Below are 225,486 nucleotides of genomic sequence, written 5' to 3'. Positions count from 1 at the left end.
CCTTCTGCAGTGAGGAGAGTCCGCGCTTCGCTGAAGCGCTTCGCTGGTCGTCGCGGCTAGTCGTCTCTGTCATGAATCGGAACTCCGTTGATGGTCGTGGGGCGCTCGGTGCATGACTAGATCGGCCAGGCTTCACACATGGGTTTGTCCGCCGTCCTTAATGATTTGTCGGGAAATACATATCATAGGCGATAACATTGTATCTGCTATTTTATGTGCCTATCATCATCGCGGGTCTGCCTACGGGGTGCAGCGGGTCGAATCGTCGAACCGGGGTGTGGTGGGTCTGAAGAGCTCGCGTTCATCGGACACACGTGTCCAGTAGCCAAAGGGGGAGCGTGGCGACGCCGGACCTCGGGGCACGCAAAGTTCGTGTCGCCGCGCTCGTCATGGCGCTATTGATCACAGCGGCAGTGGGTTTCACCTACCTTGCCTACGCGGGGGCTTTCGTCAGGACGGACGTGATCACCGTGACGTCGTCGCGGGCTGGCCTGGTGATGGACCGAGATGCCAAGGTGAAGTTCCTTGGAGTCCAGATAGGACAAGTCAAGGACATCGAGTACGACGGTGCGTCGGCACAGCTGACCCTGGCTATCCGTCGAGCCGAGATGGCGCGCATCCCGGCAAACGTGATCGTTGAGATCGCCAGCACGACGGTGTTTGGTGCCAAATCGGTCGCGTTTCTACCGCCGGAGCACCCCTCCGCCGACCGCTTGAAGGCCGAAGCTCACTTGCAGGCCTCCGACGTCGCTGTTGAGGTCAACACACTGTTCGAGACGTTGGTCGACACTCTCAACAAGATCGATCCTGTCGAGCTCAACTCAACCGTCTCGGCGCTGAGCAATGGCCTGCACAGTAACGGGCCTAACGCCGGCGAAGCCCTTGTGGGCCTCAATGAATACATGGCCAAGATCAATCCACTACTGCCCACTCTTCAATCCGACATCCGAAAAGTTGGGACCGTGGCCGACATCTATTCCGACGCAGCCGACGACCTGAACACCGCCCTAGGTCATATCCCCACGATCAGCCGTGCGATCACCGACGAACAGCACAATCTGACCGCCACTTTGCTGGCCGCGACTGGTCTGGCGGAGGCGGGCACCGCCGCGCTTGGGCCCGCTGAGAACGACCTGATCGCCGCCGTGCAACGGCTGCGGGCACCGTTACAAGTCGCCGGTGACTACTCACCGGAATACAGCTGTCTGATAACAGCTTTAGCGTCGGCCTACCGAAAGTTCGGACCCTATATCGGCGGCATAAAACCTGCGCTGTTCGTCAACGCTGGCTTCATTCCTGGTTCAGCCGCCTACACATATCCGGAGAGTCTGCCCATCGTCAATGCTTCAGGCGGCCCGAACTGCCGTGGTCTTCCGAATGTGCCCACCAAACAGGGAAACGGCTCGTGGTACCGACCGCCGTTTCTGGTCACCGATAACGCCTACGTGCCATATCAACCCAATACCGAACTACAGTTTGATGCGCCCTCGACTCTGCAGTTCCTTTTCAACGGCGCCTACGCCGAACAGGACGACTACTGATGGCCGGCACTCGAACGGCGGTGGCCGTGGGCGCCTTCACCGCGGTGATGCTTTTGGTTCTCGCCGGTCTCGTGATCACATTCGGGCAGTTTCGGTTCGGCCCCAGCACCACCTACCACGCTGAGTTCGCGTCGGCGTCTCGGCTCAAAACAGGACAGGATGTCCGTATCGCTGGTATCGCCGTCGGCAGTGTCGACGACATCGAAGTCGATGGCGACCACGCGAGAATCACGTTCAGTGTCGATCGCAGTCAGCAGTTGTACACCTCGAGCCGCGCCGCCATCCGGTATCAGAACCTTGTCGGTGACCGCTACCTCGAGATTGCCAACGCGCCAGGAGACTTACGTCAGCTTGCCCCTGGCGCCACCATCCCGCTCAGCAACACCGAACCCGCCCTCGATTTAGATGCGCTGCTAGGCGGGCTGCGTCCGGTGTTGAAGGGCCTCGACGGCGCCAAACTCAACGAAGTAAGCAACGCCATCATCGAGCTATTGCAAGGCAAGGGAGGCGCGCTCGCCGATGTGTTGTCGAACACCGGCGAGTTCACTCAGACACTGGCACAACGTGACCAACTTATCGGTGAGGTCATCGACAACCTCAACGTTGTGCTCGCCGCCGCGGACGATAAGAGCACCGAGCTCAACGACAGCATCGACCAGTTGCAGCAGCTGATCTCCACGGTGAACGGCGGGCGCGATTCTGTCGCAGGGGCGCTGCCTCCCTTGGCTGCCGCTCAGCAGGACCTCACTGAGCTGCTGGCCACAAGTCGGCGGCCCCTGCAGGGCGTTCTCGAGAATGCCGGTCCACTGGCCGCTGCGCTCGACGACCGCAAAAAAGATGTCAACGCGACGATCGAACCGCTGGCAGAGGACTACCTGCGGCTCAGCGCGTTGGGGGCCTACGGGTCGTTCTTCAACATCTACTTCTGCTCGGTCCGCATCAAAATCAACGGCCCTGCAGGTAGCGACATCCTGCTCCCGGCAGTGAGCCCTCCGACAGCGGACAAAGGCAGGTGCAACTTTGCCAGGTAGAGCTGCACCGCAACGTGATCCGCTGCGGACCGGAGTCATCGGCATAGCCGTTTTGGTCTGCCTGATGTTGGTGATGTTCGGCTACACAAAGCTGCCGTTCTGGCCTAAAGGCATGCACTACGTGGCCTACTTCAGCCACGCTGGCGGCATCACGGCTGGCAACCCCGTCCAGGTCTACGGGGTCACCGTCGGTACGGTTGACTCCGTTGAGCTGGCTTTCAGCGAACACGCCGCAAAAGTCGGTTTCACGGTTGACCGCCACATCCGGGTCGGTGACCAGTCGCTCGTCGCCATCAAGACGGACACCGTTTTAGGGCAGCGATCAGTCGATGTGACCCCTCGCGGAGGGGGAACGGTCAATTCAATACCATTGGATCGCACGACCACTCCCTACACGTTGAACAATGCGTTGCAGGATCTTGGTCACAACGTCGGCGAACTCGACCAACCGAAATTCGTTGACGCACTGCAGGTCCTGACCGACGCCATGCGCGATGCCACACCTGAGTTGCGCTCAGCGCTTGACGGCATCACAGACCTGTCTCGCGCCGTCAATACCCGAGACACGAAGATCCAGGAGATGCTTCGGCACGCCAAGTCTCTGTCCGATGTGGTGGCGGCACGAGCGAATCAAATCAACCAGCTGATCATCGACGGCAACACGTTGTTCGCCGAACTGTCGGCGCGGCGCCAGGCCATCGACCAATTGATTTCTGGAATCAAAGCTGTCGCACAACAGATTTCTGGCTTCGTCAACGACAACCGTCATCACTTCGGCGTCACGCTCGACAAGCTGAATCTCGTCCTGGACAACCTCAACCAACGCCGCGAACACATCTCAGAAGCCCTCAAGCGACTGCCGGCGTATTCCACCGCGCTGGGTGAAGTGGTCGGTTCTGGGCCAGGTTTCCAAGCCAACGTTTACGGCGTGCCACCATCGAGTATCGGCGCGGTCCTCTTGGACTCCTACTTCCAACCTGGCAAGGTTCCCGACAGCCTGGTCGACTTCCTGCGGGGCTTTCTCACCGACCGCGCCATCATCAGGCCGAAATCCCCATGAAACCACTGAGTTCCGTACTTCGTCGCCGGTACCCGCGAGCCGGCCTGCTAGCAGTCCTTCTCGCCCTCTTCGTAGGGGGGATGGTGATGGCCTTGCCGGAGCAACGCTCGCTGACCGTAACCGGGTACTTCTCCTCGGCCGTCGGCCTGTACCCGGGGGACCGAGTGGAAATCCTCGGCGTGCCAGTAGGAAAAGTAGAGTCCATCAGGCCCGGCGAAGACAACACCAAGATCACCTTCACAGTGCAAGACGGGATTGCCGTTCCAGCCGACGCGGCAGCGATCATCGTCGCGCCGAACCTTGTGTCTGCACGGACAATCGAGCTTGCCCCGATGTACTCAGGGGGTCCTAAACTCGAAGACAACGCCACCATCGGCGAGGATCGCACCGCGGTTCCGGTCGAATGGGACGATGTCAAAGAAGAACTGACCACGCTGAGCGCCCAACTCGGCCCCCACGACGGTTCGTTGCAGGGCCCACTCAGCCAAGCGGTCGACCAAGCGGCGACCACGTTCGACGGCCAAGGCCAGCGATTCCGCCAAGCGGTACGCGAACTCTCTCAAACCGCCGGCCGCCTAGGTGATTCCAGCGCCGACCTGGCGGGAACGGTCAAAAATCTCCACACCCTCGTTGATGCGCTGTCGCGCAGTAACGATCAGATCGTGCAGTTCTCCACCCATGTCGCGTCGTTGTCACAGGTGTTCGCCGACAGCTCGACTGACCTCGCATCATCGCTGGACGCCCTCAACTCGGCGCTAACGGACGTGCGAAGCTTCCTCAACGACAACAACACGCGCATCACCGGCCAAGTCCAAAAGCTCGCCGACTTCACCACACTGCTGACCGAGCACAGCACCGACATCGAGCAGGTGCTCCATGTCGCTCCCAACGGTTTGGCCAACTTCTACAACATCTACAACCCCGCGCAGGGTTCGATCGGCGCGATTCTTTCGCTACCCAACTTCAGCAATCCCGTCCAGTTCCTGTGCGCGGGAGTCTACGACGCAGGCGCGACACCGGAGTACTACAACCGCACCGAGATCTGCCGCCAGCGGATGGCGCCAGTCCTCAAACGCTTGATGATGAACTTCCCGCCGGTGCTCTTCCATCCGATCACGAGCATCACCGCTTACAAGGGCCAAATGATCTACGACACACCGGCCACCCAATCCAAAGCACAGACTCCGGTGTCGCAATTGCAATGGCAGCCGCTACCGGGAGTGACGCCCATCGACATGCCACCCGGCTCTGACATTTCAGCGCTGCTGCTCCCATCCGCCTTCCCCCCACCTGCACCCGAATTCGAGCCCGCAGCGCCGTCAACAGATGACCCCGGCGCACCGCCCGGCCCGCCCCCGCAAGGGCCAGGCGGATGAACGACATTGCACTGCTGCGGATTCAACGAGCACGCTGGACGCGCGCGGCCCTCGCCGCCGGACTGGCGGTCTCACTGATCACCGGTTGCCAATTCGGCGGCCTGAACTCCCTTGATATGCCCGGCACGGTAGGTCACGGCCCCGGAGCGTTCACGATCACCGTCGAACTTCCCGATGTCTCCACACTTCCGCAGAACTCCCCGGTGATGGTCGACGACGTCACCGTCGGCTGCGTCTCCGGTCAGGAGGTCAGGCTGCGCGCCGACGGAACGTTTTACGCCGCGCTGCAGCTATCGTTGAGCCCTGCGGTCAAGCTGCCCGCCAACGCGACCGTCACCGTCGGACAAACATCACTACTGGGTTCCCAACACGTCGAGCTCGCGGCACCGACCCTCGAAGCGGCTAAAGGTGAATTGTCCAATGGAGCAACCATTCCGATCGAGCGCGCCGAGCGGTATCCCAACACGGAGGAAGTCCTATCGTCGCTCGGTATCGTCGTTAACAAGGGCAATCTCGGTGCCGTGCAGGACATCACCGATGAGCTCTATTCAGCTGTCGCAGGCCGCGCTGGACAATTCGCCGATCTACTGCCCCGGCTTACGGAGCTGACCAACTCGCTTAATCAGCAAAGTGGCGATATCGTCACCGCAATCGAAGCGGTCAGCCGCGTGACGGGCAAATTCGCCCAACACAGCGCTCAGCTCTCCGAAGTGCTCGACACGATCCCCGAGGCTCTGCGGGTGCTCAACAGCAACGGTGCGCAGTTCGTGAAGACGTTCGCAGCGCTGCACCACTTCGCCGAGATCGCCGCCCGTATCCTCGCCCAGACCAAGGCAGACTTCGCCGCCGACCTCTCACACGCTTATGCCGTCGTCAAGCCGCTCAATGAAAGTTCGCAACAGCTCATCGACGCACTGCCCATTTTGGCGACCTATCCCTTTCCGCAGACCGGCATCAAACAAGCGGTTCGCGGTGATTACCTCAATGCGATCGCCACCCTGGACCTGACCGTTCGCCGGTTCGGGGAAAACGTCTTCACCACCTCAGGGCTGGATCCGAATATGAAGCATCTCTCCGAAATTCTCACCGCGCCCGACTATTTGATCGGCGCCGAAGCCAGCCTGTCCGGACAGGCCGCAGATCCCTTCAAATTCCCGCCCATGCAATCTGTGCCCCCCGCGTCTTCGCCGGGACACCGTTGATGCTCACCCGTTTGGTGCGCTGGCAGCTCACCGCATTCGCCGTCGTCACCGTCCTCGCGATCGGTGTGATGACGTTCTTCTACATACGCGTACCTGATGCTCTGGGCTGGGGCACCTACGCTGTCACCGCGGACTTCGCCGCGACCGGCGGAATCTACAAGAATGCGAACGTCACCTACCGCGGAACGACTATCGGCGAGGTCACCGATGTCGAATTGACCGACCACCTCAGCGTCGATGTCCAGATGCGACTCGACGCCGACACCCCGGTTCCCGCTGACGTCATCGCCGAAGTCAAGAGCGTGTCAGCCATCGGTGAACAGTACGTCGACCTGACCCCCGCTGCCGAGGGCGACAGCACCGAAATACTGCGCGACAGGGGGCAGATCGACCGGTCGCACACCTCCTTGACCAGCGACGTGGCCACGCTGCTGCGAGAAGCGCAAGCCTTGGTCAACTCGCTCGATCAGAGCAGAGTCGAAGACGTCCTGCGGGAGACCGCCCAGGCCTTCGGCGAGTCCGGTCCGGAGCTCGCGCGCCTCATTTCCTCGACGAGAACACTCGTTGATGAACTCAACAACAGCAGCGATGCCACCGCATCGCTGATCGATCAGGCGGGTCCGTTGCTTGACACCCAGATCCGCAGCGGCGACGACATCAAATCCCTCGCCGATGGACTGGCCCGGTTCACCGCTGAGCTGCGAAACGCCGATCCCCAGCTACGCACCCTGCTCCAAGAGGCGCCCTCAGCTGCCGACTCAGCCACCAGCGTATTGAACGGGATCAGCCCGTCCTTTCCCGTGCTGGCAGCCAATTTGGCCAATTTCGGCCGGATCGGTGTCATCTACAACAAATCCATCGAGCAGGTCCTCGTCGTCCTGCCCGCCGTGACAGCCGTGCTGATCAACGCTGCCGAACAACTGCCCGCCGACGAAGGTGTGAAAGTAGATTTCAAGTTGGCGCTCGGTGATACACCGCCGTGCAACGTCGGCTTCATACCTCCATCTATGATCCGGTCGCCGGGCGACGAGACATTACGTGACCTTCCGCCCGACATGTATTGCAAGGTGCCGTTCAGTTCGTCCTCGGTAGTGCGCGGCGCCCGCAACTATCCGTGCCAGGAATTTCCAGGCAAGCGCGCACCCACTGTGCAACTGTGCCGCGATCCGCAAGGCTATGTGCCAATCGGCAACACACCGTGGCGCGGACCGCCGGTTCCCGAAGCCACCCCGATTACCGACCCGCGAAACATACTGCCCTACAACAAATTTCCATATATACCGCCAGGGGCCGACCACGACCCCGGGCCGCCGGTCGTTCAGTTGCCCCCCGGCGTACCACCTGGACCCGGACCCGTGCCGCTGGCACCGTTCCCGCTACCGGTCCCGCCCGTTACTCCTGGCCCGCAGCCACTGCCGCTTCCATATTTCCCTCCGCCCGACCAGTGGGTCCCGCCCTACGGGCAAGCGCCACCACCTGCGGCGAATCCACCGCCTCTGCCCTCCGGGGACAGCGTGAACCCTGCACCTCTGCCCGCCGAAGCGCCGGCCGCCGCTGGATATGGCCGTGTCGAGTCAAGCGGGGTGGCGATCACGACCTACGACTCGCACACCGGAAAGTTCCAATACCCCAACGGCGAGATCGGTGTGTTTTCAGTGGCATCTGATAGGGCCGAGAACTGGGTTGATTTCATGCTGGGCCCCAAGCAGCTATGAGGCGGCGCGCGTCGACCTCGCGGCAAAAACCCACGCTCGGCATAGCATCAATGAACAATGTCGATGTCAACCACTCGCCATGGGGAGCCAACGCACGCTCGCGGAGGATGTTGGGATGCGCATGGCCGCTAAACCTCGAACGCGAACCTCGCCGCGCCGGAACGTAGAACGTGCACAACAACGGGCGGACCGCACCCGTGAGCTGGTGATCAACGAGACAATCAACTGCGTCCGCGAAGAAGGGTTTGCCGCTGCCAGTACCCGGCACATCATCGAACGTGCGGGCGTCAGCACAGGAGTTATCCAGTACCACTTCGGTGATCGCGACGGATTGCTCACCGCCGTCATCGATCATGCCGTCACCACGTTGATCGAGTCGATCAACGATCTGACGGAACGCGTTGGCGACATTGCCGACGACGACGAGCGTTTGAAGGCCCTCGTTGCGGCAGCGTGGGAAGCGTTTCACAGTCCCGCCAGCATGTCTGCCATGGAGATCCTGATCGCCACCCGCTCACTACGTGACACACTAGCCGTCGAGCAACTGATCGAGCTGCAACCTGGTTTGGCGCGCATCGCCGAACTCATCGGTGGATCCTCGACAGATTCGGCGGCGATCGCGGATCTCCTCTGGGCAGCGCCCATCGGCCTGATGGTCGGTCAGATGGTGACAAACCAACCGCTGCCCACCGAGCCACAACAGCAGGCGATGGCAAAACTGATCGCCGACCACCTCCGCGCTTCTCCTACAAAAAGAACCGGCCGTGGCACGCGCCGCACACGAAGCCGCAAGCTGGGGTCGAGTCCGCCAGCCACACGGGCGTAAGCAGCCGTTTAACCCGCCCCGTTTTCCGGTGACATCGCCGCGCTGAAGTGGGCGTCGCGCCGGATCACATTGCAACGCTGGTGTGTCGCGACGGCTGGCGTAGCGGACGCGCAGAACAAGGGGGGCCATCACCGAGCGTTCGCACCTCCACGCGCCATGCGCGTACGCAGCCAGCGCAGACCGGCGAGGCGAGCTATGCGAGGGCCACACCGAGTTCTTGGGCGAACACTCTGATCATGTGCTGGACGGCTATTTCGTTGCGGCCGATGATCATATGGTCGTGTTGACCGTGACGAACACCCTCACCGCACTGGGGAAGCATGGCGAAATCCTCGTCACGCACGGCGGCATGCACGGACTCGTAAATCGCGTCATAACCGGCGCGCATCTCGTCGTTGACGGCTGGTATGCGTCCCATCCAACTGTGCCGCACGGTGCACCGTGTGGGCTGCCCTTCGGGGAGCATATCGATGATCTCCACGCCCACTGGACTGTTGGCGAGGATGAGGTTGGGGTAGATCCAGTAGATCAAACCGATGTTGGCTAACGGCTCGCGGGAGGCGGCGGGATCCTCGGTCAGGTTCTTGATCCAGGTAAAGGGGAACCCGATGCGGTGGTGCTTGCCGAACTCGTCGTAAACGGCAGTGTTGGCCAGCGTGTTTTGACCAATCAAGCTCTGGCCGTGGACAAATGGGAAGTGGTAGCCCTCGGCGAACGCCTCCAGCGCACCTTTCCACGACACGTCAGAGGAAAACTCACGTCCGGTGTGATAGCCGTAGTCACCGTAATTCCATTGCGCCAGTTCGGGTCCGATCGGTCCCAGATGGGCGTCCACGTCGATGGTCGCGTCTGCGCTCAGCACAGCCCACACGAATCCGTGGCGTTCCTGTGACGGCAATTCGACCAAGCCGTAGTCGGCGGTGTTTATCGAATCGAAACCCGACTTCCCGGGCACCATGAACAGCTCACCGGTGTTGCGGTAGGTCCAGGCATGGTAAGGACATACGAAGCGCGAGGCGTTGCCTGATCCGCAGGCTGGCATCGCGCCGCGATGCCGGCAGTAGTTGAGAAACACGTGGCTGGTGCCCGTCCGGTCACGGGTGACCAGCAGTGAGTCGCCGAGGACAGAGCGGACCACGAAGTCGTTCGCGGATGCGATCTGCGCCGAGGGCACGATCACCAGCGGCACGCGGCGCAGGATCTGCGATTCCTCGATCTCGGTGATTTTGGGGTCCCGGTAATAGTGCAGTGGAACCTTCAGCTCGCGGTCAGCCAGGTCGGTGGTTCCGTTCACGGCGTGCTGCAGGGCTCGGTCGGTCAAGATCTCGTCGGTGCTACTCGCGATGCTGACGGACATACTCAGACCATACAATAACGCTCATGTGTATTGTCAATACTCATTGCAAACGTGCGACGATCCTCAGATGCGTAGGCATGGCTGGTCGGGCCGCATTCCTGTCGACGATGAGGATGCCGCCCGCCGCATCATCGACGCGGCCCGGTGCGGAATCGACGATCGGGGCGCCGTCAGTGTGTCCGAAGTGGCTCAACGACTTGGCGTCACCCGCCAGACGGTCTACCGATACTTTCCCACCCACGAGGCGCTTCTGTCCGCCACCGCACTATCGGCTGTAGGTGAGTTCCTAGATCGCCTTGCCACAAATCTGGGGTCCATCGTCGATCCGACTGACGCGGTCATCGAGGGCATCGCCTACACACTCGAAGAACTGCCCAACGACCGTTACCTAAACCTGGTCATGCAGCCCGGGAAGGCCAGCGCCTTCACCGCCGGCGTGACCTCGGACCTCGCGGTCGGTTTCGGTCGATCCATCCTAGAACGCTTCCAAGTAGACTGGACCGCAGCGGGTTTCACCGGCCCCATCCTCGATGAACTCGTCGAGTTCATGCTGCGCACCCTGCAATCGTTTATTGTCGATCCCGGTGGTACTGCGCGTCAGGGTGAAGGGCTGCGGGAGTTTCTGCGGCGATGGATCGCTCCCGCCGTACGCATCCACGCAACTCAGGAGACTGCACCTTAGGCCGGGTTTACCGACCGACGACCCGACTTGGATTGTCGATCAGGTCCTCGATTGAACACGCAAGACTGTCCAAGTGGAAGAGATCAGTCGTTCGGGCTCCGTACTGACTGATCCGCGCGCCCCATCGGATACGAGAACGTGCCGACCTAGTCGCAGAGGCGCGTAGTTCATGAAGGGGCATGGCCGTTCGCGCCCTTTTCCTCGACTGTGCGTGGGTCAGTCATCGCTTGTTGATGCCATCAACACCTTTCGCGCATCCGCACGTCATCTGACGTACTTGCGCGTAGCATCGCGTAGCCAGATTCTACATTTCTGCAGGTCACATCAATTTCCGCGCTGGGTTCGATTCCCGGCAGCTCCACCGAAGAAGGCCCAGTTCAGATCTACTTTTCTGAACTGGGCCTTTTCTACGTCACGGCGCAGGTCAAGAAATCGGTGTGGTCTTCGCTCTGTGGCAGCGCGAACTGCGGGGTCGTCCACTGCGCGTTGAGGCTCCACCGCCCAGCGATGACTACGGCCGCAATGGCTCGGCTGTAGCTTTATGGAGTGACGGCCGCGGACGAAGTCAGTTGGGCCCTAGCCACGCCATCGCGGCGATGACCATAGCCTGGGTTCCAGTGTCGAGGGTGGGTTGGATGATGGGGGCGAACGCGGGGGAGTGGTTGACCGGGATGTCTTGGTCGATTCGTCCGTGCTCAGCGGCATCCTGGTAGGCGGCAGGATCGATGCCGCCGATGCCCCAGTAGGTGTAGGGCGCGCCGAGGGCGGTCGTAATATCGCTGAAGTCTTCGCTTGCAGTCTGCATTGGCAGCGTCTGGCAACGGTCCCCGAAAAACGTTGTGAATGCATCATTTACGCGCAAGGTTGTCGGGAAGTCGTTGTCCGTCAATGGGTATCGGTCGAAAACCTGAAATTCGGGTTCTCTGGGCGATCCGGAGGCCTGGCATTCGGCAGTGACGATTCGCCGAATGGCGTCGAGCATCGTGGTCCGCGTCCGTTCGCTGTAGGTGCGGATGTTCAGCTGCAGCTCGGCACAGTCAGGTATCACATTGCTTTTGCTTCCGGCTTGGATGCTGCCGACGGTCAACACGGCGGACTCGCCAGGCGCCACTTCCCGCGCGACGATGGTCTGCAGTCGAATGACAATCATCGCGGCGAGGACCACCGGGTCGACGGCGGCTTGCGGCATCGACCCGTGCGCGCCGCGGCCGTAGACCGTGATGCGCATGCTGTCGGCGGCTGACAGCACAGCCCCGGCACGGGTTCCAACCTGGCCGGCCGGGGCGGGTAGGACGTGCTGGGCGAATGCAACATCGACTGTGGGCAGCAGGCTTGCGAGTCCGTCATCGACCATTGCGCGGGCGCCGTCGGATGTCTCCTCAGCCGGCTGAAAGAGTGTGATCAGGGTGCCGCTCCAGTGATCGCAGCCATCAGCGAAGAGTTGGGCCGCCCCGAGCAGCGCGACGACGTGTATGTCGTGTCCGCAGGCATGCATGACCGGTACCGCGTTGCCATTGGTGTCGGTGGTTTGCACGGTGCTGGCGTAATCGAGTCCGGTGGCCTCTTTCACCGGTAGGGCGTCCATGTCGGCTCGCAGCAGCACCGTGGGGCCCGGTCCGTTGCGTAACACTCCGATGACGCCAGCGCCGCCGATTCGGTCGTGGACGTCATAGCTCCAATCGCGCAGCCGGGCGGCAACTTTGCCAGCGGTCTCGTACTCCTGATGTGAGAGCTCCGGATGGGCGTGCAGATCGCGGTAGAAGTCCTCCTGCCAGTCTCGTATTGTCGACAAACCGCTGAGCACTGTCTCTACCGCAGTCGATGAATCGGTCATGGTGTTCTCCGATCGGGACGGATATCGACACAGGGCAGTACGGGCGGGGTATACCTCGGGCCATGTCTACCGAAACTCCGCTGCTGTTGGCGCTGGACTTCACAGGCACCTTGGTGTTCGCTCTCAACGGCGCGCTGACCGCTGTGCGGGCCGAACGGCTCGACATCTTCGGAGTGATCGCCCTTGGCATGTTCACCGGCCTTGGTGGCGGCGTGATCCGCGATGTCCTGCTGGATGCTCTGCCGCCGGCCACCTTTCTCGATTGGCGCTATCTGGCGCTGGCAGCCGGTGGTGGGTTGATTGCCTTCATCCTTAGCCGCCGACTGGAACGGCTGGCCATGACGATTACGGTGCTTGATGGCGTTGGGCTGAGCGTGTTCGCGGTGCTCGGTGCCGATAAGGCGCTGAGCTTGGGGTTTGGCGTAGTCCAAGCGCTGATCGTCGGCACGATCACCGCCGTCGGGGGTGGGACGATCCGCGATGTGATGATCCGACGGATTCCGACGGTGCTGAGTAGCGAGCTGTACGCGATCCCAGCGCTCATCGGCGCCGGCTGTGCCGCTGCAGCCCACGGTTTGGGTTACGACGGCACCCTGCCCGCTTTGGGTGCTGCAGCGGTGTGCTTCGTGATCCGCATGATTGGTGTCCGGTTTGATCTCAATGCGCCCCGCCCGCCCGGCACCGCTGAGGGCGGCACGACGTCGGGCTGACGTCGCGTAGAACCAGGACGCCGCGCGAACTTGTACTTACGAGGTGAGGATCATTCAGCTGGGCGGCGCAGGCATGATTTGTGGGTGATTCTCCAACGAACTAATGCCGTTGACGCGTATCGCCGTTGACGCGCTGGACGGTTGCGGTGCCATAGCTGGGCGCCATCCTCGCCGCGGTGACGTGGGGACCAGCCACCGCGTTGGTGAGCCGTTCGGTGCACTGGACCCTTGCCGTTGCGGTGACACTGAGGTCGGACTCATTGTGACGCTGATGGTTTCGGTGACTCGGACGCCTCGACGTTGGCCCGCGACACGGTTTCGCCGCGGCGATGATCACCTGCAACGGGATCGTCGGCCCGGCGCTGCACGTCGGCTCACTACAACCAGGTGTTGCGTCGTTCAAACCCGGAGGCGCCGCGTCGACTCTGCTGTGGGCGTGACGCTGGCCACCCTCACACCTGTGTTGCCCACGTTCACCACAAGTACTCCGGGTCCGGAATACTCCGATGAGTAACTGGGTTTCGCCTCGGTCGCGTCGCTGCGGCGCGAGTCGGGTGCTCAGACGTCCTGCATCTGAGCCTGTGATCGTGGTGCTGGTACCGCGCCTCCGTCGGATTCCCATCGCTCAAGCGCGATGGGCGAGAGCAGGCGATCATCAGCGCGCCGTTTAATTCCGAGTAGTTGGTCGGGTGTCGACGCGTCGTTGACACTGGCCGCAGTCATCACCACGCTGTAGGCGTGAGCGGATTCGGTGTATGGCGGTACCACCAGCAGGTCCAGCCTCCCGAACCGCGGCCCGAACAACGATACGACGTTCGGCCACTCTTGGTGAGCACTAACGATTACCTGGTCGCCATGGTGTTTGATGCTCAAGGGTGCTGGGGACCAGTCACTTTCGTGGTAGAGCACGCTGTCGATCGATCCGACCCGTAGCGAGAGCGCTGCCAGAAGTGATGGAAGTTCGCTAGCCAGTTCCGTCGACCGTGGCCACCAGGCGCCCTGGACAAATCCGCACGACCGGTGTGCGGGTTTCAACTGCATTCGCAGTGTGCCTATGGCTGGCCGACGCGCTGATGCGTCGGGGATGTTCTCGGTGATTGTTAACATGCGGTGCCTTGCCTTGTTGGATGTGTGTTCACGTTCGGGCGCATGAGTGCGCCGTCGTTCCGATGTAGCAATGCGCCACCTCGTGGTGAACGAAGGTGGACGTATTCCATGGTGGTAGTAATTTGCGTGGCTGGCTTGCGGCGGCCCGACAACAGGAGAGCTGGTCTTTGTCGCGGTAGAACAGCGCAGAATTGCGCGCAGCTCGCGGACCTTGAGAATCTGAGGTCCTTGCCGAACGCGCCGTCCTTCGTGTTCGCATTATTGGCGGTCATCATGCCCGTATGCGGTGGCGGCGATGAGCGACTATTCGGCGATGAGGAATGTGGCCCCGATCGGGTCAAGGTCAAACTTGGACTCTCCACATCGCTTTAACGCGTTTGTGTCCGATCCGGATGCGCCTGCCGACGCTGGGTTCTCCGTGGGTGTCTGCGATCGCGGCCTACGACCGAGGCGCCCGCTTGTGTCTCACGCAGGAGGTCGCCGATGTCGAACCCGCCGCTGCCATCGTTGGATACAGGGGTGAGTTCGGCGGCGGTGCGTGTGTGATCGCCGTGAGTAAGTTCGCTGATGACCGCACATAGGGCCCTGTTCCGGGCGAGGAGCTCAGGTTCGCGGGCTTCGAGTTCGCGGATTCGGCTGTATGCCTTGTTGAGTTGGTCGTTGAGTGTGCCGAAAGTAGGAGCTGTTGGAGACACAGGACTTCCTCTTAACCGCTAGTGGGTGTTTGGTTGACGGCGTGCGATTTCATTGCGGTGCGGGCGGGCCGAGATCAGCGATGTGAAGGCCGTAGGGCACTGCTTTGAGCAGCGTGACGGCCAGGGGAGCGCCGTTGGGCAGTTGGTAGGTGCGCCGTTGCCCGGGGCGTGCCCCTGCGATGGCGGCGCCCAACGGGGATTCGATCGAATAGACGGGCATGTCGGCGTATTCGGCACCGTGTATGCCGAGCAGGAATGTTTCGGTATCCCCGGTGGCGTCGCGACGGATGGTGACTACCATGCCGGGTTCGGCGATCCCGTCGTCGGGTGGGTCTTCGCCGACGACGGCGTTGATCAGGAGGTCGTGAATCTGCTGAATCCGGGTCTCCCAGGCGCGTCGCACTGCAGTGGCGTTTTCGTCGGTATCGTCGTCGGCGATTCCGGCGGAGAACAGGAAACGCAGGGTGCCCAGTTCGCGGTGTAGTCGCTCGTGGGCCTGCGGTGAGATCCAGACCCGTGTCGTCGTGGCCATGTCAATTCCTTCCGTTGCGCGAGTCCCACAGCGCCGTGACGAACGCTCACGCCTGAGTGGTTTTGGTTGGGCGCATCGTTCGCGCCAATAGGGCTTGGGGCATGCACGGAGCGCCTGGAAGCGGCGGCACGTTGATGTTCATCGCGCCCAGCTCCCCTAGGTTGAGGCCGGGGAGCGACTCGCTGTCGCTGTACGCTTGGCCGCGGCCTGCGGACGGGAGCTGTTGCGTCGCGGTGGAATAGACTGTGGCCGCAGGAGTTTCGGCGTGTGCCTTCCGTAGGGCGCCGCCTTGAGGAGCGTGACCGGCAGGTTAGCCCCGCTGGGGATGGAGTAGGTGCGCTGCTCGCCAACGTGTGCGCCGGCGATCGCGCGCCCGAGCGGTGATTGCATCGAGTACACGTCGATGTCGGCGTCTTCGATACCACGCACGCCGAGCAGAAACGTTTCAATCTCACCGGTGTCGTCGTAGCGCACCGTCAGCACCATTCCCGGTTCGGCGATGCCGTCATCTGGCGGATCCTCACCGACGCGGGCGTTGCCCAACAGAGCCTGAATCTGGTGAATGCGTGATTGTCGCGCCAAGTGGGCGGCCATCAGGTTGTCGTCGTAGTCCATGAAGTCCTCGGGGACTTCGATGCCGCGCCGTGAACGCAGGGCGGCCAGTTCGGTCTTCAGGCGGGTGTGGGCCTCGCGTGACATCCAAAGACGTTCGGTGCTAGTCATTGTGGGTCGTTTCCTTTTCGTTGAGGTAGAGGTTGTCGTCAGGGGCGGGCCGTGACAGAAGCGCCGCCCCTGACGACTTGGGAGCCCGTGGATCACGGGCGTTGTGGACCGTCGGCTTGGGTGTGTTAGCGGCCGGTTCGGCGTAGTGGGTCGAACTCGCGCAGGGCTTCGGGTTGCTTGCCGGTGGTGATCTGTTCGGCCAGCAGTCGGCCGGTCACCGGGCCATGCGCCAGTCCCCACATACCGTGGCCGCCAGCCACGTAGACGCCTTGAGACATCTCCCCGATCAGGGCCCGGCCGTCGGGGGTGACCGGACGCGGCCCAACCCAGATGTCGCTGCGCTCGGCCCAACGCACCCCGTCCAGCAACGGGCTGGCCGAGGCGACGATCGCGCCCACGCGTGCCGGCACCGCCGGTTCATACGGGTCGCGAAACTCCATGGTGCCCGACACCCGCAATCCTCCCTGGTAGGGCGTGCAGGCAACCCGCACGTCGGGTAGATAGATGGGCGCGGGGATCGGGCGGTCCACGGGCACGGTGAACGAATAGCCGCGACCGGCCTGCACCGGCACCCGAACCCGGGTTCCTGCCAGCCGGGATAGCCATGCGCCGGTGGCGATCACTGCGGTGTCGGCCGTCAGTGGCTTGCCGCTGCGCGGATACACCGTGACTCCGCTGCCGGAGCTGAACACGCTCCGAACCTCGGCCGTGCGCATCGTTGCCCCCCGGTCGATGACCGCTTGTCCTAAAGCGTGCACGAATCGGCCCGGGTCGACGAAGCGCTGCCCGTTGATGTTCAGCGCGGCGGTGATCGCCGGCGATGCCAACGGCACTTGTTCGCGCAAGGCCTCGCCGGCCAGTGCCGTGACAGACATAGTCTGCCCGGCGTTTTCGAGAGCGCGTAGCTCGCGCATCATGTGTTCGGCGTCTTCCGTGGTGCGAAACACCGCGGTGATCGGGGCGTCGGTCACCGGCGCGTCAACTCCATTGGCGACGAGCACGTCGTAGGCCTCGATGGCTTCCTCGTTGAGCGGCACGTTGGCGCGCACCGCTCGTTTCCACGACGAACGGCGACAGTTGGCGACGAACTGAATCAGGAAGACCCCGAGCGCGGAGTCGGCGGCCATGGGAATGTGCAGGGGGGCTGCCGGGTCGCGCAGCGAGCGCAGCCCGTAGCGCAGCACGCTCGGCGAGTTCAGGGGAAGGGTTAGTGCCGGTGAGATCCATCCGGCGTTGCCCCACGAGGCGCCGGCGGCGACGCCGGTGCGGTCCACTACGGTGACGTCGACTCCGCGTTCCTGCAGGAACCACGCCGTCGACAACCCGGCGATGCCCGCACCGACCACGATCGTCGTTCGGGGCCCGCCGTCAATGCGCTCGCCGCCGCCCATCACAAACCTCCACATTTGAATTTTTGTTGTTATCTCCATGGTGGCCTGAACCACGCGGAAGGTGTTTGCTGGAATCCGACAAGCGGCGGGTGCCCGGTTGTGGCGATCCGACAATGCAGCCTCGTGATCACGCTGATCCCTCGGAGAAATGAGCACATGCCCGTGAAGAGCACGAAATAACGAGTTAGGTAGCTTTTTGTGTTTTCTGACGTATGGTCGAGGTGGGTGGTTGCCACTTCGTATTAAGGAGCGACAATGGCTGATAAATCTCCGGGCAAGAATCTTCGAAAGCCCGCGTTGTCCATCAAAGAACGCCGAGCTGCCAAGCGCGCCAAGACCATAGAAACGGTACCGATTGTGCGCAAGCAAAAGCGCTGACCTGACAACCGGTTTCTCAGACGTCTTATCAGAAATGCAACACAGATTCCAATAACCGATTGTTATCGGTGTTGGTCAAGCCCTTTTTCATGGCACGTCGACTTCGGATGGAAGGCAGTTCGATCGCTGTGCTGGGCGAATGTGCAGATTGAGTCGAATCTATGCTGGCTGGGGCGACGGTCTGGGCGAGTTGTTCATCGGCCGCGTCGACACGCCGGGCTGCACTTTGCCGAGCGCGCTATCCAACCCGGCCGGATCGATGTGCTGCAGGTATGTGAGGGCGCTGCAACCGATGCCCGCATATGAAATGCTGCACGTTGGCCGCGTAGATGCCCAACAGTGCGAAGTTTCGCAGTCGGATCTAGCGGCGTGCATCACGATGCAGGGCGGGCTTCTCGCGTAGCGCGCATCCCGATCGCCAGCAGGTCCTCAGCGGTGGACACGTCGTCGGGGTCGGCTGCCGCCGTCACCGCGGCGTACGCAGCGGTCGGGTCGGTGTCAGGGGGAACCACCAGCAGCACGAGCGTCCCGAACTTCTTGCCGCAGACTGTCAGTGTGTTCGGTGAGGTGTTGCTGGGCTCGAGGATCACACTGTGGGCGCGAAACTCCATCCGCAACGGCGCTGAGGCCCAGCTGTTCTCGTCATAAATGACCCGCTCGATGATCCCCGACTGCGACGACAAGGCCGCTAGGAGGTGTCGAAGTTCGATGTAAAGTTGGTCGGTCGGCGGCCACCAGCCGCCCTGCACAAAGCCTGCAGAACGGTGTGCGGGCTTCAACCGCAATCGGGGATGCGTGATAGTCCATCGGCGAGCTTGGGACATCGCGAAGGACAACGGTTGTGCGGACATGGGGCTCTCCCGTACTCGAGAATGATTGGGCTACCGAAGGATTGGCGGCGGTTAGGGCTGGCTCGGTTTGTGCGAGTCGCTCCCGACCAGGGTGTTGATAGCGTCTTGCCATCTGATGGCGCGGATACGGTCACATACCGCGCCGGTACCGGCGAACAAGAGCGCCGCAGCAGCTGTGGCGCCTGCCCACATGAAGAGGGCGGCCGTCACCGCATCCACCCCGGCGCGGGTTGTCGAGGTCGGTGCGTCGGTTAGCGCGCCCTTGTCATCGACCCAGACCGCGAGCTCGTCGCCGGGCTTGGTCTCCGATTGCGCACTCACTTCGCCACTGTGCTCGGCCCCGGCTGCAGACCACCGGGCGGCTACTGTGGCTGTGCTGGTTCGCGAGTTATCCTGAGCCGCAATGTCGCCGGTGATCGTCGCGGTTACGAGGTGACGAGAGTGGTGCTGCTGGGAGTAGACATCGCGGCGTGAATCGTGAACGGTGGTGCCGACCGCCCCGGCGAGCGGGACGGCCAGCAGCGACACCATGACAGCCACTGCGATTGCCAGCGCCTCGATTCGATCGCTCGCACGGACCAGAGGATTGCGGCGAAATAGATTGAAGATGCGCCACTGTGGTGGGTGCAACGTGAAAGTCTCCAGGGCTTCTTCAGCCGTCGTGTTGGCGCTGATCGGGCGATCATGCGGACGTGGAACGATCATTGAAACCCCTTTGGGTGAGTCGCGTTGCTAACTGAGCGGTGTGCAGTCTGCGCGTGGAGGACGGGCGGGGCGCCCGACGCGGGGCTCGGCACGCAGACCGCTTCGACCTGCGCCGCGTCGACTTTGGCCTGTTGGCAGGGCGGCGACGGCCCAACAAGGTGCGCACGGGGTGCGACGATCGATCGCGGTAGCGCAGTCCGTCGTCCACCAGAGCCTCCACCTCTTACACCGTTTGGCTTCACCTTCCATGGTGGTGGAGATTGTTTGTCCGGGCTTGCCCGCACTGAACAACGATGCCGACACTTTTTGTGGTGTTGCGACAGCACATGACGGCTAGTCAGTGTCGGTGGCGGCGAGATTGACCATCGTGGCGGGCCGCTTTTGGCGTAATCGACTTGCAGCTTGGTGATCTCGGCCACCTTGCGGAGCAAGTAGCACACGATGTTTCCGTGGATTCCCAGCTGCCCGGTTCGGCGGGGTGGCTCTGCGCCTCGCCAGGCGAGGAGTGTCGCCGCGTCGTCGGTTGGTAGTCGCGATCGTGGCGACGCAATTCGGTCATATAGCAAGGCAAGGCGCGGTGGTCGTGGTCTAGGGGAAGGTTGACGCCGGCCTCCGAACGAAAACTGACGCGCCACCTATGTCGCCAACCACCCGTCAAAGCGGTTATAACAAGTCATATTTCGCACGGAGCCCTTGGAATAGAAGTAGCAGTCTTCCTGTTCTTCTTAGTGACTCTGGTTGGAATCCGCCGCTGGGCGGACGCTGGCCGACAATAAGATGCCACAGCACAGACCCGACGAACATCTCGTCGGGTCTCATTTCGATGTTGGGGCACAGGAGAATTCGTCTGCGGTGACCAGGGGGCAGGAATTAGACACGTACAGAGGGAGATTGAGATGAAGAATATTGCCGCCACAGTCGCAACTATCGTCGCGACCGCCGCGCTCGGCCTGGGCACCGCCGCCGTGACTACCGCTGCCCCAAGCGGCATCAGCACAGCCGATCAGACCATCGGCAAACTTCAATCCGAGGGCTACAACGTCATCGTCAGCCGAACCGGTACTGGCTCCATCGATCAGTGCACGGTAACCGAAGTGCGCCCCGGCCAGACATACTCGCGTACCGACTCAGGCGTGCCTGGAAACGTGCTCGGCACACCTGGGCCTAACATCGCCACGACCGTGATGAACAAGACAGCGTACGTGACGCTCAACTGCTGATGATCCACAGTTATGACGGCCTCATCAAGCGAAGGCGGGCCCCCTGGCGGGGGCCTGCCACCGTGGTCAGCGGATGTACTTGATTGCCCATTAGGTCGTTCTCAATTGGCATAGGAGAGACGCACACCAGGCCATAAGAAGAGAGGTGATCGCGGCTAGACGTCTGAGTGACGAAATGGCTGTGGCCGCGTTGGGCCCGCGCTGGACTCCTGGCCCCCGTCAAGCCCGCCCGGATGCCTGCCGGTACAGCGGCCCGAGCAGTGCCGTGACGTCGCGGATGAAGGCTACGGTCAGTTCGTCTGTGTCACCAGCTGATTCAGCTAGTCTTGAGCTGACGGATCATCCTTCCACGGTGACATCGACCGGGTCCCCGGTGACCATCACCACCTCCACATCTGAGCATTGGCTGATGATGTCCATGGTGGTGTGAATGGCCACGTAGGGTTTGCCAGAACCAGACAACGACAGGCCCGCGCTTTATCGCATTTCGACAGGGCGCATGGTCAGTCGGCGTCGGTGGCCGCTAGTTCGATCATCATGGCCAGCCGCTTTTTGGCGTCGTCCAGTTGCAGGTTGGCGATTTCGGCCATCTTGCGTAGCCGGTATCGGACGGTGTTCTCGTGCACTCCCAACCGCTCCCCAGCCTCGGCGGGATCACCCTGGGCCTGCAGCCAGGCTTGCAGCGTCACCACGTATTCGGTGGCGTTGGCCTCGTCGTGGCGGCGCAGCTCGGCGACCGGTCCCCGATTCGGAGACCGGCCCGACCGGGCGGCTGTGCGCAGCCGCTGCAGCAGGATGTCGTCCCACGACTCGTCGTAGGCCGGAGGCGTGGCGCCGCGGGGCCACATCTCGTGCAGCGCCAGACACTCGTCGGCCTCGTGTCGTGCCGCAACGAGGTCCGAAACCTCGGCGGCCCCGCTGATGCCGGCCACCATCGTCACCCCCTCAGGTAGTGCCGCTTGGAGACCGCTGACCCACTTGCGCGCTGTCGCCGATGGCTCGCCGGGCAGCAGGGTGTAGACCGTGTTGCCGGCCAGGGCGCTGCGGCCGGGCCGGGACCAGCCGAACCCGGTGGTGGCGCGTTCGAACGCCAACAGCAGGGACGCGTCGCGTTCAGTGCCGATGAATGCTTGGACCGCGATCACCCGCAACAGGGTGTGCGGTAGGCCGAGGCGGCTGGCCGCGGTGGCGGCATCGGCGGTTCCTTCCAGCAGCCGGATCACGAGTTCGGTTTCGACCTGGCGTTCCAGGTCGGCGCTGGCGCGGGAGCGCAACAGGTGCAGGGCCACTGTGCGGGCGCCGTCGGCCAACGCGGTGAGCGCGGCGCCGTCCAACGCCGCCGTACACGCCACCCACACCGATCCCATGATCTCTCGCCCGGAGCGCACCGCGACCACCATGCGCCCGGTCATGCCGTGGTCGGTGTCCTGGGCGATGAACAGGGGCTCCTCGGATGCCGCCAGGTGTGCGTACACGCCGCGGGCGTTGAAGAATTCCCGCAAGTGCTCCGGTGCCTGGCGTTCGAGGATGGTCGCCACCCGCGCCGGGTCGGCATTCTGGTGCAGTCTGGAATACGCCAGCACGCGTGAGAGCCGGTCCTCGATGATGACCGCGCCGCCGGTGGCCTCGCTCAAGCTGTCGGCCAACGCGAATAGATCCGTTGGGCCACGGCCCGATTCGGTTTCGCGGCCCTCCAAGACCAATCCGTAGATGACTGCGGCCAACTCACTCCATGGCATCGAGGGGTCGTCGACGACCATCACCGCGACACCCTCGGCCGCTCCGGAGAACGCGGTGTCGTCATCGGCGCCGCCACGAATGAGCACTACCACCGCGCGGGCCGACGCCGCCCAGCGCACCGCCTCTTTGACCGAGCGGGCCCCGATACCGAGCAACACGTCACCGATGACCGTGCGATCGTCGGTCACCTCATGCAGAATGACGCTGCGCAACTCCGTGGACCGCGGTATCGGGCAGAAACGCAATCGGACGCCGTAGCTCCCCAGCACATTGACCAAGCGGTCTAACGTGACCACGAGTCGCTCCCCCCGCCGAACCGATCAATCAGCGTAACCAGGAGCTCACCGCACAGTCGATGAATCACCTTTCCACCGAGACGGTTTGGCCGCCGAAATCGTCGTCGCTGATGGAGTGCGCCCCCGGTGGCGGTGTGAAGCGGATCGGGCGGGCCCGCACTTTCGAGGCAGACCGTGGTCACAGCGGGACTGCCCTTACCGGTGAACAGATTTGGCGACGGTGAGCAGCACAACGCAGTCGTTGACGGCGTGCAAGCCGTGGCGGGTGGAGGGTATGACGAGGTGATCGCCGGGGCGGCCGTCCCAGCTGGTTTCGGAAGTGGTCAACTGAACGCGCCCGTGCAAAACCTGGATCGTGGCGTCACCGGGACTTTCGTGGTCGTCGAGGCTAGTGCCCGCGGTCAGCGCAATCACGGTTTGTCGCAACGTGTGCTGGTGGCCGCCGTACACGGTGTGTGCGCTGCGGCCGCTGTGGGCGTCGTGGGCGGCCGCCAGCTGCTGTCGGGCAAGCGCGGTCAGTGAAACTTTGTCCATGTGGGCTGTCCCGGTTTTCAGTGAGCCGACGGGAGTGTCAGCTGGTGGTGAAGGTCGGCGATATAGCCGTCGTAGGCGGCGGCGACCGCATCGAGGTCGACCTGCTCGGGCAGGTCGTCGGCGGTTTGGCGGGCGATCAGGTAGGCCGCGGTCGCCTCGACGACGCGCTGCTCATCGTCGGCGATTTGCGCAACCACGGCAGGGTCGGCGTGCACGCGCACGACAACGGTGTCCTCGTCCTGCACGAACCGGACCAGATAGTCGTGATCGCCGAGTGCCTCGAGGGCCGGCTGCTGAACGCTCATGTGGATTCTCCTTCGTTTGCGATGGATCGTCATCCCGCCAGGAGGGCGGCACCGAGGGCGACCAAGGCGCCGAGCTTGAGCGCCTCCAACCCGATGTAGGCGTGGTGTGCGCGTGAGCGCGGTCCGTGTTGGCCGGCCAGCACACGGGCCGAATGCCGGTTCAGCCAGGGCCGCACCAGCAGCAGCTGGACGGTTAGCAACACGGTCGTTGCGGCGGCGAGTAGGAGCACCGGGCCCGACTCTCCGGCGACGGCCAGGCATACCGCGATCACCACCGCCCACACGACCTCGGCGATGTTGAGGGCCCGGAACACGATGCGTCCGATCGCCAGGCCCACTCGCAGCTCGAGCCCCTCGGCCCGAAACTTCAGTGGCGCTTCCAGGAAAGAGATCGCCAACACCATGCCCAGCCATATCAGCGTGGCCGCGGCAGCCACCCGGATAGCGAGTTCGGTCACGACGATGCCCTATCACGGGTCGGTGCGGACGCGAGGTGCGCGACGCACAAGTCGGGCTCGACGAACGGGTCGAGACGATCAACGGTGACCGGTGCCCGCATCGCGGTCAGCGCGCCCTGCATCAGGCCCAGATGCACAGAGCAGATCACCTCGCTGTGTTGTTCGGCCAGGTTCTGGAAGGGACAGTGCCGCAACCGGATCTCGCGCGTACGCGGACCGTCGGCAGGTTCGGGCTCGAAGCCCAACTCCGCCAGCAGTTCCACTAATTCGGTGATCGCGCGGGTTTTCGACGGCGCACGGCCCTGCGCGTTGGATCGCATCAGCGCCGCGCTCGTTGACCGGCCCAGCTGGGCGGCGATGCCGACGGCATCGGGGCGGCCGGCCACATATTCGGTCAGGATGCTGGCCAGTAGCCGATAATTGGTGGGTCCTGTGGGGTCCATCCGGCGACTCGCGCGAAACAGGATTGGGGGCCGGCCGCGACCGGGGGAGTCACCGAGGACTTGTTCGACGCGGCCCGCACGGGCCAGCGCGTCAATGTGAAACCGGACAGTGTTTGGGTGCACGCCGAGTTCATCGGCGACGCTGGCGATGCTGCGCGGCTCAGCCGAAGCTCGAAGCAACTGCAGGATGACGTCGCGGCGTCCCGGGGGGCCCATTCCAGACGTTTGCGTGGTCGCGTCGGTGGGCATCAGTCGCCCTGCGGCGGTAGCGCCGCGACCATGGGGGTATCGGCGTCGACGGCACCGAGTTTCGCGGCTCCGCCCGGCGATCCGAGTGGATCGGTCTGCCCGGGCAGGGTGTCGGTGAAGAACTTGACGTTCTCATCGATGTAGGGCCGCAGCGGTTCTGGAAGGTCGTCTTCGTAGTAGATCGCCTCCACCGGACACACCGGCTCACACGCGCCGCAGTCGACGCACTCGTCGGGGTGGATGTAGAGCATGCGTGCGCCCTCGTAGATGCAGTCCACTGGGCACTCGTCCACGCAGGCGCGGTCCTTGATATCCACGCACGGTTGTCCGATTACATAGGTCATGCCCGCAACATTACTCCAATTAACACTTGTAGGAATAGTATGTGTTCATGACTCTCTTCGACGATCCACACGCCATCGATGACACCGACGAGTTCGACGTGCGCCAGATACCCAAATCCCAACGGCACCCGATGATCTTCGCCCGCTTCGACGCGCTGGCTGCCGGCGAGTCGTTTGTGCTCGTCAACAGCCACGACCCGATACACCTGCGCGAGGAGTTCGCCCGCGACCGGCCCGGCGCTTATGACTGGCGCTATCTGGAGGGCAGCGCGTCCGACAGACTGTGGCGGATCCGGATCGTCCGAATCACCGAGGGCGACCTCCTCGGCTTACTGTGACACCGTCGCGTCCTCGACGGGTATAGAGGAAAATACGGTGACGGCGTTATCCACTGAATGGTCGCGCGCGATGGGCCTTGACGTACCGCTTGCCAATGCGCCGATGGGCGGAGTAGCCGGGGGAGCGCTGGCGGCAGCGGTGTCACGGGCCGGGGGACTGGGCATGGTCGGGATCGGTAGCGCCGGTTCAGCATTGCAGCTCGATGAGCAACTTTCCCATCTACGCGAGCTCGGTCGCCCCTTCGGTGTCGGCCTGGTGGCGTGGGTGATCGCGAGCGAGCCCCGACTACTCACCGCGGCGATCGCCGCCAAACCGGCGTTACTGTCCGTCAGTTTCGGCGAGGACTTTTCGTGGGTTCAGCGCGCGCACGGCGCCGGTATCGCGGCCACCGCCCAGGTCGGCGATCTCAGGGGCGCTGAGCGCGCAGTCGAGGCCGGAGTGGACGTCGTGATCGCTCGCGGCGCCGAGGGTGGGGGTCACGGAGAATTCAGTGTTGGCACCCTGCCGTTGTTGGCGGCCGTCCTCGACCAGATATCGGTTCCCGTTCTGGCCGCAGGTGGAGTTTCGTCCGGACGCGCGCTGGCCGCCGTTCTGGCCGCCGGTGCATCGGGGGCGTGGCTGGGCACCGCATTCTGCGCGTGCACGGAAACGCTGTTGTCCGACAGTGCACGCCGCGCCCTGCTCGCCGCCGGCGACACCGACACGGTGAGCACCCGCGTCTTCGACATCGCCCAACAGTACCCATGACCGCCGACGATCCCAGAACGGGTGTTGCGCAACACGTTCACCGATCGTTGGCATGGCCACGAAGAAGAGCTGACCGTTGACCACCAGGCTCACGATGAGTTGGCGGCGGCCATTGTCGCTGATGACCACCGCCAAGCACCGATCAATGCCGGACAAGGCGTCGGGGCGCTGCGAGTCGTTCGTCCCGCATTCGAGGTGATCGAACAACTATGCACCGAAGCGGCGCCACTCCTACACCGCGCCAGCGCGCACGGCCCTGCGCCCCTTACTTAAACCTATTTAGCGGTCTATAGTCCGTTAAAGACCTCTTGAAGGTGGTGGCTCATGGCGAATGAGATGAAGCGCCACCTCGCCGGTGTGGGCACGTCATGAGTGCCGTCGTTGAACTGACTCCCACTCGGCCGTTCCCGCAGCGTCGTGGACTCAGGGGCACGTTCGTCTACCGGTTGGTGACGACCACTGATCCCAAGCTGCTCGGCATGATGTACATCGTCACCTCGGTCGCCTTTTTCATGGCGGGCGGATTGATGGCGCTGTTCATGCGTACCGAGCTGGCCGCGCCGGGTTTGCAGTTCCTGTCCAACGAGCAGTACAACCAGCTGTTCACCATGCACGGCACGATCATGCTGCTGCTGTATGCGACCCCGATCGTGTTCGGCTTCGCCAATTGCATTCTGCCGCTGCAGATCGGCGCGCCGGATGTGGCGTTCCCGCGCCTGAATGCGCTCAGCTACTGGCTGTTCTTATTCGGCGCCCTCGTTACGGTGTCCGGTTTCCTCACCCCTGGGGGCGCCGCGGATTTCGGTTGGACGGCATACACACCGCTGAGCGATGCTCTGCATTCGCCCGGCGCAGGGGCGGATCTGTGGATCATGGGCCTGGCGATCGCCGGCCTGGGCACCATCCTGGGGGCGGTCAACATGATCACCACAGTGGTGTGCATGCGGGCACCTGGGATGACGATGTTCCGGATGCCGATCTTCACCTGGAACATTCTCGTCACAATGATCATGGTCCTGGGCGCGTTCCCGCTGCTGACCGCCGCGCTGTTCGGGCTGGCCGTCGACCGCCACCTTGGTGCGCATATCTATGACCCGGCCAACGGTGGAGTAATTCTGTGGCAGCACCTGTTCTGGTTCTTCGGCCACCCCGAGGTCTACATCGTCGCGATCCCATTTTTTGGCATCATCACCGAAGTCGTTCCGGTGTTCAGCCGAAAACCGGTCTTCGGATACACCGTTATGGTCTATGCAACCGTGAGCATCGCGGCTCTGTCCACTGCGGTGTGGGCGCACCACATGTTCGCCACCGGCGCGGTGCTGTTGCCCTTCTTTTCCTTCATGTCGTATCTGATTGCCATCCCGACCGGAATGAAGTTCTTCAATTGGATCGGCACGATGTGGCACGGCCAGTTGACATTTGAGACTCCGATGCTGTTCTCGGTGGGTTTCATGGTCACCTTCCTGCTCGGTGGGCTGTCGGGCGTTATGTTGGCCAGCCCACCGATCGACTTCCACGTCACCGATACTTACTTTCTGGTCGCGCACTTCCACTACGTGCTGTTCGGCACCATCGTGTTCGCCACCTACGCCGGCATCTACTTCTGGTTCCCGAAGATGACCGGGCGCCTGCTCGACGAGCGGCTGGGCAAGCTGCACTTCTGGCTGACGTTCATCGGTTTCCACACCACCTTTTTGGTGCAGCACTGGCTGGGCAACGAAGGCATGCCGCGCCGCTACGCGGACTACCTGCCCACCGACGGATTCACCACCTTGAACGTTGTGTCGACGATAGGGGCGTTCACCCTGGGCGCATCGATGCTGCCGTTCGTGTGGAACATCTTCAAGAGCTACCGCTACGGTGAGGTCGTCGTCGTCGATGACCCATGGGGATACGGCAGCTCGCTGGAATGGGCCACGACCTGCCCTCCTCCGCGGCACAACTTCACCGAGCTGCCCCGGATCCGTTCGGAGCGGCCGGCTTTCGAACTGCACTACCCGCACATGTCGAAGCGGATGCGCGCCGAAGCCCACGTCGGGCGCCGACACCTTCACAGGGAAAGCGCGGACGGCGCTCCCGTGACAAGCCGCAACCAGCCTGCCGATCAATGAGCCGGCCAGCCCACTGGGGATCTCCACACAGGTACGAATATAAGGGGTCGTCTAGGCCGCGTTCGCCGATGCAGAAGACTTACAGTCCTTTCGGACTTGGCAAGTCAGCGTGAGAACGCCATCTCTGGGATGCTCAGGCTGACGAGCATGAGGGTGAGCACAAGCCAGCCGGCGCCTTGCCAGATGGGCCAAGTTCCGCCAGCTCGCCAGACCTGATAGGTCTTGATGAACGCTGCGATGGCTCCGACCAGAAGGACGATCGGGGTTCCCAGCGCCGACAGGGGCACCTCGCGGCCGATGAGCAGAAACAGAATGAACGCAAGGCCGGCCACGGCGATGATCGATGCGACATACACTGATGCCGCGCGGAAGGCGCCAGGATCATGCCAACGCTTTTCGGCGTCGTTCGTCGTCATATCTGTTCGCATAACTCTAAGTCTCCCAACTAGATCGGGCGTCACTTGTTAGATGCCATTGCTGGCGGCTGACGCTCCGCCTGTCCGACTGATCGCGCGCGCTCGGTCGCCGTCCGCATCGGTGTAACCATTGCGGCTCCTATCTTCAGCTCTCAGTCAATGCGAATCGCCATCGGCGCCGTTGCGCTATCGATCGCGGGTCGCGTTGCCGGCCAGGTACTTCAACAACACTTCGGCGTCGGCAAGCTCGGCTGGATTTACACTCGCACCGGAGCGCACCAGCGCCTCGATGGCATCGGTGACACCCCAGGTGTTGACGTTCATGCCGGCCAGCACCCGCCCGTCGCGCATCCAGAAGGCGATGAACTCACCGCTGGCGACGTCGCCGCGGAAACAGCAGCGTCCTCGCAGGGATCCACGACGAGTAATCGTCACGCTGCCCGGCAGTTCGCGACCAGTTTCGAACCGCGCTCGTCAGGACCCGATCCGCCCCGACCACAAACGTTCTCTGAGAGTAGTATGAAGGATGGTAATGCCTTTTATCGATCGAGGTTGATATGCCCGATACAGCACCTGAGACGAGCCCCGCTGAGGCTCAGGGTGCCACAGTCCGGGTCGCGTCAACGGTGATGCGGGTGTTGGACGTCGATCGTACGGTCGATTTCTATTGCGACGTGTTCGCGTGCCGCGTCGCTCTTCGTGAACGCGACGCCGTACTGCTGTTGGCGCCGGACGGTTTTCAGATCTACCTATACGCAAAGGACGCCGCCCGGCACCACGGTGTCGGGGCCGTCGGTGTCGAATACCTCATGTGGGCCACCGACAGCGAGGCTGAGTTGGGGCGCATCACTGAGCGTCTACGGACCTACGACCCGGCGACCTACACCTACACCGAAAACGGAGTGACGTTCGTCGAAGGCTGCAAACCCGACCACGGGCGCGTCATCGTCGCGTACCCCGGTCCGGGACTACTCCCCCGGGAGATGATCGGAGCCCGGTTTCGCGGGCACTGACACGTGAAGGTCGAAGCGATCGTCTGCGTGGCACGCAGAAGCCAGTCGGGCCTGCCGTCGTCGGCACCGGAACCGACGTCGGCCGGGTTCGCCCCAGCCGCGCGCCCGTCGCCGCGGGTCCCGGCTATCCGCGCACTTGCCCTGCAGCTGCAGTTCGATGAGGTCGACCAGCACCCGCTGAACGATCCGGACCGGTGTGCCACGACGGACGTGACCGGCCCCGCTAAGCCAGGCCGCGGAGTTCGCGGCGCGTACTTCGAGCAGGTTCATGTGGCTGGACCCCACGTCAATGCAGCACCGCGGCAAGCACGGTGGCCTCGCTGATGTCAACGGCCTTGCTCGCCGTAAGCAGCGTCAGAGTTCCCCTGCTTGCGAGGTGGCGCAAGTGCGTAAGGACTTCGGCCCGAGCAGGCTCGGTCAATTCGTCCTGATAGCGGCGAGTGAACTCCTCGAACCGTTCCGGAGCGTGGTTGTACCACTTGCGCAGCTCATCGGACGGCGCGATCTGCTTGCACCATTCGTCCAAATCCGCTTTTTCCTTGGTCATCCCGCGCGGCCAGATCCGGTCCACCAGCACCCGGGTGCCGTCGCCGCGTACCCGATGGTCATATACACGGCGGACCTGCACCGCGTAGGTGTTTCCCATTGGTCTGCCTCCCGCCGCAGACAAGGCATCTCGCCTCTTCCATGGCGTTTGAGTCCATGGACTTCTGCTAATATAGAGGAAGCATATCCGTTAAACACGGGATAAGTAAGGGTGTGAGGTGGACGAGGAGACCGACACTGCAGCCGGTCCGCGTCGGCGACGAGATCGCCTGCCGCGCAACCGGCAACGTGAACGAGTGCTTCGGATGGTGCGTGAGCACGGCGGCGCTATTGATGCCGTCGAGCTCGCTTCGCGCATGAAGTTGCACGTCACCACCGTGCGTTTCCACCTGGACGCGTTGTGCGATGAGGGAGCGATCGAGCGCACCCGGGTGAACCGGGACGGCGTGGGGCGCCCACGCACCGGATACCGTGCCGTCGAGGAGCGCCTGGACTATCGGATACTCGCCGAGATTCTCGCGATGGAGCTCGGCGAGACAGCCGAAACACGTGCTCGGCGTGCCCAGCACGCCGGAGTGCAGTGGGCAGAGCGGATCGCGGCTGCCCAGCCCGAAGCCGTTGTGGGCCAGGACGGTACGGAGGCAGCGGAGGCCGGTGACGCGCTGGATCGAGGAGCGGCGCTTGCCACCGAGGTGTTTGACCGGATGGGGTTTGATGCCGAACTGGCTGCTGGATCAGAACCATCGGCATCGCTGTCGGCTGATAGCGAGCAGGTGCTCGGGCGGGAGCGAGTCATTCGGCTGCACGCGTGCCCGGTACGGGATTTGGCCCGAGCCCACCCCGAGGTGGGTTGCGGTCTACACCTGGGGTTGCTGCAGGGCTTGGTGGACCGCGCTGCGGCCGCCGGCGGATCTGCAGATCGCGAAGACGCGGCCGTGTCGGCCAGGCTCGAGCCGTTCGTCGAACCCGAACTATGTATCGCCAGGTTGGCTGCTCGCGAAGATCCACCCGTGATTCAGGTCCGGCCACGGCGCAAGCGCCGCAGGTAGGTCTGGCCGGCGACACTGACGTCAGCGCATTCGACGTGATTGGCCGCCAGGGTCATGTCGACGGACGCCCTGGTTGAGGCTGACGGTCCGGCTCCGCCATCATAACGTGTTGTGGTTTAGATGACTGTATTCCTTTATAATACGCCTGTCGAGCGTTGGACAGACGCCGCCAGAAGCTGGGAAACGTTGACCATTGGTCTCGGCGATCTGCAAGAAGCGGCGAGCCACTTCGTCTGAACGCTCGCGCGCTTGCCAGCTCGCCGGTCAGAGTGACTGTCGGACAAGGACATCGAGTTCATCCGAGTCGTTGCCCGTCAGCCGGTGATGCATCGCGCGCGCGATTCTGGCCGCTTGGACTTTCGCGTGCTCGGCGACTGGGCCCTGATACATCTTGTCGAGGGTGCGGTTCCACAGTTCGAGCCAGCGCAGGAAGTGCCCGGCGGTCAGTGCATGTCGGTCATGGACAGGCTGATGAACGCGCACCGCGCTGCCCCCATAGAGCCCGGCGCGGAACAGGACGGTCTGCCAGAAGTCGCACATGACCGGAAGATGCGAATCCAGGCCGTTCGCAAGGATTTCCGCGAATGGCCCCGCAAGCGTGTCATCCACGAGGACCTGGCCGTAGAAGCGGCGCAACAGCGCCTCCACGTCGCCGCGATTGGCCAGATCCACCCGCGCCGGCTGCGCCGCTAGGGCGTCCATGTGATGACCATCTCCTTCACCTACCGCTGAGATATTAAAATGATAAACTTCATCTATATTAGCAAGCTTCTCGACGAAGAGAGGTAGGTCGGGAGTGACTGTCGGCGATGTCTACCAACTGGCCGCTGGAGCACCGGCGACGACGGAGTCCGGGCGCTCGGACACCGAGTTCGCGCTGCCGTATCAGATCGCGATCTCGATGCTGACCACGAAGGTCTGCACCTCAAGCAGGAGTTCATCCGCGGTGATGGTTACTGCCCCTTCGGGGCGTTTACGTCAAGGGTCAAAACCCACGACAGCATCGTGGCAAAGGCGCAGCGGCTGTGCTGCCCGCTCGCCGCGGACGATATCCGGGCGAACATCCTCGATATCGCCGGAGTACGCATCACCTATGGTCGCGTATCGGACGCATACCGGATCGCAGCCCGGCTCAGCGACCTACCGGACGTCACCGTGATCGAGGTCGAAGACTACATCGCCAAGCTGAAACCGAACGGCTGCAAGAGCTTGCACATGATCGTCGAAATCCCCGTTCGCTTGAGTAACCGGGCCGAACAGGTGCCTGTCGAGGTGCAAATCAGGACCATCGCACAGGATCACTGGGCCAGCTGTGATCACACGATCCCCTACACGCACCCGCGCGCGATACCGGACCGACTATTAGACACGTTGATCCAAGCCGCCGATGCCGCCCACCGACTCGATATGGAGATGGAGCGCCTGCACAGCGAGGTTGCGAGGCTCTGGGCAGCGTCGGGTTCTGCTGATGTTCAATTGAATTCACCGCACCCGACCGCCATCGACAGGTGGCGGCCCGGCGTAGGGCAGTTCCAGTGAAGCCGACGACGCAGAGGAGCGGGCCGGGCCAACTGGCACGCGCTGGTCTGCCACACGCTGCGGCCAATGCCCGTCGAAATACCGCCGAAACAGACCACAGCCCCCTCCTAGGGCAAGTGGCGGCGACGACAACCCAGGCCGGAAAGCTACTGGGCGCCTTGCTTTTACCTGGAAACCGCAATGCCAGCGGATTCGACTCAATCGACTCTCAACGATAGGAGGCCGCTCATGTCCGCACCAACTCTGCACGTCGACGCCCTAAGGACAGGCCCAACGGCCTTCCGAGGGCTGCGGTTGCGGTTGAAGCGCGTTGACCCGTCCGGCGGGTTTGTGCAGGGCGGCTGGTGGCCCCGGACCGATGAATTGCACATCGAACTTCCGCTCCTGCTCACAGCACTGGCGCCGCGGATGGGGACCGTTGACCGGGTCATCTACGACGAGAACAATTGGGCGCCAGCATCTTCGCGAATCGAGTTCAGGGGCCGCAGCATCATCCTGGAGGGCTCGGCCACCACCTCGACCAACACACTGTCGCTGATCGCCAAGGGGTTGACCAGGCTGGTTCTGCTGATCGTCCCCCCCTGCACCAACCCCACCCGCGCCTACACCGCCGTGATGACGGCGTCCAAACCCTGTGACCTGTCGAGCCCCGACGAACTGCTGGGGATCGGGCCGCGGCAGGCGCAGGATCGACGACTCGCATTGATGGCGCACCAGCGCTGGGAGTCCGAAGGCCGAGCACAACACCGTCTGGGACACAAACGCGGTGACGGCCCCGTGGCAGCCGAAGCTCAGGAGGTGCGCCGTGCTCAGTGACGACGAACTCCAAAACCTGCGCGAGATCGAGCGCCGGCTGCGGTGGACGAGCCCGGAGTTGAGCCGGCTGTTCGACGGCGTGGAGCCACTCCCCGACGAAAGCCGCGGCCAACGGGCGCGCGCGAAGATGCTGGTCGCCTCGGCCGCGTTCGCAGGCCTGGCGCTGTTAGGACCACGCATGCTCAACGAAGCGGAAACTACGGCGCTGAGGCGTCCGCCACTGCCGCAAGTATCGCCATCGCCGTCGGAGCCGCTCCCTCGGTGGCGACTCGCGTCACAGTCATCGATCTGTCCCTCGGTGCGTCGACCACCCAGGCCACCGCCACCTGCCCGGCCCACGCGCGCGACACGAACATCACCGTCCCCTCGACCGGGGAGCCGACCACTCGCCCAGTCGAGAGGCGTCACCCTTCCATCAGTATCGACAGCCCGCGGTCGCCCTCGAATACCGACCGCGATGCCCGGGCGGAATCGGAGTCATCATGTTGATCCTTTACGCAATCGCCGCAACCATCGGCCTCGGCCTGCTCTGGCTGGGATCGAACTTTCGCGTCATCAAGCAATACCAACGGGGCGTGATCTATCGATTCGGGCGGGTGCAATCGGCCGTTCGCGGGCCGGGACTGACGTGGTTGGTTCCGATCGCCGACCGTCTCGACAAGGTGAACATGCAGATCATCACGATGCCGATACCCGCCCAAGACGGCATCACCCGCGACAACGTCACCGTCCGGGTGGACGCCGTCATCTATTTCAACGTCGCCGACCCGGTACGCGCGGCGGTCGACGTGCAGGACTACATGTCCGCCGTCGGGCAGCTCGCACAAACATCGTTGCGTTCGATCATCGGCAAGAGCGAGCTGGACGACCTGCTCTCCAACCGCGAAGGTCTCAACCAGGGTCTGGAATTGATGATCGACAGCCCCGCGTTGGGTTGGGGAATCCACATCGACCGCGTCGAAATCAAGGACGTGGTGCTGCCCGATTCGATGAAGCGCTCAATGTCGCGCCAAGCCGAAGCCGAGCGTGAGCGACGGGCTCGGGTCATCACCGCCGACGGCGAACTGCAGGCGTCCGACAAGCTGGCCCAGGCCGCCGAGGTGATGACCGAGCACCCGGCAGCGCTGCAGCTGCGGCTCTTACAAACCGTCGTCGAGGTCGCCGCCGAGAAGAACTCCACCCTGGTGCTTCCCTTTCCCGTCGAATTGCTCCGGTTTCTGGAGAAAGCCACACCGCCGCCATCCGGGCGTCAAGGCAAGGCAGCCACGACGACCGCCGAACCGGTCGCGCTACCCAACGGCGGGACGCCGAAGGTGGAGCAACCACGGATCCCCGACGACCCCCGTGGTCTGCCACTCGACACCATCGCGGGCCAGCCATTCCGGCTGAGCCAGTAGCTCGAAGTCGGCCGGGAAGCAGTCCGGACGGGAAGGGAGACTCTATGGCGACCTGCGACACTCGCGGCGACGATGATCGCAACTCGTTTGCGATGACGCAGCAGGGCCGGTCGGTGGTCGTTGGCATCGACGGCTCCCAAGCCGCACTTGACGCCGCGACCTGGGCGGTAGCCGAGGCCGCCAGCCTTGGCGTGCCGCTACGCCTCGTACATGTCAGCGCCGCGAAACGCGCGTGTCGCCCGAGTGTTGACCCCGTTACGCGCGATGCCGAACTCATCGATTCGGCTCTATACCGCGTAGAAATGACTATTCACGATATGGGAAGGCAGGTCCACATCGAAACCGCCATCGTGCGCGGGCGTCCTGATTGTGCCCTCATCGATGAATCCCGCACGGCGGCACTGGTGTGCGTCGGAACAGAGGGTAAGGGACCGTGCGCACACATGCCGCTAGGTTCGACCGCGGCCGCCCTCGCCAAGCACGCGCATTGCCCCGTCGCAATCATCCGATCCGGCGGGGCGTCCTCGACAGACACCGGTTGGATCGCTGCGGTGCAAAACGACGAGCCGGACAACGACGTTGTCGTGCACCGCGCGATGGAGGAAGGCCGGCTGCGGAGGGCGCCGGTGCTCTTGATCGACATGCGACTGGACAGCTGGATACGACGCTATCCGGACGTTCATGTACGAACCGTCGCCGCGCGGCGGGGAGGGACCCGGCGCGACGACGGTCACGGGGACTCAATCCAGTTGGCGGTCGTTGGCAGCGCTGACGCCGAACACGTCGCCCGACTCGTCTGGCCGAACTACCATCCTGTTCTCGGCGACGCCAACCGCTCAGTGCTGGTAGTCCGCCGATGACGGGAAGCCGTTCCGCTAAGCGCAACCACTCGGAGAACTCGCCGACACATCCGACCCGCACACCCTGACACGCGATGGTCTGAGGGAGAGCGCGAACCTGGGCGGGCTGGTGGCCCCGTGATCAGCTCGAGAAGGCCACCAGCGTCATGACTGTTGCGACTGTCCGGCGTATGACCATGGCCCGCTGCACACCGCTTTGTGTGGCGGTGCCGTGCCGCGACTCGTGTCTCCTTACCGCAACGGCGTCAAATGGGACCCCGCCGACCACAAGTGTGTTGCCGGAGAGTTGATCGGGGCTGAACCGGTCGATGAGTGCTGGGCGATCAGGGGTGAGATTGTCGAGCTCACGCGCTGAAGCGGCGAACCCGCAAGAGCCCTGAGGTAGTCAGCTGGGGGCAGTGCATCAACGGTCTTGACGCCGTCAAGACCTGAAATCAAAACCGCAACTAGCGAATCGGTCTGAGCCGTATCGGTATGTGGCGAAACTGCTGTTGGATCGGCGTAACGCCTCGTAGAGGCTCGGGTTTCGATTCCCAGCAGCTCCACCCGGAACAGGCAGGTCAGGGAGTATTCAATCCCATGCCTGCCTTTCTTTCTCGCTATCGCCTGGCAGTTTGTTTCGTACCGGTTGCGGGAACCCGTTCGGGATCGCATTGCCCTAGCCGGAGGGTGTCGCCATGTCCGATTCGTCGATCACGACCGACAACATCGAACCGGACCCGGTATCGCAGCGGACACAAGTACGGCGTGCCGCGTTTGGAAGCGCGATCGGCACCACGATCGAGTGGTACGACTTCTTCCTCTACAACACTGCGGCCGCGCTGATTTTTCCTCACGTCTTTTTCCCCGAGTCCAGCGAGTACGCGGGCGCGATGCAGGCCTTCGCGACGTATGCCGTCGGGTTCGCGGCGCGCCCGGTCGGGGCCGCAATCTTCGGGCACTGGGGCGACCGGATCGGGCGCAAGACAACCCTGATCATCACGCTGCTGGTGATGGGCATCGCCTCCGCGGCCGTCGGCATACTGCCCGGGACCGCGTCGATCGGGCTCGCGGCGCCATTGATCCTGGTGATTCTGCGGCTGGTGCAGGGCATTGCGATCGGCGGTGAGTGGAGCGGGTCGGTCCTGCTCGCGATGGAGTGGGGTGATCAGGACAAACGTGGGTTGCTCGGCAGTGCCGCGCAGATCGGTGTTCCGGTCGGGTTGGTGCTCGGCACCGGCGGCATGACGCTCCTCTCGGCAACATTGTCGCCCGAGGCGTTCAACTCGTGGGGTTGGCGGGTGCCGTTCCTGGCCAGCCTGATCCTGGTGGGCGTCGGCTTGGTCATCCGGCTGAAGATCCTCGAGACGCCGATGTTCGCCAGGGTGCTCGCGGAAGGGAAAACCGCGAAGACCCCGGTGCTGGACGCGATCCGGCAGCATTGGCGCGAGATCCTGCTCTCGGCAGGGGCAAGGTTCAGCGAGCAGATGCCGTTCTACCTGTACACGACTTTTGTGCTGACTTACGTAGTATCGACGCACCACTACAGCAAGACGTTTGTGCTCACCGCGGTCCTGGTGGGCGCAACCCTGGAACTCGTTGCGATCCCACTGTTCTCGCACCTGTCCGACCGGTACGGGCGCAAACGGGTGTACCTCACTGGAGCTGTCCTGACCGGGTTGTTCGCGTTCCCGTACTTCGCCATCCTGTCGGGCGGCGGGCACGTCCTGATCTTCGTCGCGGTGGTGGTGTCCTTGATGTTGCACGCCATGCAGTACGGGCCGCAGGCCGCGCTCATCGGCGAGAGCTTCCCGACCCACCTGCGCTACGGCGGCGCAGGCATCGGCTACCAGTTGGCGTCGGTCTTCGCCGGAGGCCCGGCGCCGCTATTGGCGACGTGGCTGCTGCACGAGACCGGTACGGCGTACTCGATTGCCGTGTACATCATCATTGCTGCGGTCGTCACCGTCGTCTGCGTGGTTGCTCTACCCGACCGCTCCCGCGCGAACATCGACGACGCGGCAATCTACAGCCGCGCATAAAACGCGACGACGGTCCCGGCCCACCGGACCGGGTCATTTCGGGTCTGCTCGGAACTCGCTGGCCAACTACGTATCCGATACGCCTATCCCGGAACAGAATTGGCCGCAAGCCGTGGACATCGCCAAGGCGGCGGCGCCGATCATAAGGGTACTGGTTGCCGGCTTTCGGCGGTGCCACCAATACGCTGACGTCTGATGCCTACGACACAATCGATCACTCCGTATCCGATCGCCGTCCCAGACGCTCACCTGGACGATCTGCGCCGTCGGCTCGACGCCGCGCGACGGCCTGCCGAACTGCCGGGCAGCGGGTGGGACTACGGAACCGAGCAGGCGTTCCTTCGATCGGTGGTCGACCGCTGGCGCGACGGTTACGACTGGCGGGCCACCGAGGCTGAGCTGAATGGGTGGGGCTCGTTCGTCACCACTGCGGCCGGTCAACGCGTGCACCTGCTGCACACCAGGTCCGAGGACGACAATGCGATTCCGTTGGTTCTTGTCCACGGGTGGCCGGGCTCCATCGTCGAGTTCCTTGATGTGTTGCCGTCATTGACCGAGCGCTTTCACGTCGTTGTCGTATCCATGCCCGGCTACGGCTTCTCGGGGCCGACGAGCGAGCGGGGAGTCGACGTCGCGAAGGTTGCCGCTGCGGTCGCCGACGTGATGGCGCAGCTGGGCTACGACCGATACGTCGCCCAAGGCGGCGACTGGGGTGCCCTCGTTGTCCGCCATCTGGGCGAGCACTACGCACCGAACGTGGCCGCTATCCACACCAACATGTTGTTCGCGCCCTTTGACGGAGATCCTTCCGAGGCGATGAACGGGGTGACCGAAAGCGAACTCGCGGCCATCGTCGCGTCGGCCCAACGCATCACCGACGGCACCGCGTACATGGAGATTCAGGGAACCAGGCCGCACTCGCTGGGCTTCGGGCTCGACGACTCGCCACTGGGGCTGGCCGGCTGGATCTTGGAGAAGTTCCACGCGTGGTGCGACATCAGTGACGGCATGCCGATCCGCACGGATCGTCTCATCGACAACCTCATGCTGTACTGGCTCACCGGCACTGCGACTTCGGCTGCCCGGCTGTATTGCGAGGCGACGCGGGCGGGCAACTCGGCACTCAGCTCGTGGACGGGTCGGGTCGACGTCCCGACGGGCTGGGCCGTGTACCCGTACGAACTTCTCCAAACCCCGAGGGTGTGGGCCGAGCAGCGCTACAACCTCGTTCACCATTCGGTCCAGGACCGAGGCGGACATTTCGCCGCCTTCGAACAGCCGGCGCTGTTCGCCGCCGACCTCCACCGATATGTCGACACCCTTCGAGAACTCGCGGTCTTCTGAATGCTGCGCCGACGATGATGTATCTCTAGTCGTGAGACGGCCGCAGGCGTCCCTTGGTCCGGTGCACGCGCCGAACCGGATCTTCAGGCGTGCCTGCGGAAATCTCGTCACGCAGCTGTTGGATGTTGGAGATTTCACCATAGAGTCCGCGAATCGAGTAATTCAGCACCGCCATCGAGGCACGCAGTTTGGGATCATTGCTGATCCCGACCTCCCGCGTGCGCTGACGGCTCCAGAGTGCTTCGTCGAGCCGCTTCCGGGTCGCGGTGAGGTGATGATCGAGCGATTCAAGAACCCGCTCGATGCCGCTGTCCTGCGCAAGCCACGTCCTCAAGATGACCGGATGTTTGATGACAACCTGGTCGGTGACCGGGAGCACCTCGACCCAGCGGCGCAATGCCTGGAGACCGACCTCGGTCGCGTGGTACAGCGTGGTCGTTCGCTTGCCATTGCGAACCTCACTGTCGGCGACCATGTTTCGCTCCAAGAGGCGAATCAGTTCACGCCGCACGTGGCTGACCGAGGGCGACCAGTAGAAATGGCCGACGGAGAATTCGGCGCGGGTCTTGATCTCTCCCGCGGTCAACTGCTCGTCGTTGGTCGTCAGGATGCCCAGCACCAGATATGCGGTCGTCGGCAGGCCGCTGTCTGCTCGGGGGCTCATCTGACGGGCTGAAAATAGGGGAGCCAGAGGTCGTCGACCACTTCGCGGAAGTCGACCTGAACCACCATTCCGACGCGCACCTCCTCGATGTCGGCGTCGATGATGTTCGTCAACATCTGGTAGCCCTCGTCCAAAGTGACAATTGCTGGTGCGTAAGGCGTTTGGAACACGGGAGTTGCCGCGCGATGCACCACCGTCCAGCTGTACACGACTCCTCGCCCGGCGCTGGCTTCCCAGCTCAGCTCGGTTGACAGGCACTGTCTGCACTGTTCGGTCGGCGGAAACCCGGCGGCCGAACACGTTCCGCACCGCTGAAAGAGCAAGCGGTGTTCGGCGCAGCCCATCCAAAAGGGGGCGGTCAGCAGGCCGGGAGTGGCGTGGGGAACCGCGGCACGCTGGGCGTCAAGCTGAAGTCCGTTGTCTGTCATCGTGGTTCGTCTCCCAGCAGTAGGACGGTGGTGAATAGGGCGCCGGCGCCGCCGTTACTGCACAGAGCAACGCGTGCGTCGGGCACCTGCAGGGCGCCGGCGGTGCCTCGAATCTGCTGAACACCGCGAATGGCCCGCTGCATCATCTGTGGATTGGTTCCCGCGTGACTGAAGGACATCGTGCCGCCGTCGGTGGTGATCGGATGGCTGCCGGTGATCGCGACGTGCCCGTCCTGGACGAACGGACCACCCTCCCCGTCGGGGCAGAATCTGAAAGCCTCCAGCTGACGGATGATCTCGAACGAGAACGGATCGTAGAGCTCCAATACGTCGACGTCGTCACGGTCGAGTCCGGCATGGGCGAAAGCGACATCTGCGGCGTGCCTGCCCACCTGTCCGTTCGGATCTGTGCCACGCCGGCCGATCAGGTCCCAGGCGGGCGGATGCTGATAGGACGGTCCGTAGAAATCCGCGCCGCTGCCCAGTACGTAGACCGGTTGACGCGACGCATCGATTCGTTCGACATTGGCGACCACCAGCGCGCATCCGCCCTCGGATGTCGTCGCGCAATCCAGCAGATGGAACGGATCAGCGACCATCCGCGACGCGGTGATGTCCTCCGGGGCGAAGGGGCCACGTCCGGCGTACACCGCTTCAGGATTGTTCGAGCCGTTGTTTCGGATCGTGGCGGCGACCATCGAAAGCTGTTCGCGCGTGGTCCCGTACACCTCCATGTGCCTGCGCGCGATCAACGCGAACTCGGCGGCGGTGAACATCCCCCACGGCGCGACGAACTCGTTCTCCGGGCGCGTCCACGGTGCTGTCGCGACGTGGTCGCGATACTCCTGAGCCTGGGCGGCAACCAGCACCACGACTTCGGCCAGGCCGTATTCAATCGCCGCGACGGCCTCGGTGACCATCCCGACACCGAAGGTCGAGCCCTGCCAGGCCGGGCCGAGTCGTAGGTCGTAGATCAGCGCCGCCGTCTGTTCCGACGTGATTCCGTCGACGTCGTCGAGGCCCATGCCGGCGTCATCGAGCGCACCGAGAACGGCTTCCACCGTCAGGCGCCGCGTTGTTTCGCCCTCCAGGCGGCGGCCCTGCTTGGTGTTGTAGACGCCGGCGATAGCCGCCTTGCGACCGTGTGCAGGCACATGAGCTCCGATGCTGTTAGGGGGTCAGTTCTCGTCGGCCACGACACCGAGGTAGGTGCCGTACACGTCGACCTTGTCGCCGTCACGATCCACGCTCCCGATGCGCCGACTGCGGGCCGACACGGCGCTGTTGCCTGCTATATCACCGGCTCGGACGATGTCGAACCTGACATCCACCGGACGCGAGGTGGCTGGGTCGGTGATCTCGACAACGACCGCGACGGCGCGTTCACCAGAGTCCCAGTCAACTTCGGTGACGCGGTGTCGCGAAGTCAGTTCGATCACGACCGATTCCTTTCTCAGCAGGTATCGGATCGGTGCGCACAGTTCGCCCGGGCGGGGAGGGACGCACAATGTGATCGCCATGGTCAATCCTGTAGTCCGGTGAGGAATTGCCGGACGGCCGAGGCCAATCCGCGCGGATTGCTCGACTGAATCGTATGTCCGGCCTCGTCAATCGTGTTCCACGTGGCGCCACTGATCAGTCCGGTGAGTTCGGCGGCGCCTTCGTCGGACAGCACGCGACTGCGTGCTCCGCGCAGGATCGTGGTCGGGCAGGCGATGGATCGTGCCAACTGGCGCATCTCGTCGCCGAGGACAAGTCGGCTGTTGCCAGGGTGGAACTGCGAGTCGTCGTGCTTGAAACCGAGACGCCCGTCGTCACGCCATCGCAGGTTCGCGGCCATGTTGTCGACGGCGAGTGGTCCACCGGTGACGAAACCTTCGACCTCTTCGAGATCGGCAAAGGACGGCTGCGATGTGATGAAGTCCTGGACAGACGCTGTCGCCGAATTCTCGACCTCCGGACCGACGTCGACCACGACAAGGCCGGCGAGTTCGGGCCGCCGGCGAGCGGCCCACACCACGGCCCCCATGCCGCCCATCGAATGACCAACCACGACAACGCGTTCCAGACCGAGTTGGTCGATGGTCGACGAGATGTCGTCCGCCGTCTCTTCGGATCCGTACCTGTTCGGCGACCACTGGCTTTCCCCGTGACCCCGCAGATCGAGGGCGATGCAGCGGGCATCGTGGCGCAGCAGGTTGCCGACGATGTCGAATGTGTGCGCGTGAAGGCCGCCGCCGTGCAGGAATATCAACGCGAGGTCAGTCGTCATCCTCCCGGGCCATTCGAGATAGTGGATGTGGACGCCGTCTGCGCCGATGACCATTCCTTCGGCGGGCAGAACCAGTCCCGATGGATCGACACCGCGTCGCTCGGCTGTGGTCACCAACCGGGCGTAGCGGGCCTCGAACGATTCCATTTTCAGGGTTCGCGCAGTCAGACCGCCGACGGTCGAATGCGATGAACCGCTCGATGTTTCGGTCATAGTCCCGCAGGCCGTTGGCTGATCGCCCCGGCCTCCTCTAGATCGGCGATCTCATCGGCCGTTTTCGCTAGCAGGCCGGTCAGCACCTCGGCGGTGTGCTCGCCGTACAGAGGCGACGGCATGGTGATCCACCGGCGTGGGCGGCTTGCGAGCGTGAACGGCAGTCCGGTGGTCTTGAATGTGCCCACGACTCGATGGTCGATGAGCTCCCAAAATGACCGCGCGGCAAGCTGTTCGTCGTCGAGCACCTCAGCTGCAGGTGTCACGCGGGCGGCAGCGACGCCATGCGCACGCAGCATCGCCACCGTCTCATCGGCGCTGCGTAGTGCTGTCCAGTCGCCGACGAGCTTGTCAATTTCGTCTGCGCGTCTTTGCCGTCCCGATTCACCACGAAATGTTGCGTCGACCGCGAGGTCGGGCCGCCCGATCAATGTGGCCAACTCCTGCCAGCCGGCATCGTTGAGCACGGCAAGCGCGATCCAGTCGTCTTCACCCTTGCTCGGGAAGACCCCTTGTGGGCTGGCGCCGGGCCCGCGATTGCCGTTGCGACGCAACTCGATACCACTCACCGAGTATTCGAGCACTGCCTCGGCGGCGACGTTCAACGCGGCTTCGACCATGGTCGACTCGACGTGTAGACCGACGCCTGTGCGGTCCCGCACTTCGAGTGCGGCGATCGCGGCGAACGCCGCGTGAAGGCCGGCGAGCGGATCGCACACACCCCGGGGAATGATCGGTGGTCCGTCGGCGGGCCCGGTCATCCACGCCATGCCACTGGCCTGTTCCATGGTCTGCGCAAAACCGACCCGATCACGCCACGGGCCGTCGAGCCCGAATGCGGGCATCCGGACCATCGTCGCGCGCGGATTCGCGGCATGCACGACGTTCCACTCGAGATCGAAGTTGGCCATCACCCGCGGCGAGAAGTTCTCGATCACCAAATCGCAGTGTGCGATCAGCTCCAACGCTGCCTGACGACCCTGTTGTGTGCTCAATTCCAGGCTGATGCCCTTTTTGTTGGTATTGGTGCACAGGAAAACGGGTCCCCACTCCCACCATTGGTCCCAGTCGGGTCCACGGCCACCGGCGAATCTCATTCCGTCCGGACGGCGAACCCCTTCGACCTTGATGACATCTGCTCCCAGTGTCGCGAGCACCTGAGTCGCGGCGGGTCCCGCCCAGAACGCGGTGAAATCAGCGACGCGCAATCCACTCAACGGCAAGGCGTCGGATTCCTCGGGGACCGGTGCCGACCGGTCGCTGTTCGGTCGCCAGGTGACGCGGCCGTTGTCAGCCCCCAGACTCGGTGCCTTGGCGGAGGCGCGGACGGCTATCGCGGCGCTTCGATACGGCACCCGGGGTGCCTCTGCGCCCTCCGGGGAATGCGAGAAGACGCCGCGTTCGACGAAGTGGTCGACTGACGTGATGGTCCGCGGGGTCGCGATAGGTGCGACAGGGATGCGGAATCCCGTGGCCAGGTCAATGATTTCGTCGGTGGTCTTGGTGGCTGCCCATTCGTGGACCATGGTGAGGAACTCATCGCGGCGTCGCACCCGGCCCGCCATCGACGCGAGGTCATCGTCGTCGAGTAGGTCTGGGCGTTCGATGAGCACGAGGAAGTCCTGGAACTGCTGCGCGGTGATAGTGCAGAAGCCCACGAGCCCGTCGGCGGTCGGCACGATAGACGGCAGCTCGACACTGCGGGCGCCCAAGTGCTGATCATCGCCGAGCACGCTGGCCGACACCGCTCCCAATGACCCCATGACGATCACCATGGCCTCATAGATGGAGAGGTCGATGGACTCGCCGGCTCCGGTGCGGCGAGCACGACGAACCGACGCCGCCGCTGCGACCGCGGCGAATGTGCCTGCGAACCATTCGCCGATCCGGCCGCCGGCCTGTAAGGGTTCCGACCCGGGCCATCCCCTGCCGCCGATGGATCCGCAGAGCGCCTGCAGCACAAACTCGTTGACCTGCAAACCGCTGTCGACGTAGGGCCCGCCTGAGCCGAAGGGCGTGATCGTGACGACGACGCACGGCCGCGATACTGCGCGAGAGATGTCGGCCGGTGACCACCCGCAGCCGTGATCGGCGATCACGAGGTCGGCAGAGGCGCAGAGGGTGGCCACGTCGGCCGACGTCGCATCGCCCACCACTGATCTCTTGCCCGCAGCGAGATAGCCGAAGAGCACCCCCTCGCCGGCCTCCGGCTGCGCACGCCACCGCCGCATCGGATCGCCGTCCGCGGGTTCGACTTTCACGACATCGGCTCCCGCGTCAACGAACATTTTGCCGCAGTACGCGGCCGCTATCCCCGAAGAGAACTCGAGCACCTGCAGCCGGCCGTAGGGCAGGTGTGTCGACTGGTCTGGTGTCACTGGGCCCAGGCCTAATTGCCCAGAGTTGTGGCGCGGTCGGCGATTCCCGCGGCTTCCACCATCCTGGCCTGGCCGAAGGCTGTCATACGGGCCCATGCATCGCGGTCCCGTTGGCTGGCTTCGCGACCGACGTGGGTGACGACGTCGACATCGGTGGCCTGCGACCTGAGATAGCCAGCTCGCGCATGTTCCTTCGGGATGTGCTTGAAGGGGTCGAACGAATATGCAGCCATGGCGTTTTCGTGGGTGATCTTGTCGATGACCGCATCGTCGAGGTGGCCCATTGTCTCGATGATGTCCTCCGGCGCGAACGGCCAGTTGCTGTCCGAGTGGGGGAAGTCCGACTCCCAGCACAGCATGTCCTCGTTGAACCACTGCATGTTCTGGACGCCCACCTTGTCGCTGATGAAGCATGTGTACATGTGCCTCTTGAATACGTCGGTCGGGCCGTCGTACCCCTTCGGGAACTTGGCCAGGGTCCACCCGGAGTGGCGGTCGAGTACATGTTCTGCGCGCCAGAGGAAATACGGGATCCAGCCGACGTCGCCCTCGGTCAACGAGAACTTCAATTCGGGGAAGTCTTCGTAGAACTCCGCCCAGATCAGCTCGATCAGGGTGTACATGCTCATCATCGATGAGCCCGTCATGTTCACGCTCGGTGGTGCATCCAGGGAGAACATCGGCGACCGCGAGGACGAACCGACGTGTGTGCACAGCACGGTCTTGTTTTCGCAGGCGGCTTCGAAAAGCGGGTACCAGTGCTTCGTATGGATGCTCGGCATGTTCAATGCTTCGGGATTCTCGGAGAACGTCACCGCGTGGCAACCCTTGTCCGCCAACCGTTTGATCTCCCTTGCCGCTTCTTTGACGTCGAAGAGGGGCAGGATTCCGCACGGGACAAATCGTCCGGGGTAGGCGCCGCACCACTCGTCGATATGCCAGTCGTTGTAGGCCTTGATCATCACGAGGTTGACGTCGCGGTCGGGACCTTGGTTCAGAACCTGACCCGAGAACCCTGTCCAGTTGGGAAAATTCAGACCCGCCAACTGACCGCCGGCGTTCATATCCCGCACGCGCTCATCGACGTTGAAGCAACCCGGTCGCATCTCGTCATAGCTTGACGCGTCGATGTTGTACATCTCTCGGGGTTTGCCGGCGACGGCGTTCAGGCCCATGTTCCGCCCGCGAAGTTCGCCGTAGTACCACTGCTGAGTACCGTCTGGCTCCATCACCACCCGTGGTGCGTACTGCTTGAACGCCGCGGGCACGTGCGCGTCGAACATGTCGGCCGGTTCGGCGATGTGGTCGTCAACGCTGATCAGGATCAGTTCATCCTTGGTCATGATCTGCTCCTTGAAGCGGCGCAAGACCGCGCACGGCGCTGGCAGACCATTGAGCGAGTTGGCTGTCAGCGCATGATTCGGATTGACTATTAGACAATGATCTGAATCACGATGTCAACGTTATGGTCGCCAGATTCGTGTGCTTAAGGGGTCTAAGCGGGGGATAAGGTCCGCAGAATTGAATGACTATTAGTCGCTGCCTATTGAGCATGCGCCTCCTTAGAGCCGGGCGCGGACATCGATAATCGTGCGTGGCACGCAAGAGTGCCTTGTAGGGAGATCCAGGTGACGCCGTATCAAGCGGATATCCTCGCCGCCAGGCTCGACGTCGTCTTTTGTGGCATCAACCCGGCAGCTAGTGCGTTGCGCGACGGCCACAACTTCTCGAGCCGCAGCAACCGCTTCTGGTCGGTGTTGCATCTTGCAGGGTTCACCGACAGGCGGCTGGCGCCAGAAGACGAGCGTCGTCTACTCGACTACGGCTGCGGCATCAGCGCGGTGGTCCAACGGCCGACCCGCCAAGCCGGCGACGTATCTACCGCGGAGTTCCGAAGTGCCCGGGCAGGATTCGAAGCAAAGATGCGTCAATACGCCCCGCGAGCCATCGGCTTCCTCGGCAAGCGCGCGTTGGCGGCCATGACAGGCAATTCAGAGATCCCCTGGGGTCTTTACACGCCCGGCTTTGCAGGAACGGTGGCCTGGGTGCTCCCTAACCCAAGCGGACTCAACAGGGGCTTCACGCTCGATGCCCTGGTAACCGCTTACTCCGAGCTCCGCGCTGCGGTGCCGTCCTCAGGCGCCGCCTCACCAAGCGCTCAACGCGGAAAGTATCCGCCGGATAGCGTCAGATCTTGGTCATGGTGAAGGTCCGCGTGAATGGCGGATCGTCTGAGCCACCGTGCGCGGCGCAGCGCGATGGGACAACGGCGACCGTGCCAGTCATTGTTTCTAGATTGACGGTATAAGACTGTGCTTGGGGCATTGAAGCCTTGTCGGGACACGTACTCGTCGGATTGGCCGTGAAGCTCCCTTGACCGCCGGTCACTCGGATGTCACCGTCGGCAACGGCCCCGGTAGACATGTCAGGATCCGCTTTCTTGAATCCGCCACCAAGGCTTATCTCGGAGCAGTCGGGCCCGCACGACGTGATCGTCCACTCGCCGAGTTGGCCTTGCGGGGTTTCGACGTCGTAGGTGCCGTCCACCGGGTCTGCTGAAGCGGTTCCTGCTGCGAGGAGCAGTAGCGGTGCTATAGCCCCGAGTCCGATCGCGGCACGAATGCTCATGTGGCTGAGAAGTTTGCGGTGCGGGTAAGTGTTCATGTGCTGACAATTCTCTGTTGGGTGGCCAGTGATGCGACGCTACGCCGTCCCACATCGAAAATTGGCGGAAATACGCGATTCAGCAGGGAAGGGCCAGCGAGCCAACTGAAGACCACGCAAAGGCGTTACGGCTCTGATTCCTTGCGGTCGCAAGAGAATTCGGGATCGAAGCGGTTCAGGACGAGAGCTTTGGCGCGCCAAGTTGATTCCTGGCACTGGCTGAGTCGACGTACTCCCAGGCTTCGATCAACAAGCCATCGCGAAACCGCGCAAGGATGGCGTAGTGATTCTCGTATGGCCCGCGTTGTGTTTCAGCGGAGATGACGAAGCGTGCGGCCGCATTGTCTCCGCAGCCGAACGAGTCAATAACATTGAGAGAGAATGAATCTCGGTTGTAAAACTCGACGAACTCGCGTTCGAGGCCCCGCAGGATCCGATCGCGGCCCGTATTCGTCCTACCGGATGGCGCGTACAGCGTGAATGACACATCGGGATGAAGAAGGTCACGGAGACGTTCCGTGTCAGGGATCGAGGTGAGGTATCGACGAAGCAGTTCGCCACTGTCAGCATTCACGCCGCTGCCTCCGATCGAGTCGACGAGCCGGACAAGCCGATCGGAGGCACCCTACACCGTGGCAAATCAGGGGCTGGCGGATGACTCCGCCCACATGCTCGCCGTCGAATCGTTATCGGAGCTTGCCGTCGGTGACACCTTCCACGGCGAGAATGCGACGGGTAAGGCCCTGAAACGGAAAGGATCTGAGCATTCGGATTGTGGCGGAATGGCGCGCGGCTGTCTGCCGCGCGCTCATCGTGGTGGCATCGTTGAGCCTGGCGCTGGCTGCACCAGCGGCGGCGAGCCCGGCTGCCCTACCCATCAACTCGCCCTCCCAGTGGATCGTTGTCGGCGTGCCCACTGCCGACGCGACGTCGGGAACGCTCACCGCCTATCAGCGCATCGGGCAGCATGGAAGGTGGTGTTGGGTCCGATACCCGCCAAAGTGGGGGAGCTCGGCGTCGGAGCCCCCGGCGACGGTGTACACCGCACCCCCGCCGGAACTTTTACATTCGACCAGGCTTTCGGTCGTCAGCCGAATCCCGGAACGAAGATGCCGTACTTCCAATCCACCAACCAGGACTGGTGGGACGAGGATGCCGCATCGCCGACGTACAACACGCACGTGCGCGGATCCGGCAGTCCCTCGTCCATCGCCGAGAACTTGTATGACTCGGGTCCCGTCTACGACTACGCGGTCAACATGGTCGTCAACCCGGCGCGCACCCCGGGACGCGTGTCCGGGATTTTTCTCCATGTGACCGATGGCAGTCCCACATGGGGATGTGTGGCCATCGGCCGCGACGAGATGCGGTCAGTGCTGGCCTGGCTCGACCCTGCTGCGTCCCCGCGGATCACCGTCGGCGTGGGGACTCCCTCGCTGGTCTGAGCCGGCCGACCGCCTACTCGGCTGCCGCTGGCACGTTGTCCAGGTCCGGCGCCCACGCGACACCATTGATATGGCTGCCGCCGTCGGCGAAAAGAGTGTTGCCGGTCAGATATCGGCTCGCATCGCTGGCCAGGAACACCGCGATCGGCGCGATGTCTTCGTACGGATCGCCCATGCGTCCCATCGGGTTGGCCGCGTCGGCCATCGCCTCCAGCTCCGGGTACTCGCCGATGGCACGAAAGAAGGCCTGGCTCTTGGCAGCCGGACAGATCGCATTGACGGTGACGCCGGTCGGCGCCCACTCCCGCGCCGCGGTGCGGGTGAGCGCACGTAGCGCCTCCTTGGCCGCGTTGTATTCCAGCGAGCCCATGTGAGCGTTCACGCCGTTGAGGCTGCACATGTTGACGATCCGGCCCCAGCCGTTCTGCTTCATGTGTCCAAACGCCGCGCGCATGGCCCAGTACGGACCGTAGTAACCGACCGCGATGCCGGCGGCCAGCTGCTCGTCGGTCTTTCGCTCCACCCGGCCGATCGACCCACCACCCCAGGCGTTGTTCACCACGATGTCAATCGACCCGTATTCCGAGACGGCCGTCTGTATGGCGTTCTCCACCTGAGCTCGGTCGGACACATCGGTGCCGACGAATACCCCGCCGACCGCGGCGGCGACGGCTTCGCCTGCGGCGGAGTCCAATTCGGCGACGACGATCTTCGCGCCCTCATCGGCGAAGCGCCGCGCGACGCCTGCACCGATCCCTGCGCCCGCCCCCGTCACCAGGGCCACCCGGCCCGCCAGTTGTCCGCTCATCGGCCCGCCACCCCTTTGGCGAGCAGGTCCCGCGCCTCGGCCTTACCGTCGAGGGTCCTGGTTGTCCGCGCCTCGATCTGCCACCGACCGTCGATGCGTCGCAACCGAAAATGATTGGCACCTGCGCGGGATACGGAAAAACCTTCGCCGCGGTGGATCAGCAGGATCGACTCGCACACCGCCACAGCGTCGTCGCCGGTCACGGACACGACCGCGGGTCCGAGGAAGTGGCAGCAGCCGCGGCTGATCAGGCCCTGGTGCGCGTCGGACCGCACCATCGCCGCCACGTCCGCGCGGCTGCGCATCGGCCAGCCCTCGACGTCGTAGCTGCCATCGGTCGCCCACAATTGCGCTGCCGCATCGGCTTCGCCGCAATCCACCAAGGGGCCGTACGACGCGATCAGTCGTTCGATCGCGCGCTCGTCGTCTATCGCCGCAAGTCGGCGCTCCAAACCTGCGAGTCGCTCTTCGGTCACAAGAACTCCTTCTCTGCTCGGTTCAGTTCTAGTGGCTGCGGACCGTCGGCGGCTCTTGCGTCTCGATAAATGGGACCGCTAGCTTGGTAGAATGAATTCTCGTCGGACCCGAGATAGCCCATGACGACGGTCGACCGGTTCACGGTGGTCATCGATGCGTTCGAAGACGCGACCGTCGGCCTGACCCTCGACCAGGTGGCAACCCGCGCAGCTCTCCCGCGTTCGACCACGCACCGCATCCTCGATCACCTCGTCCGGTTGAACTGGCTGAAGCGCAACGACCGCGGGTACGGGTTGGGCGTGCGAGCGATGTCGTGGGGTGCAGGCGATGCCGCCGATCTGAGGCTTCGCGAGGCCGCAGCGCCGGCGCTATACGACCTGCAGGTCAGGACCGCGGCCGTGGTCCATCTCGGAGTATTACGCGGACAAGACATCGTGCACATCGACAAGCTCGGTAGTCCGGCGGTGCCCACCCGCGTCGGAACCAGCACTCCCGCAGCCGAATCGGCGCTCGGGCTCGCGGTACTCGCCGTGCTGCCCCCAGAAGAGTTGAGCGCCGCGACGGCCGACGATCTACAACTCATCAGGCGCACCGGCGTGGCGTGCAGACACGACGATTACGGGCCGGGGCTCGTATCGGTGGCGGCCCCGATCGATCGACGCGCGGCCGTCGGGATTGTGGTGCCGGACCGCGTTTTCGCCGCGCGGTACCAACCGTTGGTGATTGCCGCCGCCGCGAGAACACGTGCAGCGCTTCGCCCTAGTGCGATCCCATCAGTTTTTCCATGAACTTGTGTGTTCCGAGCACGATCTTGGCGCGGTCGAGACCGTTGCGACGGGTGACGTCGTCGTCGTTGCCTCCCGCGATGCGGACGGGACCGTGGGGGAGATGCTCGAGACCTTCGCGTGCGACGTCCGCCGGCTCGGCGACACGCATCCCTGGCACGTCGAAGTTCAGTCCGACCCGCTCCATCGCGGGGGTACGAGTGACACCGAGCACCAGCTCGAGCACATCGACGTTGTACTCGCGCAGTTCGAGCCATAGACCTTCGGCGAAGATACGTCCGAACGCCTTCACCCCGCCGTAGACGGTGTGGCGCATCGAGCCGAGGTAGCCCGCCATCGAGCCGACCATCAGGATGCCGCCGCGGCGGCGCTCGCGCATCGGCCGCCCGAAATGCTGCACCAGACCGAGCATCGTGCCGATGTTCAGCTCGATCACCCGCCCGAAGTCGCTCAGCTCACCATCGAGGAAGTGCTCGCTGCAGGTATTGGCGCCCGCGTTGTAGATCAACAAGCCGGTCTCGATGTCGGATGTGGCGGTCGCGATCTGATCGACGGCGTCGGGCGACACCAAATCCAGTGCGAGAGTCCGCACCTCGACGCCGCTGACGCGGCAGGAGTCAGCCGTCTCTTCGAGAGGCGCCGACTTCCTGGCGATCAGTACGAGATTCAGCCCTGCACTGGCCAGCTGACGGGCGAATTCCGAGCCGACGCCCTCTGACCCTCCCGCGATCACAGCCCACGGCCCATAACGAGATAAATCGCTCACCGTTCGATCCTGTACCACTTGCCGCCGCGATGTATGGACAGTCCCAGTCATCGGTACATTGCCGTCGGCTCTAGGCCGTAAAGGGGATACTGGTGCGATGCCGCGAATCGCTGAGCGCCGGCCTGCCGCGGAGCCGGTGACCGATGAGCAGGAGGCCCGCCGCGCGGCCATTCTGAAAGCCGCCGTCCGCCTGGGCAAGGCACAGGAGATCGATCGCATCTCGGCGCAAGCGATCGCCGCCGAAGCCGGTGTCGCACTGCGCACCTTGTATCGGTACTACCCGTCGAAGCACCACGTATTCGCGGCGGTCCTCACCGCGCAAGTCGAGTCGCTCGATCCGCCCGCGGATAGACCAACTGACGCGAGCAAGGCAGTCGCCGACTTGATGGCAGAGGCATGCCAAGGCATGTTGCGACACAAGCACCTTGCCCACGCGATGATCACCTCGACGCAGGCCGTTCGGGCACAGTCCAACCCCACCGGATATCACGCTATGCGCGACGTCATCCTGGCGACTGCCGGCATTGAGAATCCAAACGATGAACAGATCCGGGTCGCGCGGCTGGTGGAACAGGTCACCTTCGGTGCGCTCACCTGGACGGTCGGTGGTGAGCTGGATCCGAAACAGGCAATCGCCGATATTCGCCTCGCGTGTCACCTACTCCTGGCGGCGACACCCGACGAGGAGGTCCACTCGCCGAGGGTTCGTTAGGACCAACTGTTCCACCCGACGCAGATGCAGTGAACGGCCGAATTGAGGCCGGTCATGTGTTGGCACACATATTCGCCATGACCGTAGAGTTCGTGAGCCTTCTTGGGGTCGCCTTGGAAATCCAGGTTGTGACTTTCCTTCGCGTGACCGCAGGTGCGGCAGTATTCGGTCGCTGTTTCGACGTCGGACTGAATTCCCGCGTGACTTGCCATGATGTGTGCTCCTCAACAGTTTGATTCTTGTCAGAATGCGCCCCACCGCGGCGTTTCAGTAGGGCCAATGGCCCCTCATCGGCGGTGGCGATGTACTCATGTTCGGCCGACCTTTGTCGTCGTCCACACAGCACTATCGACGCGATGTGTTGCACTGCAGTGGATTACGGCTAGGTCGTCCTAGCGGAATTCCAACACGTCGGTCAGCGGCCTTCGCGACGAAGTGTCGGGGACTACATCGTCGATGGCCTGGCCGATCCTAATCAGCAATTGCGGCATGCCGCGCTGCCCGATCAGCCTTCGGACTCTTTCGCGACTTGGAGCGAGTTCGGTCATGTGGGTGAGTGTGCATGTCGCCAATCCGGCACCTGTGCAGTCGAGCAGGACGGCGGACAGCGCTTCTCCGCACTGCAGCACGTCCAGTCGGGCATCCTCGTGATGGGTGGACAGAACCACAATCTTGGAGTGGTCGATCCCCGCTCCTTGCGGCTCCTGGTCGGTTCCCGGAAAGATCCGCCTGATATCGACCTGCCCCGCGGAGGACGTCAGCACCGTGTGCGGCACGCCGCCACCGGACTCGAAGGCTGCGGTCCACCAACTCAACTCCGCAGCATAAGAGGGGTCGTTAGCCCGGATCGCTCCGGTCAATCGAGAGGCTTCTGCCAAGGATGCCCGCGCGTGGTCGAGCACGATGTCGAACATCACGTGATGGGGAATAACAGTCTGCCGCAGCAGCACTTCGAAGCTGGGCCAGTTGGGCGGAGAGTTGTATGCGCGCCGGTCCGTAAAGCGTCTTCCGATCGCCTGTGCACGTGCTTGGGTGGCCTGCGTTGGTTTTCGCGGACTTGGCCGGAGATCCAATTTCGCCACGTGGAGCGGATCGAGGGGGTCGGGGAATCGCTGCACGGACGCTTCCCAACCTGCGGAAGCCATCGCCACGATCATGTGATCCAGCACGGCACCGCAGCTTAGATAGATCTCGCGACCTTCAGGGTCGGCTGCAGTCATCACCCGTGTGAGGTCGGCGAACAGGTGAAGCGTCGGTCCTTCCGCAACCCATCGCCAAGGCTGGCTGTTGTGGATGGACGGCGCCCGGCACGCCAGCTGAACGGCGTCTCGGATTACGTCCAATTCTGGTCCGATGCAGCTCATTTCAATGACCGGTCTTCGGATTCGCCGGCATTGCCGATACTGACGGCGTATCGACACCTATGCGGCCGATCAGCTGTGCTCCACCTGGCGCACCCACAGGCGCGACACGCCCCGGCAGCACGGTCTGGAAAAACGCGGCATTGTCATCGAGATGCCATCGGTCCTCGTCGGAAAGATCGGTCTCGTACTCAATCGCGTCCATGCGGCACACCAGCTTGCACGCGCCACAGTCGACGCACTCGTCAGGGTTGATGTAGAGCGTCCGTGCGCCCTCGTAAATGCAGTCTGCCGGGCACTCGAGTACACACGACTTGTCCATCACGTCGACACATGCCGAACCGATCACATAGGTCATGCCACAACGGTAGGAAACAAGGCCGCACCGCGGGGGAGCCCAAAGGCACAAGCGCATGTGACCTTCGTCCTCACATCGGCCATTCTGCTGAAGACTGTCTCAGCCGGCGGCCCACCCTTTCGCGCGCTCGAGGTCGTCGAGCCCAAATATCGCGAGCTCGCCAGGGACCATCCATGCGAGCGCGTGCAGGGTGTGGATGACCCACTCCTTGTCAGACACAACCGCGATTCGCCTGAAGGCCGAATGATGTTGCAGCAGAGAGCCGAAGCCCATCTTCAGGTCCTCGACCAGCCCTCCGGGTCCAAAGCCCTGGTAGTCGGAAGCGATCACTTCGACGATCCTGATCTCGCCGGTTTTTAGAAGCTCATCCATAGCGGGCTTGAGTTCACGCAGGTCGTCACCCTGTAGCCGGCCGGAAACGCGGATGCCCGTGACTCCCTCTGGCATGTCCGGCAGTAGCTCGATCATTGAATTCTCCTTCTCGCATGGCTGATGCCCGTTCACGACGGGTTCCGTCCACGACGTTCGGTCTGCTCATCGAGGCTTCAGGCAGGGATGGCGCTGACTCAATGCTGTCGGGGAACCCCGCTCCCGAGGTACTCGAGTTTATCGTTCGGCGGCAGGGCCGGGAGGGGACTTTGTGCCGCAATCCAGGCACCAAGAGGACTTGCGGATGATTACCTTCGACTCTCCGTACACCGCGAGTTTCATCTGGACGGTGCTGCTCTACGCCGACGGTGTAGTACTGGCCGCTGCGAGCCCTTTGCGCAAATGGGGCACGTCGGGCTGATCGACTCCCGGTGCGCAGGACAGTGCGTCGAGGCGCCGTCGAGTCCACGGACACGAAGGGACGCTCGGCGTCCATTTCCGGGACTTTGGTCCGTAGTCACGCTTGCATTCCCGACACAGACTCTGGGGATGACCACTTTCGCGGCGCCGATGGTGCACGACGAGCTAGACGGTGTGGTGTCGACACTGTGCGTCCGCTTCCCCGACCGCCCTCGAAGCGAAATCGAGAAGGTTGTGGCGCACGTGTACGCGGACCTAGCCGCGAAAGCGACCGTCACCACGCATCTGATTCCGCTGACCCTCAATCGCAGCCGGTGCTTGTTGGGCCCGGGAGCGGGCGGGCACCTAATCGGACGTTCATCCGATATGACCGCTTACTGAGGATCGCCCGCAATGACGTTGACGGACGAAGGACTCGAGAAACAGAACCGCCGATCGGGTTTGCGTTCGATCGGCGACCCCAATTAACCGGTTCACTATGGACGAAGGAGAATGAGATGAGTTCTGCAACAAGGCCTTCGGAGGAGAAATACCACGGCATCGTCGTCGGTGTCGACGGTTCGCCCGCCTCAGACCTCGCAACCGAATGGGCCGCACGAGACGCGGCACTGCGCAACGTGCCGTTGACACTCGTCCACATTCTCCCGGCAACAGATGTCGGACCGTTTGTGGACATGCCGATATCGGCGGACTTTTGGACCGAACGCGACCGACGCGGCGATCAGATAGTTGATGATGCTATGCGCGTGGTCGCGGCTGCGACATCCGGCACACCGGGTTTTGCCACGGAGCGACGTGTGCTATCCGGAGCCCCGGTGCCGACTCTCGTGGACATGTCAAAGGACGCGGAGATGGTGGTGGTTGGATGCCGTGGTGTCGGCGGTATCAAGAGACTTCTGCTGGGCTCAGTCAGCTCGGGCCTGGCGCACCATGCGCACTGCCCCGTGGCTGTGATCCACGACGAGGAGCCGATCATGGATTCGTTTGTCATGGCGCCCGTTGTTGTGGGCGTCGACGGGTCGCCGGCGTCTGAGCAAGCTACGGCAATCGCGTTCGACGAGGCGTCACGGCGCGGAGTCGAATTGGTGGCAGTACACACGTGGATGAACAGTGCCGATTTCCCGGCCGCTGTGGCCCGGGAGGGTGTGGCGGCGCAGGCCGAAGAGGAACTCGCCCAACAGCTCGCCGGATGGTGCGAGCGCTATCCAGATGTCACCGTCCAACGCGTGGTCGGTCAAGACAATCCCGCCCATCGCTTACTCGCGGAATCGGAACGGGCCCAGTTGCTGGTCGTGGGGAGTCATGGACGCGGGGGATTCGCCGGTCTTCTCCTGGGTTCGGTGAGTTCGGCGTTAGCACAAGCGGCGCACATCCCGGTGATCGTGGCACGCCAGTCCTAAGGCTTGGTTTCGACACCGCAAGTCATACGTGTCCGGGTCTTTAGACCCTCTCAATTCTGATCGGGAAACGGCACTCTGAAAAGAAGGCAAGGACTACTCCTATCGAGGTTGGTACGAATGAGCACACATTTTCCAGACGGCGAAACCGTCAGATCAGCTCTGCTGCTGGCCGTTCGGGCGCCGTCGGTGCACAACTCGCAGCCATGGCGTTGGGTGGTGGGCGAGCACAGTCTGCATCTCTACGCAGATCGTGATCGACAACTGCCGAATACGGACCCGGACTCGCGGGACCTGTTGCTCAGTTGTGGTGCTGCGTTGAACCACTGTGTGGTCGCCCTGGCCGCGTTGGGGTGGGCAGCCAAAATCCACCGGTTTCCCAATCCCGCTGATGCAGAACACCTGGCGTCGATCGAACTTCGTCGTCAGGCACCGGCCGATCTGGACATTGCTCTGGCGGCGGCAATCCCGCGTCGTCGCACTGATCGACGCCTCTATAGTCAATGGCCGGTCGCGAAGGGCGACCTTGCGTTGATGGGCGCTCGCGCGGCACGTGCAGGCGTGACCATGCGCCGGGTCGACGACATCACAACTCTGAAGCGGATCGTCGCCGATGCCGCCTTCCGTCATGCGACTGACGCCGCATACTCCTCAGAGTTGGCAGCATGGAGCGGACGATATGCGTCTGCGGCCGGAATTCCGGCCAGGAGCACACCGGTGCCGGACTCAGCGGCTGTCATTCCTGGACGATGGTTCGCCGGGCCGGTGCTCGCGCAACCGCCGAATCTGGATGCAGTCGAGGACAACGCTGTTGTCGTCGCTCTGGGCACAGCGGACGATGACGACCTGTCGAGGCTGCGTGCCGGTGAAGCCACCAGCGTGGTGCTTCTGACGGCAACTGCGCTGGGACTCGCGAGCTGCCCGATCACCGAACCGTTGGAGATCGCCGAGACCCGCGAAGCGGTAAGGGCGGATGTCCTCGACAACGATGGTTATCCGCAAATGCTCTTGCGCGTCGGCTGGGCTCCCGTCAACGGCGATCCGCTGCCCGCCACGCCGCGCCGAGAGTTGGCGGAAGTGGTTGCTCGGCTGGACGATTCATCCTTTGGCTAGCCAGCATTCCAGTCAGTGGGCTTCGTCCAGATCGATTTCGAGGTGTAACACCGAACCATCCCGGTGGCGGGCGCAGGGCCAACCTGCGTCGGACAGCACGTGAAGCATGGAAACGTTCTGGGTCAGCACATCAGCGATGAGGTGATGGATGTCGTTCGACTTGGCAATTTCGCCGAGGCGGCGCAACAAGGCGGTACCCACCCCGCGCAGGTGCTCGTCGTGGGCAACGACAATCGCCACCTCGGCGTCGCCGGGTGTCTGGCACGCGACGTAATTGGCTACACCGAGCAGCTTCTCGAATGCGAATGCGCCGAGTGCATACTGCTCTTCGGAATGCTTCGTGAGGGACCGGGCTCGCGCCTGCAGATGCGCTGGGTGCAATGTGAAGAAGCGGAGGTAGCGCTCGTTGTCACTGAGTCTTTCATAAAGCTGGACGAGACCGTCGGCATCGGAGGGCTTGAGCCTGCGAACTGTGATCAAGTCGCCGTCGAGCAGCTCAGCGTACGAGAGCTCTTCTAGGCGTTCATGACTCATTGCTGACGATCTAGGGGGTCAGCACTGCTAGTGCGCGACTAGTACTGAGCACTCACCGTGTGGCACCAATGAGTGTCCGTGCGGCCCGACAATCTGGGTAATTCGCCGGGCCTCTGCCCCGCCGATGACGGCCAACTGCGCCTTGTCATCCTTGGTCTCAGCCACAAATCGGTCGATTCCGACGTCGGCGGCGACACGGAATATGTCGACATCTGGATAACTCTGCTGCCAATCTTCGACTCGACGGTCGAGTTCGTCGCATGCGATCTTGCCGACACCCCTCCGCCGCACGCCAACAGCCAATACCGGTGCGTGGCGAATCCGGGCTTCCTGCATTGCGAGCTCGCCGACGGCCTCATTGCCAGCGGCATCTTCCACCGCGACGACAATCCAGTCGCTGGGGTCGGGGGGCGTCTCACCTGTTCGGATGACCGCGACGGGGCAATATGCGTCTTCGGCGAGCGTCGCTGCTGTGGATCCGAATAGTGTCCGAGCGACCGCTCCGATCCCGGTCGATCCCACACATAGCATCGCGGCATTGCGAGATTCGTCGATCAACGATGGATTCACAGGGCCCCAGAGTATTTCGGTTTCTACCTTAACGGCCTTGCCGGTTGCTTCTACAGCAGCGGAGGCAGCGCGCAGCGATGCCTCGGCGTACTGGAGCTCGAGACGGAAGTCGTCGCCGGCAGAGACAGTCTCCTCTGCGATATGGATGACGTGGACGATCCGGAGAGGCACATCGCGACTGATCGCTTCGTCGATCGCCCACAGGGCCGCTTTTATCGCGGCATCCGACCCGTCAACGCCCACCACTATCGGCGCGGATGCATTCCACATGTCGAGACTCCTCCGAACGGTCGAGCCGTTGTCTTGCCTGTTAATGCTATCGGCGGTGAGTACTGCCGAGACGGGCCATTGGTCCCTGGGTGCGGCGCCGATGGTCCCACCTCCTGGCCGACAGCCGAAGAAGACCTCTGGCCCATCCCCAACAGGCCATTGGACCCTGGAGTCGCGGTTCATCGGCACCCATGATCGAACTAAGGGACCTCAGACACGGTCGGCGACAGACGAGGGAGAGACGTCATGCAACCGTTCACGATTACGTTGGGGCGTCAGTGGTGGAGCCGAATCGTCGGGCGCAACCCATTGGTGAGGAACACCGATCGGATCCAGGCGTGGGCGTTCGTTCTCGCAGCCGCCTTCACTTTCCTCGCTATGCCCGTCGCCGGTGCCATCGGAACATCCGTGTACGACAACCAAATCCGGTTCTATGCGCAAGAGGCCGCGCACCGCCACGCGGTGACCGCCACGGCGCTCGAGAAAAGCACCGTCGATGTGGGGCCGGGACCAGAGGATGTCTCGTTTTTTGTCCGGGCCTCCTGGACTGATGCAGGTAGCGACCACGTCGGCGTCGTCGAATGGGCTGATAAAGCAACGGTTGGCGATCAAGCCGACATCTGGGTCGACGACGTCACCGGCGAGCCGGTTGATCCACCTTCGCCACCCAGTGCCGCGGTCAGCGATGCCGTGGGCGTGGCCTTCTCTGTGTGGTTCGTCGTTATGGCAACCGCCGTCGGCGGCGCCTGTCTCATTCGGGAGCATCTCGCACACCGCACATATATCCAATGGGATCGCGAGCTCCAAGAGCTCAACTACCAAGCCTGAACGTAGCGTCGCACCTACAGCGGTCATATAGGCCCTGGCTAGAAGGAGTCTGCAATGTCAACCCCCCCAACGCATCACGGCATCCTCGTGGGGGCCGACGGTTCTCCTCCGTCGACGGTAGCGGTCGATTGGGCGGCGCGAGAAGCCGCGATGCGCAAGCTTCCGCTGTCGATTGTCCACGTCATCCAGTCACCGGCCGTCCGAATGTGGCCGGATATTCCCGTGCCGCCCGAAGTTGTCGCACGCCTAGCGAGAGTGGGTCACGAGATCCTCAGTGATGCGAGCAGGACCGCGAAGGAGGCGACCGCGGGCTCGCGCCAGATTCACATTGAGACGGAGCTGATCACGGGCGGTGCCTTGCCTACCTTGGTAGATCTGTCCAAGGACGCGGAAATGATGGTCGTCGGATGCCGCGGTACCGGGCCGATCAACCGGCGGCTGCTCGGATCGGTCAGCAGGGGTCTCATCCAGCACGCCCATGCTCCGGTCGCAGTCATTCATGACGAGGACGCGATGACGGACCCGGCCAAAGCGCCTGTCCTCGTAGGCATCGACGGCTCGTCGGTATCAGATTCCGCCACCGCCGTCGCCTTCGATGAAGCGTCCCGCCGAGGCGTCGACCTGATCGCCTTGCATGTCTGGAGCGACTTCGCGCTATACGATCTGCCCGAGACCGAGATGCCTGCTCTGCAGCGGCGTGCGAACGAAACCCTGTCTGAGCGCCTCGCGGGCTGGCGGGAGCGGTATCCCGACGTGAACGTGCGGCCCGTCGTCGCCCTCAACCGCCCCGTGCACCAGTTGCTCGAATGGTCCGAGGCGGCGCAACTGACCGTCGTCGGCAGTCACGGCCGGGGCGGGTTCGCAGGCATGCTGCTTGGTTCTGTCAGTTTGGCGGTTGCAGAGTCGGCACGCATGCCTGTTCTGGTGGTTCGCCCGACCTGAGATGCCTTTGAAGTGGTGCCTATTCCTCGGTGCTGCGATGGGATTGATCCAGCTTGGACACGAACACCGCCGCCTGGGTACGGCGTTCCATGCCGAGCTTGGCCAACAACCGCGAGACGTAGTTCTTGACCGTCTTCTCTGCCAGGAACATCCTGGCAGCGATCTGCTTGTTGGTCAGACCTTCTCCCAGCAGATCCAGCAACACCCGTTCCTGGTCGCTGAGACCGGCCAAGGGATCGGATTTCTCGGCGGCCCCCCGCAGTTTTGCCATCAACGCTGCCGCAGCCCGGTTGTCCAGCAGTGAACGGCCGGCACCGACGTCCTTGATTGCCTGGGCGAGTTCCATGCCCTTGATGTCCTTGACTACATACCCGCTCGCGCCTGCCAATATCGCATCCAGCATCGCCTCGTCAGACGTGAATGACGTGAGCATCAAGCAGCGCAGGTCCGGCAGCCGAGACAGCAGATCGCGGCACAGTTCAATGCCGTTGCCGTCGGGGAGCCGCACGTCGAGAACTGCGACATCGGGCTGGAGCGCCGGTATCCGTGCCAGCGCCTGCGCCGCCGATCCGGCCTCGCCGATCACCTCGAGCTCAGGATCGGCGCTCAACAGGTCGATCAGCCCACGTCGGACGACTTCGTGGTCATCGACGAGAAAGACTTTCACCACGTGAAGCCCCCTCTTCCGGGAACGCAGCCAGGACGTCCGCTCACAATACGGTCTGCGGTTGGCAGATCAACACCGAACAACCGGCTTCATGCAGCGATGCGTAGCCGGGCGGTCCCACAAGATTTTTGATTCCGCTGGCGCGTTCATGGCCCACCACGAGCAGCTGGATCGAATCGGCGTATTCCGTCAGATAGTTCAGAGTGTTCCCGTGCACCACAACGGCCTCTATGTCGAGGTCGGGGTAGCGCTTCTTCCACTGCGCCAGTTGACGCTCAAGGCGCGCCTTGGCGAGCCTGTTGCCATCGGCCACCGCTCGACTGTCGTAGATGTCGGTGAACCGAGAGGGCCAGCTGTTCAGTACTCGCAACGGCGCCTCGCGGAGCCGTGCCTCGTCGAGGGCGCGCTGCAATACATGGTTACTGGCCGGTGACCCGTCGACCTCGGCGACCACCCAGCCTTGCCCCGGGCGAGGACGAGACGCGCGGACGATCGCGACCGGGCAATGGGCGGAGGCCGCCACTGCCGCAGCTGTGGACCCCATCTGCCCATATCCGCTGTGTCTCAGACCCATGTCGCCTAGGCAGATCATCGCAGCCGATCTGGACGCATCGATCAGCGCACGCGCCGGCTGGGTCTGCAGGATCTCGGCCTCGATCTTGACCGGCTTGTCGGTCGACTCGACGGTTACGAACGCGTGGCGAACCGCTATCTCCGCCGCCGCCAGGTTCCTTGCTGCATCGCCAACATCAGCGTCCGGGGGATCATCGGGGTGTACGGCATAAACGAGGCGTAACGGGATATCGCGACTGACTGCCTCGTCGACGGCCCACAATGCCGCATCGAGTGCCGTGCGCGACCCATCGATGCCGACCACGATTGAGGCCGGCGAATGAGATAGATCGTGCATGTTGGCTCCTTGTGCGGTGGCAGTGAGTGACCGACCCTGTCTTCGGGTGGACATTCAGAGACGAAAGCCCTTGGTGCGGTCAGATATCCTTCGGCCGGACCTCGAAGACCTCGTCGATTGGTCTCCGCGGCGTCGGCGGCGGCTTCTCTTCGATCTCGGGAGCCGAACCGATGCGGATCAGTAGTTGGGGGTTGGTCGTCTGGCCTATCAAGGACGCGACGACATTGCGACCCGGCCACAGCTCGGTGATGTGTGTCAGCGTGCACGTGGCAAGGCCCGCCATCGTGGCTTCGAGCAAGACTGCGGACAGCATTTCTCCGCACCGGAGCATGGAGGCGCGATCTTCGTCGTATGTCGACAGGACGAGAACCTTCGAATGGTCATGACCGACCTCAAAGCGACGGTCCGTGTTATGTGTGACAGGGAACTGGCGCCCCACATCGACACGGTCACCCTCGGACGCCGATACCAACGCGCTGTGAGGTATGCCATCCCGAGACTCGAATGGTCCTGTCCACCAACTAATTTCAGAATGATAGGGCGAGTCGTAGAGACGTAGGGATTCAGTTGTCTCCGAGACCTCCGCGAGCTCCCCGCGCAATTCCTCAGCGATGACGTCCAGACGCACTGCACGAGAGGTAACTGCGCGGCGTAATTGCAATTCAACGGTGTCCCACTCCGGCGGCTCGGCAAACGGAAGCCGGTCGGTACGTCGCAGCAGTATCGTGTCAGCGCGCCGACGGTGTCCGTCAGTTACGAATTCCATCGGACTGAAATCGACCGACGCCAGGTGCAACGTGTTGTTCGGGTTCGGGTATCGGTCGATGTTCGTGGTCCAACCGGCTGCAGCCATTGCCACCTGGAAGTGGTCAAGTACGGCGCCACAGCCAATCAACGCTTCTCGGCCCGAGTGGTCGGTCGAGTAGAGAACCCGATCCTTGTCGAGAAACAGATGAACCGACTTGCCGGCAGCGATCCAACGCCACGGCTGGCTATTGTGCAGCGATGGCGCGCGGCAAGCCAATTGCACTGCATCCTTGATCACTTGGATGTCAACAATCGTGTCTCGCATGGACTTAGTTTCCGCGTGCTCCAAAAGCCGCAAACAGGGTCAATGGTCCTCAAGCGCGGGCCTTAGGACCCTGTCCAGGCTGCAGCTGCAGGATGAAACATCAAGGTATGAACGTCATGGCTGCCGCGGTGGACGCCGTCGAAGAGCCTGGGGCGTTCGCGGGAAACCTGGACGCACAGGTGCGGGAGACGCACACGGGCGTCGTGGTCCTCCTCGGCGATAAGGCGTACAAGGCGAAGAAACCGATCGCCACGGACTTTCTGGATTTCACCACACCGGAACGGCGGGAGAACGCCTGTGAGCGCGAGGTAGCACTGAACAGCCGGCTCGCCCCAGACAGTTATCTCGGGGTGGCGCACTTCACCGGTCCCAGAGGTGGCGCACCGGAACCGGTGGTCGTGATGCGACGCTACGCCGACTCGACGCGTTTGGCTTCGCTGATCACCAGCGATCGGCCGGTGCACCACCATCTGGAAGCCATTGCGGAGAAGTTGGCGTCATTTCACCGTTACGCGTCGAGAAGCCAGGCGATCGACGACCACGGAACGGCAGCCTCTGTCTCGGCTCGGTGGGAGCAGAACCTGATGGAAATGAGGCGATTTGCCGACACGGTGATTCCGGACATCGCTCTTCGAGAAGTGAAGCGGTTGTCCTCACAATTCATTGCGGGCCGCGGTGACTTGTTCGCCGAGCGCATCAGCGACCGTCATATCGTCGACGGTCACGCGGATCTCCTTGCCGACGACATCTTCTGCACATCTGAGGAACTGGCAATACTCGACTGTCTCGAGTTCGACGACGATCTTCGCTACGTAGATGCCATCGATGATGCGGCGTTTCTGGCGATGGACCTCGAGTTTCTCGGCCGCCGGGATCTCGGCGACTTCTTCCTCGAAGACTATCGTCGGCGCGCCCAGGACCCTGCCCCGAATGCACTGGTGCACTTTTACATCGCCTATCGCGCTGTGGTGCGCGCGAAGGTCGACTGTGTTCGCTTTGCACAGGGTCATGCGGAGGCATCCGCCGATGCACGCCGGCATATGGACATCGCGCTCGAGCACTTGCGGGACGGCACTGTTCAGATCATCGTCATCGGCGGCGGCCCCGGCACCGGAAAGACCACTTTGTCGAGGGCATTGGCTGAACAGTTTCGTGCAGAGGTGATTTCGACCGACGAAGTGCGCCACCAGTTAGAGCAGTCTGGTGCGATAGCGGGATCGGTCGGTGTCGTCGACGCGGGGCTTTATTCGTCGGACAATGTCACAGCGGTGTACGACGAGGTGCTTCGGCGGGCGCGGACACTGCTGGGCCGCGGTTCGGCGGTGGTATTGGACGGCACGTGGCGCGACCCAGTGCAGCGTGAAAGGGCCCGTCGGATCGCAGCACAGACGCATTCCCCGATTGTGGAACTCACCTGCGCCGCAACACTTGAAGAGGCATCGACGAGGATTCAGAACAGGGGAGTGACGGACTCCGACGCGACACCGGGGATCGCAGCCGCGATGGCGAAGGAAATTGTTGCCCAAATCGACGGCCATTTAATCGACACCACACGTCCGCTCGAGGAGTCAGTTGCCGAGGCGCGCCAAATTTGTTGCCTCGCAATCTGACGATGCAGACTGAAATGAGGTGAGATCTGTTGGTAGACAGCGTGAGCCCCATCGTCGTCGGAGTGGACGGCAGCGACAACGCTATAGGGTCGGCTCGTTGGGCTGCGGCGGTCGCATCGAAGCTCGGCGCGCCGCTCCATATCGTTCATGCCCGGCCGTACCCAGGTCACAATCTGTCTGATGCCGTCGCCGCGGCACGGGCGTCTGAGATGGCTGCGGCGGAGAAGGCAGCCCCGGCAACCCTTGCCGCCGCCGTACAGGCCGTCCGCCGTGATTTCTGCGAATTGCGCATCACGACCGCGAACGTGTCCGACTCCATCGAACGATTGTTGATCGACCTGAGCCAGTATGCCCAGTTGATCGTCCTGGGTTGTGACGAAGTGAGACCTGGGGCGGCCATCGTGGTCGGCTCGACCACGGTCGCCGTCGCAGCGAACGCGACCTGCCCGGTGGTTGCCTGGCGTGGTGATGTGACCGCGCCGACCGCTCAGCCGATTGTGATCGGCGTGGACGGCGATGACGACAGCCGCGTGGCGATTACTGCGGCCTTCGAACTCGCGCAACGTTTCGGCGTGAGTATCGTCGCAATCCATGCTTGGGCGGCGCGCCGATCGCTGGGCGATGTCACCCTGCCGTTCATGATCGATTGGGACGCTGTCAAAGCCGATGAACGAGAACACCTCGTGAAGATGGTGGCACCGTGGACACGGTTGTATCCAGACGTCCAGGTCGACTACGTGGTCGACCGGGACAAGCCGAGCCGAGCTCTTCTGCATCACTCGGGAGACGCGCAGCTTGTGGTGATCGGTAGCCGAGGGCACGGGCCGCTGTTGGGCTCGCTGTTGGGCTCAACGGGGCTCAACCTTCTGCACCATTCCTCGATCCCCACGATGATCTGCCGATCGACCGGCGCACACGGTGACATTTCATCGGAGCATCAATTCAGAGGAAGAGCCAAGTGATGAAAAATTCAAAATTGCCAGTCGTTGTGGGGATCGATGGATCGAAACATGCGGTCCACGCTGCGCTTTGGGCCGTGGACGAAGCGGTTGACCGCGACGTTCCGATACTGCTGGTCTGCGTGGTCAATCCGCACGCCGAGGATCTCGAGCGCGAATACGCCTATGCCCGGCATGCGCTACATGAGGCGTGGATCGCCGCGGAGGCCACTGGAGAGGTCGTCAAGCTCGAATCAACGATTCTTCAGGGCGATGCCGTCGAACAGCTCAGGGAGGCATCGCGATTGGGTCAGTTGATCTGCGTTGGCTCACGGGGGATCGACGACTCACCGCACCATGAGCACGGATCGACCGCCGCGGCACTGGCGCAGGTCGCCTCCACGCCGGTGGTTGTCGTCCGGCGCCGCCATCCCCACAAACCGTTGACCGACCCTCTTTGGATCGTGGCCGCAGTGGACGAATCGCCCGGCGGCAGCGCCGTCCTGCAAGCAGCGATCGACGAAGCGACTCTGCGAAAGGCGCCGGTGTTGGCACTGACGCGATGGCCGTCGGCGATGACAACCGACTCGGACGACAAGCGCGATGTGCGCACGCGGCTCGCCCAGTACCTCGCCGAGGCGCAAGAGGATGACGCTGCAGGCGTCCAGATTTGTGCGCTCCCGATCTCGCACCACATCGCAGGTGTCCTGGCGCAGAGTGCCAACATCGACCAACTGGTGATCGTGGACGCGCATGATCCCGTGTTGACGGCCGAAGCCGTTGGCCCCGAAGCCCGAAAGGCACTTCGCCACACGAACTGTTCTGTACTGGTTCTTCGCTAACTGATGCGAGGAGACGCAAATGGAACCGTCAGGAACGATCGGTGCTGTCCTACGAAGGAGACAGTGTGATGAAGGCAAGGGTTGGCGACTGGTTGGTGATGAAGGGCCTCACTGTCGACCAGCGCGAAGAGCGCGGACTGATCATGGAGGTGCATTCGACCGACGGTGCACCCCCGTACGTGGTCCATTGGCTTCACAACGACCATGTGGCGACTGTGTTTCCGGGCCCTGACGCGCTTGTGGTGACGGCCGCGGAGCAGCGGGCGGCCGACGAGCGCGCCAAGGGGCGTATCGCCGCGGTTCAGGCCGGCATCAAGCGCCAGTCCAAGAGCGGATAGCGGCCGAGTCCGGGATCGTCGTCGGAACCGATGGCTCGCCGTCGGCAGATGCGGCAATCCGCTGGGCCGCCGAGGATGCCGGGATCCGGTCGTGATTTACATCTGCCATCGCGGGCGTGCTGTACCTGCTGTGCGCCAACCGAACTGGGCGGGCGGCAGCGCTCTGCCGACAACGGGACTAAGGTCGCCGTCCCTGTGACCGAAGACCCTCGCATCCGCACTGATTTGCGGCGTATCAACGACATCATGACGCACAGAACCGATTCGCCACCTGTCGATGTAGTCGTAACGACGCACGGCTTGCTTCCGGGCGCCGCCGAGTATGCGCGGAGCAAGATGGAAAGGCTCGGGGAGCTTTCCCGCCGACCGGTGCTGCGCGCCCACGTCAAGCTGACAAGGCATTGCGATCCTGCGGTCTGGCGCCCGGTTGTCGCACAGGCGAACCTCGACGTGCAGGGCAGGCCCGTCCGGGCTCAGGCCGAGGGGGTCACCGCGCGCGAAGCGATTGATCGTCTGGCGGCCAGGCTACGTCACCAACTTCAGCGCGCCGCCGAACACTGGGAAGGCACCCGGGGCGCCATTCGGCCATCCGGTTCCTACTCATGGCAGCACGGTTCGAGGCCGACGCGGCGGCCGAGCCACTTTCCGCGGACGGCGGACGAACGTCGTGTCATCCGACGCAATTCATTCGCCATGGCGCCATGCTCGGTAGACGAAGCGGCCCTCGAAATGGACCTGCTCGATTATGACTTCCACTTGTTCAACGAGAAAGGCTCCGGTATCGCAGGTGTCCTCTACCGCGGCGACCCGACCGGGTACCGCCTGGCGCAGGTGGCCCCCACCACACCGGAGGAGCTTTCACCATATGAGCTGCGGCTGACGATCAGCCCACACCCGGCACCCTGCATCACCGTCGAACAGGCCGCGGAGCGCCTCGATGCTCTCGGGCTGCCGTTCGTGTTCTTCATCGATGCTGCCCAAGGCCGCGCCGCCGTGCTGTATGTCCGCTACGACGGGCATTACGGGTTGATCACGCCGGCCGGTTAGCGTCTGGCGGCTGCACGGGCGTACCCAAGATCAGGCGGCCCTGGAGCTACCCCCTAGCGGCTCAGGGGCCGCCGCCTGCACTCGGCCGACGCCGGCCGGGCGGCGGAACCGATTTCTGCTCGGAGGGGCCGTATGCCCTTTTCCCGAGGACCAATGCCTCCAGTAGGGTCGCCGCGATATTCGTAACGTCATCAACGGTTGTCGATCGCTAGGAGGCACGCATGTCCAGGCGGATCTCACATCACGGTGTGGTCGTCGGCGCCGACGGGTCCCCGTCGTCACGAATGGCGGTTGCGTGGGCGACGCACGAGGCAGCGATGCGTCATGTCCCGCTGACCGTTGTTCATGTCGTGGACTCCTTGTCGGTCGCGGCATCGACATTGGCGTGGCCGGCCGGCCGAATCCCCGAGCAGGTGCGCGAGATTCAGGAGAACGAGGCGCGCAATGTTATCGCCGATGCCGTAAGCGCCGCCGTGGCCGCCGCAAGCGGGGATCGCCCGGAAATCGCCAGCGAGTTGCTGTGTGGGAAGCCTGTACCGTCCCTCGTGGATCTGTCGAAGACCGCCCAGATGGTGGTGATCGGCCGTCGGGGGCGCACCGGGCGGCATGGCCGCTTACTCGGGTCGGTGAGCGCCGGATTGATCCACCACGCCCATTGTCCCGTCGCGGTCATCTACGACGAGGGTTTGCCATCACGCCTGCCGGTGCTGGTGGGTATCGATGGTTCGCAGGCCTCGGAATCGGCATTGGCGATTGCGTTCGACGAAGCGTCTTGGAGGGGAGTGGATCTGGTGGCACTGCGTGTCGTGTGGGATGCCGACGCGTCCTTCTTCGGCATGGAATGGTCGGCGTTTCAGTCCGTGGCTGAGACGATGCTCGCCGAAAGCCTGGCGGTCTGGAAATGCCGGTATCCGGAGGTCAATGTGCAAGCTGTGGTCGAATTCGAGCACCCGGCGCGCCATCTGCTCCAGCAGTCCGAGGCGGCGCAGCTCGTCGTGGTCGGCAATAGCGGGCGCGGCGCGCTCGCCGAGATGTTGCTCGGTTCGGTCAGTTCCGCATTGGCGCAGGGCGCACATACCCCGGTGCTTGTCGTTCGTCAGCACTAGCGTGCAGCCTCAAGCTTGCGGTGTCTGAAGGTTCCGCGACAGCTAGCCTTCGGCAGTCGATCTGTGGCAGAGCATTACCGGAGCCGGACAATGGTGCAACAAGTTCAGGCCGGTGGATCCGAGCACAGCACCGGTCAGAAGACTGCGACCACGGCTGCCGACGACGACCAGTTGCGAGTCTGTGGCATGACGCAAGAGCGCCCTGCTCGGCCCTTCGGGCTCCACATAATACGTCACATCGACGTCCGGATAGCGTTTTGCCCACGGGCCGAGGACGTTGACCAATTCCTGCCACTGAAGCGCTTCGAGGCCGTCCCAGTCGATCAAATACGGTTCCATGGCCCCGAGAGGTGGTCGAAACGGCGCCCATGCATGGACGGCCTTGAGGCCAACCTTGAACGTATCGGCGAAGTCGAACGCGGACTGGAATGCCGCGGATCCCGTGTGCGGGCCGTCCACGCCGAGCAGGATGGGTTGATTCTCCGTCATCGCTCGGTCGTTTCCGCGCCATGCGACTACCGGACAAGTTGAATGTGCTGTGACGGCAAGTGTTGTCGAGCCAACCAACAATGCGGCCGCCGGTGAAACCAGCTCCGAACCGAGAACGACCAAACGAGCGGTGCGACTGCGTGAGATCAGAAGCTCGTCCACGGACTCGTCGGACTGCAATGTGTATATGGCAAGCCCGCGGAATGCCGCACGCAATTCATCTTCGGTCGCCTTCAGAGTCCCAGTGGCATGTTCGCGATGCTCGACAAGGGCGGCTGCTCGAATCGCGCGAGCAGCGTCGGTGAGTAGGCGACCCTGGCCCGGTATTCCGTTGATCAGTTCGAGCGGAGCCTCGAATCTCTGGGCGACGCCGGCGGCCCATTTCGCGGCGTTCATCGCCGCCGTGCTGCCGTCGACCCCGACGACGATAGCCCCTGTGCTGCTGGTCATTTCGGGCTTTACCGAGGCCGGACGACGATGACGGGCGCTTCGGCGGACTGAGCCACCTTCGAACTGATGGAGCCCAGCATCATGCCGCTGAAGCCTCCGCGACCGTGACTACCCACCACGACGAGCTGAGCCTTCTGCGATTCGTCGACGAGCCAACGCGCAGGCTGATCGCACACGATTCGGCGCTGGATATGGACGTCGGGATACCGCTCCTGCCAGCCGGCCAAACGTTCGGCCAGTATCTCGTGTCCCTCATCCTCGTACTTGTGCCAGTCCATTCCGAGGACGGGCAACACGCCCACATCACTCCATGCGTGCAACGCCACGAGATCCACGCCTCGGCGGGATGCCTCGTCGAATGCCAGCGCCGTCGCGTCCTCCGACGCGGGAGATCCGTCGATGCCAAGCAGGACCGGTGAGGTGACGTCGGGCGCTTGGGACTCCTCGGCGTGGATGATCGCTATGGGGCCGTGCCCGTGGTGAACCAGACCGCTGCTCGCCGAGCCCAGGAAGGTCCGCCCCAGAGCCCCCATGCCCCTGCTGCCCACAACGGTCATGTAGGCGTCGCGCGACCCGACGACGAGTGCCGAAGGGGCGTCCGTATGTCTTATCTCGGTACGGACGGCCGGTGGCTGCGATTCACCCGCGCTTGCCTGAACTATCTTTTGCGCCTTCGCGAGCACCTCATGGGCGCTCGCCTCCTGCGACTCGACGAAGCTCGACTCCAGATAAGCCACTGGCCAGCTGACACGCAATGGCGGGATGGCATGCATCAGGGTGAGCGGGAGGTCGCGCATGATGGCCTCGGTGGTCGCCCAGCGAATCGCGGCTTCGGACTCTGGCGATCCGTCGACACCCGCCAGGATGCCGTACTGCGCTTTGTCATCCGACATTTCGCATTCCTTCTCTACCGGTTGTGTCTACTTGTTCGAGAAGCGACCGTTGATATACGTGGTCGCGACCGCCATCGCAGCGATGATGACTGCGATCAGGACTGCGGCTGTCGGCCAGTCCATGGCGTCTCTCCTTCGCGATTCGGGAGTGTTCGCTGTTCACGCTATGTCCCGCACCGCCTGCGTAAGCAGGGTCGTTGGTCCCTTGGCCGAGTGCCGCTGGACCCTGGAAGCGTGGTGCGCACGGCAGGCCGTTCGACTCTGGCTTGGTGACCGTGCCACCGGCGACTATCGGCGCGTTAGGTCATCGTTGTCGGTCGGAGGGTGTGATGGAGACCTTCACCTTGAGTGCACGAACGTGCTGGATCGTGCGGTCCACCGCCGCATACGCGATGTCGCAGCCGCCGGATGGCATACCGGCGCATGGGTCGGGGACCATCGACCGATCAAACGTCGCACGCGTCTGCTCGTAGTTGGAAAAGTTCGGGTCGACTTTCCAGTCGTTGGCGGTCTTGCGAATGGTCGTCACGGAGACACCTACGATCCCGGCGTCGGAAGGACACCACGGCGCACGGCCGGACCGATATTGGCCATGACGCGTTCCAGCAGGAGGTTGTAGGAGTGGCCGTCGGTGAGGAGCGCGGAGGCTTCGTAATGCCGAAGATAGGCTTCGATGCGTCGGTCGATCGGCCAGTCGGCATAGATCTGACTGGCGAATTCGGATCGCAGAAACCGACAGGCGACGGCGTCGAGATCCTTGGTAGTCCGCTCAGCGGGCTCGGTCGGCGTCATGGGCATCCTTTGGTCATTTCGCGTCCCCATCCTTTTCGAGTCGCCTTCGCGGCACTAGAGACGAAAGTCACTAACGCCGCGGCTGTTTCGCCCCGAAGATGGACACTTCCGCACCGCGCGAACGGCCTGGCCAGTTGTCCGGGACTTCAGATGCCATAAGTCCTTGCGGGGTTGGTCCGGTCGGCCCTTTCGACCAGGTGAGGTGGCCGACGAGTATCGAGACATGCTCACCGAAACGCCGCCCATCAGGGACGCAATACGCAGCTTCAACAAGCTCGTGCTCAATCCGGCGATGATGCACCTGGCGGGCCGAAGGTATTGGTATGCGGCGGTCATGCGGCACACCGGGCGTCGGTCGGGGCGGCACTACGCGACCCCGGTGGTGGCCGACCGGATAGCGAATGGATTCATCGTGCCCCTGCCGTACGGAACAGATGTCGACTGGTTGCGCAATGTGCAGGCCTCCGGGGAGGCCGCCGTCTCGACAGGCGGCCACACATATGACGTCGTCGAACCCGAAATCATCGATGCGGCAACGGCAGGTCCTCAACTGTCGCCCGGGCGTCGACGAGTCTTCCAGATATTCGGAATCCAGCGCTTCCTCAAAGTGAATGCGGTCAGGAGCTGACATCATGGTGGAATGTCCTCAGGGCCAACAGAACCCGGACGGGTGGGCAGTTGTGCGGAGAATGCGGTAGCCCGATCGAGTCGACGCCGGACGACTCCTGGCGCCGGGCCAGCGATCACATTCATCAGCGGTGACGATCAGCACGCGGCGCCTTCTGCGCCGGCATCCACCGACCAGGGGGCGGTTTTGGCATGGTGGTCGCGGGCGCGTGAGCCCTTCACCGATCTCCAGCGGTCGCTAAACCGACGCGCAACGTGCGCTGGCCACTGTCGACCGCACGGCGATGGACGACGCATGTCGGCAGATGCATGACACCGCGGCGGTCGACCTTCGGCGCATCTGCCGGCGCCAACCCCAGGACTGACCAGCGAACTGGAGGCCGCGACCGAGGATGCGCATGAGGCCGCCCACATGTGGTCGGAGCTCCGTAGCCGCTGCGATTGTCAGTGCCGCACGACCAGCACCGAGGCCGCCCTACGGTGAAACAGCGGGTGCCCCGGGGGTCCGAGAATTTGCACTACTTCATCCGCGCGTGAGCCGTCGATCACGGCGAGCCGGACCCATTCGTCATGCTTCTTCAGGAACCGCGCGACATCGGCCCCATTGCTTATTGGGTAGAGGTGCACGTCGGGATAGCGCGCCTTCCATTTCTCGACACACTCGTCCAGACCGCCCCGATCACCGAGCATCAGAACCGGTGCGTGGCGCAGCCTCGCTTCGTCAATCGCACTCTCAACCACCGATTCGTTGTCGAGCTCGTCCGTTGCCGCGACGACGATCCAGTCGACGGCATCGCGCGGCACCTCGTCCTGAGGACGGATGATCGCGACCGGGCACTGTGCCTTCTCGGCGAGTTCGGTGGCGACTGATCCCAGTATCGCCAGCGCGGACCGGCCGATGCCGACCGATCCCACGCAGATCATGTCGGCAGATTCTGATTCCTCGATCAGGTTGAAAGCCGGTAACCCTGAAAGGATTGCGGTTTCGATCTTGACGGGCCGACCTGTGGCCTCGACCGCGTCCTGCGCCGCACGAATCGAGTTCTCCGCGTGGTGGATGTCCGCGTAGTAGTCCTCCGCGGAGGGGTGGGTCGCCTTCGTGACGTACACGAGGCGCAACGGCACACTTCGAGCGATCGCTTCGTCAATCGCCCACAGCGCTGCGTTGATCGCCGCGTCCGAGCCGTCGATTGCGGCGACAATCGGCTTGGGGGAGTTGCTCTCAGTCATCGTGCACTCCTATCCGCAGTTGATGTATCGACGCTATTGAGTTCCGACTACTGATGGGTCGGGCACTAGGTCCCTCCCAGCGGTCCCGCCGACGGGAGATGACGCTCGGCGCGAGGCTACGGCTGGCGTGCGACGATCACCGGCATGCGCGCTGACTGAACCACCGCCGCGCTGACCGAACCGAGCAGCATGCCGGCGAATCCTCCACGACCGTGGCTTCCGACGACGACCAGCTGCGCCTCTTCAGAGTGCTCCACGAGCTTGCGGGCCGCGTGATCGCAGACCACAAGGCGTCTGACGTTCACGTCCGGGTAAGTCTCCTGCCACCCGGCCAGTCGCTCAGCCAGCGCTGCATCCTCCGAGGACTTCATCGCCAGCCAGTCCATGCCGAGAAAGTCGCCCGCTCCGAATTCGGTCCATGCGTGCAGGGCGATCAGGTCTACGCGCCGGCGTGACGCCTCGTCGAAGGCGATCGCGGTGGCCAGCTCTGACGTTGGAGAACCGTCGATCCCGACGAGGACCGGCGCCTGTGCCGGATGCGGCATCAACGGATCTTCGTCGTGAATGACCGCCACCGGGCAATGCGCGTGCGCTACGACACCTGCGCTCACCGAACCGAGCAGATTGCCGATTGCACCGTGTCCGCGGCTACCGACCACGACCATCGCCGCGCCCTTCGACATATCCACGAGGGTGGGAACGGCGGTCGAATAGTAGATCTCGGTTCGGACGTCCAGGGGGCCGGCGTCCCGCTGAACCGCGGCAACGACACTTAGCGCCTCGTCAACGGCCTCGTGGGCCCGCTGCTGTTGCCATTTTCCGATGCCGGTCGGCAGGGGTGTGTGAGACAACGAGCCGAGAACGCTGCTGACGACGTGGACCAGGGTGAGCGGCGCGCCGCGTCTCGCGGCGTCACGTGCGGCCCAGTCGACGGCAACCTTGGCGGCGGCCGACCCGTCGACGCCGACCACGATTTCCGGGGGAGTAATCGAAGACATACGGCACGTTAAGGCCGCAGGGCTCCTTCAGTCGTGAGTCTTTGGTCCCCAGCCATTCGGCCGATAGGCCCCACCGACGCGTTGGAAACCAGGACCTAAAGCCCCTGAGGGACTGTGCCTTGGCCCCTACGGCGCCGATGCTCTGCAGTGGTCTGATCAACAGGTCCCACTCGACGAGGAGGCCACCCGATGAAGTCACAGAGGGTGCGAACCTATCAGCTCACTGACAACCTGCACGCGGGGCGGATGGCCCGGGTATCCGCCGATGGCATCGTCGCCACGGTATCGGCGTGGCTCGCGGAGTTGGATACCAGCAGCACGCTGGTCGACGACCTTGCCCACACGGTGCGCACCGGCGATTGGACCGCTGCACACGCCATCGCTGAATACCTGTCCATCGACGTGACCGTCGCCGCGTAGCCATGGCCGACTTCCTGCGCAACACCGATGCCTTCATGTGGTCGATGGAAAGCGACCCTCGACTGCGATCGACCATCGTCTCCCTCGTCCTGCTCGACCGGACACCGAATTGGGAGCGGTTGGTCGAGCGGTTCGAGCTACTGAGCCGGACCATGCCCATATTCCGGAAACGGGTGACGCCATCGCCAGTTCCGGCGCCGCCGCGCTGGCAGCTCGATACCGACTTCGATCTCGCGTTCCATCTGCGGCGCGTGACCGCTCCGCAACCGGCCACCATGGACACCCTCCTCGACATGGCGCGGGTGGCTGCGATGGCCGACTTCGACCGAGCACGTCCGCTGTGGGAAGTCACCCTGATCGACGGACTGGCCGACGGCGGTGCCGCGTTGCTGTGCAAGCTGCATCATGCGCTGACCGACGGGATCGGCGCAGTGCAAATCGCGATGACCCTGTACGACCGCACTGAGGATTGTGACGACCGTCCCTGTATGCCGCGCGTTCCGATACCGACCGCCGTCGGACCGCTGACCGGTGTTCTCGACATGATGTCCTACGACGCCGGGCTCGCCTCGGCGATCCTGACCGCTTCGTTCAAGGTTGCGCCCGCGCTTCTCGTGAACGGCATTCGACGCCCCGTGCAGACGCTTTCGGCCGTCGGCTCAGCCGTGGCGTCGGTGTATCGAACAATTCGCCCCATAAGCCAGCCCGGATCACCAATCATGCGCGATCGTGGCAAGATTCGTCGGCTTGCGGCGCTCAACGTGTCCACGGACACCCTTCACCGGGCCGGCGCCGTTGCCGGTGGATCACTGAACGACGCTTTCATCGCTGCGATCACGGGTGGGCTGCGGCGCTACCACGAGAAGCACGGCGAGTCCGTCGAAGACCTCTCGGTGTCGATGCCGATCAGCCTGCGGACGGCCGACGACCCCGTAGGGGGAAACCGGGCGACACTGATGCGATTCGATGTTCCTGCGGGCACAGTCGACCCGGCGCAGCGCATCCGCACCATTCACGATCGCACCAGCAAGATGCGCAGCGAGAAGTCGCTTTCCTACACCCAATCCATCGCCGGTGCGCTAAACCTGATGCCCCGCTGGTACATCGGGTCGGTACTGCGGCACGTCGACTTCGTGGCCAGTGATGTGCCCGGCATTCCGATACCTGTCTTCCTCGCAGGTGCCGCTGTGCGAATGCAGTATGCGTTTGCGCCCACTATCGGAGCGGCTTTGAACGTCACGCTGTTGTCCTACGTCGACACCTGCGCGATCGGTATCAACATGGATACCAATGCGATCCCCGACCACGACGTGTTGTTCGACTGCCTTGCTGCCAGCTTCGACGAGGTGCTGGCGCTCGCTTACTGAAACGTCCTCCCGGGCAGCCGGTCTGCATTTCATCGATCACGTAATACAACATTCCGGGAGCGAACGCGGTCAAGTCCTTACGCGGGTACCGGCGTCGCCGGCGACTATTTTGGCGATATCGGCCAGCGACCCTATGACCGCCTCGTTGCCGGTAGTTTGCGCGAAGCCGCACGCGGCTTGAACCTTTGGACCCATTGAACCCGCTGGGAGGTCGAGAGCGGCCAGCACTTCGGCGGTCACCGCGCCTAGGCGATCCTGGTCCGGGGTTCCCCAACCGGTGTACACCCCGTCGACGTCGGTGGCGATGACGAGGAGGTCGGCGTCGAGTTGCTCGGCCAACAGCGCCGAGGCGAGGTCCTTGTCGATGACGGCCTCGACACCGCGGAGCGTGCCGTCTTCGTCATACATTGTCGGAATCCCGCCCCCGCCCGCGCAGATCACAATGGTGCCCAGCTCCACCAGCGCGCGGATCGCGCGAATCTCGAAGATCCTCTTCGGTTTTGGGCTGGCGACAACTCGCCGGAACTTGTCTCCGTCGGGCGCGATAGTGCAGCCGCTGGCGGTCTTGAGTGCCTCGGCGGTCTCCCGGTCATAGACCGGCCCGATCGGCTTGGTGGGATGAAGGAACGCGGCGTCATCGCGGTCCACCTCGATCATCGTCAGCAGTGTGGCGAGCGGCTGATCGGACGGCAGTAGGTTGCCCAGTTCCTGTTCGATGACGTAGCCGATCATCGCCTCGGTCTGCGCTCCGAGCACGTCGAGGGGGTACGAAGCCACTCCATGAGCAAGATCGTGATAGGCCGCCGCCTGCAGCGCCAGCAGCCCCACCTGTGGGCCGTTGCCGTGCGCGATGACGATCTCGTTCCCAGGGACCACTTCGGCGATGGACTCAGCCGCCGTGCGGATGTTGGCCCGCTGGTTGGCCGCAGTCATCGGTTCGCCGCGCCGGAGTAGAGCGTTGCCGCCGAGGGCAATCACGATTCGCATGGATGGCCCTCGTCAGCTCAGTGCGGCCACTAGGACGGCCTTGATGGTGTGCATTCTGTTCTCGGCTTGCTCGAAGGCGATATTGGCCGGGCTTTCGAAAACGTCTTCGGTGACTTCGATCCCGTTGGCGAGATGCGGATACTGCCCGGCAATCTTGGCGCCGACAACGGTCTCCGAGTTGTGGAACGCCGGCAGGCAGTGCATGAATTTGACCCGCGGATTGCCAGCCGAGGCCATCAGTTCGGAATTGACCTGGAACGGGAGAAGCAGATCGATCCGGTCTCCCCAGGCCTCCACCGGTTCGCCCATCGACACCCACACGTCGGTGTAGATGAAATCGACTCCGCTCACGGCCTTGAGTGGATCGTCAGTGACGGTGAGGCGTGCCCCTGATGCGGCCGCGAACTCGAGGCACTGCGTCATGTGGTCCTCAGTCGGCCAGAGTTCTTGCGGTGCACCGATCCGGACGTCCATACCGAGCTTGGCGCCCACCAGTAGCAGCGAGTTCGCCACGTTGTTGCGGCCGTCCCCGACAAAGGCGAAAGTAATGTCGTGCAATGGCTTTGGGCAATGCTCCGTCATGGTGAGCACATCGGCCAACATCTGTGTCGGGTGGAACTCGTCGGTCAGGCCGTTGAATACCGGCACTCCCGCATACTCCGCCAACTCCTCGACGATCTCCTGGCCGGCGCCGCGATACTCGATCGCGTCATACATCCGGCCCAGCACTCGCGCGGTGTCCTTCATCGACTCCTTGTGGCCGATCTGCGACGACGCGGGGTCGATGTAGGTCACGTGTGCGCCCTCGTCGTAAGCGGCCACCTCGAACGCGCATCGGGTACGCGTGGAACTCTTCTCGAAGATCAAGGCGATGTTCTTGCCGGCAAGGCTGGCCCGGCCGACGCCGGAGTACTTCGCCCGCTTCAGATCTCGGGACAAATCCAATAGGTACAGCAGGTCGCGATCGGTGTGATGGACGAGGCTGAGCAGACTGCGATTGCGATTGTTGAACGCCATGGGGAAGTCTCCTTGGTGGACGGTGGTCAGGTGTACAGGGGATCGCGCAGAATCGGGCAGGTCATGCATCGACCACCACCGCGGCCACGGCCCAACTCGCTGGCGTCGATGGTGACCACCTCCACACCCGCCTTACGCATCGCCGTATTGGTCAGCGTGTTGCGGTCATAACCGATGACGACACCCGGCTCGAGTGCGACCACGTTGTTACCGTCGTCCCACTGCTCCCGCTGGATGCCGTACACATCGCCCGCCGTCGTGACGACCCGGAAGTCGACGCCGACCGCGTCACCGATCGTCTCGATCAGGCCCTTCGGTTCACGCCGGATATCGAGCCCCGATGGCGAGCTGTCGTCGGGCCGCAGGCTGATCGGGACGATCCCGTCGACGACCGGGGCGTAGGCCGTCACCAGGTCGCGATCACAGAATGTGAAGACGGTGTCCAGATGCATCGCCGAGCGCGTCTTCGGCAGGCTGGCGATGACCACCCGCTCCGCTGCGCCCGCGGCGAAAAGGTTGCGAGCTACCTGGGTGATCGCCTGATGAGACGAGCGTTCGCCCATGCCGATCACGACGAGCCCCTTGCCGATCGGCATCACATCGCCGCCCTCGAGGCTCGCCATTCCGTGGTCGGTGGGCCGCCCATCGGGGTCGCCCAGCCAGACCTCGTACTTCTCGTCGGCGAAGGCCGGGTGGAATTTGTACACCGCGGTGGTCAGCAACGTCTCCTGCCGCCGCGCCGGCCAGTACATCGGGTTCAGCGTCACGCCCCCGAAGATCCACGCAGAGTTGTCCCGCATGAACTGGGTGTTGGGCAATGGTCGGATGATGAAACCGGCGGGGTCCAACTCGTTGAACAACGAGAGAAAACCGCTGTCCACCTCATCGACCATGTCCTGATAGGCGACGCCGCCAATGAGGAACTCCGCCAACCGATCCGGGGCGAGCTCGCTCAGCCAGGCCCGGGTGTCGTGCGTGAGTCCCGGGCCCACCAGATCGTCGGTGAGCTTGCGGTCCAGCACCCAGTCGCGCGCGTCGGGTTTCGCCACCACGTCGGCGAGCAGATCCTGCAACTCGAGGACCTCGACGCCACGGTCGACCATTTTGGCGACGAAGTCGAAGTGGTCGCGGCGCGCCTGCTGCAGCCAGATCACATCGTCGAACAGCAACTCATGGCAGTTGTCCGGGGTGAGCCGTTGGTGGGCCAGGCCCGGTGCGCAGACCATGACACGCCGGAGTCGGCCCGCCTCAGACCAGACGCCGAGGCTGGATTCGGTCGCGTTCACAGGACCGACAGGCTTCCGGTGGCCATCAGTGCGACAGCGGCCACGGAGGTCAGTGTCACGACGGCGAGCACGCCCCATTCGGGCTTGGTGAACGCAGGCAGCCGGCTTTCCTTGCGGGCCCAGACATAGAGCGCGGTGCCGACGAGGTAGAAGACCGCAGCAACGAGCAGGTACTGCCAGCCACCGGCGTAGACCAGCCATACGGCGTACACGAGACCGAGGATGCCGATGAGCAGGTCGCGCGTCCGGCCGTGACCGGATTCATAAGTGTCGCCGCGAAGCGCCAGCATCACCTGGTACGCCGCAGACCACAGGTACGGCAGCAGGATCAACGACGTGGCCAGCAAGATCAGGTTGAGGTAGGTGCTCTCGTTGGCCAGTGTCCACAGCAGCATCGCCTGGACACAGATGTTGGTGAGCCACAACGCATTCGCCGGTGCGCCGTGCACGTTCTCCTTGGCGAGCGCCTTCGGCATCACGTGTTCGAGGGCGGGCAGGCGCAGTATCTCGACGCACAGCAGCACCCAGGCGATCAGGGCGCCGAGCAGTGAGACGACCAAGCCGATCGAGATGAACGCCGCTCCCCAGCTGCCCACCTCGTTTTCCAGCACCCCCGCCATCGACGGGTCGGGCACGCCTGCGAGCTCCGCCTGGGCCATCAGGCCGTAAGAGAGGAGGTTGACCAGGAGCAGCAGCGCCAGCACGCCGGCGAACCCCAGCACGGTGGCCCGGCCGACGCTTTTTCGCGTGGCGGCGCGCTGGGAGTACACCGACGCGCCCTCGATGCCGATGAACACCCACACCGTTACCAGCATCATGTTCTTGACTTGGGACATCGTGCCGCCGAGCGGAGCCCCGTCGATCTGTGTACTGCGGCCCCAGAAGTCGGCGTTGAACAGGCCGGCCTTGAATCCGACTGCGGCGATGGCGATGAACACCAGGATGGGCACCACCTTGGCGACGGTGACCACCACGTTGACGAAGGCGGCCGTCCGTACGCCACGCAGCGTCAGGGCGTGCACGATCCACAACACGACCGACGCGCCGATGATCGCGGGCACGGTCGCGCCCCCCTCGAATGCCCCGAAGAAATAGCCCAGGGTGGAAAAGAGCAACACCAGATAGGCCACGTTGCCCACCCAGGCAGACACCCAGTAGCCGAAGGCAGCCGTGAAGCCGATGTAGTTGCCGAAGCCGGCACGGGCGTAGCCGTAAACGCCGCCGTCGACGTCGGGCTTGCGGGTGGCCAACGTCTGGAAGACGAAGGCCAGCATGAGCATGCCGACACCGGTGATCACCCATCCGATGAGCAGGGGGCCCGGAGCGGCGCTGGCCGCCATCTGTGAAGGCAGTGCGAAAATGCCGCTGCCGATCATCGATCCGACGACGATCGCCGTCAGGGCCGCCAGTCCGAGGCCACGTTTCGCCGCAGGGGGACGGGCCGGTTCGGGTCTCGTCAGTACGGTTTCGGACATCGTTGTCTCCCAAGTCGAATGACGCGAGGTCACAGAGATCGCCTCGCGTCACTGACGGTAGGGATGCCGCACCTCGGGTTGAGGAGGCTTTGGTCCCTGATCACGGGCCGTAAGTCCCGACATGGCCCTTGGGACCTGAATTTTGGGACTTTCGGCAGCATTCGGCGACGGGCGCGCTCGGTAGCGTTGCTGCCATGACCACACCGACTCAGCCGATCTCCATCCTGCCGGAGACAGAATGCTGGAATCTCATGTCTACTGCTGCGCTGGGACGGCTCGTCACAAGCGCCGACGGTCAACCGGAGATTTTTCCGGTCAACTTCGTCGTCCAGCACCGGACGGTGTTGTTTCGCACGGCGGAGGGCACCAAACTGGTGAGCGCGGCGATCAACCACAGTGTGCTGTTCGAGGTCGACGACCACAACGCCGTTGAAGGCTGGAGCGTGATCGTCAAAGGAATCGCACGATCATTGCGTACCGATGCCGAGATCGACGAAGCCGAACGGGCTCAATTGCTCCCGTGGACGGCAACAGTCAAGCAGCATTACGTGCGTATCCGTCCGGTGAGCGTCACCGGGCGGCGGTTCAGCTTCGGATCTGAGCCGGATCGCGAATTCACAATCGCCTGAGTCGCCGCCGCTGGTGCGCATCGACATCGAGCGTTGAACCGGGGCAACGTAATTCGTCTATCTAGACGACACTCACTTACCCATGTGCAGGCTGTGTAGATCGTCGCTCGCTCTGGCAGCCGATGCCTCGGCCTGAGCCTGTTGTTGCACCCGGCGCTTGATGCCGAGCAGTATGCCCCGTGTGACAAACGCCGTCGCCGGTCCCGCGAGTTCAGTGGCCAGCAGCTGCCCTGGACGACGTAACGGTGTGCGAATGCGAATGAGGAGCCGGCAGCGATCATCCCAATGAGGAATGACGTGGAACGACCACACCACGTTCCATTCTCGGTCCCGTTCGCGGCCCGCAGTAGCGCGCAGGACGATGGATTGCTGGTCGGCGACCTCGACCACCTCGAGCACGAATCCTTCGCGTAATCCCATCCAGCCCTTGGGAACAAGCCTGACGGTGTCACCCGGCACGAGGTGTTGCCATTCGGGATGAATGCGGTCTGCATTGACGTACCGCAACCCGGCGAGGTTCTCCAATTTCTCGAAGGTGTACAGCCCGCCGCGATCTTGGCCCATCTGAACCAGCCACTGCCAGACCGCACCGGGTGGGCCATCCACTGACACCGCTTCAGTGCTCCGCAAGACGGGTCCGGCGATGAGGTCATCGCCGTCCAGAAACATCTGGCACTCTTCCTTCGTGGTGCCCCAGTTGCGGTAGTACCGCCGCGCGGCGTACAGGAAGGCGGTTGCCCCGGTTAGCCGCAGTCCGTTCTTGATCATGAACTAACGGTGCGCTGTCCGCCTGCGACGCAGCTAGGGTCGCTAGTCCCTGATCTGATCGACGTTTCGCCGTAGCCCTCTCACTGCCTGGCGGCGAAAGCAACCCCGGCCGCCGAACGGCCCGATGGACGGGGACTTCGGGCCCTACCGCGCCGCCGTCATGCCGTGGTCGTATCACGTTGGGATTGGCGAAGTGAAGGAGACGACTGCGATGACTGGCGAACGATCGGATCTCGTGGCGAAGAACTGGACAGTTGACGTGTCGATCGACGAGCACATGGGACTCACCCGGGCGAAGGCACGACTGCGCTGGCGCGAAAAAGAAGAGGTGGGTATCGGTACGGCGAGGCTTGATCCCGATGACCGGGATATCGCCGAGATCGGTGACGAACTCGCCGTCGGACGTGCGCTGTCGGATCTGGGAAGGCGGCTGATGGCGGTAGCTGCCCAAGACATCGAGTCAGTCACCCATCAACCGGCAACGCTTCTGCCCTGACGATAATTGAAACCGGAGAATCGAAATGACCGCGCCTCAGAAATGTTGAAGAGCCACTGGATTCGGCAAGTCCGCCGGATTCGGCGGCCCATGATGACGCCACCCAGCCGGCCGGGTGGCTGAGGAGCGGCGTGGCAAACTGGGTATTCGCGCTAGTTGGGTTCGTGCTGGTAGCAGTGGTGGTTCGAGACGTCTTTCACACGCTGTTCCATCCGATAGGGCACGGCAGTATCGCACCGCAAGTGATGAAATTCGTCTGGTGGCTGCTGCGGTTGTTCCCTTCCGATCGCCGGATCGCGTCGTTGACCGGCCCGCTGGGGATCGCATTGGTTGTCATGACCTGGGGAGCCATCGCGATTCTCGGGTGGGCGATGCTGTACTTCGCGCAGATGCCGGACGGCTTCGCCTACAGCTCGGAGTTGAATCCTGGTGACCGCAACGACGTGTTCGACTCGCTTTATCTATCGCTGGTCACGATCGGCACGCTCGGGTTCGGCGACATCGTGCCCACGTCGCCGCTTCTTCGCCTGATCGTGCCGCTCGAGGCGCTGTTCGGATTCATGCTTCTCACAGCAGCCGTATCCTGGGTTCTCCAGATCTACCCTGCTCTCCATCGTAGACGCGTTCTGGCGCTTCAACTCTCGACTCTGAGGGAGGCACGTCGAGTCAACCCCGAGCTGGCGATCGACAGTGTTCCCACCGACGTCCTCGCTGGACTCGCCAGCGCAGTCGTCGAGGCCCGAAACGACTTCACGCAGTACGGTGCGACCTATTACTTTCGCGACCTAGAAGCCGACGCATCATTGGCATACTCGCTCCAATACGCGACCCAGATCGCTAACGAGGCTGCCACCAGCGAACAGCCGCAGACACAGCTCGCCGGAGCCATGCTCTCAGCCGCGGTCGACAGCCTAGCCGGGCTGCTCGACGAGGAATTCTTGCAGCTCGGTGGGGATACCGACGCCGTTATCAGGGCTTACGCCGAGGATCACCGACACACTGGCTGAGCCCGCAGCGTCCGTCGTCGCTTCGGCCATCACCCTGTCGAGCGCATCATGGCCGCCGGCGTGGGGCCGCGTAATACGGGGCGGCCGGCGATGATTCGTGAATGCGGCAGATGTTTCGGTGGCAGCCTGCAATCCGAGTGATGACGACCTGAGCGCTTTTGGCATCGATGCTTAGGACCTTCGGCCCTTAGCGATGCGACTGTGCGTTTTTACCCTTGGCGTATGGGCAAACAGCAACCATGGCTAGTGGCTTTGATGGCCGCGGTCGGTGTCGTCGCGATGTACCGAGGTGAACTGCGGCCACGGATGTACACCTGGGGTGCCGACGATGGTGAAGTCGCCGCCACACTGCCGGGTGACGAGTTCGTGGCAGCGGGAACCATACGGACGACGCGTGCAATCACCATTGACGCGCCCGTCCAGTTCGTGTGGCCATGGCTTGTGCAGATCGGCGAGGACCGCGGCGGCTTCTACAGTTACTCGCTGCTCGAACGGGCGGTCGGCGCGCACATCTCCAACGCGAACACCATCCACCCGGAGTGGCAGGATTTGCGGGTCGGTGACACCGTCTGGCTCGCTCGGCGGTATGGCGATGCCGCCAGGCAGGTGGTTGCGGCCGTCGAGCCGGAGTCACACCTGGTGCTGATGTCACCGGCCGACTTCGAACGCGTACAGCGCGGCGACAAGGCGTCGGGTGCCTGGGCGTTCTGTCTTCGGCGACAGAATGCATGGACCCGTCTGCTTGTTCGGGGCTCCGGCGGAGCTGTCGGGAATCCCGCCTTCGATGTCGCGCATTTCGTCATGGAGCAGAAGATGTTGCGCGGCATCCAGGACCGGGCGCAGCGCCAACGCCGAGACGATGTCGAGGACTATATGGCGCACAACCGATGTGACCGAGGCAGTATCGCCGGCAGGCGACGGTCGACGCGACCTGCGAAAACCATCAGCGTCGTCAATTAACACCGCCCATTCTCGCTATTTGGCAGGCTCGGTGGGACGATGAGGCGGTGACCGACAGGTCGTGGTCGGAAGCTGGCCCGAGCGCACCGCAATTGCGCGACACCCTCTCAGGGCTGCGTCTGCGTGAACTGCTCATGGAGGTACAAGACCGCGTCGAGCAGATCGTCGAGGGCCGCGACCGCCTCGACGGTCTGGTCGAGGCCATGCTGGTGGTCACCGCTGGTCTCGAACTCGATCAGACTCTGAAGACGATCGTGCACACCGCCATCGAACTGGTCGACGCCCAGTATGGAGCCGTCGGCGTGCGCGGCCACGATCACGAACTGGTCGAGTTCATCTACGAGGGCATCGACGAAAAGATGCGCGAACAGATCGGCCACCTTCCGGAGGGGCTCGGCGTCCTGGGGGTTCTGATCGACGACCCGAAGCCGATCCGCTTGGACAACATCTCTCACCACGCCGCGTCAGTCGGCTTTCCTCCGAACCATCCGCCGATGCGGACATTTCTGGGAGTTCCCGTACGGATCCGCGACGAGGTATTCGGCAATCTGTACCTGACGGAGAAGACCGGCGGGCAGCCCTTCAGCGAGGACGACGAGGTACTGGTGCAGGCCCTGGCGGCCGCCGCAGGCATCGCGATCGACAACGCCAGGCTGTACGAACAATCCAAGGCCCGGCAGTCGTGGATCGAGGCGACCCGCGACATCGGCACCGAACTGTTGGCGGGGACCGACCCCGCCACAGTCTTTCGGCTGATCGCCGAGAAGTCTCGGCATCTCAGCGGCGCCGAGCTGACGCTGGTGGCCGTGCCGGCCGACGCCGATCTACCCGTCGGCGAGACGACCGAACTCGTCGTCGTAGCCACCGCCGGTGACGGTCCTGCTGCGTCGCTGCGGTGCATTCCCATCGAGGGAACACCGATCGGAGAGGCCTTCGTCCAACGCGCTCCCGGTCGGTTCGCCCACATCGAGCTTGAGGCGACCGCAACCGGTCCGGCGCTGGTCCTGCCGCTGCTCGCCAGCGACGAAGTCGCCGGGGTTCTGGTCGCGCTGCGACCGGTTGGGGCATCGCCGTTCTCTTCCGAGCAGTTCGACATGATGACCGCTTTCGCTGAGCAGGCCGCGCTAGCGTGGCAGCTGGCCAGCACGCAGCGACAGATGCGCGAGCTCAGCATCCTCACCGACCGCGACCGCATCGCGCGTGACCTACATGATCACGTCATCCAGCGCCTGTTTGCAGTCGGCCTTGCCCTTCAGGGAACGATTCCGAGGGCACGGTCACAAGAAGTGCAGCAACGACTTACGGATTGTGTCGACGATCTTCAGCAGGTGATTCAGGAAATCAGGACAGCGATCTTCGACCTGCACGGGTCGTCGTCCGGTGTGACACGGCTGCGTCAGCGTCTCGACGAGGCCGTCGCACAATTCGCCAACACGCAACTGCGCACCACTGTGCAATACATGGGACCGCTTTCGGTCGTCGATGCGACGCTCGCCGACCACGCCGAAGCTGTTGTCCGAGAAGCGGTGAGCAACGCAGTACGTCACTCGGGTGCCACCTCTCTTGCGATTAACGTCGCGGTCGAAGACGACTTGACCATCGAGGTCGTCGACAACGGGCGCGGAATCGAGGGCGAAATCACCGGCAGCGGGTTGACGAATCTGCGCAAGCGCGCCGATGACGCGGGCGGGTCGTTTACCATCGAATCCCTGTCCACCGGTGGCGCCAAGTTGACATGGAGCGCGCCCCTGCCGTGAAACGGGCTACCCCTCGGGTGTCTCTGGTTCGGCCAGCCTTCGGGAACGATCTCGCGCCTTGAATTCCTCGACGGCGGTCGGCAGCGTCATGAAGATGCGGTCTTCGCCGATCTCGCCCAGCATTCCGGCGGCCTCCAGCGACTCACGGAGGTGCTGCTTGACTCTGGCCATCGCGAAAACGATTCCGCGGCGAGCCAACTCGACGCGAAGCTGTTCAAGAGCGTCGAGCGCAGTCAAATCGACCTCCACGTTGGACTCGGCGTTGAGCACAAACCATTCGACGGGTTCTGGGTTGTCGTCCACCGCGGCCAGCGCGCGTGTCCGAAAGTCTTCGGCGTTGGCAAAGCACAGCGGTGCGTCATAGCGGTACATGACCAGGCCGGGCACCCGGGTGGCCCCCGGATAGTCATCGATGTCGTGCATGCCGGCGATTCCCGGGACGAATCCGAGGACGCTGTCGTGGGCGTGCGCCAAGCGGCGTAGCAATTCCAGAATCGAAAGGCCCACAGCGACGACGACGCCGTTGAGCACGCCGAACCCCAACACGGCGGCCGTGGTGGCCAACGCCAGAATCAGTTCGCTGCGGCGAAACCGCGCCAGGCGACGGAACTCTGCGATGTCGATCAAGTGCAGCGCGGCGAAGATCACCAACGCCCCCAGGGCCGCGGTGGGAAACATCGCCAGCAGGCCGCCCGCGAAGAGCAGCACCGCGACGACACATCCCAGCGCGACCAGTGAATAGAGTTGGGTGCGGCTGCCGACGATGTGCCCGATGGCCGTGCGGCTGCCACTCGAGCTGACCGGAAAACCTTGCGTCACACCGGCGGTGATATTGCACATCCCGACCGCGCGCAGTTCGGCGTTCGCGTCGATCTCCTCGTTTCTGCGGGTGGCGAACACCCGCGCGGTCAAGACGTTGTCGGAGAATGCGACGATCGCGATGCCGACGGCCGGGACGATTAGTGTGGCCAAGTCACTCAACGAGACTGGTGGTAGCCCCGGCATTGGTAGGCCGGAAGGGACTTTCCCCACGACGACAATCCCAAACGCATCCAGGGACATCCCGCCAGCCAACGCCGTCGCCACAAGGACAGCGATCACGGGCCCGGGTGCGCGCGGCACCCACCGTGCCAAACATAGGAGAAGCAGCAGTACCGATACGGCCATCACGACGGTCGGCCAATGCGCCTGCCTGATGCCAGCCGCGAAAGAGCCTATCTGGTCGATGAATTCGTCTCCCCGGACCGCGACTCCGGTTGTTTTGCCCAGCTGACTGACGATCATCACGACGGCGATACCCGCCATGTATCCGATCAGTACCGGTCGTGACAGCAGGTTGGCGAGAAAGCCCAGCCGTGCGATGCCGCCCAGCAGGCAGATCGCTCCGACGAGTAACGCGAGGATCGCCGCGAGAGCGGCGTATCGCGCGGGATCGCCGATGACGATCGGCCCGAGCACGACGGCAGTCATCAGCGCGGTCGTGGATTCGGGTCCCACCGACAGTTGCCGCGACGAACCGAGTAGCGCGTACACGGCAAGAGGCGCGAGTGCCGCCCACAGCCCGGCCACCGGTGGGAGTCCGGCGACGGTCGCGTACGCCATCACCTGCGGCACCAAGTACGCCGCCACGGTCAGCCCGGCCAGGACGTCCCCGCGCAACCATGCGCGCTGGTATCCCCGGAACTGCGCCATTCCAGGCGCCCATTTGGCGAATGTCATCGTGGCAAGATTCTCCAACGCGCAGGTGCAATTTCAGCCAGAACGCCTGCAGAACGGCGGCGTCACGCCGATCGACCGGAAGGCCAACCCTTCGAACGCGACGGGCGCCAAGCCCGAGATCGCCCCGCATGAAGGCCGCCCGACCAGCTAAAACCTAGTCCGAACGCCTGCTATCTGCATTTCCTTGAAATTGCTGCGTGCGTCAGATTCAATGGCTGTCCGGGACGGACATTTAATAGCTCTGGTAGAACGCCCGTACTCCGGTACCGCTGGTGAAACGCACGACGACCCCAGGTTTGCGTCTTGCTGGGGGAACAGTCGTCGCCGAGTATTGGAGGAACCAGCGTTTGACCGTCAGGGTGGATAACGCAGCAGCGGATGACGCAGCGACCGAGACGGAAGTCAACGGACTTCTCGATGCGGGCACCACCACCGACGGCGAAGACGTCTCCTATCACGCGACGCCCAGCACGCAGGAGAATCAGCAAGCTGTCGCGGAGGTGTCGAAGGGCCACCAGGTCGCCACGACGCTGAGCAGACCACTCCGGTTCGTCCTGGGCAAGTCCGATCGCTCGTTGCAGACGCTGGGCCGCTTCTTCGATTTGGGCGCCCAGGCGTTCGGTTACCTGATCGTGGATGTGATCCGGTTGCGCCACCCCTGGCGGGACACCATCAACCAGGCCTGGTTCATCATCAGCGTGACGGCGATACCCGCGTTGCTGGTGTCGATTCCGTTCGGGGTCATCGTTGCGGTGCAGGTCGGCAGTTTCATCCAGCAGGTCGGCGCTTCGTCGATCTCGGGCGCGGCAGGTGGGCTGGGTGTGATCCGCCAGGGCGCGCCGATGGTGGCCGCCCTGCTGTTGGGTGGTGCGGCCGGGTCGGCGGTTGCCACTGATCTCGGCGCCCGCACCATCCGCGACGAGGTCGACGCGTTGCGCGTGATGGGCGTCGACCCGGTGCAGCGGCTGGTCGCCCCCCGGGTGGCGGCGATGGTTCTCGTGGCGCCGGTGCTGTGCGCCTTCATCATCTTCATGGGGCTGGCCGCCGGCTACGCGATCAATGTCGGCTTTCAGTCCGGCACCCCGGGGAGTTACATCGCATCGTTCGCATCCTTCGCCAGCGTCGGCGACGTCGTGGTCGCCATGCTCAAGACCTGGCTTTTCGGCATGGTCGTGATCCTCGTGGCCTGTCAACGTGGGCTGGAGGCCAAGGGTGGTGCGCGTGGCGTCGCCGATGCGGTGAATGCCTCTGTGGTCATCGGCGTGGTCGCAGTCTTCATCCTCAACCTGATCATCACGCAGGGCGTGTCGATGTCCATGCCGCTGAGGATGGGCTGATGGCGACCCCGTCACGGCACCTGCCCCGGGCCCTGCGGGCCCCGTTGTGGGTCGTCTCTCAGGGTGACTCGGTCCTGCAGCGCCTCGGTCATCAGCTCTCCTTCCTGATTCAGGTGATCGGCGCGATACCGCAGACTCTGCGGAACTACCGTCACCAGACCGGTGTGCTGCTGGTCGACGTGATGTGGGGGAACGGGTCATTCATCGTCGGTGGCGGCACCATAGGCGTGCTGGTGCTCATGGGCGCGGCGGTCGGCGGTGCGGTGGGCATCGAAGGGTATGGGGCCCTCGACATGGTCGGCATGGGCCCGTTGACCGGATTCGTCTCCGCGTATGCGAATACCCGCGAGATGGCACCGATGATCGCGGGCATCGGTTTCGGTGCGCAGGCCGGGTGCCGAATGACCGCCGAGATCGGCGCGATGCGGATCAACGAGGAAATCGACGCGCTGGAAGCCCTTGGTATTCGGTCGATCCCGTTCGTCGTGACCACCCGCGTGATCGCCGGCATGCTGACCATCGTTCCGCTGTACATCGTGACGCTGGTGTTGAGCTACGTGTCGTGCGCACTGGTCGTCAACGTGCTGCACGGACAGTCGTCGGGCACCTACAACCACTACTTCAGCTCGTTCATCCAGCCATCCGACGTGGTGTTCTCGGTGCTCAAGGCGGCCATCTTCGTGACGCTGATCATCGTCATCCACGCGTATCACGGCTACTACGCCACCGGCGGTCCCGAAGGTGTTGGCCGGGCGTCGGGTCGAGCCATCCGGGCCAGCATCGTCACCGTGGTCGCCGTCGACATGGTCCTGACGTTGCTGTTTTGGGGTAACAGCGCCGGCATCCGGATATCGGGATAGCGCATGCAGCTGTCTTCCGACCAAGGCGCGCGTGCGCTCAATTCGCGCTCGCTACGGATCCGAGGCCTGATCGCTGCGGTGATCCTGAGTGTCGCGGGCACTCTGCTCTATCAGATGGGCACGGGCGGCTTCGCCAACACGTTCAAGCTGACCGTGCTGGCCGACACGCTTGGTGAGGGTCTGACGCCTGGCGCGGAGGTGAAGTTCCGCGGCCTGACCATCGGATCGGTGGAAAGCCTGCAATCGGTCGGATACAACAAGCAGAAGATCACGCTGGAACTCGAACCGCGCCAAGCGGCCGCCTTAACGGCCGACACGACAGCGAATTTCATGTCGTCCAATACTTTCGGCCTCGCAGCCGTCGAATTGGTGAGCAACGGCACCGGACCCCGGCTGCGGCCGAATCAGACATTGATGGTCGACACCAACGTGCGGTCGGCCTCCATCACGGGACTGCTGCGCGAGGGCCAGAAGTTCGGGCGGATCATCGACTCGCCCGACGTCGACCACATCATCGACGTGGTGCGCCGGCATTCCGACCTCACCGAGCCGGTGACGCGGTCCTATTTCGATCTGGTCAAGATGCTCGCCGACTCCCAGAAAGTCCCCTTCTCACAGTCGCTTTCGGTATTCGCGTCGGTGATCAACGGTGTCAGCGACTCCGTCCCACTCATCGGGCTCGTGTATGACCTGCTCAACGGGATGGAGTTCCTGGCACACCCCGATGGGGTCGAGCGGATGAACACGATCATGAAGCAGACCACCGACCTGCTCTTCACCGGCAATGCGATCCTCGCGAAGAACATGTCGTGGCTGGTCCCGATGACCCATGCGATGGTGAGCCTGGGGATGCCGCTGTCGTACTTCCAGGGCAGCCTCGCGCCCGCCTATGACCGGCTGTCCGGCCTGCTGGACCGCACCAGCGCGGCGCTGCCGATCATCGACGGCAAGGTCCGCATGCAAATCGAAGTCACGCTGGACACCATGCCGGGGTTGGCGGCGGCGCTACCCGTGTCCACCTCCGACGCGGTGCCCCAAGGCGGTGGCCGATGAGAAGTGTTGCCAAGTCGGTGACGTGGTTGACGATCTTCTTCACGATCGCGGTGGTTTGCACTCTCGTCGTGCTGACGGCCTTGCGCAGTCCGGTCACCGGGGCGCTCGCCCGCTACACCGCAGAGTTCTCTGATGTGTCAGGGCTATACGTCGGTGACGACGTGCGCATTTCCGGCGTACAGGTCGGCAAGGTGGAGACCATCCGACTCGACGGACGGATCGCCAAGGTGGACTTCACCGCGCAGGCTGATCATCCGCTGTTCACCAACACCGTTGCCGCCGTGCGCTATCAAACCCTGATCGGTCAACGGTATGTAGAACTCGTACAGCCGTCCGAGCCCGATACCCAACTGACGACCAGTGGAACGATTCCGCTGGGGCAGACGATTCCGTCGTTCGATGTAGCCAAGCTGTTCAACGGTTTTCAGCCGATTTTCCAAACCCTGGATCCCGCTCAGTTCAACCTCTTGGGTGAGAATCTGCTGCAGTTGATCCAAGGTGATGAATCCGGCATCGGTCCGTTCCTGCACAACCTCGACGTCATCTCCAAGCTGGCTGTGGACCGCCAAGCGGTCATCACCGTCATGATCCGTAACCTCAGCTCGATCTCCCAAGACCTTGGCGGCAAGTCGCAACAACTGTTCAACCTCATCGGCCAGCTCAACGACGTGCTGACGCGGTTCGCCTCCGTGGGTGACAAGTTCCGCACCACGCTGGACACCCAGCTGCCGGGACTACGAAGCACCGTCCATCTCCTGCAATACACCGAGCGGACTTTCGACGGGACGACGGTTCCGCTCTACGACCTCGTCAGCCGCATGTGGCCGCAGACCCCGACAATTATCGCGGGCCTGTCGCTGGCGCCATCGTTGATCCAGGGAATGCGGGACTGGCTGGTCGACGCACAACCAGCCGACCCGACGTTCTTCTGCTCGAACGGTGAAGTCACCTTGCCGGGGATCGGCGAGGTGTCGTTCGCACAACAGAATTTGGTGGTGTGCCGGTGATGGCGTTCGGCGGCCGACTCTCAGCCTTGCGCGCGCGGCTGGGCAGCAGGCGCGGTGTGCTCGATGAACGAGCCGCTGCTGCCCGCAGTCGCCGGCACGGCATCATCGGTGTCCTCGTCATCGTTGTGTCGTTGGCCGCCACCGCAGGGGCCTATCTGAATCCGACGGGTCACACCGGCTACACCGCGCACATGGCGAACTCGGCCGGGGTACGTGTCGACGATCAGGTGCGCATCGCAGGCATTCCGGTCGGCAAGGTCACCAGTGTTCGCCTCGACGGGGCGGTCGTCGAGATGAAATTCGACGTCGAGAAGTCGGTGCCGGTGGGTTCGGATTCGACCCTGGACGTCAAACTGCTGACCCCGCTGGGCGGCCACTACATCGCCCTCGATCCGAAGGGGGCGTCCCCGCTGGGGCGCAATGTCATTCCGTCAAGCCGCGTTACGCTGCCGTTCGAGATCAACGACATCATTCAGGCAGCAACACCGGTGATCAAAGAGGTCGACGGCGACGTCATCCACGACACGTTCTCCGAGGTCGCCAACGCGGCCAACAAGTATCCCGACGCGGTGCGCGACCTCATCCAGTCGGCCAACGCATTGACGGCATCGCTGAGCACGTCCACCAGCGACTTCCACCGCAGTCTCGACTTCGTCAATGACGGGCTGAGGGCCATGACCGTCAACCGTGCACAGCTCATCACCCTCGTCGAGCAGTTCGACATCCTCGGCCGGATGTATACATCGAGGGCCGTGGATATTGTCGAGTTCTTCGGTCTGCTCAAGGAATTGGCCCGCATCCTCGACCGCATCGCGGTGTTCTACGGGCGAGAGGTCGCACCGATCGCCGAGGGTCTTGAAGACATCACTGACACGCTTGCCGCCCATCCGGAGCGGTGGGGCATGGCCCTGGACGGCCTGGGGCAGGCGCTCAACATCGTGGTGCCGATGCTCAGTGGCAACGGGGTCGTCTTCGACGAGGGCGACCGGCGGCTGGCTCCCGGGCAGGATCTGTGCCTGCCCAACATCATGAGGCACTGTTGACATGGCCGGGCTATCCACTTTCGGCGCGCGGTTGCGTTCCCCGCTGGGTATCGCCACGGCGACGGTCGCCGTGGTCGCCGTCGTAGCAGCGGCGGTCGTGGGCGCAAGAATCGTAACGCCCAAGATCAGCAACACTCGGGCGATGTGCGCCGAATTCACCGATGCGGTAGGCCTTTACCCCGGTAACAAGGTGGCGCTGTTGGGCATCGAAATCGGTTCGACGACTGCGATTGTCAACAAGCCCGACCACGTCGAGGTCGAGTTCACCGTGCCCGCCGATCTCGACCTGCCTGCCGATGTCGGTGCGGTCACGTACTCGCAATCGATTGTCACCGATCGTCATATCGAGCTGACCAAGGCCTACACCGCCGGGCCCACATTCACCGGGCCGGGGTGCATCAAGCTGGAGTCCACCAAGACCCCGATCAGCGTCAGCGAAACCTTCTCGGCGATAGGCAACCTCGCGGACGCCATCATCGGATCCAAACCTGGCCAGGACCCGTCCAACGCACCGGGCGTGCGGGCCATCAACGACAGTCTGAGTGCGGCCAGCCGTTCACTGGGGGGCACCGGCCCCGGGCTCAACCAGACGATGCGCAATCTGGCCACCATGCTCGCCGATCCGTACAAGGCCGACGCCGACTACCGGCAGCTGTTCGAGAACAGCGAGATCCTCACGTCGGACTTCCTCTACAACTGGGACAGCTTCGCGTCGGTCATCCGAACGCTTCCGACCACCACCCAATTGATCGAGGGGTTGTCGGACAATTTCGGAGCGGCCCTGCGCTACCTGTCGCACCTGCTGCCGATCCTGGTCGAGGCCATGAACCGGTTCGGGCCGCGGATGTATGGCACTGCCCACCTGCAGGTCGAGTGGATACGAGACCTGCTGAACAACAACAGCCCCGCCATTCTCGCCATGATCAAATCGTGGCCGCAGTTCACCAACTGGATGGCCGATGTCTACCAACCGGCGTGGGGCACCCACAACGTCACCTATATCCCACCGCAGGTCGACATAGCCCCGACTCAGGCCGGTGCGATCTGCCAGGCGCTGACGCAGCGCAACATCCCCGGTGCTGCGTCGGCGTGCACGTCGGGCAACGCGTCGGATCCCATCACCCTTGGCCTCACCGATCTCGTCCTGGGGGCTGCATTCGGATGACCCGACGATGGATGCGTGCCCTCCGCGTGCTGCTGGCTGTAGTGGTGATCAGCGCCGCTTCGGCTTGCTCGCTGGATCCGACACGGCTGCCGGTACCGGGTGCCTTCACCCCGCACGATGCGTACAACATCAAGATCGAGTTCTCCAGCGTGCTCAACCTGCCTGCCCGAGCCAAGGTGGATTCCGGTGGGGTGCAGGTCGGCGTGCTCGACCGTGTCCAGCTCGAAGGAGATACGGCGGTCGCATTCGTCGAAATTGCAGGCAGTACCACGCTTTCCGACAACACCCGTGCCGAACTACGCCAGGCCACACCGCTCGGCGACATCTATATCGCGCTGCTGTCACCGGAGGATCGATCAGCGGGGACCTTGCGGGATGGCGATACCATCCCATTACGCAACACCGCGCCGGCCGACAACGTCGAAGACCTCTTGCGGTCCATGTCGAACCTGGTGGGCGGCGGCGCAATCGGCACGCTGCAAACCACGGTGGTCGATGTCAACAAGGCGTTCCCGGATGACCCCGCCGAACTCACCCGGATGCAGCACACCGTCGCAGGCGTGCTCAATGACCTTGGGACCAACCAAGACACCATCAACGGCATGCTCTCGAGTATGGAGAACATCAGCACCGCGGTGGCGGCGAATACCACGGTGTTCAACCGGCTGGTCACCGAAGGTCCGTCGAAGCTCCAAGGACTGTCGGAGATCACACTGGCAATCCTCAACGTCGTCAACGGCTCTCAAGACATCGGCACTCTCAACGCAGAACTGCTCACCCCCGTCGCCGGCGACCTGATGCAGATGCTCTCCTACCTCACGCCGATGGTCGGAACGATGGCCACCGTGGACACCACGATTCCGGTGCTTGCCGACAAGTTCGTCGCGTTCCTGCGTTACAAACTCCTCGGGTTCTTCCGGCAGGGCGGACCGAAATTCACAGTCACCGAACTTCATCCACCGACCGGAAACGAGGGTGTGGACCCCGCGGACAAGACCGACGCAGCGGTCGAGGCGATGCAAACGATGGGGCTGCTGCCGCCATGAAATTCAGCGCCCGCACCACCTTGGTCATCCTCGCAGTGATGACGCTGCTCGGTGCTGCCTATATGTCCTTCGGTGTGCTCGACATGAGTCCGACCAACCAGGTCACCCGACTCACCCTCCTGCTCAATGCTTCCGGCGGGCTCATGCCTACGTCGGAGGTGACGATGCGCGGCATCAAGGTCGGTCGTGTGTCAGGCATCCAGACCACCACCACCGGGCTGGCGGTCTCGATCGAACTCGACCGCGCACACCCGGTCCCCGCCGACAGCCCGATCAGCGTGGTGAATCTGTCCGCAGCGGGCGAACAGTACATCGACTTCAAACCGGAGCTCATTGCGCCGCCGTACTTCACCGACGGCGCAGTGATTCCCGCGGACCGGGTCGCGCCGATGGTCACCGCCAGCGACTTGCTTGCCAAGATCAACGTCTTGTTCACCGCGCTGAACCTCGACCAGATCCACGGCATCATCAACGATGCGTCCGCCGCGTTCGCCGACAACGACGAAACCATCGACTCCCTGGCGACCACAGCCGGGCTGACCGCCGAGGTGATCAAGGATGACAAGGCACTGCTGGCCGCGCTCGTGAACAATGTCTCTACTCTCACCACCAACATGGGCGACCTCAACGTCGGCCAGGTGATCAGCGAGACCGGCCATCAGCTACCCCGTTCGATCCCGGCCTTTCTGCAGCTGATCCACGAAATCGAGAACATCTCACACGCCGGCGTGGGCGTGATCGGCCCCGATGATGCGGTCTCGGTTCTTGTCGCGAAACTCGGCGAGTACCTCGACATGCTGGCGGGCCCACTGGGCTCCTTCGCCACCGTCCTGGAACCTGCGCTCGCACCGCTGCACGACGTGAAAATAGACGCCGGGCACTGGCTCGACTTCTGGGAATCGACCTTCAACGACACCGGCGGCGTGCGGGTTCAACTCAACGTTCCCGAGTGGCATCATCCGTGAAGCAACGGCAGAAAGAAACTGGCATGAGCGACTCGAACGTCGACGGAGCAGAAGAAGTAGACGGTGCCGAACGCGCGGACGCCGGAGACGACGGTGATGTGTCGGCCTCGGACGAGGCCGACGACGCACTCGATACTCACCACGACGACCCGCCGAGCCCGTCCGACAAGTCGCGACTCGGGTCCAGGGGACCCTGGCCCTGGGTTGCGGCAGTTCTGGTGGCGGTGGTTCTCGGTGGCGGCGTGTTCGGGTTCATCAAATATCACCAGGCGATCGGCGAACTCGACCAGCTGCGCCAGAGCCAGGCCGATCGCGATTCCGTGGCTCAGCTCGCCAAGGACTACGCACTGAAATCCCTGAATTACACCTTCGAGGATCCCGACGCCTTCTTCCGCGCCGTCGAAGACGGTGTGTCGCAACAGCTCAAAGACAAATACGTCAACGCCGCCGAGCTGCTGAAGGCCGTCATGCTGGAAGCGCAGGTCACCTCCACCGGTGAGGTGTTGGCCACCGATCCCATCGCTGCGCCCGACGGTTCCTATCAGGTGGTGGTGGCTGCCCACCAGACCACTCGTAATCTGCAGAACCCGGACCCCAAGGTGTCGATCATCCTGTTGCAGGTCACCGTGCAGAAGGCGGGCGATGCCTGGCAGGTGACCGATATCGGCCCAAAGACTGGCGCCAATCCGCCTGTAGAGCAACAGATCCCGGCGCTACCACCTCCTGCGGGCCCTCCTCCCGCCAAGCCAACCCCGCAGCGGTAGGCGCTGGACGGTGAAGCGGTTGTCGATGCTGGCCGGCCTCGTGGCGATGGCGACCGTCGGCTTCGTGCTGCCCACCGCCACGGCTGACCCCATGCTCCCGCCGTGTCCGCAGACGCTCCCGATCATCAGCCCGGAGGGCACGTCGCCACACGTGGACTGCTCGCTGCATTCCGGTGTGCTCGATTTCGCCGTCACATACTGGTCCGCGCCCGAGTTGCCGGAGCCGAGGGCGGTAAAGGTCACCGTGACCGACGCCGCGGGCGAGGTCGTGCAAACGATCGATGAGCTGTTGGAGCCGTCCAGTCCTGGCGGTGTCGGGCTACAGGACGTCGACGGCGACGGCCGCGAAGAACTGATCATCCCGATCGCCCGAAACCTGTTCAACGGCAGCCCAAACACCCGGTTCACAACGTGGCGCGCACCGGGGGACCGCCTACATTACGAACGCACGCAGATGGTCGGGCAGTCCGCGTATCCCAGCGGTGACGGCTATCTGGTGGTCAACGGTGGCGGTCTCGTCAGCCGAGATCTCACCTTCTATCTTCCGACCGGCGCCGGGTACACGCTCGTTGTGGTGTTGACCATCGAAGTTCAGGAAGTCGATCCGGCGACCCACCGTGTCTTGACCGTCATCTGCCGCGCCCACCAGGAAGACGGCCTCCATGCGGTCGGCATGACTATTCGCCAGGCCGAGGAATCCTTCTGCGCCTCACCGGCCGCGGCCGCGATCTGGCCTGGCGCAGAACGTCTATCAGTTCGACTCTGGGGCCCGGGGAGCTAGCCGCTCAGCCTGGGCGCGCAGTACTCACGAGCCGCGGCCAGCAGTTGTCTCGCCTTGGCGAGGTCGCTCGTGAGTAGGTCCGGGCTCGCCGGTCGATAGGGGTCACTGTTGTCGACCTGGGTCGCCAGCATGTCCGACCGGATCCGGAGGTCCACGGCGGCCGCCATTCTCAAGCCGTACAACGGAGACAGCGCCTTTCGAATCTGGCCTGCCACGTAAGACGGTGTCCCGGAAGGCGAAATCAGATAGAACACCGTCTCCAGCCGATCGGTCGCAGGCACGATGACGTTGCACCCGTCAGCGGCCACCGCCGGCGCAGCCGCGAGGCAGATGGCCGCCGCGGCTGCTGAGATCGGCACTCCGAGCATTCGTCGATGCATTGGTCCTACCCTGACACTGCGCGGGCCGGTCTGAAGCCGTTTCCACCTAGGGGAGCTTGCGCAGCAGCGCTGCCGCACGGACTTCGTCGCCGACGGTGATGGCGATGTTCACCACGTCGTCGAGGCGGGCCCACTGAAGCGTGACATCTTCGCCGTGCTGAATCGGTCGCCGATATTCGACCACGGCGCGATACGGGGCGCGGCAGACGTCGGGCACCTCGGCCATCACTTCGTGAACTGCATGCCAGTAGGCGGTGTTCGTGACGTGTTCGAATACGTCGATGTCGGTGCGCCGTAACGCGAATGGCGCGACGACATCCGCGTCGTCCAGATTGGTCAGCCACGGTCGCCACTTGAGCCGGTGCTCATCCGCCGTGCTGGCGAACTTCTCGATCAGACTGTCGGACACCCGCTGCGGTGTCAGAGTGCGCTCGTTGATCGCGATCCAGAAGCCCTCGGTCTCGATGCGGCCCCCTTCGCTGCCGACGAGGTCGACGCGCATGGTGCACCACCGCGTCGACAGCGCCGAGCACCACCGGCTGAACGACACCTCATTGGGCCACTCGATCGGTTCGATGACGTCGATCACCGTGCGCTGGACCAGCCAATGCGGATGCTCCTCGGCCATGCCCGCATCGAGCAGGTTCTCAGCACCGACTTCCTGGATGTAGCGAGCCACCCCGTCAAGCCGCAGCTGCAGCTGGCTGCCGATGTCGCCGGTCGGTACCGGCCAGGAGGTCCGATAAATGTAGCCGTCTGACGGCTGTGGGCGCAGCCGGTGATTTACGTCGTTGTCTGGCATCGGACCTCAGTTAGCCGCCTGCAGCGTGATGTCTGAGATTTCTGTCCTGCTCTTGCCGTCGGTCGTGCCCAGTTTGGAGATCCACACCAGCACGTTGGATGTCTCGGTCCGGTCATGGACCTCGATGCGATTGTGCCCCGGCTGCAATGGCGTGGCGGGGGTGAGCTCGGTGGTGTCGGCCAGGGCGGCAGGTTTCTCGGTGGGTGAGGACCGGATCTGAACCTCGGTTCCTGTACTGGATACGTCGAGGGTGACGGCGCTGAGCGCTGTCGGCTCGGACAGGTGCAGCATCAAGCCCTCTCCCTCAATGAAAGTCGGGAACGGGACCGCATCCTTATAGGTGACGGTGGACCAACCCGTGTCGGGGTTGCCGTCGATCGCCAAACCGGCGTCCTGCGGGTTGTCCGGGGCGTCGCTGGGTGAGAACACCGTCGCACTCACCGGTTTGACGATCGGCCCGGGCCGGGTCCACAGGCCGAATCCGTCGGTGACGTACGCAACGGCAGCCGCCGTCAACACGATCACCCCAAACAGTGCAGATATGACGATCCACTTGCCTTTGGAAGACTTGCCCGGTGCTTCGTGGCGTGGCGGTCCGGCGTGGACCTGAGACCGCCGCCGCTGCGGCTTGATGCCGGCCGAGATGTTGACGATCGTGTCCGCGTCGAGGCTGTCGCCGTCCCAGATCCCGCTGACCTCGACCTCGTCTCCGTCCGCGAGCTGATCCGCGACGAGCTCAGTCTGTATCTCGACGGGGAGCGGAGCATGTCGACCGGCGACGGGTTCATACGGAACCAGGTGAAAAGACAGGAGCCCGACCGCGTTTTGGGCGCCGAGTGCGCTGCGCCGCACCCCTCGAGCCGTTCCGTGAACGACGAGACGCTCGAAACGCTGCGTGGGTGGGCGGTCGGCCGAAACGGGATCGGCGGCAGGCGATTCCGTCGCATCACCGGCCTGCGGGCTCGGACCCTGCCGCGTGAGGGCTCGGGCGAATTCGAGACAATTCGGGTAACGCTGGGTCGGGTCCTTCGACAGCGCTCGTGCCAGCACAGCGTCCAGATGCGCGAGATCGGGTCGGCGTTCCGATATCCGCGGGGGCGTCGTGCCCAGATGGTTGCTGATGACGACGGCCGGATTCGAGTCTGGAAACAGCGGTGTGCCGGTCAGCATGTGAAAGGTCGTGGCAGCCAACGCGTACTGATCCGCCCGGCCGTCGATCGACCTGCCGAGGAGCTGTTCGGGCGCCACGTAGTTGATGGTCCCCAATGCGATGTTGGTGTTGGTGAGGTTGCTGGCGTCGTCGATTTTGCGGGCGATCCCGAAGTCGGTCAACAGCACCCTTCTGCGGTGGCCATCGAACGGGGTCACGAGGATGTTCTCCGGTTTGACGTCACGATGGAGCAGGCGGCGCTCGTGGCCGAAGTCGAGCGCATCGGCCACCGCCGTCACGATCTCGCTGACGTCTTGTTCGGGCATGCCGCGGGGGTAGGTCTCTCGAATCAGCTGGCCCACGTCGGTGCCGTCCACATAGTCCATCGAGATCCACAGACGACCGTTGAACTCACCGCGATCGAGGACACCGACGATATGGGGGTGCCACAACGTCGCCGCCAGTTCGGCTTCGCGATTGAATCGCGCCCGGAACTCCTCGTCTGCGGTGGAGGCCACTGACAGCACCTTCAGCGCGTCTTGACGAGGCAGGCGTGGATGCTGGGCGAGGTAGACCTCACCCGACCCTCCGGTGCCCAGCAAGCGCTGGATCACGTAACCGGCGAAGACCTCGCCGTTCTCGAAGGGCATCTGTAGAAGACTACAAACCAGCATGCTCAGGCGACGAACTACGCCGATCATGGGGCTTTTCACCCGCCGGGTGAACACTTTCTCGATAGTGTCGCCTTCGTGGACTTCGAGCTCGACGACGAGCAGCGGGCCTGGGTGGCCGAAGTACGGCGATTCCTCGACGAGAATGTCACCGCTGACCTGCGGGCGGAGATGGCCGAGCACGGACTCGAATATCAGGGCGGAGAACTGACGGCCTTTCGCCGCAAAATCGGCGAAAAGGGCTGGTTCGGCCTGAACTGGCCGAAGGACTACGGCGGCCTCGGCCTCACCGCCATGCACCAGCACCTGCTGATGAGCGAGTTCGAGTACGTCGGCGTGCCCGGGCCCGACCTCACGGTGACGTCCGTGGCGCCGATGATCATGCGGCACGGCACCGAGCAGAATAAGAAGGAGTTCCTGCCAGGAATCGCCAGAGGCGAGATCGTCTTCGCCCTCGGCTACTCCGAGCCCAATGCGGGCACCGACCTCGCCAGCCTGCGCACGCGCGCGGTGCGCGACGGTGATGAATGGGTGATCAACGGCTCGAAGATTTGGAACAGCGGGGCTCAGCGGTCCACCCACGAGTGGTTGTGTGTGCGCACGGACCCTGACGCCCCGCGCCACCGCGGAATCTCGGTAGTGGCCGTCCCCATCGACACTCCAGGGATCGACATCCACCCGCTGTATGCATGGTCGGGTTACCGGACCAACGAGACGTTCTTCCGCGATGTGCGCGTGCCTGTCACCAACCTGATCGGCGAGCTCAACATGGGCTGGACCTACATCACCGGCGCGCTGGATCTGGAGCGTGGCGCGCTGATCAACGTGGGCGACCTGCGGCGCGCGCTCGACGAGCTCACCGCCCTCGCCGGAGATCTGGATCCAGCGTTCCGCAGGCGGCTCGCGCAGGCCGAGGCCGACGTGGAGGTCGCTCGGTTGATGGGCCTGGAAGCGGCCTCGATGCTGGACAGTGGCCGCATCCCCTCCGTTGAGGTCAGCGTCGAGAAGATCTTCACCAGCGAGCTGCGGCAGCGGATCGCCGACCTCGCGCTCGACCTGCTCGGCCCCGACGGCCTACGGGCCCACCGCAGCGCCGGCGCACCGCTCGACGGGTTTTTCGAGCGCCTCTACCGGGTGTCGCCGCTCATGCGGTTCGGTGGTGGCACCAACGAAGTCCTTCGCGACGTGATCGCCCAGCGCGGTCACAAGATGCCGTCGTACGGGAGGTGACGGCATGCGAGTGATTCCGTCGCAGGATGAACGCGACCTGGCCGCGATGTGCCGCAGCGTGCTGGCGGCCGACCTCGAACCCGACGCGCAATGGAAGGCGCTCGCATCGGCCGGTGTCCTCGGACTGGTGGTTGACGGAAGTCTCAGCGACGTCGGCATCTTCTGCATCGAAGCGGGACGTGCGCTGTGCCCTAGGGTAGTTCAGAGCACGGTGTACGCGGCGATCGCCCTCGACTGGCTCGGCGCCCGGTCGGCCTGGTTGCCGTACCTGATGTCCGGCGAGGCGCGCGGAACGTGCGTGCTGTTCAACCCGCGCGACGCGTCCGACGTGACAGCGCAATTGAATGTGCGCCGTGACGGCGACACCTGGCGGGTGAGCGGTGACGCGCACTTCGTCGCCGACGCGGACCGAGCCGACGTGATCGTCGCGAGCACGGACGCAGGGGTCGTGGCCGTCGACACCACGGCGAACGGCGTCGATGTCCAGCCCCTCCCCATCATGGGCAGCTTTCCGGCGTTCAACGTCCGGTTCGACGACGTCCTGGTCGACGAGCCGACGCCGGTCGACGAGGAACAGCTGCGACGGACAGCCAATGCCGTTGTGGCGCTGGACTGTCTGGATCTCGTCGGCGTGGGCGAGGCGGTGATCGACCGCACCGTCGCTTACACGAAGATGCGCGAGCAGTTCGGCAGGCCGATCGCCTCGTTCCAGGCGGCGCAGCACGTGGTCGCCGACATGCACATCGCGCTGGCCGCGGCGCGGCTCGCAGCGCAGTCGGCGACGTTCTGGATCGGGCGCGGGACCACGGCCACACGTGAGACGGCGATCGCCAGGATGCGGGCCGCCGAGGTGAAGAAAGTCACCCTCGACGCGCATCAACTGCACGGCGGGATGGGGTACGTGGTGGACACCGGCCTGCACCTGTTTTCCGAACGCGCACGGGTGTTGTCGACGCTGGGCGGCGGCGCTGATATCGCCGCGACATGGCTTGACGGCAAGACGAACTGGGCAGGCGCGCGATGAGTGTGGAGAGCCTCGTCGACGCGGAGTCGGCCGCCAAGATCGGGGCCGTGGTCGCCGTCGCCACCGGCGAGGTGTACCGGCGGGACTGGCAACGCTGGGCCGCCGCCGTCGGCGATCACAACCCGCTGTGGTTCGACGCGGAGTACGCGCGGCGACACGGCTGTCGCGACATCATCTGCCCGCCGCTGTATCTCCAGTACGCGATCCTAGGCGTCGCCGCACTCGGCGAATTACGGCCCGACGGGTCGTCTGGCGCGGTGACGGGCAGCATGGCTTTCCCGAAGGCGCCGCGGCGCATGGCCGGCGGTGAGAGCACCACGTTCCACCTGCCCGCCTACCACGGCGACGAGATCGAGATGACACGCACGGTCGAGTCGATCGTCGAGAAGGAGGGAAGGTCAGGCAGATTCGTGCTGGTGACCTGGCGCGCCGAGTACCGAAACCAGCATCGTGAGCTTCTCGCCGAGGCGACGACGTCGATGATCGCGCGGCCCGCATGAGCCCGCTCTACGAGGACGTCGACAGCGGTGACGTGATTCCGGCGCTGTCGGTGAGCGTCGATGAGACGCAGATGTTCTTCTTCAGCGCCGCGACGTACAACGGTCACCGCATCCACTACGACAAGGACTGGGCCCGCGACACCGAGGGCTACGACAATGTCCTCGTGCAGGGTCCACTGCAGGCGGCGCTTCTGTCGCGAGCGCTGACCGACTGGATCGGCGGCGACGGCCGGCTTGTCGCGTTCTCCGTCCAGAACCGGGCGATCGCATATCCCGGCCAGCAGCTGACATTCGGTGGTGTGGTCACCGGGAAGCGGGCGGATGGCCTGGTTGATCTCGACATCTACTGCAAGCGCGGCGAAGAGGTGTTGATGCCGGGGACCGCGACCGTCGTACTGCCGTCAAAGGCCGCGTCGTGACGGGCCTGCGCGGCGATGCCGCGATCATCGGAATCGCGGAACTGCCCGCGGAGAAGCGTCAGAGCGGCCCGCCGTCGTTCACGCTGGATCAGTACGCGCGGCTCGCCAAGATGGTCATCGACGACGCCGGCGTGGATCCTTCCGTCGTAAACGGCCTTTCTACGCACGGCATCGCGGAGTCAGACATGTTCGCCCCGGCCACCTTGTCCGAGTACCTGGGTCTGCCGCTGAACTTCGGCGACCGCGTCGACCTCGGCGGCGCGACCGCGGCGGGCATGGTGTGGCGTGCAGCGGCCGCGGTCGAATTGGGTCTGTGCGACGCAGTGCTCGCCGTCGTGCCCGGTTCGACCGAGATCCCACGCTCGGAGTCGAAGCCCGGACGCACACTCAGCTGGTACGGCGCGTCGAGCAACAACTACGGCTCACCGCAGGCCGAATTCGAGATCCCGTACGGCAACGTCGGACAGAACGGCCCTTACGCGCAGGTCGCACAACGCTATGGGCACGAATTCGGTTATGACGCCGCGGCGTTGGCGCGGATCGCGGTGGACCAGAGGACCAATGCGTGCGCCCATCCCGGCGCGATATTCCACGGCAAGCCGATCACAGTCGACGACGTACTCGCGAGCCCGGTGATCGCCGACCCGATCCACATGCTCGAGACCGTGATGCGCGTGCAAGGCGGTGCGGCCGTCCTGATCGCCAACGCCGACGTGGCGCGACGGGGGCGCCGTCGCGCGGTGTGGCTCAAGGGTTTCGGGGAGCACATCCGATTCAAGACACCGACCTACGCCGATGATCTGATTCGCACGCCGATCGCGCGCGCCGCGGAACAAGCATTCGCGATGGCGGGAGTGCAGCGGTCCGACGTCGACATGGCGTCGGTCTACGACTGCTACACGATCACCGTGCTGATGACGCTCGAGGACGCGGGATTCTGCGGCAAGGGGGAGGGCATGAAGTGGCTGACCGAGCACGACATGACCTTCCGCGGCGACTTCCCGCTCAACACCGCCGGCGGGCAGTTGTCCTACGGGCAGCCCGGTATGGCCGGCGGTATGCATCACGTCGTCGACGGCGCCCGGCAGGTGATGGGCCGTTCGGCCGATGCCCAGGTCGCCGACTGCAACACGGCGTTCGTCACTGGCACCGGCGGCATCATGAGCGAGCAGGTTGCCTTGATCCTGGGAGGTGACTGACATGAGCGCGCCTTTGCCCGAACCGACGCCGGTGTCGCAGCCGTACTGGGATGCGTTGCGTGAGCACAGGATCGTGATCCAGTATTCGCCGTCAGCGGAGCGGTATGTCTTCTACCCGCGCACGCTGGCGCCAGGAACGCTGGCCGACGACCTCGAGTGGCGCGAGATCGACGGCGCCGGAACGCTGTACACCTACACCGTCGGGCGACGCCCGACCGGGCCGCCATGGGCCGAGAAGCTGCCGCAGCTGCTGGCGGTTGTCGAATGGGATGCCGGTCCACGGGTGAGCACCGAACTCGTCGACGTCGCACCCGAGGACATCCATATCGGGATGCGGGTCACGCCCGTATTCTGCGACGAGGACGGGGCGACGCTGCTCCGCTACCGGCCCGCCCATGATTGAGACGGTGCAGCAGCTGCTGCGCACCCGCCTTGACGACGACGGCGTTGCGATGATGCACGGCGACCGGACATGGACCTGGCGCGAGCATCTGGCCGAGGCGTCGGCAGAGGCCTCGGTTCTCATCGAGCTTGCTGCACAAGACGAACCGCTGCATGTCGGTGCGCTGCTGGGCAACACGCCCGCGATGCTGCGGTCGATGGCCGCGGCGGCACTCGGCGGCTATGTGCTGTGCGGTATCAACACAACGCGGCGCGGCGAGGGGCTGGCGACAGACATCCGCCGCGGCGACTGCAGGCTGGTGCTCGTCGACTCCGATCACCTGCCGCTGATCGAAGGACTGGACCTCGGTGACGTGACCGTGCTGGCTGTCGACGGTTCTGACTACCGCGCGGCCGTGCAGACGGCTAAACCCCTTGTCCCGCATCGCGAGGTCACCGGCCAAGACACCGCCCTGATGATCTTCACATCGGGAACCAGTGGAGACCCCAAGGCGGTGCGGTTCGCACACGCGATGGCGGTGCTGTGCGGTGCGAGCCTCGTGGACCGCTTCGGACTGACGGCCGAAGATGTGGCCTACCTGTCGATGCCGCTGTTCCACTCCAACGGGGTGGCGGCGGGGTGGGCCGTCGCGATCGCCTGCGGTGCGACGATGGTGCCCGCGAAGTTCTCGCCGTCTCGGTTCCTGCCCGACATCCGGCGATACGGGGCCACGTATATGAACTACGTCGGCAAGCCGCTTGCACTCGTCTTGGCAACCCCGGAGCAATCCGACGATGCGGACAACACGCTGCGCGCTGCATTCGGCAATGAAGCGACGGAACGCGACATCGAGTTGTTCGCCGCGCGCTTCGGGTGCCGCGTGGTGGACAGCTTCGGTTCGAGCGAGTTCGCGGTCGTGGTGATGCGCGAAGACGGGTGCCCGCCGGGTTCGATCGGTAAGGGATATCCGGGTGTGAGCGTGTATCACGCCGACACCGTGACCGAGTGTGCGACTGCGGAATTCGACGAGCACGGTGCGCTGGCCAACTTCGACGACGCCGTGGGGGAGTTGGTGAACACCTACGGATCGGGTGGGTTCACGGGGTACTACAACGACCCGGCGGCCACGGATGAACGGATGCGGCACGGCATGTACTGGTCGGGTGATCTCGCGTACCGCGACGCCGACGGGTGGATCTTTCTGGCGGGCCGCACCGCGGACTGGATGCGGGTCGACGGGGAGAACCTCGCGGCGGGTCCGATCGAGCGGATCCTGCAGCGCCTACCGGAGGTGAACCTGGTCGCGGTCTATGCGGTGCCCGACGAGCAGGTCGGCGATCAGGTGATGGCGGCCGCCGTGCTCAACGACGATCTGACCCCGCAGCGGTTCGAGGATTTCCTTGCGGCGCAGCAGGATCTGTCACCGAAAGCCTGGCCGCGCTATGTGCGAATCAACGACGAGTTGCCGCAGACCGCGACGAACAAGATTCTCAAACGCACGCTGATTCAGCAGGGCGTCACCGCGGGCGACGGCGTGTTGTGGGAACGCGAAGCCCGCGGCCGTCGCTACTCGAAATCACTCAGTGCGAGCCGTAATCAACCTGCCAGTGCTTGATGCCGTTGATGAAACTCGATCGCAGCCGGTCGGGCTCGGACACGGCCTTGAGGTCGGGTAGATGGTCGGCGATCGCGTTGAACATCAGGTCGATCGTCATCCGCGCGAGGTTGGCGCCCACGCAGTAGTGCGCTCCGGTGCCGCCGAAGCCCAGGTGCGGGTTGGGCTCTCGCAGGATATTGAACGAATACGGGTCGTCGAACACGTCCTCGTCGAAGTTCGCAGACCGGTAGAACAGCACCAACCGCTGGCCTTTCTTGATCGGCACACCCGACAACTCCGTATCCGCCAGAGCGGTCCGCTGAAACGCGGTGATGGGTGAGGCCCAGCGGATGATCTCGTCGGCGGCGGTCTTCGGCCGTTGCTCCTTGAACAGCTCCCACTGGTCGGGGAAGTCGGTGAAGGCCATCATTCCCTGCGTGATCGAGTTGCGGCTCGTCTCGTTACCCGCCACCGCCAGTGTCACAACGAACATCCCGAACTCGGCCTCGGTCAACTGCCCGTCGGCTTCGGAGTCGATCAGCGTGCTGACGATGTCCTCGCCCGGATTTTCCTTCTTCATCGCCGCCAATTCCATGGCATAGCCGATCAATTCGACGACCGCACCGAGAGAGTTGTACTCCTCGAACTCGGGGTCGTCGCCGCCGACCATCTTGTTGGACCAATCGAACAGCTTCTCGCGGTCCTCCAGCGGCACGCCAAGCAGCCCGGCGATCGCTTGCAACGGCAATTCGCGCGCGACTTGCAGGACGAAGTCACCGGAAGAGTGCGTGGCGGCTTCGGCGGCGATGCGCTGCGCTCGCTCACCCAATTCGGCCCGCAGCCGCTCGACGGCGCGGGGCGTGAACCCGCGGGACACGATCTTGCGCAGCCGGGCGTGCTCGGGGTCGTCCATCATCAGCAGCGACAGCTTGGACGCGGCGATCTGCCCTTCCACGTCGACCGACGGTTTGAAATGCGGGACGACGGTTTTGGCGGCCGCCGAGAACACATCACTGCGCAGCGACACCTCGCGGACATCGTGGTGCTTACTGACCACCCAGAAGCCGCCGTCGCCATACCCGCCGACGTCAGGTGGTTGCTCGTTCCACCAGATGGGAGCCGCGCGACGGACCTCGGCGAACTCCTCGGTGGGCAGCCGGGTGGCGTAGATGTCGGGATCGGTGAAGTCGAAGCCGGCGGGCAGATTCGGTGCGGCCATCACACGCTCCTCAGGATTGGTTCCGGACTTGGCACGGCACGCCGTTGACGACCTGAGTATTGCTCGGGACGTCGATCAGGCGGGCGGGGTTCAGCAGATTCGAGTTGACGCCGGGATGATCGTTGGCGACCTGCAGCTGAGTGCGGTCGAGCCCGTGTCCCCACCCGTGCGGCAGAGAGACCACGCCGGGCATCATCTCGTCGGACACCTCGGCGGGCACCGTCACCGAGCCCGCTTCGGTGGACAGTTCGGCGACGTCTCCGGACCGCAGGCCCGCCCGCTGCGCGTCGTCGGGGTGAATCAGCAGGGTGCAGCGGTCCTTTCCTCGCATCAGGGCGGGCACGTTGTGCATCCACGAATTGTTGGAGCGCAGATGCCGACGGCTGGTCAGCAGCAGCTCGCTGTCGGCTCGCAGAAGTCGGGCCCGCAGGCGCGGCACGTCATCGACGAGCCGCCGGTGCACCAATTCGACGGTGCCCGAAGGCGTACACACCACCTCGTCCAGCCTCCCGCCGTCCAATTCGGCCAAGTGCAGCCCGTTGGGATGTTTGCGCACCTCCGCGAGCGTCAACCCGCCGGGCCGCCGCCCGAGGTCATCACCCCACGGGCCGAGCCGAATCTCCATGTCCACGAGTCGTTCCGGGCCGTGTCCGATCAGCGCTGCCGTCGCGTCCTGCGGATCCCGGCCACTAAGCGGCGTCCCCGGTGTCGAGCACGCAGTGGCGACGAGCCCGGCGACGTAGAGATCGTCCATCGCGGCGACGTCCACCTCGGGCATGGGAACGCCGACCATCGCGCCGGCGAGCCGCAGCAGAATCTCCCACTCCGGCGGTTGCTCGGGCGCGGACGCAAAGACCGGGTCTGACCACTTCAGGCACGACGAGACCGCGTAGATCCAGTAGAGGTCGTCGGCGTGCGGTCGCTGTAGCGGCGAAAGCCCGGGCAGGATGACGTGGGCGTGACGGGTCGTCTCGTTGAGGTAGTTGTCCACCGAAATCATCGCGTCGAGAGATGCCAGCGCCGCATCGAGCCGCCGCGATCCCGGCGCCGATACCACCGGATTGCCTGCGACGGTGATCAACCCATGCAGCTGACCGTCACCGGGTGTGTCGATCTCCTCGGCGAGGCAGCTGACCGGAAACTGACTGAACACCTCCGGCGCACCACGCACCCTGCTGTGGAAGCGGCCGAACTGCCAGCCCGGGCCCGTCTGATCCGGCGGCTTCATGAACATCGGCGACCAAACGGCCGGCTTCGGGAACACAGCGCCACCGGTGCGGTCCAGCGAGCCGAGCGCGATGTTGACGACGAACACCAGCCACGTTGCCAGCGTTCCGAACTCTTGAGTGCATGCGCCGATGCGGCTGTACAACACCGGGGCTTCGGCGTGTGCGAGATCGTGCGCGATCTGCCGAATGGTCGTCGCGTCGATACCGCACGCATCGGCGACGGCCTCCGGCACGAAGTCTGCGGCCATCGCGATCACGTCGTCGAGCCCGGTGACGCGGCCGTCCAGGTGGGCGGGTCGGCGCACCCAGTTGTTCTCGTCGAGCGCGCGCAGGATCGCGAACAGGAGGAGCGCATCGGTGCCGGGACGGATCGGCACCCACTGTGACGCGCGTTCGGCGGTGAGCGTTCGACGCGGATCGACGACGGTGACTGTGCCGCCACGCCGGCGGATAGCGGCGAGCCTGCCCATGAGATCGGGCGCCGACAGCATTGAGCCCTGGGATGCCGCAGGATTCGCGCCCAAGATCATCAGGTGATCGGTGCGATCGACATCGGGAATCGGTGCGTTCCACATGTGGCCGAACAGCAGCGCGCTGACGAGGTTCAACGGCCACTGGTCGACGGTGCCGGGGGAGTAGTACGCGGTCATCCCCGCGGCCTGTGCCATGCCGATGAGCGCGCCGATATGGGTGCTCAGCCCGAGGTTGTGGGCGACCGGGTTGCCCACATAGACGGTGACCGCGCCGGCGCCGTGACGGTTGAGCACTGGGCGCAGCACGCGTTCGACTTCGGCGTAGGCGTCATCCCACGACACCGGGACATGACCGCTCGGCGTGCGGATCATCGGCTGGCGCAGTCGATCGGGATCGGTGTGCAGATGGGCCAGTGAGGTGCCCTTCGGGCAGATGTGGCCGCGTGACCACACGTCGTCGCGATTTCCGCGGATATCGGTGACCTCGTCGTCTTCGACGGTCACCTGCAGCCCGCACATCGCCTCGCATAGCGGGCAGGTCACCGCAGCGTGCCTGGACACCTGTCCAGTCTATGTACGGGAGCGTCGGGTGTCTGCCAAATGCCGATGCTGAGGGATGTTGCTACATCGGCTCTTTTCGCCATCTGCGGAGCCGGACAAGTGTCCGGGGATCCGGCCGAATCTGCGCCGACGCTGTACTACCGTCGGCTCATGGACGACGGCGTCGCAGCCCTGATGCGCACCATCGATGACGGCTTTCCGGCTGTCGAAACCATGACGGCCCAGGACGCCCGCTCGGCGATCGCTGCCCGTCGGCTTCCGGTAGAGAATCTCGACGACGTGGCGAGCGCCGAGGACCGTGTACTTCCGGACGGTGACGTACCGGTGCGCGTCTACCAGCCGCACGGCGACGCGCAGACGCGGCCCGCGGTCGTCTCCTGCCACGGCGGCGGGTTCGTCCTCTGCGACCTCGAATCGCACGATTCGTTCTGCCGCGCGCTCGCGCGCCACACCGGGTCGGTAGTGGTGTCGGTGGACTACCGGCTGGCGCCGGAGCATCGAGCCCCCGCGGCGGCCGAGGACTGCTTCGCGGCGTACCGCTGGGTGGTCTCGCATGGCGCCGACCTGGGTGTCGACCCGTCACGCGTCGTCATCGCCGGCGACAGTGCGGGCGGCAACCTCGCCGCGGTGGTCTCGCTGATGTCCCGCGAGCGCGGCGCACCGATGCCCGTCGCGCAGGTCCTCATCTATCCGGTGATCGAGCCGACGTTCGACACGGCGAGCTACCGGGCGTACGCCAGCGGTTACGTCAATACCCGTGCGGCGATGAAGTGGTACTGGGAGCAATATCTCGGCGGTACCGAACCGACCGATCTGGTGGCGCCCGGGCGGGCCGCGTCGCATGAAGGTCTCCCGCCGGCCGTGGTGGTCACGGCGGGACTCGATGTCCTGCACGACGAAGGCGCCGAATACGCGGCGCGGCTGCGGGCTGCGAAAGTACCTGTGGTGCACCGGGATTACCCCGGACTGTTCCACGGCTTCGTGACGATGATGCCGGTCGCGGCGGGGGCATCGGCGCGAGAAGTGCTGTGGGCCGACATCCGTGAGCTCGTGAGCGCACCGGCATGAGGTCGACGCGGTCGTGATCGGTGCCGGGTTCGCGGGACTCTATGCGGTGCACCGTTGCGCCTCTGAGGGTTTGACGGTGCTCGGCCTCGAGGCGGCGCCGAGTGTGGGAGGCACCTGGTACTGGAACCGATATCCGGGCCGCGCGCACATTGTTTCTCAAAGGCGCAGTCGTCGTGGTACCTCGGCGCGAACATCGACGGCAAGAAGCGGGTGTTCATGCCGTATGCGGGTGGTTTCGCCGTGTACCGCAAACGTCTCGACGACGTCGCGTCCCTCGGCTACTCCGGTTTGGTGCTGACGACGGCATCTCCGTGACGGCGGGGCGATCGAGCGCTACCATTGGGGACACTGTTGACGTCAGGGTCTGTCGGGGGCCACTGCAAAGTTGGAAGGTCCCCGAACATGTTCAATTCCTCCTCGAAAAAGTTGATCGCCGCTGCCATTGGTGGCCTCGCGGTGACGTTCGCCGTCGGAACCGGCGTGGCGTCCGCTGACCCCCTGATCGATACGACCTGCAGCTATCCGCAGGTCATCGCGGCGCTGAATACCGAGAATCCCGCGCTTGCCCAGAAGTTCAACGCGAACCCGTTGGCAGCCGCCATGCTGGGCAATTTCCTGTCCGCGGCTCCCGGCGACCGTGTGCAGCTTGTACAGGAGTACCAGGCGACGTCATGGGGACAGAAATACTTCGGCGAGATGGCGTCCATCGCCTCGTCGTGCAACAACTACTGACCTGCGGGCGCACGACCGAGTCCGCGGGATAGGGCAAGTGCGGGGACCTCGTCGGGTGGGGCCCCCGCACTCGCTGTCAGCAGATTGGTGCGTTGGCCTTGGAGGTTTCTTGGATCCGCGCCTCTATCTCGGCAGGGCCCACTGCCCGAAGTCGGGCGCAAGGACGAGGTCCACATCCACGCTGGTTCCGGCCAAGATGACACCGGGGTCGTCGGGGGTGACGATCACGTCCTGATACAGCACGGCCGCAGGTTCGCGCGCACCGTCAGACCACGCTCTTGTCTGCCAGGCCCACGCGTGGCCGGCACTCGTCGAACTCCCGATGACGCCGTCCTGGATCGCCCAGGCGCACGCGTTCGCGTGTCCGTACATGCCGGTCCGGTTCACGCCGAGCACCGAGTTGATCCCCCGATACCACTCGACCGCAACGCTGTTCCAGGTGTCGCGGTCGATGTCCTCGTCGACGCTGAAGAAGATCGGCGCCGTATCGGGTCCGCCGGCCGCGCTGTGCAATCGCATTCCCGTCTGCGCGTCTGCCACGCCACCCTCATAGCCGCGGGTGTAATCCGACGGAGCATTCGGCCAATTGGGTTTTCCGTACTGATAGCAGCTGACGATTTGAAGGCCCTCTGCGCGCAGCGCGTCCGCATACTCGCGTGTGACGGGTTTGAAGTCGAAATCTGCACCCGGACGTAGCTCGGACACATAGACGAGTGCGCCGTCGAAGCCCGCCGCTTTGATCTGATCCGGCGGGACCAACCGGTGCGTGAAATCGATCAGCTTCATAGGGGCGGCCGAAGCCTTCGTCGCGCGATGTGTCGAGACGGCCGCACCGAGAGCCAGAAGACCTGGGGCGATAACGGCATATTTCAGTACGTCGCGACGAGACGGCGCTGCATCACGACCAGGTGGCGTACATGAGTCGACCACGGGGCGATGGTAACAAGATCCGGACCACAAGCTTCGCCCTATGCTGAGGGTCGACTCGCCGCCATGGACACGGTGGCGATGCACGCGCACCGTGGACCCAACGAGGTGGCCATGACAGCTCTACGAAAGGCGATTTCTGTTGCGGCTGCCCTCTTTGCACTCGTAGCGCTTGCATCATGTGGCGAAGCTCGCCAGCCTGAAGCAACCGACGGCACGTCGCCAGCTCCGGCTGACCCGGCCACGACGCCGTCGACGTCGCCAAAGGTGGTTCCTGACAAAGAGTTCGACGCGGTTTCCAACCTCATCAACGATGCGATTGCAGCGCACAAGCTGCCGGGGGCCGTCGTCGTCGTTGGGCACAACGGGGCGACCGTCTTCGATCAGGCCTTCGGAATGCGCAAGCTTGCAGGCGAGCCGGGACAGGATGGGGCGCCGGCGCCCGAAGAGCCGATGACCGAGGACACGATCTTCGATTTGGCGTCGTTGACGAAATCCCTTGCGACAGCGACGGCCGTTATGCAGCTCTATGAACAGGGCAAGGTTGCGTTCGACGATCCCGTTCAGAAGTACCTGCCCGACTTCAACCCGGCCAATGATCCACAGCGGGCGGAAGTGACGCTTCGCATGATGCTCACACACACGTCAGGTCTGGTGGGAGAAGTAGACCTCGGAGGTCGGTGGGGGCTCGATGGAGCCGATAAGGCGGAGGGCATTCATCGTGCGCTCACCAAGCCGCTGGAGTCGGCTCCTGGTGCGGGGTTCCGCTACTCAGATATCAACTTCATTCTGCTCGGACTGATGGTCGAGAGAATCACCGGCCAGCCAGAAGACGTCTTTGTTCAGGAGCACGTTTTCGCGCCACTGGGCATGGGCGACACCCGCTATCTGCCGCCGTCCAAAGCATGTGGGCCACAACAGATCAGAGGATCGGCGATTGCGCTCACTGCCGGGCCGCCCACACCTTGCGCTGCGGGTGAATGGGACGCCAGTGTGCTGTCGCGGATCGCGCCGACCGCACGTGACGAAGAGGGTAGAGCCGATCTCGGCGCGAATCCCGATCTGGATTTTCTGCTGCGAGGCACGGTGCACGATCCGACGGCGCGCCGCATGGGGGGAGTGGCCGGCAACGCCGGGGTGTTCTCGACCGCACACGACGTCAGCATCTTCGCGCAGGCCCTGCTGGATCAGCTGGCGGGCCGCCCGAGCAATTTCCCCCTCAAGCAAGCGACGTTGCAGTTGATGACAACTCCCGAGCAGCCAGGACACACTCCCGAGCAAGTCGCAGCGGCGAACGCCGCCACCCAAGAAGCCATCGCGACGATGCCGAACACCGAGCATCCGCTGCTTGCTCCGCGCTATCCGGCGATCGCCGGGCAGAATCTGCGCGGCTTCGGCTGGGATATCGATACCGGTCAGTCCAAGCCGCGGGGAATGGTGTTCCCCATAGGCAGCTTCGGGCATACCGGATTCACCGGAACCTCGCTGTGGATCGACCCAGGCTCGGACACCTACGTGGTCCTGCTGACGAACGTGATCCATCTGCGGGGCAGCGCACCGATCACGAATCTGCAGGGGGAGCTCGCCACACTGGCTGCCCGAGCCCTGCATCTGTAGTCGACGGCACTCAATGGACCGGCGAGAATTCGATATGTAGTTCGGTAAGTCCGCGCAGCAGAAAGGTCGGTTCGTAGAAGTATCGCCGGTCGCCGGCGGGGCCGTGTGCGGCTTCGCTGACCGTGATGTCACGCATGCGGTCGAGCAGACGGTGGACTGTCACCACTCCCTCGACTCGTGCCAGCGGCGCACCGGCGCAGGTATGGATTCCGCGTCCGAAGGCGATGTGTTCGCGTACGTTCTTGCGGTCCAGGCGAAATTCGTGAGGGTCCTCGAACTTGTCCGGGTCGCGGTTCGCGGCTCCAAGGCACAACATCAACACCGTGCCCGCCGGAATATGCACGCCTGACAGCGTTGTGGTCTTGCGGGCAAGTCGGAAGTCGACTTTGGTCGGGCTTTGCGTCCGCAGAGATTCCTCGATGAAGGCGGGGATCAATTTCCGGTTGTCGCGCAGGAGGTGTTGAAACTCAGGCTGTTCGCCCAATGTCTGCACGGCGGCACTGAGCAGTTTGGTCACTGTCTCCTGGCCGGCAGCGAACAAGAACGTGGCGGGCCGGACGACCTCCAGAAGTTCGGGGGTCGATCCATCTGGGTATGTCGCGGTGGCCATGCCGCCGAGGACGTCGTCGCGTGGGTCGCGGCGCCGCTCGGCGATGTAACCCGCGAACTTGTCGTCAAGGTACTTCAGGGGGTTACGGCCAACCGGCGCACCGTTCAGCGCGCCCACCGTGTCACCAGGTGACCTGCCGGAGCCCAGCGCACGTCGAATCTCGTCGCGGTCTTCCTCGGGCACACCCAATAGGTCGGTGATCGCCAGGGTGGCGAGCGGTTTGGCGTACTCCGCCAGGAATTCGCACTCTCCTTTGCCGATGAACTCATCGATCTGCCGGTCGACGAGCGTCCACAGGTACTCCTCGTTCTCCTTGAGCCGTCGCGGCGTGAGTAGCTTGCTCAACAACGACCGCGCCCGCTGGTGGTCGGGTGGATCCATGACGACCATGTGCTCGAAAATCGGGAACCGATGCCGGTTCGCTTCGATCTGAGCGGAGATGTCGTCGCCTTCGGGTTCGAAGGGCAGCGGGGGAAACGGCCCGCCGATCGCATTGACCGCCGAAAAGGACTCGGTGTCCTTGAAGGCCGCCATGACTTCTGCGTAGCCTGTGACGGCGACGACGTCGTGGTGCGGCTCTCGGAAGACCGGACCGTTACTTCGCAGATATTCGTAGTATTCGTAGGGGTTTTGGGCGACGGCTTCGTCGGAGAAGTAGTCGATTTCCGCTAGTTCGTTCACGGCGGTCAGGAACCTTTCAGTCGATTCGGCTTGTCGAGGTGGCTCGCATTGGCAGTGATGCCGCCCTCAGCTCATTCCGATGCGAATGTTCTTGGTCTGCAGAAACTCATGCAGTCCGTCGATGCCACCAGTGCGACCGAAGCCGCTCTGTTTGTACCCGCCGTAAGGTCCCTGCGGCGAGATGTCGCTGAACGTGTTGATCCACACCGACCCGGCCTCCAGCTGTCGCGCGACTCGATGAGCCCGGCTGAGGTCGCGCGTATGCACAAAGGCGTTCAAACCGTAGGGGGTCTTGTTGGCCAGGCGCAGGGCCTGCGCATCGTCGTCAAACCTGATCACCGAAACGACCGGCCCGAATGTCTCGATTTGAGCCAGGTTTGAGGAGTTGTCGACGTCGCCGAATACCGTGGGTTCGATGTAGTAGCCCCGTGCGTATTTACCGTCGATGCGCTGGCCGCCCGCCAGGAGTACACCGGCGCGCTCATCAACGGCGCTCCCGATCACGCCGCGGATGCGATCAAGTGCCGCTTCACTGATGACGGGGCCGAACGTGACCTCGGGGTCGAACGGGTCTCCGACTTCAGCCGCGGCGATGACGCCCAAAAACCGCTCCAGGAACGCGTCGTACACCGATTCATGCACCAGGAGACGACTTGCGCAGGCGCAACTCTGGCCCGACTGCATCAGCGGCCCCTGATGCGCAGACAGCATGGCAGCGGCGTCCAGATCGGCGTCGGCGAACACGATGTTGGCCGACTTGCCGCCGAGTTCGGCGACGACCGGCGTGAGATTTACGGCGGCTGCCTGCACCACCGCACGAGCGGTGTGACCCCCACCGGTGAAGTGGATCTTGCGAATGCCGGGATGGCGGACGAGGGCTTGCCCACCTTCGGGACCCGCGGGCACCACGTTGACCAATCCGGGGGGAAGGCCCGCTTCCAGGCACAGTTCTCCGAAGCGCAACGAGGCAAGAGGCGCCAATTCGGATGGCTTGAACACCACCGCATTACCCGCCGCCAGCGCAGGGGCCACGCACGCGCCGGCCACCGCCAACGCGCCGTTCCACGGCGCGATGACTCCGACGACGCCGTACGGTTCGCGCTCGACGAGGTTCACATCGAATGAACCAGCAACGGGAGTGCTCAGCCCGAGTGGTTTGTCCGCGTAACCTGCGAAATGGCGCAGAAACCGTTCCAGCAGAATGGCGGTACCCGCGAACGAAACGGGAACCGCGTAGTCATGCACATTGAGTGTGGCGAGTTCGTCGAGGTTCTCGTGAATAACATCTGCCAGATCGATCAATAGGTCGCGACGGCGATCGACGGTGAACCCCGCCCACTCGCGATGTGCTTCCCACGCGCTGGCGATTGCGCGGTCTATTTCAGATGCTCCCGCCATCGCAACGACCGCATTCGTACGTCCCGTGCCGGGAAAGATGTGCTCATGGTGGGGTACGGACGACGAGGTGATTCGATCCCCGCCGACGATCAGACCGACCGGCTCGTGTGTAGTCATCGCGGAAACGGTCACGGGACAAGATCCGCTTCTGCCGCCCATTCTTCGACGACCCGGCGCTTCTGCTCCGCGATCACGTCAGTGAGGTGAGACGCTTTGGCCCAGCCGTAATAGGCCGCGAACTGCATTGCGAGCTCGTCCATTTCGTCGAAGGACACATCACGGCTCTTCAGTGCAGCGTAGACGTGACTGAGGATGGGTATCGGCGCGTCTTGAAAAGCCACACACGCTACGGTGACAAGCCGCCTTTGCTTCATGGCGAGTCCGGGCCGCAGCCACATCTCGCCGAAGACGAAGTTCAAGATGCCTGCTCCGGAATATGGATTGTCGCGAATCGGCACGAACGGCATACAGTTGACGTCCATGAACGACTTCTCGCCCGCCGCGAGCCGCTGCTCCGGGTCGCTCGGTGTCGTCAGCGGCAGCAGCGGCTCGGGCGGCGGTACAGGCCGACCGCGCTCGCGATGGATACGCTCCCATTGTTCGTCGACAGCCATGTTGAACCGCGACGCCTTCGGCCAACCGGCATACACAGCGAAATGCAGTACCATTTCCTGCATTTCAGTGAGTGACACGTCGCCGCTGTTGAGTGCCGCATACACATGATCTCGTAGCGGCGTTTCGGCATCGGCGGCCGCGACGCATGGCAGCGTGACGAACCAGCGGTCACGTCGATTCATCGCCGGGCGTTGCCAGATTTCGGCGAAGACGAACTCGAGAAAGCTCGCCGTCGCCGGCATCAGAGTGTCGGGTGCCGGAAACGTCATCACGTCGGCAAAGGCACGCTTGCCCCGCTCGAGTCGATCGTCGATTGTGGTCATATCGCTTCCTTCTTGGGCCTTCTCAGCGCAGCGTGACGCCGGCGTCGACCTTGAACTCCAGTCCGGTGACGTACCTGGATTCGTCTGAAATCAGAAACAGCACCGCATTGCTGATGTCGATCGCCTCGGCCATCACGACGGGTAGCGCGTTGAGGAAGACCGGCACCAAGTCGGGCCGCGACTCCGCGAGAAGTCCGTGCAGCGATTCCGGACGCATCCCCGTCTCGACTCCGGTCGGATGGACGGTGTTGACCCGAACATTCTGTGCGGCAAGTTCATTGGCGAGCGCACGGCTCAATCCGACGACACCGTGTTTGGTTGCCGTGTAGGGAAGGTGCAGGGGCGTGCCTTTCAGTCCGGCCGCCGAACTGATCAGGATCAGACTGCCGCCGCGCTCGACCAGGTGCGGCAGCGCCGCAGCGCAGGTGTTCCATGTCCCGATGAGGTTGATGTCCACGACCGTGCGCCACTGCTCGGGCGTAGTCGTATCCCAGGTGCCGACAGTTAGCACGCCGGCGTTGGCGACCGCCGCATCGAGACCGCCCAGTTCGGCAACGCCGTCCTCGACCGCCGCTTTCAGTGCCGCGGCATCGCGGACATCGACGACGTGCATGACGGCGCGGCGGCCGAACTCGGTGACCAGACGTGCCGTCTCCTCGAGGTCGTCCGCTGAGGCGAGCGGGTACTCGACCTCCGACACCGATGAACACATGTCCACCAGGATGAGGTCGGCACCTTCTTCGGCAAGGCGCACCGCGTGACTGCGGCCCATTCCCCGCGCCGCACCTGTGATGAGTACGCGCTTACCGGCGATTCGCCCGTCCGAAGTGCTCACAGCTTGTTGCAGAAACCGGCGTCGACCGGGAAGGTCACCCCGGTGACGTATTTGGCGTCATCGGAAACCAGATAGGCGATCGCGGCGCTGATGTCCTCGGGCTCGAGCATGCCGACCGGCATCGGATTCTGCAGGTGTGGACCGCCGCCGTCGGGATAATTTTTCAGGAAGTCCTGCATGTCGTCATTCATCGCCATCATCGTGTTCACCGCGGTGGGGTGAATGGTGTTGACCCGAATATTCAGCGGGGCAAGCGCGTTGGCGAATGAGCGCATCAGGCCAACGATCCCGTGTTTGGACGCCGCGTATGCCGCGCCTCCGCCCTGAATGCCGCCGAACCCCTTCAACCCCGCCGTCGAGCTCGTGAAGATGATCACCCCGCCTCGGTTCCCCTCGATGAGGTGGGGGACAGCGGCTCGAGCAGTGTGGAACGCGCCGACCAAGTTGACATCGAGCACACCTGCCCATTGATCGAGCTCTTCTTCGATCGTGAGTTCGCGGAAGGCGACGCTTGCGATGCCTGCGTTGGCCAGCACGATGTCCAACCGGCCGAACTGATCGACGCCGGCGTCCAGCGCGGCCTTGAGCCCGTGGTACTCGCGGACGTCGGCGACCGTGCCCAGCATCTTCCCGCCAACTTCCTCGACGAGCGCGACGGTTTCGTCGAGCTCCGCGCGCGAGGCCATCGGGTAGTTGTTGGACGGGATGTCTGCGCAGATGTCGATTCCGATGATGTTGGCGCCCGCGCTGGCCAACCTGAGGGCATGGCTACGACCCTGACCTCGGGCTACGCCGGTGATGAATGCGACTCTGCCGTCCAGTTGACCCACGATGCCCGCTTCCACTTCGGAACTGCCGCGGACAAGGAACTACCTCGTCAGCGATGAGTAACAGCGTTACTTGGCGCGTAGAGTAACATCGTTACTCGTGGCTCGGCAAGGATCGCGCATCGCAGGCGAACAACCTGCTGCCGGTGTCGGCGATGCCCCCGATGCCGTCATCGTCGCGGTGGTTGAACTGCTCGAAACCGAAGGCTATGAGGCGCTCCAGTTGCGTGAGGTCGCCCGGCGGGCGAGGGTTTCGATGACCACCATCTATCGCCGGTATCCAACACGTGAAGCATTGATTGTCGGGGCGCTGCGATGGTGGATGGACGAGAACCGGTACGCGGGTGTCGCAGCCAGTGCCGCCGAACAGCTGTCCGGTTCGATGTACGACGACCTTATGGCGTTGTTTCGCACCATTTTTCAGCCCTGGGAACAGAATCCGCGCATGCTCCGGGCATACTTCCGAGCCCAGGCGGGCCCGGGTGGTCAGGGACTGACCGAGCACGGGTTCGATGTGGTGGTACCCGTCGCCCGCACGATTCTTGCCCAGGCCGACCCCGCATTTGCAAGCGACATGGAAATGATCCTGTCTGGGGTCATCTACGGCTTGCTCGGACAGTTCGCGGACGGTGCCATCGCCGTAACCGACATCCTGCCAGCGCTCGACCGCGCAGTCTTCTGGTTGACGGCCTCCCAAGCCGCCGCGCACGCAAACAGTGATCTATCGCCGTAACCCGGCGATCGCCAACTCGTCTTGATGCCCGGATGGCAACGCCGGCCACAAGGCGTGCACGGGTGGATCGGGGGGCGTTTAATTCCATGGTCGAGGCTGAGTGCGCAGGAAGTGGGGCTCAATAGTCTTGTCTGTGAGGTGAATCGATCTAGGGTAGTGCGATGACCCGGAGCGCCACCCATGCTGTGGAGTCCTCGCCGTGGTCGCCGCGGGAGGCCGAACTCCTCGCCGTCACGCTGCGGCTGCTGCAGGAGGAAGGTTATGACGGGCTGACTGTGGATGCGGTGGCCGCGGGCGCACGGGCGAGCAAGGCCACCGTGTACCGGCGGTGGCCGACCAAGGCCGAACTGGTACTGGCCGCATTCATCGAAGGCGTGCGCCAGGTCGCCGTGGCCCCCGAGACCGGCACCCTGCGCGGTGATCTGCTGCAGATGGGCTTGTTGTGCTGCGAGCAGGCGCGCACGCATGCGAGCACCATGCGGGCGGTTCTGGTCGAAGTGTCGCGCAACCCCGCGCTCAACGATGTCATGCAGCATCAGTTCCTAAATCAACGGAAGGCCCTGTTCGAGCACGTCTTGGGGCAGGCCGTCGACCGCGGTGAAATCGACGCCGCCGCCATCACCGAGGACCTTTGGGATGTGATGCCCGGATATCTCATCTTCCGGTCCATCTGGTCGGGGCGGGAGCCCAGTCGCCGCACGGTCGAGACCCTCGTCGACGACGTGATGATTCCGAGCCTGACCCGGACCAGGGAATAATTTCCCGTGGCCAACAGCTGGTGTGTGCGTACGGCTTGTGCCGTCCGGTACCGTACCGTACTGTCAACCAGGTTGATATACCGCCAGACTGGAATGGGGTCGTTCCTCAGTACAAGCATCGTGTCGTGGGAATCGAAAGGTTGACGGGTGCAGAGGATTTCGGTTGGTCGCGCGTTGGGGCGACGCTGGATGCTCATCGTCGCGATCGTGGTGGTCGCTGTGGCAGGGTTCGCCGTGTACCGCCTGCACGGCGTATTCGGCTCCGGCCATGACACGTCGACCCCCAACGCCCTTTCGGACGAAATCGTGCCGTTCAACCCCAAGCGTGTGGTTCTCGAGGTATTCGGCCCGCCGGGCGCCGTGGCGACCATCAACTATCTGGACATCAACGCCCAGCCTCAACGCGCCGAGAATGTGCCCCTGCCGTGGAGGTACGACACCACCACGACTCAGCCGGCAGTGCTCGTCAACGTGATGGCGCAGGGTGACAGCGATTCCCTTGGCTGTCGCATCACCATCGACAACGTGGTGAAGGACGAGAGAACGGTCAACACGATGAACGCCTACACCTACTGCTTGGACAAGTCGGGATGACCAACGATCAAGAATCACGCACGTCCTTCACGGACCGCGCCGCGAAGTGGATTCGTTGGCTTGCGGTGCCGATCGTGTTGTTCTGGCTGGTCCTCGCCGGAATCACCAATGCACTTGTCCCACAGTTGGAGGTTGTTGGCGAAGCCCACAACGTGGCGCTGAGCTCGCCGGATTCGCCGTCGCTGCAGGCATTCAAGAAGATCGGCGAGGTCTTCAAGGAGTTCGACTCCGACAGTGCGGCAATGATTGTGCTCGAAGGCGACGAACCGCTCGGCGCCGACGCACACCAGTTCTACGACACGCTGATCAAGCGCGTCGAGCAGGATCGCGAACACGTTCAGCACGTCCAGGACTTCTGGGGAGACCCGCTGACGGCGGCCGGCTCACAGAGCTCGGACGGCAAGGCGGCCTACGTCCAGGTATTCCTCACCGGCAACCAAGGCGAAGCGAAGTCGATCGCATCCGTGGATGCGCTGCGCGAAATCGTGAACAGCACGCCTGCCCCAGCCGGGGTCAAAGCCTATGTCGCCGGGCCGGCGCCTCAAGTCGCCGACCAATTCGAGGTGGGCAACGAAGGCACTACGAAAGTCACCGTGTTGACGGTTCTGGTGATCGCGGTGATGCTGCTTTTCGTCTACCGCTCAGTGGTCACCATGATCCTGGTGCTCATCACCGTCCTGATCGAAATGTCAGCGGCCCGAGGCATTGTGGCGTTCCTCGGCAACTCCGGGATCATCGGGCTGTCGACCTACTCGACGAACATCCTCACCCTGCTGGTGATCGCGGCAGGCACCGACTACGCCATCTTCCTCCTTGGCCGCTACCACGAGGATCGCGGCAACGGTCTCGAGCGGGAAGTCGCGTACTACAACATGTACCGCGGGACCTCCCACGTCATCCTGGGCTCGGGTCTGACCGTTGCCGGTGCGGTGTTCTGCCTGAGTTTCACCCGGTTGCCATACTTCGAAAGCCTCGGTATTCCCGCCGCCATCGGCGTCCTGGTGGCTCTGGTTGCCGCACTCACGCTGGCGCCCGCCGTAATCGCCATCGGCGCACGCTTCGGTCTGTTGGAGCCGAAACGCTTGGCGCGCACAAGGGGATGGCGTCGGATCGGCACCGCGATCGTTCGGTGGCCGGGACCGATCCTCGTCGCCACGCTCGCGGTGGCCGCGGTGGGCCTTCTTGCGCTGCCCGGTTACAAGACCAGTTACGACGTCGGGGTCTATATGCCCGACCGTGCTCCGTCGAACATCGGATACGCCGCCGCCGAGCGGCATTTCTCGAAAGCCCGGCTCAATCCCGAGCTGCTGATGATCCAAGCGGATCACGACCTGCGCAATCCGACCGACATGATCCTGCTGGAGCGCGTGGCCAAGGCCGTCTTCCACACGACCGGCGTCGCTCAGGTGCAATCGATTACGCGCCCGTTGGGCACACCGCTCGACCACACGTCGATTCCGTTCCAGATCAGCGCGCAGAGTGCCGGTCAGATACAGAATCTCGGCTATCAGCAGGACCGCGCCAAGGACCTGCTCAAGCAGGTCGACGAGATCGACAAGACGATCGGCATCCTGCGGCAGCAGGCCACCCTGCAGGGCCAGGCGAACGCCGCGACCCACGAACAGGTCGAGGCGTTTCACCAGACTGTTGCCGTCGCGCGGGACCTGCGCGACAAGATCGCCAATTTCGACGACTTCTTCCGCCCGCTCCGCAACTACTTCTATTGGGAGCCGCACTGCTTCGACATCCCGATCTGCTTCGCGCTGCGGTCCCTGTTCGACGCGCTTGACGGGATCAACGCTCTGACGGATCAGTTGGCAAACGTCACAACGAGTCTGGACAAGCTGGATGCCATCCAGCCCAAGCTGCTGGACCTGATCCCACCCCAATTGGCCAGTCAGCAGATCAATCGTGACCTGGTCATGACCAACTACGCCACCCTGTCGGGGATCTACGATCAGAATGCCGCTGCCCTGGAGAACTCGACAGCCATGGGAGCGGCGTTCGACGCGTCAAAAACCGACGACTCGTTCTATGTTCCACCTGAGGTGTTCGACAATGCCGAATTCCAGCGCGGGCTGAAGCTGTTCTTGTCGCCCGACGGAAAAGCGGCCCGGATGATCATCACCCACGACGTCGATCCCGCAACTCCGCAGGGTATTTCGCACATCGATGCGATCAGACATTCGGCGGAGGAAGCCGTCAAGGGGACGCCGCTGGCGGGATCTCACATCTACATCGGCGGCACGGCGGCGACATACAAGGACATCCAGGAGAGCGCGAAGTACGACCTGATGATTGTCGCCATCGCTGCGCTCAGCCTCATCCTGCTCATCATGATGTTCATCACCAGGAGCCTGGTCGCCGCGATCGTCATCGTCGGTACCGTGGCGCTGTCACTCGGCGCCTCACTCGGACTGTCGATACTGGTTTGGCAGCATCTGCTTGGTATCCAGTTGTACTGGGTCATCATCCCGCTTGCCGTAATCCTGTTGCTGGCAGTGGGTTCGGACTACAACCTGCTGCTGATATCTCGATTCAAAGAAGAGATCGGCGCCGGATTGAACACCGGCATCATCCGGGCGATGGCCGGAACCGGTGGGGTCGTCACCGCTGCCGGGTTGGTGTTCGCTTTCACGATGGCGTCCTTCGTCTACAGCGATCTGCGCGTGCTCGGCCAGATCGGCACAACCATCGCGCTCGGCCTGCTGTTCGACACACTGATCGTGCGCTCGTTCATGACCCCGTCCATCGCGGTTCTTCTCGGACGCTGGTTCTGGTGGCCGCTAAAGGTGCGTCCGCGTCCGGCCAGCACCATGTTGCGGCCCTACGGATCCCGCCCCGCAGTCCGTCAGCTCCTGCTGTGGGAGGACGACGATCCAGTTACGTCCACCGAACGCCGTTGAATACGCGGTCGTGGCCGTCCAGTGTGCGCTCAGCCCGGCGGGGGAGCGGCCAATAGTGAGAAGAACTGAAACGACGGGTCCTTCTCGTCGAGGGTTCCTTTGAGAGTGTCTCTCGTGATCGAGTGACTCATGTCCATCGAGGATGGGTCTGTCACCCGGGCCCAGTCGGTGACGATGGTCCGTTCGATCAGTTTCCATGCGTCCTCGCGCTTCTCGTACTTGTCGAGGTAACGCCCGCCGACCACGACATCGATATCGCGGTCCTTGCCGGCGAGGGTGTGGAACGCGATGGTGTAGATCTCTCCTTCGGCCGCGTTTCCGGCAATCGCGAAGTTCGCGGTGGTGATGTTGTGCTGCATCGTCCGGATGTAGGGACGCGCGGCGACGAGCTGCTCGAAGAACTGGTCGATCGAACCCGTCGAGAATCCGCCGTGGGCGTCGGTTGCGTCGTGGTGATACAGGTCCCGCAGCGCCGCGATGTCACCTCGGTCGACTGCGCGGCAGTACGCGTGGACGAGCTTGCGCAGGTGGAATTCGTCGATCATTTCCTGCAGTGCGGTGTCCGTAGATGTCATCTTCGCCTCCTGTCGGGACCTTACGTTCATCCCAACGGCTCGTTGGGGACGTCGAAGTAGTCCTGATAGCGAGATGTTCGCTCCCGGAGTGCCTTCTCATCCAAACCCGTTTGAGCGAACGTGTAGTGGTGTCCGCCGTGTTCGTGGGCGGGTTGGGCATCAAGGAAGCTGCGCATCCTGGCTTCGGCTTCGGCTGTGAACGTCAATCCGAGTTGGGCGTACGCCGCGGCGACGGTGGTGATGGGGTCGGCCGCAAACGATTGGTACTGCACGTCGACCACCTGTGAGGCCGGCACGATTCCGGACTCTCGCGCATCAATCGACCGGTCGAGGCCGTCGATGACGTACTCGGTCCACTCGCAGGCGACCTGCCCGATCGGAGTCTCCCCACTGGCGAATGTGCGTAGCGTGCGCGCCAACGAGGACACCGACGCGATGGTACGGAGTGGATCGCGGTGTGTCTGTATCACCAGCGCGTCCGGATACTGCTTCATCATCGCGTCCAAGGCCCAGATGTGGCCGGGCGATTTGAGCACCCAGCGGTTCACCGGGATTCGGGACTGTAGATGCTGCAGGAATCCGCGATGCCATGCATACGCCGACGTCATGTCAGCTCCGAGAAGCCATTTGGCGTAGCTCGGGACGTGGTAGATCGTCGGGAAAATGAAGCTTCTGAGGTCCATGGCCGTGATGCGGACGCACTCTTGGGCCAGTAGCGGTCCGATGGGGTGCATGGACTTGAGATCGGGGATGATCGACGTCATCATCTCCTGAATCTGACGGCTGTCTTCGATGCGGGGGTCGGTGTCGTGCGTGGCCGCTTCCGGTGGGGGACACGGCGCGTCGACCTCCCACGTCAACGGCGCGCGGGCGTCGGGATCCTGGGCGAGCAATTCGAACAGGATCGTGGTTCCCGTGCGCACCTGACCGACGATGAAGATGGGCCGCTCGATCCGCGCGTCGCCGACTTCGGGGTGTGTGCGCCGGTGCTCGACGATCTGTAGGCGCCTGGTAAGGGATCCGACGAGGTCGGCCTGTGCGACAACTTCTCCGAACTCCGTCAGGCCGGCCTCGGCGACCAGTGCGTCAGTCAGTGCGTCGAGCGCTTCGCGCCATTCTCCACCGCCGAAGTCAGAGAGGCCGGCGCTTTCCTGCGCGGTCGTAATGACCGCGGACGGTGACAGGTCACCCATGGTGCTTGTTGCGCAGCGGCGCCAGCAATGCGTCCAGTCCGTACTCGAACACGGCGTCGTAATCGGTGGGGGATTGCAGGGCTTCGACCAGCGCCTGATCCGGCCACGCATCCGCCCACAGCGACGGATCCTCTTCGTCGTGTTTGGCCCCGCGCACCGCCGAGAACTGCATCACCGCACTGGAAATGACGTGAACTTCCACGACGCGCACGACAAGCGCGGCTTCGCTCCCGGTGACGCCCAGTTCGGAAAGCTCCGCCGCCAACCGCTGCTGAATCGGCAGAAACAGCTGCGGTGTCCGGTCGCGTTCATGAGCGATGGCCAGAAGATTCTGCTTCTCGATGAGCAGCCTTCGTTGCGATCGCGCGATCGACGCGATCCGGTCGATGGGGTTATCGCCATCGCTCGGGAGATGCGTCATCTGTCCGAGCAGCCCCTCGACCAAGCTGTCGAACAGTTTGTCCCTGCCGCCGACGTGCCAATAGATAGACGTAACTGCAACGCCCAGCTGCTCTGCCAACCGGCGCATGGAAAACGCCTCCACCCCATCGACATCGATCAGCCGGGCCGCGGTCTCGAGAATCTGATCGGCCGTGACGGAGGCGCCGTTCTTGTTACGGGGCTGCACCAACCGTCTCACCCCCGGTGATTCGATCGGACTCGGGCAGATCCAGATAGCGTTCGAGATTGCGGTGCGTGTTGATCACACGGCGTTCCTCGTTCGACAACGTCAGGTGGGTCAGCCCCGGCTGGTGCAATCCGCGCTGCAGTCCGGCCAACACCGTGATGTCCTGTGTGAGGACAAGTCCGGGGTGAGCGTCATCAGCCGTCATCCTGACGTCGACCGGCTTGTTGCGAGGCGCGTCGGGTGGCATCCGCATCCATACGATCATCACCAGTTCACCGCGATCGGGGTCGGGGCCGGGACGTGCGGTGAGCACCGTCAAGTGATCAGCGTTGGTCAGCAGCGACATGTTCGGGAACACGTTGTACTGGTGCAGCCGCAGCACCTGATCGGTGGTCGCCCAGCTCAGGTCGACGCCACGACTGTCGGCGAAAGCTTTTGTGCGCGTGGCGATCGCGTCAGCCGCGGACAGCCCGTGTTGATCAGCCGGGAACGGCGTCCCCTCTTCGACGCCCATCAACGCGCCCTGCGTGGTGACGTAGGCGTCCCACACCTCGGCGTCGGTCAGACTCTCCTTGATGCTCGGACTGGGCACTCCGTAGAGCTGTTCGGACTTTCCGGTGTGACCCCAGATCACTTGTGGGGCATACACGTCGTCCATGCATCGGTGGAGCTCCGGGTGCAACGTCTGGATGTGGTAGGTCTCGCTGAATCCGTCGGTGATCGTCTTCCAGTTCGCATCGACCTCGATGGTCATCGTGGCGTAGCACCGGAACTCGCCGAGCCGGTTCCACGCAATGTCGTCTGGCATCGCTTCCAGGTAGTCACGCAACGGGATCGCATCGGCGTCGAGATTGACGAAGACGAGCCGTTCCCAGGTCTCCACCCGAACCGGCAGCAGCGGAAAGTCGGTCAGCCGCAGCTCGCCGAAGCCTTTTCGGTTGGGCACGCGCCGCAGTGAGCCGGCGAGATCCCACGTCCAGCCGTGATAACCGCAGCGCAGTTCACGCAAGTCCGATCCGGATCCGGCGCAGAGTGAATTTCCTCGATGCCGACACACGTTCTGGAAAGCGCGCAGATCGCCGTCGTCGCCGCGAACAACGAGCACCGAGCAGGGGCCGCACCGGTACTCGAAGTAGTCGCCCGGTTCGGCGACATGGTCGAGTGTGCAGGCGAGCTGCCACACCTTGGGCCACATCTGCTCCACCTCGAGGCGGGCGAAGTCCGCGGAGTAATAGCGCTGCGCCGGCACCAGGGTGGGGCGCTGTGGCGGCGGTCCGATCGCGTCTTCGCGCTGGGGGCGGACCGGGTTGCTGACGGTGCCACTGACCGGTGCCGTTCGCGTCACGATTCGCCCTCCGAATCCAGCTGCTACCGTCTGTAACGGTGTTACATTGGCCACCATAACGGCTGGCGAGGATGTCGAGGGAGTAAATCGTGTTCGACTTGAAGATCACTGGCGGAACCGTGGTGGACGGCACGGGCGCGGATCGATTCCAGGCCGATGTGGCCGTCAAGGACGGGAAGATCGTCGAGATTCGCCGCCGCGGAAACGGTGACGCTCCGCTGGAGGGCGAAGCGGCCGAGACGATCGACGCGACCGGCAAGCTCGTCGCGCCGGGGTTCGTCGACATTCATACGCACTACGACGGCCAGGTCAGCTGGGACAGCGTGCTGGAGCCGTCCAGCAATCACGGGGTGACGACCGTCGTCGCAGGCAACTGCGGCGTCGGATTCGCGCCGGTGCGGCCGGGCAGCGAGGAATGGCTCATCGCACTCATGGAGGGCGTGGAGGACATTCCGGGCAGCGCGCTGACCGAGGGCATGACGTGGGGCTGGGAGAGCTACCCCGAGTACCTGGACGTCATCGACAAGCGGGAGTTGGCCGTCGACATCGGAAGCCAGGTCGCCCATGGAACCGTGCGCGCGTACGCGATGGGGGAGCGCGGCGCCCGCAACGAACCCGCCACTCCAGAAGACATCAAGGCCATGGCCCGGCTCGTGCAGGAGGCCGTCGAGGCGGGCGCGCTCGGCTTTTCGACGTCCCGCACGCTCGGCCATCGGGCGATGGACGGCGAACCCGTACCCGGCACCTTCGCTGCAGAGGACGAGCTGTTCGGACTCGGCCGGGCGATGGCGGCGGGCGGGCGGGCCGTCTTCGAACTCGCCCCGCAGGGCGTCGCGGGCGAGGACATCATCGCGCCGAAGAAGGAACTGGAGTGGATGCAACGCCTGGGCGCCGAGATCGACCGGCCCATCTCGTTCGGCATGATCCAGGTCGACGCGGCGCCTGACCTCTGGCGCGAGCAGTTGGACATCTCGGCGGCGGCGCACGCGGCGGGCAGCCAGTTGTACCCTCAGATCGCCGCCCGACCCTTCGGGATGCTCTTCGGCTTTCCCGGTCACCACGCGTTCACCCACCGGCCGACGTTCCGTCGGTTGAAGGCCGAGTGCAGCCGAGCGGAGCTTGCGCAGCGCCTCGCGGAACCCGCGGTCAAGGCGGCCATCCTCGGCGAGGACGACTTGGCGCCGGATCCGAACCTGTTGTTCGACAACATGTTCGCGCTTGTTCAGTACTCGCTCGGTCGGCTCTATTACCTGGGCGATCCCCCCGACTACGAACCGACTCCCGATCAGGCCGTGGAGAAGATCGCCGCCGAGCGCGGCGAGGATCCGTTGGCGACGCTGTACGACCTCATGCTCGAGTCGGACGCGACTGCGATGCTGATGCTGCCGTTCTACAACTACTTCTACGGCAACCACGACGCGATCCGGGAGATGCTGACCCACCCGGCCGGCGTATCGGGGTTGTCCGACGGTGGTGCTCACTGCGGCATGATCTGCGACGCCTCATATCCCACTTTCCTGCTGACGCACTGGGCGAGGGATCGCCACCGCGGGGAGAAGCTGCCGCTGGAGTACGTGGTCCGCAAGCAGACGCATGACACTGCGCAGTTGTTCGGGCTTACCGATCGCGGGGTCGTACAGGTCGGAAAGAAGGCTGACCTCAACGTGATCGACATGAATGCGCTGACGCTGCACGCCCCCCGGATGGCGTATGACCTGCCCGCAGGCGGAAACCGGCTGGTCCAAGGCGCCTCTGGATACAGTGCGACGATAGTCAGTGGCGCCGTCACGCGGCGCGACGGCGTCGACACCGGCGCACGGCCCGGCCGCTTGGTGCGCGGAGCGCGCTGACAACACGACACCGGAAGGCAGCAGCGTATGAGCGTCACGGTCGTCGACGCTGGTCCGCGCCAGATCAGTCGGTCTGTGGAGGTACAGGCCCCTGCGTCCGAGTTGTTCGCAATCGTGGCTGACCCGACGCGCCACCACGACGTCGACGGTTCCGGCACCGTGCGCGCCAATATTCGTGGCCCCGGGAAACTCGCTGTGGGTGAGCGGTTTTCGACCCGAATGCGGATGTACGGTGTGCCCTACCGCATCACCAGCACCGTCACAGCGCTGGAGCCGGACAAGCTCATCGAGTGGCGTCACCCGGTAGGGCACCACTGGCGCTGGGAGTTCGAAGCGCTGTCACCGACACGCACCCGCGTCACCGAGACGTTCGACTACCGGGATACCGGTCGGATCAAGGACGCCCTGAAGTACTACGAGCGCATGGGTTTCGCCAAGAGCAATGCGGCCGGGATCGACGCGACCCTCTCCAAGCTGCGCGATCGGTATGCATCGTCTTCCGAAGAGTGACGGAAATCCATAGCCAGCCCGGAGAGTGTCAGAACTTCGCAGTCGCCCCTGCGTCGATCGGTAGCGCCGCCCCGGTGATGTACTTCGCCTCGTCAGAGGCGAGGAAGAGCACAGCGTTACTGACGGCGCGCGCCTCGAAGTACGGCACCGGCAGCATGTGGAAGTGCCCGATCAGCTCCGCGGCGTCGGCCATGGTCGGTTCGGCCAGATCAGGCCTCAGGGTGCGGTGGAACTGCTCGTTGTCGATCATCGGCGTGAGAATGTTTCCCGGATGGATCGAGTTGACTCGGATCCATTGCGGAGCAAGTTCATTGGCGAGGGAGTTCATCAGTCCGACGACGGCGTGCTTCGCCGAGGCGTAGTGAGCCATGTAGCCGCCGCCGCGAAGGCCCAGCATCGAACTCACCAGGATGATCGATCCGCCGCGCCCGTCGGACATATGAGGCACCGCCACCTTGATCGTGTGCCAGACCCCGGTGATGTTGATGTCGAGCATCGTCTGCCAGGCGGCTTCTTCGATGAGCGCCGCGGGGGCGGGGCTCCCGCTGATGCCGGCGTTGGCAATCACGATGTCCGGGCGGCCCAGCTCGTCGATTCCCGTTTGCAGCGCAGTGCCCAAGGCCTCGACATCTCTAACGTCCGCCTTCGCGGTGACGATGCGGCGGTCCAGCTTCTCGACCAGTGCGGCAGTTTCGTCGAGGTCGGCCTCGGTCGCCAGGGGGTAGGGCGCACCGTCGATATCGCCACAGATGTCGATGGCGATGATGTCGGCGCCTTCCTCTGCCAGTCGGATGGCGTGCTCGCGGCCCTGCCCGCGCGCTGCACCCGTGATGAACGCGACCTTGCCAGCCACCCGGCCAACTGATTTCGACATCGTCACCTCTCGTACTTATGGATTGGCCTCTACACATTCCGCTGCGGCAGGACCGAAGTCAACGATGGCTTCAGGCGATCGGGCGGACGAGCACTTCCTGCGCAGTTGTGGCGACGACGCGTCCGTCAGCGACGCGAATGGTTCCACGGACCATCGCGCGATGCCCGGTGACGGCAACCATCTCCTGTGTGTACAGATGCCATTCCTCGAAGTGGACGGGACGGTGGAACCAGATGGAATGGTCCAGGCTCAGCGCCGCAAGTGATCCATAACCGACACGCTGCGGATGGTTGCGAAGCGCCATGTCGACCAGCAGGTAGTCACTTGCGTAGGCGAGCATGGCGCTGTGGGTGGCGGGGCGATCATCGATCTCGCGCGGTAGGCGCATCCAGTGGGACCGCGGACCGGCTGTCTGTGGACCACCCAGGAACGTGGGTGCCTCCGCGATCCGCATCTCCAGCGGGGGTGGAACCTCGATCCAGATCGCGGCGTTCCGGCGCATATCCGGCGGGGTGTGCTCCACCCAGTGCTGCAGCAGAGGTAGTTCCTCGGGCGGCGGCGCGGGCAGAGGCGGCTGGGCGAGGTCGGGCTCCACGGGATTGGTGTGGAACGAGGCGATCGCCGTCAGAAGGGTGCGCCCGTCCTGCGCCAGGGTGACCTGGCGGGTCGATATTGAGCGTCCGTCACGCACGCGCTCGACGTCGATGTCCAGCGGGGTGTCCGAATCACCCGATCGGACGAAGTACGCGTGTAGGGACTGAGGCAAGTGGTCGCTGACGGTGGCAGTGGCGGCCTGCATGGCCTGTGCAAGCAGCTGACCCCCGAAGACGCGGCCGAACCGACTCGGTTCGTTGGTCGCACGGAACCGGTTGTCGCCCTGCGGTTCCAGCTGCAGGGCGTGTTCGAGGTTGTCGAGTGCTCGGAGAACCGCCTTCTCCAAGGGATTGCCGCTGCCCCGCAGCGGCCCAGTCAGGTCGGACATCGTCACCGGGCCTCGGACTCTTCGGGCACCCGGTAACCCCCACGTGTCATGATCCGGACGGGGTCGATGCCGTTCCAGTTGGCACAGGTATCGGATATGGCGCGCACCTGCGTGAGAAGGCCGGGGTAGCTTTCGACGACCTCGGTGTAGAACCCGAAGTCCGCCGAAGTGTCCACATATGCGACACGGAACTTGCCGGCGTCGCTCTCGGCGGCGATCTTGTAGCCAAGTGCCTCGAAGTACGCCTTCTTACCGTCGTAATCGTCTGTTACGGTGGCGATCTGGTGAAACGCTGAGGTGCCCCCGCGGCTCCAGTTCTGAAAGATGCTCGGTGTGCGGCAATGCTGTTGGATCAATTCGATCTGAACAGGTCCGGCCTGTGCGACGGCGACTTGGATTCGGACCGAGCGCATTTCGCCACCAAAGTTGGTCCGCTGCTCTACGGCGGGCAGGACGTGGAAGGGCCCGATGCCGAATGCGTGCGCCCACTTGGACGCTGCCGCGACTACGTTGTCGACGACGTGACCGAGCTGAAAGAACCGGAACTCGCCGTCGGGCCACGGCTGTTCGAACAGTGGATGAGCCGGTGGCTTTGCGTCGGCGGTCATGCTGCGTCGGCGCTCCTCGGCGTTGAGTTTATGTCGTATCTGTATATCAGTCTTTATCCGGCCGGCAGCCGCAGCCTCCATCGCGCGACGCCGGCGAAGAGTACGGCCAGCACTGCCAACATGGTGACGTCGAAGAGCCACGTCGACGCCGCGTGCTGCCAGTGCGAGTCCTGCGCGATCCCGACAACGAGATTGCTCAGATCCGCCGTCGATGCGGCTGCCGCTAAGCCCCACCGTCCGGGCATGATCCACGCGATGGTCTCCAGGGCCGGCCGACCCGTCACCGGGATGAATCCGCCGGCGAACACCAGTTGCGTCACCAGCGCCGCCGCCAGCAGCATAATGACCTGATCGTTGGTTCGCGCCAGCGCAGACAGTGCAAGCCCCAGCACCGCCGCAACAACGCACGTCGCCGCGACACCGACGAACAACTCCAGCATGGGGATGCCCAGCGCCGCCGCCGACGACGGCCCGGGCTTGCCGAACCCGGGTGCCGTGACGACCAAAACCAGGATCGCTGACTGAATCACGGCGACCGCACCGAACACCGCGATCTTGGCTAGCAGATACGCCGAGGCCGACAACCCCGCCGACTGCTCGCGGCCGAAGATGGCCCGTTCGCCGACCAGATCCCGCACGGTGAGGGTCGCTCCCATCAAGATTGCGGCGAAGCTGATCAACGCGATGACGTGCTTGGGCTCGAAGGGCGCGGAGCCATCCGACGGCGGAAGACCGAAACCGGCGTGGCCGGCGACGGTCAGCGGCAGCAGGCCGATGAGGAACGGCAACATCACAAGGAACGCGAGGTAGCCGCGATCGGCAACGAGCAGCTGCGCCTGGCGGCGTGCGATCGTCTTGCACTGGCTCCACACGCTGGTGCGTGCCGGTTCAGCCGTATGCACCGGACGATCAGTGGCAAGGAGCGCCTCGGTGTCCGTGCTCAATTTCTCCTCGGGCGACCGCTCGTGGGCCGCTGATCCTGAGCGTTCCATGAACCGTCGTTGAACATCGTCGGGATCGGTGCTCACGATCGTGAAGATGTCTGCCCAGTCGGTCGCGCCCATTGCGGATCCGAGCTCGTCGGGCGCCCCGCAGAAGGCGGTCTTCCCGCCAGGTGCCAACAGCAGCACCTGGTCGCACTCATCAAGAAACGCCAATGAATGCGTCACCACCACGATCACGCGGCCGGCGTCGGCGAGTCGGCGCAGCATCGCCATGATGGCCCGGTCCAATGCCGGGTCCAGTCCGGTGGTGGGCTCGTCGAGCACCAGCAGCGACGGGCCGGTCAGCAGCTCCAAGGCGACCGACACACGTTTGCGTTGCCCACCGGACAACTTGTCGATGCGGGTCGTGGCGTGGGCGGTCAACTCGAGTTCCTCGAGTATCTGAGCGATCACTCGTCGTCGGTCGCCGGCGGTGGTGTCGGCGGGCATCCGCAGTTCTGCGGCGAAATCCAGCGCCTGCGCGACGGTGAGCCGGCCGTGCACGACGTCGTCCTGGGGCACCAGGCCGATCCGGCTGCGCAGCGACGCGTATTCGGCTTGAAGGTCGCGGCCGTCGAACCACACTGAGCCACTTGTCGGTTGGGAAGATCCGACAATCGCTCGGGAGAGCGTGGATTTGCCGGAGCCCGACGGGCCGATCACGGCGGTCAGTGTGCCCGGGCGGGCGTTGAACGAAATCCTGTCCAGCAGAACGGCATTGTCTTTGATCGCGAGACTGACGTCGCGTACCTCGAGGCCCCCCGTTGTCGCTGCCGGCTGCGTGCGGCGCACCAGAGCACCATCGGTGAAGACGAAGTCGAGATTGCCGATCGTCACGACATCGGCTTCGGCGAGTGCGGTCGCGTTTACCTTCGCGCCGTTGACGAATGTGCCGCTGCCGTCGGTGTTGTGCAACTGCACGCCCGCATCGGTGGTCACCAACTCGGCGTGGTGACGCGAAGCCAACACGTCCGGCACGACGATGTCGTTGTCGGCGGACCGCCCGATCGTGATCGACTCCCGGGACCGCGTCGGGCTGTCGTCCGCAGGTGACGCGGTTCCGAGTTCGAATGTCAGCGGCGGGCCGTCGGGCTTGCCGAGGTGGATGGTGCGCTGGTCGAGCACCTCGACGGACTGCACGCGCTGCCCTTCGAAGAATGTTCCGTTGGAGCTGTTGTCGTCGACGGCGACCCAACCCTCGTTCAGGTAGCGCAGGATCACATGCGAGCGGGAGATCCGCGGGTGGGAGATGCGAACGTCGGCGCGGACGTCGCGGCCGATGACGATGTCGTCACCCGGCGCGAACGTGCGCTGCCAACCGCCGGAGCGGACGGTGATCGCGGGCGCTGTCGCAGAAACCATCTGAGTGCTCATGCTAGGAAATACGCCAACGGGAGGACGAGCAACAGCGAGTCGATCCGGTCGAGCAGGCCGCCGAAGCCGGGCAGCCAGTCGCCGGCGTCCTTGACCTGAGCCTGCCGCTTCAACATGGACTCGAGCAGGTCGCCGAAGACGCCGCCGACGGAGACCGCGATCAGCAGGCCGATCGAAATGGTGCCCAGCAGCGTGAGGATGATGAACGCCCCGATGATCGCGCCGACCAACCCGCCGACCGTCTTGTTCGGGCTCAACGGGGACAGCGGTCTACGCGCCCAAGCCATGCGGCGCAAGCCTTTTCCGCCACACCAGGCGGCGACGTCGGTGGCCGCGACGGCGAAACACAGCAGAAACGAATCCGGCCATACCATCACCAGGTGCGACAGCGACCAGCAGATCCACACCGAACCGAATGCGGTGAAAGCGCTGCGCTTGGCGCCGTTCTCAATGTCGCCACCGAGCACCGACGGCAACGCGCACAGCAGCAGTATGAGTGGCGCGAGGTGCAACAGCGATGGACGCAGCCAGGCCGCGAGCGGGTACGCCACGGCCAGCGCGACGAGCACGTAGGTGTCTCCTTTCGCCAGTTGTGCCAATCGCGCGTACTCGATTACCGCGACGACGGCCAGCACCGCGGCAAGCGCAGCGGTGGTGCCCTCGCCGATCCACATGGGAAAGCCGACGACGGGAGCGATGAGCACCCAGGTGCGCCATTTCTGTACTAGGTCCGGCTTTCGCGAGATCAGCACCGCGACGCCGGCCAGGACCAGAAGCGCCGCCGTGAGCCACATGAAGAACACGGCCCGGGAGTGCAGGTGGATGTGCAATGGACCAAGGTCGAGGTTGAATGGCATCCGCCGGTCGAGGTCAACGAACCACAGGTAGCGATCGACGACCGTCATGTCAGGCCGCCTCGGGGAGCGGGTACCGCTCGACGAGCTCGACGACGGGGTGTTCCCGGTCGCCTCGGAGTAGCACCACCTGCTCACGCAACTGCGGCGCCGAGGTGAGGTGAGGATCGAGGGGCGCCCCCAGGTGGACCCGCATCGGGGCCGGTGAGTAGCGGCCGTCCTTGGGGAGCACGTGGGCTGTTCCCATCACGGCGACCGGAACGATCGGCACGCCGCAATCGCGCGCCAAACGCAGTGCACCGGAGCGGAACTCTCCGATGGTGCCGTCGGTCGACCGGGTTCCCTCGGGATAAAGGATCACCGTGCGTCCGGCCCTCAGCGCCGGACCTGCCGCGGCGAGCAGCGCATCGTAGCCGCCGTCGCCCGACCTTCGTACCGGCAGGATGCCTGCCAAGGACGTGGCGATGAAGCGGCGCATCGGTACCTCGAACCAGTAGTCGGCCGCCGCGCCGAATACTGGAAGGGCCGCGGGCGGCAGTGCCGCCAGCAGGGCCGCGGTGTCGGCGTGGGAGGCGTGATTGGCCACGACCACGCAGCCACCCGAGGTGCTCCAGCCCCCGGTCACGGTCAGGCCGCCGGACACAGCGCACACCGTGCGCCAGAGGGAATGTCGAAGCGCACTCGACAGTCGATGTGTGTTCACGGCGGGCTCCTTTCGTACGTACGAGTCATGGCGCCACGTGGTGTGGCGCCCCGACGTGATGAGTACAGACAATGCGAGCGACTACCGATCCCAAGAACGAGTCGGGTCATGGCGCCTCACAATGCGAACGAAAACCCACCGTTCACCGGAATCGTCTGCCCGGTGATCCACGCCCCGTGGTCGCTGGCAAGCAGCACAGCGAGGGCGGCGGCGTCGTCCGGATCACCCGGACGACGGATCGCGTAATTCTGCAGAATCGCCTTGGCTTGTGGCGAGTCCGCCTGTTCGGCCCAAAACGACTCGGTCATGGGTGTGCGCATCGTGCCGAGCGCGATGTTGTTGGCCGTCACACCGTGGCGCCCGGTCTCGGCCGCGATGGAACGCGTCAGACCGGCAGCCCCCGCCTTGGACGCGGCGTAAGCGGCGCCGTTCGCGTCACCGGTTCTGCCGGCGTCCGACACGATGGTGATGATCCGGCCCCACCGACGGTCGATCATCGCCGGCAGCACCGCACGCGTGCAGTACATCGCGCCGTAGAGGTTCACCCGAAGATACGGTTCCCAATCCGACGGGTCGGATTCGGCGAAGCGGCCGCGCCCGATGAACCCTTCCGCCCCCGCGTTGCCTGCGTTGTTGACCAGGATGTCGATCCCACCAGCCGCCGCAACGGCTTTCGCGACCGCCTCGAAGTCGGTGACGTCGAATACGGCGCTGCTCGCTTGGGCGTCGATCAAGTGCAACTCGTCGACGACGGCCCCGGCGCGTTCGGAACGTAGATCGTTGACGAGTACCTCGGCGCCCGCGGTGGCGAACGTGTGCGCCAAGCCGCGGCCCACGCCCTGGCCGGCGCCGGTGACCAGAACTCGGCGTCCAGTGAGGTCGATGTGCAGGGCCACACCGTGCACCATCGATCAAGCGGATGCTTCTGTCAACGGTTCACGCGCGGCCGTTCGCGTGCGACTCGTCAGGTGATGTTCAGCAGTGCGTGGTCGACCTGCATGCGCGTCCCGGCGGTCAGCGTGCCTGCCATCGCGTTGAGGAAGCGGCGGGCGAGGTCGCGGACTTTGACATTGGTTTCCTGCGACCGCCAGACGAGGATGTCAAATGCGCGTTCCGCGCTGATCCCGTACGCCGCCATCAGCAGTCCCTTGGCCTGTTCGATCTCGGCTCGTGCCTCCGACACTTTGGTCACTGCGGCGGAGATGTCGGATTGCATCGTGTCGGTGTAGTCGACGTAGAAACCGGACGTGCCGATGACTTCACCGTGGTCATTGAGCATGCGCCCGCCGATGACGATGACCCAATGGGTCCGGCCGGCGGTGTCGATGATGCGGTGGCGACTGCTGAACGGCGCGCCGTCGGCAACTCGTTCCAGAATCGCGGCGACCTGTGGGCGGTCGTCGGGATGCTTGTGGCTGAGCAGCAGTTCGGTGGTCGGTGTCACGGTGCCCGGCCGGTAACCATGCAAGCGTTCGACGCTTTCGGACCATTCCCACCGCTGACCGTCGAGGTAGAAGCGAAATCTGCCTACGCGCTGCTCATCGCCGGCGCCCAGGGCGAGGTCGACGTCCGAGTGCGACCCTTCCAGCGGGTTGAACTCGCGGTTCGGCGAGATTTCCGACGGCGCGCTGACCCCATCGATGTGGGGGGCGCCATCGCGCGGATGTAGGAGCATGATCGTCACTCCCGTCGCTGTGATTCCTGTTGTCAACGCGAGATGGTAATCTATGGCGCGAAAAACAGATTTTTTATAACACTGCTGTAGGTCTTGTGCAATACCCCCGCCATATGTTGGCCTTGATCAGGCATAATTTTCCGTCGACCACATCAGGACGTTTCCTCACCATGACCCCCGATGACAAAGAAGACGAGGTCACCAAGACCGGGCCACCCGCATCCGACCGCGGGGTGTACGGGATCTCAGTTGCCGCCGAATTGTCCGGCGTCAGCGAACAGTCCCTGCGGCTCTACGAACGTCACGGTCTTCTGACGCCCGAACGTAGCGCGGGGGGCACCCGCCGCTACAGCGCTGACGACCTCGCGCAACTGGAGCGGATCAGTGAGCTGGTCGCGGCGGGGGTCAACCTTGCCGGCATCGGTCGCATCCTCTCGCTCGAGGATCGCAACGCCGTCCTCGACGAACGCAACATCGTCTTGGAAGGCGACAACAACGCTCTCCGGGCCGGAGACTAGCGCTCCTCGCTACGTGGCCGGGCGTGCCGCGCGTTCCGCGGCGTGGTCTTCGATCGCCTTGCCGATGGCGTGAGATGCACGGTCGACGAATTCGGTCCCGCTGCCGATCACCCAGTCGGCCGAGGCGGCCGGTCCCTTGAGTTGACCCGTGAAATGGGGAATCACGTACTGCGCGAAGAGTTCGTAGCTCTTGAGTTTCGCGGCGGGCGGGGCCCAGTCGTGGTCGAACAGCAGGAAGGCACCGAAGCCGCCGTTGCTCGCTTCCACCAGCTCCTCGATCTTTGCCACCGCATCCTCGGGTGTGCCGATCACCGCGAAACCCGACTCACGATTGTTGGCAACGATCTCCGCGGCGCTACCGCCCTGGACAGGTCCCGCAGGCAGGATGTGCTTGAAATAGCTCGAGAATTCCGAGATGCCGTATTCGACGTCGCGCTCAGCTTGTTCGCGCGTCTCTGCCAGGTGCATCGGGCCGACGAGGCGCCACTTCGAGCGGTCGGCGATATGCCCGTTTTCCAGCGCGACCTCCTCCCACGTCGCCCAGTGGTGGGCAAGCAGATCCATTCCCTGCTTCGCGGTCGCCGCGATCGACAACATGCCGATGCCGTGCTTGCCCGCGCCTCGGGGACCGGTGGGGGAGAAGGACGCCGCGACAGCCACATCGAAGCAGGGGTCGCTGTAGGGCTTGAGCTGCAACCGGGCGTCTTGAAGGGTGAAGCCGTCGGTGTGCATGGTGACGATTTCGCCGCGCAGTAGCCGCACGATCGCCTCGAGACACTGCTCCATGCGCGGCCGCTGCTCGTCGGCCGGTATCCCCAGCATGTGGGCATCCGAGGTGAGTTGTCCGGGGCCACAGCCAAGCATCACCCGGCCCCGGGTGAGGTGGTCGAGCAGCACCATGCGATCCGCCAGCATCAGGGGATTGTGGTACGGCAGCGAGCTCACGCCGGTGCCGAGCTTGATGTGCTTGGTCCGCTCGGCGGCCACGGCGATGAAGACCTCCGGTGATGCGATGATCTCGAAACCGGCGGAATGGTGCTCGCCGACCCACGCCTCGGAGAATCCGAGTTCGTCCATCGCGGCGATCAGCTTGAGGTCTCGCTCGATGGCGAGCGTCGGATTCTGACCGACCGGGTGGAAGGGAGCCATGAAGTTTCCAAATCGCATCCGCCCATTCTGGACCCGGCGCCGCGGTTCTCGGTTAATTTCCGCTGCATGACGACATCTGAGACCGCGCACGACGAGGCGTCGGAAGGCACCGTCGTCGTGGCCGAGTCGGGCTCGGGGACGTACACCCAGCGGATCACCGCGGGGCACCACGAACTGGTTTCCGACGAGCCGCGGCCGGTCGGCGACGATGTGGGGCCCACGCCGTACGATCTGCTGCTCGCGGCGCTGGGCTCCTGTACGTCGATGACGGTCCGGATGTACGCCAAGCGCAGGGACTGGCCGCTCGAACAGGTGCGAGTCACGCTGCGGCACTCACGTATTCACGCCGAAGACTGCGCGGACTGCGAAACGCACATCGGCCTGATCGATCACATCGATCTCGACATCGAGCTGATCGGAGATCTCGACGACGAGCAGCGACAGCGGCTACTGCTGATCGCCGGGCGCTGTCCGGTTCATCAGACCTTGAACTCGGAGATTCGCATCGCCACCACCTTGCGGTGAGGTCAGGGGTGGGTGGCGACGAATGTCTCGTTGGGAAGGCCGGCGGTGAGTTCCTCGACGTCGAAGGGCCTGTCGAGGCGCGCACGTAGCTTCTCCCGATCGGTGAGAAGGCTGATCTCGTAGGTCTGACGGGCGAATAGGCGTGCGATGCGCGGGTACAGCCGTCGCATCAACGCTCGCTCTGTCGGGGAGCAACGCGCAGCGCAGTAGCCGACGTGGCCGACTTCGTCGGTGAGGATCTCGCTGTAGAGCCGCTCGATGCGCGCTGACACTTCTGGCTCGTCGGCGAACAGCTCGATACCGACGCGGCGCAGCTCGTCGAACATCACGCAGCCTGCCATTTCCGCCGCGCCGACGAACAGGAACCCCAGCCGCTCCGGGAGAAACACGCCGATCTTCACGAACTGGCGCAACACGAACGGCGGCGCAACCACGTGAAACGGCAGACCGAAGATGTCGAGGACGTATGCCAACAACCGGGTGTGATAGTGCTCCTCGAGTTCGAGGTAGACCCGCTCGGGTGGCAGGTCGTCGCCGCTGTTGAGCCCGTACGTCTCACCGAGGCCCACACCGAATCGCTCGGCCTGGTTGAGTTTCGCAGTTGCCAAGAGGAACAGCATCTTTCGGTCCACGCCCGGCGCGGGCCGGCGCCGGCGCAGGTTCGCCGCGAACACCTCGCGGTCGGCGGGATGCGCCGACCGCACGGGGTTCGCCTCGAGATCACCGAAGAATTCCTCACGACGTTCCAGCCGCCTGTTCAACAGGTCGGCTTCCCCGTCGCGGCGCTCCAAGAAGATGCGGTAACCCTCAATGCCGTTGTCGTTCATCGTGACTCCATTCCCGAGATGATTGTGTTCACGTATCTATCGATGAGTGCCGCACGGGCCCTGGGTGCGCTCGTGTCGGTGGCAAGCAATGCGAACAGTCCGGTGAGGAAGAAGACTCCGAGTTCACCCGGGTCCGCAGTCTTTTCCACCCGCCCCGCGGCTTGACCCTCGGCGATCGCGGCGATCACGAACTCGGCCAACGGGTGCTCGCTCAACTGATCGTCGACCGGGCGTGTGGAAGAGAAGTGCAGCCCCAACATGTCTCGAAAGAACACCGGGCCCAGACGCCGCTCCGCGGCGAGCACTTCGCGGACCAACGACGACAGCACCGAGAAGAGGTCCGTGAGTTTCGTCTGTCTCGAGGTGAGTCGATCGACGATCTTGACCTCCTCGCCGCGTTCGACTTCGACAACCACGTGTTCCTTGGTCGGAAAGTGGAAGTAGAAGGTGCCTCGTGCCACTCCGACCTTCGCCGCAATGGTGCTGACGTCCGCCCCCGCCAATCCGGATTCGCTGATCTCGGCCACCGCGGCGTCGAACAAGCGGGTGCGCGTCTCGAGGCGCTGGGCTGCGCGTGCGCTCACCACCGACGCATGGTCGGCAGTGGAGGTTGATGGTGGCATTCCGGCAACGTACGTCACTTGCTGACGACTGTCAATGACGGGCGTCAGCGAACACTGCGTGGACAGCGCGGAGGATGTGGAAAAAAATTGACGTTTCCGTAGGCGGCGGTCGGGTATCCGCCTTGGAGGAGGTAGGAGAGATGCCCGTCTGGAGCTGGTTCTTTATCGCCGCTGCTGTGCTGATCGCATTGACGCTGATATTGCTCGCGATCATGTCGGTGACCGGTCGCAGGAAAACAAGACGGCTGAAGGAACACTTCGGCAGTGAATACCAACGGGTCGTCGACGAATCCGGCGATCAACGGTCCGCTGAGCAGGAGCTGGTCGCGCGTCAACGGAAGCGACAGAAGCTCGACATCGTTGCGTTGCCGGCCGCGGCCCACCAGCGATACGTCCAGCAGTGGACCGACATTCAGCGCTCGTTCGTCGACGATCCGTCGGAGGCGGTCGGTTACGCGGATCGCCTCGTGACCGAGGTGATGCGCGAACGCGGTTACCCGGTAGCGGATTTCGATCAACGGGCATCCGACATCTCGGTGGATCACCCCGAGACGGTTGAGCACTACCGGGCCGCCCACACCCTGCACCTTGCGCAAGAGAAAGCGGACATCGGCACGGAGGCGCAACGTCAGGCCTTCGTCCACTACCGCGCACTCTTCGAGCAATTGCTCGACGAAGATCACGAAATCGAGAAGAACACGCCAAAGGAGGCGACGGCATGACAACCCAAGACCAGCAGCTCGCGGCCGATGCAGCGACACCCACCGGACCCGAATTCTCAAGCGCGGGAACGGAAGTTCCGACAAGCCACGGCGAAGCCCCGGCGACGGCGCCGACCGAACCGGCACAGCCGGAGAACGTGCCCAGTGAACCGCCACAAGCGGAGACATTGCCCCCCGAATCGGCGCCAGCCGAGGCGTTGCCCACCCAATCGGCGCAAGCAGAGACGGTGCCGCAGAGTTCTGACGTTCAACCGCCTGCCGATGAATTATTCTCCGCTGCAGACCCTTCCGGGCTGCGATCGCGCTGGGACGACATCCAAGCGGCGTTCGTCGACGACCCCGCGGAATGCGTACAGAAGGCCGACGGCCTCGTCGAGGAGGTCATCACACAGCTCACGACAGGTTTCGCCGACGCGCGATCGCGCCTCGAGGCGCAGTGGGCGCGGGGCGAAAGTGCGTCCACCGAGGATCTGCGTCTCGCCCTCACGCGTTATCGCGAGTTCTTCCAACGGTTGCTCGCGGTCTGAGGCCCCCGTCCGCAGCGACCAAGCAATCGGCCCGCCACCCAAACGGATGGCGGGCCGATTTGCGTCGTGTCTAGCCCTTGAACGCGTCCTTGATCTTCTCGCCGGCGTCCTTGAGGCTGGACTTGGCCTGGTCGATCTTGCCTTCGTTCTCCGTGCTCTTGTCTCCGGTCACCTTGCCAAGTCCCTCTTTGGCCTTGCCACCGAGATCATCGATCTTGTTGCTTGCCTTGTCTCCGGCACCCATGATGTGTCCTTTGGTTCTTCGAGTTGGAACTCGGAAATGAGCCCTATCGGGGACGTGTACCTCTACGGCGGTCGCACGAAACCCTTTGCAGGTGTGATCTTCATTTATCAGACGACCGAATACACAGCAGGGCGGCGAACCCCAGGCTGCGCTGTTTGCTCAACGTCAGGGTTGAGCCCCGACCGTCCGCCTCGCGATGGCTTCAGACACAACCAACAACCACCATCGCTGTGGGTGTGCATACCCTGTGGATCCGCGCGCTAACAGTTGTGAGTGAAATCAAATCCAGCGCACGTCAGGGCCAGAACGGCCGTGTCATCCTCCACCCCGGACCCGAGACCGTCGAGTAAGCCCTTGACGGCATCGACGATGTCGGACGCCCGGGTCGGCGAGTGCGCCTTCGCGAACTGCAGTAACGCGCCTTCGTCGTCGTAGCGCTCACGGCCGATGCCGGTGCTTGCTTCGGTCAGCCCGTCGGTATACAGCACCAGGGTGTCGCCCGGGGCGAGCAGGAAACGGCTCGAGACGAAGTGCGGTTTTGTGGTCATGCCGACGGCCTGACCACCGATGGTGTCGGCGTAATAGGCGCTGCCGTCTGCGCACATCAGCAGCGGCGGGGGATGGCCACCGCTGGCCAGGTGGACGTCAAAGCCAGTGTCGGATCTGGTCAGCTTCCCGAAAATCAGGGTGCAAAACCGGCTGAACTCTTCGCCACGCTGTTGGCTGAGGACGGTGTTGAGGTTGTGCAGAACTTGCACGGGGTCGTCGTCGTAGACAGCCGCGGCGCGCAGGGTGTACCTGGTCAGCCCGGTGACGACGGCGGCGCCGACGCCCTTGCCCGACACGTCGCCCAGAAAGAAACCCCACGTCGTTCTTGACAGTGGGAAGAGATCGTAGAAGTCGCCGCCCAGGTGTTCGGCCGACGCTGCGTTGTAGTAATCGGCCGCCTCCAGGCCTTCTGGCGGGGACAACACCGGTGGGAGCAGCGACCGTCGGAGCGTGTCGGCGAATTCCCGGACACGACCCTGCTCCTTCACCGCCTGCCTGCGCGCCTCGAGGAGCTCCACCTCATAGGCGCGGCGATCTGCAGCGTCGACGACGCTTATCCGAAGTAGTACCGGCTGCCGCGCGGTGTCGGTCTTGACATTCGCGGTGAGGAACATCGGCCTGCGAGTTCCGTCGGCGCTCACGAAATCCACTGTGACGCCGTTGAGATGGCCGCCCGCCTGAAGCAGCGGCCCGAAATGTGTTTCGTAGAGGATCCGTCCACCGACGGTCAGCAGATCGGTGAACAGCTTGCCGCACAGCGCTTTTGCCTCGTAGCCAAGCCATCGCGCCAGGGTGCCATTGACGCGGATTATGCGGCTGTCCGGGCTTGCGATCGCGTGGCCACTCGGAGCGTGGTCCCAGAAGTCCTCGGCGCTGCTGTGTTCGGTCACGTCGATCGTGCGAATGCGGCGATCGCCGACGCGGTGGCCTCCGGGGCACTGACATGTGGGCAGTGTCCTGTCGCGGCCAAGGTGACGAGTTGGCTGCTGGGAATCTGCGCGTGGACGTAGGCGCCCACCTCACGTGGCGCGATCGAATCCTGCTTGCATTCGATCACCAACGTCGGCAGCGTGATCCGCGGAAGGTCGGCGCGGTTGTCGGAAAGGAAGGTGGTGCTGGCGAACACGCGCGCGTGTTCCGGGTTGGCCCGGCAGAAGGTGTCGCCCAACTCGTCCGCCAGCTCGGGCCGGTCGGGGGTGCCCATGATGACCGGTGCCATCGAACGCGACCACCCCAGGTAGTTCTGCTCGAGGGACTCGAGGAGTTCGTCGATATCGGCTTTCGAGAACCCGCCGCGGTAATCACCGTCGTCGATGTAGCGCGGGGAAGGCGTGAGCAGGATCAGCTTGGTGAATCGTGACGGATCCTCGATCGTCGCGAGTGCGCCGATCATCGACGAGACCGAGTGCCCGACGAAGATGACGTCGCGCAGGTCGAGCTCATTGACGACTTCCAGGATGTCGGCGGCGTAACCCGACAACGAGGAGTACTTCTTCGCGTCCCATGCACCTGGGTCCGACGATCCGCACCCCACGAGGTCGATGAGGACGATACGAAACTCTGATTCCAACTGATCGACGACCAGGCGCCAGAGTTTCTGATCGCATCCGAAACCATGCACCAACAGGAGCGTCGGGCTGTGTTCGGCGCCCACGACGTTGATGTTGTGCTTGGCGAAAACATCCACCACGCCAGATTAACCCGCTCCGCATCTGACATTACTCATAAGTAATGTATGCGGAGAACGCAGAGGGGAAGTGCCGATGGTCGGCGAATCCGGGCAGTCGCCGGACGATGCGGGATCCGGCATCGAACCGCCGGTCGAGCTGAAGGTACGGCGCGCGCTCGGGCTTCTCGAGCGATTCGCGCCTGCGGTCGGATCACGGTGGGCCGTCGAGCTCTGGTGCACCCCGCCCGCGGTGGACGCGAGCTTGCGCATGCCTCCCGGTGTCCCGCCGAGTGAGCCCGCGGAGGCCGCCTGGTCCGGACACCGGATCGCGGGGGAGTCGTGGGGAGACGGGCCGACGGTGTACCTGGTGCACGGTTGGGGCGGATGCCGCGCGCACCTGGGAGTCTTCGTCAAACCTCTGGTCGAGGCAGGCCACCGGGTGATCGCGTTCGACCTTCCCAGCCACAATGACTCAGAACCGGGAGATCTTGCGCCGGGTCGCACGACGATCGTCGAATGCGCAGAAGCTGTCCGGGCTTTCGTGCGCACGCACGGGCGCGCGCACGCGATCGTGGGGCATTCCCTCGGTGCGAAGGCCGCCGCGTTGGCCGTGGCAAGGGGCGCCGAGGCCGACAATCTGGTGTTCATGGCGCCGATGGGCGACTTCTCTTGGTATCTGGACGTTTTCGCCGATCGCCATGGTTTCGGGCCGCGCATTCGCGGTGGCCTGCACCGTCGGTTGGACCGGCGGCTGAAGATGCCGCTGTACGACACCGACATCGCGGCGTTGGCCGCCACTCTCGAGGATCCGCCCCCGCTTCTGATCGTGCACGACCCGGACGACCCCGACAGCCCGTACGAGATGAGTCAGGCAATCGTCGACGTCTGGCCGGGGGCGACTTTGGTGACCACCCGCGGGCTCGGACGATTGGCGCACTACCGCATTCTGCGTCACCGCCCGGCGATCAACGCCGGGCTCGAATTCGTCGCCCGTGCTAGCGCCGAACGCTCGACAACGCCATCGGAAGTCGGCGGTGCCGCTGCGGCGCCCGGCCCGGACGACTAGAAAGCGACGTGGAGTTCAGCGTCCGGACAGCCAGGCGACCGATGTCTCGCCATCGACGTCGGACGACCACGCCAGTGGTGAATCCGCAGAAGAACCCCGTGATGAAGGACCGCCGTGCGCGCTGCTTACGACGCCGTGCAACCGCTGATGCGGTGTAGCCACACACCGAAGCGGCGGCCGCAACCGCCACGAGCAAAACGATGACCTCTGGTGGGCCAAACGACCCCATATGACCTCCGGGCCGTTGTCAATGCAGGCCGATCAGCCGATCCAATCACTGCCGTCGCAGGATGAGGACCCTCGGTCATCGTTCGTGACCAAAGCGAGCGTGAACCGTTAGATCGGCAAGCCCGCGATGATGAGCCGCGTGGTGGATTCGGCCCGCTTCCGGCCGTATCCGCGACCCTCGGACAGGATCGGGTAAACGACCGCGCCCACGATGGCGTCGGCAGCCGCAGTGGCGGTGCTCTCGTCCACGCCATCCGCGAGCAGTCGCGCCCGAACGCTTTCCAGCAGCGGTGCGCTGAATCCCGCCCGCAGCCTGATCGCGGTGTCCACGTGCTCCATGCAGGCAACGGTCAGGATGCGCAGCATCGCCGAACCGCGTTCGGTGGTCAGCGTCGCAGCGAGCTTGCCCGCCCACCGGACCAGATCGCCGACCATGTCGTCGCTGTGTGTCACCGGCGCAATGATCTTGTCGGCATCTTCGAGCAGGACATCGGCGACGAGCGCTGGGCGGCTTGGCCACCACCGGTAGATGGTCTGCTTGCCGACCCCTGCGCGGGCGGCCACAGCCTCGATGCTGGTCCCGTCGAAACCACGCTCGAGCAGTAACTCACGCGTGGCGGTGACGATGGCCACGCGTGACTTCTCGCTGCGGCGGCGCGGAGCCGTGGCGGGGCGGACCATGTGGCGCATCCTCGGTTGCCGGTGCGTCTGACAACCCGTAGTCTGCCACAAGACGAGACGGTCCGTCTTGTTTAACGAAAGGCGGCGTGACGGTGCCCATCGGGCTCACCCCGGAGCAGGGGCAACTGGAAGAGGCAGTCGGCCGCTTCGCTGCGCGGCATGCTGCCGTCGACCAGACCCGCAGCTCTTTCGACGCCCTCGCAGATGGCGCATTGCCCAAGTGGTGGGATGACCTTGTCGCACAAGGCCTTCATGCGGTCCACCTTCCTGAAGCCGTTGGTGGACAGGGCGGTTCGCTGGTCGACGCGGCGTGTGTCATCGAGGCTGCGGCCACCGCTTTAGTCCCAGGGCCACTGCTGTCGACGGTGATCGCCGGTGCCGTCGCGCTGTCGGCCCAGAGCACGCCGGCCGCCAACTCGTTGTTGAGCGATCTCGCCGCCGGGGGTACCGCCACCGTGGCGCTGCCTCATACCGGCGACCTGCTCGCTACAGCAACCGACACTGGATGGCAGGTCAGCGGGTCGTCGGGCGTCGCTATGGGGGTGCGTTCGGCCGGCGTCATGCTGGTTGCCGCCGGCCGCGGCGACAGTGAGACGCTGTGGTTCGTCGTCGACCCGGCCGCCGCTTCGGTGACAATCGAGGCGCGCGACGGCACCGACCTGACCATCGACGTCGGGGTCGTGCACCTCCGCGACCACGACGTGCCGGATGCGCTGGTGCTCAACGGTATCGACGATGATGCGGCGTGGGACATCGCCGTCGCATTGTCGGCGTGCGCATCCGCCGGGACGCTTGAATGGGCCGTGGATGCGGTGACCGCGCATCTGCGCACGCGTGAGCAGTTCGGCAAGCCCATCGGTACCTTCCAGGCGCTTCAGCACGAAGCGGCGATGCTGCTTGTCAACAGTGAGCTGGCCGCCGCGGCGGCGTGGGATGCCGTGCGTGCCATCGGAGAAGCGCCGGAGCAGCGACAACTGGCCGCCGCCGGTGCCGCCATCATGGCCGTGGCGCCGGCTCCCGAGCTCCTGCTCGATGCGCTCACGATGTTCGGCGCCATCGGGTTCACGTGGGAACACGACGTGCATCTGTATTGGCGGCGCGCGACGAGTCTGGCCGCCTCGATGGGGCCGATCACCGGATGGTCGCGACGTCTCGGCGAATTGGGCCGGACGCATATGCGTGACATGACGGTGAAACTCGGTGACGCCGAAGCGGCCTTCCGCGCTCGCATCGCGGAACTGCTGGACCGTGCACTCGAACTGCGTAACGACAAGCAAAGCCCGCTTGGCGATTACGACCACCTGGCCAGCGGGCCTCAACGCTCGCTCATCGCCGAGGCGGGGCTGATGGCACCGCACCTGCCGCCACCATGGGGCATGGGGGCCACGCCTCTGCAGCAGCTCATCATCGACGACGAATTCGCCAAGCGGTCCGACCTGGTCCGACCTTCGCTCAACATCGCGGAATGGATCCTGCCGTCCATAATCAGCGCGGGATCGGAAGACCTTCAGCAGCAGTTGATTCCGCCATCGCAACGTGGCGAGCTGCTCTGGTGCCAACTGTTCAGCGAGCCCGGCGCCGGATCCGATCTCGCCGCGCTGAGCACGCGTGCGACCAAGGTCGACGGCGGTTGGCGAATCAACGGCCACAAGATCTGGACATCCTCCGCGCAGTACGCCGACTACGGCGCGCTGCTGGCCAGAACGGACCCAGACGCACCGAAGCACAAGGGAATCGGCTATTTCATCGTCGACATGCGCGCCGACGGTATTGAGATCCAGCCGATCAAGACGGCTGACGGCGACCCGCACTTCAACGAGGTGTTCCTCGTCGACGTTTTCGTGCCCGACGAGATGCTGCTCGGGAAACCGACGGACGGCTGGAATCTGGCGATCGCCACGATGGCCCAGGAACGGGTGGCGATCGGCGGCTACGTGAACATCGACCGTGCGGTTGCATTGCGTGATCTCGCCGCGCAAGCAGGTCCGAACCAGGACGCCGTATTGCGTGCGCTGGGCGAACTCGACGCGTACACCAACGCCATCAAAGCGCTGGGCGTGCGCGAGACGATTCGCCTCCTCGACGGACAAAGCGCCGGTCCCGCGTCGAGTATCGCCAAGGTGGCCACCAGCATCATGCTGCGCCGGACGTTCAAGGCCACCCTGGAGTTGGCGGGGCCGCTTGCGATGGTCGAGCGGTCCGAACCCGCTGTCGTCGCGCCGTATCTGCGGCTGCCCGCCGAACTGATCGGTGGTGGCACCCGCCAGATCCAGCTCAACATCATCGCCCAGATGATCATGGGTCTACCCCGCAAGTAGCCGAGGATAGCGAGAAACGAGTAATAGCATGGGTTTACGCGGAGACGCTGCCATCGTCGGCTACGTCGAACTGCCGCCGGAGCGGATGAACAAGGCGACGCCGGGTCTTTTCACGATCGAACAATGGGCCGAGCTCTCGGCAGCTGTGTTGGACGACGCCGGCCTGCCTGCCGAAACGGTCAACGGGATCGTCACCTCACATCTGGGCGAATCGGAGATCTTCGTCCCGTCGACGGTCGCTGAATACCTCGGCGTCGACGCCAACTTCGCCGAACTCGTCGACCTGGGAGGTGCGAGCGCGGCCGGAATGGTGTGGCGCGCCGCCGCCGCCGTGGAACTCGGTCTCTGCGACGCGGTGTTGTGTGTGCTGCCCGCGCGATACATCACCCCGATGTCGGAGAAGAAGCCCAAGGTCTTGGTCGACGCGGTCTTCTTCGGCTCGTCGAGCAACCAATACGGATCTCCGCAGGCTGAATTCGAGATCCCCTACGGCAATCTCGGCCAGAACGGGCCGTACGGCCAGGTTGCCCAGCGCTACGCCGCGGTCTACGGCTACGACCAGCGCGCGATGGCCAAGATCGTGGTCGACCAGCGGTTCAACGCGAACCACACCGAGGGCGCCATCTGGAAGGACAAGCCGCTGACCGTCGAGGACGTGTTGGCCAGCCCGGTGATCGCCGACCCGCTGCACATGCTGGAGATCGTCATGCCCTGCGTTGGTGGGGCGGCCGTCCTGGTGGCCAACGCCGACGTCGCCAAGCGGTCACGCAACCGGCCGGTGTGGATCAAGGGATTCGGCGAACACGTCCCGTTCAAGACGCCGACGTACGCGCAGGACCTCCTGCAGACCCCGATCGCCAAGGCCGCCGACACCGCGTTCGGCATGACGAACCTGCAGCGCGCCGACATGGACATGGTGTCGATCTACGACTGCTACACGATCACGGTGCTGCTGAGCCTCGAAGACGCCGGGTTCTGCGAGAAAGGCAAGGGCATGGCTTTCGTCGCCGACCGCGACCTGACGTTCCGCGGCGACTTCCCGCTCAACACAGCGGGCGGTCAGCTCGGGTTCGGTCAGGCGGGACTGGCAGGTGGCATGCACCACGTCTGCGATGCCACCCGACAGATCATGGGACGAGCCGGCGAGGCTCAGGTCGCCGACTGTCACCGGGCCTTCGTCTCCGGCAACGGCGGCATCCTTTCCGAGCAGACGACACTGATCCTCGAGGGAGATTGATCGCATGACCACCTTCGAACGGCCCATGCCCGTGAAGACGCCGACGACCACACCGTTCTGGGATGCCCTGTCCGAGCACCGGATTCGCATTCAGTATTCACCGTCCACCGACGCCTGGGTGTTCTATCCGCGAGTGCGCGCACCGCGCACGCTCGCAGACGATCTGGAGTGGCGCGAGATCTCGGGGATGGGCACGTTGTACTCCTTCACCGTCGCCCGCCGCCCCGTCGGCCCGCACTTCGCCGACGCCGTGCCGCAGCTACTGGCGATCGTCGAGTGGGACGAGGGGCCACGCTTTTCCACCGAGATGGTGAATGTGGATCCTGCCGACCTGCGGATCGGCATGCGCGTGCGGCCCGTCTTCTTCGACTATCCCGACCACCAGGTCACCATGGTGCGATACGAACCGGCCGCCTGAACTCTTCACGCTTCGCGGCGGCCCCGCCCACTGTCCGATGTTCCTGCAGTTCAACGGCTACCCTGGAGCGGGTTCGAATCCCGGCAAGTCGAGCCGCCGCATGCCTGAGCGCATGAGGGTGCAACTAGACGGAAGATCTGATGGAGCTACTGGCGGCACAGCGCGAATTCACGGCTTACGGGCCGTCGCACCTGATAGTTCTCGCGGTGTTCGTGATAGGCGCTGCGCTGCTGGTCTGGGGCGGACGACGGCAGAGCGAATCGCAGGCCCGGCTCTTCAGCCGGGGCTTTGCGGTGGTCATCGGGGTGATGTTCCTTGTGGCGCTGACCTACAAGATCCTCAGCCCCGTCCTGGACACATCGATACCGCTGCAACTGTGCGATGTCGCCGAACTCATTTCGATCTACGCCCTGTGGACGCAACGGCATTGGGCGTTCGTGCTCACGTACTACTGGTGCCTGGTGCTCAGCTCCCAGGCGTTGATCACCCCGGACGTCGGCACGGCGGAGGAGGGGTCGCCGGATTTCCCCCACCACCTGTTCATCACCTTCTTCGCGCTTCACGTGCTCGTGGTCTGGGCGGCGATATACCTGACGTGGGGCCGCCGGATGCGGCCGACATGGCGCGACTACCGCTTCGCGATCATCGCAACACTCGTCTGGGTGGCCTTCACCTTCACGTTCAACGCGATCGTGGGAACCAATTACGGCTACCTCAATGGCAAACCACCCACCGCGTCTGTGCTGGACTTCCTGGGCCCATGGCCGGTCTATCTGCTCGTCGAGGTGACCATCGTCCTCATCGTGTGGGCCCTGATCACCTGGCCGTGGGAGCGGATACGACGGCGAGCCGAACGGAGCGCCGCCGCGGACTAGATTCGGCCAGGACCCGACCGGGGCTCCGTCAGGCCGACTCTCCGGTGGCCGAGAAAATGACCCGGCGGCCGACCTCGACGGCATGATCGGCGAAACGCTCGTAGTAGCGGCCCAGCAGAGTGACGTCGACGGCCGCGGCGACGCCATGTTTCCACTCCCTGTCCATCAGCACCGTGAACAGGTGGCGGTGCAGGTTGTCCATATCGTCGTCGTCGTCAGCGAGCTGCTCTGCGCGGTTCGTGTCCTTGGAGAGCACCACCTGCTTCACGTTGCTGCCCATATCGACTGCGATACGGCCCATTTCGGTGAAGTAGCCGTTGACTTCCTCCGGAAGCACCTTCTCCGGATGACGTCTGCGGGTCAGCTTGGCGACGTGCAGCGCCAGCGCCGCCATCCGGTCGACGTCGGCAATGTTCTTCAGCGCGCTGACCACTGCGCGTAGGTCTCCGGCGACCGGGGCCTGCAACGCGAGGACGGTGAGCGCCTGTTCCTCGGTCTTCCTGGCCTGTTGCACGATGAGTTCGTGGTCAGTGATCACCTGTTCGGCGAGCAGCAGGTCGGCCTGCAAAAGGGCCTGGGTCGCGGATTCCATCGCGTGGCCGGCCGCGCCGCACATTTCGGCGATGCCGACGATCAGGTCGTCGAGCTGCTGATGGAATGCGTTCCGCACGCATTGAGCTTAGGTGCAAATGGGCCGGTAGAGGGCGCTCGCCGGCCTGACGTTGCCCACAAATATCTGTCGTGGCACACGGATGAAGATGCGATGATCGGTCGATGTACGAGCGCGGCGTGTCGGCCCGCGGCGAGCGATCGGCGCCGGTGTCGCCGGACCTCAGCGTCGGCAGCTTCCGCTTCTGGTTCGTGGGGCAGACGTGGGAATGGTCCGACGAGGTCGCCCGCATGCATGGCTACGAACCCGGCGAGGTCGCGCCGACCACCGAGTTGCTGCTCTCCCACAAGCATCCCGATGACCGGCAGCACGTCCAGGATGCTCTCGATCACGCGCTGCTCTCCCGAGGGTCGTTCTCGAGCCGCCACCGCTTCATCGACACCGGTGGCCGAGTCCACACGGTCATCGTGCTCGCCGACCGCATGCTCGACGACGAAGGCGCGGTCGTGGGAACCGAGGGCTATTACGTCGACCTGACCGACACGTTCGATCAGACCCGTCGGCAGGTACTCGACGCGTCACTTCCAGAACTGCTGGAATCGCGTGCGGCGATCGAGCAGGCCAAAGGCGCGCTGATGCTCGTCTACCGGATCGAGGCAGACTCGGCGTTCGAGCTACTGCTCTGGCGTTCGCAGAGCACCAACACCAAATTGCGCGTGCTGGCTGCGCAAATAGTCGCCGAACTCACCACCGTCGACTTTCAGCCTGACGATCTTCGGCGACAGTTCGACCATTTGCTGCTCACCGCGCATGAGCGCGTCGATCGCGGCGGCGACAAGTGAACGTGTGTGCTGGCACGAAATTGGGTATCGGTGGTTCCAAATATTGGCGGTCAACACTGGCAACAGGTGCGGAGACGTGGCACTACTGGAAGTGAACCAAGATGTCCGCGACGCCGCTGTCGTGGTGTCGACGGCCGGTGAGGTCGATTCGGAGAGCTTCTCGACTCTCGTCTTCCATCTCGACACCGCCCTGAAGCGGGCGTTGGATCACCCGGCCCGGCTTCTCGTCGTCGACCTCTCTGGTGTCACGCACTTCGGAAGCGCAGGACTCAACGCCGTCCTCGAATGCCACGAGCAGGGGAAATCCGCGGGCGTCGCCGTCCGCATAGCCGCCCCCAATGCCGAAGTTCTCCGTCCCATTCAGGTCACCAAGCTCGACGGCGTTCTCCGGCCTTATTCCAGCGTCTCGGCCGCGCTCGAAGGACATTGAGATGGGCGCTGCCGACGGAGGTCGTGATCCCATCGCCGCGGTCTTCAGCGGCGACAGCGAGGTCGGCGCGGACCTTGTCCAGGTCGACTGGGCGAGCACTCCTCTCGGTTCTCCGCACCAGTGGCCGCAGAGCCTGCAGACGGCGGTCGACATCCTCTTGTCGTCCCGGTTCTCGATGTGGATGGCCTGGGGCCCGGATCTGACCTTCTTCTGCAATGCCGCGTATCGTCGCGACACCCTGGGGCGAAAGTATCCGTGGGCGTTGGGACGGCCCGCCCGTGAGGTGTGGGCGGAGATCTGGGACGACATCGGACCGCGAATCGACGGCGTCCTATCCACTGGTGAAGCCACCTGGGATTCCGCGCTGCTGCTGTTCCTGGAGCGATCCGGCTATCAGGAGGAGACCTACCACACGTTCTCCTACAGTCCGCTGCGCGACGACGACAACCGGATCGTCGGGATGCTCTGCGTGGTCAGCGAGGTCACCCAACAGGTGATCGCCGAGCGGCGGATGACGACATTGCGTGACCTCGGCTCGGATCCCAGCGTCATGCGCACCGAGGGTGAGTCACTTCGTTTCGCCGACCGCCAGCTCGGCCACAACCCACGCGATCTCCCGTTCACGCTGACCTACCTGCTCGACGAAGACGGCGACGCGAGGCTCGCCGGCTCGAGCGGTATCGACGCCCGGCATCCCGCGGCTCCTTCGCTGCTACTCGCAGGCGACGCCGGGGTGTGGCCCCTCGACGAAGTCGCGCGCGGCGACACGGTGTCGGTGGGGCTCGGCGGATTGTCGAACCTGCCGACGGGAGATTGGCGCGAACCACCCGCCGAGGCACTGGTGATCCCGCTGATGCAACAGGGCAGCGCGCCGAGCGGATTCCTGGTGGCCGCGCTGAACCGCTACCGCCCCTTGGATGACGGCTACCGCGGCTTCCTGACACTTGTCGCCGGGCACATCGCCTCGGGCATCGGCAGTGCCCGAAGCTTCCGTGCCCAGCAGCGCCGGGCCGAAGAGCTGGCCGAGCTGGACCACGCCAAGACGACATTCTTCTCGAACATCAGCCATGAGTTCCGCACACCGCTGACATTGATTCTCGATCCGGTCGACCAGCTGCGTGAACGTATGGAACTCGACGAGCCGGCCCGTCAGGAACTGGATACCGTCTGGCGGAACGGATTACGCCTGACCAAACTCGTGAACTCGCTGCTGGATTTCTCGCGTATCGAAGCCGGCCGCACCCAGGCTCACTTCGTACCGGTCGACATTGCGAGTGTCACCGCCGAGCTGGCGAGCGTGTTCCGGTCGGCGGTCGAACGGGCCGGTCTGACTCTGGCCGTCGACTGCCCGCCTCTCGACGAGGTGGTCTACATCGATCGCGACATGTGGGAGAAGGTGATCCTCAACCTGCTGTCGAACGCGTTGAAGTTCACCTTCGACGGCACGATCTCCATTGGCGTGCGGCGAGAGAACGACGGAGCGGCAATCACGGTGGCGGATACCGGGATCGGTGTGGCGGCCGCCGAGATACCTCGGCTGTTCGAACGCTTCCACCGCATCGAGAACGTCCGCGCGCGGTCCAACGAGGGCAGCGGAATCGGGTTGGCTCTGGTCAAGGAGCTGGTCGACCTGCACCGCGGCAGCATCGAGGCCAGCAGCACCGAAAATGTGGGAACGACGTTCACCATTCGGCTGCCGTTCGGCGCCGCGAATCTTCCCGCCGACCAGGTCGCGGCAGCCGACGCGAGCCGGGCATCGTCTGCTGTGGCCGAGCCGTTTTTGCAGGAGGCGTTGCGCTGGATCCCCGCTGACGCCGGCACGACAGAGGCGTCGCAAGCACATGACGACGTCACTTCGGATGCGGGCGGTCGCAAGCCGGTCCGCGTGCTCATCGCCGACGACAACGCCGACATGCGCGACTATCTGACCCGCCTGCTTCGGAACGACGGGTACGAGGTCGATGCGGTCACCGACGGCCAGCAGGCGCTGGATTTCGTACGCGCCACACTGCCGGACATCGTGGTCAGCGACGTGATGATGCCGCGGCTCGACGGGCTGGGGTTCGTCGCTGCTCTGCGTGCAGATCCGCGTACCGCGGGGGTGCCGGTACTCCTCCTGTCCGCGCGCGCAGGACAGGAGGCGTCGATCGGCGGTCTGCAGGCCGGCGCCGACGACTACCTCACCAAACCGTTCGCGGCGGCGGAACTGCTCGCCCGCGTGCGCGCCAACTTCGGCCTGGCACGGCTGCGCAACCACCACACCCGCTGGCGCACGGCCCTGGTCGACTCGCTGCAGGAAGCGTTCTTCGTCTGCGATGAGCACGGGGCCGTGATCGAGATCAACGCAACATTCACCGACATGCTGGGGTACGGCGTCGAAGGCCTGCCGTACGAACATCCTCACCCGTGGTTGGCGTCGGACAGCACAGACCCCGATGCCCGCAGCGAGATGGCGGAAGCATTCGCGAGCGTCCGGCACCTATCGCACGGCACGGTGACGGCTCCCGCCACCCATAGGGACGGGCATCGGCTATGGCTGACCGCCTCCTTCAACCACGTCGACGATCCCGATACCGGACGTCGCGTCATGGTCGGCACCTTCCGCGACGTCACCGCGGAGCACTACAACGTGCAGCGCGAAGTCGCGTTGTCCGCTCTCAATCAGCAACTCGCACAAGCTGATTCGATGCACGATGCAGTGCAGGCGGCCGCGCAGGAGTTTCGAAACGTCTGGTCGGCACGCCGCGTCCTGGCGGTCACCTTCCCGGCCGACGAGGCCGACGCAGCCCCTTCGGAGGTCGTGTGCGTCGGTGAGCCGACGACGTGGAGCGAATTGGACGCGCGCGCTCACGATGTCATCCGCACACGCCGCGACGGCGACCTACTCGCCTCGGCCGCAACCGAATTCGGAATGGCGGGTATTGCTCTGCAGCACCCCGACGGTGTGTTAGTGATCTTCGTCGAGCTCGAGGAGCGTCGGCCGTTCACATCGGAGGACCACACGCTCCTCACGGTGTTGGCCGGACGTCTTGGTCAAGGTCTGCAGCGTGTACACCAACTTGACGTGCAGCGCGAAACGGCACTGGCGTTGCAGCACGCGATCCTCGGTCCCAGTGTGTCGGGCGGGTTCGCGGTGCGATACCGGCCGGCCACGCGCCCCCTGCATGTCGGCGGCGACTGGTATGACGTCGTGAATCTGGACGACGGTCGCATTGCGTTGATTGTCGGCGACTGTGTCGGTCACGGGTTGGCGGCCGCAACGGTGATGGGTCAACTCCGAAGCGCCTGTCGCGCATTGCTACTCGAGTACTCCAGCCCATCAGCCGCACTGACAGCGCTCGACCGGTTCGCCGCCCGACTCGACGGCGCGCGGTGCACCACGGCGTTCTGCGCGGTGCTGAATCCGGAAACCGGAGAAGTGGTGTATTCCAGTGCCGGCCATCCGCCACCGATACTGGTCATGGCCGACCGCACCACACAACTGCTCGACGGCGCCGCAGCCACTCCTCTCGGCTTGTCGTACGACCAGTCTCGTCCCGAGGCAAGCGTGGTAATGCCCGCGCGTTCGACGCTGCTGCTCTACACCGACGGGCTGATCGAGCGTCGTCGTGAACCGCTGGACCAGGGGATCCGCCGCGCGACCGACCTCGTGCAGGACAACCGGGACACCGCACTCGAGGGTCTTGCCGACGAGATCATGTCGCGGCTGGCGCCCAGCGACGGCTATCAGGACGACGTCGCGCTTCTGCTCTATCGACAACCCGCGCCGCTCGAAGTCGAGATTCCCGCCGACCCAGGTCATCTCTCGTCGACCCGCGCAACGCTGCGCAGCTGGCTCACCCGCGCCGGCCTGGATGCCGAACAGACGCTGGACGTGCTGATCGCTGTCGGAGAGGCGGTGTCGAATTCGATCGAGCACGGACATCGCGAACAGACCGGAGGCACGGTGAGTCTCCGCGCGATCGTTCTGGCGGACCGGTTACACCTCACGGTGGTCGACACCGGCTCGTGGATACCGCCGCAAGACGACCCCAACTCACACCGTGGCCGAGGCCTCATGCTGATGCGCGCGCTGATGCAGGATGTGTCTATCGAGCCGAGTAAAACCGGCACGACGGTTCACATGCATACGAGGATCGCGTGATGGCCACCCCCGTGAGTGTCGACACCCACAGCCGTGGCGACGGCTCGGTGGTGCTGAGTGTGAGCGGTGAACTCGATATGAGCAATGTCGAAGTGTTCGCGACGGCGATCGCCGAAGCCATGACCCCGGCATCGCAGGACGGCGGTGTGCTCACGATTGACCTCTCTGGTGTCGACTACCTGGACAGCGCCGCGATCGACGCCTTGTTCGGCCACGCCGGTCGCATCCGGCTGATCGTCAACCCCATACTCATCCCCGTCCTCAAGATCAGCGGCCTCACCGATGTGACCTCGGTTGAACCTGGATAACATCACCGCGGGGATCTGAGACAGGGCGGTCAATGGCATCGAAGAAGCTCGTCATCGGCGCCAGCGGATTCCTCGGGTCGCACGTCACCAAACAGCTCGTGGCGCGGGGCGAGGACGTGCGGGTGCTCATTCGCAGTACCAGTTCGACGCGGGGTATCGACGGGTTGGGGGTCGACGTCCACCACGGTGACATCTTCGATCTGCACAGCCTGCGCTCGGCCATGCGCGGATGCGACGTCGTCTACTACTGCGTCGTCGACGCGCGGCCATGGCTTCTCGACCCGACACCGATGTGGCGCACCAATGTCGACGGACTGCGCGGCGTCCTCGATGTGGCCGCCGACGCCGATCTCCATCGGTTCGTCTTCACCAGCTCGATCGGAACCATCGGCCGTTCCACGGTGGGGCTCGCCGACGAAGGGACGGCACACAATTGGCTCGACGTGGGGGGCGACTACATCCGTAGCCGGGTGGCGGCAGAGACGATGGTGTTGCAGTCTCACGCCGAAACGGGTCTACCCGCCGTCGCGATGTGCGTGTCGAACACCTACGGGCCGGGTGACTTTCTGCCGACCCCCCATGGCGGTCTGCTTTCCGCGGCCGTCCGCGGGAAGATGCCGTTCTACATCGACGGCTACGAAGCCGAGGTCGTCGGTATCAAGGACGCTGCCGAAGCGATGATCCTCGCGGGCGAGCGTGGCAGGCCAGGCGAACGCTACATCGTGTCGGAGCGTTTCATGAGCACCCGCGAGATTCATGAAATCGGTTGTACGGCGGTGGGTGTCGCACCGCCGCGGCGCCGGATACCGATAAAGGTCATGGCGGCTGTGAGCCGTCCCAGCGGTTGGATCGCCAAACTGCGCAAACGCGACACCAAGCTGACGCCGCTCAACATCCGGCTGATGCACATCATGACGCCGCTGGATCACTCGAAGGCGGTTCGCGAACTCGGCTGGAATCCGTCGCCGACGGGGGAGGCGATCGTCGAAGCCGCCCGGTTCTTCCGCGACAGAAGGAAAGAGCCTGGTTGATGACACCAAAGAGGGGCCGCAGATGTCTGCGGCCCCTCCCGGTTACCCACCACCGAGTAGTCAGGGTTGCTTGGAGTACCTCAGCAGGAAGGCCGCCGAGACGAATCCGGCGCCAACCGCGAACACACCCCAGAACACCAAGGGGAAGACCAGCGAAACGGGTGACCATCCGACGCTGGAGAACGTCGCGGCGGTGTAGACCAGCCAGAACACCCGGTAGATGGACCAGAGCGCAGCCATGCCTGCGCTGATTCCGATGGCGAGGCTGTAGTTGCGATCGACGCGGCCGATCTGCTCCTGGATTTGGGTGGGCACGATGTTCATTGCTTCTTCCTTAGGTCATGCGCAGCCGGTTTGGCGTCGTCACTGCGGTAAGTACATCGACCCGGGGTGGCTACCGATCCCAACAATTCGCGGGGGAGCTCGAAGGCGTTTGCGTCGACGCCTGTGGAGATGCTGTGAACAGCCTGTCAGAGCCGGGAGGTCAGCAATTGACAGGCGACAGTTTGACTGGCTACATATATGACGCGCGGTACGGATGGTGTAACGCGCGGCTTCTTGTGGGCCAAGGGTGAGGGGCCGGTAGTACAACGATGAGTTCTGTATCCACGGAGCGATCGAAGATCGCGCACGCCATTCGCGTGCTTGCCGTGCCCATCGTGCTCGGCTGGCTGGCCCTGACCGTCGTCACCAACGTCTTCGTCCCCTCGCTGGAGAAGGTCGCCGAAGCCCACACCGTGTCGATGAACGCACACGACGCGCCCGCCTTCATGGCGATGCAGCGCATCGGTGCGAACTTCCAGGAGTTCGACTCCGACAGCAACGCGATGGTCATCCTCGAAGGGGCGCAGCCTCTCGGCGCCGATGCGCATCACTATTACGACCAGTTGATCCAGGCGTTCCAGAAGGACCCGAAGCATATAGAGCACATCGCGGACTTCTGGAGCGATCCGCTGACCGCTGCGGGCGCCCAGAGCAGCGACGGTAAATCCGCCTACGTCCAGCTGTACCTGCGCGGGAACATGGGCGAGACGCGGGCCAACGAGTCCATCGCGGCCGTCCGCGAGATCATCGAGAAGACACCCGCTCCGCCGGGTGTGAAGGCTTACGTCACCGGCGGCGCGGCGATGAACGCCGACCAGCGGGTCGCCGGCGACAAGGGTGCGGCCAAGGCCACGATCGTGACTCTCGTCGTCATCTTCATCATGCTGACGATCGTCTACCGCTCGATCGCCACGACGGTGTTGATCCTGCTGATGGTTTTCGTCGAACTCGGCGCCTCCCGAGGAATCGTCGCGTTCCTCGCGAACGCGGGTGTGATGGGGCTGTCGACGTTCGCCACAAGTCTGTTGACGCTCATCGCGATCGCCGCAGGCACCGACTATGCGATCTTCCTGATCGGCCGGTACCAAGAAGCGCGCGGAGCCGGCGAAGACCGGGAAACCGCGTACTACACGATGTTTCACGGCACCGCACACGTGGTGCTCGGTTCCGGCCTGACCATCGCCGGTGCGCTGTTGTGCCTGAAATTCACCCGTCTGCCGTGGTTCCAGACCATGGCGGTGCCATGCGCGGTGGGCATCCTCGTCGCCGTCATCGCCGCGCTGACGCTGGGCCCCGCCGTGATCGTCATCGGCGGCCGATTCGGTCTCTTCGAACCCAAACGCGCGATCAACTCCCGCGGCTGGCGCCGGGTGGGCGTGATCGTCGTGCGCTGGCCGGGCCCGATCCTCGTCGCCACGTGCGCCCTTGCGCTGATCGGACTTCTGGCGCTGCCGGGCTACAAGACCGACTACGACGGACGCCATTTCATGCCCGCCGACACTCCGGCCAACATCGGATACTCCGTTGCGGACCGCCACTTCGACGCCGCCAGGATGAATCCCGAGCTGATGATGGTCGAAAGCGATCACGACTTGAGGAACTCGGCGGACTTCCTGGTGATCAACAAGATCGCCAAGGCGATCTTCACGGTGCCGGGCATCGCGCGCGTGCAGACCATCACGCGTCCCGACGGAAAGCCGATCGAACACACGACGATCCCGTTCCTGCTGAGCATGCAGGGCACGACGAACCAGATGAACCAGAAGTACAACCAGGACCGCATGGCCGACATGCTGGTTCAGGCCGACGAGATGCAGAAGACGATCGACACGCTCACTCAGATGTCGGCGTTGACCGAGCAGATGGCGGCCGTCACCCACAGCATGGTCGCCAAGACCAAGGCCATGACCGTCGACGTCGCAGCCTTGCGCGACAACATCGCCAATTTCGACGATTTCTTCCGGCCGATGCGCAATTACCTCTACTGGGAACCGCACTGCTTCGACATTCCGGTCTGCTGGTCGATCCGGTCGATCTTCGACACCCTCGACGGTGTCGACATCATGACCGACGACATCCAACAGCTGGTGCCGGAGCTCGAGCATCTGGACACGCTCATGCCGCAGCTCGTCGCGCTGATGCCGGCGCAGATCGCGACGATGAAAACGATGAAGACGATGATGCTGACCATGTATGCCACGCAGAAGGGCATGCAGGATCAGCAGGCGGCGCAGCAAGAGAACTCGTCGGCGATGGGTGACGCTTTCGACGACTCGATGAACGATGACTCGTTCTATCTTCCGCCAGAGGTATTCGACAACGCGGACTTCAAGCGCGGCATGAAGAACTTCATCTCACCCGACGGCAAGTCGGTCCGGTTCATCATCGAACACGAGGGCGATCCGGCCACGCCGGAGGGCATTTCGCGCATCAACGCGATCAAGCAGGCCGCCAAGGAAGCCATCAAGGGCACCCCACTCGAAGGCTCCACCATCTTTCTCGGTGGCACCGCGGCCACATATAAGGATATGCAGGACGGATCGAACTTCGACCTGCTGATCGCTGGGATGTCCGCTGCGGCACTGATTTTCGTCATCATGCTGATCATCACCCGGAGCATCGTCGCATCGGCGGTGATCGTGGGAACGGTTCTGCTGTCACTTGGTACGTCATTCGGACTCTCGGTGCTTGTCTGGCAGCACCTCCTAGGCATCCGGCTGCACTGGATCGTTCTGGTGATGTCCGTGATCCTGTTGCTGGCGGTCGGTTCCGACTACAACCTGCTGATCGTCTCGCGGTTCAAGGAAGAGCTCCACCACGGGCTCAAGACGGCCATCATCCGCGCGATGGCGGGTTCCGGTTCGGTCGTGACATCGGCCGGCCTGGTTTTCGCAGCCACCATGGGGTCGTTCCTGTTCGGCGACCTACGGAGCATCGCACAGGTCGGCAGCACCATCGCGGTGGGACTCCTCTTCGACACTCTGATCGTGCGGTCGTTCATGACGCCATCGATTGCCGCGCTGATGGGTAGGTGGTTCTGGTGGCCGCAATCCATCCAGACGCCCGCCTCGAGGCGTCGGATGCAGACCATCCTCGGTGACCGCGAGGCCGGCGTTTCGACCTAGCCGGAATGCCGGTCGAGAAAGTCGACGACCGCGCCTGCGAAGAGGTCGTTGCGATCTCCGGCGACCATGTGCCCGGCGCCGCCGACGTCGACGAAGTCGATTGCGGGGAATCTGACGAGAAACGCGTCGGCTCGTTCTTGCGTGACGAGGTCGCTCACCTGGCCTCGCACCAGCAGCACGGGCACACCGGCGTCGATGATCGACTGGACGGCGGCGTGCATGCGATCGACGTCAGTTACTTCGATGGGCGGAAGTGCCGATGTGCCGTCGATGAACTTCGGGTCCCAGTGCCAGTACCAGCGGTCGCCCCGGCGCCGCAGGTTCGCCCGGAGACCATCCAGGTCGGTGGGCCGCGGCCGGTGCGGGTTGTACTCCTGGATCATGTCGGCGACTTCGTCCAGCGAGTCGAAGCCCGACTTCATGCGGTCGTACATGAAGTCATGAATCCGCGACGCGCCTGACTCATCCATGTCGGGCACGATGTCGACGAGCACGATGGCGCGCGCCGTCCCTGGTGCGATCTCGCCCTCGAGAAGCATCGAGGTGAAACCCCCGAGCGACGCGCCGACCAGCACTGGCTTCGGCGGCAGGTCACGCAGCACCTCGAGCACATCGCGGGCGAATGAGGTGACCCGATAATCCCCGACGGTGGACCAGTCGGACTCGCCGTGGCCACGGAAGTCGAGGGTGATGGCCTGCCAGCCGCGTTCGGCCACCGCGGCGGCGGCGCGGCCCCAGGACCGGCGGGTCTGGCCGCCGCCGTGCAGGAACACCACGGCCGGAGCCGCGGGATCGCCGATCCGGTCACCGACGATTCGGACGCCGCCGTCGCCGGCCGTGGTGAATGCCTCAGGTGCCGTAGTCACCCTGCTTTCTTAACGCGGATACGCCCGGTCCCGCTGAGTTTCGGCAGGTATGGCCCGGTATTGCGCGGCCGTTAAGAAACTTCCAAGTCGCGATGCGCAGAGTCCCCTCATCGACTTGAGAGAAGTGAGGAGGACACCATGGCGACAGTCACGGATTTGGCAACGGACGGTACGACGAGTCGCCGTGTGCTGACCTTGCACGGCAACCGCGTGGCGTACCTGGACGAGGGCTCCGGCGACGTGTTGTTGCTGATCCACGGCATCGGCGGAAACCTGGACTGCTGGGGCGACGTGGTGCACAAACTCGCGAAACGGTACCGCGTCGTCGCCGTCGACCTCCTCGGCCACGGGCAGTCCGACAAACCACGGGGCGACTACTCGCTTGGCGCGTTCGCGGTGTGGCTGCGCGACTTCCTCGAGGCTCTTGACATTCGCGAGGCCACGGTGATCGGCCACTCGTTCGGCGGCGGGGTGGCCCTGCAATTCGCGCATCAGCACAAGGAGTACTGCCGCCGGCTCGTACTGATCAGCAGCGGCGGCCTCGGTCCCGACCTGGGCAAGCTCTTGCGGGTGTTGTCGCTGCCCGGTTCGGAAATCGCGCTGCAGGTGATCGCGTCGCGGCCGGCGGTCCAGGTGGGTAAGGCGCTGCGTAGGCGCGCGCTGTCGGCGGGCCGGGAGGTCACCAGATACAGCGAGACGCTGAAAGGGCAAGCGGCGCTGTCGGATCGACACAGTCGCGCCGCGTTTCTGCGGACGTTGCGCTCGGTGGTCGACCATCGTGGCCAAGCGGTGTGCGCGCTGGACCGACTGCGAGCGGACCTGCCGACGCTGATCATCTTTGGCGATCAGGACCGTTGCATCCCTGTCGCACACGCGTATTCGGCGCATGACGCGATTGCGGGTAGCGAGCTTCACGTCCTTCCGGGGGTGGGCCACCAGCCACAGGTGCAGTGCCCCGACACCGTCGTAGGACTCATCGGCGACTTCCTCGACAAAGCGCTGTCTCGGCGGCCGGGGCCACGGGCACTCGAAGCCGTGCCGGCCTGATGCGACGCCGTTTAGAAACCTCCAAGTTCCGAATCGCAGATTTCTAACTGACCAACCACAGCCCGAACGAAATTGAAGGAGGGGAAATGGCCGTCGAGTCGGTTCGCGTCAACACGGTTTACCCCCATTCCGACACCCGCTACGAGTGGGTGGAGGCGACCGTCGACTTCGCCGTCGACCCCGAGCTCTTGGCGAACGAACGCATCGTCGACCTCGAGCTCGCTCCCCGCGATGCCGACGGGCTGGTGCGCTTCGACGCGGACCTGAAAGTTCTTCGCCCGACCGACGGTGGCAACGGCAAGCTGCTCTTCGTTGCCCCCAACCGCGGCGTACCGACACTGGCACCGTGGTTGAAGAACGACTTCCTATTGGACCGCGGCTACACCATCGCGTCGTGCGGTTGGCAGTGGGACGTCCGACGCGGACCCGCGATCCTGGGCATATCGGCTCCAGCGGCCCATGTGCCACCGGGATTCATGCGCCTGGAGTGGCGATCAGACAGTGCAAGTGACGATCACCCCCTCAGCTTCACGGTGCCCGAGATCGACGCGCTGCCCGCCGGCGCCGAGGCGCTGTTCACATTCACCGACTACCCGACGGTGGACGTCGACGATCCCGAGGCTGTCCTGACCGTGCGCACCGCACCGGACGCCGAGTCCGCCACAATCCCAAGGGAGAACTGGCGGTTCACCGATGAGACCCACCTGATGCTCGACGGTGGTTTCCGCCCGTTCCACTGGTACGAGTTGGTGTACCGGACTTCGCGGACCCCCGTCGTCGGCTGCGGTCTGCTGGCCATCCGCGACATCGTCTCGCATCTGCGTAGTGACGGCATCGATCACGCCTTTGCGTATGGTGTCTCGCAGGCGGGCCGGCTCATTCGTCAATTCCTTTCGGAAGGACTGAATGTCGACGAGTCCGGCATGACCGTTTTCGACGGCGTGTTCAGCGAGTTCGCGAGTGCAACCACCGGAGAGTTCAATCACCGGTACGCACAGCCATCGATGGCAGGAGTCATCGGTTTCGGGAACACGGCGCCGTTCGGGGCCGCCGATCTGCTTGCCCGGCAACGAGAGTTGGGCGGCGTACCGAAAGCCATCTTCACCAACAGCGCGACCGAGTACTGGAATAGTGGCGGCGCACTGCTACACGTCGACCCACATACCGGCGCGGACCTGCCTGAGGACCCCGATGTCCGCACGTACCTGCTGGCCGGCACCGACCACTTCGGCAGCAGCAAGCTCAAGGCGGCCCTGCCGACCGCCAATCCGGCACACCGCCTGGACGTCACACCCGTGAACCGAGCGCTGCTCGTCGTGTTGGAGGACTGGGTGTGCGAAGGTATCGAACCCCCACACAGTCAGGTGCCGAGAACCAGCGACGGGACGGCCGTCGCGCGAAAGGAAGTCCTGTCGGTCTTCAGCTATACCACCGCTCCGGATCCCTCGGCACTCCCGCACGCGCGGCGCATCGACCTCGGCCCCAACGCCCATCGCGGTATCGGCCTCTGGCCCGTCAAACTGGGCGTGCCATACGTCGACCTGGTATCGGCCGTCGATGAGGACGGAAATGAAGTAGCAGGCATCCGGTTGCCTTCCGTCGCCGCGCCGCTGGCCGCCTACACAGGCTGGAATCCCCGGCGGCACATCGACGAGCTCCCCGATGTGCTCTACGAGCGGGTCGGCAGCAAGCTGGCCTTCCCGCCGGGACGGCCCTCGGTCACCGAACGCTATCCGTCGTACGACGACTACCTCGCCGCAGCCCGCAGTGCTGCTGAATCCCTTGTGGCCGAGCGGTTCTTGCTCGCAGAGGAGCTCGACTCCGTTGTGCGGAAAGCCGCCGCCGACTACTGACGGCTTCAGATACGCGTCACCTCGAGCACAGCGGCCGGGCGGCTCAGCCCCCGGCCGCTGTGCGCTGTGATGTCTCACGCCCAGCGCTCAATTGCTGCCTCAACCCGACACTGGACGGTGTGTTTGAGGAAGAAGCGTCAGTGGGCATGAAGAAAGCGACTGGCGTCCCGCACGTATTGCCTGGATGTCACACAAGGCCCTGTTCAGGCGCATTCACGACAGCCGTCAGGACACTCGGAGCTCGTCGTTGTTTGACCATGTTCGCCACCCGCACCGGGCCGCGCCGGCAGCGGTTAAACCGATACGGCGTGCGCACGAGCGTGCGGGCGCTGCTGCGGGACAGATGCCGTGTGCGTTTGGACGCGGAGCGTGCGCCCGCCGACGCGAACGGAGGCGCCGATCGGGACGACCGCCGGTTGCCACGGGGTGAGCGGCGTCCAGGCCTGCTGTCCGGCCTCGCGGATCAGCACGCCGTTGGTCGAGTTCCGATCGACGACGACCAGGTCGCCGTCGACGAGCCGAATCTCCATGTGGGCGCGAGACATCAGGCCCGAGCTGTCGTCGATGCGCAATGGGCGAAGGCCCTGCAGTGCGGCTTCGGAATTGTGCGGATCGCGGCCGATCACACAGTCGCGGTCGATTTCGTACCGGGAGTCGCCATCGAAGACCACCCATCGTGTGGGCGGTGGCTTCGATGCCCAAGCCGTCGACCACACCACCGCACCCCGACCCGGAACAATGCCGTCAGGAAGCGTGTGGAAGCCGTGGCGGGTCGGCGGCGCGACGGCGGGCCGGTTGCCCAGTTCGTCAACGGTGACCACGGCCGCGACGCGGGGCGTCGGTACGGATTCATGCAGGCAACGGTTACGTCCTTCGATGAGGGTGACTTGCTTGCCGTCGTCCAGGGCCACGGTCACGCCACCGCACACAAAGACCTCCAGGCCGGTGGCCGTGGGAATGACGATGCCCACCTCTGCGAGGCTGCGGCTCCAGGTGCCGCTCTGGGTGAGCTGTGAGCACGCGTGCACCAACATCGCGGGTTCGGTCCGCCGGACGATCTCGACGAGCTGCGACATCTGTTTGGCGGCCATCGCCTGCTGGGACAGCGAATTGCGGTTGGCGACCACGATCACGGTGCCGTTCACACTCGCCACCAGGTGACGACCGGCGACAAGCTCGACCTGGCGGGCGATGTCGACCGGCCGCAGCGTGCGCAGCCGGACCGTCGCCGTGGCAGCCTGTTGCGACACATCTCCCGTCGCCTCCTCCACGGCGAACGACAGCGCCTCGCTGATGCCGATGCGGGAATGCAGCCACCGCAACGGTTTCGGCGCCCACCAGTTGAAATCGCCTGCGACACGGAGGAATGCGGGCACGACGACGGCGCGAATGATTGTCGCGTCAATGACGACCGCCAGCGCGGTGCCGATGCCGAACATTTTCATGAACGACATGCCGTTGGCGAACGAGACCAGCGTGATGGTCAGCAGAAGTGCGGCGCTGGTGACGATCCGGCCGACTCGGCCGAGCCCGACGACGATCGCGTCGTTGTTCGACATGCCGGAGTCCCGGGCCTCTTTGATACGGCTGAGCAGGAAGATCTCATAGTCGACCGACAGGCTGAACGCAATGGCGCAGAGGAGCACAACCATCGACAGATTGAGCGGCGCGGGCGTGAACCCGAGCAGCGACGACAGGTGTCCTTCCTGGAAGATCCACACCATGATGCCGAGAACGCCGGACAGCACGAGCAGGTTCAGCAGTAGCGCTTTCGCAGGCACGACAACGCTGCCGGTGAAAAGGAAGAGCAGGATGAAGGTGAAGACCGCGATCAGCCCGATCGCCCACGGCAACCGCTCGGCGATGGCCTGGCGACTGTCGAGGAGCGTGGCAGTCGAGCCGCCCACCTCGACCTGCTTGTCGGTGATCTTTGCGCGGATGTCGTGTACAAGTTGTTCTGCTGCTTGCGAATCCGCATCCACGGAAAGGTACGCCAGCGCGTAGGCGGCGCCGTTGTTCTCGGTCGGCGGGGCTTGGCCGGCGCGCGCACCGCGCTTGAACTTGCCGATCGAACCGTCGACCAGGATTACGTCGTGCATCTGGGATACCTGGGCGGCAAGGGTGTCCAGGACGCCTGCGTCGTTCTGGGTTACCAGGGTGATCGCTTGCGAAGGATCGATCGGATAGTCCTGCTGGAGCGACTCGGCCACCAGGCGCGCGTTCGAGTCGGTGGGCAGCGCGCGCTCGTCGGGGTTGGTGAATTGCACCTTCAGGAAAGGAATTCCGAGCCCGATCAGCACCACGACGACGGGCAGGGCATAGACCAGCGGGCGGTGGATGACTGCCTGGGCGAATCGCCGCCAGAACGCAGAATCAGCGGAAAGGGGGGTCTTGCGCCGGATGATCGCCAGCGAGTCGATGCGCTTTCCCAGGAGTGCCAACATCGCGGGGAGCACGATGATTGCGCTCAATGCCGACAGGATGACGGTCGCGCTCGCGGCGATGCCGACGGACCGCAGGAAGTAGGTGGGGAACACCAGCAGCGACATCATGGCCAGGGTGACGGTCGCCGCGCTGAAGATGATCGTGCGACCCGCGGTGGCGACCGTTGCGATGATCGCTGCATCGTGGTCTTTACCGCTGTAGCGTTCTTCCCGGAACCGCGACACCATCAGCAGGCCGAAATCGATGGACAGCCCGAGGCCGAATGCCGTTGCGACGGTGAGCGCATGCGTCGACACCTCGGTGACTTGCGTCATGAGCACGAGCACGAGCAACGTCGTGACGATCGATGTGATGCCGACGACGATGGGCAGGAAGGCGGCGATGAGCCCGCCGAACACGATGACCAGCACAGCCAGCGAGACGGGCAACGCGATACTTTCGCTGATCTTGATGTCGTGTTTGACCTTGGCCCGGATCTCCTGTTGGACACCGAGGGTGCCACCGGCCCGTATGTCGACGTTCGGGTCGGCGGGCAGGGCTGCGATCATCCGTTTTGCGGTGTCGGCCGCCTCGTCGGCGGTGCCGCTGACGTGGACGAGTATCAGACCGGAGCGGCCGTCCCTGCTGCGTAGGTCGGTGGCCGATTCGTCGGTGAACGACCGGGTCACCTTTGCCTTCGGTTCGGCCTTCACGACGTCTGCCACCTGACGGGCCACCTCGGCCGCCTCGGGGCCGTCGACGGTGCCTTCCCGTGGCAACAGCTGGACGACCAGGTTTGCGGTCGTGCCGAAGTTCTGGTCGAGGACATCGGCAGCATGCGTCGACTCGGACGCGGGGGCGTTGTAGCCGCCCACGCCGAGCTTGTCGGATACGCCGCTGCCGACCAAGATGCTGAGCCCCAGCAGGAGCACGAGCGCGCCGAGGACCACCTTGGGACGTCCCACCGTGAATGCGGCCAACCGCGTCAACGTTCCGGCGTTCGCCGAGCATTTGCGCACCACTTTTGCCGCGAGCGGCAGCACCGCGACCTGAGTCATGACGGAAGGATCCGCCGGCGACCTTGGCAGTTTCTAAAAAGAGTGATTTCGGCGTGCTGAGTCACGCTCAGCCGTACTTCGCACGCCGAAATCGCAATTAGGCGGTGACTGCGAGCCTGCGCGAATCCGCCTCGTCCGGATCACGCACCTGGTTGCGCAGCGTGTCCAGTGCCTTCGCGATGAGCCGCGAGACATGCATCTGCGAATAGCCCATGCGTTCTGCAATCTGCGTCTGCGTCAGGTTCTCGAAGAAGCGAAGCTTCAGGACGGTCTGCTCGCGGCTGGGCAGGGCGGCGATCAACGGACGCACGGTCTCGAGGGCGATCACCTTGTCCAGGTTGGGATCGATGTCGCCGAGAGTGTCGCCGATACCGCGATATTCGTCGTCCGGTCCGGGCTGGATGTCGGTCGACAGGGTGGTGTAGTTGCTGCTCGCGATGGTCGCTTCGATCACCGATTCACGGTCGATGTCGAGATGCTTGGCGATCTCCGTCGCCGTCGGTGCGCGATTCAGTTCCTGGGACAGCGCACCGCGGGCCTTGACCATCTGCCCCTGAAGGTCTTTCAGGCGACGGGGAACTTTGACTGCCCATCCGTAATCGCGGAAGTGGCGGCGAACCTCGCCCATCATCGTCGGCACGGCGAAGGCGAGGAAGTCCGCGCCGTTCTCGGGGTCGAAGCGGTTGACGGCGTTGACCAAGCCGACGCGGGCCGCCTGGACGAGATCGTCGACCGGTTCTCCGCGGTTTCTGAAACGACGTGCGATGTGATTCGCGAGCGGCAATGCCCGCTGGATGATTTCGTCGCGTTGACGTCGGTATGCGCTCGAGCCTTCTTCGAGGGTTGCGAGATGACGCAACTTTTCGTTGAGGTCGGCGTACTCGGAAGTCTCTTCAGACACGATGGAGGGCCCCTATCCGGTATTGCCGTGGGTGACGCGGCTCGGATCTGAACCTCTCGTGCGGAAGGCTATACCCGCAGATCGGCCTGCTGAAACCAGTTGGTGCCACCGCCGGACTCGCCCGCAATCCGCGTAGATGGCACGGGCGCGTGGCGATTGTTCTGATATGACCATCGATATGGAGCCAGACGTGAGCGAACATGCAACCCCCGGCATCACCGGAATCCACCATATTTCCGTCACCGTGACTGATTTGGAGGCCAGCCTGGCCTGGTACCAGCGGCTGCTCGGGGCTGACCGGGTGCCGATGAAGTTTCCGCACTACGAGTGCGAGGACACCGGCTACGGCGAGCTGCTGGTCGACCCGCGCTCGGGCGTCGTGATCGGCCTGCACACGAACACCGGCAACAACGGGCAGCGCTTCGACGAAGCCCGTACGGGACTGGACCACGTGGCGCTGAACGTCGCCTCGCGCGCAGACCTCGAGGCGTGGACGGCGCGGCTCGACGAGCTCGGCATCGCGCATTCCGGCATCCGGGTGGGGGATCAGCCGTTCCCCTTCGCAACGGTGGTTTTCCGCGATCCAGACAACATTCAGCTCGAGCTATTCGCCGTCGGCTAGGAGCGGATTTCATCTCACGGAGCCCTCCGGTTGGTTGCGCAACCACAACGGGCATCCGTACGGTCGGGTGTCATGTCGCGACCGGGGGTGCTGAACATGCAGGTGATGGGGCGCATGACGGTCCTGGTGGCCGTCCTGCTGAGTTTCGCCGTGTCAGGTGGTGCCCATGCCGCGGCGGTTCAGGGCGGGGACTTTCCCGCCGGTTTGAACTTCGGCGGACTGCAGCGCAGCTACCTCGTACACGTCCCACCAGGACTCGAGCACCCCACCGGCCTCGTGATCAACCTGCACGGCGCCGGGATGACCGCCGCGTCTCAAGCGGCCGTGACGAACTACAACGCCATCGCTGATCAGCACGGTTTCGTTGTGGCCTATCCCGACGGCATCGACCTCAGCTGGGCCGACGGACGCGGCGCATCGGTCCCCGACCGCCAGGGTGTCGACGACGTCGGTTTCCTGACGGCGCTCGCCGATCGACTCACGCAGGACTACGGCATCGACAGCGGCCACGTGTTCGCCACCGGAATGTCGGCGGGCGCGTTCATGGCCAACCGGCTGGCCTGTAGTCGTGCAGACGTCTTCTCTGCCGTCGTCTCGGTCGCCGGGACGCTCGGCTCCGCGTTCCCGTGCAATCCATCGCAGCCCGTCTCGGTCCTCACCATCCACGGGACGGCCGACAACGTCGTGCCGTTCAACGGTGGCTCGATGGTGGGGCGTGGCGGGGCGAGCGACATCGTGTCGGCGCCGGCGTTTTCGCAGCGGTGGCGCGACCTGGACGGATGCCCGGCGCCCACCCAGGATTCCCCGGCGCCGGGCATTACCCGGTTCACGTCAGCCGGCTGCGCCGACGGCACCGAGGTGTCATTCGTCCAGGTCGACGGTGGTGGCCACACCTGGATGGACGCCTCCAACGCCAGTGGGCAGTTCTTCGCCACACACGGCAGGTGACCCCGGGCTAGGTCTCGTCGGCGACCTGGTCCTTCGTCTGATGCCCACCAGGGGCGTCCGGATCGTCGTTTCGGTGATTCAGCTTGTCCTGCATGTCCCGCTGGTCATCGGTGGCCTTGGTGGCGTCCTTGGGCGTCGCCGGAGGATCGTTGGTCTGCATCTGTGGAGGTTCTCCCGGCCGGCGGCGGACTAAACCACGCTACGCAGGCGACAAGCGGAACACGTTGATCGTGCGGATGCCGTCTGTTTTCACCGCGTACGCCCCGAAGTTGGGTGCATAGCCTGCTGCGAGCGCCAACAGGCGGTCATGGTCTTCGCCCTGGGTGAGGCGGGCGTAGAAGTGACCGCCACCGTCGGTGCGGCCTTCTGGAAACAATTGGCATTGCGGGCTTTTCAGCAGGTTGTAGTACCAGTTCGGATGCCGGTTCTGACCCCAGTTCGAGGCGATCAGGATGACGTCGTCCCCCTCGGTGAAGTAGCCGAGCGGCACGTCGCGCGCAATTCCGGACTTGGCTCCGGTCGAGCGCAATACGACAATCGGGATCGTTCCCTTGCCGAAGTGCAGGCGGCCCCCTGTCGCGCGCATCAAGGGGAGGTCGAGTGGCGCCATGACGCGGCGGTGCACTGCTGAGCCTGCGTCGGTTGAGAGGATGCGGGTGATGATCCGCAGCATCAGGGGCGGCGTGGCCGTCGCGTCGACCCGCGGGATCCCATTCAGCAATTCGGCCATGAGCGCCATGATATGTATTTTGGCGAGACCAGCTGATCAGGAAGAAGCCAATGAGCAACGAGTCGGCAGCGGCCATCCGGCAGGAACGCCGCGACTGGGCCGCCCAGCACCGCGAGGTGTACCTGCGTTCAGGCGGTGCACAGGGTCATGTGATGGACCTCAGTGAGGTCGGCGGCCACGGGTTCACCACCCACTGCCTGATCAGGGTGAGAGGCCGTAAATCCGGAAAGACGCAGATCACCCCGCTGATCTACGGCGATGTCGGCGGCGAGGTCGTGATCGTGGCGTCGAAAGGTGGCGCCGACGAAAACCCCGAGTGGTATCTCAACATTCGCGCCAGCGACGAAGTCGACATCCAGATCGCCACCCAGGCCTTCCGCGCGTCCTGGCGCGAACCCGAAGGTGAAGAGCGGCACAAAATCTGGGACTTCATGGCGCGGGTCTATCCGCCCTACATCAGTTACCAGAGGGCCACGACGCGCCACATCCCGGTGGTGATGCTGACTCCGGTCGCACCCATCGACGTGTTCGCCGAGGATGACCTTCAGTCTTCGTAGACCAGTTCTACGCGCGGTATCTGTCCCGCCGGACCCATCGGCGAGTCGTACTCCACCACCGAGCACATCGGGTTGCTGTGTGTGGCAAAGAGTTTCGCCTCATCTGCCATGATGTCCGGCAGGCGTTCGGGGTCGGCGATGATGCGCTGGGAGTTCTCGAAGTCCTCGCGGCTGTTCCACCAGATCTCCATGATGCAGTGGTAGCCGGGATCGACCACCTCACCGGTGACCGGATTGAGTTCCGGGGTGAGGTAGCGCCGCACGTAGCGCACCGCGTTGGGGATCGACGGCGAACGCCGCATCCGGGCGGACAGCCGGGAGTGCTGATTCTCGTAGTAGTCGATGAACTCGTCCATCGTCATGTCCGGCCGTTTGCGGAAGAAACACACCTGCTTGAACATTCACCTCACCCTAACTTCGCGCGGAGTTCTCGACGATGATCTCGCAGGCCGTCTCGTAGAACGCACTGATGAGTGTCGAGAACGAGAGCTCAAACGGATAGATCATGTGCACGTCCATCGCCTCGAGCTTCCACTCCGGCAGGACGGGCACGATGCTGCCCTCGCGCAGTTCGGTCGTGCAGATGATCTGCGTGGGCATGGCGCCGATACCGAGTCCCTGCAGGATGTACTGTTTGCAAACCTGAAAGTTGTTGGCGCGCGCCCGTATCGGTGGCGACAGCTCGTATCGGCGTTTGTGCTTGATCACGCTGACGCGTCGCGGCCCGCCGAAACCGAAGTCGATGAACGGCAGGTCGTCCAACTGCGCAGGATCGGTGATCGGATCGGGCAACTGCGCCACGAATCCGGGGGAGGCGCACAGAAAGAGTTCGAGGCTGAATACCTTTCGTGCGATCAACGTCGAATCCTGAAGCGGCCCAGTGCCGAACACCACGTCGAACCCGTCCTTGATCGGGTCGACCAGGTTGTCCACCAACCGGATGTCCAGCCGCGAGTGCGGATAGTGCTGCAGGAACGCAGCGCCGACGCGTGACGCGTAGTCGATGCCGAGGAAGATCGGGATGGCGACTCTCAGCTCGCCCTGTGGTTCTTGCCTGCTGCCCTCGACAAGGGCGCGCACGCCGTTGGCCTCCGTCAGGATCTTCACGGCGTGGCTGTAGACCTTTTCGCCGAGGTCCGTGACGGTGAGCTGATGCGTGTTCTTGCGCAGCAGCTTGATGCCGAGGTCGGATTCGAGTTTGGTCAGCTTGCGGCTCACCGTGGACTTGGGCATGCCGAGCAGCGCGGCCGCCTTCGAAAGGCTGCGACTCTCGACCACCTTGCCGAATACCAGCAGGGCGTCGACGTCGAAGGGCAGGCTCTGTTCCATCAGCTGTTCCAAATATGCAACAAGGTGTTGCGGTTCTGCATCTGTTTTGACCATTTCTGCAGCTGTAGTTTTCGGCCAGGAGGTGGAGCCTCATGAGTCACAACAGCCCTGTGACCAAACCCGAAAGCGGACACTGGACCGACGCCTATCCCGACCTCGGCCGCGGCCCAGTGTCACTCGAAGACTGCGTGTCCGAGGAGTTCTACGACAAGGAACGCGAGCACATCTTCCGCAAGACCTGGCTTTACGTCGGCCGCGTGGAGCGGGTGCCCAAGTCGGGCAGTTACTTCACCCGCGAGCTGAGATTCCTCAACACCTCGATCATCGTCGTGCGTGGCAAGGACGGGGTGATCCGCGCCATGCACAACATCTGCCCACACCGCGGCAACAAGATGCTGTGGGAGGACGACCCATTTCAGGAGGTGTCCGGTCGCGCGCCGCTGCTGTACTGCCGGTTCCACGGTTGGCGCTACAAGCTGGACGGCTCGCTGCATTCGGCCACCCGCAAGGACCTGCTGCTCGACTTCGATGCCGACAGCTGCCGCGTCCCAGCGGTCCAATGCGAGGTGTGGGAGGGGTTCATCTTCATCAACCTCAACCCGCACAACACAGAATCAGTGCGCTCCTATCTCGGCGAACTCGCGCACGACCTGGAGGGCTACCCGTTCGAGGGGCCCCACCAGGTCTATCAGTTCAAGGCCGAACTGCAGTGCAACTGGAAGATCTTCCTCGACGGATTCGCGGAGAGTTATCACGGCCCCTACCTGCATGCGTCCTCTTTCGGCGCCCTCACCGCCGAGGCCAGGGACGCGTTCGACCAACCGAACCCGTTCACCGATGCGCTGGGTTATCAGCTCAAGGGTCCCCACCGAATGTTCTCCTTCTCCGGCGAACCGTCGAGGAAGACGCCGTACTCCAAGCCGATCGAATGCGTGATGGAGGCCAGCGCGGCGGGGCCATGGAACAAGAAATCCAATCGCGGACCGATGCCACCGGGAATCAATCCCACGCGCGCGGAGAAATACGGCTTCGACTCGTACCAGTTCTTCCCGAACTTCGTGCTGATCTTCGGTGCGTCGGGGTTCACGGTCCACACCCACTGGCCCACCGGACCGCACTCGCACATCTTCGAGACGGAGGCGTACTACGAGCCGCCCACGACGCATCGGGAGAGGTTGGGTCAGGAACTGACCATGACGTTCCTCAACGACATCATCCTCGAGGACGCCAGCCCGTCTGAAGGGTTGCAGGCGATGCTGAACAGCGGAGCGCTCACCCACTTCACCATGAACGACGAGGAGATCCTGTTGCGTCATCTGCACAAGGTCGTCGGTGACTACGTGACCGCCGGGGAGCAGGAAGTGGTCCGATCGTGAGTACGCTTCTGCCGCCGGAGTTCTCACAACTCGAACCGCTCGTCGCCGAATGGGGCATCGAGGACGGCCACCAGCGCTACGTGAAGCGGGTCAACAGTTCGATGGACGAGATCAAGGCGTTCTACGACGAGGTGTTCCCTTTCGCCGAAGAGGCCGTCGCCTACATCGACAAGTTCGACTACGCCGAACCGCTGCCCGAGGATGTCGCGAACCTGCGCAACCTGCTGTACTCGCTGATCACCGTCTCGCTGGCAGTGGAGTTGTGGAAGCAACCGCGCGTAAAGCACTCCGCCAACACCATTCTCACGAGAGTGAGCTGATCGCCATGGGAATCACCTCGGCGCAACTCGACGTCGTCGACCTCACTCCGCGGATCGGCAGCGAGATCAGAACAGATCTCGACACGCTGCTGCGCGGCGACGAGGCACCGAACATTCGCGCGATCCTCGAGCAGCGTGGTGTCGTGTTCTTCCGCGGACTCGACATCAGCGACGATAAACAGGTCGCGATCGCCAAGAGCCTCGGAGCCATCCCGGCGAACGAAGGGGAGAGCGGCATCTACAAGATTTCGCTCGACAAGAACGTGAACCAGCGTGCCGAGTACCTGAAGGGTTCGATGTTCTGGCATTTCGACGGGTCTCTGCAGCCCTACCCGAATCTCGCGACCCTGCTGCGGGCCGTCACATTGTCCGAAACCGGTGGGGAGACAGAATTCTGCAACACGTACGCGGCCTACGACGATCTGCCGCAATCCGATAAGGACCTCATCGCCGATCTTCGTGTGGTCCACAGCGCGGAGAAGTCGCAGTACTACGTCCGCCCCGAGATGAGCTTCGAGGAGATCACGTTCTGGCAGAAGTCTCCGACGAAGGCGTGCCCGATCGTGTGGACGCATCAGTCCGGCCGCAAGTCGCTTCTGCTCGGCGCGACAGCGGATTACGTGATCGGCATGCCGACCGAGGAAAGCCGCGCACTCCTTGCGCGCCTTCGTGACTGGGCCACGCAGCCTCAGTATGTCTACCGTCATGAGTGGATGCCAGGGGATCTTCTGATGTGGGACAACACCGGTACGATGCATCGGGTGCTGGAGTATCCCGTCGACAGTGGACGTCTCATGCATCGCACGATCCTCGCGGGCGAAGAGCCTCTGCAGTGAAAATCGGAATCGCGACGCCGGTGGTCACCAATGTCGGCGGCGCGGCCCTGGCGTGGGAGCGCGATGCGACGATCGAGGACATCGGGAGCGTCGCCGAGGCGGCGGACCGGCTTGGCTACCACCATCTGACGTGCAGCGAGCACATCGGCATACCTTCCTCCGAGGCGGGCAGGCGTGGTGCGCGTTATTGGGATCCGCTGGCCACGTTGGGCTATATCGCGGCCCGTACCGAGCGGATCCGGCTCGCCACCATGACATTGGTGCTCGGATACCACCATCCGCTGGAGATCGTAAAGCGTTACGGGACACTCGATCACGTCAGCAAGGGGCGGGTGATCCTCGGCGTCGGAGTCGGATCGCTGAGGGAGGAGTTCGACCTGATCGGTGCACCGTTCGACGACCGAGGGGCCCGCGGCGACGACGCCCTGCGGGCGCTTCGGGTCGCGCTACCAAGCAATGAACCGGCGTACGAGGGCGAGTTCTATTCCTTCGGCGGTCTCACCGTCGACCCGTGCGCGTTGCAGTCGCACATGCCGATCTGGGTCGGCGGGCGCACGAAACGCTCACTGCGGCGGGCGCTCACGCTCGCCGACGGCTGGTGCCCATTCGGTATATCGGTCGACACCGCCGCCGACTGGCTGAGTGCCCGCGACGTCCCTCCTGGTTTCGAGGTGGTCCTGCCGGCAGAGAAGCCCCTCGATCCGGTGGGCAAGCCGGAGGCAGTCAAGGAGACGCTCGAGAAGATGGCCGCGGCGGGCACGACGACGCTGTTCGCCTATTTCAGTCACGACTCACTCGAGCACTACCTGGAGCAGATACACGCGCTGGCTGAATTGCACGGCCTGAACGGAGCACAGGCATGACGCTGTCGCCCCTGTCGGCCGATGAGTGGGGCGACGACGAGTACGCAGCGGTCGGTGCGCTGTTCGGGATGCCGGGTGAGGATGTGCCGCGCGCCGGTTCCGGCGACGCGCGCGACCCGATGAACTTCGACATCCTCGGGGTGCTGGCCCGTCATCCCGTGATGGCGCGGGAATTCATGACCTACAACGCGTTTCTGCTGCAACGTGGCGAACTGTCCCTGCGCCTGCGCGAGCTGGCGATCCTCCGTGTGGCCCATGCCCGGAGGTCGGTGTTCTTCTGGGGTGAGCACGTCAAGGTCGCCAGTGCGGGCGGCCTTTCCGAAGCAGACATCGCGCGGCTTGCCGCGGGCAACAGCGAATTCGACGGCAACGACCTTCTGGTCCTCGCGGCGACGGACGAACTGCTCGCCGACGGGCGGGCCACGCCACAGACGTGGCAGCGGCTCGTCGACGCGCTCGGCACACATCAGGCGATGGAGCTCATTTTCGTCGTCGGCACGTACGCAATGCTGGCGATGGCCTGCGACACCTGGGGTCTGGTGCCGCCGGCGGGTAGCGCCCAGCTTCCTTAGACTGACGGACCCGACGACGACCAGCGCGGGTGCGGTGTGTCGCAGATCCACTACAGTCGCCTCAATCAACTGATGAAGGGCGGCGATGCCGTGCTGCGCAGGTGCACGATCTGCTGGTCGGTTCCGTCGTCAAGGCAACCGCAGTGACCCTATCGCCGACGTCCGTGGCGGACCGCTCGCGCCCTTTCGCCCAACGACTCCGCGGCTGCGTGCACACTCTTCATCCCGTCGGGTTGGCGTTTGCACTGCTGTTCTTCGCTTGGTCGATGAGCCCTTCACTGCTGCCTCGGGCTTGGTACCTGCAAGGGGTCGCCGCAGGTATCAGCGCTGCATTCGGCTACGGGTTGGGCTGTGGAATCGCATGGGTCGTAAGGTGGTGCGGCGTCAGCCCGGCATGGACGCAGCGGACACGGACCATTGGATGGCGCGCGTTGGCATTGGTAGCCCTCCTTGCCGTGCCTGCCTTCCTTGTACTGGGATCCTGGTGGCAGCAGATTCTTCGTGACCTGATCGGTGTGCCGCGCGTGCAGCGCTCCTTCTACATCCTGGTGCTGCTCATTGCGATCGTCATCGCGCTGGCGCTGCGCGGGGCCGGGCGAGGTTTGCGGGTTCTCACCGCCTGGCTGACGGCAAAGGGCCGAGGCGTTGTGCCCGGGCCGATCGCCCGGCTCGCAGCGGTTGTGATCGTTACAGCGCTGGTGGTGGTTGTGCTTGACGGCGCACTGCAGCGTGGCCTGCTCAGTTTGGCTGAACGTTCCGCCGAGGTTGCCGATAAAAGCACCGCCGAAGGCGTCACACAACCAAAGGCAGCAGAACGCTCCGGCTCGCCGGCGTCGCGAGAAGCCTGGGACAGTCTGGGCCGCGAGGGACGTACTTTCGTCGCGGATGGTCCGACCGCCCAACAGATCTCGGAGGTGACGGGGTCGGCCGCAAGCACCCCGATCCGCGTGTATGCAGGCCGGGAATCCGCGGACAGCGTCGAGGGCGTCGCTGAAGAAGTGGTGGCCGAGCTTGAACGCACCCACGCCTTTGACCGCAAAGCGCTGGCCGTGGTGACCACGACAGGCCGCGGCTGGGTCAACCCGAACGTGGCGGCCGCCTTCGAGTACGTCAACGGTGGTGACACCGCGATCGCGTCGATGCAGTACTCGTTTTTGCCCAGCGCACTGTCCTTTTTAGCCGACCGCGAGACTCCGCAGCTGGCCGGCCAGGCGTTGTTCGAAGCGGTGTACCGGGTATGGGCGGCCCGGCCCGAAGAGCGCCGACCGAAGCTCGTAGTGTTCGGGGAGAGCCTGGGATCCTTTGGCGGACAGGCGGCATTCGCCTCTGGGGCGGACATCGTCAGCCGCACCGATGGTGCATTGCTTGTGGGCACGCCCAACTTTGCGCAGCCGTGGGGGCAAATCACCGCCAAACGCGATCTTGGGTCATTGGAGCGGCTGCCGATCGTTGACGAGGGCCGTAGCATCCGATTCGCTTCGCGCGCCACCGATGTCGATCTCCCCGGGCGATGGGTGTCTCCGCGGGTGGTGTTCTGGCAACACGGCAGTGACCCGATCACCTGGTGGTCGTTCGATCTCCTGCTGCACCGCCCGGACTGGCTTCGTGAACCACTTGGACCCGATGTGTATCAGGGGATCCGGTGGCTGCCCTTCGTGACGTTCTGGCAGGTAACCCTGGACATGATCTTTTCCGCCGACGTTCCTTACGGATACGGACACGCCTTCGGCCCCGACGCTGCTGAACTCTGGGTAGACATCCTCGACCCGCCGGGCTGGGATCCGGTCAAGACGCAACGGATTCACGACGCGATCGCGAACAGGTAATCGTCGTCGTTGATTACGACCGAGCCGCGCGACGAGACCCTTTGTCGGCTGACTTAACCCGCCGTCACCTTGGTGGCCAGTGCTTCCAGCTTGGCGTCGAGATCGCGAGCCGCTGTCAGTAGCGGTGGATTCGGTTCCACGACCATCAGCGATGACGGCACGACGTACGTCAGCGCGCTTGTGCCGTTCTCCTCCTCGGTCAGCAGGAGTTCGACTGGCGCGAACAGACCTGCGGTCACATCGTGACGGATCATCGTGATCGCGATCAGCGGGTTTCCGATGATCAGCCGGAGCACCTCACGATGGATACCGGTCTTGGCGATCCACCCTCCGTGGTTCAACGAGGCGAACAACATGAAACCGCTTGGCCCGACGTGGGATTGCACCTCATGCTCGTAGGAATCCCAGTCCGCGTACACCTTTGCGATGTCGTCGATGGGCACAGGGTCGTGGCCGACGTCGGCGAGCACGGCGTCGACGAGACCGTCGAAACTCTTGGTGCTGCCGAATCGTAGGCGGACCCCGTTGAACGGAATCGTTCGCGGCTCAGATACGGACATGGTTTTCCTCCTCGATGGCGATGAGCTCGTGGTGGTCGTGAAGTTCGTGGGTGTATGAAGCCGGAGTGCGATCGATCAGCAGGCTGAGCAGTTCCGGCCTGGCGTAGTGACCGCGGCCATCCATCTTCGTCTTGCGTTGGTCGATCACGGTGAAGTCCAGATCGGCGATCACTTCGCCCTCGCCGGAAACCAAGGGCTCACCCAGCAATTCGCCGTGCGGTGACACGATCGCGGTGAACGAGCCGCCGGAGATCGGACCGATCGGGGAGCCGGTGTCGGCCATGATCCGCGCCTGCTGATCGGCGTCCAGCCAGCCGGTGGCATTGACGACGAAGGTGCCGGATTCGAGTGCGTGATTGCGGATGCTGATCTCCGTCTGCTTGGCGAACAGCGGCCCGCCGAACGATCCGGGCCACATCGCCGAGTGGATCTGCTCGCCATCGGCGATCAGCGCATAGCGCGCCAGCGGGTTGTAATGCTCCCAGCATGCCAACTGCCCGATGCGTCCCACGGCGCTGTCGACGGCCCGCAGTCCAGATCCGTCGCCCTGGCCCCAGATCATCCGTTCGTGATAGGTGGGCGTGATCTTGCGCCGACGCTGCAAAAGTGTTCCGTCGGCGTCGAACAGCAGTTGCGTGTTGAATAGGCTGCGTCCGTCGCGCTCGTTCACACCGATGGAGACGACCATCTCGGCTGCGCGGGCGGCTTCGGCGATCGCGTCCGTCGCTGGCGACCCGATCGTCACCGCCTGATCGAGCAGCCGGAGATGCTCGATGCCCATCTCGAACGGTCGCTGGACGAACGAGAAGTACGGGTAGTACGGCACGATCGTCTCGGGAAAGGTCGCGAACTGGACGCCGCGCTCGCCGAGCTCGGCGATCTTGGCGACAACCTTTTCAACCGTTCCGTCCCGGCTGTAGAGCACCGGACTGATCTGTACTGCTGCTGCTCTGACAACGGTCATGGCCTTCACCTTTCACGCGGATGGTTCTCAGCACGTGCAAGCGCCCGATGGCCCGGCCTATTCCTGAGTTTAGTCAGCCATACCCAGAATAACCAGGGCATTTTCAATGGCCCAGGAACGTCGGGTGAAAATGGACCGCGACGGGAGGCCAATCGTGGGTAGCGTCAGAGTTGCAACTGGACTTGGTCCAGATCAAGTGAGAGAAGGACGAAGTGATGACCAAGCGCATCTTCCTGGCTGGGGCCACTGGCGTCATCGGTCGCAGGCTCGTGCCCCTGTTGGTCGAGACCGGCCACACCGTCGGTGCGATGACGCGGTCGCCGGAGAACGCGGAGTGGCTCGCCGCGCTCGGCGCTGAACCGATCGTCTGCGATGTCTTCGATCGCGCCGGCCTCGCGAGCGCCGTCAAGGCGTTCTCGCCCGATGTGGTGCTGCACGAGCTGACGGACCTCCCCGACGCGTTCGAGGATCTCCCGACGGCGGAGACGCACAATGCCCGTATTCGCGAGGAGGGCACGCGCAACCTCATCGATGCGATGGGCGGTTTGGCTCAGGCCAGGATCGTGGCCCAGAGCATCGCTTGGGCATCGGGTTCCAAACGAGGCGATGACGCCGTGGCCTACCTGGAGAAGGCGGTACTCGAGGTGAGCGGCATCGTGCTTCGCTACGGCGCGTTCTACGGCCCGGGCACCTACTACGAAGGCGAATTGCCTTCGGCGCCAAGGGTCCACATCGATACTGCCGCCGCGCGGACGGTCGAGGTGCTCGGCGCGCCATCGGGCGTCCTGACCATCGTCGACGACTGAGCCGATGAACGTCTGCGTCTTCCTGTCCGCCTCCGACCTCGACGAGCGATACACCCGTCCCGCTCGCGACCTCGCCCAACGCCTGGGCAAGGCCGGCCACACCCTGGTATGGGGTGGATCCGATACCGGTCTGATGAAGGTCGTCGCCGACGGCGTGCAGGAGACTGGAGGGCGACTCATCGGGATATCGGTGGACTTCTTGCGAGAGTGGGCGAGAGGGGACGCCGACGAGATGGTGTTCGCCGACAATCTCGCGATGCGCAAGGCATTGCTGGTGGCGAGATCCGAGGCCGTCGTGGTGATGGCAGGCGGCCTCGGGACACTCGACGAGGCGACCGATATTCTCGAGCAGCGCAAGCACGGTTTGCACGACAAACCGGTGGTGTTGCTGAACATGGCGGGTTTCTACGACGGGTTGGTGCGCCAGCTGCGTCGGATGGAGGAGGACGGGTTCCTGCCGGTGCCCCTCGACGATATGATCTTCGTCACCGACGACGGTGCAACGGCGATCGCGTATCTGGAAGACGTTGTCGTGCCGGGTTGATCAGCAGGTGAGCACCATGCAGCCGGCGATCGGACCGCCGCCTGCCGCGGCGACAGCCACCTCGGGCCGTCGAGCGAGTTGACGGTCGCCGGCCTGCCCGCGCAACTGCAGGCACGCCTCGTGCAACAGCCAGTAACCGTGCAGGCGCCCCGCGGACAACTGTCCGCCGTACGTGTTCAGCGGTAGGTCACCGTCGAGCGCGATCCGCGTCGCGCCCTCGACGAACGGACCGGCTTCGCCCTGTCCGCAGAACCCCAGCGCCTCCAACCACGCGAACGTGAGAAATGTGAAGCCGTCATAGATTTCGGCCACATCCACATCGGACGGGGTCAGATCGGTGCGCGACCACATCTCTGCTGAGGCTTCGCTGGACGCCATCTTCGGGAAATCGTCGCGATGGAACCATCCACCCGATCCGTAGGCTCCGCCGACCGCCTCGATCTTCACGGCCGGATTCGGGCAGTCCGTCGCGTAGTCGGCATGCGAAACCACCATGGCGATGGCGCCGTCGACCGGGATATCGCAATCCAGAAGTCCGAACGGCGTCGAAATCGGACGTGCTGCCAGGTAGTCGCCCATGGTCAGCGGGTCACGGAACGCCGCGCGAGAGTTGAGGCCGGCATTGCGCCTGCTGTTGATCGCGAGCCAGCCCAGCTGCTCCTTGGTCGTTCCGTACAGCTCCATATGCCGCTGGCAATGCATCGCCACCCAGTTCGCCGCCGAGTACGAATGGGCAGCGAGCAGCGCGTCGATGTCCTCGAACGGTTTGAGCTTCCTGCGTGTCCCCGGCAACCGAGGCTCGACCGGTGGGCTGGCAAGCGGCGCGAGGAGCGGCGACGCATTCTCCGAACCCGTCATCGCACCGCCCAGCATCTGCACCGTCCGGTAGACGAGTACATGGCGCGCCCGCTTTTCGGCCACGGCGACAAGCGCCGACATGAACGGGGTGAGCACCCCGCCGGTGCCGAATCCAACGCCGACATCGCTGGCCTGATTACCAAGGGCATCAACGACTTCGGAGGGCAAGGTGTCGCCGAAGGTCGCAATGCCGTCGATGTCGTCGGGGGTCAGTCCGGCGTCGTCGATCGCTGCCCGCACCGCCTCCATGGTCAGCTCCAGACCGGGAATCCCGGTCCGTCGACCGACACGCGATATACCGAGGCCACTGACGATCGTGTCTTTCTCGAAGTAGCTCACCGGCGCACCCATCCATCTATTTTTGTAATGACAGCCGTTAGGAATGTACTTTGCTTCTCATGTCCGACGAAGCCCCACCCGTGCTCCCAGCCCGCATGCTGCCCGCACTCGACGACCACAATCGGGCGTTCTGGACCGGGGGAGCCGACGGGCAATTACTCATCGCCTACTGCGCAGGATGCGGCAAGTGGGTGGACCCACCCGCGGCCGACTGCCCCGACTGTGACGGTCCGGTTGAAGCACGTCCGGTCTCAGGCCGCGGGACCGTCTTCACCTACACGGTCAATCACCAGCCCTTCAACCCCGCAGTCCCCGTGCCGTACGTGATCGCGATCGTCGAGTTGGAAGAGCAGGACGGCCTGCGCATCGCGACGAATATCGTTGACTGCGAACCGGACTCGGTCCACGTCGGCCTGCCCGTCGAGGTGCGCTTCGAACGGCAGAACGCCGGCGATGAAAGCGTCTACATGCCGGTCTTCGTGCCGCGGACCGACTAGCGGGCCGCCACCAGGCGTTCCACCTCGCGCAGATCGTATGGCGCGCGCAAGCCGAGAATCAGGTGCTGCGCACCCGCGTCGGCAAGCGACTGCATGAGATCCCGATCCGCCCGTTCGATCCACACGGTGCGCTCGATCTCCACGGGGTCCCTGCCGATTTCGGCGCACCACCGGTCGATGACGGCATTCTTGGCGCGAATCGTCTCGGCGTCTCCGTAGCCATTCCACATGTCCGCGTACTGCGCCACCAGGCGCAGCGTCCTGCGCTCGCCGTTGCCTCCGACCAGGATCGGCAAGCGGCCCATGGGTCCCGGCTGCAGCAGGCCGAGCCGGCGACGTATGCGCGGTAACGCCTCGGCGAGAACGTCCTGTCGTTGACCCGGCGTGCGGACGGGATAGCCGTATTCGATCTCGTCCTTGTCCATCCAGCCCGAACCGATGCCGAGCACCGCGCGCCCGCCCGACAGGTGATCCACCGTGCGTGCCATATCGGCGAGCAGGTCCGGATTGCGGTAGCAGCCACCGGTCACCAACATCCCGACCTGGGTGACGCGTGAGGTCGTGACAGCCATCGCGGAAAGGATCTGCCAGCCCTCGAAATGTGCCTCCTTCGCCGCGCCGTACAGCGGCGGGAAGAAGTGGTCCCACGTCCACAGGCTGTCGACGCCGAGCTCGTCGACGCCCTGCCAACCCACCCTCAGGGCGGCCATGGTGGTGTTCTGCGGATGTATCTGGACGCCGACCTTCACCAGCGAAGTGTGTCAGGCAAGTGGAATCAGGCGGAGGCCGCCAGAGTTTTCTCGTCTTCCTCGGCGAACGTGTCCTCCAACTGCACCGGCGAGTAGTCGACATCGATCTCGGCCAGTGCGCGGCCCCGCGCACTACTGATGGTTCCGAGCCGCCGCATCCCCTTATCGGTGGCGTACGCCGTGAACTCGTCCATGGTGAAGTTGAACGGGATCTCGTCGTAGAGGGCGAAAGCATCGTCGGTGTTACGCAAGGCCAACGGGATGAGCTCTGCCATCTGCTTCTCGAAGACATCCCAGTTGGCATCGTCGGCAGCGACGTGGCGCCGGCATGTGAAGGTGCCCCACGCCATATGGCGACGCTCGTCATCCCCGATGCGCCGTACCAGTTCCTGCATGCCGGGAAGAATGTTGTTGTCCACGCAAATGCGGTGCCACGCATAGTATCCCGTGAGCGCCATCATTCCCTCGATGATGTGGTTGTACGTCGCCGATGCTCTGATCTGGGCGGCAGGTGAGGGATCTTCCGCCAGTGCGCTGAGTGATTTCGGAAGCTCTTCGTAGAACATTTGCCGGTAGGACGGAAGATCGTCGAGGTAATGCTGCAGGTCACCCGTCATCCCGACCGCGTCGAGCCACATACGGAACACCTGCGTGTGCTTGGCCTCTTCGAATGCGAACTGCGTCAGGTACATCTCATCGCCGAGGCGACCTTCGGCGCGCATGGCCGTCATGAACGGCTGGATGTCCTGGGTTACCGCCTCCTCGCCGGCGATGAACTGCGCGCACAGCCGGGTAGCCCAGTCCCTTTCGAGGTCCGATAACCCCTCCCAGTCGGCCCGGTCGCGCGAGAAGTCGATGTCGGCGGGATCCCAGAATTTTGCGTTACCCCCGGCGAACAGCTTTAACGGCAGGCTGTCCCAGTTGAGCCCCCCGGCGGCGAGTGAATGTGAGTGGTTCCTGGTCATGGTCCGACTCTAGTGTGACTGCAGTCACAGTCAACTGGACGTCGAGCGTGCGCGCCATTTCCGGTAGCCGTGATGAGTGGCGAACGCACCGATGACGGCGGTGATGCACCAGATCCCGATGGCCACATAGGCCAGCGGCGAGGACAGGTTCCCGATCGACGCCCCCAGCGAGGTGTAGACGAAGGCCCGCGGCACCGATCCGATGAATGCGCCAACGGCCATCTGCCACAACGGAACGCCGAACGCGCCGAACGCATAGGAGGCGAGTGCGTCCGAGACGCCGGGGATGAACCGCTGCCCGACGACCGCCCACAGCCCCCGCCGCTCGATGAAACCGTCCAGCCGGTCGGCGCGCTCGGCCCCGAGCAGTTCGCGTGCGCTGTTGCGTCCCGCGCGGCGACCGATCAGGCTGGCGACGACCGCCGTACCGACGGTCGCGCCCAGCGTGACGAACAGTCCGAGCACAGGCCCGAACAGCACGCCACTGCCTGCCGCGAGGATCGGCCCCGGGACGAAGATGGCTCCGAGCAGGGCGGACACCACAACGTATGCGACCGGTGCGGCGGGACCGGTGGCGGCGACCGCCGCGCGTACGGCCTCGACGTCGATGACTCGGGCAATCGCCACCAGGTAGAAGAGGCCGAGCAGGAACACCACGACAATAGCGAGCCGCACGATATGGCGCCGCCGCGATGTGGGTGGGGAATCGTCGATGTCGGACATGCTGAACCCGATTGTGCCCGCTGACGCTCCGTCACTGCCTTTTCAGAGCGGGCAGCACCACATCGGTCAGCAGCTGGACGGACTTCCAGGCCTCCTCGATCGGCATCGCGCCGACAAGCGGGTGCAGCACGACGTGATCGCCCGGGTTCTCTTTCACGTCGGCGATCAACTGCTCGGGCGACATGAAGCGGTACCTGCCTGCGGCCTTGACGTCCTCGAGGGTTTCGATCTTCTCGGCGCCGTGCATGAACGAGTGCACCTCACCACCGCCCCATCCCGAGTAGACGCGGGCTTCCCATAGGTAGTGCTCGCCGAGTTCTGCCCACGCCCGGTCGGGGTCTTCGTGCAGGAACACCATGCCGCGACTGCGCGGCGGCGGCATGACGACCACCGGTTTGTGCCCGGCATCGGCACACAGTTCGCGGTAGTAGTCGGCGAGTTCGGGCAGGTGGCTGGGCAGGTTGAGCGGTAGGCCGAACCTGGCGGCGCGCCTTGCGGTGGCGCGGACACTGCCACCGACGAACACCGTGGGGTGGGGGCGCGTCAGCGGGCCGGGGGTGAAGTCGGCCGACGACCACAGTGACATCAGCGTTTCGAGGAGATCGTCCATCAGTCGGCCGCGGTCCTCGAACGGCGTTCCGAACAACTCGTATTCCACGCGCCGGTATCCCAGCCCCAGCGTGACGATCAGCCGCCCGCCACCGATGGTGTCCGCGAGGGCGATGTCTTCGGCGAGTCGCACGGGGTGCCACAGCGGCCCTAACGCGCAGTCAACGCTGGCGACGAGGTGCTCGGTGCGGGCCAGCAGAACCGCGGCGGACATGATCGGATTGGAGCTCCAGCCGTGTCCGCTCTGGTGGTGCTCGTCGAAGCTGACGGCGCTCACACCCCGTGTTTCCGACCAGGAACTGAGTTCCAGCGCGGCCCGTATCCGGTCTCCGCGCGCCGCCGGGTCATCCTGCGGTGCAGCGAAATTGAAACGCAGGATGGCCATCGTCATCGATACGCCTCGTTCATTGGCTGGTGGAGGCGCCGTCGACGATGAACAGCGCGCCGCTGGTATAGGAACTCTGCTCGGTGCACAGAAAGGCGATCGTCGACGCGACGTCGATAGGAGTGCCCAAGCGGCCCAGCGGGATTCGGGCCAGTTCGGCGTCGATGATCTCCGGCACCGTCTGGGCGAGTTCGGTCATCGGCGTATCGATGACGCCGGGGACCACCGCGTTCACCCGGATGCCGCGCGGTGCCCACTTCACCGCGAGATTGTGGGTGAGGCCGGCGATACCTGCCTTGGCCGCGCCGTAGCCGGGCACCATGGTCACCGCCCGCAGTGCCGACAACGACGAAAGGAAGACCACACTCGCGCCGCCGGGAACGGTCGACGCTGCCAGTGCCTTGCGCAGCCCGGAGGTCAAGCGGTACGGCGCCGTGAGGTTCAGCGCCACCGACGCCTCGAAACCGTCGGGCTCGGCTTCGTTGAGCCCGCCGGGGAAATTCGCACCGGCATTGTTGACCAATACATCGAGTGTGCTTGTCGCCGCGACCAACTCGTCGATCGAGGTCTTGTCGGTGAGGATGAGCTGGCGATAGGTCAGCCCGGTGAGGTCGGTGTCGTACTCGCCGGGGCCGGCCTTCGTGCCGGTGATGGTCACCGTCGCGCCGGCGTCGCGGAACAACAGCGCGGTGGCGTGGCCGATTCCGCTGGTGCCGCCGGTGATCAGCACATCGGTGCCGGTGAAATCGAAGGTGGCGCACGCGGTCATGAGTACTCCCCGATTTTCTTTCTCAGCCAGGCGGATTCCCAGAAGTTCGTGCTGGCGGCAAGCAGGTCCTCGTGGGCGGCCCTGAGCACGGCCCGGGCGGCCGTGTGTGCCGGGTCGGCGTGGACGACCGATTCCGCGAGATGGACCGCGTGCACCGGACGTTTGGCCGCGAGGTGTTCCTCGGCCCGCGCTACGACTCGATCGGCGCCGGCGAGGTCGACGAAATCGGCGGTGAGCTCGGCGGGCCCGACGTCGTAAAGCTCAGTGGTGGAGCGGTGGTGGAACCAGCCGGAGTAGTTCTCCCAGATGGCCCGCACGTCCCAGGGCACCTTGCCGTAGCCCTGGCCGACCTCGAGTTCGGCGGGCAGTGTGATCTCACGCATCAAGGTGTGGACGTCCTTGCCCGCGTTCATACCTTCCACGGTCCGGTCGTGGAGATAGGCGATCGCATCGCGCAGACGGGTCAGTTCGGCGTCGATGCGGTCGGCGCCGCGGATCGGGTCGAAGTGCCCCGTGATGAGGACCTCGGGCCGTAGCTCGCGGACCCGCTCGATCGACGCGATGGTGGTCAGTGGGTCGCGGTACCGGTCGCCGCGCATCGTGACGAAGTTCGGGATGTGGCCGAAAACCGGGCCGAAGGTGTTCCCGCACAGGCATACCCGTTCTTCGGGTAACCAGACGACCATCGAGTCGGTCGTTTCGCCGCCGGGGGTCGCCAACAGTTCGATGGTGCGTTCCCCCACGGCCAACACGAGAGAGTCGTCGACTTCGACGTCGGCGGAGTGTGCGGACTGGGCGGGTAGTCGCTTCCCGAATCGCTGCTGGATCGCGGCGATGCCGTTGGCGAGTTTGTCGGCGAACGCGAAGGCGCTGTTATCGGCGCGGTAGGACAGCAGGCGTTCGTTGTCGTCGCGCCAGTGGCGCCAGTTGGCCTGCGCCACCACCTGGGTTTGCGGGTCGCGCATCGTGTCGAGGCCGCCGACATGGTCGTAGTGGCCCTGCGTGATGATGATGTACCGGATGGGGGAGGAGTCGACGGCGTCGAAATTGGCGCGGTGGACCTGGCTTTCGAATCCCATCCCGGTGTTGACGACGACGCGGCCATCGGCGGTGGTCAGCAGATAGGTGTTCGACAGTCCGGGCGAGCACCAGATGCCCGTCGCGACTTCCTCAGCGCGTTCGGCCGCCGCCGGGGCGAGGGCGTCGGCACTCGGACGACTGCGGTAGATCGGTTCGCTCACCTAGTGTCCTTCGGGTTGGACGTCGAATCGTTCGAAGTAGAAGGCGAATCGCGAGCGTAGTTCGTCCGGAGACACCCCGAAGTGCCTTTGCAACTCATAGCGCACCGATCCATGCTTGCCCCGCGGATTGCCGTCCAGATATCCCTGGAATGCCCTGCGGACCTTGGATGTCAGCTCGACACCTGCGCGTGCGTAGAGGTCGTCCAGCAGGTCGAACTCGTGACCGTTGAGATGGTGAAAGCCGATGTCGACACTGCGCTCGGTTGGCACCAGGTCGCGGTCGCGCACACATCCGCGCAGCAGCCGCTCGACGCGGTCGGCCCAGTAGTCCAGAAGCCACCGCGGTTCGATGCTCCGACGCCGCAGCCGGTCGGAGTAGGCCATCATCGTGATCGCGGATTGGATCACCGCGACGGGATCGCGGTGCGTGAAAGCGACGGTCGCGTCGGGAAACGTCGCCGTGAGCGCGGCGAGTTGTTCGCAATGCTGTGGTGACTTCAGTACCCACGTGCGGGGACCCCGCAGGAACGTCAACGCCTGCAGCACCTTCTTCATGTACGCGTAGTGCCGGGTCTGATCGAGGCCGAGGTAGAAGTCTCGCCAGTCCGGTACGCGGGCGTGCCATTCCAGGACGTACCCGGCGAAGTCCAGGTCGAGGATCTCGACCTCTTCTTCGATCGCCTCGGGGAAGCGGTCGTGCATGGCCGCCGTCGCCGGGGCACTGACCATCATCGCGTCGTGCTCGTTCTTGGCGCGGGTGTACCGCGGGTCGACACCGTGGACATCGGGGCCCTGGCCCGGAATCGGCAGCGGCTCTTGGCTTTCCCAGTACGGCAGGGCGCGTCGCCGCGGATCGGCGGCCAGGAGGTTGACCAGGTGCGTCGTTCCCGAGCGGGGCATCCCGACCACGATGAACGGCTTCTCGATCGGAATGGATTCGATCTCAGGATGGCGCTTGAGCAGTTCGGTCAGGGACAACCTGTTGCGCAGCAACCGCACCATGCGCTGGCGCAACGTCCCGCGGATGAGCTGGGTCAGCCCGTCGTCGCCCTCGATCGCCCCGGCATAGGCGGCGACGCGAGTCCAGAAGCCGTCATCGGGCGCGAAGTCGTCGACCCCGGCTGCGGCGACGGCCTCGGCGACGATGTGCTCGATGGCGAGGTCGACGTGGCGGCTCTCGGTGTGCTCGAGAATCTGCCGCTGTGTTTCGGTCAGTTGCGGCGAGGTCAGGTCGTCGAAGCTGAGTTCAGCTGTGCCCATCGCCGGTCCCCGGATCGTCATTGCCTGATTCGAATATTCGACATACTGTTCGATATTGTGACGCTGAACGTAGACGGTGGACGCAAAGGCCGTCAAGTGCCCTCCCCGCCGACCGAACGCGTGGTCATGGTGATGCAACTGCTGGCCGGCGACCCGGAACGGAGCTTCTCGCTGGCGGACATCTCCCGAAGCCTCGGTATCAGCCGCGCCACCGGTCACGCGATTTTGGCCACTCTCGTGCACCACCGCTGGGTCATCCGGCATGAACCGTCTGCGAGCTACTCGTGGGGTCCGGCCATCGGCGCCCTTGCCAGTCCGACGCACGACCGGAAATTCCGACCCCTCCTGGACGGCCTGTCTCAAACCGTTGGCGCGCAGGTGTTCTTGGCTCGTCGTGAGGGCGCGACTCTGGTGGTGACGGATTCGGTCGGGGACTCGGTCGCCGCCCCGCCCGTCGCCGCAGGCCTGCGCCTGCCGCTGGTGGCCCCGTTCGGGCGCGACTATGTGGCGTGGGCGGGCGACAAGGCCATCAAGGCGTGGCTCGCCGGAATCGGTGAACCGTCGACCGGGTTGCGCAGGCGGCTCACCGCTGTCCTGGCCGAGGTGCGTGAGCGTGGCTACGTGGTGGAACGGCTGAGTCGCGAGTACGTCCGCGTGTATACGGCGCTGCGCGCGCTGGCGGCCGAGGGTGAGCCAGATGAGATCACCGCACGGTTGGCCGGGGCGTTCGCCGATCTGGCGCTGGTGGATTACCTGCCAGGAGAACTCGACCGCGGCTCCGACCATCAGATCGCAACCATCTCAGCGCCCGTCAGGGACTCCGACGGTGTGGTGTCGATGTCGGTCACCGCCGCACCGTTTCGCACTCTCGGCGCCAAGGAGATCCGCAGGATCGGCGCCGCGGTGTGCGATGTCGCCGCCCGGGTCGAGGAGCGCGACTAAACGCCCCGCACGCGTTTGGACTGTCCTCGGTGCGTCAAAGCTTGCGCAGTGACAGGTGAAACGGGACAGCGCGGATCCACGCCTGCGGCAACGCAAGCGCAGACCGGTGACAGCGACGTCGACGAGGGCAAACTGAAGCGGAAGATCACCGGACCGCTTCTGTTCATGTTCATCCTGGGTGATGTGCTGGGAGCGGGGATCTACGCGCTAATGGGTGTGTTGTCCGAGGATGTGGGCGGGATGCTGTGGGCACCGCTAGTCGCAGCCCTGCTCCTCGCGCTGCTCACGGCGGGGTCCTATGCAGAACTGGTCACCAAATTTCCCAAGGCCGGTGGTGCCGCGGTTTTCGCCGAGCGTGCCTACCGAAAGCCGGTTGTGTCGTTTCTTGTCGGCTTCTGCATGCTCGCCGCTGGGATAACGAGCGCCGCCGGACTCGCACTGGCATTCGCCGGCGACTATCTCGCCACCTTCGTCGACATTCCGGCGATCCCTGCTGCCATTGCCTTCCTGGCTCTGGTTGCATGCCTCAACGCCCGAGGCATCAGCGAATCGGTCAAGAGCAATGTCGTGATGACGGCCATTGAGCTGACGGGTTTGCTCATCGTCATCGTCGCAGTGTCGATCATGGTCGGCGGCGGCCGTGGTGACGCCAGTCGCGCCGTCCAACTCCCGGATGGCGCGACACCGGCTATCGCAATCCTGGCCGGCGCGATCGTCGCGTATTACTCGTTCGTGGGCTTCGAGACGTCGGCCAATGTCGCCGAAGAGATTCGCAACCCGAGCAAGGTTTATCCCACTGCGCTCTTCGGCGCGCTCATCACCGCGGGTGTCCTCTATGCCATGGTGGGCATCGCCAGCGCAACGGCGCTGCCGTCGAGCGAACTGTCCGAGTCGTCGGGGCCGCTGCTGGCCGTCGTCGCGGCGTCCGGCGTCGGTATCCCGGACTGGTTGTTCAGTGCCATCGCGCTTGTCGCCGTTGCCAATGGCGCGCTCCTGACCATGATCATGTCGAGCCGGCTTGCATACGGCATGGCCGAGCACGGGCTGCTTCCCGGTGTCCTGAGCAGGGTGCTGCCGCAGCGACGAACGCCGTGGGTCGCAATCGTGGCGACGACGGTGGTGGCGATGCTGCTCACTCTGGTCGGCGACCTGGCGACGCTCGCAGAGACCGTTGTCCTGCTGTTGTTGATCGTCTTCATCTCGACAAACGTCGCCGTGCTGGTCTTGCGCCGCGACACGGTCGAGCATCCGCACTTCCGGGTGTGGACGTTCGTGCCGGTGCTCGGCGTGGCGTCGTGCGTGGTCCTGCTCACCCAACAGAGCGCCAAAGTGTGGCTTTTCGCGGCCCTCCTGTTGGCCGTGGGTGCGGTGCTCTACTTTTCGGCGCGCACGGCAACGCGACGCACGGCTGCAAAGTCACCCACCGAATAGGCCGAGCCGATAGTGTCCGTCGCCATGACGGGTGACGGGGTCCCGCGGATCGACGACTGGAATCGTCTCCTCGACGGACGGGTCGCGGTCGTCACCGGCGGCGGTGACGGCATCGGCGCCGGTATCGCCCGGCTGTTCGCGCAGCACGGCGCACTCGTGGAGGTCGCCGAGGTCGACAGGGAACGCGCGGACCGCATCCGCGACGAGGTGACGGGAGCCGGCGGATCGATCCGTTCCCATGTCGTCGACGTCACCGCCGATGACGATGTCGCACGGTTTGCCGACGCTGTGCTCGCCGAACACGGTCGCGTCGACGTACTGATCAACAACGTCGGCGACTATCGGCCCCTGGTGCCGTTCGACCACTCGACACCGGAATCATGGCAGCAGCAGTACGACATCAACCTGCGCCACGTCTTCGCCGTCACCCGCGCCTTCGTTCCGTCGATGATCGATGCCCATCGCGGCAGCATCGTGACCGTGCATTCGGTGGAGGGCATGCGGGGCTACCCCAAGGATCCGGTGTACGGGGCCATGAAGGCCGCGGCAGCGCATTTCACGACCTGCCTCGCCGTCGATCTCGGCAGGCACGGCATCCGGGTCAACGGCATCGGGACCGATCTTGCGCAGACGCCGCAGGTCGATTATCTGACGGGTTATCAGGACGTCGACGAGCTGTGGGCGTCATGGGCGCCCGTGGGCCGGGTCGGCTGGCCGGAGGACCAGGCCCGCGTCGCGTTGTTTCTGGCATCGGATCAGTCCGCATTCGTCACCGGCCACAACATTCCCGTCGACGGGGGTACCAAAGCCGGTGGGGGATGGCTCTTCTCGCCGCGGGAGGGCCGCTTCGTCAACAGATCGAGGAACCTGTGACCACTGCAGACAATGCCGATGAAACCGTAGACGTCCTGGTTGCCGGCAGCGCCGGCGCTCTTGCGGGCGCGTACACCGCGGCACGCGAGGGACTTTCGGTGGCCATCGTCGAAGCGACCGACCAGTTCGGCGGGACGTTCGCCTACTCCGGGGGCGGCGGCGTGTGGTACCCCTGCAATCCCGTCCTGGTTCGTGCGGGCGTCGACGACACCGTTGACGAAGCACTGCGCTACTACCGCGCCGTCGTGGGGGACCGCACCTCGGCCGAACTCCAGGAGACGTATGTGCGAGGGGGCGCGGGCCTGATCGAGTACCTCGAGGCCGACGAACACTTCGCGTTCAAGATCCTGCCGTGGCCGGACTACTACAGCTCGGTCCCCGGTGCACGCAACGACGGTATGCGCCATACCGTCTCGAAGGCGGTGCCGGACGACCGGCTCGGCCGGTTCCAGGGAAAGGTCCGTGGGCCGCTGGACCACGAACGCCTTGGCGCGCCACAGCCCGACCTGCTCACCGGTGGCCGCGCGGTGGTGGGTCGATTCCTGTGGGCGATGGCCGACAACCCCGCCGTAGCCGCCTACCTGAACACCAGGCTGGTCGAGTTGGTTGTCGAGGACGGCCGGGTCACCGGCGGGGTGGTCGAATCCGAAGGACAGCGACGAACGATCAGGGCGCGCCGAGGCGTGCTGTTGGCGGCGGGCGGCTTCGAGCAGAACGATGAGATGCGAGCCGAATACGGTGTTCCGGGAACGGCATCGGGCACCATGGGTGCACCGGGCAACATCGGCCTGGCGCACAAGGCGGCCATCGCCGTGGGTGCGAGCACCGACCTGATGGACCAGGCATGGTGGTCGCCGGGCCTCATTCATCCCGACGGACGTGCCGTATTCGCCTTGTGCTTCACCGGCGGCATCTTCGTCGACACGAAGGGGCGCCGGTTCGTCAACGAGTCGGCAGCCTACGACCGTCTTGGCCGTGAGATCCTGCGTGCGGTACGAGACGGCACCGTCGGCACGCCGTATTGGATGGTCTACGACAGCCGTGCCGGGGAACAACCACCGGTCATGGCACCCAACGTCTCGTTCTCCCCGACAAGCGAGTACGAGTCCGCCGGACTGTGGGTGCAGGCGGACACCTTGGAGGGGCTCGCACGCGAGATCGGCGTTCCAGAGGCGAATCTCGTGGAGACCGTGCGCCGCTTCAATGAACTCGCCGCGCGCGGTGAGGACGAGGACTTCAGTCGCGGGCGGGAATCCTTCGACCGTGCATTCACCGGTGGGGCGTCACCGCTGGTGCCGATCGACACGCCGCCGTTTCGGGCCGCGGCGTTCGGCACCTCGGATCTGGGCACCAAGGGCGGACTGCGCACGGACGTCGATGCGCGTGTGCTCGATGCCGACGGCCGGCCGATCCCCGGCCTGTATGCGGCGGGGAACACGATGGCCGCGGTGTCCGGTGAGACCTACCCCGGCGGCGGCAACCCGATCGGGGCGTCGCTGTTGTTCAGTCACCGTGCGGCACTGCACATGGCGGCATCACGATGAGCGGTGTGCTGGACGGCAAGGTCGCCGTCGTCACCGGAACCAGTCGCGGCGTCGGCGTCGGCATCGCCCATGAACTCCTGCGTGCCGGTGCCACGGTCATCGGCTGCTCCCGTTCAGCACTGGACGCCATACCCGGCACCTCCGACAATCCGGACTGGGCGTCACGCTCGTCTCAAATGGTCTGCGATCAAGGCGATCTGCACTCGATCGACGCCTTCATCGCCGAGGTGGTCGCTTCGCATGGACGGCTGGACATCCTGGTCAACAATGCGGGCGGGACGGTCCCCGCCCCACACGTCGAGGACATTCCCGAACTGGTCACCCGGATCCAGGGAGCGCCGCGAAGCGACGACGACTACGAACGCACGGCGTTGTTCCACCAGTTCGCCATCCAGATGAACCTGATCAGTCCAATGTGGTTCGCGATCCGCGCAAGCCGCCAGATGCTCACCCAGGATGGCACGGGCTGCATCATCAATATCTCCAGCGGCGCGGGTCATCCGGCCGGGTCGCCGACGCTGGTCTCCTACGGAGCGGCCAAGAGCGGGCTCAACCACCTCACCCGGTCACTGGCTCAGGAATGGGGGCCGAAGGTCCGGGTGAACTGTATTGCGTTGGGTCCCACGATCACCGAGAACTTCCGATCGTTCGTCCTGCCGAAGGATGATCCGACCGGCAGCACCTACTTCGCCGCGGTGCCGATGCGCAGGGGTGGGGAACCGGACGAGGTCGGGCGCGTCTGCGTGTTCCTGGCTTCGGGTGCAGCCGATTTCGTCAACGGCACGACCATCGAGGCCGACGGCGGCATGCTGCCCGGCATCCTCTACGACGCAGGGCTCAAGACCATCACCGACCTGCTGTAGTGACGGAGACGATATGACGACGCGCAAGCCTGAACTTTCGCTCTACTTGGCGACATTCAGCGACGCTCCGCACCACGACTGGCGTGCGACGCTGGACTTGGCCCGGTCGATGGATGCGGCCGGCGTGGACCGGCTTGTGGTGTCCGATCATCTCGTGTTCGGCGAGAACCTCGACGCGTACTCAGATCCGTCGATCGGCGGGCAGGCAGGCGGTAAGCAACCGACCGGGCCCGACGGTGCCTGGCTTGAACCGCTGACGGTCCTCACTGCGATCGCCGCCACCACGACGCGCATCAGGCTTGGCACCGCGATTCTGCTTGCCGCTCTGCGGCGCCCCGCCGTGCTGGCCAAGCAGCTGGCCACGCTGGACGTGTTGTCGGAAGGTCGGGTGGACCTGGGGGTCGGAGTTGGTTGGCAGCGCGAGGAGTACGAGGCCGTCGGGCTCTCCTTCGAGGACCGCGGGCAGCTGCTCAATCACACGCTCGAGGTCTGTCAGACATTGTGGACACAGCAGCGCGCGTCGTATCAATCCGCCGAGTTGACGTTCGACGGCATTCACCAGATGCCCAAGCCGGTGCAGCCAGGCGGTGTCCCGGTGTGGATCAGCGGCACCGTCAACAACGCGGTGGCGCGCAGGATCGCGCGCTTTGGAAGCGGCTGGATCCCATGGGGTTCGGCGTATGCGGATCTCCCCGGCGCAATCGCGGCCATGAAGGGCAAGGTGCGCGAGTTCGGCGGCGATCCGACCGATCTCCAGGTTCAAGGCGTCGCACGCGTTGTGAAGGCCGACGACGGATCGATTGACTACGACGCTTCTGCGGCAGCAGTTCCCGCGCTCGTCGCCGCCGGTGTCACCGATATCCGGTTCCCAGCGTCGCTGACCGTGGAACACGAACGGGCGCTTGAGATCCTGTCGCCGCTTGTCAGCGCGTTCCGGGACGTCACGCGCTAGCACCATGCGATTTGTGTGCGTTTCGGAGCGCTTACCGCTCCGAAACGCACACAACTCGCCTAGAGGATCTCGTTGATGTCGTTCTTCAACGCCTCGGCGTCGGTGCCGAACACTGCTTGAACACTGTTGCCGACCTCGATGACCCCCGCGGCGCCGAGGCTCTTCAGGCGGGACGGATCCACCTTGTCCTTATCGGATACGTCCACCCGCAGGCGGGTGATACAGGCGTCGACGTTGATGAGGTTTTCCCGTCCACCGAACGCCGCGATGACCTGTTCGGCCTTGCTGTCCGTACGCGCGGGTGCGGTCAGCGTCGCGGCCGTGCCACTGCCTGAAACGGCGGTCGCCGAGTCGGCGCCCTCGCCGAGGTTGGCCTGCTGCTCAGCCTCGAACTCGCTCTCGGGCTCGCGTCCGGGCGTTCGCAGGTTCCACTTCGTGATCGCGAACCGGAACAAGGCGTAGTAGAGGATGAAGAAGAACACGCCCATGCCGATCAGCAGCGGAATGTTCTTCGCGGCAGGCGCGGTGCCGTAGAGCAGCAGGTCGATGAGCCCGGCCGAGAACGAGAAGCCCAGGTGTATGTCGAGCAGGTAGGCGATGGCCAGGGACAGCCCGGTGAGCAACGCGTGGATCACGTAGAGCGGGAACGCCACGAACATGAACGCGAACTCGAGCGGTTCTGTCACCCCGGTCAGGAACGCGGTCAGGGCCGCCGCCGACAGAATGCCGACCGCGACCTTGCGCTGCTTCTTGTTCGCCACATGGATCATGGCCAGCGCGGCGGCAGGCAGGCCGAACATCAGAATGGGGTAGAAACCCGATGTGAGGATGCCTGCGGTCGGATCACCTGCGGCGAACCGGGGGAGTTCGCCGGTCACCGCTTCACCACCCGGGGGCTGATAGTCGCCGTAGAGGAACCAGATGTACGAGTTGGGGATGTGGTGCAGACCGAGCGGGATCAGCATGCGGTTGGCGAACCCGTAGACGAAGGCGCCCAATGCACCCGCACCGCCGATGAACTCGCCGAGGCTGGTTAGTCCCGCGTCGAAGATCGGATAGAAGTAACTCATCGCGAAGGCGATGAACAGGCTGGCCAGTGACACCACAATCGGAACGAACCGCCTGCCCCCGAAGAAGCCGAGGTAGGAGGGCAGCTTGATGGTGTGATAGCGGTCGAAAAGCCATGCCGTTACCAGGCCGATCACGATCCCGGCGAAGACGCTGTAGTTGATCTGCGCCTGCTCGCCCGCCTTATCCACCTCGCCGGCAAGGACGATCGGCGACATGGTCTTGAAGACCGCCTCCATCACGAGGTAGCCGACGACAGCGGACAGTGCGGTGGAACCATCCGCCTTCCTGGCGAAACCGATCGCCACACCCACGGCGAACAGCAGGGCCAAGTTGCTGAACAATGCGTCGCCCGCCGCGCTCATCGCCTTGAAGAAATCGCCGATGACGGGGGTCTCGATCCTGCCCAGCAGGTCGGGCTGACCGAGCCGCAGCAGGATGCCCGCCGCGGGCAGTACCGCGATCGGCAGCATGAGGCTCTTGCCCAGCCGCTGCAACTGCGCGAAGCCGGGGAATCTCAGTCCTGATTTCCCTTGTACTTCAGCAGGTTTCGCTGTGTCACTCATGTGGGGTGACCTCCTCGCCATAGCGGACCGAGCCGTTCGAAGCCCAGCGGAAGCTTAAAGGAAACCCCGAAGTCCAGCCTCTCTTTCCGGCACGCTCGTATTGTGGGTGCCCACGAGCAGAATGGAGTCTCGACGTGAGTACGACGCAGGTCTTCGCGCCGGTCGGCGGTCGTGCGGTGCCGCTCGCGGACGTCCCCGATCCGGTGTTCTCGGCGGGGATGGTGGGCCATGGCGCCGCTGTGGACCCTCCACACGAGGTGGTCGATGCGGTCGCCCCGGTTACCGGGAAACTCTTGAAACTGATGCCACACGCCTTCATCGTCATGACGCCGGAGAACGTCGGCGTGCTGGTCCACCTCGGGTTGGACACGGTCCAACTGAAGGGCGACGGCTTCACGTCGCATGTGAGCCAGGGCGACGACGTCACGGCCGGCCAGGTCGTCATCACGTACGACGTCGCGTCCGTCGTGGCCAGAGGACTCAATCCCATCGTTCCGGTGGTCGTGATGGATGAACGCGAGGCGGGGAACATCGTGCCGTCCGAAGCCGTCCTGGAGGGCGCGCAGATTCCGTCGGGCGCAGACCTTTTCATCGCGAACAAGTAAATGGAAGTCATCATCCTGGCCGACGCCGACGAGATCGGGAGTGTCGGCGCCGATGCGATCGCCGCATTGCTTGCCCGCACGCCGGAGGCGGTGCTGGGCCTGGCCACCGGATCGTCGCCGCTGGCGATCTATGACGAACTCACGCGGCGTTGTCGGACGGGGTCGGTGACGTTTCGACAGGCTCGCGGATTCACCCTCGACGAGTACGTCGGGCTGCCCGCCGATCACCCTCAGCGGTACCGCAACGTCATCGACGAGGTGCTGGTCTCCAAGGTCGACTTCGCGCCCGGCGCCGTCCAGGGGCCCGACGGTCTCGCCTCCGACATCCCGGCCGCGTGCGCAGGGTACGAGACCGCGATCCGCGACGCGGGCGGTGTCGATCTGCAGATACTCGGCATCGGCACCGACGGGCACATCGCGTTCAACGAACCCGGTTCCTCGTTGGGCTCACGGACTCGAATCAAGACGCTGACCAGGCAGACCCGGATGGACAACGCGCGATTCTTCGGCGGCGACGTCGACGCGGTGCCGACGCACTGCCTGACGCAGGGGCTCGCGACCATCATGGAGTCGCGGCACCTGATTCTGGTGGCGTCGGGACGCGGTAAGGCCGAGGCCGTGCACCAACTGGTGGAGGGCCCGATCAGCGCGCTGTGGCCCGCGACGATTCTGCAACTGCACCCGCACGTCACGGTGCTGCTCGACGAGGCGGCGGCGCGTCGGCTTCAGCTAGTGGACTACTACCGCGAGACGTACCGTTCGAAACCGGATTGGCAGGGCATCTGAGTGCTGCTGACCGCCGAAACGCTGCTCACGGGCCGAGAGCTGTTGCGGCCCGGATGGATTGAGGTATCAAACGGCCGCATCGATGCGATAGGCGATGGGGCGCCGCCGCATCCGGCGGATCGAGATCTCGGAGCGGTGACGATGGTGCCGGGGTTTGTCGACACCCACGTGCACGGCGGGGGAGGGACGAATTTCTCTGCTGCGGAGCACGCCGAAACCGTCACCGCCGCCGACTTCCACCGCAGGCACGGCACCACGACGCTGGTCGCCTCGTTGGTCACTGCGGCGCCGGACGAGTTACTGCGACAGATAACGGGATTGGCGGACCATGTGCGCGCCGGTGTGATCGACGGAATCCATCTGGAGGGTCCCTGGCTGTCCACGCTGCGGTGCGGTGCACATGATCCGGGCCTGATGCGTGACCCAGACCCATCGGAGATCGCCGGTGTTCTGGATGCGGCCGACGGCGCTGTTCGCATGATCACCATCGCTCCCGAGCTCGAAGGTGCCATCTCGGCCGTCAGGCAGGTTGTCGCGGCCGGTGTGGTCGCCGCCGTCGGCCACACTGACGGAACCTATGAGCAGACCCGGGCGGCGATTGACGCGGGCGCGACGGTGGGCACCCACCTGTTCAACGCGATGCGCCCGATCAACACCCGCGAGCCCGGCCCGGTCATCGCGCTGCTTGAGGACTCACGGGTGACTGTCGAGCTGATCACCGACGGCGTTCACGTCGATCCTGCCCTGTACCGACATGTCACGCGCAGCGCAGGACCCGACCGGGTGTCGTTGGTGACCGACGCGATTTCAGCGGCCGGTATGCCCGACGGCGCCTATGCGCTCGGCCCCTTGGGGGTCGATGTGGCCGACGGCGTCGCACATGTCGCTGGAACGCAGACCATCGCGGGCAGCACCGCAACCATGGACCACCAGTTCCGCTTCGCCGTGAAGCACAGCCACCTTCCGCGAGACGAGGCGCTGCTGGTCGCGGTGCGTCAGGGGTCGATCAACCCTGCCCGCGCGCTTGGGCTGCCGGCTGATGGGCTCGTTCCCGGGGGTGCCGCCGATCTGGTGATACTGGATGCGGATCTGGCTGTGACCGGCGTGCTGCGTCGCGGATCGTGGGTGTTGGCTCCGTAGCTGGCATCCTGGCGATGTGGGTTTATTGATCCGCCTCTTCGAGTTGCTGATCGTGATCGTGCCGGTCGCGGGCGCGATCATTGCCGCTTTCAGGGCGTTTTCGTCTGCCAAGAAGCGAGGCGCCGACCAGGCGATCACCGAAGGGCGTCCCGAACGCGAACCTGAATTGGCACGGCCGGCCACCGTCAATTCCGCGGCTCTGTGGCGCACCATCACGCGCGCGATCGAGGAGCACTCTCGAACGGACGCGCGGTGGCTGGACTACGAACTCGATCCGGCGAGACTGCTGGAATTCCCACTCATGACCGACCTGCGCGAGCCTCTCACCGAGCGGTTTCACAAGGCGAAGATCCGGGCGGACATGCTGCGTCCGGTACGAGCCGAGGATCTGCTGGACGATCGCGAATCGGCCCGCGATTACCTGGCCGCTGTCGAGGACTACGTCGCGGCCTTCAACACCGCCGAGGCAGATGCGATTCGACGACGCCGTAACGACTTCTCCGAACCTGATCGGCAGCGAATTGTCCTTGCTCAGCGGCTTCTCCGTGTGGCCTCGAATGAGGCTGCGACACCGAAGGAACGTGAACATGCTTACGACCTCGCGCGTCGGGAGCTCGAGGGTCTGATCGTTCTGCCACCCGCGACCCGCACCGCGATCGAGCGCGGCATCGCGGGCGAAATCGACCAGTGAATGACTCTTGTTACCTCGTGCGACCGCGGCGGTCTCCGGTGAATCCCCGCACCGCATGCGATCTGACGAACTCGGCGACCACGTCGTCATCATCCATGTTCAGCGTTGACGACGGTGTGCTGAACAACGAGAAGAGCATCCGTGCGTACCACTCGCCTGCGGCCGCTACGTCCAGGTCCTTGCGCACCTCGCCGGTGAGCTTCGCGGCGGTGAGATACGGCGCGAGAAACTCGGTGCACTCGCGCAATAGGACGGCCGCGTTCTTGGTGAGGAGCAGGCTCACCTCGTCGGCGTCGAAATAGTCCTCGGGTTCGATGAACCGTCGGGCACTGGTCACGAAAACTCCTGCGAGAGCGAGCTGGTCCTCGAGCGTCGCGCCACTTCGCATGGCCTTGGCCATCTCGCGGTAGAACTTCTGCGAAGCGCCCTCTGCACAGGCTTCCACGATCGCTGCTTTGTCGCGGAAGTACTCGTACACCGTGCTGCGTGAGACATCGGCGGCGCGGGCGATGTCGACGACGGTCGTCTTGTCCAGACCGTGCCGGCGGAAGCAGTCGAAGGCAGACTCGATGATGAGCTCGCGAGTGTCTGTGGCAGTTGTCGGCAGGCTCATGGCTCAGCCGTCCGGCGAAAGGATCAGCGCGCTCGTGGGCACCCCTGTTCCCGAGGTCACCAGGACATTCTGAACGGCTTCGACTTGGTTGTAGGAGGTGCCGCGCACCTGGCGCACACCTTCGGTGATGCCGTTCATGCCGTGGATGTAGGCCTCGCCGAGCAGCCCGCCGTTGGTGTTGATCGGCAGCTCGCCACCGAGCGAAAGCCGCTCGATCGTCGCGAAGTCCTTCGCCTCGCCACGACCGCAGAACCCCAGCTCCTCGAGTTGGGCGAACACAAACGGGGTGAAGTGGTCGTAGAGGAACGCGGTCTGGATGTCGCTCGGCTTGAGTCCGGAGTCCCGCCAAAGCTTTTCGGCCACCACCCCCATCTCGGGCAGTCCGGTGATGTCGTCGCGGTAGTAACTCGTCATCATCTCGCCATCAGCGGCCGCACCCTGCACCGCGGCGGTGATCACCGCGGGCGTGCTGGCGAGATCACGTGCGCGCTCGACGGTGGTGACGACCAACGCGACTCCGCCGTCGCTCTCCTGGCAGCAATCGAGAAGCCGCAGAACGGGTTCGATGACCCAGCGCGAGTTCTGATGATCTTCCAACGTGATCGGCCGCTCGTAAAACCACGCGTCCGGGTTGCGCGCCGCGTTGGCGCGGTCGACGACGGAGATGCGGCCGAAGTCGGCGTTGGTGACCCCGTAGGTGGACATGTACCGCTGTGCGTGCAGCGCGACCCACGCGGCGGGTGTCAACAGTCCGAACGGCGCGTAATTGGCCAAGAACAACGGCGTCTCACCCGTCGGCCGCGCCCCCGAACCGCCGAACCGGAACCCGGACCGTTCGTTGAATGCGCGGTAACACACCACGGCGTTCGCCGTGCCCGTCGCAACCGCCATCGCGGCCTGCACCACGGTGCCCGCCGCCGCACCGCCGCCGTGGTGAACCCGGCTGAAGAACGTCAGGTCGCCGATACCGACGTTCCGCGCGATGTCGATCTCGTCGCTCGAGTCCATCGTGAAGGTGACCATGCCGTCGATGTCAGCGGGTTGCAGGCCGGCATCAGCGATTGCGGCCTTGACTGCCTCGCAGGCGAGTTGGAGCTCACTGCGGCCGGATTCCTTCGAGAACTCCGTCTGGCCGATGCCCGCGATAGCGGTCTTTCTGCTGAGCGAATTCATGGGCCGACTCGGTCGTCCAACAGGCTGACGATCGCCGACCCCGTCACGTGATCCCCGAGGCTGTTGCTGCCCTTGAACGTGATTTCCAGCAGGCCTTCGCCATCGGATCCCTCGAACATGCCGGTGACGCTGCCCGTGAAGCGCAAAGGGTCGTTGGGAAAGGACGGAACGCCAAGCCGGATGGCCAGCTTCTTCACCATCGCTTCGGGACCGGCCCAGTCGGTCAGGAATCGCACGCACAGCCCGTTGGAGGTCAGGATGTTCATGAACATGTTCGGCGACCCCTGCTTCTTGGCGAACTCGGGATCGTGGTGCACGGGCATGAAGTCGCGCGAGGCGATCGCGCCCGCGACGATGACGGTCGCGGTGACCGGGACATCCATCGGCGTGACCTCGTCGCCGACGTTGATAGCGCGCCAGTCCAATGTCGTGGTGCGAGAAGTATTCACAGGCACAGTGGTTATTTCCTTTCACTCACGTAGGCAGCGCCGAGTCGCGCCAATTGGGCCGAGGCCGGACCGAGCGTCAACTCGTTGTGCTTGGCCCACAGGAAGTACCGGAACAGGGGATAGGTGAGGTCGATGCCGATGCCGCCGTGCACCTGTTGGGCGGTGGCCGCAACGCGGGCGCCGGCCTCGGCCGCCCAGAACTTTGCGATGGCGGCCGCGCGCTCGGCCGGCTGCCCCTCGGCCAGAAGCCAGGCCGCTTGCCACGTCGTCCAGCGGATCGCTTCGACGTCGATGAACGCGTCAGCCATCCGCTGCTGAACGGCCTGGAAGCTGCCGATCGGCCTGCCGAACTGCTCGCGTTCCGTGGTGTACGACGCTGCGATGCGCAGAGCGCGTTCCGTCACGCCGAGCTGAATCGCGCACAGCCCGACAATGGCGCGGTTATGCAGCGATTCGATCATCTCGGCGCCGTCCCCGGGCAAACGGTCTCCACCGGAAACGGTTGCACCGTTGAGGATCACGTCGGCGTGCGGCTCGCTGTTCGTCGTTACCGCGGGTTGGATCTCGACACCGTCGGCTCCCGCGTCGAGCAGGAAGAGGCCGACGTCGCCATCGTCGGTCTGGGCGGGAATGACGATTGTCTGCGCGATCTGTGCGGCAGGAACCAGCTCTTTGCTTCCGTCGAGGCGCCACCGGTCGCCGACGCGCCGCGCGGTGGTTGTCGGCATCGTCGGGTCGGAGCGGCCCGGCTCGGTCAGCCCGGCGGTGAGCAGACGGGATCCGTCGACGACACCGGGGAGGTACCGCTGCCGCTGACCGTCATCGCCGTGGCGGGCGATGGTGTCGGCGCCGAGCAGAAGAGTCGCGTAGACCGGAACCGGCGCGACGCCGGCACCTACCTCCGAGAGGAGCAGGGCCAACTCGAGGAACCCGTGGCCGCTGCCACCGACTTTCTCGGGCAACGCGATTCCGAGCAGGTCGGCGGTCGCGAGCTCGTGCCAGAGCGCCGCGTCGTACCGAACGTCGCCGGCCTCCAACTCGGTCAGATGCTCGGGCGTGACCCGATGCTCGAAGAGTTGGCGCGCGACCTTGGCGATCGTCTCTTGTTCTTCGGTGAACGTGAAATCCATGGTTGTGATGCCCTGCCTATCGAACCGGGCGGAACTGGTGCAGGACGACGTCCTTGCCGTCGAGGGTGTCGAATGTCTGATAGAAGACCTCCACCGGCATGCCGACCTCGACGTCGTCGGGTGCGATCTCGCACAGGTTCGACACCAGCCGCACACCCTCGTCGAGTTCGACCAGCACGACGATGTACGGATACTCCATCAGCGGCATCGGCGGATGTTGTGGCATCACGTAGCTGTACACGGTGCCGCGGCCGGAGCATTCGATCGAGTCCCACTCCAGCGACTGGCACGAGGGGCACATCGGCCGTGCGGGCTGCCGCAGCGCCTGGCAATCCTTGCAGCGCTGAATCAACAGTTTGTGGTCGCGCACCCCGTTCCAGAAGAACTCGGAGTCGGGGCTGACCGTCGGCGCCAGTCGCGTGGCCATCAGGTATTGGCCTTGAATCGGAACACACGGAATCGCTGGCGGCCCAGCACTTCCCCGTTCTGGTCGGTGTAGGTCGACAACCACGTGACGAAATGGCCGGTGCCAAGTGAGGTCTTCTTCTCGTCGGAGATGTCCTCGAACTCCTGCGTCACCGAGATGACGTCGTCAAGGCGCGGATAGCGTTCGATCTCGAACTCCGAGTTCGTCGCGACGATGCTGGTGAATCCGGCGTCTTCGATGAACGACGCCGGATTGCGCCCCATCTCCATTGGCACGCCTCCGCGTTCGGCGATGCCTTCGATCTTGGGGGCAGGCATCGTCCACGTCTGGAGCATTACCGGCGACGACACGATGCCTCCGAACCTGGACTTCTCGGCGAATTCTGGATCGAGGTACACCGGGTTCATGTCGTCGAGCGCATAGCACCAATGCCGAATCATCGGCTGGTTCACCGGATCCGGCGCAACAGTCGGCTTGCTGGACCCGCCGGTGGGCTGCCCGATGAGCGCGTCGAGCTTCTTCCGGAACTCCGACTTCGTCGTCTCTTCTTCGCGTAAACGCTCATCAGAGGTCACTTTGCATCCCCATTCTGGTTGGCCCGAAGGTCACGTGGTGCACGCGGCATGAAAAGCCCCGCCATCGCGATGATGTCGCGCTGTAGTTCGTTGGCGCCGCCGCCGAAAGTGTTGATCACCGCGATCCGGTAGGCCGCTTCGAGCGCGCCGCGCAAGGGTGCGTCGTCGCCCTTTCGGGTGCCACCGCGGTCCATCACCTCGAGCAGTTCCCTGGCCACTTGTTGGGTCAGCTCCGTGCCGAACACCTTGACCGCCGATGCCTCACCCATGCCGAGTACGCCGATCGACATCGCGGCGTTCACGCGCAGGTTCATGATTTTGTAGGCGACGACTTGCGCCTCGACCCGTGCGAGCGCCTGCTGCACCCACGGCTGGTCGATGACGCGCCCGTCGTCGAGCTCGGTGGTCTGCGCCCACGCCAGCGTCTTCTCGAACAGCGGCACGAGCGCACCCATGTTGCCCAGCGCCGCGCGTTCGAAGTTCAGCTGCGTGGTGATCAGCCGCCAGCCCTCGTTCTCGCCGGCAACGATCGAACTTGCAGGCACTCGAACGTCGTCGTAGAAGGTGTAGAACGTCGACACGCCCGGCATGGTGTGCAATGGCTTACACGAGAAGCCCGGTGACGACGTCGGCACGATGAAAATGGTGATGCCCTTGTGCTTCTTGACGGTCGGATCGGTCCGAGCCGCGAGCCAGATGTAATCGGCGTACGCCGCGCCGCTGGTGAACATCTTCGCGCCGTTGATGATGTAGTCGTCGCCGTCGCGCACGGCAGCTGTCCGCAACGACGCGAGATCGCTTCCGGCGGACGGTTCGGAATAGCCGATCGCGAACTCGACCGTCCCGTCGAGAATCGCAGGCAGGAACTTCTCCTTCTGCTCGTCGGATCCGGATTGGGCGAGGGTCGGTCCGACGGTGTTGAGGGTGACAAGCGGGATGGGTGCGTTGACCCGCTGGGCTTCCTCGAAGAAGATGAACTGCTCGAGCGCGGTGAAGCCGCGTCCGCCGTACTCCTTGGGCCATCCGACGCCGAGAAGGTTGGCGGCGCCGAGTGCACGCACGCACTCCTTGACTGCCTCTCCGCCTTCCATGCGGCCGGCGACCGCGGCGATGCGTTCCGGGGTCATCACCGTCTCCAGCGACGCCCGGATCTCGGCCCGCAGTTCTTTCTGGTCCGGTGTGAAGTCCAGATACACCGCTAACTCCCCATTCCCAATCGCACTGGCATGCGTTTGACGCCCGGCACCATGGTTGCCCTCATCCGGTCGACATCGCCGACCAATTCGAGCTTCGGATATCTCCCGAGAAGTACCTGGAAGAAAACAATTGCCTCGAGTCGGGCGAGTTGAGCTCCGACGCAGGAGTGCTCACCACAACCGAATGCGATGTGCGGGTTGGGATGACGGTCGATCTTGAACTCCTCGCCGTCGGAACCGAAGACCTCTTCGTCGCGGTTGGCCGAGCCGTAGAGCATGACGACCGTGTCACCCTCGCGGATGCGCTTTCCACGGATCTCGAGGTCGACCGTAGCCGTCCGTGCCATATGGGTGACCGGGCTGCACCACCGCAACATCTCTTCGACGGCACCGGGGATCAGCGCGGGGTCCTTGACGAGCCGGTCGCATGCCTCGGGGTGTTCGATGAGCGCCAAGGTCCCGAGCGCGATCAGGTTGCGTGTTGTTTCATTGCCCGCGACGAGCAACAGGAACGCGAAGTTGAGCAGGTCCTCATCGGTCAACCTGGCACCGTCGATCTCAGCGGTGCTCAACACCGACAGCATGTCGTTTAGCGGTTCGGCTCGCCGAGAGGCGATCAGTTGCTGGAAGTACTCGAACAGCTCGCCGACGGCCACCATCGAATCGAGCTCGATTTCGGGGTCAGCGTTTCCGGTGCATGCATCCGACCACCGACGGAACCTCTCCCAGTCGTCGGGCGGGGCGCCGAGCAGTTCGGCAATCATCCGGGTCGGTAAGGGAGCCGCAAGGGCCTCGGCGAACTCGACGGTGGAGTCGGCACGGATGTCCGCGAGGACGCCGTAGACGATCTCGCGCACCTTCGGTTCGAGGATCGCCACCTGCCGCCGCGTGAACCCGGTGTTGATCAGCTTCCGGAGCTGCCGGTGCCGCGGTGGGTCGGTGAATATGAGATTGCCCTCCTGAACCGGGTTCGGAAACCCAGGGTCGGGAATGGTGATGCCCTTGGCCGAGGAGAACTTGTCCGGGTTCGTGGACACGTATCTGATGTCCTCGTACTTCAGCAACGCCCAGAACTTGGTGACGTCGTTCCAGCACACCGGCTCGGTTGCGCGCAGTTCCCTATAGGCGGGGTACGGGTCCCCCGTGAAGAAGTCAGGTGAATGTAGAGGGACTTCGGTGCGCATAGCGGCCTCCCTCAATGCGATCAGACATATCAGTGCGATCTGTCCGATTTATACAGTGTTTACTTGATTGCATGGACACTGTCAATGATCGATGATCTGTTGAAAAGCAACCGAGTTGGATAACGGTGATTGACGGGCGAGTCCGACAGGTGTACACCAAGTGTTGACCCGATGACTCCGGTGAGGAAACGATATGGCCGACGCGCGTCCACTCCTCGACACCTATGCCCTGTACATCGACGGCAAGTGGGTAGAGCCCGAGAGCGGCCGCTATGACGACATTTCCCCGTCGACGGAGTCGACGATCGCTCAGGCTCCCGACGCCGGTATCGCTGACGTCGACGCCGCGATCTCGGCTGCGCGGCGGGCATTCGACTCAGGGCCGTGGGCCCACGCGTCGGTCGACGAACGGGCCCATTGCCTCAATCAGTTGGGCAATGCACTCATGGAGCGTGCTGATGAGTTCTTCGCGCTGTCGCAGGCAGAGTGGGGATGTACTGCGAACGAGCGCATGATCCAGGTCGACGGTCCCGCGTTCATGGCGATGAACACCGCCGAACTCGCCCTGCAACTCAAAGACGAACCGATCAATCCGTTCGGTGCAGCCGGAACGACGCTGCTTCGCCACGAGCCCCAGGGTGTGGTGTCGATCCTGACGCCATGGAACTTCCCACACAGCCTCAACGTGATGAAGGTCAGCCGTGCGTTGGCCGCCGGCAACACCATCGTGCTCAAGCCATCACCCCTGACACCGCTCGCCGGCCTCGCGCTCGCACGAATCATCGATGAGCACACCGACATTCCACCCGGGGTGGTCAACGTCGTCACCCCGAGTGGGATCGAGGCGAGCAAGCTACTGACGACTGACCCCCGCATCGATATGGTCAGTTTCACCGGGAGCTCCGTTGTCGGCCGCGAGGTGATGGCCGCCGCGGGTGGCACCATGAAGCGAATTCTGCTCGAGTGCGGCGGAAAGTCGGCGGGGATCTTCCTCGACGATGTCGAGGTGACGGACGAACTGCTGGAACGGTTCTTTTTCGACGGATGCTCACTTCATGCCGGGCAGGCGTGCATCCTGCAGAGTCGCCTTCTGCTACCGGATCGCCTCCACGACGACGTCGTCGACAGACTGGTCGAGTTGGCCCGGAGCGTAAAGGTCGGCGACCCAACGGATCCTGACGTTCAGATGGGCCCACTGATCAGTCGTGCTCAACTTGAGAGGGTGGAGGCACATGTGGGCGCCGCGGCCCAAGCTGGAGCAACACTCGTCGCCGGCGGCCGACGCCCGTCCGGCCTGGATAAGGGTTTCTACTTCGAGCCGACGATCCTGACCGGCGTCACGCCGGACTCGGCGATCGCCCAGGAAGAGGTGTTCGGTCCGGTGTTGGCGGTACTGCGTTACCGAGATGACGACGACGCGGTCGCGATCGCCAACAATTCGCAGTACGGACTCTCCGGTGCGGTGTGGGGCGGCGACGTCGAGCGCGCGGTGAGCGTCGCGCGCCGCGTCCGTACCGGGCAGATCGCCGTAAACGGCTGCATTCCAGGCGATGCGCCGTTCGGCGGGTTCAGACAGAGCGGACTGGGCCGCGAAGGCGGCGGCCTTCCCGGCCTGTACAGCTATATGGAACAGAAGGCCATCGGAATTCCGGCGTGATGGCGGCGCTGGAGGGACTGCGCGTCGTCGAGATCGCCGGAGATATCGCGGGACCCTACTGCACGAAGCTACTCGTCGATCTCGGCGCCGATGTCACGAAGATCGAACCGCCGTCTGGAGATCCGCTGCGATTCTGGGGACCGTTTCCCGGCGGCACACCAGACCCGAACAAGTCAGGCCTCTTCGAGTATCTGAACGCGGGGAAGCGCGGCGCAACAGTCGATCTCGAGAGCGACGTAGAAGCGGCGGGGGAGTTGATAACGCAAGCGGACCTGTTGGTGGACGGTCTGCGGCCGGGAATGCTGGATCGGTTGGGTCTAGGCAAGGACGCGCTGGCGGCTCTCAATCCCAACCTCGTAGTCGTGCGCATCTCCGACTTCGGGCAGAACGGTCCCTTGCGCGACCGCGATGCCACGTCCCTGACCGTGCAGGCGGCGTCGGGTTGGGTCAACACCAGAGATCCCGGCCGCCCGCCAGTACAGGCCGGCGGGCGGATCTCCGAGTATGTCGCCGGGGGGTACGGCGCACTCGCCGCTCTCACTGGATTGAGAACCCAGTCCACCAGCGCAAGCGGCGTCGTCGAGATCGACGTGTCGGTACTCGAGTCGCTGCTGTCGACACTCCCGTATCCAATGCTGCAGGCCGAGAAGATGCGGAACCTCGGGATGCCGGTTAACACCCGTTCCGCTCCGATGATGGGCATCGTCGCGGCTGCGGACGGATGGCTTGGAATCAATTGCCTCACAGGACAGCACTGGCTGGACGCGTGCGCGATGCTGGGGTTGCCCGAATACGGCGAGCTGCAGATCGAGATCATGCTCGGCGGCCCGCAGCGTGCCGAGTTCTACGAGAAGGCCGAGCCATGGTTGTCGGCACATACCGTGGGCGACATCGTCGAGCTGAGCCAAGCGATGCGCATTCCCGCATCACCCGTCAACGACGGCGCCACGGTCCTCGACTGCCCTCAATATCTCGAGCGGGGGTTCTTCGTCGATGCCGGCGGCGCGGACTGGTCGTTCCGTAGGCCCGCCGCTCCGTTCCGACTGTCGAAGTCCCCGGCGCTGCCGCCGCGGCCTGCACCGCAGATGGGTTCTCGAGCGGCAGGCGCCACGCGCTCGCCGGTGTCCAATAGTGCGGGGATGTTTACGCGGAAGCCCTTTGCGGACATCAAAGTTCTTGACCTGACTACGTTCTGGGCGGGTGCCTACCTGACGTGCTACCTCGGCGCTTTCGGGGCCGAGATCGTCAAGGTGGAGTCCATCCAGCGACCTGACGGTTTCCGCTACTCGGGGGCATGGGCGCACGAGGGTGACCGCTGGTACGAACGCAGCGGTTTGTGGCAGGCCACCAACCTCAACAAGCGAGACATCACCATCGACCTCACCTCCGAACAGGGCCGCGACCTGGTCCGCCGCCTCGTACGGGAGGCTGACGTCGTCGTGGAGAACTTCTCGCCACGGGTGATCGAGCATTTTGGGCTCGATTACGAGTCGCTTGCGGAACTGAATCCGAATGTGATCCTTGTGCGCATGCCCGGGTTCGGCCTGAGCGGGCCGTGGCGCGAATACGTCGGATGGGCGCTCAATTTCGAGCAGACATCGGGCATGGCCGCAGTCACGGGTTACGCGGACGGTCCGCCCTGCACCTTGCAGGGACCCGCTGATCCGATCGTCGGGGTACACGCGGGCGTCGCGCTTCTGGCCGCCTTCGAGCACCGGCGCCGGACCGGCGAAGGCCAGCTCATCGAGATCGCACAGATCGAGGTGGCGGCGTGCCTTACTCCCGAGCCGGTCATCGAGTATTCGATGAACGGGATAATCCAGCCCCGCAACGGCAATCGGCATCGCGGCCTCGTACAAGGTGTCTATCCGACTGCTGTCGACGACATCTGGGTGGCGTTGTCGGTGCGCGACGACACCGATTGGGCGCGACTGGCTGACGTCATGGGCAGGCCCGACCTCGTCTCCGACGCCCGCTTCGTTTCGGCGGACGAGAGGGAACGCTCACACGATGACTTCGATGGCGTGGTTGCCGAGTGGACACGAACTCTGACCGCGGAAGCGATCGTCGACACCCTTGGTGCGCGACATGTGCCGGCCGAGCGGGTGATGACCGCCGACCGGATGTACGACATCGAACAGCTCGATCAACGTCGGTATTACGAAGAGTACGAGCACCCTGTGACAGGTCTGCATCGCTATCCGGGCTGGCCCTTCACGATCACGCCGGGTCCGGACCGCCACCACCGTTTCTCGGCGCCGACGCTCGGGCAGCACAACGACGAGATTCTGCGCGGCCTCGGTCTCTCGGATGAGGAGATCGAGGACTTGCGTGCGCGACGGGTGATCGGCGAGGCCGCGCTCAACGCCTAACCCGCCTGAACCTGCACCCAGTAACGACGTTCCCGCTCGGTCATCGCGTTGGAGATGATCGCACCGAAGGCGGCGGCGTCGCGCGCGAAACGCGCCTGCGCGTCGGGTAGGGCATCGGGGCCCTCGAGCCGGAAGCAACTCGGAGCGAGTGGACCGTAAAGAAGCGCCCTCCGTATACCGGGCCAGTTCTCGAGCTGGGGTTCGACGCCTGCGGCTCGCGCAAAGGTCAACGCCGCCAGATTCATTCGGGTCTTCTGCGACGATCCGCGACGGGCACGGTAGTCGGCGATCGCGGTGCGTTGGTCGGCCTCATCAGGCGGCGCAATCGCACCGCCCCACGTGTAGGCAATCCAGCGGGCCTGAAGTTCCAGCGGTACAAAGTAGCCGCCGGATTGATCCCACATGCCCACCATCGCCAAGCCCGGCAGATCTGGGTGAAACGTGTAGCGGTCGGCGTCCAGATGCACCTCGTCCATGTCGAGAGTCGCGCGGATGTCGTCGCTGAGAAACGGCAGATTCAGCGAGAAGCCGGTGCCGAACACGATTCCATCGAACGCTTCGACAACCCCGCCGGCGAAGGTCACGTCCGTGCCGTGGACCGATAGCATCCACGGCCGCACTGTGATTCGGCCTTCGGCCACCAGCGGAAGGTAACCCTGGTTGAGCGTCACCCCGGCGGCGAACAATGACGGATCCGGCGCCGGTGCACCGTACTGCTCTGGGCTGCCGTTGGCCTCCACCACGATTTCCTTGAGTTGGCGGTCGACCTCTGCCGGTGGAAGGGTCTCGTTCGCCAGGGTTCCGTATCGCGTGAAGATCCTGTGGTCGGACGGGACGCCCGCCGCGAATTTCGGCAGCACATAGCGTTGCCGCCGCTGCGTCACCACCACACGCGCCGCGCCGAGCCGAGCGAGTTCGGTGGCGATCTCCAAAGCGCTGACCGCGCACCCCGCCACCAGAACATGCTTGCCGGCATACGCATTCGCGCCTCGGTAATCGAATGTCGAGATGACACCAGCCGAGCCCGTGAACGTCTCCAGACCCGGCACCGCGGGGACGGCCGGCGACGTGAACCTGCCGGTGGCAACGACTACTCGGTCGAAATGTTCTTCGGTCCCGCCGTGTGTCACTTGCCATCGAGCACCGACGCGGCCGACACCGTCCACCCGTCTTCCAAACCGAATGCGGGTGCGAAGGCCGAACAAATCGGCGTACCGGTTCAGGTAGTCCAGCACATCACGGTTCGACGGGAACACACGATCACATTCGTGGTCGAGGTCGCTGAAGGCCGTCAAGACCCGACTTGTGTTGGTGTACATAGCCGGCCACACTCCGCTGCGACCCGGCAGCCCGGTCCATTGTCCGCCCACCTCTGACCCCTGCTCGAAGATGGTCGGCTCGAACCCCTGCGACAGCAGCCACCGTGCCGTGACGAGGCCGCCGGGACCGGCCCCGATCACCGCGACAGTGCCCGTCACCTGGCGGCGGCTTCGCTCACGTCAACCGTCGGTTTCGCCACCGCGCCAACCGGTTCTGAGGCACCTGGATGGCCGCCATCACGGCGCTCATCGGGGACGCGACCGACTTCGAACGCGCGTCGGGATCAGCGCCGGGGACAGCGGGCCGGTCACCTTCCCACCACGTCGGCTGCAGCAGCGCGGTGGTCACCGGGATGGCCTTGTCGACGCTCTTGCGCCCCCACGCGCAGGCGCGGTCGATCGACGCCGCCGAGGGTGCGAGGTTGGCGGGGGACAGCGTCGGCGCGAAGCGTACGAGGTGGTCGGCATATGGAGCGTTGCGCACCATCTGCAACTGGACCGCCTGGGCGATCGGGGCGAGCCACAAATGGCGTGGATCCCATTGCGGGTGAAAGCAATCGAACGCGAGGTAGCAGGCATTGCGCGTACCCAGCCTGCCGTCACGGACCCGCTTCCAAGCCAGTTCGACCGGAACGTTGCTCGCCGCGCCGCCGTCGACCAGCGCCGCGACCTCCTTGTCTTCACACAGGGCGTCGAGGATCGGCAACATGCGCGGGTCACTCGTTTCATGGTGCAGCACACCGGGAATCGCCGACGAGAAGGATGCCGCGTCGAGGACGTCGAAGTCGCGTGTCAGATCGTCGTCGCCGACGACGATCGGTTTGACCACGCGCAGGTCGATGAACGCCGATACTTGCCACAGCCGCCGCGCGACCTGCGATCCGATGCCGATCGGGCGGAAGGGAAGTGAACGCATCTGCAGCGCCGCCAGTTCCGGACGGCGAAACCTCGACGGTAGCGCCGAATACGGCTGCCTGCGCACCCCGGCGAGCACCGCGTCGAACGGAATCGCCAAGTCCGACATCCGCATGCGTTCGCCGTCGGCCCGCGTGAACAGCGCATGGGCGAACTCATCGAAGCGCAGCGAGAACAGGCCGGCCAGCCCGTGACGGCGCCGAACTCGTTCGGGCCCGAGGATCGCGCCGTAGGTCACCGTCTTCGCCCACGCGACGTACTCCTCGATCGGCACCGGTAGCGCGCGGGCGACCACACTGCCCATGATCGAACCGAACGATGCGCCGATCATGTAGTCCGGAACCTGGCCGGCCTCCAACAGTCGCTGCATGCCGCCGATGTAGACGAATCCGGCACCGCCGCCGCCGCCAAGAACGGTGACGAGTTTCTTGTAGCCCACCTCGGCGTCCAGCTCGGCGGCGGAGAAGTCGTTCCCGTGGCTTTCGATCAGCAGCCGGCGCCGCTCGTCCTGCTCGTCGGACAATGCGACGAGCCCATCGCGCGCTCTTGCCAATGCCGTTGAGGGATCACGCTCCTCGCGAAGGGGGCCGTAGAACGCGTCGGCGACTTTGGCCCGCCACGGCGCGACTTCGGCACCCACCGAGACGTCGCCGCGTCCACGACTACCGCCGGGGCCTGCGGCGCCCGGTTCGAAGTCGGCGAGCCGCGCGAAGTTCAGGATGTACCGCAGCCTGCGCAGCTCGTCGTCGCGCAACACATCCGGGTGGGCCAGGTGATGCCGGACAAGCTTGTTCTCCATCTTCTGCAGCATCAGAATCGGCTCGGCCGACGGTGGTTCGACGGCGGCGACAGAGTCGACAACCTCGTCCTCGACCGCCTCGACGAGGTCGAGTGCGACCTCGCGGCGTCTGAACGGGTTCTCCATGGTTACGGCTCCGTGTATCCGCTGAGGGCAGTTGTCATACTTTCGCAGCGAGCCTAATTCATGTACCGTCTGGTACATGATTACCGAGAGTGGCGTCGACATCGACGCACCGGCCTCTGTCGTCTGGGACGTGTTCAGCGACGTCGAGCGCTGGCCCGAATGGACAGAGTCGGTCACGACCCTGGTTGCCCTCGACGGCCCAGGCATTGCGGTGGGCAAGCGGTTCGAGATCAAACAGCCGCGCATGCCGAAGCTGGTGTGGGTGGTCACCGAAGTGGAACCCGGTAAATCGTGGACCTGGGTCCAGCGCTCGCCGGGCGGTGTGACGCTTGCCAGCCACGACGTCACCACCATCGCGGAGGGCCAGACCCGGGTGCGTCAGTGGATCGACCAGCGGGGTGTTGTCGGCGTCCTGGTCGGCCTCGCCATGCGGTCGATGACGCAGCGCTACCTGAACCTCGAGGCCGCCGGCCTCAAGACGCGAAGCGAGCACCTCTACCAACCGCATGGCCCGGCCTCCTGACCTCCAGCGGCGCCAGGCACTGCTTGACGCGCTGGTCGAGGAGTTCGCCCTACGGGGCATCGGTGATCGCTCGCTACGCGACGTGGCGGGGGCCGTCGACACCAGCCACCGCATGCTGCTTCATCATTTCGGCTCGCGCGACGAACTCCTCGTGGCCATCGTCGACGAGGTCGAACGGCGCCAGATCGCGCTGCTGCACGAGCTGCCGGAGGACCCGGCGGACGCGATCGCGGCGATGTGGGCCAACCTGCGGCGGCACGAGCTACGCCCGTTCGAGCGGTTGTTCTTCGAGTGCTACGCGCGCGGTGTCCAGGGCGAGCAGCCCTTCGCCCGGCTGCTGCCGGGTGCCGTGCACTCGTGGCTCGACGATGCGGCGGCCCGCACGGTCGATCCCGCGATGATGCGCCTCGGTCTGGCCGTCGCGCGGGGTCTACTGCTCGACCTGGTGGCCACCGATGACCGAGAGGGTGTCGACGCGGCGGCCGCGGCGTACGTCGAATTGGTGCGTCGAGCAGGGGTTTAGCCCGCGCCTGCCCACGGGTAGCCGTCACAAGTCGGGGGTCGAAAATGACGAGCATGCCGCATGCCGCTATCGAAGGAGTCGACCCAAATGAATGTCAAGAAGCGCGTGGTCACAACGATTTGTGCTGGCGCGTTGGCTGGCGCCGCCCTGGGGATCGGGTCGGGTGTCGCCAGCGCCGGTCCGAAAATCCCTGGCCCGCCACCCTGGCCGGTTCCTGGTCCCGGCGTGAATGTCGGTGGACCGGGCAACCCGTTGCCGCCGGGACAGAACGGCCTTCCACCACCTGGTCATCGCAACTACGTCGTGCCGGTCTGGGCGCCACCCGCACCGCCGCCGCCGTACTGGGCACCATGGCTTCCAGTGGAATGGAACAGTGAGGTGAACGCGTGGGGCGTTCAGTGGAACGGAGGGTTCAGAGCAGCCCCGTTCTGATCGACCGCTCACGGTCGCCCCGTCCTCCTGGGCGGGGCGATCTGTCGTTTGTCCTACTCCCGGCTGTTTCGCCGGTCGCCGATGAAGTCCCGCAGTTTGACGTCGTCGGACGTGAACCGGTCCATCTCTTCGCCGCCGTCACAACGCAACAGAGCGACGGTCAGGATGCCGCCGCGACGTGAGATCACTTCCCACACGGCGCCGGAGTCCTGCCACCGCTTGAGTTCCGCGACCCGATCGACGTCCATCGCTCCACGATGGCACCGCGCCGCCGGACGTCCAACCCGATCGCGGCACCTGCTGTCATAAGCTCTCGCCCGTGAGCGCAGCATCCGCCGTCGCAACCGCAGCCGTGTTCGTCTGGCTGGGGATGGTGCTGGCGATCTCGTTCCTCGAGGCCCCATTGAAGTTCCGTGCGCCAGGTGTGACGCTGCCGATCGGACTGGGAATCGGCCGCCTCGTGTTTCGTGCCCTCAATGTCTGCGAAACGGTGCTCGCGGCGGCGACGGTGGTGTGCTTCGTCGTCCGGCCGCCCACCACCGCGGCCGGGATCGCCGCGGGTGTCGCCGTGGTCGTCCTGCTGACCCAGGTGCTCGCGGTGCGGCCTGCGCTGACGCGACGATCCGAAGCCACGCTCGCCGGGGCTGAGGTTCCTCGCTCGCGAGCGCACTGGGTCTACGTCGGTCTGGAGTCCGTCAAGGTCGTCGCGCTGCTTGTCGCCGGAGTGCTGCTGATCGCGGCGTGAGACGACCGCCCGATGTGGGTAACACCTGAGTTGTGACGGTCGTCCTCGCCCTGCGTTGTGCCGACGGATTGGTGATGGCATCGGATTCGCAGATCACCGATCCCGTCCGCGGCGTGAGCTATCCGGCCCAGAAGCTTCACCCGCTGGGCAAGCACGCCGCCTGGGGTGGCAGCGGCTCCCGGGCGGTGCTGTTCGACCTCGAGCAGATCTTCAACGCCGAGGCGGACGGGATCGTCGAAGCGCCGGACGTCGGACATGCGCTGCAGCAACGAGTCGTGCCGGTGCTCGAGCAGCACTACAGCAGCTTCATCGCCGAGGTCCCCGGCGGCAAGCCCGGCGCGACACCCTCGACGTACGTTCTGGCCGCCGGCTATAGCGACGGTAAACCGTTCATCGTCGACATCGATCCGCACGGCTTGATCGGGCACCACGAGGAAACAGGCTTACAGGCGGTGGGCAGTGGATCACCGATGGCCCAGCAGGCCTACGCCCTGCTCGCGCACTTCCAGATGACTAAGCGCAGCGTCGACCACGGCGTCGTGGCTGCCCTGAGAGTCCTCGACGCGCTGGACACATCGTCGCCGAGCGTCGGCGGACCCATGGACATCTGCCGTATCACGCCGGACGCCGCCCACCACCTCGACGAAGATGAGGTCGCTCGCGTCCGTGAGCACGTGGCCCGATGGATTGACTTGGAGCAGAAGGCAATCGACGAATTATTCGATTGATCGTGACGGGTGTGCCTACAGCGTGGGACCATCGCCCGATGCGACTGGGACTGCACGCAGTCGGCATCGGGGCGGGCACTTCGAGGTAGGTAAACCTACCCTCAGTTGCTCAGGTAGGCTCGGCGGGCGATGACCGACATTGACGAGGCTCCATCACCCGTCTTGCCGCGCGAGCTGACTTCGATATCCGACGAGGTACGCGCGGTGGCCGCGCCGCCGACGCCGGTGCTGGGCGAGCCCTACAGCGTGCGGCTCGCCGACGCGGCAGGCGATGCGGAGATGGTGTCGGAGTGGATGAACCGCCCGCACCTCGTCGAGGCATGGGAATACGACTGGTCGCCGCAGAGGTGGCGGCGCCACCTGCAGGCCCAACTGGACGGCGAGTACTCACGCCCGTTCATCGGCAGCTTCCGCGGCCAGCCGTTCGTCTACGTTGAGCTCTATCGGGCGGCAAAAGACTCCATCGCCCCGCGCTATGACGCCGATCCGTACGACATCGGTGTGCACGCGGCGATCGCGGATATGCGGTTCGTCAACCGGGGGATCGCGCCGATCATGTTGCCCCGCTTGGTCGCCAACATCTTCGAGCTCGAACCTCGTTGCCGTCGAATCATGTTCGACCCGGACCACCGCAATTCCGGGGCGCGGGCGGTCTGCGAGTACGCCGGGGGTGTGTTCCTCGGCGAGCATGACATGTCCAATCGGCGAATGGCGCTTTACGCGCTGCACCGTTCGCCTGCTGATGAGATCTGACATCAACTCGTCTTCGCGAGCAGACACAAAAACACCCGACACGGCGACGAAACATGGAACTCTGAGTTCCCCAGCTTCGCGTGGGCCCAGCTCGGTAGCTGACTGAAGAACTAGGGGAGCTGGTTGAACTCGGCGTAACCGTCGTGGTCCGGCTTCATCCCCGCGGCGACCAACTCCCACAGCACTTCATCGGTTCCGCCACCCACACGCGCCAGCTTCATGTCCCGCCACCACCTGCCGAGCGGCGTCTCGTCCACCAGGTAACCCGAGCCGCCGAAGATGTGCATGCATTCGTTGACCACCTCTTCGCCGAGGCGGGCCGCGTTGACCTTCATGGCCGCGGCGGTGCGCAGGTCCAGCTTGCCGGTCGCGGCGATGCCGTCCAGCGCGTACCGCAACATGTCGACGCGCGCCTGCAGGTCGGCGATGCGCAGCCGCAGCGCCTGATGCTCAAACAGGGTATGGCCGAACTGTCGACGAGTCATCATGCGCGCCAGTGTGATTCCTATGATGCGCTGCGCGTTCGTCGACACCAGGCCTGCCACCGACACCCGCTCCTGCGCCAGTCCCCAGGAGATCGCTGCCAGGCCGATGCCCGCGCGGGCGACCAGAGCGTCTGCAGGCACCCAGGTGCCGATGTGCACAGCGGCGGTGTCGAGCGGTCCGGCGCCGAGCTTGCGATACGGCGTCTGGATTTCACACTGCGCCAACGGGACGGCGATGACGACCACGCTTCCGTGCTTGCTGTTCGGATCGTGGTCGACGTTGCGGGCCACCGTCATCACGTGGTCGGCGATGGGGGACAGCGAGACGAACTTCTTGACGCCCTTGACCTCGAAGCCGTCACGTACGGAGCGGACCTCGGTGCCGACGATTTGCAGGTCGGATCCACCGGACTGCTCGGAGGCGCCGATGCACAACACGGTTTCGCCGCGGATGGCCTGCTCGGCGATATTGCGAAGGTAATCCGACTTGCCGAAACGGCGCAGGATCGCGATCGCCGCGTCGTGCAGCCCCACCCCGACGCCGATGCCCGCCGATCCCAACACGCCGAGCTTTCGGGCCAGTGCGATGACCTTCGTGACGTCGGACTGCTGCTGACCCGGCGGCCATTTGGCAGCGAAAACACCTGACTCGCCCAGGTATTCGATGAGCTCACGGGGGAAGCGCTCGGTCTCTTCGGCCTCCGC

230 protein-coding genes and 5 pseudogenes (2 of these 235 running past the window's edge) are annotated in these 225,486 nt (G+C 64.2%); 120 read left to right on the top strand and 115 right to left on the bottom strand.

What is annotated here, in order from left to right:
- Positions 1-73: the 5' end (the start) of a hypothetical protein gene (locus AB4Z42_RS08805; protein ID WP_442008731.1), read on the bottom strand. It extends 689 nt beyond the left edge of the window; 73 of the gene's 762 nt are visible here — the first part of the coding sequence; its start codon is at positions 71-73; the stop codon falls past the left edge of the window.
- A 265-nt stretch (positions 74-338) separates the two neighbouring features.
- On the opposite strand from AB4Z42_RS08805, the gene AB4Z42_RS08800 reads away from it, so the two are divergent.
- The 7 genes from AB4Z42_RS08800 to AB4Z42_RS08770 all read left to right on the top strand — a co-directional run bounded on the left by AB4Z42_RS08800 (position 339) and on the right by AB4Z42_RS08770 (position 8,751).
- The gene (locus AB4Z42_RS08800) at positions 339-1,541 is read left to right on the top strand and encodes an MCE family protein (protein ID WP_442008730.1); all 1,203 of its coding nucleotides are present in this window, start codon (positions 339-341) and stop codon (positions 1,539-1,541) included.
- The gene (locus AB4Z42_RS08795; protein ID WP_442008729.1) at positions 1,541-2,572 is read left to right on the top strand and encodes an MCE family protein; all 1,032 of its coding nucleotides are present in this window, start codon (positions 1,541-1,543) and stop codon (positions 2,570-2,572) included. Before AB4Z42_RS08800 ends, AB4Z42_RS08795 begins: the two co-directional genes overlap by 1 nt.
- Positions 2,562-3,632 (top strand): MCE family protein, encoded by a 1,071-nt coding sequence (locus AB4Z42_RS08790; RefSeq protein WP_442008728.1) that lies wholly within the window; start codon positions 2,562-2,564, stop codon positions 3,630-3,632. Before AB4Z42_RS08795 ends, AB4Z42_RS08790 begins: the two co-directional genes overlap by 11 nt.
- On the top strand, positions 3,629-5,008 hold the full coding sequence (locus AB4Z42_RS08785) for an MCE family protein (RefSeq protein WP_442008727.1): 1,380 nt from the start codon (positions 3,629-3,631) through the stop codon (positions 5,006-5,008). The genes AB4Z42_RS08790 and AB4Z42_RS08785 overlap by 4 nt, the downstream gene beginning before the upstream one ends.
- Positions 5,005-6,210: an MCE family protein gene (locus tag AB4Z42_RS08780; protein ID WP_442008726.1), complete on the top strand. Its 1,206-nt coding sequence runs from the start codon at positions 5,005-5,007 to the stop codon at positions 6,208-6,210. Before AB4Z42_RS08785 ends, AB4Z42_RS08780 begins: the two co-directional genes overlap by 4 nt.
- On the top strand, positions 6,210-7,925 hold the full coding sequence (locus AB4Z42_RS08775) for an MCE family protein (RefSeq protein ID WP_442008725.1): 1,716 nt from the start codon (positions 6,210-6,212) through the stop codon (positions 7,923-7,925). The genes AB4Z42_RS08780 and AB4Z42_RS08775 overlap by 1 nt, the downstream gene beginning before the upstream one ends.
- Before the next feature lie 121 nt (positions 7,926-8,046).
- The gene (locus AB4Z42_RS08770) at positions 8,047-8,751 is read left to right on the top strand and encodes a TetR/AcrR family transcriptional regulator (protein ID WP_442008893.1); all 705 of its coding nucleotides are present in this window, start codon (positions 8,047-8,049) and stop codon (positions 8,749-8,751) included.
- Positions 8,752-8,944: 193 nt separating this feature from the next.
- Here the strand turns inward: AB4Z42_RS08770 and AB4Z42_RS08765 are convergent, their stop codons facing one another.
- Positions 8,945-10,108, bottom strand: a complete 1,164-nt coding sequence (locus tag AB4Z42_RS08765; RefSeq protein ID WP_442008724.1) for an aromatic ring-hydroxylating oxygenase subunit alpha — start codon at positions 10,106-10,108, stop codon at positions 8,945-8,947.
- A gap of 67 nt (positions 10,109-10,175) precedes the next feature.
- Here AB4Z42_RS08765 and AB4Z42_RS08760 point away from each other — a divergent pair, with 67 nt between their 5' ends.
- Positions 10,176-10,790: a TetR/AcrR family transcriptional regulator gene (locus AB4Z42_RS08760; protein WP_442008723.1), complete on the top strand. Its 615-nt coding sequence runs from the start codon at positions 10,176-10,178 to the stop codon at positions 10,788-10,790.
- Positions 10,791-11,355: 565 nt separating this feature from the next.
- Here AB4Z42_RS08760 and AB4Z42_RS08755 read toward each other — a convergent pair.
- Positions 11,356-12,624, bottom strand: coding sequence for a M20 family metallopeptidase (locus AB4Z42_RS08755; protein ID WP_442008722.1), 1,269 nt, complete (start codon positions 12,622-12,624; stop codon positions 11,356-11,358).
- 62 nt (positions 12,625-12,686) lie between these two features.
- On the opposite strand from AB4Z42_RS08755, the gene AB4Z42_RS08750 reads away from it, so the two are divergent.
- A complete protein-coding gene (locus AB4Z42_RS08750; RefSeq protein ID WP_442008721.1) occupies positions 12,687-13,334 on the top strand; it encodes a trimeric intracellular cation channel family protein in 648 nt (215 codons plus the stop codon).
- Between the two features lie 558 nt (positions 13,335-13,892).
- Here the strand turns inward: AB4Z42_RS08750 and AB4Z42_RS08745 are convergent.
- The 4 genes and pseudogenes from AB4Z42_RS08745 to AB4Z42_RS08730 form a co-directional block, all read right to left on the bottom strand.
- Complete coding sequence (locus AB4Z42_RS08745) at positions 13,893-14,375, bottom strand: DUF5994 family protein (protein ID WP_442008720.1); 483 nt, start codon at positions 14,373-14,375, stop codon at positions 13,893-13,895.
- 810 nt (positions 14,376-15,185) lie between these two features.
- On the bottom strand, positions 15,186-15,668 hold the full coding sequence (locus tag AB4Z42_RS08740) for a GreA/GreB family elongation factor (RefSeq protein WP_442008719.1): 483 nt from the start codon (positions 15,666-15,668) through the stop codon (positions 15,186-15,188).
- 267 nt (positions 15,669-15,935) lie between these two features.
- Positions 15,936-16,391, bottom strand: a pseudogene (locus AB4Z42_RS08735) (GreA/GreB family elongation factor); the annotation flags it as partial.
- A 125-nt stretch (positions 16,392-16,516) separates the two neighbouring features.
- A complete protein-coding gene (locus AB4Z42_RS08730) occupies positions 16,517-17,782 on the bottom strand; it encodes an NAD(P)/FAD-dependent oxidoreductase (RefSeq protein WP_442008718.1) in 1,266 nt (421 codons plus the stop codon).
- Positions 17,783-18,037: 255 nt separating this feature from the next.
- Here AB4Z42_RS08730 and AB4Z42_RS08725 point away from each other — a divergent pair, with 255 nt between their 5' ends.
- Positions 18,038-18,160, top strand: coding sequence for a hypothetical protein (locus AB4Z42_RS08725; RefSeq protein ID WP_442008717.1), 123 nt, complete (start codon positions 18,038-18,040; stop codon positions 18,158-18,160).
- A 374-nt stretch (positions 18,161-18,534) separates the two neighbouring features.
- On the opposite strand, the gene AB4Z42_RS08720 is transcribed toward AB4Z42_RS08725, so the two are convergent.
- Together AB4Z42_RS08720 and AB4Z42_RS08715 are read right to left on the bottom strand one after the other, a co-directional pair.
- On the bottom strand, positions 18,535-19,011 hold the full coding sequence (locus AB4Z42_RS08720) for a DUF5994 family protein (RefSeq protein ID WP_442008716.1): 477 nt from the start codon (positions 19,009-19,011) through the stop codon (positions 18,535-18,537).
- 51 nt (positions 19,012-19,062) lie between these two features.
- Positions 19,063-19,716, bottom strand: coding sequence for an Rv1733c family protein (locus AB4Z42_RS08715; RefSeq protein WP_442008715.1), 654 nt, complete (start codon positions 19,714-19,716; stop codon positions 19,063-19,065).
- Between the two features lie 896 nt (positions 19,717-20,612).
- On the opposite strand from AB4Z42_RS08715, the gene AB4Z42_RS08710 reads away from it, so the two are divergent.
- Positions 20,613-20,936 carry a hypothetical protein gene (locus AB4Z42_RS08710; protein ID WP_442008714.1) on the top strand — a complete coding sequence of 108 codons (324 nt, stop codon included), beginning with the start codon at positions 20,613-20,615 and terminating at the stop codon, positions 20,934-20,936.
- A 503-nt stretch (positions 20,937-21,439) separates the two neighbouring features.
- Here AB4Z42_RS08710 and AB4Z42_RS08705 read toward each other — a convergent pair.
- From AB4Z42_RS08705 to fdxA (AB4Z42_RS08680), 6 genes are all read right to left on the bottom strand, one after another.
- Complete coding sequence (locus AB4Z42_RS08705) at positions 21,440-22,972, bottom strand: PucR family transcriptional regulator (RefSeq protein WP_442008713.1); 1,533 nt, start codon at positions 22,970-22,972, stop codon at positions 21,440-21,442.
- Between the two features lie 195 nt (positions 22,973-23,167).
- Positions 23,168-23,506, bottom strand: a complete 339-nt coding sequence (locus AB4Z42_RS08700; protein ID WP_442008712.1) for a cupin domain-containing protein — start codon at positions 23,504-23,506, stop codon at positions 23,168-23,170.
- 17 nt (positions 23,507-23,523) lie between these two features.
- Positions 23,524-23,811 carry a hypothetical protein gene (locus AB4Z42_RS08695; RefSeq protein WP_442008711.1) on the bottom strand — a complete coding sequence of 96 codons (288 nt, stop codon included), beginning with the start codon at positions 23,809-23,811 and terminating at the stop codon, positions 23,524-23,526.
- 29 nt (positions 23,812-23,840) lie between these two features.
- Positions 23,841-24,215 carry a hypothetical protein gene (locus AB4Z42_RS08690; protein WP_442008892.1) on the bottom strand — a complete coding sequence of 125 codons (375 nt, stop codon included), beginning with the start codon at positions 24,213-24,215 and terminating at the stop codon, positions 23,841-23,843.
- A gap of 50 nt (positions 24,216-24,265) precedes the next feature.
- The gene (locus AB4Z42_RS08685; RefSeq protein WP_442008710.1) at positions 24,266-24,961 is read right to left on the bottom strand and encodes a helix-turn-helix transcriptional regulator; all 696 of its coding nucleotides are present in this window, start codon (positions 24,959-24,961) and stop codon (positions 24,266-24,268) included.
- Entirely contained in the window at positions 24,961-25,305 is a 345-nt protein-coding gene (gene fdxA / locus AB4Z42_RS08680) for a ferredoxin (protein WP_442008709.1), read from the bottom strand. The genes AB4Z42_RS08685 and fdxA (AB4Z42_RS08680) overlap by 1 nt, the downstream gene beginning before the upstream one ends.
- Before the next feature lie 47 nt (positions 25,306-25,352).
- On the opposite strand from fdxA (AB4Z42_RS08680), the gene AB4Z42_RS08675 reads away from it, so the two are divergent.
- From AB4Z42_RS08675 to ctaD, 3 genes and pseudogenes are all read left to right on the top strand, one after another.
- The gene (locus tag AB4Z42_RS08675; protein WP_442008708.1) at positions 25,353-25,643 is read left to right on the top strand and encodes a DUF2249 domain-containing protein; all 291 of its coding nucleotides are present in this window, start codon (positions 25,353-25,355) and stop codon (positions 25,641-25,643) included.
- A 37-nt stretch (positions 25,644-25,680) separates the two neighbouring features.
- Positions 25,681-26,664, top strand: a pseudogene (locus tag AB4Z42_RS08670) (NAD(P)H-dependent flavin oxidoreductase).
- A gap of 95 nt (positions 26,665-26,759) precedes the next feature.
- Positions 26,760-28,502 (top strand): aa3-type cytochrome oxidase subunit I, encoded by a 1,743-nt coding sequence (gene ctaD, locus AB4Z42_RS08665; protein WP_442008707.1) that lies wholly within the window; start codon positions 26,760-26,762, stop codon positions 28,500-28,502.
- Between the two features lie 104 nt (positions 28,503-28,606).
- Here ctaD and AB4Z42_RS08660 read toward each other — a convergent pair whose 3' ends face one another.
- Together AB4Z42_RS08660 and AB4Z42_RS08655 are read right to left on the bottom strand one after the other, a co-directional pair.
- Positions 28,607-28,918 (bottom strand): hypothetical protein, encoded by a 312-nt coding sequence (locus tag AB4Z42_RS08660; RefSeq protein ID WP_442008706.1) that lies wholly within the window; start codon positions 28,916-28,918, stop codon positions 28,607-28,609.
- A gap of 186 nt (positions 28,919-29,104) precedes the next feature.
- Positions 29,105-29,311, bottom strand: a pseudogene (locus AB4Z42_RS08655) (oxidoreductase C-terminal domain-containing protein); the annotation flags it as partial.
- Positions 29,312-29,475: 164 nt separating this feature from the next.
- Between AB4Z42_RS08655 and AB4Z42_RS08650 the strand changes: the two are divergent.
- On the top strand, positions 29,476-29,931 hold the full coding sequence (locus tag AB4Z42_RS08650; protein WP_442008705.1) for a VOC family protein: 456 nt from the start codon (positions 29,476-29,478) through the stop codon (positions 29,929-29,931).
- A gap of 286 nt (positions 29,932-30,217) precedes the next feature.
- Here AB4Z42_RS08650 and AB4Z42_RS08645 read toward each other — a convergent pair whose 3' ends face one another.
- Positions 30,218-30,577: a DUF488 domain-containing protein gene (locus tag AB4Z42_RS08645; RefSeq protein WP_442008704.1), complete on the bottom strand. Its 360-nt coding sequence runs from the start codon at positions 30,575-30,577 to the stop codon at positions 30,218-30,220.
- Positions 30,578-30,695: 118 nt separating this feature from the next.
- Between AB4Z42_RS08645 and AB4Z42_RS08640 the strand changes: the two genes are divergently transcribed.
- Positions 30,696-31,526: a helix-turn-helix transcriptional regulator gene (locus AB4Z42_RS08640; RefSeq protein ID WP_442008703.1), complete on the top strand. Its 831-nt coding sequence runs from the start codon at positions 30,696-30,698 to the stop codon at positions 31,524-31,526.
- Positions 31,527-31,790: 264 nt separating this feature from the next.
- On the opposite strand, the gene AB4Z42_RS08635 is transcribed toward AB4Z42_RS08640, so the two are convergent.
- A complete protein-coding gene (locus tag AB4Z42_RS08635) occupies positions 31,791-32,228 on the bottom strand; it encodes a group III truncated hemoglobin (RefSeq protein ID WP_442008702.1) in 438 nt (145 codons plus the stop codon).
- A gap of 303 nt (positions 32,229-32,531) precedes the next feature.
- Here AB4Z42_RS08635 and AB4Z42_RS08630 point away from each other — a divergent pair, with 303 nt between their 5' ends.
- Together AB4Z42_RS08630 and AB4Z42_RS08625 are read left to right on the top strand one after the other, a co-directional pair.
- Complete coding sequence (locus tag AB4Z42_RS08630) at positions 32,532-33,065, top strand: GTP pyrophosphokinase (RefSeq protein WP_442008701.1); 534 nt, start codon at positions 32,532-32,534, stop codon at positions 33,063-33,065.
- Between the two features lie 228 nt (positions 33,066-33,293).
- Complete coding sequence (locus tag AB4Z42_RS08625; protein WP_442008700.1) at positions 33,294-33,881, top strand: DUF5994 family protein; 588 nt, start codon at positions 33,294-33,296, stop codon at positions 33,879-33,881.
- A gap of 197 nt (positions 33,882-34,078) precedes the next feature.
- Here the strand turns inward: AB4Z42_RS08625 and AB4Z42_RS08620 are convergent, their stop codons facing one another.
- Positions 34,079-34,267 (bottom strand): hypothetical protein, encoded by a 189-nt coding sequence (locus tag AB4Z42_RS08620; protein WP_442008699.1) that lies wholly within the window; start codon positions 34,265-34,267, stop codon positions 34,079-34,081.
- Between the two features lie 96 nt (positions 34,268-34,363).
- On the opposite strand from AB4Z42_RS08620, the gene AB4Z42_RS08615 reads away from it, so the two are divergent.
- The 4 genes from AB4Z42_RS08615 to AB4Z42_RS08600 all read left to right on the top strand — a co-directional run bounded on the left by AB4Z42_RS08615 (position 34,364) and on the right by AB4Z42_RS08600 (position 39,503).
- Positions 34,364-35,278 (top strand): slipin family protein, encoded by a 915-nt coding sequence (locus AB4Z42_RS08615; protein ID WP_442008698.1) that lies wholly within the window; start codon positions 34,364-34,366, stop codon positions 35,276-35,278.
- Positions 35,279-35,322: 44 nt separating this feature from the next.
- The gene (locus tag AB4Z42_RS08610; protein WP_442008697.1) at positions 35,323-36,138 is read left to right on the top strand and encodes a universal stress protein; all 816 of its coding nucleotides are present in this window, start codon (positions 35,323-35,325) and stop codon (positions 36,136-36,138) included.
- A gap of 677 nt (positions 36,139-36,815) precedes the next feature.
- Entirely contained in the window at positions 36,816-38,159 is a 1,344-nt protein-coding gene (locus AB4Z42_RS08605) for an MFS transporter (protein ID WP_442008696.1), read from the top strand.
- Positions 38,160-38,354: 195 nt separating this feature from the next.
- Positions 38,355-39,503 (top strand): epoxide hydrolase family protein, encoded by a 1,149-nt coding sequence (locus AB4Z42_RS08600; protein WP_442008695.1) that lies wholly within the window; start codon positions 38,355-38,357, stop codon positions 39,501-39,503.
- 25 nt (positions 39,504-39,528) lie between these two features.
- On the opposite strand, the gene AB4Z42_RS08595 is transcribed toward AB4Z42_RS08600, so the two are convergent.
- From AB4Z42_RS08595 to AB4Z42_RS08565, 7 genes are read right to left on the bottom strand one after another with little or no spacing between them, the layout of a single operon-like run.
- On the bottom strand, positions 39,529-40,167 hold the full coding sequence (locus tag AB4Z42_RS08595) for a MarR family transcriptional regulator (protein ID WP_442008694.1): 639 nt from the start codon (positions 40,165-40,167) through the stop codon (positions 39,529-39,531).
- Positions 40,164-40,595 carry a Zn-ribbon domain-containing OB-fold protein gene (locus tag AB4Z42_RS08590; protein WP_442008693.1) on the bottom strand — a complete coding sequence of 144 codons (432 nt, stop codon included), beginning with the start codon at positions 40,593-40,595 and terminating at the stop codon, positions 40,164-40,166. The genes AB4Z42_RS08595 and AB4Z42_RS08590 overlap by 4 nt, the downstream gene beginning before the upstream one ends.
- The gene (locus AB4Z42_RS08585) at positions 40,592-41,749 is read right to left on the bottom strand and encodes a thiolase family protein (RefSeq protein ID WP_442008692.1); all 1,158 of its coding nucleotides are present in this window, start codon (positions 41,747-41,749) and stop codon (positions 40,592-40,594) included. The genes AB4Z42_RS08590 and AB4Z42_RS08585 overlap by 4 nt, the downstream gene beginning before the upstream one ends.
- Before the next feature lie 24 nt (positions 41,750-41,773).
- Positions 41,774-42,115: a hypothetical protein gene (locus tag AB4Z42_RS08580; protein ID WP_442008691.1), complete on the bottom strand. Its 342-nt coding sequence runs from the start codon at positions 42,113-42,115 to the stop codon at positions 41,774-41,776.
- 2 nt (positions 42,116-42,117) lie between these two features.
- The gene (locus AB4Z42_RS08575) at positions 42,118-43,080 is read right to left on the bottom strand and encodes an alpha/beta fold hydrolase (protein WP_442008690.1); all 963 of its coding nucleotides are present in this window, start codon (positions 43,078-43,080) and stop codon (positions 42,118-42,120) included.
- On the bottom strand, positions 43,077-45,458 hold the full coding sequence (locus tag AB4Z42_RS08570; RefSeq protein WP_442008689.1) for a CoA transferase: 2,382 nt from the start codon (positions 45,456-45,458) through the stop codon (positions 43,077-43,079). Before AB4Z42_RS08570 ends, AB4Z42_RS08575 begins: the two co-directional genes overlap by 4 nt.
- Before the next feature lie 11 nt (positions 45,459-45,469).
- The gene (locus tag AB4Z42_RS08565) at positions 45,470-46,801 is read right to left on the bottom strand and encodes an amidohydrolase family protein (protein ID WP_442008688.1); all 1,332 of its coding nucleotides are present in this window, start codon (positions 46,799-46,801) and stop codon (positions 45,470-45,472) included.
- Positions 46,802-47,086: 285 nt separating this feature from the next.
- On the opposite strand from AB4Z42_RS08565, the gene mug reads away from it, so the two are divergent.
- Entirely contained in the window at positions 47,087-47,665 is a 579-nt protein-coding gene (gene mug / locus AB4Z42_RS08560) for a G/U mismatch-specific DNA glycosylase (RefSeq protein ID WP_442008687.1), read from the top strand.
- On the opposite strand, the gene AB4Z42_RS08555 is transcribed toward mug, so the two are convergent.
- The 3 genes from AB4Z42_RS08555 to AB4Z42_RS08545 form a co-directional block, all read right to left on the bottom strand.
- Entirely contained in the window at positions 47,646-48,122 is a 477-nt protein-coding gene (locus tag AB4Z42_RS08555) for a hypothetical protein (protein WP_442008686.1), read from the bottom strand. The two genes, mug and AB4Z42_RS08555, sit on opposite strands and share 20 nt — an antisense overlap.
- A gap of 175 nt (positions 48,123-48,297) precedes the next feature.
- On the bottom strand, positions 48,298-48,696 hold the full coding sequence (locus tag AB4Z42_RS08550) for a nuclear transport factor 2 family protein (RefSeq protein ID WP_442008685.1): 399 nt from the start codon (positions 48,694-48,696) through the stop codon (positions 48,298-48,300).
- A gap of 112 nt (positions 48,697-48,808) precedes the next feature.
- Positions 48,809-49,066 (bottom strand): hypothetical protein, encoded by a 258-nt coding sequence (locus AB4Z42_RS08545; RefSeq protein WP_442008684.1) that lies wholly within the window; start codon positions 49,064-49,066, stop codon positions 48,809-48,811.
- Positions 49,067-49,099: 33 nt separating this feature from the next.
- On the opposite strand from AB4Z42_RS08545, the gene AB4Z42_RS08540 reads away from it, so the two are divergent.
- A complete protein-coding gene (locus AB4Z42_RS08540) occupies positions 49,100-49,567 on the top strand; it encodes a L,D-transpeptidase family protein (RefSeq protein WP_442008683.1) in 468 nt (155 codons plus the stop codon).
- A gap of 13 nt (positions 49,568-49,580) precedes the next feature.
- Here the strand turns inward: AB4Z42_RS08540 and AB4Z42_RS08535 are convergent, their stop codons facing one another.
- Both AB4Z42_RS08535 and AB4Z42_RS08530 read right to left on the bottom strand, forming a co-directional pair.
- A complete protein-coding gene (locus tag AB4Z42_RS08535) occupies positions 49,581-50,375 on the bottom strand; it encodes an SDR family NAD(P)-dependent oxidoreductase (protein WP_442008682.1) in 795 nt (264 codons plus the stop codon).
- The gene (locus AB4Z42_RS08530; RefSeq protein ID WP_442008681.1) at positions 50,372-50,851 is read right to left on the bottom strand and encodes a nuclear transport factor 2 family protein; all 480 of its coding nucleotides are present in this window, start codon (positions 50,849-50,851) and stop codon (positions 50,372-50,374) included. Before AB4Z42_RS08530 ends, AB4Z42_RS08535 begins: the two co-directional genes overlap by 4 nt.
- A 120-nt stretch (positions 50,852-50,971) precedes the next feature.
- Here AB4Z42_RS08530 and AB4Z42_RS08525 point away from each other — a divergent pair, with 120 nt between their 5' ends.
- Positions 50,972-51,640, top strand: a complete 669-nt coding sequence (locus tag AB4Z42_RS08525) for an IclR family transcriptional regulator (RefSeq protein WP_442008680.1) — start codon at positions 50,972-50,974, stop codon at positions 51,638-51,640.
- On the opposite strand, the gene AB4Z42_RS08520 is transcribed toward AB4Z42_RS08525, so the two are convergent.
- On the bottom strand, positions 51,612-52,403 hold the full coding sequence (locus AB4Z42_RS08520; protein ID WP_442008679.1) for an SDR family NAD(P)-dependent oxidoreductase: 792 nt from the start codon (positions 52,401-52,403) through the stop codon (positions 51,612-51,614). The genes AB4Z42_RS08525 and AB4Z42_RS08520 overlap by 29 nt on opposite strands.
- A 97-nt stretch (positions 52,404-52,500) precedes the next feature.
- Between AB4Z42_RS08520 and AB4Z42_RS08515 the strand changes: the two genes are divergently transcribed.
- Complete coding sequence (locus tag AB4Z42_RS08515) at positions 52,501-53,115, top strand: TetR family transcriptional regulator (protein WP_442008678.1); 615 nt, start codon at positions 52,501-52,503, stop codon at positions 53,113-53,115.
- A 392-nt stretch (positions 53,116-53,507) separates the two neighbouring features.
- Here the strand turns inward: AB4Z42_RS08515 and AB4Z42_RS08510 are convergent, their stop codons facing one another.
- The 3 genes from AB4Z42_RS08510 to AB4Z42_RS08500 all read right to left on the bottom strand — a co-directional run bounded on the left by AB4Z42_RS08510 (position 53,508) and on the right by AB4Z42_RS08500 (position 55,302).
- Positions 53,508-54,479, bottom strand: a complete 972-nt coding sequence (locus AB4Z42_RS08510) for an Acg family FMN-binding oxidoreductase (protein ID WP_442008891.1) — start codon at positions 54,477-54,479, stop codon at positions 53,508-53,510.
- 1 nt (position 54,480) lies between these two features.
- Positions 54,481-54,834, bottom strand: a complete 354-nt coding sequence (fdxA, locus tag AB4Z42_RS08505; protein ID WP_442008677.1) for a ferredoxin — start codon at positions 54,832-54,834, stop codon at positions 54,481-54,483.
- A gap of 99 nt (positions 54,835-54,933) precedes the next feature.
- Positions 54,934-55,302, bottom strand: coding sequence for an STAS/SEC14 domain-containing protein (locus AB4Z42_RS08500; RefSeq protein ID WP_442008676.1), 369 nt, complete (start codon positions 55,300-55,302; stop codon positions 54,934-54,936).
- A 450-nt stretch (positions 55,303-55,752) separates the two neighbouring features.
- Here AB4Z42_RS08500 and AB4Z42_RS08495 point away from each other — a divergent pair, with 450 nt between their 5' ends.
- The 3 genes from AB4Z42_RS08495 to AB4Z42_RS08485 all read left to right on the top strand — a co-directional run bounded on the left by AB4Z42_RS08495 (position 55,753) and on the right by AB4Z42_RS08485 (position 58,133).
- Positions 55,753-56,004: a three-helix bundle dimerization domain-containing protein gene (locus tag AB4Z42_RS08495; protein ID WP_442008675.1), complete on the top strand. Its 252-nt coding sequence runs from the start codon at positions 55,753-55,755 to the stop codon at positions 56,002-56,004.
- Positions 56,005-56,120: 116 nt separating this feature from the next.
- A complete protein-coding gene (locus tag AB4Z42_RS08490; RefSeq protein ID WP_442008674.1) occupies positions 56,121-57,023 on the top strand; it encodes a universal stress protein in 903 nt (300 codons plus the stop codon).
- A gap of 117 nt (positions 57,024-57,140) precedes the next feature.
- A complete protein-coding gene (locus tag AB4Z42_RS08485; RefSeq protein ID WP_442008673.1) occupies positions 57,141-58,133 on the top strand; it encodes an Acg family FMN-binding oxidoreductase in 993 nt (330 codons plus the stop codon).
- 12 nt (positions 58,134-58,145) lie between these two features.
- Here the strand turns inward: AB4Z42_RS08485 and AB4Z42_RS08480 are convergent, their stop codons facing one another.
- Together AB4Z42_RS08480 and AB4Z42_RS08475 are read right to left on the bottom strand one after the other, a co-directional pair.
- On the bottom strand, positions 58,146-58,667 hold the full coding sequence (locus AB4Z42_RS08480; protein ID WP_442008672.1) for a GNAT family N-acetyltransferase: 522 nt from the start codon (positions 58,665-58,667) through the stop codon (positions 58,146-58,148).
- 27 nt (positions 58,668-58,694) lie between these two features.
- On the bottom strand, positions 58,695-59,480 hold the full coding sequence (locus AB4Z42_RS08475) for a universal stress protein (RefSeq protein ID WP_442008671.1): 786 nt from the start codon (positions 59,478-59,480) through the stop codon (positions 58,695-58,697).
- 273 nt (positions 59,481-59,753) lie between these two features.
- Here AB4Z42_RS08475 and AB4Z42_RS08470 point away from each other — a divergent pair, with 273 nt between their 5' ends.
- Complete coding sequence (locus tag AB4Z42_RS08470; protein WP_442008670.1) at positions 59,754-60,335, top strand: Rv1733c family protein; 582 nt, start codon at positions 59,754-59,756, stop codon at positions 60,333-60,335.
- 54 nt (positions 60,336-60,389) lie between these two features.
- Entirely contained in the window at positions 60,390-61,277 is an 888-nt protein-coding gene (locus AB4Z42_RS08465; protein WP_442008669.1) for a universal stress protein, read from the top strand.
- A 19-nt stretch (positions 61,278-61,296) separates the two neighbouring features.
- Here the strand turns inward: AB4Z42_RS08465 and dosR are convergent, their stop codons facing one another.
- The 3 genes from dosR to AB4Z42_RS08450 all read right to left on the bottom strand — a co-directional run bounded on the left by dosR (position 61,297) and on the right by AB4Z42_RS08450 (position 63,926).
- Positions 61,297-61,947 (bottom strand): hypoxia response regulator transcription factor DosR/DevR, encoded by a 651-nt coding sequence (gene dosR / locus AB4Z42_RS08460; RefSeq protein ID WP_442008668.1) that lies wholly within the window; start codon positions 61,945-61,947, stop codon positions 61,297-61,299.
- 40 nt (positions 61,948-61,987) lie between these two features.
- On the bottom strand, positions 61,988-62,854 hold the full coding sequence (locus AB4Z42_RS08455) for a universal stress protein (RefSeq protein WP_442008667.1): 867 nt from the start codon (positions 62,852-62,854) through the stop codon (positions 61,988-61,990).
- 79 nt (positions 62,855-62,933) lie between these two features.
- A complete protein-coding gene (locus tag AB4Z42_RS08450; protein WP_442008666.1) occupies positions 62,934-63,926 on the bottom strand; it encodes an Acg family FMN-binding oxidoreductase in 993 nt (330 codons plus the stop codon).
- Positions 63,927-64,042: 116 nt separating this feature from the next.
- Here AB4Z42_RS08450 and AB4Z42_RS08445 point away from each other — a divergent pair, with 116 nt between their 5' ends.
- The 6 genes from AB4Z42_RS08445 (at position 64,043) to AB4Z42_RS08420 (ending at position 69,807) form a co-directional block, all read left to right on the top strand.
- Complete coding sequence (locus AB4Z42_RS08445; protein WP_442008890.1) at positions 64,043-65,536, top strand: AAA family ATPase; 1,494 nt, start codon at positions 64,043-64,045, stop codon at positions 65,534-65,536.
- 41 nt (positions 65,537-65,577) lie between these two features.
- Positions 65,578-66,498 carry a universal stress protein gene (locus AB4Z42_RS08440; RefSeq protein WP_442008665.1) on the top strand — a complete coding sequence of 307 codons (921 nt, stop codon included), beginning with the start codon at positions 65,578-65,580 and terminating at the stop codon, positions 66,496-66,498.
- Positions 66,498-67,316, top strand: coding sequence for a universal stress protein (locus AB4Z42_RS08435; protein WP_442008664.1), 819 nt, complete (start codon positions 66,498-66,500; stop codon positions 67,314-67,316). Before AB4Z42_RS08440 ends, AB4Z42_RS08435 begins: the two co-directional genes overlap by 1 nt.
- A 68-nt stretch (positions 67,317-67,384) precedes the next feature.
- Positions 67,385-67,654: a DUF1918 domain-containing protein gene (locus tag AB4Z42_RS08430; protein WP_442008663.1), complete on the top strand. Its 270-nt coding sequence runs from the start codon at positions 67,385-67,387 to the stop codon at positions 67,652-67,654.
- Positions 67,655-67,900: 246 nt separating this feature from the next.
- Positions 67,901-68,701, top strand: coding sequence for a ribosome hibernation promotion factor (locus AB4Z42_RS08425; protein ID WP_442008662.1), 801 nt, complete (start codon positions 67,901-67,903; stop codon positions 68,699-68,701).
- A 221-nt stretch (positions 68,702-68,922) separates the two neighbouring features.
- Positions 68,923-69,807 (top strand): universal stress protein, encoded by an 885-nt coding sequence (locus AB4Z42_RS08420; protein ID WP_442008661.1) that lies wholly within the window; start codon positions 68,923-68,925, stop codon positions 69,805-69,807.
- 42 nt (positions 69,808-69,849) lie between these two features.
- On the opposite strand, the gene AB4Z42_RS08415 is transcribed toward AB4Z42_RS08420, so the two are convergent.
- From AB4Z42_RS08415 to AB4Z42_RS08400, 4 genes are all read right to left on the bottom strand, one after another.
- The gene (locus tag AB4Z42_RS08415; RefSeq protein WP_442008660.1) at positions 69,850-70,746 is read right to left on the bottom strand and encodes a universal stress protein; all 897 of its coding nucleotides are present in this window, start codon (positions 70,744-70,746) and stop codon (positions 69,850-69,852) included.
- 8 nt (positions 70,747-70,754) lie between these two features.
- Positions 70,755-71,639 (bottom strand): universal stress protein, encoded by an 885-nt coding sequence (locus tag AB4Z42_RS08410; protein WP_442008659.1) that lies wholly within the window; start codon positions 71,637-71,639, stop codon positions 70,755-70,757.
- 304 nt (positions 71,640-71,943) lie between these two features.
- Entirely contained in the window at positions 71,944-72,168 is a 225-nt protein-coding gene (locus AB4Z42_RS08405) for a hypothetical protein (protein ID WP_442008658.1), read from the bottom strand.
- An 8-nt stretch (positions 72,169-72,176) separates the two neighbouring features.
- A complete protein-coding gene (locus AB4Z42_RS08400; RefSeq protein ID WP_442008657.1) occupies positions 72,177-72,431 on the bottom strand; it encodes a hypothetical protein in 255 nt (84 codons plus the stop codon).
- A gap of 223 nt (positions 72,432-72,654) precedes the next feature.
- Here AB4Z42_RS08400 and AB4Z42_RS08395 point away from each other — a divergent pair, with 223 nt between their 5' ends.
- On the top strand, positions 72,655-73,059 hold the full coding sequence (locus AB4Z42_RS08395; RefSeq protein ID WP_442008656.1) for a nitroreductase: 405 nt from the start codon (positions 72,655-72,657) through the stop codon (positions 73,057-73,059).
- Positions 73,060-73,502: 443 nt separating this feature from the next.
- On the opposite strand, the gene AB4Z42_RS08390 is transcribed toward AB4Z42_RS08395, so the two are convergent.
- The gene (locus AB4Z42_RS08390) at positions 73,503-74,288 is read right to left on the bottom strand and encodes a universal stress protein (RefSeq protein WP_442008655.1); all 786 of its coding nucleotides are present in this window, start codon (positions 74,286-74,288) and stop codon (positions 73,503-73,505) included.
- Between the two features lie 116 nt (positions 74,289-74,404).
- Positions 74,405-75,286 (bottom strand): universal stress protein, encoded by an 882-nt coding sequence (locus AB4Z42_RS08385; protein WP_442008654.1) that lies wholly within the window; start codon positions 75,284-75,286, stop codon positions 74,405-74,407.
- A gap of 189 nt (positions 75,287-75,475) precedes the next feature.
- On the opposite strand from AB4Z42_RS08385, the gene AB4Z42_RS08380 reads away from it, so the two are divergent.
- Positions 75,476-75,706, top strand: a complete 231-nt coding sequence (locus AB4Z42_RS08380) for a hypothetical protein (protein ID WP_442008653.1) — start codon at positions 75,476-75,478, stop codon at positions 75,704-75,706.
- 2 nt (positions 75,707-75,708) lie between these two features.
- A complete protein-coding gene (locus tag AB4Z42_RS08375) occupies positions 75,709-77,073 on the top strand; it encodes a wax ester/triacylglycerol synthase domain-containing protein (protein WP_442008652.1) in 1,365 nt (454 codons plus the stop codon).
- 69 nt (positions 77,074-77,142) lie between these two features.
- Here the strand turns inward: AB4Z42_RS08375 and arcC are convergent, their stop codons facing one another.
- The 4 genes from arcC to arcD are packed head-to-tail and all read right to left on the bottom strand — an operon-like array spanning position 77,143 to position 81,838.
- Positions 77,143-78,060 (bottom strand): carbamate kinase, encoded by a 918-nt coding sequence (arcC, locus tag AB4Z42_RS08370; RefSeq protein ID WP_442008651.1) that lies wholly within the window; start codon positions 78,058-78,060, stop codon positions 77,143-77,145.
- A gap of 12 nt (positions 78,061-78,072) precedes the next feature.
- Complete coding sequence (locus tag AB4Z42_RS08365) at positions 78,073-79,077, bottom strand: ornithine carbamoyltransferase (protein ID WP_442008650.1); 1,005 nt, start codon at positions 79,075-79,077, stop codon at positions 78,073-78,075.
- 26 nt (positions 79,078-79,103) lie between these two features.
- Positions 79,104-80,363: an arginine deiminase gene (locus AB4Z42_RS08360; RefSeq protein WP_442008649.1), complete on the bottom strand. Its 1,260-nt coding sequence runs from the start codon at positions 80,361-80,363 to the stop codon at positions 79,104-79,106.
- Entirely contained in the window at positions 80,360-81,838 is a 1,479-nt protein-coding gene (gene arcD, locus AB4Z42_RS08355; protein ID WP_442008648.1) for an arginine-ornithine antiporter, read from the bottom strand. The genes AB4Z42_RS08360 and arcD overlap by 4 nt, the downstream gene beginning before the upstream one ends.
- Before the next feature lie 194 nt (positions 81,839-82,032).
- Between arcD and AB4Z42_RS08350 the strand changes: the two genes are divergently transcribed.
- Entirely contained in the window at positions 82,033-82,467 is a 435-nt protein-coding gene (locus AB4Z42_RS08350; RefSeq protein ID WP_442008647.1) for a pyridoxamine 5'-phosphate oxidase family protein, read from the top strand.
- A gap of 72 nt (positions 82,468-82,539) precedes the next feature.
- Here AB4Z42_RS08350 and AB4Z42_RS08345 read toward each other — a convergent pair whose 3' ends face one another.
- Positions 82,540-83,235 (bottom strand): SRPBCC family protein, encoded by a 696-nt coding sequence (locus AB4Z42_RS08345; RefSeq protein WP_442008646.1) that lies wholly within the window; start codon positions 83,233-83,235, stop codon positions 82,540-82,542.
- Positions 83,236-83,446: 211 nt separating this feature from the next.
- Here AB4Z42_RS08345 and AB4Z42_RS08340 point away from each other — a divergent pair, with 211 nt between their 5' ends.
- The 4 genes from AB4Z42_RS08340 (at position 83,447) to AB4Z42_RS08325 (ending at position 87,455) form a co-directional block, all read left to right on the top strand.
- Entirely contained in the window at positions 83,447-83,731 is a 285-nt protein-coding gene (locus AB4Z42_RS08340; RefSeq protein WP_442008645.1) for a DUF1876 domain-containing protein, read from the top strand.
- Positions 83,732-83,895: 164 nt separating this feature from the next.
- On the top strand, positions 83,896-84,738 hold the full coding sequence (locus tag AB4Z42_RS08335) for a potassium channel family protein (protein WP_442008644.1): 843 nt from the start codon (positions 83,896-83,898) through the stop codon (positions 84,736-84,738).
- 222 nt (positions 84,739-84,960) lie between these two features.
- Complete coding sequence (locus AB4Z42_RS08330) at positions 84,961-85,698, top strand: hypothetical protein (RefSeq protein ID WP_442008643.1); 738 nt, start codon at positions 84,961-84,963, stop codon at positions 85,696-85,698.
- A 134-nt stretch (positions 85,699-85,832) separates the two neighbouring features.
- Positions 85,833-87,455 carry a sensor histidine kinase gene (locus AB4Z42_RS08325; RefSeq protein WP_442008889.1) on the top strand — a complete coding sequence of 541 codons (1,623 nt, stop codon included), beginning with the start codon at positions 85,833-85,835 and terminating at the stop codon, positions 87,453-87,455.
- Between the two features lie 6 nt (positions 87,456-87,461).
- On the opposite strand, the gene AB4Z42_RS08320 is transcribed toward AB4Z42_RS08325, so the two are convergent.
- On the bottom strand, positions 87,462-89,174 hold the full coding sequence (locus AB4Z42_RS08320; RefSeq protein WP_442008642.1) for a SulP family inorganic anion transporter: 1,713 nt from the start codon (positions 89,172-89,174) through the stop codon (positions 87,462-87,464).
- A 1-nt stretch (position 89,175) separates the two neighbouring features.
- Between AB4Z42_RS08320 and AB4Z42_RS08315 the strand changes: the two genes are divergently transcribed.
- The 11 genes from AB4Z42_RS08315 (at position 89,176) to AB4Z42_RS08265 (ending at position 99,195) form a co-directional block, all read left to right on the top strand.
- The gene (locus AB4Z42_RS08315) at positions 89,176-89,325 is read left to right on the top strand and encodes a hypothetical protein (protein WP_442008641.1); all 150 of its coding nucleotides are present in this window, start codon (positions 89,176-89,178) and stop codon (positions 89,323-89,325) included.
- A gap of 379 nt (positions 89,326-89,704) precedes the next feature.
- Positions 89,705-90,511: an MlaE family ABC transporter permease gene (locus tag AB4Z42_RS08310; RefSeq protein WP_442008888.1), complete on the top strand. Its 807-nt coding sequence runs from the start codon at positions 89,705-89,707 to the stop codon at positions 90,509-90,511.
- Complete coding sequence (locus AB4Z42_RS08305; protein WP_442008640.1) at positions 90,511-91,371, top strand: MlaE family ABC transporter permease; 861 nt, start codon at positions 90,511-90,513, stop codon at positions 91,369-91,371. Before AB4Z42_RS08310 ends, AB4Z42_RS08305 begins: the two co-directional genes overlap by 1 nt.
- 3 nt (positions 91,372-91,374) lie before the next feature.
- The gene (locus AB4Z42_RS08300; protein WP_442008639.1) at positions 91,375-92,424 is read left to right on the top strand and encodes an MlaD family protein; all 1,050 of its coding nucleotides are present in this window, start codon (positions 91,375-91,377) and stop codon (positions 92,422-92,424) included.
- A complete protein-coding gene (locus AB4Z42_RS08295) occupies positions 92,421-93,431 on the top strand; it encodes an MlaD family protein (protein ID WP_442008638.1) in 1,011 nt (336 codons plus the stop codon). The genes AB4Z42_RS08300 and AB4Z42_RS08295 overlap by 4 nt, the downstream gene beginning before the upstream one ends.
- The gene (locus tag AB4Z42_RS08290) at positions 93,431-94,474 is read left to right on the top strand and encodes an MlaD family protein (protein ID WP_442008887.1); all 1,044 of its coding nucleotides are present in this window, start codon (positions 93,431-93,433) and stop codon (positions 94,472-94,474) included. Before AB4Z42_RS08295 ends, AB4Z42_RS08290 begins: the two co-directional genes overlap by 1 nt.
- Position 94,475: 1 nt before the next feature.
- Positions 94,476-95,639 (top strand): MlaD family protein, encoded by a 1,164-nt coding sequence (locus AB4Z42_RS08285; RefSeq protein WP_442008637.1) that lies wholly within the window; start codon positions 94,476-94,478, stop codon positions 95,637-95,639.
- A complete protein-coding gene (locus AB4Z42_RS08280; protein ID WP_442008636.1) occupies positions 95,636-96,685 on the top strand; it encodes an MlaD family protein in 1,050 nt (349 codons plus the stop codon). Before AB4Z42_RS08285 ends, AB4Z42_RS08280 begins: the two co-directional genes overlap by 4 nt.
- Positions 96,682-97,650 (top strand): MlaD family protein, encoded by a 969-nt coding sequence (locus AB4Z42_RS08275; RefSeq protein WP_442008635.1) that lies wholly within the window; start codon positions 96,682-96,684, stop codon positions 97,648-97,650. Before AB4Z42_RS08280 ends, AB4Z42_RS08275 begins: the two co-directional genes overlap by 4 nt.
- Positions 97,651-97,673: 23 nt before the next feature.
- Entirely contained in the window at positions 97,674-98,414 is a 741-nt protein-coding gene (locus AB4Z42_RS08270) for a hypothetical protein (protein ID WP_442008634.1), read from the top strand.
- Between the two features lie 25 nt (positions 98,415-98,439).
- Positions 98,440-99,195 carry a hypothetical protein gene (locus tag AB4Z42_RS08265; RefSeq protein WP_442008886.1) on the top strand — a complete coding sequence of 252 codons (756 nt, stop codon included), beginning with the start codon at positions 98,440-98,442 and terminating at the stop codon, positions 99,193-99,195.
- On the opposite strand, the gene AB4Z42_RS08260 is transcribed toward AB4Z42_RS08265, so the two are convergent.
- Genes AB4Z42_RS08260 through AB4Z42_RS08250 form a run of 3 tightly spaced genes read right to left on the bottom strand, consistent with a single transcriptional unit; the run spans position 99,192 to position 102,177 of the window.
- On the bottom strand, positions 99,192-99,575 hold the full coding sequence (locus AB4Z42_RS08260; RefSeq protein WP_442008633.1) for a hypothetical protein: 384 nt from the start codon (positions 99,573-99,575) through the stop codon (positions 99,192-99,194). The genes AB4Z42_RS08265 and AB4Z42_RS08260 overlap by 4 nt on opposite strands.
- A 46-nt stretch (positions 99,576-99,621) precedes the next feature.
- Entirely contained in the window at positions 99,622-100,377 is a 756-nt protein-coding gene (locus AB4Z42_RS08255) for an acyl-[acyl-carrier-protein] thioesterase (RefSeq protein WP_442008632.1), read from the bottom strand.
- A gap of 6 nt (positions 100,378-100,383) precedes the next feature.
- Positions 100,384-102,177, bottom strand: coding sequence for a serine/threonine-protein kinase (locus AB4Z42_RS08250; RefSeq protein WP_442008631.1), 1,794 nt, complete (start codon positions 102,175-102,177; stop codon positions 100,384-100,386).
- Between the two features lie 99 nt (positions 102,178-102,276).
- Between AB4Z42_RS08250 and AB4Z42_RS08245 the strand changes: the two genes are divergently transcribed.
- The 7 genes from AB4Z42_RS08245 to fadD1 are packed head-to-tail and all read left to right on the top strand — an operon-like array spanning position 102,277 to position 108,567.
- Entirely contained in the window at positions 102,277-103,428 is a 1,152-nt protein-coding gene (locus AB4Z42_RS08245; protein WP_442008630.1) for an acyl-CoA dehydrogenase family protein, read from the top strand.
- Between the two features lie 4 nt (positions 103,429-103,432).
- Positions 103,433-104,452 (top strand): acyl-CoA dehydrogenase family protein, encoded by a 1,020-nt coding sequence (locus AB4Z42_RS08240; RefSeq protein WP_442008629.1) that lies wholly within the window; start codon positions 103,433-103,435, stop codon positions 104,450-104,452.
- Positions 104,449-104,952 carry a MaoC family dehydratase gene (locus AB4Z42_RS08235; protein ID WP_442008628.1) on the top strand — a complete coding sequence of 168 codons (504 nt, stop codon included), beginning with the start codon at positions 104,449-104,451 and terminating at the stop codon, positions 104,950-104,952. The genes AB4Z42_RS08240 and AB4Z42_RS08235 overlap by 4 nt, the downstream gene beginning before the upstream one ends.
- Complete coding sequence (locus tag AB4Z42_RS08230; RefSeq protein ID WP_442008627.1) at positions 104,949-105,371, top strand: MaoC family dehydratase; 423 nt, start codon at positions 104,949-104,951, stop codon at positions 105,369-105,371. The genes AB4Z42_RS08235 and AB4Z42_RS08230 overlap by 4 nt, the downstream gene beginning before the upstream one ends.
- A complete protein-coding gene (locus AB4Z42_RS08225) occupies positions 105,368-106,570 on the top strand; it encodes a thiolase family protein (RefSeq protein ID WP_442008626.1) in 1,203 nt (400 codons plus the stop codon). Before AB4Z42_RS08230 ends, AB4Z42_RS08225 begins: the two co-directional genes overlap by 4 nt.
- Position 106,571: 1 nt before the next feature.
- Positions 106,572-106,973 (top strand): Zn-ribbon domain-containing OB-fold protein, encoded by a 402-nt coding sequence (locus AB4Z42_RS08220; RefSeq protein ID WP_442008625.1) that lies wholly within the window; start codon positions 106,572-106,574, stop codon positions 106,971-106,973.
- Positions 106,966-108,567: a fatty-acid--CoA ligase FadD1 gene (fadD1, locus tag AB4Z42_RS08215; protein WP_442008624.1), complete on the top strand. Its 1,602-nt coding sequence runs from the start codon at positions 106,966-106,968 to the stop codon at positions 108,565-108,567. Before AB4Z42_RS08220 ends, fadD1 begins: the two co-directional genes overlap by 8 nt.
- Here the strand turns inward: fadD1 and AB4Z42_RS08210 are convergent.
- Both AB4Z42_RS08210 and AB4Z42_RS08205 read right to left on the bottom strand, forming a co-directional pair.
- A complete protein-coding gene (locus AB4Z42_RS08210) occupies positions 108,533-109,768 on the bottom strand; it encodes a cytochrome P450 (protein WP_442008623.1) in 1,236 nt (411 codons plus the stop codon). The two genes, fadD1 and AB4Z42_RS08210, sit on opposite strands and share 35 nt — an antisense overlap.
- A gap of 10 nt (positions 109,769-109,778) precedes the next feature.
- The gene (locus AB4Z42_RS08205) at positions 109,779-112,031 is read right to left on the bottom strand and encodes a molybdopterin-dependent oxidoreductase (RefSeq protein ID WP_442008622.1); all 2,253 of its coding nucleotides are present in this window, start codon (positions 112,029-112,031) and stop codon (positions 109,779-109,781) included.
- A gap of 150 nt (positions 112,032-112,181) precedes the next feature.
- Between AB4Z42_RS08205 and AB4Z42_RS08200 the strand changes: the two genes are divergently transcribed.
- The 3 genes and pseudogenes from AB4Z42_RS08200 (at position 112,182) to AB4Z42_RS08190 (ending at position 113,831) form a co-directional block, all read left to right on the top strand.
- Positions 112,182-113,099 (top strand): alpha/beta hydrolase, encoded by a 918-nt coding sequence (locus tag AB4Z42_RS08200; RefSeq protein ID WP_442008621.1) that lies wholly within the window; start codon positions 112,182-112,184, stop codon positions 113,097-113,099.
- A 13-nt stretch (positions 113,100-113,112) separates the two neighbouring features.
- Positions 113,113-113,238: pseudogene (locus AB4Z42_RS08195) on the top strand (NAD(P)-binding protein); the annotation flags it as partial.
- Positions 113,239-113,501: 263 nt separating this feature from the next.
- Positions 113,502-113,831, top strand: a complete 330-nt coding sequence (locus tag AB4Z42_RS08190; RefSeq protein ID WP_442008620.1) for a hemophore-related protein — start codon at positions 113,502-113,504, stop codon at positions 113,829-113,831.
- 123 nt (positions 113,832-113,954) lie between these two features.
- Here the strand turns inward: AB4Z42_RS08190 and AB4Z42_RS08185 are convergent, their stop codons facing one another.
- The gene (locus AB4Z42_RS08185; protein ID WP_442008619.1) at positions 113,955-114,761 is read right to left on the bottom strand and encodes a DUF1906 domain-containing protein; all 807 of its coding nucleotides are present in this window, start codon (positions 114,759-114,761) and stop codon (positions 113,955-113,957) included.
- A 111-nt stretch (positions 114,762-114,872) separates the two neighbouring features.
- Between AB4Z42_RS08185 and AB4Z42_RS08180 the strand changes: the two genes are divergently transcribed.
- Complete coding sequence (locus tag AB4Z42_RS08180; RefSeq protein ID WP_442008618.1) at positions 114,873-116,375, top strand: serine hydrolase domain-containing protein; 1,503 nt, start codon at positions 114,873-114,875, stop codon at positions 116,373-116,375.
- 10 nt (positions 116,376-116,385) lie between these two features.
- On the opposite strand, the gene AB4Z42_RS08175 is transcribed toward AB4Z42_RS08180, so the two are convergent.
- The 5 genes from AB4Z42_RS08175 to AB4Z42_RS08155 all read right to left on the bottom strand — a co-directional run bounded on the left by AB4Z42_RS08175 (position 116,386) and on the right by AB4Z42_RS08155 (position 121,667).
- The gene (locus AB4Z42_RS08175) at positions 116,386-117,666 is read right to left on the bottom strand and encodes a cytochrome P450 (RefSeq protein WP_442008617.1); all 1,281 of its coding nucleotides are present in this window, start codon (positions 117,664-117,666) and stop codon (positions 116,386-116,388) included.
- Between the two features lie 66 nt (positions 117,667-117,732).
- On the bottom strand, positions 117,733-119,196 hold the full coding sequence (locus AB4Z42_RS08170; protein WP_442008616.1) for an aldehyde dehydrogenase family protein: 1,464 nt from the start codon (positions 119,194-119,196) through the stop codon (positions 117,733-117,735).
- Complete coding sequence (locus AB4Z42_RS08165) at positions 119,193-120,002, bottom strand: carboxymuconolactone decarboxylase family protein (protein WP_442008615.1); 810 nt, start codon at positions 120,000-120,002, stop codon at positions 119,193-119,195. Before AB4Z42_RS08165 ends, AB4Z42_RS08170 begins: the two co-directional genes overlap by 4 nt.
- A gap of 22 nt (positions 120,003-120,024) precedes the next feature.
- Positions 120,025-120,837, bottom strand: coding sequence for a mycofactocin-coupled SDR family oxidoreductase (locus AB4Z42_RS08160; protein WP_442008614.1), 813 nt, complete (start codon positions 120,835-120,837; stop codon positions 120,025-120,027).
- Positions 120,834-121,667, bottom strand: coding sequence for a mycofactocin-coupled SDR family oxidoreductase (locus tag AB4Z42_RS08155; RefSeq protein WP_442008613.1), 834 nt, complete (start codon positions 121,665-121,667; stop codon positions 120,834-120,836). The genes AB4Z42_RS08160 and AB4Z42_RS08155 overlap by 4 nt, the downstream gene beginning before the upstream one ends.
- 97 nt (positions 121,668-121,764) lie before the next feature.
- Here AB4Z42_RS08155 and AB4Z42_RS08150 point away from each other — a divergent pair, with 97 nt between their 5' ends.
- From AB4Z42_RS08150 to AB4Z42_RS08135, 4 genes are all read left to right on the top strand, one after another.
- On the top strand, positions 121,765-122,397 hold the full coding sequence (locus tag AB4Z42_RS08150; RefSeq protein ID WP_442008612.1) for a TetR family transcriptional regulator: 633 nt from the start codon (positions 121,765-121,767) through the stop codon (positions 122,395-122,397).
- 161 nt (positions 122,398-122,558) lie between these two features.
- Positions 122,559-123,155 (top strand): TetR/AcrR family transcriptional regulator, encoded by a 597-nt coding sequence (locus AB4Z42_RS08145; protein WP_442008611.1) that lies wholly within the window; start codon positions 122,559-122,561, stop codon positions 123,153-123,155.
- A 147-nt stretch (positions 123,156-123,302) separates the two neighbouring features.
- Positions 123,303-123,749 (top strand): MmpS family transport accessory protein, encoded by a 447-nt coding sequence (locus AB4Z42_RS08140; RefSeq protein WP_442008610.1) that lies wholly within the window; start codon positions 123,303-123,305, stop codon positions 123,747-123,749.
- On the top strand, positions 123,746-126,655 hold the full coding sequence (locus tag AB4Z42_RS08135) for an MMPL/RND family transporter (RefSeq protein WP_442008609.1): 2,910 nt from the start codon (positions 123,746-123,748) through the stop codon (positions 126,653-126,655). Before AB4Z42_RS08140 ends, AB4Z42_RS08135 begins: the two co-directional genes overlap by 4 nt.
- A 29-nt stretch (positions 126,656-126,684) precedes the next feature.
- Here the strand turns inward: AB4Z42_RS08135 and AB4Z42_RS08130 are convergent, their stop codons facing one another.
- From AB4Z42_RS08130 to AB4Z42_RS08115, 4 genes are read right to left on the bottom strand one after another with little or no spacing between them, the layout of a single operon-like run.
- Positions 126,685-127,230: a nuclear transport factor 2 family protein gene (locus tag AB4Z42_RS08130; protein WP_442008608.1), complete on the bottom strand. Its 546-nt coding sequence runs from the start codon at positions 127,228-127,230 to the stop codon at positions 126,685-126,687.
- Positions 127,231-127,256: 26 nt separating this feature from the next.
- The gene (locus AB4Z42_RS08125) at positions 127,257-128,423 is read right to left on the bottom strand and encodes a sulfotransferase family protein (RefSeq protein WP_442008607.1); all 1,167 of its coding nucleotides are present in this window, start codon (positions 128,421-128,423) and stop codon (positions 127,257-127,259) included.
- Positions 128,416-129,051 carry a TetR/AcrR family transcriptional regulator gene (locus tag AB4Z42_RS08120; RefSeq protein ID WP_442008885.1) on the bottom strand — a complete coding sequence of 212 codons (636 nt, stop codon included), beginning with the start codon at positions 129,049-129,051 and terminating at the stop codon, positions 128,416-128,418. The genes AB4Z42_RS08125 and AB4Z42_RS08120 overlap by 8 nt, the downstream gene beginning before the upstream one ends.
- The gene (locus AB4Z42_RS08115) at positions 129,038-130,396 is read right to left on the bottom strand and encodes an aromatic ring-hydroxylating oxygenase subunit alpha (protein WP_442008606.1); all 1,359 of its coding nucleotides are present in this window, start codon (positions 130,394-130,396) and stop codon (positions 129,038-129,040) included. The genes AB4Z42_RS08120 and AB4Z42_RS08115 overlap by 14 nt, the downstream gene beginning before the upstream one ends.
- Positions 130,397-130,485: 89 nt before the next feature.
- On the opposite strand from AB4Z42_RS08115, the gene AB4Z42_RS08110 reads away from it, so the two are divergent.
- Positions 130,486-132,246: an N-acyl-D-amino-acid deacylase family protein gene (locus AB4Z42_RS08110; RefSeq protein WP_442008605.1), complete on the top strand. Its 1,761-nt coding sequence runs from the start codon at positions 130,486-130,488 to the stop codon at positions 132,244-132,246.
- A gap of 27 nt (positions 132,247-132,273) precedes the next feature.
- On the top strand, positions 132,274-132,756 hold the full coding sequence (locus AB4Z42_RS08105; protein ID WP_442008604.1) for an SRPBCC family protein: 483 nt from the start codon (positions 132,274-132,276) through the stop codon (positions 132,754-132,756).
- Positions 132,757-132,784: 28 nt separating this feature from the next.
- On the opposite strand, the gene AB4Z42_RS08100 is transcribed toward AB4Z42_RS08105, so the two are convergent.
- The 8 genes from AB4Z42_RS08100 to AB4Z42_RS08065 form a co-directional block, all read right to left on the bottom strand.
- The gene (locus AB4Z42_RS08100; RefSeq protein WP_442008603.1) at positions 132,785-133,630 is read right to left on the bottom strand and encodes a mycofactocin-coupled SDR family oxidoreductase; all 846 of its coding nucleotides are present in this window, start codon (positions 133,628-133,630) and stop codon (positions 132,785-132,787) included.
- A 70-nt stretch (positions 133,631-133,700) separates the two neighbouring features.
- Positions 133,701-134,612, bottom strand: a complete 912-nt coding sequence (locus AB4Z42_RS08095) for an acyl-CoA thioesterase (protein ID WP_442008602.1) — start codon at positions 134,610-134,612, stop codon at positions 133,701-133,703.
- A gap of 2 nt (positions 134,613-134,614) precedes the next feature.
- Entirely contained in the window at positions 134,615-135,220 is a 606-nt protein-coding gene (locus tag AB4Z42_RS08090; RefSeq protein ID WP_442008601.1) for a VOC family protein, read from the bottom strand.
- Between the two features lie 53 nt (positions 135,221-135,273).
- Positions 135,274-137,565: an ATP-binding cassette domain-containing protein gene (locus AB4Z42_RS08085; RefSeq protein ID WP_442008600.1), complete on the bottom strand. Its 2,292-nt coding sequence runs from the start codon at positions 137,563-137,565 to the stop codon at positions 135,274-135,276.
- Positions 137,566-137,573: 8 nt separating this feature from the next.
- Complete coding sequence (locus AB4Z42_RS08080) at positions 137,574-138,482, bottom strand: phosphatidate cytidylyltransferase (protein ID WP_442008599.1); 909 nt, start codon at positions 138,480-138,482, stop codon at positions 137,574-137,576.
- 1 nt (position 138,483) lies between these two features.
- Positions 138,484-139,134, bottom strand: coding sequence for a lysophospholipid acyltransferase family protein (locus tag AB4Z42_RS08075; protein WP_442008598.1), 651 nt, complete (start codon positions 139,132-139,134; stop codon positions 138,484-138,486).
- 116 nt (positions 139,135-139,250) lie between these two features.
- Positions 139,251-140,030 (bottom strand): SDR family NAD(P)-dependent oxidoreductase, encoded by a 780-nt coding sequence (locus tag AB4Z42_RS08070; RefSeq protein WP_442008597.1) that lies wholly within the window; start codon positions 140,028-140,030, stop codon positions 139,251-139,253.
- Positions 140,031-140,098: 68 nt separating this feature from the next.
- Entirely contained in the window at positions 140,099-140,845 is a 747-nt protein-coding gene (locus AB4Z42_RS08065; protein WP_442008596.1) for a PAS and ANTAR domain-containing protein, read from the bottom strand.
- A gap of 134 nt (positions 140,846-140,979) precedes the next feature.
- Between AB4Z42_RS08065 and AB4Z42_RS08060 the strand changes: the two genes are divergently transcribed.
- A complete protein-coding gene (locus AB4Z42_RS08060; protein ID WP_442008595.1) occupies positions 140,980-141,327 on the top strand; it encodes a MerR family transcriptional regulator in 348 nt (115 codons plus the stop codon).
- Between the two features lie 9 nt (positions 141,328-141,336).
- On the opposite strand, the gene AB4Z42_RS08055 is transcribed toward AB4Z42_RS08060, so the two are convergent.
- Positions 141,337-142,494 (bottom strand): LLM class flavin-dependent oxidoreductase, encoded by a 1,158-nt coding sequence (locus AB4Z42_RS08055; protein ID WP_442008594.1) that lies wholly within the window; start codon positions 142,492-142,494, stop codon positions 141,337-141,339.
- A gap of 48 nt (positions 142,495-142,542) precedes the next feature.
- Here AB4Z42_RS08055 and AB4Z42_RS08050 point away from each other — a divergent pair, with 48 nt between their 5' ends.
- Positions 142,543-143,001, top strand: coding sequence for an OsmC family protein (locus AB4Z42_RS08050; protein WP_442008593.1), 459 nt, complete (start codon positions 142,543-142,545; stop codon positions 142,999-143,001).
- A gap of 2 nt (positions 143,002-143,003) precedes the next feature.
- Here AB4Z42_RS08050 and AB4Z42_RS08045 read toward each other — a convergent pair whose 3' ends face one another.
- Together AB4Z42_RS08045 and AB4Z42_RS08040 are read right to left on the bottom strand one after the other, a co-directional pair.
- Positions 143,004-143,828, bottom strand: coding sequence for a hypothetical protein (locus AB4Z42_RS08045; RefSeq protein ID WP_442008592.1), 825 nt, complete (start codon positions 143,826-143,828; stop codon positions 143,004-143,006).
- On the bottom strand, positions 143,825-144,451 hold the full coding sequence (locus AB4Z42_RS08040) for a TetR family transcriptional regulator (protein ID WP_442008591.1): 627 nt from the start codon (positions 144,449-144,451) through the stop codon (positions 143,825-143,827). Before AB4Z42_RS08040 ends, AB4Z42_RS08045 begins: the two co-directional genes overlap by 4 nt.
- Positions 144,452-144,591: 140 nt before the next feature.
- Between AB4Z42_RS08040 and AB4Z42_RS08035 the strand changes: the two genes are divergently transcribed.
- Both AB4Z42_RS08035 and AB4Z42_RS08030 read left to right on the top strand, forming a co-directional pair.
- Positions 144,592-145,173, top strand: a complete 582-nt coding sequence (locus tag AB4Z42_RS08035; protein ID WP_442008590.1) for a hypothetical protein — start codon at positions 144,592-144,594, stop codon at positions 145,171-145,173.
- Complete coding sequence (locus AB4Z42_RS08030) at positions 145,170-145,700, top strand: hypothetical protein (RefSeq protein WP_442008589.1); 531 nt, start codon at positions 145,170-145,172, stop codon at positions 145,698-145,700. Before AB4Z42_RS08035 ends, AB4Z42_RS08030 begins: the two co-directional genes overlap by 4 nt.
- Positions 145,701-145,770: 70 nt before the next feature.
- Here the strand turns inward: AB4Z42_RS08030 and AB4Z42_RS08025 are convergent, their stop codons facing one another.
- The 3 genes from AB4Z42_RS08025 to AB4Z42_RS08015 all read right to left on the bottom strand — a co-directional run bounded on the left by AB4Z42_RS08025 (position 145,771) and on the right by AB4Z42_RS08015 (position 148,180).
- The gene (locus tag AB4Z42_RS08025) at positions 145,771-145,944 is read right to left on the bottom strand and encodes a CsbD family protein (protein ID WP_442008588.1); all 174 of its coding nucleotides are present in this window, start codon (positions 145,942-145,944) and stop codon (positions 145,771-145,773) included.
- Between the two features lie 260 nt (positions 145,945-146,204).
- Positions 146,205-147,383, bottom strand: a complete 1,179-nt coding sequence (locus AB4Z42_RS08020) for a SpoIIE family protein phosphatase (RefSeq protein WP_442008587.1) — start codon at positions 147,381-147,383, stop codon at positions 146,205-146,207.
- Complete coding sequence (locus AB4Z42_RS08015) at positions 147,380-148,180, bottom strand: alpha/beta fold hydrolase (RefSeq protein WP_442008586.1); 801 nt, start codon at positions 148,178-148,180, stop codon at positions 147,380-147,382. Before AB4Z42_RS08015 ends, AB4Z42_RS08020 begins: the two co-directional genes overlap by 4 nt.
- A 76-nt stretch (positions 148,181-148,256) precedes the next feature.
- Between AB4Z42_RS08015 and AB4Z42_RS08010 the strand changes: the two genes are divergently transcribed.
- Positions 148,257-149,228 carry an alpha/beta fold hydrolase gene (locus AB4Z42_RS08010; protein ID WP_442008585.1) on the top strand — a complete coding sequence of 324 codons (972 nt, stop codon included), beginning with the start codon at positions 148,257-148,259 and terminating at the stop codon, positions 149,226-149,228.
- A gap of 336 nt (positions 149,229-149,564) precedes the next feature.
- Here the strand turns inward: AB4Z42_RS08010 and AB4Z42_RS08005 are convergent, their stop codons facing one another.
- On the bottom strand, positions 149,565-150,137 hold the full coding sequence (locus AB4Z42_RS08005; RefSeq protein ID WP_442008584.1) for a TetR/AcrR family transcriptional regulator: 573 nt from the start codon (positions 150,135-150,137) through the stop codon (positions 149,565-149,567).
- A 92-nt stretch (positions 150,138-150,229) separates the two neighbouring features.
- On the opposite strand from AB4Z42_RS08005, the gene AB4Z42_RS08000 reads away from it, so the two are divergent.
- From AB4Z42_RS08000 to AB4Z42_RS07985, 4 genes are all read left to right on the top strand, one after another.
- Positions 150,230-152,455 carry an acyl-CoA dehydrogenase family protein gene (locus AB4Z42_RS08000; protein ID WP_442008884.1) on the top strand — a complete coding sequence of 742 codons (2,226 nt, stop codon included), beginning with the start codon at positions 150,230-150,232 and terminating at the stop codon, positions 152,453-152,455.
- Positions 152,456-152,483: 28 nt separating this feature from the next.
- Positions 152,484-153,692, top strand: a complete 1,209-nt coding sequence (locus tag AB4Z42_RS07995) for a thiolase family protein (RefSeq protein WP_442008583.1) — start codon at positions 152,484-152,486, stop codon at positions 153,690-153,692.
- 4 nt (positions 153,693-153,696) lie between these two features.
- Entirely contained in the window at positions 153,697-154,110 is a 414-nt protein-coding gene (locus AB4Z42_RS07990; protein WP_442008582.1) for a Zn-ribbon domain-containing OB-fold protein, read from the top strand.
- 140 nt (positions 154,111-154,250) lie between these two features.
- Positions 154,251-154,985 (top strand): YwaF family protein, encoded by a 735-nt coding sequence (locus AB4Z42_RS07985; protein WP_442008581.1) that lies wholly within the window; start codon positions 154,251-154,253, stop codon positions 154,983-154,985.
- 28 nt (positions 154,986-155,013) lie between these two features.
- On the opposite strand, the gene phoU is transcribed toward AB4Z42_RS07985, so the two are convergent.
- Positions 155,014-155,655 (bottom strand): phosphate signaling complex protein PhoU, encoded by a 642-nt coding sequence (gene phoU / locus AB4Z42_RS07980; RefSeq protein WP_442008580.1) that lies wholly within the window; start codon positions 155,653-155,655, stop codon positions 155,014-155,016.
- 104 nt (positions 155,656-155,759) lie between these two features.
- On the opposite strand from phoU, the gene AB4Z42_RS07975 reads away from it, so the two are divergent.
- From AB4Z42_RS07975 to AB4Z42_RS07950, 6 genes and pseudogenes are all read left to right on the top strand, one after another.
- Positions 155,760-156,437, top strand: coding sequence for a PAS and ANTAR domain-containing protein (locus tag AB4Z42_RS07975; RefSeq protein ID WP_442008579.1), 678 nt, complete (start codon positions 155,760-155,762; stop codon positions 156,435-156,437).
- Positions 156,438-156,513: 76 nt separating this feature from the next.
- Positions 156,514-156,867, top strand: a complete 354-nt coding sequence (locus AB4Z42_RS07970; protein ID WP_442008578.1) for an STAS domain-containing protein — start codon at positions 156,514-156,516, stop codon at positions 156,865-156,867.
- Positions 156,776-159,478, top strand: a pseudogene (locus AB4Z42_RS07965) (response regulator); the annotation flags it as partial. The gene AB4Z42_RS07970 and the pseudogene AB4Z42_RS07965, both read left to right, overlap by 92 nt.
- 402 nt (positions 159,479-159,880) lie before the next feature.
- Complete coding sequence (locus AB4Z42_RS07960; RefSeq protein WP_442008883.1) at positions 159,881-161,011, top strand: ATP-binding SpoIIE family protein phosphatase; 1,131 nt, start codon at positions 159,881-159,883, stop codon at positions 161,009-161,011.
- Positions 161,011-161,319 carry an STAS domain-containing protein gene (locus AB4Z42_RS07955; RefSeq protein ID WP_442008577.1) on the top strand — a complete coding sequence of 103 codons (309 nt, stop codon included), beginning with the start codon at positions 161,011-161,013 and terminating at the stop codon, positions 161,317-161,319. The genes AB4Z42_RS07960 and AB4Z42_RS07955 overlap by 1 nt, the downstream gene beginning before the upstream one ends.
- 32 nt (positions 161,320-161,351) lie before the next feature.
- Positions 161,352-162,350 carry an NAD-dependent epimerase/dehydratase family protein gene (locus AB4Z42_RS07950; RefSeq protein WP_442008576.1) on the top strand — a complete coding sequence of 333 codons (999 nt, stop codon included), beginning with the start codon at positions 161,352-161,354 and terminating at the stop codon, positions 162,348-162,350.
- 60 nt (positions 162,351-162,410) lie between these two features.
- Here the strand turns inward: AB4Z42_RS07950 and AB4Z42_RS07945 are convergent, their stop codons facing one another.
- Complete coding sequence (locus tag AB4Z42_RS07945; protein WP_442008575.1) at positions 162,411-162,674, bottom strand: hypothetical protein; 264 nt, start codon at positions 162,672-162,674, stop codon at positions 162,411-162,413.
- A 269-nt stretch (positions 162,675-162,943) separates the two neighbouring features.
- Between AB4Z42_RS07945 and AB4Z42_RS07940 the strand changes: the two genes are divergently transcribed.
- A complete protein-coding gene (locus AB4Z42_RS07940) occupies positions 162,944-165,799 on the top strand; it encodes an MMPL/RND family transporter (RefSeq protein ID WP_442008574.1) in 2,856 nt (951 codons plus the stop codon).
- On the opposite strand, the gene AB4Z42_RS07935 is transcribed toward AB4Z42_RS07940, so the two are convergent.
- Positions 165,796-166,665 carry an alpha/beta fold hydrolase gene (locus tag AB4Z42_RS07935; protein WP_442008573.1) on the bottom strand — a complete coding sequence of 290 codons (870 nt, stop codon included), beginning with the start codon at positions 166,663-166,665 and terminating at the stop codon, positions 165,796-165,798. The genes AB4Z42_RS07940 and AB4Z42_RS07935 overlap by 4 nt on opposite strands.
- A 138-nt stretch (positions 166,666-166,803) precedes the next feature.
- Between AB4Z42_RS07935 and AB4Z42_RS07930 the strand changes: the two genes are divergently transcribed.
- Positions 166,804-167,712 carry an alpha/beta fold hydrolase gene (locus tag AB4Z42_RS07930; RefSeq protein WP_442008572.1) on the top strand — a complete coding sequence of 303 codons (909 nt, stop codon included), beginning with the start codon at positions 166,804-166,806 and terminating at the stop codon, positions 167,710-167,712.
- Positions 167,713-167,798: 86 nt separating this feature from the next.
- Positions 167,799-169,565, top strand: a complete 1,767-nt coding sequence (locus tag AB4Z42_RS07925; protein ID WP_442008571.1) for an alpha/beta hydrolase domain-containing protein — start codon at positions 167,799-167,801, stop codon at positions 169,563-169,565.
- A gap of 293 nt (positions 169,566-169,858) precedes the next feature.
- Here the strand turns inward: AB4Z42_RS07925 and AB4Z42_RS07920 are convergent, their stop codons facing one another.
- Complete coding sequence (locus AB4Z42_RS07920; protein ID WP_442008570.1) at positions 169,859-173,047, bottom strand: MMPL family transporter; 3,189 nt, start codon at positions 173,045-173,047, stop codon at positions 169,859-169,861.
- Between the two features lie 97 nt (positions 173,048-173,144).
- Positions 173,145-173,948, bottom strand: coding sequence for a SigB/SigF/SigG family RNA polymerase sigma factor (locus tag AB4Z42_RS07915; RefSeq protein ID WP_442008569.1), 804 nt, complete (start codon positions 173,946-173,948; stop codon positions 173,145-173,147).
- A gap of 178 nt (positions 173,949-174,126) precedes the next feature.
- Here AB4Z42_RS07915 and AB4Z42_RS07910 point away from each other — a divergent pair, with 178 nt between their 5' ends.
- Positions 174,127-174,570 carry a VOC family protein gene (locus tag AB4Z42_RS07910; protein ID WP_442008882.1) on the top strand — a complete coding sequence of 148 codons (444 nt, stop codon included), beginning with the start codon at positions 174,127-174,129 and terminating at the stop codon, positions 174,568-174,570.
- A 72-nt stretch (positions 174,571-174,642) separates the two neighbouring features.
- Positions 174,643-175,518: an extracellular catalytic domain type 1 short-chain-length polyhydroxyalkanoate depolymerase gene (locus tag AB4Z42_RS07905; protein ID WP_442008568.1), complete on the top strand. Its 876-nt coding sequence runs from the start codon at positions 174,643-174,645 to the stop codon at positions 175,516-175,518.
- A 7-nt stretch (positions 175,519-175,525) separates the two neighbouring features.
- Here AB4Z42_RS07905 and AB4Z42_RS07900 read toward each other — a convergent pair whose 3' ends face one another.
- Both AB4Z42_RS07900 and AB4Z42_RS07895 read right to left on the bottom strand, forming a co-directional pair.
- Complete coding sequence (locus AB4Z42_RS07900) at positions 175,526-175,678, bottom strand: hypothetical protein (RefSeq protein WP_442008567.1); 153 nt, start codon at positions 175,676-175,678, stop codon at positions 175,526-175,528.
- A 39-nt stretch (positions 175,679-175,717) separates the two neighbouring features.
- The gene (locus AB4Z42_RS07895) at positions 175,718-176,248 is read right to left on the bottom strand and encodes a nitroreductase/quinone reductase family protein (protein ID WP_442008566.1); all 531 of its coding nucleotides are present in this window, start codon (positions 176,246-176,248) and stop codon (positions 175,718-175,720) included.
- A 50-nt stretch (positions 176,249-176,298) separates the two neighbouring features.
- Between AB4Z42_RS07895 and AB4Z42_RS07890 the strand changes: the two genes are divergently transcribed.
- Positions 176,299-176,805: a nitroreductase/quinone reductase family protein gene (locus AB4Z42_RS07890; protein WP_442008565.1), complete on the top strand. Its 507-nt coding sequence runs from the start codon at positions 176,299-176,301 to the stop codon at positions 176,803-176,805.
- Here the strand turns inward: AB4Z42_RS07890 and AB4Z42_RS07885 are convergent.
- Together AB4Z42_RS07885 and AB4Z42_RS07880 are read right to left on the bottom strand one after the other, a co-directional pair.
- The gene (locus AB4Z42_RS07885) at positions 176,793-177,206 is read right to left on the bottom strand and encodes an EthD domain-containing protein (protein WP_442008564.1); all 414 of its coding nucleotides are present in this window, start codon (positions 177,204-177,206) and stop codon (positions 176,793-176,795) included. The two genes, AB4Z42_RS07890 and AB4Z42_RS07885, sit on opposite strands and share 13 nt — an antisense overlap.
- A gap of 10 nt (positions 177,207-177,216) precedes the next feature.
- Positions 177,217-178,134, bottom strand: coding sequence for a LysR family transcriptional regulator (locus AB4Z42_RS07880; protein ID WP_442008563.1), 918 nt, complete (start codon positions 178,132-178,134; stop codon positions 177,217-177,219).
- 92 nt (positions 178,135-178,226) lie between these two features.
- Here AB4Z42_RS07880 and AB4Z42_RS07875 point away from each other — a divergent pair, with 92 nt between their 5' ends.
- The 6 genes from AB4Z42_RS07875 to AB4Z42_RS07850 all read left to right on the top strand — a co-directional run bounded on the left by AB4Z42_RS07875 (position 178,227) and on the right by AB4Z42_RS07850 (position 183,927).
- Positions 178,227-179,510, top strand: coding sequence for an aromatic ring-hydroxylating oxygenase subunit alpha (locus AB4Z42_RS07875; protein WP_442008562.1), 1,284 nt, complete (start codon positions 178,227-178,229; stop codon positions 179,508-179,510).
- Positions 179,507-179,830, top strand: coding sequence for a hypothetical protein (locus AB4Z42_RS07870; RefSeq protein WP_442008561.1), 324 nt, complete (start codon positions 179,507-179,509; stop codon positions 179,828-179,830). Before AB4Z42_RS07875 ends, AB4Z42_RS07870 begins: the two co-directional genes overlap by 4 nt.
- A 5-nt stretch (positions 179,831-179,835) precedes the next feature.
- Positions 179,836-180,666, top strand: a complete 831-nt coding sequence (locus AB4Z42_RS07865; RefSeq protein WP_442008560.1) for a TauD/TfdA dioxygenase family protein — start codon at positions 179,836-179,838, stop codon at positions 180,664-180,666.
- Positions 180,663-181,529: a TIGR03619 family F420-dependent LLM class oxidoreductase gene (locus AB4Z42_RS07860; RefSeq protein WP_442008559.1), complete on the top strand. Its 867-nt coding sequence runs from the start codon at positions 180,663-180,665 to the stop codon at positions 181,527-181,529. The genes AB4Z42_RS07865 and AB4Z42_RS07860 overlap by 4 nt, the downstream gene beginning before the upstream one ends.
- Positions 181,526-182,101 (top strand): carboxymuconolactone decarboxylase family protein, encoded by a 576-nt coding sequence (locus AB4Z42_RS07855; protein ID WP_442008558.1) that lies wholly within the window; start codon positions 181,526-181,528, stop codon positions 182,099-182,101. Before AB4Z42_RS07860 ends, AB4Z42_RS07855 begins: the two co-directional genes overlap by 4 nt.
- Positions 182,102-182,265: 164 nt before the next feature.
- Positions 182,266-183,927, top strand: a complete 1,662-nt coding sequence (locus AB4Z42_RS07850) for an alpha/beta hydrolase (RefSeq protein WP_442008881.1) — start codon at positions 182,266-182,268, stop codon at positions 183,925-183,927.
- A gap of 53 nt (positions 183,928-183,980) precedes the next feature.
- Here AB4Z42_RS07850 and AB4Z42_RS07845 read toward each other — a convergent pair whose 3' ends face one another.
- Together AB4Z42_RS07845 and AB4Z42_RS07840 are read right to left on the bottom strand one after the other, a co-directional pair.
- The gene (locus AB4Z42_RS07845; protein ID WP_442008557.1) at positions 183,981-184,487 is read right to left on the bottom strand and encodes a DUF302 domain-containing protein; all 507 of its coding nucleotides are present in this window, start codon (positions 184,485-184,487) and stop codon (positions 183,981-183,983) included.
- On the bottom strand, positions 184,474-185,451 hold the full coding sequence (locus AB4Z42_RS07840) for a nitrilase-related carbon-nitrogen hydrolase (protein WP_442008556.1): 978 nt from the start codon (positions 185,449-185,451) through the stop codon (positions 184,474-184,476). Before AB4Z42_RS07840 ends, AB4Z42_RS07845 begins: the two co-directional genes overlap by 14 nt.
- Positions 185,452-185,666: 215 nt before the next feature.
- Here AB4Z42_RS07840 and AB4Z42_RS07835 point away from each other — a divergent pair, with 215 nt between their 5' ends.
- Positions 185,667-186,257 (top strand): SDR family oxidoreductase, encoded by a 591-nt coding sequence (locus AB4Z42_RS07835; RefSeq protein ID WP_442008555.1) that lies wholly within the window; start codon positions 185,667-185,669, stop codon positions 186,255-186,257.
- A gap of 4 nt (positions 186,258-186,261) precedes the next feature.
- Positions 186,262-186,801: a TIGR00730 family Rossman fold protein gene (locus AB4Z42_RS07830; protein WP_442008554.1), complete on the top strand. Its 540-nt coding sequence runs from the start codon at positions 186,262-186,264 to the stop codon at positions 186,799-186,801.
- On the opposite strand, the gene AB4Z42_RS07825 is transcribed toward AB4Z42_RS07830, so the two are convergent.
- Positions 186,802-187,998, bottom strand: a complete 1,197-nt coding sequence (locus AB4Z42_RS07825; protein ID WP_442008880.1) for a thiolase family protein — start codon at positions 187,996-187,998, stop codon at positions 186,802-186,804. It lies immediately after the preceding gene.
- Positions 187,999-188,057: 59 nt separating this feature from the next.
- Between AB4Z42_RS07825 and AB4Z42_RS07820 the strand changes: the two genes are divergently transcribed.
- Positions 188,058-188,495, top strand: a complete 438-nt coding sequence (locus tag AB4Z42_RS07820; RefSeq protein ID WP_442008553.1) for a Zn-ribbon domain-containing OB-fold protein — start codon at positions 188,058-188,060, stop codon at positions 188,493-188,495.
- Here AB4Z42_RS07820 and AB4Z42_RS07815 read toward each other — a convergent pair.
- Genes AB4Z42_RS07815 through AB4Z42_RS07785 form a run of 7 tightly spaced genes read right to left on the bottom strand, consistent with a single transcriptional unit; the run spans position 188,492 to position 195,196 of the window.
- Positions 188,492-189,247 (bottom strand): LLM class F420-dependent oxidoreductase, encoded by a 756-nt coding sequence (locus AB4Z42_RS07815; protein ID WP_442008879.1) that lies wholly within the window; start codon positions 189,245-189,247, stop codon positions 188,492-188,494. The genes AB4Z42_RS07820 and AB4Z42_RS07815 overlap by 4 nt on opposite strands.
- 23 nt (positions 189,248-189,270) lie before the next feature.
- The gene (locus tag AB4Z42_RS07810; protein WP_442008552.1) at positions 189,271-190,209 is read right to left on the bottom strand and encodes a R2-like ligand-binding oxidase; all 939 of its coding nucleotides are present in this window, start codon (positions 190,207-190,209) and stop codon (positions 189,271-189,273) included.
- A gap of 30 nt (positions 190,210-190,239) precedes the next feature.
- The gene (locus AB4Z42_RS07805; RefSeq protein ID WP_442008551.1) at positions 190,240-190,932 is read right to left on the bottom strand and encodes a TVP38/TMEM64 family protein; all 693 of its coding nucleotides are present in this window, start codon (positions 190,930-190,932) and stop codon (positions 190,240-190,242) included.
- A gap of 31 nt (positions 190,933-190,963) precedes the next feature.
- The gene (locus AB4Z42_RS07800) at positions 190,964-191,932 is read right to left on the bottom strand and encodes an LLM class flavin-dependent oxidoreductase (protein WP_442008550.1); all 969 of its coding nucleotides are present in this window, start codon (positions 191,930-191,932) and stop codon (positions 190,964-190,966) included.
- Between the two features lie 13 nt (positions 191,933-191,945).
- Positions 191,946-192,695, bottom strand: a complete 750-nt coding sequence (locus tag AB4Z42_RS07795) for an SDR family NAD(P)-dependent oxidoreductase (RefSeq protein ID WP_442008549.1) — start codon at positions 192,693-192,695, stop codon at positions 191,946-191,948.
- Positions 192,692-193,936, bottom strand: coding sequence for an alkyl sulfatase dimerization domain-containing protein (locus tag AB4Z42_RS07790; protein WP_442008548.1), 1,245 nt, complete (start codon positions 193,934-193,936; stop codon positions 192,692-192,694). The genes AB4Z42_RS07795 and AB4Z42_RS07790 overlap by 4 nt, the downstream gene beginning before the upstream one ends.
- Positions 193,937-195,196, bottom strand: coding sequence for a sulfotransferase family protein (locus AB4Z42_RS07785; protein WP_442008878.1), 1,260 nt, complete (start codon positions 195,194-195,196; stop codon positions 193,937-193,939).
- Between the two features lie 57 nt (positions 195,197-195,253).
- Here AB4Z42_RS07785 and AB4Z42_RS07780 point away from each other — a divergent pair, with 57 nt between their 5' ends.
- From AB4Z42_RS07780 to AB4Z42_RS07755, 6 genes are all read left to right on the top strand, one after another.
- Complete coding sequence (locus AB4Z42_RS07780) at positions 195,254-196,138, top strand: helix-turn-helix domain-containing protein (RefSeq protein WP_442008547.1); 885 nt, start codon at positions 195,254-195,256, stop codon at positions 196,136-196,138.
- A gap of 165 nt (positions 196,139-196,303) precedes the next feature.
- Positions 196,304-197,569, top strand: a complete 1,266-nt coding sequence (locus tag AB4Z42_RS07775) for an APC family permease (protein WP_442008877.1) — start codon at positions 196,304-196,306, stop codon at positions 197,567-197,569.
- Between the two features lie 24 nt (positions 197,570-197,593).
- The gene (locus tag AB4Z42_RS07770; RefSeq protein ID WP_442008546.1) at positions 197,594-198,442 is read left to right on the top strand and encodes an SDR family NAD(P)-dependent oxidoreductase; all 849 of its coding nucleotides are present in this window, start codon (positions 197,594-197,596) and stop codon (positions 198,440-198,442) included.
- On the top strand, positions 198,439-199,986 hold the full coding sequence (locus tag AB4Z42_RS07765; RefSeq protein ID WP_442008545.1) for an FAD-binding protein: 1,548 nt from the start codon (positions 198,439-198,441) through the stop codon (positions 199,984-199,986). Before AB4Z42_RS07770 ends, AB4Z42_RS07765 begins: the two co-directional genes overlap by 4 nt.
- Positions 199,983-200,849, top strand: coding sequence for an SDR family NAD(P)-dependent oxidoreductase (locus AB4Z42_RS07760; protein WP_442008544.1), 867 nt, complete (start codon positions 199,983-199,985; stop codon positions 200,847-200,849). The genes AB4Z42_RS07765 and AB4Z42_RS07760 overlap by 4 nt, the downstream gene beginning before the upstream one ends.
- Positions 200,850-200,862: 13 nt before the next feature.
- A complete protein-coding gene (locus AB4Z42_RS07755; RefSeq protein WP_442008543.1) occupies positions 200,863-201,801 on the top strand; it encodes a TIGR03619 family F420-dependent LLM class oxidoreductase in 939 nt (312 codons plus the stop codon).
- 59 nt (positions 201,802-201,860) lie between these two features.
- Here AB4Z42_RS07755 and AB4Z42_RS07750 read toward each other — a convergent pair whose 3' ends face one another.
- Complete coding sequence (locus AB4Z42_RS07750) at positions 201,861-203,435, bottom strand: PTS transporter subunit EIIC (protein ID WP_442008542.1); 1,575 nt, start codon at positions 203,433-203,435, stop codon at positions 201,861-201,863.
- A 134-nt stretch (positions 203,436-203,569) separates the two neighbouring features.
- Here AB4Z42_RS07750 and AB4Z42_RS07745 point away from each other — a divergent pair, with 134 nt between their 5' ends.
- From AB4Z42_RS07745 to AB4Z42_RS07730, 4 genes are read left to right on the top strand one after another with little or no spacing between them, the layout of a single operon-like run.
- Positions 203,570-204,040, top strand: coding sequence for a PTS sugar transporter subunit IIA (locus AB4Z42_RS07745; RefSeq protein WP_442008541.1), 471 nt, complete (start codon positions 203,570-203,572; stop codon positions 204,038-204,040).
- Positions 204,041-204,826, top strand: coding sequence for a glucosamine-6-phosphate deaminase (nagB, locus tag AB4Z42_RS07740; protein ID WP_442008540.1), 786 nt, complete (start codon positions 204,041-204,043; stop codon positions 204,824-204,826).
- Positions 204,827-205,966: an N-acetylglucosamine-6-phosphate deacetylase gene (gene nagA / locus AB4Z42_RS07735; protein WP_442008539.1), complete on the top strand. Its 1,140-nt coding sequence runs from the start codon at positions 204,827-204,829 to the stop codon at positions 205,964-205,966.
- Positions 205,967-205,982: 16 nt separating this feature from the next.
- Positions 205,983-206,657, top strand: a complete 675-nt coding sequence (locus AB4Z42_RS07730; RefSeq protein ID WP_442008538.1) for a hypothetical protein — start codon at positions 205,983-205,985, stop codon at positions 206,655-206,657.
- Positions 206,658-206,667: 10 nt separating this feature from the next.
- On the opposite strand, the gene AB4Z42_RS07725 is transcribed toward AB4Z42_RS07730, so the two are convergent.
- Genes AB4Z42_RS07725 through AB4Z42_RS07690 form a run of 8 tightly spaced genes read right to left on the bottom strand, consistent with a single transcriptional unit; the run spans position 206,668 to position 213,404 of the window.
- The gene (locus tag AB4Z42_RS07725; protein ID WP_442008537.1) at positions 206,668-207,270 is read right to left on the bottom strand and encodes a TetR/AcrR family transcriptional regulator; all 603 of its coding nucleotides are present in this window, start codon (positions 207,268-207,270) and stop codon (positions 206,668-206,670) included.
- Between the two features lie 3 nt (positions 207,271-207,273).
- Positions 207,274-208,443, bottom strand: coding sequence for a lipid-transfer protein (locus tag AB4Z42_RS07720; protein ID WP_442008536.1), 1,170 nt, complete (start codon positions 208,441-208,443; stop codon positions 207,274-207,276).
- On the bottom strand, positions 208,440-208,898 hold the full coding sequence (locus AB4Z42_RS07715) for a MaoC family dehydratase (RefSeq protein WP_442008535.1): 459 nt from the start codon (positions 208,896-208,898) through the stop codon (positions 208,440-208,442). The genes AB4Z42_RS07720 and AB4Z42_RS07715 overlap by 4 nt, the downstream gene beginning before the upstream one ends.
- 5 nt (positions 208,899-208,903) lie before the next feature.
- A complete protein-coding gene (locus AB4Z42_RS07710; RefSeq protein WP_442008534.1) occupies positions 208,904-210,022 on the bottom strand; it encodes an acyl-CoA dehydrogenase family protein in 1,119 nt (372 codons plus the stop codon).
- Between the two features lie 16 nt (positions 210,023-210,038).
- Entirely contained in the window at positions 210,039-210,449 is a 411-nt protein-coding gene (locus AB4Z42_RS07705) for a Zn-ribbon domain-containing OB-fold protein (RefSeq protein ID WP_442008533.1), read from the bottom strand.
- Positions 210,449-211,024, bottom strand: coding sequence for an FAS1-like dehydratase domain-containing protein (locus AB4Z42_RS07700; RefSeq protein WP_442008532.1), 576 nt, complete (start codon positions 211,022-211,024; stop codon positions 210,449-210,451). The genes AB4Z42_RS07705 and AB4Z42_RS07700 overlap by 1 nt, the downstream gene beginning before the upstream one ends.
- A complete protein-coding gene (locus AB4Z42_RS07695; protein ID WP_442008531.1) occupies positions 211,021-212,220 on the bottom strand; it encodes an acyl-CoA dehydrogenase family protein in 1,200 nt (399 codons plus the stop codon). Before AB4Z42_RS07695 ends, AB4Z42_RS07700 begins: the two co-directional genes overlap by 4 nt.
- Before the next feature lie 2 nt (positions 212,221-212,222).
- Positions 212,223-213,404: a cytochrome P450 gene (locus AB4Z42_RS07690; RefSeq protein WP_442008530.1), complete on the bottom strand. Its 1,182-nt coding sequence runs from the start codon at positions 213,402-213,404 to the stop codon at positions 212,223-212,225.
- A gap of 193 nt (positions 213,405-213,597) precedes the next feature.
- On the opposite strand from AB4Z42_RS07690, the gene AB4Z42_RS07685 reads away from it, so the two are divergent.
- Together AB4Z42_RS07685 and AB4Z42_RS07680 are read left to right on the top strand one after the other, a co-directional pair.
- Positions 213,598-215,061, top strand: coding sequence for an aldehyde dehydrogenase family protein (locus tag AB4Z42_RS07685; RefSeq protein WP_442008529.1), 1,464 nt, complete (start codon positions 213,598-213,600; stop codon positions 215,059-215,061).
- Entirely contained in the window at positions 215,061-217,433 is a 2,373-nt protein-coding gene (locus AB4Z42_RS07680) for a CaiB/BaiF CoA transferase family protein (RefSeq protein WP_442008528.1), read from the top strand. Before AB4Z42_RS07685 ends, AB4Z42_RS07680 begins: the two co-directional genes overlap by 1 nt.
- On the opposite strand, the gene AB4Z42_RS07675 is transcribed toward AB4Z42_RS07680, so the two are convergent.
- Both AB4Z42_RS07675 and AB4Z42_RS07670 read right to left on the bottom strand, forming a co-directional pair.
- Positions 217,430-218,911: a flavin-containing monooxygenase gene (locus AB4Z42_RS07675; RefSeq protein WP_442008527.1), complete on the bottom strand. Its 1,482-nt coding sequence runs from the start codon at positions 218,909-218,911 to the stop codon at positions 217,430-217,432. The two genes, AB4Z42_RS07680 and AB4Z42_RS07675, sit on opposite strands and share 4 nt — an antisense overlap.
- A gap of 16 nt (positions 218,912-218,927) precedes the next feature.
- Positions 218,928-220,592: a patatin-like phospholipase family protein gene (locus AB4Z42_RS07670; protein WP_442008526.1), complete on the bottom strand. Its 1,665-nt coding sequence runs from the start codon at positions 220,590-220,592 to the stop codon at positions 218,928-218,930.
- Positions 220,593-220,668: 76 nt separating this feature from the next.
- On the opposite strand from AB4Z42_RS07670, the gene AB4Z42_RS07665 reads away from it, so the two are divergent.
- Both AB4Z42_RS07665 and AB4Z42_RS07660 read left to right on the top strand, forming a co-directional pair.
- Complete coding sequence (locus AB4Z42_RS07665) at positions 220,669-221,115, top strand: SRPBCC family protein (protein ID WP_442008525.1); 447 nt, start codon at positions 220,669-220,671, stop codon at positions 221,113-221,115.
- Positions 221,099-221,638 (top strand): TetR/AcrR family transcriptional regulator, encoded by a 540-nt coding sequence (locus AB4Z42_RS07660; RefSeq protein ID WP_442008524.1) that lies wholly within the window; start codon positions 221,099-221,101, stop codon positions 221,636-221,638. The genes AB4Z42_RS07665 and AB4Z42_RS07660 overlap by 17 nt, the downstream gene beginning before the upstream one ends.
- Before the next feature lie 485 nt (positions 221,639-222,123).
- Here AB4Z42_RS07660 and AB4Z42_RS07655 read toward each other — a convergent pair whose 3' ends face one another.
- Positions 222,124-222,318 carry a hypothetical protein gene (locus AB4Z42_RS07655; protein ID WP_442008523.1) on the bottom strand — a complete coding sequence of 65 codons (195 nt, stop codon included), beginning with the start codon at positions 222,316-222,318 and terminating at the stop codon, positions 222,124-222,126.
- Positions 222,319-222,440: 122 nt separating this feature from the next.
- On the opposite strand from AB4Z42_RS07655, the gene AB4Z42_RS07650 reads away from it, so the two are divergent.
- From AB4Z42_RS07650 to AB4Z42_RS07640, 3 genes are all read left to right on the top strand, one after another.
- Complete coding sequence (locus AB4Z42_RS07650) at positions 222,441-222,815, top strand: hypothetical protein (protein ID WP_442008876.1); 375 nt, start codon at positions 222,441-222,443, stop codon at positions 222,813-222,815.
- A gap of 32 nt (positions 222,816-222,847) precedes the next feature.
- Positions 222,848-223,543, top strand: a complete 696-nt coding sequence (locus AB4Z42_RS07645; protein ID WP_442008522.1) for a proteasome protein — start codon at positions 222,848-222,850, stop codon at positions 223,541-223,543.
- A 129-nt stretch (positions 223,544-223,672) separates the two neighbouring features.
- Complete coding sequence (locus AB4Z42_RS07640; protein WP_442008521.1) at positions 223,673-224,296, top strand: GNAT family N-acetyltransferase; 624 nt, start codon at positions 223,673-223,675, stop codon at positions 224,294-224,296.
- Positions 224,297-224,406: 110 nt separating this feature from the next.
- On the opposite strand, the gene mbtN is transcribed toward AB4Z42_RS07640, so the two are convergent.
- Positions 224,407-225,486, bottom strand: partial view of a mycobactin biosynthesis acyl-ACP dehydrogenase MbtN gene (gene mbtN, locus AB4Z42_RS07635; RefSeq protein ID WP_442008520.1) — the 3' portion only. It continues 96 nt past the right edge of the window; only the last 1,080 of its 1,176 coding nucleotides appear in the window; the start codon falls outside the window, past its right edge; the stop codon is at positions 224,407-224,409.

The sequence above is a fragment of the Mycobacterium sp. 2YAF39 genome (assembly GCF_052114565.1).
Lineage (GTDB): Bacteria > Actinomycetota > Actinomycetes > Mycobacteriales > Mycobacteriaceae > Mycobacterium.
This window is presented reverse-complemented; position numbering and strand designations above follow the sequence as displayed.

Bases quoted from the DNA above. Each gene is read 5' to 3' on its own strand.
- AB4Z42_RS08795 (WP_442008729.1), top strand. From the start codon at position 1,541: ATGGCCGGCACTCGAACGGCGGTGGCCGTGGGCGCCTTCACCGCGGTG.
- AB4Z42_RS08785 (WP_442008727.1), top strand. From the start codon at position 3,629: ATGAAACCACTGAGTTCCGTACTTCGTCGCCGGTACCCGCGAGCCGGC.
- AB4Z42_RS08780 (WP_442008726.1), top strand. From the start codon at position 5,005: ATGAACGACATTGCACTGCTGCGGATTCAACGAGCACGCTGGACGCGC.
- AB4Z42_RS08775 (WP_442008725.1), top strand. From the start codon at position 6,210: ATGCTCACCCGTTTGGTGCGCTGGCAGCTCACCGCATTCGCCGTCGTC.
- AB4Z42_RS08770 (WP_442008893.1), top strand. From the start codon at position 8,047: ATGGCCGCTAAACCTCGAACGCGAACCTCGCCGCGCCGGAACGTAGAA.
- AB4Z42_RS08765 (WP_442008724.1), bottom strand. From the start codon at position 10,108: ATGTCCGTCAGCATCGCGAGTAGCACCGACGAGATCTTGACCGACCGA.
- AB4Z42_RS08760 (WP_442008723.1), top strand. From the start codon at position 10,176: ATGCGTAGGCATGGCTGGTCGGGCCGCATTCCTGTCGACGATGAGGAT.
- AB4Z42_RS08755 (WP_442008722.1), bottom strand. From the start codon at position 12,624: ATGACCGATTCATCGACTGCGGTAGAGACAGTGCTCAGCGGTTTGTCG.
- AB4Z42_RS08750 (WP_442008721.1), top strand. From the start codon at position 12,687: ATGTCTACCGAAACTCCGCTGCTGTTGGCGCTGGACTTCACAGGCACC.
- AB4Z42_RS08745 (WP_442008720.1), bottom strand. From the start codon at position 14,375: ATGCAGTTGAAACCCGCACACCGGTCGTGCGGATTTGTCCAGGGCGCC.
- AB4Z42_RS08740 (WP_442008719.1), bottom strand. From the start codon at position 15,668: ATGGCCACGACGACACGGGTCTGGATCTCACCGCAGGCCCACGAGCGA.
- AB4Z42_RS08730 (WP_442008718.1), bottom strand. From the start codon at position 17,782: ATGGGCGGCGGCGAGCGCATTGACGGCGGGCCCCGAACGACGATCGTG.
- AB4Z42_RS08725 (WP_442008717.1), top strand. From the start codon at position 18,038: ATGGCTGATAAATCTCCGGGCAAGAATCTTCGAAAGCCCGCGTTGTCC.
- AB4Z42_RS08720 (WP_442008716.1), bottom strand. From the start codon at position 19,011: ATGTCCGCACAACCGTTGTCCTTCGCGATGTCCCAAGCTCGCCGATGG.
- AB4Z42_RS08715 (WP_442008715.1), bottom strand. From the start codon at position 19,716: ATGATCGTTCCACGTCCGCATGATCGCCCGATCAGCGCCAACACGACG.
- AB4Z42_RS08710 (WP_442008714.1), top strand. From the start codon at position 20,613: ATGAAGAATATTGCCGCCACAGTCGCAACTATCGTCGCGACCGCCGCG.
- AB4Z42_RS08700 (WP_442008712.1), bottom strand. From the start codon at position 23,506: ATGGACAAAGTTTCACTGACCGCGCTTGCCCGACAGCAGCTGGCGGCC.
- AB4Z42_RS08695 (WP_442008711.1), bottom strand. From the start codon at position 23,811: ATGAGCGTTCAGCAGCCGGCCCTCGAGGCACTCGGCGATCACGACTAT.
- AB4Z42_RS08690 (WP_442008892.1), bottom strand. From the start codon at position 24,215: ATGGTGTTGGCGATCTCTTTCCTGGAAGCGCCACTGAAGTTTCGGGCC.
- AB4Z42_RS08685 (WP_442008710.1), bottom strand. From the start codon at position 24,961: ATGCCCACCGACGCGACCACGCAAACGTCTGGAATGGGCCCCCCGGGA.
- fdxA (WP_442008709.1), bottom strand. From the start codon at position 25,305: ATGACCTATGTAATCGGACAACCGTGCGTGGATATCAAGGACCGCGCC.
- AB4Z42_RS08675 (WP_442008708.1), top strand. From the start codon at position 25,353: ATGACTCTCTTCGACGATCCACACGCCATCGATGACACCGACGAGTTC.
- ctaD (WP_442008707.1), top strand. From the start codon at position 26,760: ATGAGTGCCGTCGTTGAACTGACTCCCACTCGGCCGTTCCCGCAGCGT.
- AB4Z42_RS08660 (WP_442008706.1), bottom strand. From the start codon at position 28,918: ATGACGACGAACGACGCCGAAAAGCGTTGGCATGATCCTGGCGCCTTC.
- AB4Z42_RS08650 (WP_442008705.1), top strand. From the start codon at position 29,476: ATGCCCGATACAGCACCTGAGACGAGCCCCGCTGAGGCTCAGGGTGCC.
- AB4Z42_RS08645 (WP_442008704.1), bottom strand. From the start codon at position 30,577: ATGGGAAACACCTACGCGGTGCAGGTCCGCCGTGTATATGACCATCGG.
- AB4Z42_RS08635 (WP_442008702.1), bottom strand. From the start codon at position 32,228: ATGGACGCCCTAGCGGCGCAGCCGGCGCGGGTGGATCTGGCCAATCGC.
- AB4Z42_RS08625 (WP_442008700.1), top strand. From the start codon at position 33,294: ATGTCCGCACCAACTCTGCACGTCGACGCCCTAAGGACAGGCCCAACG.
- AB4Z42_RS08615 (WP_442008698.1), top strand. From the start codon at position 34,364: ATGTTGATCCTTTACGCAATCGCCGCAACCATCGGCCTCGGCCTGCTC.
- AB4Z42_RS08610 (WP_442008697.1), top strand. From the start codon at position 35,323: ATGGCGACCTGCGACACTCGCGGCGACGATGATCGCAACTCGTTTGCG.
- AB4Z42_RS08605 (WP_442008696.1), top strand. From the start codon at position 36,816: ATGTCCGATTCGTCGATCACGACCGACAACATCGAACCGGACCCGGTA.
- AB4Z42_RS08600 (WP_442008695.1), top strand. From the start codon at position 38,355: ATGCCTACGACACAATCGATCACTCCGTATCCGATCGCCGTCCCAGAC.
- AB4Z42_RS08595 (WP_442008694.1), bottom strand. From the start codon at position 40,167: ATGAGCCCCCGAGCAGACAGCGGCCTGCCGACGACCGCATATCTGGTG.
- AB4Z42_RS08590 (WP_442008693.1), bottom strand. From the start codon at position 40,595: ATGACAGACAACGGACTTCAGCTTGACGCCCAGCGTGCCGCGGTTCCC.
- AB4Z42_RS08580 (WP_442008691.1), bottom strand. From the start codon at position 42,115: ATGGCGATCACATTGTGCGTCCCTCCCCGCCCGGGCGAACTGTGCGCA.
- AB4Z42_RS08575 (WP_442008690.1), bottom strand. From the start codon at position 43,080: ATGACCGAAACATCGAGCGGTTCATCGCATTCGACCGTCGGCGGTCTG.
- AB4Z42_RS08565 (WP_442008688.1), bottom strand. From the start codon at position 46,801: ATGACCAAGGATGAACTGATCCTGATCAGCGTTGACGACCACATCGCC.
- AB4Z42_RS08555 (WP_442008686.1), bottom strand. From the start codon at position 48,122: ATGAACACTTACCCGCACCGCAAACTTCTCAGCCACATGAGCATTCGT.
- AB4Z42_RS08535 (WP_442008682.1), bottom strand. From the start codon at position 50,375: ATGAGCGGACAACTGGCGGGCCGGGTGGCCCTGGTGACGGGGGCGGGC.
- AB4Z42_RS08525 (WP_442008680.1), top strand. From the start codon at position 50,972: ATGACGACGGTCGACCGGTTCACGGTGGTCATCGATGCGTTCGAAGAC.
- AB4Z42_RS08515 (WP_442008678.1), top strand. From the start codon at position 52,501: ATGCCGCGAATCGCTGAGCGCCGGCCTGCCGCGGAGCCGGTGACCGAT.
- AB4Z42_RS08510 (WP_442008891.1), bottom strand. From the start codon at position 54,479: ATGAGCTGCATCGGACCAGAATTGGACGTAATCCGAGACGCCGTTCAG.
- fdxA (WP_442008677.1), bottom strand. From the start codon at position 54,834: ATGACCTATGTGATCGGTTCGGCATGTGTCGACGTGATGGACAAGTCG.
- AB4Z42_RS08500 (WP_442008676.1), bottom strand. From the start codon at position 55,302: ATGATCGAGCTACTGCCGGACATGCCAGAGGGAGTCACGGGCATCCGC.
- AB4Z42_RS08495 (WP_442008675.1), top strand. From the start codon at position 55,753: ATGACCACTTTCGCGGCGCCGATGGTGCACGACGAGCTAGACGGTGTG.
- AB4Z42_RS08490 (WP_442008674.1), top strand. From the start codon at position 56,121: ATGAGTTCTGCAACAAGGCCTTCGGAGGAGAAATACCACGGCATCGTC.
- AB4Z42_RS08485 (WP_442008673.1), top strand. From the start codon at position 57,141: ATGAGCACACATTTTCCAGACGGCGAAACCGTCAGATCAGCTCTGCTG.
- AB4Z42_RS08480 (WP_442008672.1), bottom strand. From the start codon at position 58,667: ATGAGTCATGAACGCCTAGAAGAGCTCTCGTACGCTGAGCTGCTCGAC.
- AB4Z42_RS08470 (WP_442008670.1), top strand. From the start codon at position 59,754: ATGCAACCGTTCACGATTACGTTGGGGCGTCAGTGGTGGAGCCGAATC.
- AB4Z42_RS08465 (WP_442008669.1), top strand. From the start codon at position 60,390: ATGTCAACCCCCCCAACGCATCACGGCATCCTCGTGGGGGCCGACGGT.
- AB4Z42_RS08455 (WP_442008667.1), bottom strand. From the start codon at position 62,854: ATGCACGATCTATCTCATTCGCCGGCCTCAATCGTGGTCGGCATCGAT.
- AB4Z42_RS08450 (WP_442008666.1), bottom strand. From the start codon at position 63,926: ATGCGAGACACGATTGTTGACATCCAAGTGATCAAGGATGCAGTGCAA.
- AB4Z42_RS08445 (WP_442008890.1), top strand. From the start codon at position 64,043: ATGGCTGCCGCGGTGGACGCCGTCGAAGAGCCTGGGGCGTTCGCGGGA.
- AB4Z42_RS08435 (WP_442008664.1), top strand. From the start codon at position 66,498: ATGAAAAATTCAAAATTGCCAGTCGTTGTGGGGATCGATGGATCGAAA.
- AB4Z42_RS08430 (WP_442008663.1), top strand. From the start codon at position 67,385: ATGAAGGCAAGGGTTGGCGACTGGTTGGTGATGAAGGGCCTCACTGTC.
- AB4Z42_RS08425 (WP_442008662.1), top strand. From the start codon at position 67,901: ATGACGCACAGAACCGATTCGCCACCTGTCGATGTAGTCGTAACGACG.
- AB4Z42_RS08420 (WP_442008661.1), top strand. From the start codon at position 68,923: ATGTCCAGGCGGATCTCACATCACGGTGTGGTCGTCGGCGCCGACGGG.
- AB4Z42_RS08415 (WP_442008660.1), bottom strand. From the start codon at position 70,746: ATGACCAGCAGCACAGGGGCTATCGTCGTCGGGGTCGACGGCAGCACG.
- AB4Z42_RS08410 (WP_442008659.1), bottom strand. From the start codon at position 71,639: ATGTCGGATGACAAAGCGCAGTACGGCATCCTGGCGGGTGTCGACGGA.
- AB4Z42_RS08400 (WP_442008657.1), bottom strand. From the start codon at position 72,431: ATGACGCCGACCGAGCCCGCTGAGCGGACTACCAAGGATCTCGACGCC.
- AB4Z42_RS08395 (WP_442008656.1), top strand. From the start codon at position 72,655: ATGCTCACCGAAACGCCGCCCATCAGGGACGCAATACGCAGCTTCAAC.
- AB4Z42_RS08390 (WP_442008655.1), bottom strand. From the start codon at position 74,288: ATGACTGAGAGCAACTCCCCCAAGCCGATTGTCGCCGCAATCGACGGC.
- AB4Z42_RS08385 (WP_442008654.1), bottom strand. From the start codon at position 75,286: ATGTCTTCGATTACTCCCCCGGAAATCGTGGTCGGCGTCGACGGGTCG.
- AB4Z42_RS08380 (WP_442008653.1), top strand. From the start codon at position 75,476: ATGAAGTCACAGAGGGTGCGAACCTATCAGCTCACTGACAACCTGCAC.
- AB4Z42_RS08375 (WP_442008652.1), top strand. From the start codon at position 75,709: ATGGCCGACTTCCTGCGCAACACCGATGCCTTCATGTGGTCGATGGAA.
- arcC (WP_442008651.1), bottom strand. From the start codon at position 78,060: ATGCGAATCGTGATTGCCCTCGGCGGCAACGCTCTACTCCGGCGCGGC.
- AB4Z42_RS08365 (WP_442008650.1), bottom strand. From the start codon at position 79,077: ATGGCGTTCAACAATCGCAATCGCAGTCTGCTCAGCCTCGTCCATCAC.
- arcD (WP_442008648.1), bottom strand. From the start codon at position 81,838: ATGTCCGAAACCGTACTGACGAGACCCGAACCGGCCCGTCCCCCTGCG.
- AB4Z42_RS08350 (WP_442008647.1), top strand. From the start codon at position 82,033: ATGACCACACCGACTCAGCCGATCTCCATCCTGCCGGAGACAGAATGC.
- AB4Z42_RS08345 (WP_442008646.1), bottom strand. From the start codon at position 83,235: ATGATCAAGAACGGACTGCGGCTAACCGGGGCAACCGCCTTCCTGTAC.
- AB4Z42_RS08340 (WP_442008645.1), top strand. From the start codon at position 83,447: ATGACTGGCGAACGATCGGATCTCGTGGCGAAGAACTGGACAGTTGAC.
- AB4Z42_RS08330 (WP_442008643.1), top strand. From the start codon at position 84,961: ATGGGCAAACAGCAACCATGGCTAGTGGCTTTGATGGCCGCGGTCGGT.
- AB4Z42_RS08325 (WP_442008889.1), top strand. From the start codon at position 85,833: ATGGAGGTACAAGACCGCGTCGAGCAGATCGTCGAGGGCCGCGACCGC.
- AB4Z42_RS08320 (WP_442008642.1), bottom strand. From the start codon at position 89,174: ATGACATTCGCCAAATGGGCGCCTGGAATGGCGCAGTTCCGGGGATAC.
- AB4Z42_RS08305 (WP_442008640.1), top strand. From the start codon at position 90,511: ATGGCGACCCCGTCACGGCACCTGCCCCGGGCCCTGCGGGCCCCGTTG.
- AB4Z42_RS08300 (WP_442008639.1), top strand. From the start codon at position 91,375: ATGCAGCTGTCTTCCGACCAAGGCGCGCGTGCGCTCAATTCGCGCTCG.
- AB4Z42_RS08295 (WP_442008638.1), top strand. From the start codon at position 92,421: ATGAGAAGTGTTGCCAAGTCGGTGACGTGGTTGACGATCTTCTTCACG.
- AB4Z42_RS08290 (WP_442008887.1), top strand. From the start codon at position 93,431: ATGGCGTTCGGCGGCCGACTCTCAGCCTTGCGCGCGCGGCTGGGCAGC.
- AB4Z42_RS08285 (WP_442008637.1), top strand. From the start codon at position 94,476: ATGGCCGGGCTATCCACTTTCGGCGCGCGGTTGCGTTCCCCGCTGGGT.
- AB4Z42_RS08280 (WP_442008636.1), top strand. From the start codon at position 95,636: ATGACCCGACGATGGATGCGTGCCCTCCGCGTGCTGCTGGCTGTAGTG.
- AB4Z42_RS08275 (WP_442008635.1), top strand. From the start codon at position 96,682: ATGAAATTCAGCGCCCGCACCACCTTGGTCATCCTCGCAGTGATGACG.
- AB4Z42_RS08270 (WP_442008634.1), top strand. From the start codon at position 97,674: ATGAGCGACTCGAACGTCGACGGAGCAGAAGAAGTAGACGGTGCCGAA.
- AB4Z42_RS08265 (WP_442008886.1), top strand. From the start codon at position 98,440: ATGCTGGCCGGCCTCGTGGCGATGGCGACCGTCGGCTTCGTGCTGCCC.
- AB4Z42_RS08260 (WP_442008633.1), bottom strand. From the start codon at position 99,575: ATGCATCGACGAATGCTCGGAGTGCCGATCTCAGCAGCCGCGGCGGCC.
- AB4Z42_RS08255 (WP_442008632.1), bottom strand. From the start codon at position 100,377: ATGCCAGACAACGACGTAAATCACCGGCTGCGCCCACAGCCGTCAGAC.
- AB4Z42_RS08250 (WP_442008631.1), bottom strand. From the start codon at position 102,177: ATGCCCTTCGAGAACGGCGAGGTCTTCGCCGGTTACGTGATCCAGCGC.
- AB4Z42_RS08240 (WP_442008629.1), top strand. From the start codon at position 103,433: ATGCGAGTGATTCCGTCGCAGGATGAACGCGACCTGGCCGCGATGTGC.
- AB4Z42_RS08235 (WP_442008628.1), top strand. From the start codon at position 104,449: ATGAGTGTGGAGAGCCTCGTCGACGCGGAGTCGGCCGCCAAGATCGGG.
- AB4Z42_RS08230 (WP_442008627.1), top strand. From the start codon at position 104,949: ATGAGCCCGCTCTACGAGGACGTCGACAGCGGTGACGTGATTCCGGCG.
- AB4Z42_RS08220 (WP_442008625.1), top strand. From the start codon at position 106,572: ATGAGCGCGCCTTTGCCCGAACCGACGCCGGTGTCGCAGCCGTACTGG.
- fadD1 (WP_442008624.1), top strand. From the start codon at position 106,966: ATGATTGAGACGGTGCAGCAGCTGCTGCGCACCCGCCTTGACGACGAC.
- AB4Z42_RS08210 (WP_442008623.1), bottom strand. From the start codon at position 109,768: ATGGCCGCACCGAATCTGCCCGCCGGCTTCGACTTCACCGATCCCGAC.
- AB4Z42_RS08200 (WP_442008621.1), top strand. From the start codon at position 112,182: ATGGACGACGGCGTCGCAGCCCTGATGCGCACCATCGATGACGGCTTT.
- AB4Z42_RS08190 (WP_442008620.1), top strand. From the start codon at position 113,502: ATGTTCAATTCCTCCTCGAAAAAGTTGATCGCCGCTGCCATTGGTGGC.
- AB4Z42_RS08180 (WP_442008618.1), top strand. From the start codon at position 114,873: ATGACAGCTCTACGAAAGGCGATTTCTGTTGCGGCTGCCCTCTTTGCA.
- AB4Z42_RS08165 (WP_442008615.1), bottom strand. From the start codon at position 120,002: ATGACCACAATCGACGATCGACTCGAGCGGGGCAAGCGTGCCTTTGCC.
- AB4Z42_RS08145 (WP_442008611.1), top strand. From the start codon at position 122,559: ATGACCCGGAGCGCCACCCATGCTGTGGAGTCCTCGCCGTGGTCGCCG.
- AB4Z42_RS08135 (WP_442008609.1), top strand. From the start codon at position 123,746: ATGACCAACGATCAAGAATCACGCACGTCCTTCACGGACCGCGCCGCG.
- AB4Z42_RS08130 (WP_442008608.1), bottom strand. From the start codon at position 127,230: ATGACATCTACGGACACCGCACTGCAGGAAATGATCGACGAATTCCAC.
- AB4Z42_RS08125 (WP_442008607.1), bottom strand. From the start codon at position 128,423: ATGGGTGACCTGTCACCGTCCGCGGTCATTACGACCGCGCAGGAAAGC.
- AB4Z42_RS08105 (WP_442008604.1), top strand. From the start codon at position 132,274: ATGAGCGTCACGGTCGTCGACGCTGGTCCGCGCCAGATCAGTCGGTCT.
- AB4Z42_RS08100 (WP_442008603.1), bottom strand. From the start codon at position 133,630: ATGTCGAAATCAGTTGGCCGGGTGGCTGGCAAGGTCGCGTTCATCACG.
- AB4Z42_RS08095 (WP_442008602.1), bottom strand. From the start codon at position 134,612: ATGTCCGACCTGACTGGGCCGCTGCGGGGCAGCGGCAATCCCTTGGAG.
- AB4Z42_RS08090 (WP_442008601.1), bottom strand. From the start codon at position 135,220: ATGACCGCCGACGCAAAGCCACCGGCTCATCCACTGTTCGAACAGCCG.
- AB4Z42_RS08085 (WP_442008600.1), bottom strand. From the start codon at position 137,565: ATGGTTTCTGCGACAGCGCCCGCGATCACCGTCCGCTCCGGCGGTTGG.
- AB4Z42_RS08080 (WP_442008599.1), bottom strand. From the start codon at position 138,482: ATGACGGTCGTCGATCGCTACCTGTGGTTCGTTGACCTCGACCGGCGG.
- AB4Z42_RS08060 (WP_442008595.1), top strand. From the start codon at position 140,980: ATGACCCCCGATGACAAAGAAGACGAGGTCACCAAGACCGGGCCACCC.
- AB4Z42_RS08055 (WP_442008594.1), bottom strand. From the start codon at position 142,494: ATGCGATTTGGAAACTTCATGGCTCCCTTCCACCCGGTCGGTCAGAAT.
- AB4Z42_RS08050 (WP_442008593.1), top strand. From the start codon at position 142,543: ATGACGACATCTGAGACCGCGCACGACGAGGCGTCGGAAGGCACCGTC.
- AB4Z42_RS08045 (WP_442008592.1), bottom strand. From the start codon at position 143,828: ATGAACGACAACGGCATTGAGGGTTACCGCATCTTCTTGGAGCGCCGC.
- AB4Z42_RS08040 (WP_442008591.1), bottom strand. From the start codon at position 144,451: ATGCCACCATCAACCTCCACTGCCGACCATGCGTCGGTGGTGAGCGCA.
- AB4Z42_RS08035 (WP_442008590.1), top strand. From the start codon at position 144,592: ATGCCCGTCTGGAGCTGGTTCTTTATCGCCGCTGCTGTGCTGATCGCA.
- AB4Z42_RS08030 (WP_442008589.1), top strand. From the start codon at position 145,170: ATGACAACCCAAGACCAGCAGCTCGCGGCCGATGCAGCGACACCCACC.
- AB4Z42_RS08025 (WP_442008588.1), bottom strand. From the start codon at position 145,944: ATGGGTGCCGGAGACAAGGCAAGCAACAAGATCGATGATCTCGGTGGC.
- AB4Z42_RS08010 (WP_442008585.1), top strand. From the start codon at position 148,257: ATGGTCGGCGAATCCGGGCAGTCGCCGGACGATGCGGGATCCGGCATC.
- AB4Z42_RS08005 (WP_442008584.1), bottom strand. From the start codon at position 150,137: ATGGTCCGCCCCGCCACGGCTCCGCGCCGCCGCAGCGAGAAGTCACGC.
- AB4Z42_RS07995 (WP_442008583.1), top strand. From the start codon at position 152,484: ATGGGTTTACGCGGAGACGCTGCCATCGTCGGCTACGTCGAACTGCCG.
- AB4Z42_RS07990 (WP_442008582.1), top strand. From the start codon at position 153,697: ATGACCACCTTCGAACGGCCCATGCCCGTGAAGACGCCGACGACCACA.
- AB4Z42_RS07985 (WP_442008581.1), top strand. From the start codon at position 154,251: ATGGAGCTACTGGCGGCACAGCGCGAATTCACGGCTTACGGGCCGTCG.
- AB4Z42_RS07975 (WP_442008579.1), top strand. From the start codon at position 155,760: ATGTACGAGCGCGGCGTGTCGGCCCGCGGCGAGCGATCGGCGCCGGTG.
- AB4Z42_RS07955 (WP_442008577.1), top strand. From the start codon at position 161,011: ATGGCCACCCCCGTGAGTGTCGACACCCACAGCCGTGGCGACGGCTCG.
- AB4Z42_RS07950 (WP_442008576.1), top strand. From the start codon at position 161,352: ATGGCATCGAAGAAGCTCGTCATCGGCGCCAGCGGATTCCTCGGGTCG.
- AB4Z42_RS07945 (WP_442008575.1), bottom strand. From the start codon at position 162,674: ATGAACATCGTGCCCACCCAAATCCAGGAGCAGATCGGCCGCGTCGAT.
- AB4Z42_RS07940 (WP_442008574.1), top strand. From the start codon at position 162,944: ATGAGTTCTGTATCCACGGAGCGATCGAAGATCGCGCACGCCATTCGC.
- AB4Z42_RS07930 (WP_442008572.1), top strand. From the start codon at position 166,804: ATGGCGACAGTCACGGATTTGGCAACGGACGGTACGACGAGTCGCCGT.
- AB4Z42_RS07925 (WP_442008571.1), top strand. From the start codon at position 167,799: ATGGCCGTCGAGTCGGTTCGCGTCAACACGGTTTACCCCCATTCCGAC.
- AB4Z42_RS07920 (WP_442008570.1), bottom strand. From the start codon at position 173,047: ATGACTCAGGTCGCGGTGCTGCCGCTCGCGGCAAAAGTGGTGCGCAAA.
- AB4Z42_RS07910 (WP_442008882.1), top strand. From the start codon at position 174,127: ATGGAGCCAGACGTGAGCGAACATGCAACCCCCGGCATCACCGGAATC.
- AB4Z42_RS07905 (WP_442008568.1), top strand. From the start codon at position 174,643: ATGTCGCGACCGGGGGTGCTGAACATGCAGGTGATGGGGCGCATGACG.
- AB4Z42_RS07900 (WP_442008567.1), bottom strand. From the start codon at position 175,678: ATGCAGACCAACGATCCTCCGGCGACGCCCAAGGACGCCACCAAGGCC.
- AB4Z42_RS07895 (WP_442008566.1), bottom strand. From the start codon at position 176,248: ATGGCCGAATTGCTGAATGGGATCCCGCGGGTCGACGCGACGGCCACG.
- AB4Z42_RS07890 (WP_442008565.1), top strand. From the start codon at position 176,299: ATGAGCAACGAGTCGGCAGCGGCCATCCGGCAGGAACGCCGCGACTGG.
- AB4Z42_RS07885 (WP_442008564.1), bottom strand. From the start codon at position 177,206: ATGTTCAAGCAGGTGTGTTTCTTCCGCAAACGGCCGGACATGACGATG.
- AB4Z42_RS07880 (WP_442008563.1), bottom strand. From the start codon at position 178,134: ATGGAACAGAGCCTGCCCTTCGACGTCGACGCCCTGCTGGTATTCGGC.
- AB4Z42_RS07875 (WP_442008562.1), top strand. From the start codon at position 178,227: ATGAGTCACAACAGCCCTGTGACCAAACCCGAAAGCGGACACTGGACC.
- AB4Z42_RS07865 (WP_442008560.1), top strand. From the start codon at position 179,836: ATGGGAATCACCTCGGCGCAACTCGACGTCGTCGACCTCACTCCGCGG.
- AB4Z42_RS07855 (WP_442008558.1), top strand. From the start codon at position 181,526: ATGACGCTGTCGCCCCTGTCGGCCGATGAGTGGGGCGACGACGAGTAC.
- AB4Z42_RS07845 (WP_442008557.1), bottom strand. From the start codon at position 184,487: ATGTCCGTATCTGAGCCGCGAACGATTCCGTTCAACGGGGTCCGCCTA.
- AB4Z42_RS07840 (WP_442008556.1), bottom strand. From the start codon at position 185,451: ATGACCGTTGTCAGAGCAGCAGCAGTACAGATCAGTCCGGTGCTCTAC.
- AB4Z42_RS07835 (WP_442008555.1), top strand. From the start codon at position 185,667: ATGACCAAGCGCATCTTCCTGGCTGGGGCCACTGGCGTCATCGGTCGC.
- AB4Z42_RS07830 (WP_442008554.1), top strand. From the start codon at position 186,262: ATGAACGTCTGCGTCTTCCTGTCCGCCTCCGACCTCGACGAGCGATAC.
- AB4Z42_RS07820 (WP_442008553.1), top strand. From the start codon at position 188,058: ATGTCCGACGAAGCCCCACCCGTGCTCCCAGCCCGCATGCTGCCCGCA.
- AB4Z42_RS07810 (WP_442008552.1), bottom strand. From the start codon at position 190,209: ATGACCAGGAACCACTCACATTCACTCGCCGCCGGGGGGCTCAACTGG.
- AB4Z42_RS07805 (WP_442008551.1), bottom strand. From the start codon at position 190,932: ATGTCCGACATCGACGATTCCCCACCCACATCGCGGCGGCGCCATATC.
- AB4Z42_RS07800 (WP_442008550.1), bottom strand. From the start codon at position 191,932: ATGACGATGGCCATCCTGCGTTTCAATTTCGCTGCACCGCAGGATGAC.
- AB4Z42_RS07795 (WP_442008549.1), bottom strand. From the start codon at position 192,695: ATGACCGCGTGCGCCACCTTCGATTTCACCGGCACCGATGTGCTGATC.
- AB4Z42_RS07785 (WP_442008878.1), bottom strand. From the start codon at position 195,196: ATGGGCACAGCTGAACTCAGCTTCGACGACCTGACCTCGCCGCAACTG.
- AB4Z42_RS07775 (WP_442008877.1), top strand. From the start codon at position 196,304: ATGTTCATCCTGGGTGATGTGCTGGGAGCGGGGATCTACGCGCTAATG.
- AB4Z42_RS07770 (WP_442008546.1), top strand. From the start codon at position 197,594: ATGACGGGTGACGGGGTCCCGCGGATCGACGACTGGAATCGTCTCCTC.
- AB4Z42_RS07760 (WP_442008544.1), top strand. From the start codon at position 199,983: ATGAGCGGTGTGCTGGACGGCAAGGTCGCCGTCGTCACCGGAACCAGT.
- AB4Z42_RS07755 (WP_442008543.1), top strand. From the start codon at position 200,863: ATGACGACGCGCAAGCCTGAACTTTCGCTCTACTTGGCGACATTCAGC.
- AB4Z42_RS07750 (WP_442008542.1), bottom strand. From the start codon at position 203,435: ATGAGTGACACAGCGAAACCTGCTGAAGTACAAGGGAAATCAGGACTG.
- nagB (WP_442008540.1), top strand. From the start codon at position 204,041: ATGGAAGTCATCATCCTGGCCGACGCCGACGAGATCGGGAGTGTCGGC.
- AB4Z42_RS07725 (WP_442008537.1), bottom strand. From the start codon at position 207,270: ATGAGCCTGCCGACAACTGCCACAGACACTCGCGAGCTCATCATCGAG.
- AB4Z42_RS07720 (WP_442008536.1), bottom strand. From the start codon at position 208,443: ATGAATTCGCTCAGCAGAAAGACCGCTATCGCGGGCATCGGCCAGACG.
- AB4Z42_RS07710 (WP_442008534.1), bottom strand. From the start codon at position 210,022: ATGGATTTCACGTTCACCGAAGAACAAGAGACGATCGCCAAGGTCGCG.
- AB4Z42_RS07705 (WP_442008533.1), bottom strand. From the start codon at position 210,449: ATGGCCACGCGACTGGCGCCGACGGTCAGCCCCGACTCCGAGTTCTTC.
- AB4Z42_RS07690 (WP_442008530.1), bottom strand. From the start codon at position 213,404: ATGCGCACCGAAGTCCCTCTACATTCACCTGACTTCTTCACGGGGGAC.
- AB4Z42_RS07685 (WP_442008529.1), top strand. From the start codon at position 213,598: ATGGCCGACGCGCGTCCACTCCTCGACACCTATGCCCTGTACATCGAC.
- AB4Z42_RS07680 (WP_442008528.1), top strand. From the start codon at position 215,061: ATGGCGGCGCTGGAGGGACTGCGCGTCGTCGAGATCGCCGGAGATATC.
- AB4Z42_RS07670 (WP_442008526.1), bottom strand. From the start codon at position 220,592: ATGGAGAACCCGTTCAGACGCCGCGAGGTCGCACTCGACCTCGTCGAG.
- AB4Z42_RS07665 (WP_442008525.1), top strand. From the start codon at position 220,669: ATGATTACCGAGAGTGGCGTCGACATCGACGCACCGGCCTCTGTCGTC.
- AB4Z42_RS07660 (WP_442008524.1), top strand. From the start codon at position 221,099: ATGGCCCGGCCTCCTGACCTCCAGCGGCGCCAGGCACTGCTTGACGCG.
- AB4Z42_RS07655 (WP_442008523.1), bottom strand. From the start codon at position 222,318: ATGGACGTCGATCGGGTCGCGGAACTCAAGCGGTGGCAGGACTCCGGC.
- AB4Z42_RS07650 (WP_442008876.1), top strand. From the start codon at position 222,441: ATGGTGCTGGCGATCTCGTTCCTCGAGGCCCCATTGAAGTTCCGTGCG.
- AB4Z42_RS07640 (WP_442008521.1), top strand. From the start codon at position 223,673: ATGACCGACATTGACGAGGCTCCATCACCCGTCTTGCCGCGCGAGCTG.